This window comes from Corynebacterium sp. 74A, assembly GCF_008930665.1.
Lineage (GTDB): Bacteria > Actinomycetota > Actinomycetes > Mycobacteriales > Mycobacteriaceae > Corynebacterium > Corynebacterium megadyptis.
In genome coordinates, this window is sequence record NZ_PQMG01000001.1 from 173,015 (window position 1) to 403,700 (window position 230,686).

195 protein-coding genes, 7 tRNA genes and 2 pseudogenes (2 of these 204 cut by a window edge) are annotated in these 230,686 nt (G+C 62.8%); 65 read left to right on the top strand and 139 right to left on the bottom strand.

Annotation, left to right across the window (positions count from 1 at the left end):
* The 6 genes from GBB11_RS00760 to GBB11_RS00785 form a co-directional block, all read right to left on the bottom strand.
* Positions 1-642, bottom strand: partial view of an RsmB/NOP family class I SAM-dependent RNA methyltransferase gene (locus GBB11_RS00760; RefSeq protein ID WP_151548629.1) — the start only. The gene continues 942 nt to the left of window position 1, outside the view; the window shows 642 of its 1,584 coding nt (coding positions 1-642); it begins with the start codon at positions 640-642; its stop codon lies off the left edge, out of view.
* A complete protein-coding gene (gene fmt, locus GBB11_RS00765; protein ID WP_151548630.1) occupies positions 639-1,595 on the bottom strand; it encodes a methionyl-tRNA formyltransferase in 957 nt (318 codons plus the stop codon). Before fmt ends, GBB11_RS00760 begins: the two co-directional genes overlap by 4 nt.
* An 86-nt stretch (positions 1,596-1,681) precedes the next feature.
* The gene (gene def / locus GBB11_RS00770; RefSeq protein ID WP_151548631.1) at positions 1,682-2,185 is read right to left on the bottom strand and encodes a peptide deformylase; all 504 of its coding nucleotides are present in this window, start codon (positions 2,183-2,185) and stop codon (positions 1,682-1,684) included.
* A 252-nt stretch (positions 2,186-2,437) separates the two neighbouring features.
* Positions 2,438-2,743, bottom strand: a complete 306-nt coding sequence (locus GBB11_RS00775; protein WP_151548632.1) for a hypothetical protein — start codon at positions 2,741-2,743, stop codon at positions 2,438-2,440.
* A gap of 3 nt (positions 2,744-2,746) precedes the next feature.
* Positions 2,747-4,309 (bottom strand): glycerol-3-phosphate dehydrogenase/oxidase, encoded by a 1,563-nt coding sequence (locus GBB11_RS00780; RefSeq protein WP_151548633.1) that lies wholly within the window; start codon positions 4,307-4,309, stop codon positions 2,747-2,749.
* Positions 4,306-4,884, bottom strand: a complete 579-nt coding sequence (locus tag GBB11_RS00785; protein ID WP_151548634.1) for a TetR/AcrR family transcriptional regulator — start codon at positions 4,882-4,884, stop codon at positions 4,306-4,308. The genes GBB11_RS00780 and GBB11_RS00785 overlap by 4 nt, the downstream gene beginning before the upstream one ends.
* A gap of 228 nt (positions 4,885-5,112) precedes the next feature.
* On the opposite strand from GBB11_RS00785, the gene GBB11_RS00790 reads away from it, so the two are divergent.
* Both GBB11_RS00790 and GBB11_RS00795 read left to right on the top strand, forming a co-directional pair.
* A complete protein-coding gene (locus GBB11_RS00790) occupies positions 5,113-6,699 on the top strand; it encodes an FAD-binding oxidoreductase (RefSeq protein WP_151548996.1) in 1,587 nt (528 codons plus the stop codon).
* Positions 6,696-7,619 (top strand): diacylglycerol kinase, encoded by a 924-nt coding sequence (locus tag GBB11_RS00795; protein WP_151548635.1) that lies wholly within the window; start codon positions 6,696-6,698, stop codon positions 7,617-7,619. The genes GBB11_RS00790 and GBB11_RS00795 overlap by 4 nt, the downstream gene beginning before the upstream one ends.
* Positions 7,620-7,764: 145 nt before the next feature.
* On the opposite strand, the gene GBB11_RS00800 is transcribed toward GBB11_RS00795, so the two are convergent.
* Complete coding sequence (locus GBB11_RS00800; protein ID WP_151548636.1) at positions 7,765-9,672, bottom strand: YhgE/Pip family protein; 1,908 nt, start codon at positions 9,670-9,672, stop codon at positions 7,765-7,767.
* Positions 9,673-10,229: 557 nt separating this feature from the next.
* On the opposite strand from GBB11_RS00800, the gene GBB11_RS00805 reads away from it, so the two are divergent.
* Both GBB11_RS00805 and GBB11_RS00810 read left to right on the top strand, forming a co-directional pair.
* Positions 10,230-11,774 (top strand): glutamate-cysteine ligase family protein, encoded by a 1,545-nt coding sequence (locus tag GBB11_RS00805; RefSeq protein ID WP_151548637.1) that lies wholly within the window; start codon positions 10,230-10,232, stop codon positions 11,772-11,774.
* Between the two features lie 82 nt (positions 11,775-11,856).
* On the top strand, positions 11,857-12,288 hold the full coding sequence (locus GBB11_RS00810; protein WP_225979077.1) for a hypothetical protein: 432 nt from the start codon (positions 11,857-11,859) through the stop codon (positions 12,286-12,288).
* Positions 12,289-12,365: 77 nt separating this feature from the next.
* Here the strand turns inward: GBB11_RS00810 and GBB11_RS00815 are convergent, their stop codons facing one another.
* Entirely contained in the window at positions 12,366-12,878 is a 513-nt protein-coding gene (locus GBB11_RS00815; protein ID WP_151548638.1) for a DUF421 domain-containing protein, read from the bottom strand.
* A 57-nt stretch (positions 12,879-12,935) separates the two neighbouring features.
* Positions 12,936-13,400 carry an ASCH domain-containing protein gene (locus GBB11_RS00820; protein ID WP_151548639.1) on the bottom strand — a complete coding sequence of 155 codons (465 nt, stop codon included), beginning with the start codon at positions 13,398-13,400 and terminating at the stop codon, positions 12,936-12,938.
* Between the two features lie 217 nt (positions 13,401-13,617).
* Between GBB11_RS00820 and GBB11_RS10785 the strand changes: the two genes are divergently transcribed.
* Positions 13,618-13,758: a hypothetical protein gene (locus tag GBB11_RS10785; RefSeq protein WP_192796334.1), complete on the top strand. Its 141-nt coding sequence runs from the start codon at positions 13,618-13,620 to the stop codon at positions 13,756-13,758.
* A 155-nt stretch (positions 13,759-13,913) separates the two neighbouring features.
* Here GBB11_RS10785 and GBB11_RS00825 read toward each other — a convergent pair whose 3' ends face one another.
* Positions 13,914-18,098, bottom strand: a complete 4,185-nt coding sequence (locus tag GBB11_RS00825) for an AAA family ATPase (protein WP_151548640.1) — start codon at positions 18,096-18,098, stop codon at positions 13,914-13,916.
* 649 nt (positions 18,099-18,747) lie between these two features.
* Here GBB11_RS00825 and GBB11_RS00830 point away from each other — a divergent pair.
* Entirely contained in the window at positions 18,748-20,964 is a 2,217-nt protein-coding gene (locus GBB11_RS00830) for a hypothetical protein (RefSeq protein WP_151548641.1), read from the top strand.
* Between the two features lie 213 nt (positions 20,965-21,177).
* Here the strand turns inward: GBB11_RS00830 and GBB11_RS00835 are convergent, their stop codons facing one another.
* The 3 genes from GBB11_RS00835 to GBB11_RS00845 all read right to left on the bottom strand — a co-directional run bounded on the left by GBB11_RS00835 (position 21,178) and on the right by GBB11_RS00845 (position 24,755).
* Complete coding sequence (locus GBB11_RS00835) at positions 21,178-22,098, bottom strand: S1 family peptidase (RefSeq protein ID WP_151548642.1); 921 nt, start codon at positions 22,096-22,098, stop codon at positions 21,178-21,180.
* A 198-nt stretch (positions 22,099-22,296) separates the two neighbouring features.
* On the bottom strand, positions 22,297-23,892 hold the full coding sequence (locus tag GBB11_RS00840) for a PTS ascorbate transporter subunit IIC (RefSeq protein ID WP_151548643.1): 1,596 nt from the start codon (positions 23,890-23,892) through the stop codon (positions 22,297-22,299).
* 41 nt (positions 23,893-23,933) lie between these two features.
* Entirely contained in the window at positions 23,934-24,755 is an 822-nt protein-coding gene (locus GBB11_RS00845; protein WP_151548644.1) for a PTS sugar transporter subunit IIA, read from the bottom strand.
* Positions 24,756-24,912: 157 nt separating this feature from the next.
* Between GBB11_RS00845 and GBB11_RS00850 the strand changes: the two genes are divergently transcribed.
* Positions 24,913-29,931, top strand: a complete 5,019-nt coding sequence (locus GBB11_RS00850) for a DEAD/DEAH box helicase (RefSeq protein ID WP_151582257.1) — start codon at positions 24,913-24,915, stop codon at positions 29,929-29,931.
* Positions 29,932-31,097: 1,166 nt separating this feature from the next.
* The gene (locus GBB11_RS00855; RefSeq protein WP_151548645.1) at positions 31,098-34,547 is read left to right on the top strand and encodes a proline dehydrogenase family protein; all 3,450 of its coding nucleotides are present in this window, start codon (positions 31,098-31,100) and stop codon (positions 34,545-34,547) included.
* 184 nt (positions 34,548-34,731) lie between these two features.
* Here GBB11_RS00855 and GBB11_RS00860 read toward each other — a convergent pair whose 3' ends face one another.
* The 12 genes from GBB11_RS00860 to pyrR all read right to left on the bottom strand — a co-directional run bounded on the left by GBB11_RS00860 (position 34,732) and on the right by pyrR (position 49,345).
* Positions 34,732-36,756: a primosomal protein N' gene (locus GBB11_RS00860; RefSeq protein WP_151548646.1), complete on the bottom strand. Its 2,025-nt coding sequence runs from the start codon at positions 36,754-36,756 to the stop codon at positions 34,732-34,734.
* A 15-nt stretch (positions 36,757-36,771) separates the two neighbouring features.
* The gene (gene metK / locus GBB11_RS00865; protein ID WP_151548647.1) at positions 36,772-37,995 is read right to left on the bottom strand and encodes a methionine adenosyltransferase; all 1,224 of its coding nucleotides are present in this window, start codon (positions 37,993-37,995) and stop codon (positions 36,772-36,774) included.
* A 79-nt stretch (positions 37,996-38,074) separates the two neighbouring features.
* A complete protein-coding gene (coaBC, locus tag GBB11_RS00870; RefSeq protein WP_151548648.1) occupies positions 38,075-39,319 on the bottom strand; it encodes a bifunctional phosphopantothenoylcysteine decarboxylase/phosphopantothenate--cysteine ligase CoaBC in 1,245 nt (414 codons plus the stop codon).
* 168 nt (positions 39,320-39,487) lie between these two features.
* Positions 39,488-39,772: a DNA-directed RNA polymerase subunit omega gene (gene rpoZ / locus GBB11_RS00875; protein WP_151548649.1), complete on the bottom strand. Its 285-nt coding sequence runs from the start codon at positions 39,770-39,772 to the stop codon at positions 39,488-39,490.
* A 95-nt stretch (positions 39,773-39,867) separates the two neighbouring features.
* A complete protein-coding gene (gene gmk, locus GBB11_RS00880; protein WP_151548650.1) occupies positions 39,868-40,440 on the bottom strand; it encodes a guanylate kinase in 573 nt (190 codons plus the stop codon).
* Positions 40,441-40,445: 5 nt separating this feature from the next.
* Positions 40,446-40,769 (bottom strand): integration host factor, actinobacterial type, encoded by a 324-nt coding sequence (gene mihF, locus GBB11_RS00885; protein WP_018019814.1) that lies wholly within the window; start codon positions 40,767-40,769, stop codon positions 40,446-40,448.
* Positions 40,770-40,944: 175 nt separating this feature from the next.
* Positions 40,945-41,778 (bottom strand): orotidine-5'-phosphate decarboxylase, encoded by an 834-nt coding sequence (pyrF, locus tag GBB11_RS00890; RefSeq protein WP_151548651.1) that lies wholly within the window; start codon positions 41,776-41,778, stop codon positions 40,945-40,947.
* The gene (gene carB, locus GBB11_RS00895; protein WP_151548652.1) at positions 41,779-45,117 is read right to left on the bottom strand and encodes a carbamoyl-phosphate synthase large subunit; all 3,339 of its coding nucleotides are present in this window, start codon (positions 45,115-45,117) and stop codon (positions 41,779-41,781) included.
* A gap of 32 nt (positions 45,118-45,149) precedes the next feature.
* Positions 45,150-46,337, bottom strand: coding sequence for a glutamine-hydrolyzing carbamoyl-phosphate synthase small subunit (gene carA / locus GBB11_RS00900; RefSeq protein ID WP_151548653.1), 1,188 nt, complete (start codon positions 46,335-46,337; stop codon positions 45,150-45,152).
* 55 nt (positions 46,338-46,392) lie between these two features.
* A complete protein-coding gene (locus GBB11_RS00905) occupies positions 46,393-47,724 on the bottom strand; it encodes a dihydroorotase (RefSeq protein ID WP_151548654.1) in 1,332 nt (443 codons plus the stop codon).
* A gap of 18 nt (positions 47,725-47,742) precedes the next feature.
* Positions 47,743-48,684: an aspartate carbamoyltransferase catalytic subunit gene (locus GBB11_RS00910; RefSeq protein ID WP_151548655.1), complete on the bottom strand. Its 942-nt coding sequence runs from the start codon at positions 48,682-48,684 to the stop codon at positions 47,743-47,745.
* A gap of 76 nt (positions 48,685-48,760) precedes the next feature.
* Positions 48,761-49,345: a bifunctional pyr operon transcriptional regulator/uracil phosphoribosyltransferase PyrR gene (gene pyrR, locus GBB11_RS00915; protein WP_151528685.1), complete on the bottom strand. Its 585-nt coding sequence runs from the start codon at positions 49,343-49,345 to the stop codon at positions 48,761-48,763.
* Positions 49,346-49,650: 305 nt separating this feature from the next.
* Here pyrR and GBB11_RS00920 point away from each other — a divergent pair, with 305 nt between their 5' ends.
* From GBB11_RS00920 to GBB11_RS00940, 5 genes are read left to right on the top strand one after another with little or no spacing between them, the layout of a single operon-like run.
* Positions 49,651-51,024 (top strand): TIGR01777 family oxidoreductase, encoded by a 1,374-nt coding sequence (locus tag GBB11_RS00920; protein ID WP_151548656.1) that lies wholly within the window; start codon positions 49,651-49,653, stop codon positions 51,022-51,024.
* Positions 51,025-51,079: 55 nt separating this feature from the next.
* Entirely contained in the window at positions 51,080-51,610 is a 531-nt protein-coding gene (locus tag GBB11_RS00925) for a YbjN domain-containing protein (RefSeq protein WP_151548657.1), read from the top strand.
* Positions 51,611-51,621: 11 nt separating this feature from the next.
* A complete protein-coding gene (locus GBB11_RS00930) occupies positions 51,622-52,026 on the top strand; it encodes a YbjN domain-containing protein (RefSeq protein WP_151528682.1) in 405 nt (134 codons plus the stop codon).
* A gap of 10 nt (positions 52,027-52,036) precedes the next feature.
* Complete coding sequence (locus GBB11_RS00935) at positions 52,037-52,540, top strand: hypothetical protein (protein WP_151548658.1); 504 nt, start codon at positions 52,037-52,039, stop codon at positions 52,538-52,540.
* On the top strand, positions 52,537-53,028 hold the full coding sequence (locus GBB11_RS00940) for a hypothetical protein (protein ID WP_151548659.1): 492 nt from the start codon (positions 52,537-52,539) through the stop codon (positions 53,026-53,028). Before GBB11_RS00935 ends, GBB11_RS00940 begins: the two co-directional genes overlap by 4 nt.
* Before the next feature lie 112 nt (positions 53,029-53,140).
* Here the strand turns inward: GBB11_RS00940 and nusB are convergent, their stop codons facing one another.
* The 15 genes from nusB to aspS form a co-directional block, all read right to left on the bottom strand.
* Positions 53,141-53,782 (bottom strand): transcription antitermination factor NusB, encoded by a 642-nt coding sequence (gene nusB / locus GBB11_RS00945; RefSeq protein ID WP_151548660.1) that lies wholly within the window; start codon positions 53,780-53,782, stop codon positions 53,141-53,143.
* An 85-nt stretch (positions 53,783-53,867) separates the two neighbouring features.
* Entirely contained in the window at positions 53,868-54,431 is a 564-nt protein-coding gene (gene efp, locus GBB11_RS00950) for an elongation factor P (RefSeq protein ID WP_151528678.1), read from the bottom strand.
* Between the two features lie 114 nt (positions 54,432-54,545).
* The gene (locus tag GBB11_RS00955) at positions 54,546-55,637 is read right to left on the bottom strand and encodes an aminopeptidase P family protein (protein WP_151548661.1); all 1,092 of its coding nucleotides are present in this window, start codon (positions 55,635-55,637) and stop codon (positions 54,546-54,548) included.
* 54 nt (positions 55,638-55,691) lie between these two features.
* Positions 55,692-56,129: a type II 3-dehydroquinate dehydratase gene (gene aroQ, locus GBB11_RS00960; RefSeq protein ID WP_151548662.1), complete on the bottom strand. Its 438-nt coding sequence runs from the start codon at positions 56,127-56,129 to the stop codon at positions 55,692-55,694.
* The gene (aroB, locus tag GBB11_RS00965; RefSeq protein ID WP_151548663.1) at positions 56,117-57,199 is read right to left on the bottom strand and encodes a 3-dehydroquinate synthase; all 1,083 of its coding nucleotides are present in this window, start codon (positions 57,197-57,199) and stop codon (positions 56,117-56,119) included. Before aroB ends, aroQ begins: the two co-directional genes overlap by 13 nt.
* A gap of 20 nt (positions 57,200-57,219) precedes the next feature.
* The gene (locus tag GBB11_RS00970; RefSeq protein ID WP_151548664.1) at positions 57,220-57,750 is read right to left on the bottom strand and encodes a shikimate kinase; all 531 of its coding nucleotides are present in this window, start codon (positions 57,748-57,750) and stop codon (positions 57,220-57,222) included.
* A gap of 6 nt (positions 57,751-57,756) precedes the next feature.
* Positions 57,757-58,959 carry a chorismate synthase gene (aroC, locus tag GBB11_RS00975; protein WP_151548665.1) on the bottom strand — a complete coding sequence of 401 codons (1,203 nt, stop codon included), beginning with the start codon at positions 58,957-58,959 and terminating at the stop codon, positions 57,757-57,759.
* A 65-nt stretch (positions 58,960-59,024) separates the two neighbouring features.
* On the bottom strand, positions 59,025-59,486 hold the full coding sequence (locus tag GBB11_RS00980) for a prepilin peptidase (RefSeq protein WP_151548666.1): 462 nt from the start codon (positions 59,484-59,486) through the stop codon (positions 59,025-59,027).
* 67 nt (positions 59,487-59,553) lie between these two features.
* On the bottom strand, positions 59,554-60,402 hold the full coding sequence (locus tag GBB11_RS00985; protein ID WP_151548667.1) for a shikimate dehydrogenase: 849 nt from the start codon (positions 60,400-60,402) through the stop codon (positions 59,554-59,556).
* A 239-nt stretch (positions 60,403-60,641) separates the two neighbouring features.
* Positions 60,642-61,841, bottom strand: a complete 1,200-nt coding sequence (gene mltG, locus GBB11_RS00990; protein ID WP_151548998.1) for an endolytic transglycosylase MltG — start codon at positions 61,839-61,841, stop codon at positions 60,642-60,644.
* A 61-nt stretch (positions 61,842-61,902) separates the two neighbouring features.
* The gene (gene ruvX / locus GBB11_RS00995) at positions 61,903-62,421 is read right to left on the bottom strand and encodes a Holliday junction resolvase RuvX (RefSeq protein WP_151548668.1); all 519 of its coding nucleotides are present in this window, start codon (positions 62,419-62,421) and stop codon (positions 61,903-61,905) included.
* Between the two features lie 283 nt (positions 62,422-62,704).
* Complete coding sequence (alaS, locus tag GBB11_RS01000) at positions 62,705-65,368, bottom strand: alanine--tRNA ligase (protein WP_151548669.1); 2,664 nt, start codon at positions 65,366-65,368, stop codon at positions 62,705-62,707.
* Between the two features lie 55 nt (positions 65,369-65,423).
* On the bottom strand, positions 65,424-66,800 hold the full coding sequence (locus GBB11_RS01005) for a replication-associated recombination protein A (protein WP_151548670.1): 1,377 nt from the start codon (positions 66,798-66,800) through the stop codon (positions 65,424-65,426).
* 17 nt (positions 66,801-66,817) lie between these two features.
* Positions 66,818-68,098, bottom strand: coding sequence for a phosphotransferase family protein (locus GBB11_RS01010; RefSeq protein ID WP_151548671.1), 1,281 nt, complete (start codon positions 68,096-68,098; stop codon positions 66,818-66,820).
* Between the two features lie 368 nt (positions 68,099-68,466).
* Complete coding sequence (gene aspS / locus GBB11_RS01015; RefSeq protein ID WP_151548672.1) at positions 68,467-70,260, bottom strand: aspartate--tRNA ligase; 1,794 nt, start codon at positions 70,258-70,260, stop codon at positions 68,467-68,469.
* A gap of 192 nt (positions 70,261-70,452) precedes the next feature.
* On the opposite strand from aspS, the gene GBB11_RS01020 reads away from it, so the two are divergent.
* The 4 genes from GBB11_RS01020 (at position 70,453) to GBB11_RS01035 (ending at position 74,367) form a co-directional block, all read left to right on the top strand.
* On the top strand, positions 70,453-71,328 hold the full coding sequence (locus GBB11_RS01020) for a neutral zinc metallopeptidase (protein WP_151548673.1): 876 nt from the start codon (positions 70,453-70,455) through the stop codon (positions 71,326-71,328).
* A gap of 50 nt (positions 71,329-71,378) precedes the next feature.
* Positions 71,379-72,155 carry a CBS domain-containing protein gene (locus GBB11_RS01025; protein ID WP_151548674.1) on the top strand — a complete coding sequence of 259 codons (777 nt, stop codon included), beginning with the start codon at positions 71,379-71,381 and terminating at the stop codon, positions 72,153-72,155.
* Between the two features lie 102 nt (positions 72,156-72,257).
* The gene (locus GBB11_RS01030; RefSeq protein WP_151548675.1) at positions 72,258-72,815 is read left to right on the top strand and encodes a CE1759 family FMN reductase; all 558 of its coding nucleotides are present in this window, start codon (positions 72,258-72,260) and stop codon (positions 72,813-72,815) included.
* Positions 72,816-72,972: 157 nt separating this feature from the next.
* Positions 72,973-74,367 carry an L-serine ammonia-lyase gene (locus GBB11_RS01035; RefSeq protein ID WP_151548676.1) on the top strand — a complete coding sequence of 465 codons (1,395 nt, stop codon included), beginning with the start codon at positions 72,973-72,975 and terminating at the stop codon, positions 74,365-74,367.
* A gap of 105 nt (positions 74,368-74,472) precedes the next feature.
* Here GBB11_RS01035 and hisS read toward each other — a convergent pair whose 3' ends face one another.
* Together hisS and GBB11_RS01045 are read right to left on the bottom strand one after the other, a co-directional pair.
* On the bottom strand, positions 74,473-75,750 hold the full coding sequence (gene hisS / locus GBB11_RS01040; protein WP_192796298.1) for a histidine--tRNA ligase: 1,278 nt from the start codon (positions 75,748-75,750) through the stop codon (positions 74,473-74,475).
* Positions 75,751-75,765: 15 nt separating this feature from the next.
* A complete protein-coding gene (locus GBB11_RS01045; protein ID WP_370513508.1) occupies positions 75,766-76,404 on the bottom strand; it encodes an MBL fold metallo-hydrolase in 639 nt (212 codons plus the stop codon).
* 100 nt (positions 76,405-76,504) lie between these two features.
* Between GBB11_RS01045 and GBB11_RS01050 the strand changes: the two genes are divergently transcribed.
* A complete protein-coding gene (locus tag GBB11_RS01050) occupies positions 76,505-77,359 on the top strand; it encodes a peptidylprolyl isomerase (protein ID WP_151548679.1) in 855 nt (284 codons plus the stop codon).
* Between the two features lie 125 nt (positions 77,360-77,484).
* Here GBB11_RS01050 and GBB11_RS01055 read toward each other — a convergent pair whose 3' ends face one another.
* From GBB11_RS01055 to GBB11_RS01160, 22 genes are all read right to left on the bottom strand, one after another.
* Positions 77,485-79,770 carry a bifunctional (p)ppGpp synthetase/guanosine-3',5'-bis(diphosphate) 3'-pyrophosphohydrolase gene (locus GBB11_RS01055; protein ID WP_151528658.1) on the bottom strand — a complete coding sequence of 762 codons (2,286 nt, stop codon included), beginning with the start codon at positions 79,768-79,770 and terminating at the stop codon, positions 77,485-77,487.
* 23 nt (positions 79,771-79,793) lie between these two features.
* Positions 79,794-80,339: an adenine phosphoribosyltransferase gene (locus GBB11_RS01060; protein ID WP_151548680.1), complete on the bottom strand. Its 546-nt coding sequence runs from the start codon at positions 80,337-80,339 to the stop codon at positions 79,794-79,796.
* A gap of 176 nt (positions 80,340-80,515) precedes the next feature.
* On the bottom strand, positions 80,516-82,108 hold the full coding sequence (locus GBB11_RS01065) for an ABC transporter substrate-binding protein (protein WP_192796297.1): 1,593 nt from the start codon (positions 82,106-82,108) through the stop codon (positions 80,516-80,518).
* Positions 82,109-82,229: 121 nt separating this feature from the next.
* Entirely contained in the window at positions 82,230-83,336 is a 1,107-nt protein-coding gene (secF, locus tag GBB11_RS01070) for a protein translocase subunit SecF (protein ID WP_151548682.1), read from the bottom strand.
* A 2-nt stretch (positions 83,337-83,338) separates the two neighbouring features.
* Positions 83,339-85,219, bottom strand: coding sequence for a protein translocase subunit SecD (secD, locus tag GBB11_RS01075; protein ID WP_151548683.1), 1,881 nt, complete (start codon positions 85,217-85,219; stop codon positions 83,339-83,341).
* Between the two features lie 219 nt (positions 85,220-85,438).
* Positions 85,439-85,888, bottom strand: a complete 450-nt coding sequence (gene yajC / locus GBB11_RS01080) for a preprotein translocase subunit YajC (protein WP_192796296.1) — start codon at positions 85,886-85,888, stop codon at positions 85,439-85,441.
* A gap of 75 nt (positions 85,889-85,963) precedes the next feature.
* Positions 85,964-87,031: a Holliday junction branch migration DNA helicase RuvB gene (ruvB, locus tag GBB11_RS01085; protein ID WP_151548685.1), complete on the bottom strand. Its 1,068-nt coding sequence runs from the start codon at positions 87,029-87,031 to the stop codon at positions 85,964-85,966.
* A 33-nt stretch (positions 87,032-87,064) separates the two neighbouring features.
* Positions 87,065-87,670, bottom strand: a complete 606-nt coding sequence (ruvA, locus tag GBB11_RS01090) for a Holliday junction branch migration protein RuvA (protein ID WP_151548686.1) — start codon at positions 87,668-87,670, stop codon at positions 87,065-87,067.
* On the bottom strand, positions 87,667-88,203 hold the full coding sequence (ruvC, locus tag GBB11_RS01095; RefSeq protein WP_151528863.1) for a crossover junction endodeoxyribonuclease RuvC: 537 nt from the start codon (positions 88,201-88,203) through the stop codon (positions 87,667-87,669). Before ruvC ends, ruvA begins: the two co-directional genes overlap by 4 nt.
* A 181-nt stretch (positions 88,204-88,384) precedes the next feature.
* Positions 88,385-89,137, bottom strand: a complete 753-nt coding sequence (locus tag GBB11_RS01100; protein ID WP_151548687.1) for a YebC/PmpR family DNA-binding transcriptional regulator — start codon at positions 89,135-89,137, stop codon at positions 88,385-88,387.
* A gap of 35 nt (positions 89,138-89,172) precedes the next feature.
* On the bottom strand, positions 89,173-90,036 hold the full coding sequence (locus GBB11_RS01105) for an acyl-CoA thioesterase II (protein WP_151548688.1): 864 nt from the start codon (positions 90,034-90,036) through the stop codon (positions 89,173-89,175).
* A 23-nt stretch (positions 90,037-90,059) separates the two neighbouring features.
* Entirely contained in the window at positions 90,060-90,938 is an 879-nt protein-coding gene (gene pdxS / locus GBB11_RS01110; RefSeq protein ID WP_151548689.1) for a pyridoxal 5'-phosphate synthase lyase subunit PdxS, read from the bottom strand.
* A 53-nt stretch (positions 90,939-90,991) separates the two neighbouring features.
* Entirely contained in the window at positions 90,992-91,504 is a 513-nt protein-coding gene (locus GBB11_RS01115) for a hypothetical protein (protein WP_151548690.1), read from the bottom strand.
* Positions 91,505-91,514: 10 nt separating this feature from the next.
* Positions 91,515-92,639, bottom strand: a complete 1,125-nt coding sequence (locus tag GBB11_RS01120) for a glycosyltransferase family 4 protein (protein ID WP_151548691.1) — start codon at positions 92,637-92,639, stop codon at positions 91,515-91,517.
* Positions 92,639-93,622 (bottom strand): phosphatidylinositol mannoside acyltransferase, encoded by a 984-nt coding sequence (locus tag GBB11_RS01125; protein WP_151548692.1) that lies wholly within the window; start codon positions 93,620-93,622, stop codon positions 92,639-92,641. Before GBB11_RS01125 ends, GBB11_RS01120 begins: the two co-directional genes overlap by 1 nt.
* A 99-nt stretch (positions 93,623-93,721) precedes the next feature.
* Complete coding sequence (gene pgsA / locus GBB11_RS01130; protein WP_151548693.1) at positions 93,722-94,375, bottom strand: phosphatidylinositol phosphate synthase; 654 nt, start codon at positions 94,373-94,375, stop codon at positions 93,722-93,724.
* The gene (locus GBB11_RS01135; RefSeq protein WP_151548694.1) at positions 94,368-94,958 is read right to left on the bottom strand and encodes an HIT domain-containing protein; all 591 of its coding nucleotides are present in this window, start codon (positions 94,956-94,958) and stop codon (positions 94,368-94,370) included. Before GBB11_RS01135 ends, pgsA (GBB11_RS01130) begins: the two co-directional genes overlap by 8 nt.
* Positions 94,942-97,008 carry a threonine--tRNA ligase gene (gene thrS, locus GBB11_RS01140; protein WP_151548999.1) on the bottom strand — a complete coding sequence of 689 codons (2,067 nt, stop codon included), beginning with the start codon at positions 97,006-97,008 and terminating at the stop codon, positions 94,942-94,944. Before thrS ends, GBB11_RS01135 begins: the two co-directional genes overlap by 17 nt.
* A 201-nt stretch (positions 97,009-97,209) precedes the next feature.
* On the bottom strand, positions 97,210-98,514 hold the full coding sequence (locus GBB11_RS01145; RefSeq protein WP_225979079.1) for a Dyp-type peroxidase: 1,305 nt from the start codon (positions 98,512-98,514) through the stop codon (positions 97,210-97,212).
* 353 nt (positions 98,515-98,867) lie between these two features.
* Positions 98,868-99,503, bottom strand: a complete 636-nt coding sequence (locus GBB11_RS01150) for a copper chaperone PCu(A)C (protein WP_151548695.1) — start codon at positions 99,501-99,503, stop codon at positions 98,868-98,870.
* Positions 99,500-100,102, bottom strand: coding sequence for a copper resistance CopC family protein (locus GBB11_RS01155; RefSeq protein WP_225979081.1), 603 nt, complete (start codon positions 100,100-100,102; stop codon positions 99,500-99,502). Before GBB11_RS01155 ends, GBB11_RS01150 begins: the two co-directional genes overlap by 4 nt.
* A gap of 418 nt (positions 100,103-100,520) precedes the next feature.
* Positions 100,521-100,592: transfer RNA gene (locus tag GBB11_RS01160), tRNA-Val, on the bottom strand.
* 406 nt (positions 100,593-100,998) lie between these two features.
* On the opposite strand from GBB11_RS01160, the gene GBB11_RS01165 reads away from it, so the two are divergent.
* The 9 genes from GBB11_RS01165 to msrB all read left to right on the top strand — a co-directional run bounded on the left by GBB11_RS01165 (position 100,999) and on the right by msrB (position 104,218).
* A tRNA-Gly gene (locus GBB11_RS01165) sits at positions 100,999-101,071 on the top strand.
* A gap of 56 nt (positions 101,072-101,127) precedes the next feature.
* Positions 101,128-101,199, top strand: a tRNA-Val gene (locus tag GBB11_RS01170).
* Positions 101,200-101,236: 37 nt separating this feature from the next.
* Positions 101,237-101,309 (top strand) — tRNA-Gly (locus GBB11_RS01175).
* 72 nt (positions 101,310-101,381) lie between these two features.
* Positions 101,382-101,455 (top strand) — tRNA-Cys (locus GBB11_RS01180).
* Positions 101,456-101,460: 5 nt separating this feature from the next.
* Positions 101,461-101,532 (top strand) — tRNA-Val (locus tag GBB11_RS01185).
* A 37-nt stretch (positions 101,533-101,569) separates the two neighbouring features.
* Positions 101,570-101,642, top strand: a tRNA-Gly gene (locus tag GBB11_RS01190).
* Positions 101,643-101,740: 98 nt separating this feature from the next.
* Positions 101,741-102,418: a pyrimidine reductase family protein gene (locus tag GBB11_RS01195; protein ID WP_225979112.1), complete on the top strand. Its 678-nt coding sequence runs from the start codon at positions 101,741-101,743 to the stop codon at positions 102,416-102,418.
* A 91-nt stretch (positions 102,419-102,509) separates the two neighbouring features.
* Positions 102,510-103,811: a glycosyltransferase family 87 protein gene (locus tag GBB11_RS01200; protein WP_151548697.1), complete on the top strand. Its 1,302-nt coding sequence runs from the start codon at positions 102,510-102,512 to the stop codon at positions 103,809-103,811.
* Positions 103,808-104,218, top strand: a complete 411-nt coding sequence (msrB, locus tag GBB11_RS01205; protein WP_151528637.1) for a peptide-methionine (R)-S-oxide reductase MsrB — start codon at positions 103,808-103,810, stop codon at positions 104,216-104,218. Before GBB11_RS01200 ends, msrB begins: the two co-directional genes overlap by 4 nt.
* Positions 104,219-104,316: 98 nt before the next feature.
* Here the strand turns inward: msrB and hemQ are convergent, their stop codons facing one another.
* Positions 104,317-105,021 carry a hydrogen peroxide-dependent heme synthase gene (hemQ, locus tag GBB11_RS01210; RefSeq protein ID WP_151548698.1) on the bottom strand — a complete coding sequence of 235 codons (705 nt, stop codon included), beginning with the start codon at positions 105,019-105,021 and terminating at the stop codon, positions 104,317-104,319.
* A gap of 279 nt (positions 105,022-105,300) precedes the next feature.
* On the opposite strand from hemQ, the gene GBB11_RS01215 reads away from it, so the two are divergent.
* Together GBB11_RS01215 and GBB11_RS01220 are read left to right on the top strand one after the other, a co-directional pair.
* Positions 105,301-105,927, top strand: coding sequence for a DUF3000 domain-containing protein (locus GBB11_RS01215; protein ID WP_098755475.1), 627 nt, complete (start codon positions 105,301-105,303; stop codon positions 105,925-105,927).
* 83 nt (positions 105,928-106,010) lie between these two features.
* Positions 106,011-107,237, top strand: coding sequence for an HRDC domain-containing protein (locus GBB11_RS01220; protein WP_192796295.1), 1,227 nt, complete (start codon positions 106,011-106,013; stop codon positions 107,235-107,237).
* Positions 107,238-107,253: 16 nt separating this feature from the next.
* Here GBB11_RS01220 and GBB11_RS01225 read toward each other — a convergent pair whose 3' ends face one another.
* The 5 genes from GBB11_RS01225 to dut all read right to left on the bottom strand — a co-directional run bounded on the left by GBB11_RS01225 (position 107,254) and on the right by dut (position 112,996).
* On the bottom strand, positions 107,254-108,096 hold the full coding sequence (locus tag GBB11_RS01225) for a formate/nitrite transporter family protein (RefSeq protein WP_151548700.1): 843 nt from the start codon (positions 108,094-108,096) through the stop codon (positions 107,254-107,256).
* Positions 108,097-108,154: 58 nt separating this feature from the next.
* Positions 108,155-110,125: a 1-deoxy-D-xylulose-5-phosphate synthase gene (dxs, locus tag GBB11_RS01230; RefSeq protein ID WP_151548701.1), complete on the bottom strand. Its 1,971-nt coding sequence runs from the start codon at positions 110,123-110,125 to the stop codon at positions 108,155-108,157.
* Between the two features lie 226 nt (positions 110,126-110,351).
* Positions 110,352-111,569 carry a class I SAM-dependent RNA methyltransferase gene (locus tag GBB11_RS01235; RefSeq protein ID WP_225979083.1) on the bottom strand — a complete coding sequence of 406 codons (1,218 nt, stop codon included), beginning with the start codon at positions 111,567-111,569 and terminating at the stop codon, positions 110,352-110,354.
* An 18-nt stretch (positions 111,570-111,587) separates the two neighbouring features.
* Positions 111,588-112,496: a DUF3710 domain-containing protein gene (locus tag GBB11_RS01240; protein WP_151548702.1), complete on the bottom strand. Its 909-nt coding sequence runs from the start codon at positions 112,494-112,496 to the stop codon at positions 111,588-111,590.
* 68 nt (positions 112,497-112,564) lie between these two features.
* A complete protein-coding gene (dut, locus tag GBB11_RS01245) occupies positions 112,565-112,996 on the bottom strand; it encodes a dUTP diphosphatase (RefSeq protein WP_192795869.1) in 432 nt (143 codons plus the stop codon).
* A 233-nt stretch (positions 112,997-113,229) separates the two neighbouring features.
* On the opposite strand from dut, the gene GBB11_RS01250 reads away from it, so the two are divergent.
* Positions 113,230-113,754, top strand: coding sequence for a DUF3093 domain-containing protein (locus GBB11_RS01250; protein WP_370513507.1), 525 nt, complete (start codon positions 113,230-113,232; stop codon positions 113,752-113,754).
* A 113-nt stretch (positions 113,755-113,867) separates the two neighbouring features.
* On the opposite strand, the gene GBB11_RS01255 is transcribed toward GBB11_RS01250, so the two are convergent.
* Positions 113,868-114,164, bottom strand: a complete 297-nt coding sequence (locus tag GBB11_RS01255; RefSeq protein ID WP_151528629.1) for a DUF4193 domain-containing protein — start codon at positions 114,162-114,164, stop codon at positions 113,868-113,870.
* Positions 114,165-114,366: 202 nt separating this feature from the next.
* Positions 114,367-115,224, bottom strand: a complete 858-nt coding sequence (locus GBB11_RS01260; protein WP_151548705.1) for an inositol monophosphatase family protein — start codon at positions 115,222-115,224, stop codon at positions 114,367-114,369.
* Between the two features lie 193 nt (positions 115,225-115,417).
* On the opposite strand from GBB11_RS01260, the gene ppgK reads away from it, so the two are divergent.
* Positions 115,418-116,170 carry a polyphosphate--glucose phosphotransferase gene (gene ppgK, locus GBB11_RS01265; RefSeq protein ID WP_151548706.1) on the top strand — a complete coding sequence of 251 codons (753 nt, stop codon included), beginning with the start codon at positions 115,418-115,420 and terminating at the stop codon, positions 116,168-116,170.
* A 331-nt stretch (positions 116,171-116,501) separates the two neighbouring features.
* The gene (locus tag GBB11_RS01270; RefSeq protein WP_151548707.1) at positions 116,502-118,166 is read left to right on the top strand and encodes an RNA polymerase sigma factor; all 1,665 of its coding nucleotides are present in this window, start codon (positions 116,502-116,504) and stop codon (positions 118,164-118,166) included.
* Positions 118,167-118,249: 83 nt separating this feature from the next.
* On the opposite strand, the gene GBB11_RS01275 is transcribed toward GBB11_RS01270, so the two are convergent.
* The 5 genes and pseudogenes from GBB11_RS01275 to GBB11_RS01290 form a co-directional block, all read right to left on the bottom strand.
* Complete coding sequence (locus tag GBB11_RS01275; RefSeq protein ID WP_192796294.1) at positions 118,250-119,755, bottom strand: DUF418 domain-containing protein; 1,506 nt, start codon at positions 119,753-119,755, stop codon at positions 118,250-118,252.
* 92 nt (positions 119,756-119,847) lie between these two features.
* Positions 119,848-120,459, bottom strand: a complete 612-nt coding sequence (locus GBB11_RS01280) for a hypothetical protein (protein ID WP_151548709.1) — start codon at positions 120,457-120,459, stop codon at positions 119,848-119,850.
* A 177-nt stretch (positions 120,460-120,636) separates the two neighbouring features.
* Positions 120,637-120,810, bottom strand: a pseudogene (locus GBB11_RS11030) (ATP-dependent helicase); the annotation flags it as partial.
* A gap of 125 nt (positions 120,811-120,935) precedes the next feature.
* Positions 120,936-122,361, bottom strand: a pseudogene (locus tag GBB11_RS01285) (DEAD/DEAH box helicase); the annotation flags it as partial.
* Complete coding sequence (locus tag GBB11_RS01290) at positions 122,358-122,597, bottom strand: DUF3039 domain-containing protein (protein WP_151528623.1); 240 nt, start codon at positions 122,595-122,597, stop codon at positions 122,358-122,360. The gene GBB11_RS01290 and the pseudogene GBB11_RS01285, both read right to left, overlap by 4 nt.
* 72 nt (positions 122,598-122,669) lie before the next feature.
* Here GBB11_RS01290 and GBB11_RS01295 point away from each other — a divergent pair, with 72 nt between their 5' ends.
* The 6 genes from GBB11_RS01295 (at position 122,670) to galE (ending at position 128,278) form a co-directional block, all read left to right on the top strand.
* A complete protein-coding gene (locus GBB11_RS01295) occupies positions 122,670-123,146 on the top strand; it encodes a DUF3099 domain-containing protein (protein WP_151548711.1) in 477 nt (158 codons plus the stop codon).
* A 15-nt stretch (positions 123,147-123,161) separates the two neighbouring features.
* Positions 123,162-124,673: a methyltransferase gene (locus GBB11_RS01300; RefSeq protein ID WP_151548712.1), complete on the top strand. Its 1,512-nt coding sequence runs from the start codon at positions 123,162-123,164 to the stop codon at positions 124,671-124,673.
* Between the two features lie 35 nt (positions 124,674-124,708).
* Positions 124,709-125,149: a D-aminoacyl-tRNA deacylase gene (gene dtd / locus GBB11_RS01305; RefSeq protein ID WP_151548713.1), complete on the top strand. Its 441-nt coding sequence runs from the start codon at positions 124,709-124,711 to the stop codon at positions 125,147-125,149.
* Positions 125,150-125,292: 143 nt separating this feature from the next.
* On the top strand, positions 125,293-126,285 hold the full coding sequence (locus GBB11_RS01310) for a sigma-70 family RNA polymerase sigma factor (RefSeq protein WP_151548714.1): 993 nt from the start codon (positions 125,293-125,295) through the stop codon (positions 126,283-126,285).
* 170 nt (positions 126,286-126,455) lie between these two features.
* Positions 126,456-127,136, top strand: a complete 681-nt coding sequence (locus GBB11_RS01315) for a metal-dependent transcriptional regulator (protein ID WP_151548715.1) — start codon at positions 126,456-126,458, stop codon at positions 127,134-127,136.
* 161 nt (positions 127,137-127,297) lie between these two features.
* A complete protein-coding gene (gene galE / locus GBB11_RS01320; protein WP_151548716.1) occupies positions 127,298-128,278 on the top strand; it encodes a UDP-glucose 4-epimerase GalE in 981 nt (326 codons plus the stop codon).
* Positions 128,279-128,423: 145 nt separating this feature from the next.
* On the opposite strand, the gene GBB11_RS01325 is transcribed toward galE, so the two are convergent.
* Positions 128,424-129,506, bottom strand: a complete 1,083-nt coding sequence (locus GBB11_RS01325) for a DUF4192 domain-containing protein (RefSeq protein ID WP_151548717.1) — start codon at positions 129,504-129,506, stop codon at positions 128,424-128,426.
* Positions 129,507-129,867: 361 nt separating this feature from the next.
* Between GBB11_RS01325 and GBB11_RS01330 the strand changes: the two genes are divergently transcribed.
* Complete coding sequence (locus GBB11_RS01330) at positions 129,868-131,049, top strand: PAC2 family protein (RefSeq protein ID WP_151548718.1); 1,182 nt, start codon at positions 129,868-129,870, stop codon at positions 131,047-131,049.
* Positions 131,050-131,138: 89 nt separating this feature from the next.
* On the top strand, positions 131,139-133,682 hold the full coding sequence (locus GBB11_RS01335; RefSeq protein WP_151548719.1) for an RNA helicase: 2,544 nt from the start codon (positions 131,139-131,141) through the stop codon (positions 133,680-133,682).
* A 136-nt stretch (positions 133,683-133,818) separates the two neighbouring features.
* Here GBB11_RS01335 and GBB11_RS01340 read toward each other — a convergent pair whose 3' ends face one another.
* Both GBB11_RS01340 and GBB11_RS01345 read right to left on the bottom strand, forming a co-directional pair.
* Positions 133,819-134,343 (bottom strand): carboxymuconolactone decarboxylase family protein, encoded by a 525-nt coding sequence (locus GBB11_RS01340; RefSeq protein ID WP_151528613.1) that lies wholly within the window; start codon positions 134,341-134,343, stop codon positions 133,819-133,821.
* A 3-nt stretch (positions 134,344-134,346) separates the two neighbouring features.
* On the bottom strand, positions 134,347-134,943 hold the full coding sequence (locus GBB11_RS01345) for a peroxiredoxin (protein ID WP_151548720.1): 597 nt from the start codon (positions 134,941-134,943) through the stop codon (positions 134,347-134,349).
* A gap of 372 nt (positions 134,944-135,315) precedes the next feature.
* On the opposite strand from GBB11_RS01345, the gene GBB11_RS01350 reads away from it, so the two are divergent.
* Together GBB11_RS01350 and hrpA are read left to right on the top strand one after the other, a co-directional pair.
* Positions 135,316-136,287, top strand: coding sequence for a LysR substrate-binding domain-containing protein (locus tag GBB11_RS01350; RefSeq protein ID WP_151548721.1), 972 nt, complete (start codon positions 135,316-135,318; stop codon positions 136,285-136,287).
* Positions 136,288-136,350: 63 nt separating this feature from the next.
* On the top strand, positions 136,351-140,325 hold the full coding sequence (hrpA, locus tag GBB11_RS01355) for an ATP-dependent RNA helicase HrpA (protein ID WP_151548722.1): 3,975 nt from the start codon (positions 136,351-136,353) through the stop codon (positions 140,323-140,325).
* A 40-nt stretch (positions 140,326-140,365) separates the two neighbouring features.
* On the opposite strand, the gene nrdR is transcribed toward hrpA, so the two are convergent.
* A complete protein-coding gene (gene nrdR, locus GBB11_RS01360; RefSeq protein WP_151548723.1) occupies positions 140,366-140,830 on the bottom strand; it encodes a transcriptional regulator NrdR in 465 nt (154 codons plus the stop codon).
* 947 nt (positions 140,831-141,777) lie between these two features.
* Between nrdR and lexA the strand changes: the two genes are divergently transcribed.
* The 3 genes from lexA (at position 141,778) to GBB11_RS01375 (ending at position 144,781) form a co-directional block, all read left to right on the top strand.
* Positions 141,778-142,476 carry a transcriptional repressor LexA gene (gene lexA, locus GBB11_RS01365; RefSeq protein WP_151548724.1) on the top strand — a complete coding sequence of 233 codons (699 nt, stop codon included), beginning with the start codon at positions 141,778-141,780 and terminating at the stop codon, positions 142,474-142,476.
* A 557-nt stretch (positions 142,477-143,033) separates the two neighbouring features.
* Positions 143,034-143,813, top strand: a complete 780-nt coding sequence (locus GBB11_RS01370; RefSeq protein WP_151548725.1) for a DeoR/GlpR family DNA-binding transcription regulator — start codon at positions 143,034-143,036, stop codon at positions 143,811-143,813.
* Positions 143,810-144,781, top strand: coding sequence for a 1-phosphofructokinase family hexose kinase (locus GBB11_RS01375; protein ID WP_151548726.1), 972 nt, complete (start codon positions 143,810-143,812; stop codon positions 144,779-144,781). Before GBB11_RS01370 ends, GBB11_RS01375 begins: the two co-directional genes overlap by 4 nt.
* 104 nt (positions 144,782-144,885) lie before the next feature.
* Here the strand turns inward: GBB11_RS01375 and ptsP are convergent, their stop codons facing one another.
* Positions 144,886-146,577 carry a phosphoenolpyruvate--protein phosphotransferase gene (gene ptsP, locus GBB11_RS01380; RefSeq protein WP_151548727.1) on the bottom strand — a complete coding sequence of 564 codons (1,692 nt, stop codon included), beginning with the start codon at positions 146,575-146,577 and terminating at the stop codon, positions 144,886-144,888.
* Between the two features lie 490 nt (positions 146,578-147,067).
* Between ptsP and GBB11_RS01385 the strand changes: the two genes are divergently transcribed.
* The 4 genes from GBB11_RS01385 (at position 147,068) to GBB11_RS01400 (ending at position 151,311) form a co-directional block, all read left to right on the top strand.
* Positions 147,068-147,847, top strand: a complete 780-nt coding sequence (locus GBB11_RS01385) for a DeoR/GlpR family DNA-binding transcription regulator (protein WP_151548728.1) — start codon at positions 147,068-147,070, stop codon at positions 147,845-147,847.
* Positions 147,844-148,806: a 1-phosphofructokinase family hexose kinase gene (locus GBB11_RS01390; protein ID WP_151548729.1), complete on the top strand. Its 963-nt coding sequence runs from the start codon at positions 147,844-147,846 to the stop codon at positions 148,804-148,806. The genes GBB11_RS01385 and GBB11_RS01390 overlap by 4 nt, the downstream gene beginning before the upstream one ends.
* Before the next feature lie 31 nt (positions 148,807-148,837).
* The gene (locus GBB11_RS01395) at positions 148,838-150,889 is read left to right on the top strand and encodes a fructose-specific PTS transporter subunit EIIC (RefSeq protein ID WP_151548730.1); all 2,052 of its coding nucleotides are present in this window, start codon (positions 148,838-148,840) and stop codon (positions 150,887-150,889) included.
* 155 nt (positions 150,890-151,044) lie between these two features.
* The gene (locus GBB11_RS01400; RefSeq protein WP_151528602.1) at positions 151,045-151,311 is read left to right on the top strand and encodes an HPr family phosphocarrier protein; all 267 of its coding nucleotides are present in this window, start codon (positions 151,045-151,047) and stop codon (positions 151,309-151,311) included.
* Between the two features lie 92 nt (positions 151,312-151,403).
* Here GBB11_RS01400 and GBB11_RS01405 read toward each other — a convergent pair whose 3' ends face one another.
* The 5 genes from GBB11_RS01405 to GBB11_RS01425 all read right to left on the bottom strand — a co-directional run bounded on the left by GBB11_RS01405 (position 151,404) and on the right by GBB11_RS01425 (position 157,382).
* Positions 151,404-152,693 (bottom strand): uracil-xanthine permease family protein, encoded by a 1,290-nt coding sequence (locus GBB11_RS01405; RefSeq protein ID WP_151549003.1) that lies wholly within the window; start codon positions 152,691-152,693, stop codon positions 151,404-151,406.
* 210 nt (positions 152,694-152,903) lie between these two features.
* Positions 152,904-154,442 (bottom strand): GTPase HflX, encoded by a 1,539-nt coding sequence (gene hflX / locus GBB11_RS01410; RefSeq protein WP_151548731.1) that lies wholly within the window; start codon positions 154,440-154,442, stop codon positions 152,904-152,906.
* 114 nt (positions 154,443-154,556) lie between these two features.
* On the bottom strand, positions 154,557-154,895 hold the full coding sequence (locus GBB11_RS01415; RefSeq protein WP_151548732.1) for a hypothetical protein: 339 nt from the start codon (positions 154,893-154,895) through the stop codon (positions 154,557-154,559).
* Between the two features lie 153 nt (positions 154,896-155,048).
* Positions 155,049-156,929: a ferrous iron transport protein B gene (gene feoB, locus GBB11_RS01420; RefSeq protein WP_225979085.1), complete on the bottom strand. Its 1,881-nt coding sequence runs from the start codon at positions 156,927-156,929 to the stop codon at positions 155,049-155,051.
* A 219-nt stretch (positions 156,930-157,148) separates the two neighbouring features.
* A complete protein-coding gene (locus GBB11_RS01425) occupies positions 157,149-157,382 on the bottom strand; it encodes a FeoA family protein (protein ID WP_151548734.1) in 234 nt (77 codons plus the stop codon).
* 362 nt (positions 157,383-157,744) lie between these two features.
* On the opposite strand from GBB11_RS01425, the gene GBB11_RS01430 reads away from it, so the two are divergent.
* Positions 157,745-158,503: a hypothetical protein gene (locus GBB11_RS01430; RefSeq protein WP_151548735.1), complete on the top strand. Its 759-nt coding sequence runs from the start codon at positions 157,745-157,747 to the stop codon at positions 158,501-158,503.
* A gap of 106 nt (positions 158,504-158,609) precedes the next feature.
* Entirely contained in the window at positions 158,610-159,122 is a 513-nt protein-coding gene (locus GBB11_RS01435) for a hypothetical protein (protein ID WP_151528596.1), read from the top strand.
* On the opposite strand, the gene miaA is transcribed toward GBB11_RS01435, so the two are convergent.
* Both miaA and GBB11_RS01445 read right to left on the bottom strand, forming a co-directional pair.
* A complete protein-coding gene (miaA, locus tag GBB11_RS01440) occupies positions 159,119-160,069 on the bottom strand; it encodes a tRNA (adenosine(37)-N6)-dimethylallyltransferase MiaA (protein WP_151548736.1) in 951 nt (316 codons plus the stop codon). The genes GBB11_RS01435 and miaA overlap by 4 nt on opposite strands.
* Positions 160,066-160,689 (bottom strand): hypothetical protein, encoded by a 624-nt coding sequence (locus tag GBB11_RS01445; protein WP_151548737.1) that lies wholly within the window; start codon positions 160,687-160,689, stop codon positions 160,066-160,068. Before GBB11_RS01445 ends, miaA begins: the two co-directional genes overlap by 4 nt.
* A gap of 172 nt (positions 160,690-160,861) precedes the next feature.
* Here GBB11_RS01445 and GBB11_RS01450 point away from each other — a divergent pair, with 172 nt between their 5' ends.
* Both GBB11_RS01450 and GBB11_RS01455 read left to right on the top strand, forming a co-directional pair.
* Entirely contained in the window at positions 160,862-162,226 is a 1,365-nt protein-coding gene (locus tag GBB11_RS01450) for a DUF349 domain-containing protein (protein WP_151548738.1), read from the top strand.
* Positions 162,227-162,358: 132 nt separating this feature from the next.
* Entirely contained in the window at positions 162,359-163,606 is a 1,248-nt protein-coding gene (locus tag GBB11_RS01455) for a hypothetical protein (RefSeq protein WP_151548739.1), read from the top strand.
* Here the strand turns inward: GBB11_RS01455 and GBB11_RS01460 are convergent.
* The 5 genes from GBB11_RS01460 to GBB11_RS01480 form a co-directional block, all read right to left on the bottom strand.
* Positions 163,603-164,292 carry a hypothetical protein gene (locus GBB11_RS01460; protein WP_151548740.1) on the bottom strand — a complete coding sequence of 230 codons (690 nt, stop codon included), beginning with the start codon at positions 164,290-164,292 and terminating at the stop codon, positions 163,603-163,605. The genes GBB11_RS01455 and GBB11_RS01460 overlap by 4 nt on opposite strands.
* Positions 164,293-164,432: 140 nt before the next feature.
* Positions 164,433-165,920 carry a tRNA (N6-isopentenyl adenosine(37)-C2)-methylthiotransferase MiaB gene (gene miaB, locus GBB11_RS01465; protein ID WP_255441536.1) on the bottom strand — a complete coding sequence of 496 codons (1,488 nt, stop codon included), beginning with the start codon at positions 165,918-165,920 and terminating at the stop codon, positions 164,433-164,435.
* 237 nt (positions 165,921-166,157) lie between these two features.
* Entirely contained in the window at positions 166,158-166,769 is a 612-nt protein-coding gene (locus tag GBB11_RS01470) for a regulatory protein RecX (RefSeq protein ID WP_151548742.1), read from the bottom strand.
* Positions 166,769-167,902 carry a recombinase RecA gene (recA, locus tag GBB11_RS01475; protein WP_151548743.1) on the bottom strand — a complete coding sequence of 378 codons (1,134 nt, stop codon included), beginning with the start codon at positions 167,900-167,902 and terminating at the stop codon, positions 166,769-166,771. Before recA ends, GBB11_RS01470 begins: the two co-directional genes overlap by 1 nt.
* 326 nt (positions 167,903-168,228) lie before the next feature.
* On the bottom strand, positions 168,229-168,438 hold the full coding sequence (locus GBB11_RS01480; protein WP_151548744.1) for a DUF3046 domain-containing protein: 210 nt from the start codon (positions 168,436-168,438) through the stop codon (positions 168,229-168,231).
* 265 nt (positions 168,439-168,703) lie between these two features.
* On the opposite strand from GBB11_RS01480, the gene GBB11_RS01485 reads away from it, so the two are divergent.
* From GBB11_RS01485 to GBB11_RS01495, 3 genes are read left to right on the top strand one after another with little or no spacing between them, the layout of a single operon-like run.
* Entirely contained in the window at positions 168,704-169,306 is a 603-nt protein-coding gene (locus GBB11_RS01485) for a biotin transporter BioY (protein ID WP_151548745.1), read from the top strand.
* Positions 169,307-169,993 (top strand): energy-coupling factor ABC transporter ATP-binding protein, encoded by a 687-nt coding sequence (locus GBB11_RS01490; protein ID WP_151548746.1) that lies wholly within the window; start codon positions 169,307-169,309, stop codon positions 169,991-169,993.
* Between the two features lie 4 nt (positions 169,994-169,997).
* On the top strand, positions 169,998-170,609 hold the full coding sequence (locus tag GBB11_RS01495) for an energy-coupling factor transporter transmembrane protein EcfT (RefSeq protein WP_151548747.1): 612 nt from the start codon (positions 169,998-170,000) through the stop codon (positions 170,607-170,609).
* Positions 170,610-170,754: 145 nt separating this feature from the next.
* Here the strand turns inward: GBB11_RS01495 and GBB11_RS01500 are convergent, their stop codons facing one another.
* From GBB11_RS01500 to pgsA (GBB11_RS01515), 4 genes are all read right to left on the bottom strand, one after another.
* The gene (locus GBB11_RS01500; RefSeq protein ID WP_151548748.1) at positions 170,755-171,588 is read right to left on the bottom strand and encodes a PspA/IM30 family protein; all 834 of its coding nucleotides are present in this window, start codon (positions 171,586-171,588) and stop codon (positions 170,755-170,757) included.
* 181 nt (positions 171,589-171,769) lie between these two features.
* Positions 171,770-172,129: a helix-turn-helix domain-containing protein gene (locus tag GBB11_RS01505; protein ID WP_151548749.1), complete on the bottom strand. Its 360-nt coding sequence runs from the start codon at positions 172,127-172,129 to the stop codon at positions 171,770-171,772.
* Positions 172,130-172,226: 97 nt separating this feature from the next.
* The gene (locus GBB11_RS01510; protein WP_151548750.1) at positions 172,227-172,727 is read right to left on the bottom strand and encodes a CinA family protein; all 501 of its coding nucleotides are present in this window, start codon (positions 172,725-172,727) and stop codon (positions 172,227-172,229) included.
* Positions 172,728-172,731: 4 nt separating this feature from the next.
* On the bottom strand, positions 172,732-173,358 hold the full coding sequence (gene pgsA, locus GBB11_RS01515; protein ID WP_151548751.1) for a CDP-diacylglycerol--glycerol-3-phosphate 3-phosphatidyltransferase: 627 nt from the start codon (positions 173,356-173,358) through the stop codon (positions 172,732-172,734).
* On the opposite strand from pgsA (GBB11_RS01515), the gene GBB11_RS01520 reads away from it, so the two are divergent.
* Complete coding sequence (locus GBB11_RS01520) at positions 173,357-173,650, top strand: YciI family protein (protein ID WP_151528579.1); 294 nt, start codon at positions 173,357-173,359, stop codon at positions 173,648-173,650. The genes pgsA (GBB11_RS01515) and GBB11_RS01520 overlap by 2 nt on opposite strands.
* A 20-nt stretch (positions 173,651-173,670) precedes the next feature.
* On the opposite strand, the gene GBB11_RS01525 is transcribed toward GBB11_RS01520, so the two are convergent.
* The 15 genes from GBB11_RS01525 to GBB11_RS01595 form a co-directional block, all read right to left on the bottom strand.
* On the bottom strand, positions 173,671-174,753 hold the full coding sequence (locus GBB11_RS01525) for a TerC family protein (RefSeq protein WP_151548752.1): 1,083 nt from the start codon (positions 174,751-174,753) through the stop codon (positions 173,671-173,673).
* A 213-nt stretch (positions 174,754-174,966) separates the two neighbouring features.
* A complete protein-coding gene (locus tag GBB11_RS01530; RefSeq protein WP_192796293.1) occupies positions 174,967-178,254 on the bottom strand; it encodes a DNA translocase FtsK in 3,288 nt (1,095 codons plus the stop codon).
* Positions 178,255-178,368: 114 nt separating this feature from the next.
* The gene (locus GBB11_RS01535) at positions 178,369-178,998 is read right to left on the bottom strand and encodes a TIGR03085 family metal-binding protein (protein ID WP_192796292.1); all 630 of its coding nucleotides are present in this window, start codon (positions 178,996-178,998) and stop codon (positions 178,369-178,371) included.
* A gap of 75 nt (positions 178,999-179,073) precedes the next feature.
* Positions 179,074-181,203 (bottom strand): ribonuclease J, encoded by a 2,130-nt coding sequence (locus GBB11_RS01540; RefSeq protein WP_151548754.1) that lies wholly within the window; start codon positions 181,201-181,203, stop codon positions 179,074-179,076.
* A gap of 2 nt (positions 181,204-181,205) precedes the next feature.
* Positions 181,206-182,111, bottom strand: coding sequence for a 4-hydroxy-tetrahydrodipicolinate synthase (gene dapA, locus GBB11_RS01545; RefSeq protein ID WP_151548755.1), 906 nt, complete (start codon positions 182,109-182,111; stop codon positions 181,206-181,208).
* A 90-nt stretch (positions 182,112-182,201) separates the two neighbouring features.
* Positions 182,202-182,954, bottom strand: coding sequence for an FAD-dependent thymidylate synthase (thyX, locus tag GBB11_RS01550; protein WP_151548756.1), 753 nt, complete (start codon positions 182,952-182,954; stop codon positions 182,202-182,204).
* Between the two features lie 54 nt (positions 182,955-183,008).
* Complete coding sequence (gene dapB / locus GBB11_RS01555) at positions 183,009-183,761, bottom strand: 4-hydroxy-tetrahydrodipicolinate reductase (RefSeq protein WP_151548757.1); 753 nt, start codon at positions 183,759-183,761, stop codon at positions 183,009-183,011.
* Between the two features lie 78 nt (positions 183,762-183,839).
* Complete coding sequence (galK, locus tag GBB11_RS01560) at positions 183,840-185,105, bottom strand: galactokinase (protein WP_151548758.1); 1,266 nt, start codon at positions 185,103-185,105, stop codon at positions 183,840-183,842.
* A complete protein-coding gene (gene galT / locus GBB11_RS01565) occupies positions 185,106-186,293 on the bottom strand; it encodes a galactose-1-phosphate uridylyltransferase (protein WP_151548759.1) in 1,188 nt (395 codons plus the stop codon).
* A 228-nt stretch (positions 186,294-186,521) separates the two neighbouring features.
* Positions 186,522-186,782: a cell wall anchor protein gene (locus GBB11_RS01570; protein WP_151548760.1), complete on the bottom strand. Its 261-nt coding sequence runs from the start codon at positions 186,780-186,782 to the stop codon at positions 186,522-186,524.
* 27 nt (positions 186,783-186,809) lie between these two features.
* Positions 186,810-188,471 (bottom strand): sodium:solute symporter family protein, encoded by a 1,662-nt coding sequence (locus GBB11_RS01575; protein ID WP_151548761.1) that lies wholly within the window; start codon positions 188,469-188,471, stop codon positions 186,810-186,812.
* 92 nt (positions 188,472-188,563) lie between these two features.
* A complete protein-coding gene (locus GBB11_RS01580) occupies positions 188,564-189,487 on the bottom strand; it encodes an aldose epimerase (RefSeq protein ID WP_192795865.1) in 924 nt (307 codons plus the stop codon).
* A gap of 530 nt (positions 189,488-190,017) precedes the next feature.
* Positions 190,018-192,255, bottom strand: a complete 2,238-nt coding sequence (locus tag GBB11_RS01585; protein ID WP_151548763.1) for a polyribonucleotide nucleotidyltransferase — start codon at positions 192,253-192,255, stop codon at positions 190,018-190,020.
* Between the two features lie 186 nt (positions 192,256-192,441).
* A complete protein-coding gene (gene rpsO, locus GBB11_RS01590) occupies positions 192,442-192,711 on the bottom strand; it encodes a 30S ribosomal protein S15 (protein ID WP_151528566.1) in 270 nt (89 codons plus the stop codon).
* A gap of 114 nt (positions 192,712-192,825) precedes the next feature.
* On the bottom strand, positions 192,826-193,800 hold the full coding sequence (locus GBB11_RS01595) for a bifunctional riboflavin kinase/FAD synthetase (protein ID WP_151548764.1): 975 nt from the start codon (positions 193,798-193,800) through the stop codon (positions 192,826-192,828).
* A gap of 32 nt (positions 193,801-193,832) precedes the next feature.
* On the opposite strand from GBB11_RS01595, the gene truB reads away from it, so the two are divergent.
* A complete protein-coding gene (gene truB, locus GBB11_RS01600) occupies positions 193,833-194,774 on the top strand; it encodes a tRNA pseudouridine(55) synthase TruB (protein ID WP_151548765.1) in 942 nt (313 codons plus the stop codon).
* A gap of 16 nt (positions 194,775-194,790) precedes the next feature.
* On the opposite strand, the gene GBB11_RS01605 is transcribed toward truB, so the two are convergent.
* From GBB11_RS01605 to rimP, 9 genes are all read right to left on the bottom strand, one after another.
* A complete protein-coding gene (locus GBB11_RS01605) occupies positions 194,791-195,450 on the bottom strand; it encodes a 4'-phosphopantetheinyl transferase (RefSeq protein ID WP_151548766.1) in 660 nt (219 codons plus the stop codon).
* Positions 195,440-196,246 (bottom strand): metallophosphoesterase, encoded by an 807-nt coding sequence (locus GBB11_RS01610; protein ID WP_151548767.1) that lies wholly within the window; start codon positions 196,244-196,246, stop codon positions 195,440-195,442. Before GBB11_RS01610 ends, GBB11_RS01605 begins: the two co-directional genes overlap by 11 nt.
* A 64-nt stretch (positions 196,247-196,310) precedes the next feature.
* Positions 196,311-197,591: an MATE family efflux transporter gene (locus tag GBB11_RS01615; RefSeq protein WP_225979114.1), complete on the bottom strand. Its 1,281-nt coding sequence runs from the start codon at positions 197,589-197,591 to the stop codon at positions 196,311-196,313.
* A gap of 110 nt (positions 197,592-197,701) precedes the next feature.
* The gene (locus tag GBB11_RS01620; protein ID WP_151548769.1) at positions 197,702-198,772 is read right to left on the bottom strand and encodes a bifunctional oligoribonuclease/PAP phosphatase NrnA; all 1,071 of its coding nucleotides are present in this window, start codon (positions 198,770-198,772) and stop codon (positions 197,702-197,704) included.
* Positions 198,773-198,775: 3 nt separating this feature from the next.
* Positions 198,776-199,210, bottom strand: a complete 435-nt coding sequence (gene rbfA, locus GBB11_RS01625) for a 30S ribosome-binding factor RbfA (protein WP_151548770.1) — start codon at positions 199,208-199,210, stop codon at positions 198,776-198,778.
* A 195-nt stretch (positions 199,211-199,405) separates the two neighbouring features.
* Complete coding sequence (gene infB / locus GBB11_RS01630) at positions 199,406-202,339, bottom strand: translation initiation factor IF-2 (RefSeq protein ID WP_151548771.1); 2,934 nt, start codon at positions 202,337-202,339, stop codon at positions 199,406-199,408.
* A 138-nt stretch (positions 202,340-202,477) separates the two neighbouring features.
* The gene (locus GBB11_RS01635; protein WP_151548772.1) at positions 202,478-202,825 is read right to left on the bottom strand and encodes a YlxR family protein; all 348 of its coding nucleotides are present in this window, start codon (positions 202,823-202,825) and stop codon (positions 202,478-202,480) included.
* A 335-nt stretch (positions 202,826-203,160) separates the two neighbouring features.
* Complete coding sequence (gene nusA / locus GBB11_RS01640) at positions 203,161-204,153, bottom strand: transcription termination factor NusA (protein WP_151528556.1); 993 nt, start codon at positions 204,151-204,153, stop codon at positions 203,161-203,163.
* Positions 204,150-204,761: a ribosome maturation factor RimP gene (gene rimP, locus GBB11_RS01645; protein WP_151548773.1), complete on the bottom strand. Its 612-nt coding sequence runs from the start codon at positions 204,759-204,761 to the stop codon at positions 204,150-204,152. Before rimP ends, nusA begins: the two co-directional genes overlap by 4 nt.
* A gap of 31 nt (positions 204,762-204,792) precedes the next feature.
* On the opposite strand from rimP, the gene GBB11_RS01650 reads away from it, so the two are divergent.
* Positions 204,793-205,692: a hypothetical protein gene (locus tag GBB11_RS01650; protein WP_192796291.1), complete on the top strand. Its 900-nt coding sequence runs from the start codon at positions 204,793-204,795 to the stop codon at positions 205,690-205,692.
* 123 nt (positions 205,693-205,815) lie between these two features.
* Here the strand turns inward: GBB11_RS01650 and GBB11_RS01655 are convergent, their stop codons facing one another.
* The 4 genes from GBB11_RS01655 to GBB11_RS01670 all read right to left on the bottom strand — a co-directional run bounded on the left by GBB11_RS01655 (position 205,816) and on the right by GBB11_RS01670 (position 209,860).
* Positions 205,816-205,995, bottom strand: a complete 180-nt coding sequence (locus GBB11_RS01655; RefSeq protein WP_151528553.1) for an antitoxin — start codon at positions 205,993-205,995, stop codon at positions 205,816-205,818.
* A 187-nt stretch (positions 205,996-206,182) separates the two neighbouring features.
* Positions 206,183-206,839: an LPXTG cell wall anchor domain-containing protein gene (locus GBB11_RS01660; protein ID WP_151548775.1), complete on the bottom strand. Its 657-nt coding sequence runs from the start codon at positions 206,837-206,839 to the stop codon at positions 206,183-206,185.
* Positions 206,840-207,044: 205 nt separating this feature from the next.
* Positions 207,045-207,821 (bottom strand): glucosamine-6-phosphate deaminase, encoded by a 777-nt coding sequence (nagB, locus tag GBB11_RS01665; protein ID WP_151548776.1) that lies wholly within the window; start codon positions 207,819-207,821, stop codon positions 207,045-207,047.
* A gap of 272 nt (positions 207,822-208,093) precedes the next feature.
* Positions 208,094-209,860, bottom strand: coding sequence for a proline--tRNA ligase (locus tag GBB11_RS01670; RefSeq protein ID WP_151548777.1), 1,767 nt, complete (start codon positions 209,858-209,860; stop codon positions 208,094-208,096).
* Between the two features lie 32 nt (positions 209,861-209,892).
* On the opposite strand from GBB11_RS01670, the gene yaaA reads away from it, so the two are divergent.
* A complete protein-coding gene (yaaA, locus tag GBB11_RS01675; RefSeq protein ID WP_151548778.1) occupies positions 209,893-210,627 on the top strand; it encodes a peroxide stress protein YaaA in 735 nt (244 codons plus the stop codon).
* Here yaaA and cobA read toward each other — a convergent pair.
* From cobA to mqo, 6 genes are all read right to left on the bottom strand, one after another.
* Complete coding sequence (gene cobA / locus GBB11_RS01680) at positions 210,624-211,358, bottom strand: uroporphyrinogen-III C-methyltransferase (RefSeq protein ID WP_151548779.1); 735 nt, start codon at positions 211,356-211,358, stop codon at positions 210,624-210,626. The two genes, yaaA and cobA, sit on opposite strands and share 4 nt — an antisense overlap.
* A gap of 39 nt (positions 211,359-211,397) precedes the next feature.
* Positions 211,398-212,762 carry a cobyrinate a,c-diamide synthase gene (locus tag GBB11_RS01685; protein WP_151548780.1) on the bottom strand — a complete coding sequence of 455 codons (1,365 nt, stop codon included), beginning with the start codon at positions 212,760-212,762 and terminating at the stop codon, positions 211,398-211,400.
* A complete protein-coding gene (cobO, locus tag GBB11_RS01690) occupies positions 212,756-213,364 on the bottom strand; it encodes a cob(I)yrinic acid a,c-diamide adenosyltransferase (protein WP_151528546.1) in 609 nt (202 codons plus the stop codon). The genes GBB11_RS01685 and cobO overlap by 7 nt, the downstream gene beginning before the upstream one ends.
* Before the next feature lie 96 nt (positions 213,365-213,460).
* On the bottom strand, positions 213,461-214,207 hold the full coding sequence (locus tag GBB11_RS01695; protein WP_151548781.1) for a VWA domain-containing protein: 747 nt from the start codon (positions 214,205-214,207) through the stop codon (positions 213,461-213,463).
* Positions 214,208-214,226: 19 nt separating this feature from the next.
* A complete protein-coding gene (locus tag GBB11_RS01700; protein ID WP_151548782.1) occupies positions 214,227-215,327 on the bottom strand; it encodes an ATP-binding protein in 1,101 nt (366 codons plus the stop codon).
* 1 nt (position 215,328) lies between these two features.
* Entirely contained in the window at positions 215,329-216,831 is a 1,503-nt protein-coding gene (mqo, locus tag GBB11_RS01705; RefSeq protein ID WP_151548783.1) for a malate dehydrogenase (quinone), read from the bottom strand.
* 678 nt (positions 216,832-217,509) lie between these two features.
* On the opposite strand from mqo, the gene GBB11_RS01710 reads away from it, so the two are divergent.
* The 3 genes from GBB11_RS01710 (at position 217,510) to GBB11_RS01720 (ending at position 220,889) form a co-directional block, all read left to right on the top strand.
* Complete coding sequence (locus GBB11_RS01710; RefSeq protein WP_151548784.1) at positions 217,510-218,475, top strand: alpha/beta hydrolase; 966 nt, start codon at positions 217,510-217,512, stop codon at positions 218,473-218,475.
* A 113-nt stretch (positions 218,476-218,588) separates the two neighbouring features.
* Positions 218,589-219,980: a mycothione reductase gene (gene mtr / locus GBB11_RS01715; protein WP_151548785.1), complete on the top strand. Its 1,392-nt coding sequence runs from the start codon at positions 218,589-218,591 to the stop codon at positions 219,978-219,980.
* Between the two features lie 144 nt (positions 219,981-220,124).
* The gene (locus GBB11_RS01720; RefSeq protein ID WP_151548786.1) at positions 220,125-220,889 is read left to right on the top strand and encodes a hypothetical protein; all 765 of its coding nucleotides are present in this window, start codon (positions 220,125-220,127) and stop codon (positions 220,887-220,889) included.
* 31 nt (positions 220,890-220,920) lie between these two features.
* Here the strand turns inward: GBB11_RS01720 and GBB11_RS01725 are convergent, their stop codons facing one another.
* From GBB11_RS01725 to dxr, 5 genes are all read right to left on the bottom strand, one after another.
* Positions 220,921-222,348 (bottom strand): cobyric acid synthase, encoded by a 1,428-nt coding sequence (locus GBB11_RS01725; protein WP_151548787.1) that lies wholly within the window; start codon positions 222,346-222,348, stop codon positions 220,921-220,923.
* Positions 222,349-222,366: 18 nt separating this feature from the next.
* Positions 222,367-223,239, bottom strand: a complete 873-nt coding sequence (map, locus tag GBB11_RS01730; protein WP_151548788.1) for a type I methionyl aminopeptidase — start codon at positions 223,237-223,239, stop codon at positions 222,367-222,369.
* A 115-nt stretch (positions 223,240-223,354) separates the two neighbouring features.
* Positions 223,355-224,485 (bottom strand): flavodoxin-dependent (E)-4-hydroxy-3-methylbut-2-enyl-diphosphate synthase, encoded by a 1,131-nt coding sequence (ispG, locus tag GBB11_RS01735; protein WP_151528856.1) that lies wholly within the window; start codon positions 224,483-224,485, stop codon positions 223,355-223,357.
* A 73-nt stretch (positions 224,486-224,558) separates the two neighbouring features.
* Positions 224,559-225,707: an RIP metalloprotease gene (locus GBB11_RS01740; RefSeq protein WP_192796301.1), complete on the bottom strand. Its 1,149-nt coding sequence runs from the start codon at positions 225,705-225,707 to the stop codon at positions 224,559-224,561.
* Positions 225,708-225,771: 64 nt separating this feature from the next.
* Positions 225,772-226,935 (bottom strand): 1-deoxy-D-xylulose-5-phosphate reductoisomerase, encoded by a 1,164-nt coding sequence (gene dxr / locus GBB11_RS01745; protein WP_151548789.1) that lies wholly within the window; start codon positions 226,933-226,935, stop codon positions 225,772-225,774.
* 226 nt (positions 226,936-227,161) lie between these two features.
* On the opposite strand from dxr, the gene GBB11_RS01750 reads away from it, so the two are divergent.
* Complete coding sequence (locus tag GBB11_RS01750) at positions 227,162-227,587, top strand: DUF2631 domain-containing protein (RefSeq protein ID WP_151548790.1); 426 nt, start codon at positions 227,162-227,164, stop codon at positions 227,585-227,587.
* 128 nt (positions 227,588-227,715) lie between these two features.
* Here GBB11_RS01750 and rlmN read toward each other — a convergent pair whose 3' ends face one another.
* On the bottom strand, positions 227,716-228,819 hold the full coding sequence (gene rlmN, locus GBB11_RS01755) for a 23S rRNA (adenine(2503)-C(2))-methyltransferase RlmN (protein ID WP_151528534.1): 1,104 nt from the start codon (positions 228,817-228,819) through the stop codon (positions 227,716-227,718).
* Positions 228,820-228,948: 129 nt separating this feature from the next.
* Here rlmN and GBB11_RS10790 point away from each other — a divergent pair, with 129 nt between their 5' ends.
* Positions 228,949-229,410 (top strand): lipopolysaccharide assembly LapA domain-containing protein, encoded by a 462-nt coding sequence (locus GBB11_RS10790; protein WP_225979089.1) that lies wholly within the window; start codon positions 228,949-228,951, stop codon positions 229,408-229,410.
* Between the two features lie 100 nt (positions 229,411-229,510).
* Here GBB11_RS10790 and GBB11_RS01765 read toward each other — a convergent pair whose 3' ends face one another.
* On the bottom strand, positions 229,511-230,686 hold the 3' portion of the coding sequence (locus GBB11_RS01765) for an MFS transporter (RefSeq protein WP_369408535.1). It continues 447 nt past the right edge of the window; only the last 1,176 of its 1,623 coding nucleotides appear in the window; its start codon lies beyond the right edge, outside the window; the stop codon is at positions 229,511-229,513.

A 230,686-nucleotide genomic window follows, 5' to 3' on the forward strand; every position in this document is an offset into this window, starting at 1 on the left:
GGCGTCATCCAGCCACTGCTCGAGACTGGAGCGGCTGATGGTGCGCAGGGTGCCGTTGACGAAGCCGGTGGCGCGCTCATGGCCCAAGCCGCGGGCCATGCGCACCGAGGTATCGATCGCCGCATGGGGCTCCACGCGGGTATAAAGAAGCTGGTAGGTGCCCAATTCCAGGACTGCGAGCAGCTCGGGCGTGATGTCTTTGAGCGGCCGTGCGGCAGCGCGGGAGACGATCGCGTCCAGCACACCGCGGGCCCGGAGGCTGCCATAGGCCAGCTCGGTGGCAAAGGCGGCGTCGCGGCCGGACATCCTCTGCTCGCGCAGCAGATTCGGCAGCAGCAGATTGGCATAGGCCTGATCGCGACGCACCGCCATGAGTGTCTGCAGCGCCACGATGCGCGCCAGATCCACTTCATTGGCCCGCAGGTTCTTCACCTGCTGGCGTGGGCTGAGCCCGCCGGCTGCGTGCTGGCCCCCGCGACGCCGATCCTGGCCGCGGCTGCGCCCAGCATCGCGGGAGTGCGAGACCACCGATCCGCGATCACGGCGCTCGCCCCGACCGCCACGCTGCTCGCTGCGCTCGCTACGCTTCGCCGAACGCGGCCCTTTCTTAGCACGGGAACGGAACCCACCACTGCTACTCATCGCCACTGCATCCCTTCTGCGTCTGCTGCCTGCACCCCGCGCGCCCACGCGGTGGCCTCCATCATTTTCTTCCCCGGTAGTTGCACTTTCTCCACCACTAGCGGCGTGGTGCCGGTGCCGAGGAATACGGCCTTTTTGGTTATCGCCACCGCACCCGGCGCCAGAGTGGGCGCAGCGTCGGATTCCTCGGCGATACGGGCGGCACCGATCTTGACCCGCTTCTCGGCCGCATCGAGCACCCAGGCACCCGGCGCCGGGGTAAAGGCGCGAATGGCGCGGTCGACGGCGATCGCCGGCTGGCTGAGATCCAGCTTGGCATCCTGGGTGCTGATCTTCGGCGCATAGCTGGGCTCGCCCTGCTGGGCCCGCGCCTCAATAGCGCCGGCCTCCAGGCCATCCATGGTGGCGACGAGCAGCTCCGCCCCAGCATAGGCGAGGGTGGTGAGCAGATCATCGGCATTATCGCGCGGGCCGATGCGCTGGGTGAGGGTGCCGAGCACCGGGCCGGTATCCAAGCCTTCTTCAATGCGGAAGGTGGAGGCGCCGGTGATGTCGTCACCGTGCAGAATCGCGGATTGCACAGGAGCTGCGCCACGCCAGGCCGGCAACACCGAAAAGTGCAGGTTCACCCAGCCGTGCGGGGCGGAATCGAGCATATCGCCGGGGATGAGCTGGCCATAGGCCACCACCGGAATACAGTCCGGTGCCAGCTCAGCGAGGCGCTGGCGCACGGCCGCACCATCCTCACTGCCGTGCTTCAACGTGGCGGGTTTGAGCACCTCGATGCCGCGTGTCTCGGCGAGGGCCGCGACGGGCGAGGGACTGAGTTTCTTGCCGCGACCGCGCCGGGCGTCCGGCTGGGTGATCACGGCAACGACCTCGTGTTCGGAGTCAAGCAGCCTGCTGAGGGCCACGACGGCGGGTTCGGGGGTGCCGGCAAATACTAGGCGCATGGGGTGAGGGGATGTCCTTTGACAAGCTCGCGAAGATGGGCAGTGATGCGTCGATAAGCATAGTGCAGCGGGAAACGATGCCGCTGCTAGAACCACTCGGAGGCGCGGATCTCGGCCATGGCCTCCTTGCGCAGCGCGGGGCTGAGGCGGGAGAGGAAGAGCACGCCATCGAGGTGATCGGTTTCGTGCTGCACACAGCGGGCGAGCAGCCCCGTGGCCTCGAAGCTGATCTCCTCGCCCTCGAGATCCTGCCCGGTGCAGCGGATACGGGCGGCGCGCTCGACATCCTTGTGCACCCCCGGAATGGAGAGGCAGCCTTCATTACCTAATTCGGTGTCCTCATCGAGGGCCTCCCACCGCGGATTAATGACGACCCCGCGGGCGCCCTCGGTCTCGTGGGAGCAATCGTAGACAAAGATGCGCTGCAGAATCCCCACCTGATTCGCCGCCAGGCCCACCCCGTGGTGTTCCTCCATGGTCTCGAGCATGTCCTCGGCCAGGGTGCGCAGCGCGCTATCGAATGTGGTGATCTCATCGGCGCGGCTGCGCAGCACGGGATCGCCGAATAAACGAACCTCTCGAATGGTCATGGTGACAGAGTCTCCTTGGACGTTCACTGGGATAGATCAGAATTAACTCCCCCACTATAAGCACCGCGCCCCTCTCAGCGGGCATACTGCGCGGGGCGTGCACGCTTATCGACGCCACCCTGACGCCAGCAGCCCTCCCCGCGACGCGCACAAAGGCCGCTGCCGCCGACAACGCCACGCGGCCCGCCCCGGCTTCCTCTCAAGGAGAGCGGGACGGGCCGTGATGTCTCGACCGCATATATTAAGGTGCTGCTAGCAGTTGTGCGCGAGCTGCTCGCCTTGGGTGGGCGTGATGGCGGCGATGGCGGAGGCAGCCGCGATGCCACTGGTGCGCTCGAAGTGCAGGGGCTCGGGCACCCCCGCCGCTTGGGCTGCGGCCGCAAGACCCGCGGAGCGCGGGGTGGGGGTATGCGCCGCGGCTTTCTTCGTGGAGTGGGAGCGGGCGATCGCCAGCTGGATGGCCTTGGCCACCAGCCCGGGCTTATTCACCTGGGCCCAGGAGAGCAGGCGGGCGATGCCGTGGGTGCTCATGCGGGTGATGCGCTGAGACAGGGTCATGGTTTAGTCCTTTTCTTGTCCTGCATGCACTGCCTCAACAATGCTGCTCACTTCGTCATAGGCTGCCTCGCGGTCACGCTCCACGAGGCCGATGCGGGTGCGGCGGTCGAGGATATCCTCCACCGTCAGCGCCCCTTCGTGGGTGAGGGCGAAGGCGATCTCGGCGCGGGTGATATCCAGCCCAGCTACCCGGTCGAGGGGGCGCTCGATCGGGGCCGCAGCCACCACCGTGGGGGCCTCGTAGCCATAGCGCTCCACCAAAGAGGTGGGCAGGCCCTCCAGCTCGGCCGCGGTGACCCGCAGCATATCGGGATGGGTGGGAGCGCCCACATAGGGCAGGGTGTGGGTGCGGCAGGGGCCGGCGCGTAGACCCCTGCGGCGCAGGATCTCATCGATGGCTTCCTCGGCCATGAGGCGGAACTCGGTGTATTTGCCGCCGACGATCGAGATTAGCCCGGTGGGGGCCTCGATGGTGCTGTGGCGGCGGGAGAGATCCGCGGTGTTGCCATCCCCGCCGGCGTCGATGAGCGGGCGCAGCCCCGTGAAAGCGCCGATGACGTCCTCGCGCGTGAGCGCGGTGCCTAGGCCGCGGTTGATGGCGTGGAGGATGAACTCGATATCCTCCTCTGGGGTGGGCGGCACATCCGGAATCGGGCCGGGGGTGTCCTCATCGGTCAGACCAATGTAGACGCGGCCGAATTGTTGCGGCAGCAGGAACACGTAACGGGAGATGGACCCGGGCAGCGGCACGGTGAGCGCACCGGTGGGATTGCCGAGGGTGGCGGCATCCACCACGATATGGGTGCCGCGGGAGGGACGGATGGTGATCTCGGGATCCACTGCCCCAGCCCACACTCCGGTGGCATTGACCACCGCGCGAGCGGAGATGCTGAACTCGGAGCCGTCGAGCACATCGCGCACGGTCACCCCGCTGCCGTGGGCCTGCACCACTTCGGCCTGGGTGATAATGCGCGCACCTTCGCCGGCGGCGGTGCGGGCCACGGCGGTGACGATGCGGGCGTCATCGATCATCTGCCCGTCATAGTTCACCCAGGAGCCGCGGAGTTTCTCCTGCGATGCGGTGGGACACAGCTTGAGGGTTTCCTTCTTGGAGGCATAGCGGGAGCGCGGCAGCACCGCGGAGCTGGTGCCGGCCGCAATGCGCAGCATATCGCCGGCGATAAAGCCCAGGCGCATCGCCGCCTTTTGTACCAGATTGGTGTCTGCGCCCAGCAGGGCCACCTGCGGCAGTGCCCGCACCAAGTGCGGGGCGTTATGCTCCATGAGCAAGCCGCGCTCCTTGGCGGAGTGCAGCGCGATGCCGATCTCGAACTTGGCCAGATAGCGCAGGCCCCCGTGGGCCAGCTTGGAGGACCAGCGGGAGGTGCCGAAACCGAGGTCGCGCCGCTCGAGCAGCACGGTGTTCAGGCCGCGGGTGGCGGCATCGAGCGCGATACCGGCGCCGGTGATGCCACCGCCGATGACCACGAGATCAATATCTGCGGGGTTGTCTTTGAGATAGGCAATATCCTCCGCACGACGAGCTGCGTTTAAGGCAGTGTTCATGGCAGTACGTACCCTTCTAGGATGATTCTCAATTCTTGGTCCCAGGTGCTGCTGGGCTGGTGCGCGCGAAGAATCGGCGCGAAGATGCGGGAGCTTAATGCGGAGTGCTGCAGAATCGAGCAGCACATGGTGGCTAGGGCGTGCGCATTGCGCTGGCAGATGGTCTCGGGCGCCTGCTGCTGCACGCGCTCGATCACCTGCTCGAGGATGGCGATGATCCTGATCTGCGACTCGCCGAGCCGCCGGAAGAAGTAGGTTCCCAGCAGCTCGGGCTGCTCCTCCACGATGATGGTGATCACGGGGTGCACGGCCACCATCCGGGCCGCATCCAGCAGGGCCTCCACCAGCTGCGGGCCGGTGGCGGGCTGCCGCTGCAGCGACATCGTGACCTCGATCAATTCGTGGGTGAGCAGCTTGCTGATCACGGCGTCCTTGCCGGAGAAACGCGCATAGAGCGTGGGGCGCGAAATCTTGGCCCCGCGGGCCACTGCGGACATGGTGGTACCGCGAATGCCCGCCTCGAGCACGAGCTCGCGGGCGGCCTGCATAATCGCTTGGTCAATATCGATCCCCATGGCTTCATTCTCGCCGACGCAGCTACGGGGGTGTCAACAACTCCCGCTTTACATCTTTTAGCCGCCCACCTTTGGAAACCGTATCCACCCAGCTCAGGCAGCATCCCTGCATGCAGGGGTGAACTTTACACACCCCGCTCTACGACGCCTTTTGGCTGCTACACCCTCTTTCGGGCCCCCGAACGCGCTTGTAGCGTGAGCGATATGAACACTCTGCCTACTCCCCCCATGTCCTTTTCCATCTGGGGTACTGAACAGGAAGCCAAGCCTCTCAGCGCGAACCTGCAGTCGCTGGTGAGCAAGGTTGTCGGTTCCACCACTCCCCGACCCGCCCCCGCCCAGCCGGATGTGAAGATCACCGAGTCCGCGCTGAGCGAGGCCCAGATCGAGCAGCTGGCCGCGATCGTCGGCGCCGGCTATGTCACCCAAGATCGCGAGCAGCGCATCCCGCGGGCCCGCGGCAAGTCCTACTTTGACCTCCTCGATTGGCGCGAGGACGCCGTGATCGATGTCCCCGATGCCGTGATCGCCCCGGCCAGCAACGATGAGGTGCTGGCGATCCTGCAGTGGTGCACGAACGAGCGCGTGGCCGTGGTTCCCTTCGGCGGCGGCACCTCCGTGGTCGGCGGCGTCTCTCCGCTGCGCGGTGACTTCGACGCCGTGCTCAGCCTGGATCTGGCGCGCTTCGACGCCATCGAGAATGTGGATCCCATCAGCGGCGAGGCCACCCTGGGCGCGGGCATGTCCGGCCCCCACGCCGAGATCGCCCTGGCCGAGCATGGCCTGCAGCTCGGGCACTTCCCGCAGTCCTTCCCCTACGCCACCATTGGCGGTTTCGCCGCCACCCGCTCCTCGGGGCAAAACTCTGCCGGCTATGGCCGCTTCGACGAGATGGTGGCCTCGATGGAGGTCGTCACCCCCACCGGCATCACCACCGTTGGCGACGCCGCCCCGGCCTCGGCCGCCGGCCCAGACCTCAAGGAGGTCTTCCTCGGCTCCGAGGGCGCCTTCGGCGTGATCACCAAGGTGCGGCTGAAGGTGCACCCCATCCCCGAGGCCAAGGAGTACGAGGCCTTCGTCTTCGAGGACTTCGCCCACGGCGTTGCCGGGGTACGGGCGGTGGAACAACAGGGCACCGGCCCCACCGTGATTCGTCTCTCCGATGAGATCGAATCCGCCACAAACCTGACCTCCACCGATGCGATCGGCGAGTCCGATGCCGCCGCCCCGCACGGCTGCCTGTGTCTGACCATGTACGAGGGTACCCGCGAACATGTGGCCTCCCGCCATGAGGAGACCCGCAACCTCTTGCTGTCGATGGGCGCCACCTCCGTCGGAGAAGCCCCCGTGCGCAAGTGGGAGAAGGGCCGCTTTGGCGCGCCTGTACTGCGTGATGCCCTGCTCGATGCCGGTGTGCTCTGTGAAACCTTCGAAACGGCCACCACGTGGAGCAATGTGCCGGCGCTGAAGAAGACCGTCACAGCCGCTGTCACCGCCTCCCTCGGCGATGGCGATTCGGTGGCCCTTGTGCTCTGCCACGTATCCCATGTCTACGCCAATGGCTGCTCGCTGTATTTCACCATCCTTGGTGCGCAGAACGATCAGCCACTCCAACAGTGGAGCACCGCCAAGCGCGCAATCCTGCAGGCCATCACCGATCATGGCGGCACCATCACCCACCACCATGCGGTGGGCAAGGATCACGCGGGCTTCATGGACAAGGAAGTCGGCGAGATGGGCCTTGGCGTGCTGCGCGCAATCAAGAGCCACCTCGATCCCGCCGGGATCTTAAACCCAGGAAAGCTGCTGCCATGAATGAGATCGCGATCTACCAACGCGAGATCTCTCGGGTAGCGCTACTGACCAATCCTGCCGCCGGCAAGGGCGTGGCGAAGGCGAAAAGTGCCAGCGCGGAGCGCCGCTTCAACGAGCTCGGTATCGATGTGGTGAGCATCTCGGGCGCTACTCCCGCCGCCTCGGCCGAGCTGGCCCACGAGGCCGTGGCCTCCGGGGTGGATGCGCTGGTGGTCTGCGGCGGCGATGGGCTGATCAATCTGGCCCTGCAGGCCCAGGCCACGACCGATGTGCCGCTGGGTATCATTCCGGCGGGTACGGGTAATGATCACGCCCGCGAATACGGGCTGCCGCTGGATCCGGAGAAAGCCGCCGAGCTCATCGCGCGCGGGGTGTGCCTGCGCACCGACCTCGGCGTGATGCGCACCGATAGCGGCCACGAACGCTTCTTTGGCACCTGCGTCACCCAAGGTTTCGACTCGATCGTCACCGAGCGCACCAATACCATCTCCTGGCCCAAGGGCTCGGCCCGCTATGTGGTGGCGATTCTGCTCGAATTCCTCCACTTCCATTCCATCCCGTCCAAGATCTACCTTGACGGCACACTGGAGATCGATGAGCAGATCACTCTTGCCGCCGTGGGCAATACCCGCTCCTATGGCGGTGGCATGAAAATCTGCCCCGATGCCCTCCACAGCGATGGGCTGCTGGATCTCACGGTGTTGGGAAGGATGAACCGCTACAACGTAGCGAAGAAGTTCCCGCGCATCTACACCGGCAACATCCGCAGCGTCGACGGCGTGCACCAGTATCGTGCGAAGGAGATCCGCATCGAGATGCCGAATATGCCTGTCTACGCCGATGGGGACCGCTTCGATCTGCTGCCCATCACCTACTCCGTCGCCCGCAACGCCGGCTTCTACCTCATCCCAACCCCTTAAACACCGATTCACCCCTCCCCGTGGTTGCACAGGGAGGGGTGTTTTCTATGCTTATCGACGCCTACTCGCAGCCCACCCACCCCTGCGGCTATAGCGAAGACGCATCCGCCCCGTAGCCGATGCCACGGGGCGGATGGGTGCTGTTTTAGCGGGCGTCGATCAGCTCGGGCTCTGTGTCCTCCTCGACCTCCATCACGGCCGGGCGCTGCCGGTAGCGGAGAATGAGAACGGAGATGATTAGGCACAGCACCGTCATGACCAGCAGCAGGAACGCGGCGCTGAGATACATCGCCCCGGTATCGCCTTCCACGCCACCGATGAAGAGGTTGCGCGCATAGGTCATGGGGTGAATATCGTGCAGCAGGCGCAGCGGCTTCGGCGTGAGCTGGATGGGCCAGACGCCACCGAAGCTGAAGACGCCGTAGGCGAAGAATCCCAGCGCCAGGGTGCCGCCGATGAGCCGACCGAAGGCGATGCGCAGCAGCTGGAAGAATGCGGTGCCATTGACGGCGAGGATCACCAGGCCGAGGGCGAAGGCGGCGCGGTGCTGCACGCTAAAGCCGAGCAGGGTGCCCAACCAGGTGAGCAGGAAGAGCAGCGCAGTATTCGCAGCGGCGACGAGTCCGAAGCCGCTAAGCACCTGCCAGAGCGGGCGGCGCTCCGAATGGCGACCCAGAATATGCGGGGCGAGCATGCTCACCAGCACCATCATGAGGATGCCGAAGACCAAGATGAGGATGAAGGTGACGCCACCGGAGAGCTGCTTGGAGGTGGGATCGTTGAGATCCTGCAGCTCCTGGACGGGGTTGCGGTAGTCCTGGGAGTACACCACGGGCACCGCCATCTGCTGCGAGGAGGCCGCGATATTGCTGATCGTAGGTGCCTGTGCGGCGCCATCGACCAGGCCGGTGCGCAGCTGGCCGGTGCCGTCTTTGAGCTGGCGGACGCCGTCGTCAAGCTGATAGGTGCCATCGAGCATCTGTCCCATGCCATCGTCGAGCTCCACCGAGCCGGAGCGCAGCTGCCCCGTGCCGTCCTTGAGCTGCAGCACACCGGAAAGATACGGGGCCTGGGGATTATTGAGGTTATAGCTCATCTCCGCCGTGCCGTTTTTCAGCAACTGCAGCTGATTGGCGAGCCCCTCGGGGTTATTATTGTCCAGCCCGGAGACGATCTCCTCGAGCTTCGCGGCCTCCTTGTGCAGCTGCACGGTATGCAGCACCGAGATCATGGGCCGTAGCTGCTCGGCGGCCGCACCGGCCTGGCGTGCCAGCGGAATGAGCTTATCGGTCAGCTGGCCCACGCCCGCATCAATCTGGGCGGCGCCAGCGCCGAGCTGGCCAGTGCCATCGAGCAGCTGGGCCATGCCATCATCGAGTTGGGCGGCGCCATCGCGCACCTGGGCGGTGCCGTCCTTGAGCTGATGGGCGCCATCGATCCCCTGCTCGGTGCCATCTTTGAGCATGGCGGCGCCATCATCGAGCTGCACCGCGCCATCGGCGGCCTCAGTGAGGCCATCGCCGAGCTGGTTCATGCCCGCGAGGATCTCGCTGGAATAGCCCTCAGTGATGCCGGCTTGGATACCGGCTTGGATGCCGGGGATCAGCCCCGCGGTCAGCAGCGGCGTATTGGTGCCGTAGTGATCGTTATAGGAGATCACCACCTCGGCCTGGTGGGGTTGATCATCAATCACCGTGGCCACCTGTTTCGAGAAATCACGGGGAATGGAGATGGTGGCCACATAGACACTTTCTTTCATCCCCGTGCTGGCCGCCTCTGCCGAGATCGAGTCCACATTGAGGTAGCTGGTCTCCACCAGCCCTTTTTCAATGTCGTCGCCAAAGTTCACCTGCTGCCCATCCTGGGTGGTGCCTTCGTCCTCATTGACTAGAGCGATCTGCACATCATCGAGGAAGTGCGAGGGATCCCACATGGACCACATCCATGCGGCCGCCACCAGAAGCGGTGCAACAAGCACCAGCACAATGGCAGAGCGGATGGCAACACGGCGCTTCCGGCCGTAGAGCGGGGGTGTGATTCGCCTAGTTTTCATGATGTATGTCTCGCCTCTACAACTCGCAGTGGACGGTGATACGGCGCGATACCTACCGCCTTAGGAGATCAGCAGGTGTATGCACCGTTGTTTTTTCGACACACTCCCCCTCAGAATGCGGGTAGCCGGCGGGCCGACCCTATCTCGTGTTGAGAACCGAAGACGCCCATCGACTATCGGAGCATCTTCGCACGTCAGGCGTGGGAGCGGTGTCTTAGACCTGAGAGTATTGACCACAATGAGTGCTGAATAGGCGTTCTTTACAGCTTTATGCAGATACGTACATAGCGTGGGGTAGCCCGATCATCGCTGCAGGTCACAGAAGAATCCGCAGCGTAGAGCCCGATATATCGTCACCCCCGTACCCTTTACAGGTGACAGAGCTAACCAGTACCCACATTGTGGGGGAAACGCCACATTTTCTGAGTGAACCTGCTAATCGCTCCACCGAGAGGTGTCCTCGGGCCGCGGGGCTGGTGGGGCCAGAGAAGCGTCGATAAGCGGCGGCAGCGCAGCTGGCCGATAGATTCAAAAAACTATAACTATGATGGGGCAGCATGGGTGATGCAGTAAGTAATGAGACCTACACGCCGCGACAGCGCACGCGCTATCGCCAACGCCTCATGGATGATCTGGAGGTGTTTGACCGCCACCTCCAAGACGCCGAGTTCATCAACGAAGGCACCATCGGGCTCGAGCTCGAGCTCAACCTCGTCGATGAGAAGATGCAGCCGACGCTGTGCAATGACGCGGTGCTCGCCGAGCTCTCCGATGAGTACCAGTCCGAGATCGGGGCCTATAACGTCGAGCTGAATCATCCGCCGCTGTCCATCGCGGGCACGGGGCTGCAGGAACTGGTCGATGGGCTCACCGAACGCCTCGAGACCGTGCGCAAGGCCGCCGCCACTGCCGGCGCAGAGGTGGCGATGGTCGGCACCCTGCCGAGTGTGAGCACCGATTTTCTACGCGGGCCTTCGTGGATGACCCCCGAAAATCGCTATAAGGCGCTGTCCAACAGCATCGTGGAATCCCGCGGCGAACTCGTCCACATCGAGCTCGAACGGGAAGAATCCTACAACGAGGAATTCGAGGACATCGCGCCCGAATCCACCTGCACCTCCATCCAGCTGCATCTGCAGGTGGCACCGGATCGCTTCGCTGATGCGTGGAATGCCTCCCAAGCCATCGCCGGCGTGCAGACCGCGCTTAGCGCCAACTCCCCGCTTTTTGCGGGCCACAAGCTGTGGCACGAGTCCCGTATCCCCGTGTTTGAGCAGTCCATCGACACTCGCACCCCGGAGCTGATTCATCAGGGTGTGCGCCCGCGTGTCTGGTTTGGTGAACGCTGGATTACCAGCGCCTTTGACCTCTTCGAGGAGAATGTCCGCTACTTTTCGCCACTGCTGCCCGAGGACCGCCTCGAGGCCGGCACCCCCGTGGTGACCGATGGCAAACCCGGGCTTCACTACCTGAGTATGCAAAATGGCACCATTTGGCGGTGGAACCGCCCGATCTACGATCCCAATACCGAGTTGGCGCACATCCGCGTGGAAAACCGCCTCTTGCCGGCCGGGCCCACGGTGGCCGATATCGTCGCCGATGCCGCCTTCTACTACGGCATGGTGAAGTTCCTCGCCGATCAGACCCGCCCCGTGTGGTCGCGTCTAACCTTCGAGGATGCCGAACGCAACTTCTTCGCCGGCGCCCGCAATGGCCTCCACGCCAACATGACCTGGCCCACCCTCGGCACCATCCACGTCTCCGAGCTAGTCACCGAGCATCTGCTCCCCCAGGCCGAACAGGGCCTGAAGAACCTGCACGTCGACCCCGCACTGATCGACCGCTACCTCGGCATTATCGAAGGGCGCGCCCGGACCCGCCAGAATGGCGCCACGTGGCAGCTGGCCGCCCTCGACGATGCAGCCGCGACCATCATGGCCGAGGGCGCACGCTCACGCACCGCCGTCGAGACGCATAGCGACTCCCTCAACACCCCAGATTCACCGGTGCGGCGCGCGGCCATCACCCAGATGCTCAAGGCCTATCTCCGCAACCAGAAATCCGGGGAGCCGGTGCATACCTGGTCCACCAGCGTCTCCTAGGTGGTGGCTCGCGGACGGCGGAGCGCTTCTGTGCGCAATCATGTCGATGAGCGCGGATATGCACGGCCTACACTAGGTACACGTGAGCTGTTTTAAGAATCTCCCGTGCCGCTGTTCCTCCGACTCAATGCCGAACTCGCCGCTGCGTTCTGGCGTGTGGGCGAGCGTGTTTGGCCTCGCCGGAGCCCTGCACTTCGTGCACCCGCACAACTTCGATGCCATCGTGCCCGCAGCTGTGCCTGGCACCAAGCGCCAGTGGACCTACGCCAGCGGCGTCGCCGAGTTGGCACTCGCCGGCGCTATTGCCGCCACCACTCTCGCACCCAGCCTGCGCCCCTACCAGAACAAGCTGGTGGCTCCGGCCGCTGCTGTCTTCTTGGCAGCGGTGTGGCCGGCGAATATGAAGATGGCCTGGGACTGGCGGAATAAAAAGCCGCTGTTGAAAGCACTCGCATTCGCCCGCGTGCCCGCCCAGATCCCCATGATCAACTCCGTGCGCAAGCTCGGCGCCTGAGTCGCTTAGCGACGCTTAGTAGCGCCTAGCTGCGCTTAGTGGCACTTAAACGTGCCGGTGGGTGCCCTGAAGCTCCCCTATTTCCACGCATCCATGGCGGTGAGTGCCTCGCCGGAGCCCACAGCATCGGTGGTGATCACGGAGATCGTGCCATCGGTTTCCACGATCATCGCCGCGATCTGGCTGAGATCACCACGGCCCGCCGAGCGCGCCGCCTGGTAGATATCGGCCGTGCCCACGCGCGCCTTCTTCATGCCCGCATCGAGCATCACCCCGTCGCGCACCACCACGATCGCATCGGCGGTGACGATCTCGCGCAGCGTCGTGGAGTGACGGATGACTGTGGCCACGACGTATTGCAGCCCAAGCAAAATGGCGATAGCCACAATGCCGGTGGCGTAGCTGAGATCCTTCGTCACCATCGCGGTCGAGAGGATCGAGCCGATGGCCACGGTCACAAGGAAGTCAAAGGCGTTGAGCTTCGCCAGCGAGCGCGCCCCTGCTATGCGCAGAAAAAACAGCAAGGTGACATAGCTGGCCGTTCCCACCGCGAGTGCCCGGATAATGGGAAACCACGAATCAAACCACATAGCTGCCAGTGTGCCCGACGAGCGCCGGCTAAGCGAGATCACCCCCGTTATGCGCAGCTAGATGAGCACGTCCTCTGGGGTGATCACCTCGAAACGCAGCAGCACTACTGGGGTGTGTGCGTCAAGCGATAATCCCGCAGCCCCCAGCTCCGCGCGGAATTCCTCCGATTCCCAGAACTCGCGATGGGCGTGCTCCCACTCGGCCACACTGTCATAGCCCTCCCCTTCATCGCGGCAGTGCTGCAGATCCACCTGATGCAGCGGCACTACCCGCACCGAGGTGGTACGGGTGACACACACCGGCTGATCCGCGCTATCGACTACCAGCTCATAGCCGCCGAGCAACTGCAGCGGATCTATGCCCTCGCGCTCGTACTCCACCACAAGGCCCGTGGTGGTCGTTTTCCGACCATCCATAATCGCCGCCACCAACTGATCTCTCAGTGGGCCGGGAAAGGCGTACTCCCCCACCGGAATACGCCCGCGCAGCGCCTGAAGCGCGGTGATGTTCTGCGTGACCATGTACGCCATTCTGGCACGAGCCCCTCGATGTCGTGAGCGCGCAGGCGCTGGGCCGGCTGGGGCGCACGTAGTGGTGGCCGCGCTAGAATCGCACTCGGCTCCGTCCTCTCACGGGGACGGCTTCTTTCGTCGCTGCGCGGTGTACCCGCGCGCGATCGTGAGTACCTCGCGCAGCACTGCTTGGCGAGAGGATCACAGCGAGAGAAAGGAGGTGCTATTGGCTCCAACGCCTGAACGCACGCCCGGTCGAGACGAAGAAAACCCCGGTGCCAGCCGGTCTAAGAAACTGACGCTGGCTACCGAGGTTCTACGCTTCTTGACCGCTATCGTGAAGCTCGCCGTGGCGATCTTCACCTAGGGTCATGTACCCGGCACCCTCACAGTGCTGCAACACCGTGGGGGTGTTTTTTAGTTCCAGCAGGGCGGTGGTACGTGCTCTGCTGTTAGCTCCGAGTATAAGACCCGTCCTCCCAGCGCCGCAACGGCGGCGTTCACCCCTGCCTGCCGCTGCGTTTAGGCGCCACCACTCTCCCACTGTCCTTGGGAGTTGTCTTTCTCTGCGGGCGGGGATGTCGCCTCCTCTGTGGAGTCATCGGCGCTGAGTTTCGCGGCCCCCAGCGCGCACAAACGGATGATCCATTGGAGGGTGAACAGAGCGAAGAGCAGAATCAGCAGCATCAAGATGCCAGCGGCGATATCCTGCACTCGAGTCCACTCAAACGCAGCGGCAGTCACTCCAATGATCATTATGGCGATCCCCCACTTTAGCGTCGCCCACATCCGCTTCAACGCAGACTTGTGTTTGCGCTGTCGCCGTTGAAGCGTGGTTTCGTTGGGTTCCGCTGCGCGCTGCTGCTCTTCAGAGATAGCTGCGGCGTGGGCCTGGGCTGGCTTCTTCTCGTACGGCTCGTCGTCACCGTCCTTCTCGGGCGCTTCTTTCTTTTTCTCTTTCCCCTCCACGACGGCGTCGTCGCCATCGTCGTTATCGTCATCCTTGTTGAATCCGCCGGCGTTCCACTCGTTCCGATCTGCATCCTCGTCGGCGTCGGCGTCTCCCACTTCCCCGTTGTCCTCGGTATCAGGGGTGGCGGCGTCATCTTCCCACTCATCCCAGTCCGAGTCGTCATCATCACTGTCCTCGGTTGGGTGCGTATCGGGCTGCATTCGCAGCGTGTCAGCGAAGGGTTCCGCGGTCCACTGACTATCGTCTCCCTCCGCCTCGGCCGGCTGATGCGACTCGTACTCTTCATCGGAGACAGCCCGGCGCGACCGCGATCGAGGCGTGCTGTCGCTGGGGTTGTTCTCCGTTTGGAGTCTGGCGAGCATCGCAGCGAAGGGTTCTTTGCCCTCGGGGGTGTCGGCGCCGCCGTGGTTGCCGTCCATGGCGTCATCATTATCGGAGTCGCTGGTCTGCTCGCCGCTCAACGACGTGGCGCTGTTGAAGCTACTGCGCATCGAGGAGCTAGAGGCGACGCCGCCAAGGTCCATACGCTCAGACCTCGACCCCTCAGACATCGCATTCTCAGCTGTCCAGTCCGCGCTAGCTGGGTCCTCGCGGAGTGCTTCTTCGCTTCCCCACGGCGTCTCGGGTTCTGCCCGGAAGTGAGTGCCCTGACCGTGGGTGGTCTCCTCCTCCGGTGCGTCTTCTGCCTCCGAGAGGGCGTCCCATGCCGGGGCGAAGTCCCACGCTGCGGTGGCGTAGGTGAACTCTGGGGCACTGTCCTCCCACGAGTGAACGAGCTCACCGCGGGCAAGGGCGTCCAGGAATGTGTCGTCGTCGAGATCCTCGACGTTATCGATCAGCTCTGGCTCATCGTCGAGTTTCTTCTCTGCCCATGCGGTGAAGTCTCGGGCGAGGATGAGCGGTGTGCCGTAGCGCAGGGCGAGGGAGTTTTTGCCGTCGTCCGAATCAAGGTCATCGCTCACGAGCGCGTCGCAGCGGGTTTTGGACACGGCTTGTTTATATTCCAAACCGAGCAGCAGACATAGCTCATCGAGCACAGCCCCGTGCGGCCGGAGTTCTCCATGAACGTAGGTGGAGCCGCGAAACGCCACACGTGCCCCACTATCGAGCAGCTCTGCTGCTTCCTGCGGGCTGAGGACCCGCTGCCGCGGCGTGTCTGGGGTGGCTGCTTCTCCTGCGTTCTCGCTACGGGTGGCGGGATCATCGCCCGTATTCGCATCGGCGGCACTGGTGGCTGGCTCTGTCTCCGCCGCGGCCATCTCACTGAGCGCAGCAGCGTCCCACTCCTCGTCCCAGTTACTCTCCTCCTCGTCCCAGTCGCCATCCCATGCAGGCTCGTGCGCACTGGTCTCGTTCTCGGCTTCTTTCTGCGTGGGAACGTCAGCCCCAGTCGCCTCACTGGGCGCTTGAGTCGTGTTGTCGCACCAGCTATCGAAAGCCGCGAGATCAATGATCGGGAGACCAAACTCGCGGGCGCGCTTGGCTTTGCGGGAGGTGGAGCTAGGGTCGCCGACGATGAGAACGTCGCACTTTTTGCGGGATACGCCCCAGCGGTGCTCCAGATCATGGGCTGTGCATAGTTTCTCGAAGTCGCTGTCTGTGCGCTCATCCTCGCTGTTGTAGCCGCAGCCGCTAAACGCCACCCGGGTGCCGGGCACGAGCACGCTGTCGAGGTCGACGGTGCGTGGATCTACCTCGGGCAGCTCGATCTTCGCGCGGGTATTCGGGCGGGTTCTATCGAGGACTTCTCGGCGAAGGGCATAGTCCCACACCCCGCGCGAGATCGCCCATGCAGAAAGCAGCTCGGCGGTTTCTACCACCTCTTTGGCATCCTTCGCCTTGGTGGTGCCACCGAAGCAGCTGGCCCAGGCGTTATCGGAATCGGTGGCATGGTCCTGGTCGAGTTTCATCGGCTGCTGCTCGGCCCAGACCGGCTGGTACACCGCGCCTTCGGTGTGCGGGTTGGCTGGAGGTACAAGCACGCCGCGTTCGATGGCCATGCCCTTGCGCTTGTGGTGCTCGTACATCTCCAAGCAGCGATCGCGCAGGCTGGTTTTTTCGAGCGTGATACCCAAGTCGGCGCAGTCGTAGCCCACGCCGAGGTTGACGGCGAGACCACGCTCTTGATGGCGTATGACCCGCTCGAGTACAGCTAGGCGGTCTCCGACCACTAGCCCACCTGCGGCTTGGCGTAGCAGCAGCGGCCAGAAGTCGCTGAGATCGGGGGCTAGGGCGAGCCCGCGTGGCGGCACGTTCATTCGGCTGCCGAACTCCCCGAGATCGCAGTTGGGGTTGATCCAGCTCCCGAAGTCCGCCACGATCTTGCCCTTTTTCGCGATCACCACGTGCATGCGGGCGATGCGATCGGTAATTCCCAGGCTCACCCCGTCGAAGGCGATGAACACAAGGCGTTCGGGATTAATGCGGGGGCTGATGTCTCGTCGCACTCGCCGCATCACCGCGTTGCTGGCCTGCATATGCTGTGGAGTCAGTGGGCTGCTAAAGCGCAGATGCTCCATGTCCACTGCCCGCGACAGCGCTGCATACAACTGCCCGTTGGTGCCCATATTCTCGTGGACGTCTATGACGCAACGAGGAATGGTTGTCCCCTGTGCCTGATACACGGTCATTGCCCAGCCCGCCACGAGCGGGAATTGCGTGACACTGCCCGTCGATTCCGCGCACAACCGGCCATCCTTCACCGCCGGTCGCGTCACCTCCCAGCGATGGCGCTGAAACTCCACGGTCTCTTCCGAGTGATCAAGACGCACCGTAATCGTTGTCTGCGTGGCATGGGTGACGGTGCCGAAACTACCGTTGTAAAAACGCCCCTCCGGATCGTCGATGAGCACCCGGACCCGCATGCCACGGCCATACCGTAGCTCTTCTACGCCATTGAAAGAATTTTCTCTTGCGTTGCCCTCGTAGTGCGCGCGGGAGACGAGAAGCTGCCCCTCTAGCTTCTTAAGCTGCTGTTTATTGATCTTGTTCACTCGGCGGCTATAGGAGCTCAGCGTCACCCACTCCCCCGTATCCCCCGCGTCATGATCCACGAGGGTGTTCAGCGCGGCCAGCACCCGTGGTCCCGCAGATCCTTCGCGCATCTGGTTGAGGATCTCCACAAAAGTTGCGTCGGTGTGACGCCAGACTTTGCTCAGGGTGATCCGCTCCAGTTGCAGCGCCGGATACACCACTGCGGAGAAGAAATACGGGGTGGCCCAGCGCTCAAGAAAACGCTCCCGTTCATTTGCTCGGACAACAGGCGGCAGCTGTAGCTCATCCCCCACGAGCACCAACTGCACGCCACCAAAGGGTTGCTTGTTCTCTCGCACCAGGCGCAGCGCTCGGTCCATCATGTCAAAGTGATCGGCCCGCACCATGGAGATCTCATCCACGACCAGCACGTCGATGGCGCGCAGCGTGTCCTGTACCGCTTGCGAGGGGTTCCATGCCCCACCAGGAGCAACATCCTCGGGCCCCATATTCGGCCGGAACCCAAAGACCTTATGGATGGTGTAGCCATGCACCCTGTGGGCGGCCACGTTCGTCGGCGCAGTCACCATCACCGTGGGAACGAAGTCTGCTCCCGCATTGGTGGAAGGATCGAGGTGCTCGAGATAGAGGCTGAGCAGCGTGGATTTACCGCTTCCGGGTTTTCCGCTAATGAGTACATTTTTCCCCGCGCGGATCGCGTCGAGCGCATAATGAAACTCGGCGGTCATCATAATCGACATGCACAAATCTTTCAGGTCACGATAATAATGCAGAGATTGATTCTAATATCTCCGCACCGGTCTGCTCGGGAAAATCACCACACGAGTTTTTTTACCTTCCCTTTTCGCGCTTATCGACGCCCCTTCCCACCCCGAGGACCAGCACAGTGCAGCCGTGCTCACGCTGGGCCGGAACCGAACTAGGGACTGAGAGCCTCGTGCCGGTGTCGTGGAGTAGCCATAAAGCGTGGAGACCACCCCGCACCTCGTTCCTCGCTCGCCGCCTGGGGGCTGCTGTGGCTCACTGGATGGCTGTCTCTATAGGAAGAGCCGGACCACTTTCACCGCGCTCGCAGTGCTTTATAACACCACTTCAGCTACCAATGCAGACATGGTTACGCGTCGTGTATTTCCTTTTCCCAGCTTTGAGTAGGCGCAACGGGTGAGTGGACGCTGGTGTAGGTATCCACTGCACACGTCATAGCTGACCACACCCTAGCTGTTTATCTGTGGAGAATTTCGCAGCCGGCGGCAGGTACAGGCAGGGCAACGATTCTTCTGCTAACGCTACTGTCGTCCTCTCTTTAAAAGAGTAAATACTGCTCACACGCGACCGGAGACGCGATATACTTCAGTGCGTAAAAACACTCCACCGCACAGGAAGTTCCTCATGGATCTCACCGCCGTCACCACGTATTCCCAGAAGCGAATGTCCCTCGTGGAGTCTCGTCTCGCTGCTCATAGCAAACTCACCCCTAGTCTTCCCGACGTCGAGAGCTTCACACGATGGGTCAATTGGGCAGCCCCTAAATGGCAGTACACCAATGGCGTGCCCAATGCTCTCTATAACAAGCTCGACGGAAATACTAAGCCCACGAACTATGAGCTGGGCGATATCATCTGTCTCGACGAGACAAACTCGGACTATCCGTGGAAAGCGGGCTTCATCAGTCTCATCTTCCCCTTCCCCGTCAGCGCGCTGCCTGAGCAGAAAAATGATGAGAACCCTTGCCGTAGCCAGGTACCGGGTAGCAGCTGGCATTGGGGACGCTACCGCGGCACCAGTGTTTTCGGTAGCGTCCACGGGGAAAAGGTATCGACACACAAGCACTTGGGTTCTGGAATCAAACAGTACTTCAGCTCACTGGCGTCCATGTTTGGCACAGAACCCGACGCTTCCCACATGACGGCCGATGCCTTCCCCTTCCTAGATTCCTCTCCACTAAGCGCAGATGAGCTCGATAGCGAGGAGCTCGTGGAGCTGCAAGAGGAACTGCGCAATGCTCGATTTCCGCATGCAGGCCAAGGGGTAGATCACACACCTGAGGTACTCAACTACGTTCGCACCTTCGATCACGGCTCGCCCTCAACATCGTGGACTCTCTGGAAGGCCACTAACCCCTCTGAAAGAAAAGACGCCCTGAGACTGACAGACGACCCTGACGGCTACATCGAGCTGCGTGCACTGGAGTTTCTCCGCTTCAACAAGTTGAAAGACTCCAGCCCCTCGAGAGATGACGATGGGCCGGAGAGTGTCCCTCGAGCCTTTCTCGTCTGTCATCTACAGTGCACAAACCTTACTCATACCGGGCTCGCGTTGGTCTCTAAGATGCTTACCCGTCCTCGTGACGGCATTACCATCAGAGACGGCAACGATCCTGGTGTGATTATCGGCCCCTATGTGAGCAAGAGAGACACCACACGCCAGTACATCGATCCTGTTTCAGGTGAGGTAAAAGAGGGCCATGCCCATGGTTTCTTACGCGATCTATTCTCCGTTGCCACCTCCACCATGGACTGCTATTTCCCGGCTCTAAACGATGAAACAGAACAACGACTTCCTGTCTCATTATCATCCGGAGGGTATATTCAGGCCATAAACTTCACCGGCACGACATCGAAGTCACGATTCCATGAGAGCATCATGCCTTTCAGGATTATTTCACTCATCCCCAATGATTGCGTTGCGGAAGAGACTACATATTCCGAGCACTGTATCAAAGATAAGAATATTTCCATTCCAGACGGCTGCACATACCCAGAAGTCTGGTGCGAGGCATGGGCGGAATCCATCATCAATTCCCAAGACCGCTTCAGCGCCGAGCTGAATACCCTGGACTCTTCGGCGGAGCAGCACCACGAGGTCAATTCTTTCGCTAACTGGTGCTTCCGCTCCAGCTCCACATGCTTGGTGGGTATTAAGCGACAGTCCGATCTCGATCACGACTTGTTCTTCGCCGGGCTCAGCCAGACCCGCTTCGTTGATATCTGCCTGCTTGCTATGCGGCAATACCTTGGATTGGTGCGCTTCCACAACCGGATGGAAAACGGCATCTACGACTTCCGTTCTGTCCGCACAAGCGACACTGGCCTCTCAAGCATGGCCATTGATGCCGACTCACTGAGCGAGGCAACCGACCATTTTGACTTGCTCAATCTCGACTATCTTCGGTTCCGCAATAAAATCTGGCAACGCACCATACCCAAGCGTCCCTTTGCCACCGCGTTGCTGCATCTACTGCAAGATCGTTTGGGCGTGAGCGAGCTTTCTGCGGAATTCGATAAGGAGATGGACTTACGCAAATCTATTTTGCAGTCACGGTATGACCGCGAAATGTTGCGTATCCGCGAAAAGGATGAGAAAGCACTCCGCAAGGAACAGGAGCGGCAGTATCAAGCCGAACGTACCACCCAAATAGTCTTTGGCATCGTTGCACTGCTCGTCGGTGTCATTCCCGCCTACGAGTTTATGCCCTTTTTCGGCAACGAATCTGGAGATCCGGTTATCTTCTACTGGCAGATAGGCACGGCCGCGCTGCTCTGTGGATTTCTCTACTTGTACACACGCAGGAAAAATAAATCGACCAAGGGCAGAGATGATGGCTAGCGAATCACCGTGACAGCGTGAAGTGCCGCCTCGCGTATTTCGCTAACGGAACGCGTTAGATCGAGGGCCACACACCCCATAGGGTGACCATCCAGCACCCAGCGTTGCTCGCGTGGAAACTCAGACTCATCGTTATAGCCGAGGTCCGCGTAGACCAACACTCCCGCCACGGGTTCAACCAAGAACGCGATTCATGGATCAGTCACCGTGATACTAGCTGTAGAGCGTGATGTCGAAGTGTTCAAGAACAGGCGCGATCGATGCAAAAGTCTCACGATCGGGCTCATAATCGCTACCCGAGGATACAAACCCGGCTGCATATAGCTTGTCCTCAATGATCGCGAATGCTGGGCCACCGGAGTCACCATGATCAGCCGGCGCATGGGCTTCAAACATAAGCTCACTGAACCCCTTGCGGTAGTCCCCGCAGCTAAGGCCAGTACGCCACCCGAGGCGACAGATCTGGGGGCGGAACTCGTCCATCTGATCAACCGTCAGATATCCCACCAAGGAGGCTGTAAACGGCGGGGTAGAACGCCAGACCGCCTCGGATCGGGAAACATCCACCAGAGCCCAGTCTTTCTTATTAAGAGTGAATTCAGACTCCACCACCCTGCCGAGAAACACCTGCTCGCCGTATTCATCGCGAGCGTAGATATCATCTCCTCTATCGCCACAATGTCCTGCGGTGATCATGAAGTCTCTGCCTTCAGCACGTCCGAAAAAGCCCGCGGAACACTCCGTGCCCGCAGCTTTGTTGAACACCTTTACTCCCGGCACCACGGTGGTGGAATCAGAAAGCCACTGCCAATCCGCACTGTTGTGGTACCGCACTTTGCCCTCGGGCAGAGGTTGGCGTTCCTTTGTTGGAGGTGGCTGCCCTTCTGGGGTGAAGTTCTGGCTCGGAGCTGCAGCGGTCGGTTCTGGGTTCGGTGCGCCTTTCGCCGTTGAAGTTACCGTGGTGGTGCGCGTGGACTTAGCACCAGTGGCCGATGTGCCCGCGATTTCGTTGGCAGTCGAACCACTCCCACATGCTGTAAGCGATAGCGCAAGAACTGCAGTGGCCGCCACAGTAACTGGACGTTGAAGTATGCCTGGAGACTCAGGATCTCGTTCGGCTAAGAAAGCTTTCATGGGACACTCCAACGCAAGCGGCTATTGGTTTCAAGGAGGCAGTGCTTTGGCGCCAAAGGAGCACCAGAACAGTGAGGATGAGGGTACGTCGCGATCTTCGCTAGGACGAAACTAACTTTCCGTAGACGATTTCGGCATAGCGCCCTCGGAAGAGTTACCGGTTCCCATAGCAGAACTACGTTCCCTCGAACCCCATCATCAATCTACCGAAACGTTCTTTCGATTTACCGGCACCGGTGCGCCCTCGGGCGGCAAGATCTTCGGGTACTTCCTCCCGTTTCCTCCACCCGCGGCCTCATTCTGAGCATCACCGCCAACGGCCGAGTCCACTGCCCCACCCGCGTTGCGTCCAGGCGCCGGATCCCAGTGGCCGTCCACAAGCCGGCGCTGGCATACCCATCCAATTCCAAACAGCGCAGCGCCAAGTACCGCAATAAGCACCAGTCCGATGGCTCCGCCTCCTCGGGAGGACCAGCCCAGAAGCAGTCCCAGCCAGCCAAAGTCGGCATCGCCGAAGGTGGTGTTCTCCTCCCCGAAGGCGCCGAGAACCCCAAGGAGGAACGCCGGCAGGAAGGTAATAAGCAAACCATTAGCGAAGGCACCGCAGACCGCACCGCGACGCCCGCCTACGGCGTTGCCGTACACGCCGGCGGCACCACCGGTAAAGAAGTGCGGAACGAGTCCAGGCAGGATCAGCGCTACCCCGAAAGCAGGGTTGAGCCATGCAGAGAGAACACCGAGTCCCACCAAACCGCCGAGGAAGGAGGAGATGAACCCAACCAGCACGGCGTTTTGGGCGTAGGGGAACACGATGGGTGCGTCGAGCGCCGGGATGGCTCCAGGCACAACTTTGGCAGCGATTCCTTGGAATGCTGGCACCAATTCACCCAGAATGGTCCGCACACCGAAGAGGATCACGGCCACTGCTACGCCGAACTGCAGGCCTTGGGTGAGCGATTGCATGAGGTAGTTCCCCACCCCAGTCGCTCCATCAGGAAATGCGGTAAAGGCTTCTTCAGTTCCAGCCCGTGCGATGAACAACACCGCAAGCACCACGTACATCAACGCCATCGAGAGTGCTGTGGCCACCATGGAGTCGCGCAGGAACCGCAGTCCCTCAGGCAGATTGAGTTCTTCGGTAGAAGGCGATTGCTTAGAGCCCTTGCCGCCGACGACCTTGGCCACGGATCCAGAAAGCACATAGCCTGCGGTGCCAAAGTGGCCGATAGCAATCGAGTCATCTCCGGTGATCTTCCGAGTCCATGGGTGTGCGATGGCCGGCAAGGAGACCATGACGATGCCCAACAGCAACGCACCTGCAATCACCACCACCCACGGGGAATAGCCTGCCGGGGCAAGCACCATTACCAGCAATGTGGCCATGAACAGCACGTGATGCCCGGTGAGGAACACGTACCGCATAGGAGTAAACCGCGCGAGCAGGAGGCTCACAACGAATCCAAGGATCATGATCCACGCGACTTGCCCGCCGAATTGGTCCTGCGCGATTCCCACGATCGCTTCATTGGTAGGTACGACGCCATGCGCACCCGTAGCCCCAGCGATCATGGCGCCGAGCGGCTCGAGCGATGCGGTCACCAGCCCTGCGCCAGCTCCAATGAGGAGGAAGCCGAGAGTGGCTTTGATCGCCCCGCCGAGTACGGTGCCGATTCCGCGCCCCATCGCGGCCAAACCCACGGCGGTGATGATGCCGATGAGGAATGCTGGCACTGACAGGATTTCATTGACGAGGAAGTTCGCTACATCAAGAGTTATTTGGGTCACTGAACTCATCGGTTATGCCTTTTCGCGCCTTGTGATGTCTTCTCGTAGTGCTAGATGTCGTAGAGCTCGCGCAGGGCGGTGTCTACTTGTTGCGTGGATGTGAAGTCGTCGACCACGTATACCGGCACGCCCACATCGCCGAGGGTTGCCGCGATCGCGCCAGAGGTGAGCAGGAAGTCTGCCTCCCCGGCGCGGCCTTTGGCTGAGATGGTGTCTGTGGCTTCGACGGTGAGATAGGGTGCCCATCCCCACTCTTCGAGCACCTGCTCAAGGGTGTTTTTGAGGAAGAGCGATGTGCCCAGCCCGTTACCGCACACAGTTAGGATCTTCCCTTTGGAAGGCACGGAGTCGGCGCTAGGGGTGTGCTTTCTCGTGTCTTCTGTAGGTGTTCTCACTGGTGTGGTGCCAGCCGGTTTAGGCGCATCGTGTGCCTCGCCATTCAAAATGGCTCGCAGGCTTTCCTCGCTATCGGCACTGTCCAGGTCTTCACGTCGTGTGCGTAGCAGTTTGGCGAAGTCCTTCATCGCCTCAAGGTGGGCGCTGAAATCTGTTGCGGCTAGTGCGGCAACGATATGCACAGGGTCGTTGCTGGCGTGGCCAAAACGTACTGGCGTCTCTAGTCGGAGCCATGCGAGAGCGGAGTGTGTCACGGCCTCGCTGGGCCGCGCGTGCGCTAGGGCGAATCCCGGCGCGAGCACGATATAGGGACCGTTGTCTTCCACGCTGCGTACCATCTGCGCGGTGTAGTCAGCGGTGGTTGCACCGGCGTCCTCGAGTAACTGCCCAGCTAAGCGTATCGCTTCTTGCCAGTCGTGTGCCTCGCCGTGGAATGCTGTAGCTCCAGGGGCGAGTAGCGTGTCCAGGCTTGCCATGTGCTCTCCCTTCCTCACGTGTCTACGACTTAGGCTACATCACTGTTCGGCGGCTACTTATCGACGCTCACAGTCACCCCGCCTTCTGTCTCAAAATTGAACCATTGTGGGTGTAAACCTTCTCCCGACGGTGAGACTATTGGCCATAATGGTCCTCATGTCTACCTTCGCTGAGGCCCTCGAGCAGCTCCGTGCCAACCAGCCCAATCCCGCCCGTTATGGCTATGCCTTTGAGCGGTTGATGGTCAATTACATCAAGGCTGATCCGGTGCTGAGTACCGAGTATTCGGAGGTGTATCAGTGGTTGGATTGGCCGTACACCAATGGCCGCTCGGATTACGGCATTGATCTGGTGGCCAAGCGTGCCGAGGATGGCGCGTGGACTGCGATCCAGTGCAAGTTCTTTGACGATGCCACCACGCTGTCTAAAAGGCATCTCGATTCTTTCTTTGAGGCCTCGGGGCGTTCCTTCCGCACGGAGTCCGGTGTGGAGCAGTTCGCTAATCGCGTGATCATCTCTACCAAGGATGCGTGGAGTAAGAATGCGGAGTCGATGCTGGAGAATCAGGTTATTCCTGCGGCTCGCATCGGCTTGGCGGATATCGCCCAGTCCCCTATTGATTGGGATCTCACCTTCCCTGGCGACACGGTAGAGATCAACCTCACCAAGAAGGAAACCTTCGAACCGCGCCCGCATCAAGAGCGCGCTATTGCTGCGGTGATGGAGGGCTTAGAAACCCACGATCGGGGCAAGCTGATCATGGCTTGCGGCACCGGTAAAACCTTCACCTCGCTGCGTTTAGCCGAGCGGGTTGCCGAGGCCAATGGTGGCCGAGCCCGTGTGCTGTTTTTGGTGCCGTCTATCGCGCTGTTGAGTCAGACGATGAAAGAGTGGCTGGCTCAAACCCGCATGGACCTTAAGCCTTATGCGGTGTGCTCTGATTCGAAGGTTTCGAAGAAGGCCGAGGATATCGCGTCCTATGATCTGGAGATTCCCGTCTCTACCAATGGTGCGGCTATCGCTGAGCGTTTCTCCCACGGCCGCCGCGCCGCCGGGCTGCAGGTGATTTTTTCCACTTACCAGTCCATTGAGGCTATTCACGACGCCCAACAGCAGGGTCTCGATGATGTCGATCTCATTATCTGCGACGAGGCCCACCGCACCACCGGTGTCACCCTCGCCCACGAGGATTCCTCGAACTTCGTGAAGGTCCATGATCCGGACTACATCCGCGCCACCAAACGCGTGTACATGACGGCCACCCCGCGGCTGTTCGATCAAACGGTCAAGGACAAGGCCGAGGAGCACTCGGCGGAGATCACTTCCATGGACGATGAAGCGGTCTTTGGCCCAGAGTTCTTCCGTCTCGGCTTCGGCGATGCCGTCGATCATGGCCTGCTCACCGACTACAAGGTGCTAGTCATGACAGTCGACGAGGATGTCGCCGCCGAGGCCCTGGCTCGGAAAACCGGCACGGAGACCGGCGGCATTAACCTCGCCACGGCCTCCGCCATGATCGGCGTCTGGAATGCCCTAGCCAAACGCTCTGGCACGCTCCAAGGTGGAAAGGCCGGTTTCAGCGCCACCGAAGCACCCATGCACCGCGCCGTGGCCTTCGCCAAGGACATCAAAACCTCCACCACCATTGCCACCACTTTCCCCGCGCTGATCGCCAGCCACCAAGAGCAGCTCCGCGAGAACTCTGCGCTTGACAACGCCGCCCTGCACAACATCGACCTCAGCATCAGCGCAGAACACGTTGATGGTTCGATGAACGCCATGCAGCGCAACTCCCGCATTTCCTGGCTGGAGTCCACCATGAACGAGCATGAGGCTCGCATCCTCACCAACGCTCGCTGCCTCAGCGAAGGTGTGGATGTGCCGGCACTCGACGCCGTAACCTTCTTCAATCCGCGCAATTCCATGGTTGATGTGGTCCAATCCGTGGGCCGAGTGATGCGCAAGAAGGAGGGAAAGGACTACGGCTACATCATTCTTCCCGTCGCGGTTCCCCCGAACACGTCGCCGTCGCAGGCACTCAACGACAACACCCGCTTCAAGGTCGTGTGGCAGATCCTCAATGCGCTCCGCGCCCACGATGAGCGCTTCAACGCCAAGATCAACTCCATCGCGCTCAATTCCCCGGCCGACACACTGGACGCTGAGACAAAGAACGGTGCCGAGGCGCTGCCTTTGGAAGTCGATCACGTTAGCAGCACCCGCGAGATAATCAACGAGACAAACACCGCCACTGACTCCGCGAGCAGCGAGGAGGGCGTTACTGAATCCACCCTGGCGTTGTTCTCCCTCGAGCAGTGGGAAGAGGCCATGTATGTCAAGGTGGTTGATAAGGTTGGCTCCCGCACCTACTGGGAAGACTGGGCAGACGATGTCGCCTCCATCGCTCAATCCCAAACCCAGCGCATCACCAAGCTGCTAGCTATCGCGGATGTGAGCATTAAGGAAGAGTTCGATCACTTCCTCGCCGGTCTGCGAGGCAACCTCAATGATGCGATCACAACCGAGGAAGCCATCAGCATGCTCTCGCAGCATCTGATCACCGCCCCAGTATTCAACGCACTCTTCAGCGAGCACGACTTCGCCCACCACAACCCAGTCTCTCGAGTGATGCAACGCATGGTCGATGCGCTCGAAGGAGCCAATCTTGACGCGGAAACAGAGTCCCTGCACCGCTTTTATGATTCCGTGCGGGTACGAGCCAGCGAAGTCACCTCAGCCTCCGGCAAGCAACAGGTGGTCAAGGAGCTCTACGAAAAGTTCTTCCGCAAAGCCTTTAAGAAGCAATCAGAGGCCCTCGGCATCGTCTACACCCCGGTAGAGATTGTCGATTTCATCCTTCGTAGCGCTAATGAGCTCTCTACCACACACTTCGGCAAGGGCTTGAGTGATCCAGGCGTGCATGTGCTCGATCCCTTTACCGGCACCGGCACCTTCATGGTGCGGCTGCTGCAGTCTGGACTCATCCGGCCCGAGGACCTGGCTCGAAAATACGCCACTGAGCTCCACGCCACCGAGATCATGCTGCTCGCCTACTATGTGGCCGCCGTGAACATCGAATCCACCTACAACGCCCTCAAGGCAGAAGAAGCACGGCGCAACGACGAGCCTGAACCAGAGTTCGTCCCCTTTGAAGGCATTGCACTGGCCGATACCTTCCAGATCACCGAGGAAGACGACACCCTCGATCTGGACTACTTCAAGGACAACAACGCCGCTATCCAGCGGCAGATGGACGCACCCATCCACGTGATCGTGGGCAATCCGCCCTACTCCGTAGGCCAAACCAGCGCCAACGACAACAACCAAAACCTCAAGTACCCAACCCTCGACGCCCGTATCGCCGAAACCTACGCGGCAAAATCTACCGCGACCAATAAAAACAGCCTCTACGACTCCTACCTGCGGGCCTTCCGCTGGGCCACCGACCGCATCGGCGAGCGCGGCATCGTTGCCTTCGTATCCAACGGTGGCTGGCTCGATGCCAACACCGGCGACGGCGTGCGCCTGTCCATGGCTGAGGACTTTAGCGACATCTACGTCTTCAACCTGCGAGGCAACCAGCGTACGGCCGGCGAACTTTCCCGCAAGGAGGGCGGCAAGGTTTTCGGTTCTGGGAGCCGCAACACCGTAGTTATCACCATCGGTATCAAGGACCCCACCGCCTCTGGCTGCACCATCCACTACCGCGACATCGGCGACTACCTTAGTGCTGAGCACAAGCTCGAGATCGTCGAACATTCCTCCCCTGCCACTATCGACTGGACCACGATCACCCCCAACAGTCACGGCGACTGGCTCAACCAGCGCAGTGCGAAGTACGAGAATTGGCCGGTTCTTGGGAGTAAGAAAAACACTTCCCAGCTCATGGTTTTCAAACGGTTCAGCCGAGGATTGGAAACCGGTCGCGACAGTTGGGTAAATAATTTCTCCAATGATAGATTACAAAATGCTATTTCGTCGCTTTGCAGCACATATAATAATTCACTTGCACCCATCTATAAATGGTTTGAGAATAATAACCATTTAAACAAAAATGAATCTAGTGTTGCAAAGTTCCTCAAGGAGAGAACTAAGTACGCAGACCCGAAGGCGATAAAGTGGTCACGCAGTCTGCGCGCATTCGCAGCTAAGGGCGAGAAAGTGACTCCACAGAGCGGTTCATTTATTCATTCCCTATATAGGCCGTTCTGCACACAGCACGCTTACTTCGACAAGTATTTGAATCACGAGCGCAGCCAGCTCCCCTCGATGTTCCCGACTCCAGAGCATGACAACATCGGGATCGGGGTGTGTTCCACTTCGAATCGCACACCATTCTCAGTACTCGGTGCTGATCGTATCCCGAATCTCGGACTATTCATGGATCCAGTTCAGTTCTTCCCCCGCTGGACTTGGGAACCCGTGAAGGCGCCAGAGGGTGAGCTTGATTTGATGGGAGCTATGGCGTCGGATCACTCAGAGGCCGCGCAGGGCTGTGAGGGCGAGATCCTCGATGGGTACCGGCGGGTGGATAACATCACCGATGAGATCCTCGCCGTGTACCAGAGAGCGCTCGGCGAGGATGTGACTAAGGACGATATTTTCTACTTCGTTTATGGCCAGTTGCACGATCCCTCCTACCGCGAGACCTATGCGGCAGACCTGAAGAAAATGCTGCCCCATATTGAGACACCGAGCTCTCGGGCTCGCTTTGACCAGCTAGCTACCGCAGGCCGGAAGCTCATGGATCTCCACGTGAACTATGAGCAGGTTGAGCCTTGGCCAGTGAAACGGGGGGGGGGGAAGAACTCTGCCGATCTGTCTTCGCGTGAGGCGTGGCGGGTGCAGAAGATGAAGTGGGCCAAGGTCCGCGACCCAGAGACGAACAAGTTGGTTAATGACACCACAACGATCATCTATAACAAGCACCTGACTATTTCCGGCATCCCCGAAGATGCGGAGCGCTACCAGCTCGGCTCCCGTTCGGCACTGGCGTGGATCATTGACCGCTACCAAGTGAAGAAGGACAAGAACTCCGGCATTATCAACGACCCCAATGATTGGGCGGATGAGCAGGAGGCTCCTCGCTACATTGTGGATTTGATCGCCAAGGTCACTCGCGTCGCTGTAGAGACCGTGCGGATTGTCGATTCGCTCAGCGATAACGCGTGCTAGCTAGTGCACTGCCCCTGGACCGTCGGCCTTGTGCAGGGTTAGGCCGATACCTCGCTTGTAGGGCTGCGCAGCAGACTCAGCCCAGCCCCAGCTGGGCTTTGAGCGTCCGGTACACCTCGCTGGGACTCATCCAGCGCAGCTCTTCCACGCGGTTAGTCTCGCGCCTTCAAGGCATGCCTGCTGCAGGATCTCGTGACGCGCGGGAAGCGCCCCTTAGTGCGGTGACGAAGCTGAGGATAGCGATCGCCCAAAATCGCCGCGGGTGCGCGGTAATCCTCCAGTCTGGTTAGAGACCGCCGCCAAGTAGCAGCCACAGGCCAAGGATGATGTATTCGGCAGGCCAGACCAGCGTGGCTGGAGTACCTGGGAAAAGCGCGCACACCACAATCAAACTGGCGCCCACGGCCCTGATGGCAGGCAGCCACGACAGCTTAGACACTTAGGGCCGCTGCATCTGTGGATACTTTTAGGCAATGTATATGTGGCCCACACGACTATCAGCCACACCACGCCGAAATACGCCTCACCGGTATCGAGGAACCACACCACCGAGCCTGGATCAAGCCAGCCCACAGCGAGGGGCGAGACAATGGTGGTCCACAGCAGTGCCACGGTGGGGGTTTGAGTGCGGGGTGGACGTGCGCGAGCGCACTGGGTAACAGTTGGGCGCGTCCCATGGCTAGCAGGATGCGGGAAGTGGAAACAGCACAGCCAAAGAAAGCTGGTGAGTAGTCCGAAAATGCCGACGGAATAGCCGCCCATGGCGAAAGTGGGATGGCCCGCCTCGCAGAACGCGGAGGTGGTGCCAAGGCGCATTAGGGCGATGAGCTGCCAGATTGAAAGGCTCTTTTTTAGATCATTCCTATCGCTTCCTCATTCACATGTATTCGGTGAAATCGGGGAATCCGCCATCGGGTTGCGCCTGTGGCGCTGTCTCCCGGGACACGTTGATAGCAAAAGCCGAGTTTCACCTGCAGCGCGGCTGCAGCTCGGCTACGCCCTGGTGGGCGGCTAGATGGCGTCGATAAGCGAAGCCGAAATAACCCTCCCAGAACAGCGGGGCGTACTGCTAGGCTGGGGCCCACTATCCACTCGCGTGACGCGGCCCACCCCGATGCCCGTCAAGTGTTTTGTACCCGACACACAGAGAGGACGTGAGGCACATCATGCCAATCCGCCTGAATGATGACCTTGAGCAGATCACCGACAGCGCCATTGAGCGGGCGCAACGGTGGATGCGCGAAGCCGAGAGTGCGTCGGTGAGTAGCAAGGAAGCGAAGAACACCCAACTTTTATCCGAGATGGTGCGCTCTGAGGGCGGCATTGACTTCACCATGGGTTTTGTGGACCGGGTGGCACGGCCGGAAGATAATGCGGTATCGGCGCGGGAGCTCAACCGGCTCGCGAGCCCGCTTGATGCGCAGCGGCGCACGCAGAGCGCGATTCCGGACTTTATGGGCGTGGTGAATAAATCGCTGATCACCGCCGGCTCCCTTCTCGCCCCGGCAATGCCGCATGTTGCTATGCCGATCGCGCGCGCCAAGCTGCGCCAGATGGTGGGCCACCTGGTATTTGATGCCCAGGGCTCGAAGCTGGATAAGCTGCTCGATCGCGCCGCGGAGCAGGGCTTTCAGCTGAATGTGAACCTGCTTGGCGAGGCCGTGCTGGGTGAAAAGGAAGCGGATCGACGCTTGGAGCGCACCCTTGAGCTGCTGCAAAATCCGAAGGTTACCTACGTCTCTATTAAGGCCTCCGCGGTGGTCTCGCAGCTGAATCACTGGGACTTTGGGGGCTCGGTCAAGGCGCTCAAAGACAAGATCCGGCCGCTCTATCGCGCCGCGCAAGAACGTGCCGATCGGCCCTTTATCAACCTCGACATGGAGGAATACAAGGACCTCGAGCTCACGCTGCGGCTCTTTACCGAACTCATGGCCGAAGAGGAGTTCCACGATCTCGAGACCGGCATCGTGATTCAGGCCTATCTGCCGGACTCGGTGGGCGCGCTGGAACAACTGGCCACCTTCGCCCGCGAGCGCGTGGCCAACGGCGGCGCGCCGATTAAGGTGCGCATCGTCAAGGGCGCAAACCTCTCCATGGAGCGCGTGGAGGCCGAGCTGCACGACTGGCCGCAGGCGCCGTATATGAGCAAGGCCGAGGTGGACGCCAACTATCTTCGCCTGCTGGACTATGTACTCACCGAGGACAACGCCGATGCCATTCGCATCGGTGTGGCCAGCCACAACCTCTACACTCTCGCCACCGCCATCGAGCTGGCGGATAAGCGCGGGGTGAGCCGGCAGCTCGATATCGAAATGCTCCAAGGCATGGCCCCGGCCCAAAGCCGCGTGGTACAGCGCGACGCTGGGCGCATCATCCTCTACACCCCGGTGGTGCACAAGGAGGACTTCGATGTGGCCATCTCCTATCTGGTGCGCCGGCTGGAGGAAAACGGCGAGCCGCAGAACTTTATCTATGCGATGTTCGCCCCTGATGTCGAAGGGCCCGACCAGCACACCCCCTTAGAGCAGCAAGAGCAGCGCTATCTCGACGCGGTGCGGGAGCGCTGGGAGGTGCGCGATAGCGCGCGGCGCACCCAAAACCGGGCCGAGAACACCGAGGCCCAGCTGGGTCATGACGGGCATTTCCACAACGAGCCCGACACAGATCCCGCCCTCGCGGCCAACCGCGCCTGGGCACTGGCAGCACTCGCCCAGGATCCTGGCGCGCCGGTGTCTGACGTGATCACCGATCCTGCGGTGATTGATCAGGCTGTCGCCCGTGCTCAACAGGCGCATGAGGCGTGGGCTGGGCGTTCCGGGGCGGAGCGCGCCGAGGTGCTCGACCGGGCTGCTGAAGCACTGGGACGCTACCGTGGACAGCTGATCTCTGTGGCGGCGCATGAGGCTGGCAAAACTGTCGACCAAGCCGATCCAGAGATCTCCGAGGCCATCGACTTCGCCCGCTACTACGCAGAATCTGCTCGGGCGATCGACGCGCACTCCGGTGCACAGTTCACGCCCTACTCAGTAGTGGTGGTGACCCCACCGTGGAACTTCCCTATCGCCATTCCCATGGGCGGGGTCTTCGCGGCGCTGGCGGCAGGCTCCGCGGTGATCATCAAGCCCGCACCGCAGGCCTTGCGCTGTGCTGAGGTGGCGGTCGAGGCCCTGCGCGAGGCCGGCATCGGCGAGGACATTCTGCAACTGGTCAATGCCGATGAGGACGAGGCCGGCAAGCGGCTAATCGCGCACGAGGATGTGGAGTCGGTGATTCTCACCGGCGCCTCCGATACCGCAGAGCTCTTCCGCTCGTGGAAGCCAGAGATGGTGATCAACGCCGAAACCTCAGGCAAGAACGCGCTGATCATCACCCCCGCCGCCGATCCTGATCTAGCGGTATCGGATCTCTATCACTCCGCCTTCGGCCACGCCGGGCAGAAATGCTCCGCCGCCTCCCTTGCCATTCTGGTGGGCAGCGCCGGCAAGTCCGAGCGCATCATCAACCAGCTGGTCGATGCCGTCTCTACCCTCAAGGTGGGTGTGGGCACCGATATCTCCACCACCATGAACGGGCTCATCGAAGCACCCAACGAGAAACTTCTGCGCGGGCTGACCACCCTCGAACCGGGCGAGCGCTGGCTAATTAAGCCACGCAAGCTCAACGACGAGGGCACGCTGTGGAGCCCCGGCATCCGCGATAACGTCCAACCCGGCTCCTGGTATCACACGCACGAATGCTTCGGGCCGGTGCTCGGCATCATGCGGGCCCGCGATCTCGATGAGGCCATCGAGTGGCAAAACTCCACCGGCTATGGCCTGACCGGCGGGCTCCACTCCCTCGACGAGGAGGAAATCCGGCACTGGGTGGAGCATGTGGAAGTCGGCAACGCCTATGTCAATCGCGGCATCACCGGCGCGATCGTGCAACGCCAGTCCTTCGGCGGGTGGAAGAAATCCGCCCTCGGCGCCGGGGCCAAGGCCGGCGGCCCGAACTACGTGGCCCAGCAGGGCGTGTGGAGCGAGACTGAGGCAGTGGACATGCCGCCGGTGTCCCTTGAGCCGAGCATCAACCGGGCACTGCGCGATATCGCAGAACGCGCCCACGATGGGCGCCTGGATCTTAACCCCTCCGATCTGGAGTGGCTGCGCCGTGCCGCCCACTCGGATCAGTACTGGTGGGAGCGGGAGTTTGGTCGCACCCACGATCGCACGGGGCTGCAATCCGAGAGCAATATCTTCCGCTACCGGCCGCTACTCGAGTCGCTGCAGATACACCTCGGCGCTGGCTGGAGGCTACGGGATCTGCTGCGTATTCACCTTGGGGCACTACGCACCGGCACCACTGTGGTCGTCACCGGCGATGCCGAGGCGACAGCTGTGGCCCGCGCCGCAGGGCTGAGCGCCCAAGAAAGCGAACAGGTAGCACAGCTGCGGGTCCGCGTGCTCGGTGAGCCGAGTGACGCGATGCGCGAGCACGCAGTGCGCTTGGGCGCCACCCTCCTCACAGCGCCGGTACTCTCCGATGGCCGCCGCGAGCTGCTGCCGCTGCTACTGGAGCAGGCGGTGTCTATTACCACCCACCGCTTCGGTCATCTCACCCCGAACCCGCTGGGATAGGTACCCGAGCTAGTCGAGGGGGATCCCACGGTTGCACGGCGGGTCCGGTGCCACGCTGGCGCGGGCCCGCCTGTGCATGTGTCGATGGAAGGGCCGTGAAGGAGTGCCGTGGTGACGGTGCGTGATGACGGTCCGTGAGAAACGCGCGCTGCCGCTTCCCTGCTCTCTCGGTGCCAGGTATCCGCTAGCCGATACGCAGCGGGCCCACCTGGACGCGCAAAGGCGGGTCCTCCGAGCGAACCTCGCGTTTGATCTGTCCGGCCTTCAAGATCCGCCCCAACTGTTGGGCGGGGAGGCTACCGCGAATAATCATCCGCTCGGGCGGGCCAAAGGCGCGCTCATCCCACTCCCCTGGCAAATGCACTCCTGGGGGAAGATCCACCGGCCCCAACACCTCTACGTGCTCGGGTAGCTCGAGCAGTTCCACGAAACGATCCAAGCTGGCGCGGCCGCCATCCACCACGGCCATGGTGGTCGTCGGTGGCAGCTCTACCTCGGCGCGCTCAGCCAGCTCCCTGTGGGCAGCGCCGATGGGATCCCAGCGCAGGAGCGCCTGCACCACGGGCACATCCTGATCGGCCACCACGATCAACTGGCCATCATTATCCCGAGAGTCCACCAAGGAACCAACGCGCAGCCAGCTCGCTAACGCCTCCTCGCCGGCGCGGAGATCCTGCTTACTCAGCAGCCCCCAGGTATCGAGCAAAATCGCAGCACCATATCGGCCCCCGACGACACGGGGCTCCGCGCCCGAGGTCGCCACCACGATGGTGGGGCCGGGGTCGATCTCGGAGACGATCTTCTCCCCACTCGAGGTCACCACCCGCACCCCGCTGAAGGCGCGGCCCAGCTCTTCGGCGGTGCGATCAGATCCGATCACCACGGCGCGAATCTCTGTGGAGCCGCATTCAAGGCACTCGTGGTGGGCGTCGATACGCCCACACCACCGGCACTGCGGAGAAACCGGCACGTGGGGATCACCGGAGGCAGGAAGCTCAAGGGGGCCATTGCAGTGGCGGCAGCGGGCGGCAGCGCGGCAGCGTCGACACGCAAGAGTAGGCGCATAGCCCTTGCGGGGAACCTGCACCAGCACCGGCCGCTGGGCCTCCACGGCGGCGCGCACCGCCTGATAGGCCTTGCTGGGAATCCGCCTACTCTTCGCCAGCGGATCGCCCCCGCCATAGGCGGATGCGCCGGTGGCCATGGTTAAGGGCGCGGCCTGGCGAATGTGTCCGCGCTCGCCGGCACAGTCGAAGGCCCAGCCGCGCTCGACCATGAGCTGCACCTCGGCAGTGCGGGCATAGCCGCCCATGATGAGCGCGCATTTTTCCTGCGCGGAACGGGTGCTCAACACCTCGCGGGCGTGCCAATAGGGGGCGCGCGGATCGACGAGATTATCATCGCCATCAAACATGATCGCAGCTAGACGCAGATCCTGCACGGGGGCGAAGGCCGCAGAACGGGTGCCAATCACCAACCGTGACTGACCATGCAGGATCGACAAAAAGCGCCGGTAGCGCGCCTGCGGGCCCAGCGTGGCGCTGAGTGTGGTGATCTGTTTCGCCGACACCAGCTCGCGCAGTGCGGCCTCGAGACGATCCAAGGCGCGTTGATGCGGCACCACCGCTAAAGCCCCGTGGCCGGCTCGCACGGTGTGTACCAAGGCGGCGGCGAGCTCGGCGGCCCAGTCGCCGTCGGGGTTGATCTGCCAGGCAATGCGGGCGGGTTTGCCCTCCTTCACGGCTTTGAGAAAGGCCTGGCCGCGCACATAGTTATCCCAGGCGCTCATGTCCGGCTCGGCGGCGTCGCCAAGCGTGTCCCAGGAGGTGGTGAAATCTGTTTTCTCGGCGGCGGCATGGCGATTCGGCACTGCGGCGCGGATCATATCCGAACGGCACCCGGCATAGCGTTCGGCGAGTTTCTCCACGAGAGCCTGGGTGCTGGGCGGATAGACCACCTCGGGCGAGATGACCCGCTCGATATAGCGCAGGGAGCCCTGGTGTTCGGAAGTGTCGTGCCGGGAGATCAGGATGGCATCCACCAGCCGTCCGCCGAAGCGCACCCGCACCTTCACCCCAGGCTGGGCGCTCTCAGAATCAGCCTCGCTGAGGCGGTAATCGAAGTAGCGGTCGAGGTGAATCAGCCCCAACAAAGGCAACACCCGCGCCACCGGCAGGGATTCTGCTGGGGTGCGCGGGTGGGTAGCCATGCGGGAGATTCTAGTCTAGATCCCCGCTGCGGCGCGCAACTCCTCCACACGGTTGGTGTGCTCCCACGGGAAGTCCACATCGGTGCGGCCAAAGTGGCCATAGGCGGAGGTGTCCGCGTAAATCGGGCGCAAGAGATCCAGCTCGCGGATAATCGCGGCTGGGCGCAGATTAAAGACCTCAGCCACAGCGTGTTGGATCTGCTCATCGCTCAGACCGTGCTTGGCGGTGCCGAAGGTTTCTACATACAGCCCCACCGGAGCGGCGCGGCCAATGGCATAAGCCACCTGCACCTCGGCCTTATCGGCCAAGCCGGCGGCCACGATGTTTTTCGCCACCCAGCGCATAGCGTAGGCGCCGGAGCGATCCACCTTCGAGGGATCCTTGCCGGAGAAGGCGCCACCGCCGTGGCGGGCCATGCCGCCATAGGTGTCCACAATGATCTTGCGGCCGGTCAACCCGGCGTCGCCCATCGGCCCGCCGAGCACGAAGGAGCCGGAGGGGTTAATGAGCACGGTGAGCTCCTCACTGAGGAAGCTCTCCAGCCCTGCATCGGCGATCACCCAGTTAATCACGTGCTCCCGCAGCTGCTCCTCCAGCCACTGCTGGGTGATATCCGGATCGTGCTGGGTGGAGATCACGATCGTGTCGATATGGCTGGGATTATCCGCCTCGTCATAGGCGAAAGTCACCTGGGTTTTACCGTCCGGACGCAGATGGGGCACGATGCCCTCCTTGCGTGCCTGGGTGAGACGCCGAGACAACCGATGCGCCAACGCAATCGGCAGCGGCATGTACTCGTCCGTCTCGTTGGTGGCATAGCCGAACATCAGGCCCTGATCGCCAGCGCCCGCGTGATCATCATCGTGCTGGGAGGTACCGCTACGCACCTCCTGGGAGGTGTCCACGCCCGAGCCGATCTCGGCGCTCTGCTCGCCAATGGCCACGGTTACTCCACACGTGGTGCCATCGAAGCCCACCTCGGAGGAGGTGAAACCGATCTCCTTCAGCTTGGTGCGCACCAGCTGCGGGATCTCCACATAGCCGGCGCAGCGCACCTCTCCCACCACGTGCACTAAACCGGTAGTGACCACAGTTTCCACGGCCACCCGAGAGTGCGGGTCCACCTCGAGCATGGCGTCGAGAATGGTATCTGAGATGGCATCACAGATCTTGTCCGGGTGACCTTCCGTCACCGACTCGCTGGTGAAAAGTCGAGTATCTTTAGCTGCGCTGGTCATAGACAACAAACATAGACTAAGCGGTCTAATTTAGCAATACATGCAGGGCACGCCCTTCGATATGCGCTCCTGCGCCACGCTAACGCCGAAGCGCGCTGATCCCATCGAGAATCCGATGCGCCACCGCGTTCTTGGTCCCCGCGGGCACGGCTATCTCCGTGTCATCGGCGCCGAGCAGCCAGCCCTCGTTGGTGTCTTGTCCGAAGACGCGGCCACCGCCGACGTGATTGACCATGAGCAGGTCCACCCCTTTGCGTTGGAGCTTTTCTCGGCCCAGCTGCAGCGGGCTGGTGTGCTCATCGCCGGTCTCTGCGGCAAATCCGACGATGATCGTCTCGGCGGGCACCGCGCCATCGCGGCGCTGCTGCACCAGACCGGCGAGAATATCGGGGTTTTGGGTCATCTCAATCACCGATAGATCCGCTTCAGCCTTACCCTTTTTCATCTTGGACTCCGCCCGGTGGGCAGGGCGATAATCCGCCACCGCGGCGGCCATAATCACTACATCGGCCTTCTGTGCCTCGCGGTCCATGGCTGCGTGAAGCTCGGCGGCGGAATCAATGCGGATGATCCGCGCCCCAATGGGATCCACCAACGTGTCCGCCGCTCCGACGACCAGCACCACCTCTGCACCGCGCTGGGCGGCGGCATTGGCCAGGGCATAGCCTTGGCGGCCGGAGGAATGATTGCCAATAAAGCGCACGGGATCGATCTCCTCGCGCGTCCCGCCGGCCGAAATCAGAACCCGCACGCCCTCGAGATCGCGCTGCGGGGCGCGGCCCTCCTCCTGCACACCAAGCGCATACTCCACTACCTGCTCCGGCTCGGGCAGCCTGCCCGGCCCGCTATCGCGGCCGGTGAGCCGCCCATGAGCGGGCTCCATCACGGCGATACCGCGCTGCCGCAGCACCTGGACATTTTCCCGAGTAGCGGGGTTATTCCACATCTCGGTATGCATGGCTGGTGCCACCACCACGGGGCAGGTGGCCACGAGACAGGTGGCGGTGAGCTGATCATCCGCCATACCCAGGCGCAGCCGAGCCAGGAAATCGGCGGTGGCGGGCACCACCACCACGAGATCGGCCTGCTGCCCCACCATCACGTGCTGCACCTTATCCACGTTCTCAAATACATCGGTGGCTACCGGATTGCCGGACAGGGCGGTGAAGGTTGCCTCCCCGACGAACTTAAGGGCATTGCGGGTAGGCACCACCCGCACGCTGTGTCCCGCTTCGGTGAAGGCACGGATCACATGGCAGGCCTTATAGGCGGCGATACCGCCGGTCACACCAACGACGATGGAGAGTTTCTCGCTCGAATTCATAAGTGTCAAGGGTAGCCGATACCCCTACGGCCGCTGGATGTACACAGCACAAAACCCAGCACGCACCGAGAGTGTGGGCGTACTGGGTTGGTGATGTCGACCGGGGCAGCGTCGAGCTGCCCCTTTCAGTAACCGTGCGAACACGGAGGCCGATCAAGGGATGAGGCTTTAGCCTTCCTCGTGGTGCAGCATTCCAGCGTCGATCTCGCGCAGGGCGATAGACAGCGGCTTCTCGCCAGCTTCGGGGGTAACGAGTGGGCCAATGAATTCAAAGACGCCCTCGTCCGCCTGCTGGTAGTAGCTGTTGATCTGACGGGCACGCTTCGCCGCGAAAATGGCGAGAGCGTACTTGGAGGACACATGGTTCATAAGGCTGTCGATGGGCGGTGCGGTAATGCCTACCGGATCATCGAAAACAGACTCATTGCCTGTGGTTTGGTTACTCACTGTCATCCTTTTTCTGGATTGCTATCTGTAAAAGTTCTCTCTGCACCATGCTGCCCACTGCGGTCCACTACGCCCGCGGGTCCGAGTGGCACCCTCGACGGCTAGTGGCCGGTGAGAAGCTGGTGAATGGCCTCGACTGCTGCGTCCACATCATCGTTGACCACCACGTGGTCGAATTCGCTTTGCGCATCGAGCTCCTTGCGCGCCGTCGCGAGACGACGATCAATCACCTCTTGGGACTCGGTACCACGACCGGTCAGGCGATCAACCAGTACCTCCCAGGAGGGCGGGGCGAGGAACACGGTGGTTGCCTCGGGCATGGACTTCACGATGTTGCGCGCACCCTGTAGATCAACCTCCACGAGCACGGGCCGTCCAGCCGCGAGGGCTTCGGTGACCGGTCGCGCGGGAGTGCCAGAGCGCTGCAATCCGCCGTGAATATCCGCCCATTCGAGCATCTCCCCTGCCGCAATCGTGTCATTGAACTGCTCCATCGACACGAAGAAGTAGTCCTGACCATCCACCTCACCGGGGCGAGGATCGCGGGTGGTCATGGAGACGCTGAAATACAGCGAGGGCACGTCTGTGCGCAGACGATGAACCACGGTGGATTTACCCACCGCAGAGGGACCAGCTAAGACGACGAGGCGGGGCGTCGGGTTCTCGCCGGTCATCTGAATTAGTCCTCAGAGAAACCGAAGCGCTCGAGCAGGGCACGACGCTGACGGTCGCCCAAGCCGCGCAGACGGCGGGTCTGAGCGATCTCGAGGTCCTCCATGATCTCCTTAGCCTTGACCTTGCCCACCTTCGGCATGGCCTCGAGGAGAGCGGAAACCTTGGTCTTGCCAATGATCTCGTTGTCCTGGGCCTGGTCCAGAACTTCCTTAAGGTTGGTGCCGCCGCGCTTCAGCTTTTCCTTCAGCTCAGCACGGGCCTTGCGGGCCTCAGCAGCTTTCGCGAGGGCTTCCTTGCGCTGCTCGTCAGTCAACTTGGGAAGGGCCACGTTGGTTCCTCCGATTCGTAGGCGATTAATTACTTGGGCTATCTGGTGGAAACCGCCTCGACACAGCGTGTGCGCCGAGCGGATTCCTTGAAGCTCGCATCAGTCTAGCACTACTTGGACAAAAGCCAAGGTGACAGGCCGCGGGCTTGTCACGCGCTCTCCCGCGATAGCGCTTCTAGCTGGGGATTCCCGGAAATTGGCCGGCTAAGTCCGAAACGGCCTTTTCTAGGGCTTTCACGCTTGCACCGGCCTGTAATACCCCACGAGAGACGTTGGGAAATGCCATGTGTGTCATTCCCTGTGCGAGCTTATCGACGTCCTCCGCGCCGGCTCCTTGGGCGCCTACCCCAGGCATCAAGATGGGGCCATTGAGCGCCGCGAGATCGGGGGCGTCGCGCAGCGTTGCCCCCACGACGACGCCGACGTTGCCGGGGCTACCAGCGGCTACTCGCGCCGCATTGCAGGCGGCAGCCTCATCGACGATGTGCTGGGCGACCGTCAGCTCGCCCTGCTTCACTGCCCGCTGGATGCTCTGCCCCTCCGGGTTGGAGGTGGCGGCGAGGACGAATAGCCCCTTGCCCTGCTCCGCATAGTCCAGGGCAGGTGCGAGGGCACCGAAGCCCAAGTAGGGAGAGACCGTGAGGGCGTCCACCTCCAGCGAGGAGCCAGGGCGCAGCCACGCATCCGCGTAGGCGGCCATGGTGGAGCCGATATCGCCGCGCTTGGCATCGGCTACCACCAGGGTGCCGGCCTGCCGCAGCGAATTGATGGTCTCCTCGAGCACGGTGTAGCCGGCGGCACCATAGGCTTCGAAGAAGGCCACTTGGGGCTTCACCAGGGCCACAGAGCCCGCGAAGGCGCGCACACAGGTGGCGCTAAATTCACGCAGCCCCTCGATGCTGCGAGGCAGCCCCCAGGCGTCGAGCAGCGCCGGGTGGGGGTCAATGCCCACACAGAGCCGGCCGTGCTCGAGGGAGGCTTGGTGGAGCTGGGATCCGAAGTCGCTCACTTACTCCCCCGCCTTGGCCGCGATGTTTTCGTGATTGAGCTCCTGCAGCGGCAGGATGCTCAGCTCATTGTCCCGCATCGCCTCGATACCCTGCACAGCGGCGGTCACGCCCTGCACGGTAGTCACCAGCGGCACCCCAGCGCTCACGGCGGCGGCGCGAATATCGTAGCCATCGTGGCGGGCACCGGCGGAGCCTGCGGGTGTGTTGAGGATGAGATCCACCTCGCCGGCGGTGATCTTGTCCACGATGGACAGCTCCTCGCTGCCTTCGCGTACCTGGCTGGCCTTGGCCACCACTTCGCATTCGACGCCATTGCGGCGCAGCATATCGGCGGTGCCCTTGGTGGCCATCATCTTAAATCCGAGCTTGGCCAGCTGCTGAATCGGGAAGTTCAGGGTGCGCTTATCGCGGTTGGCGACGGAGACGAACACGGTGCCGGAGGTGGGCAGCGCGCCGAAGGCGGCATCCTCGGCCTTGGCATAGGCGGCGCCGAAGCTATCGGCCAGGCCCATCACCTCACCGGTGGATTTCATCTCTGGGCTGAGAAGCGAGTCCAGCATGGAGCCGTCGGGGCGACGGAAGCGGGTAAACGGTAGCACGGCTTCCTTCACCGCGATCGGGGCGTCCATGGGCAGCGAGCCGCCGTCGTGGGTGGTGGGGATGAGCTTTTCTTCCTTCAGCTCGGCGATGCTGGCGCCCATCATGATGCGGGCAGCAGCCTTCGCCAGCGGCACCCCGGTGGCCTTCGAGACGAAGGGCACGGTACGCGAGGCACGCGGGTTGGCCTCGATGATGTAGAGGGTGTCGTCTTTCAGCGCGTACTGGACGTTCATCAGGCCCTTGACTCCGATGCCGTGGGCGAGAGCCACGGTGGACTGGCGGACCTTCTCGATGTCCTCGGCGCCGAGCGTCATCGGCGGCAAGGCGCAGGAGCTATCGCCGGAGTGGATACCGGCTTCCTCGATATGCTCCATCACACCGCCGAGGTAGACCTCCTCGCCATCGCAGAGGGCGTCCACATCGATCTCGATGGCGTTATCCAAGAAGCGATCCACCAGCACCGGGTGCTCATTGGAGAGCTCGGTGGCGCGGTTGATGTAGTCCTCGAGGGTCTGCTCGTCGTAGACGATCTCCATGCCGCGCCCGCCCAGCACATAGCTGGGGCGCACCAGCACGGGGTAACCGATGCGGGCGGCGACGTCGCGGGCTTCGGCGAAGGAGGTGGCGGTACCGAACTCGGGTGCCGGCAAACCAGCCTTGGCCAACACCTCGCCGAACTCGCCGCGATCCTCCGCCAAATCGATGGCCTCGGGCGTGGTGCCCACCACGGGCACACCGGCGTTGCGCAGCTTCTCGGCCAGGCCCAGCGGGGTTTGGCCACCGAGCTGCACAATCACCCCGGCCACGGTGCCGGACTGGCACTCGGCGTGGTAGACCTCCATGACGTCTTCGAAGGTCAGCGGCTCGAAGTAGAGGCGATCGGCGGTGTCGTAGTCGGTGGAGACTGTCTCGGGGTTGCAGTTGACCATGATGGTCTCGTAGCCCACCCGCGAGAGCTCCAGCGCGGCGTGCACGCAGGAGTAGTCGAACTCGATGCCCTGGCCGATGCGGTTCGGGCCCGAGCCGAGAATGATCACCTTCTCCTTCTCGGTCTGCGGGCTCACCTCGGACTCCGCCGCAGCATCGAATTCATAGGCCGAGTAGTAATACGGGGTCTTGGCTTCGAACTCGGCGGCGCAGGTGTCCACGGTCTTAAACACCGGGCGAATACCCAGCGACCAGCGCAGCGAGCGCACGCCGGTCTCGCCGGCGAACTCTGGGCGCAGGGCCGCGATCTGCTTATCGGAAAGGCCATAGTATTTCGCCAGGCGCAGCAGCTGCTCGGTGAGCACGGGGGCGTCGATAAGCTGCTGGCGCAGCTCTACCAGGTGCTGGATCTCGGCGAGGAACCAGGGATCGATGCCGGAGGCCTCGTGGACCTCGGCGATGGTTTTGCCGCCACGCAGGGCCTGCTCTACCTCGTACATCCGGCCGGCGACGGGGCGCTTTAAGGACTCTAGGGCGGCGTCGGCATCGGCGCAGCGATCGGGCGCGGTCCAGAAACCGGTGTCCTTATTCTCCAGCGAGCGCATCACCTTATTGGTTGCCGCGGCGTAGTTCCGGCCCAGGCTCATGGCCTCGCCCACCGACTTCATGGTGGTGGTGAGCGTGTCATCGGCGCCGGGGAACTTCTCAAAGGCAAAGCGCGGGGCCTTGACCACCACATAGTCCAGCGTGGGTTCGAAGGCGGCCGGGGTTTCGCCGGTGATGTCGTTGGTGATCTCGTCCAAGGTATAGCCGATGGCCAGCATGGCGGCGATCTTTGCGATCGGGAAGCCAGTGGCCTTCGAGGCCAGCGCCGAGGAACGGGAGACGCGCGGGTTCATCTCGATGGTGATGATGCGGCCATCGGTGGGGTTGATGGCGAACTGGATATTACAGCCACCGGTGTCCACGCCCACCTCGCGGATAATGGCGATACCCTGATCGCGCATCTTCTGGAACTCGCGGTCGGTCAGCGTCAAGGCCGGCGCCACGGTCACGGAGTCGCCGGTGTGCACGCCGAGGGCGTCGACGTTTTCGATGGAGCAAATGACCACCACGTTGTCATCGCCATCGCGCATGAGCTCGAGCTCGTATTCTTTCCAGCCGAGGATGGATTCCTCGATGAGCACATTGGCTTCCGGAGAGGCGGCCAAGCCGCCGCCGGCGATACGCTCGAGGTCATCGTTGTCGAAAGCCAGGCCGGAGCCGAGGCCACCCATGGTGAAGGAGGGACGCACCACCACGGGCAGGCCCAACTCGGCGACGGTCTCGTGCACTTCGTCCATGTTGTGGCAGACGCGCGACCGCGCGGATTCGCCGCCGATCTTGGCCACGATGTCTTTGAACTTCTGGCGGTCCTCGCCGCGCTGAATGGCGGGGATATCGGCGCCGATGAGCTCCACATCGTATTTTTCTAGGCTGCCGCGTCGATCCAGTGCGATCGCGGCGTTGAGGGCGGTCTGGCCGCCGAGGGTCGCCAGCACGGCGTCGATGGGATGGCCTTCGGCGATCTCTTTCTCAAAGATCTTCTCGATGTAATCGGGGTGGATCGGCTCCACGTAGGTGTGATCGGCGAACTCCGGATCGGTCATGATCGTCGCCGGGTTGGAGTTGATGAGGGTCACCCGCATCCCCTCCTGCTTGAGCACGCGGCACGCCTGGGTGCCGGAGTAGTCGAACTCGCAGGCCTGGCCGATCACAATGGGGCCGGATCCAATAACCAGGACGTGATTGATGTCAGTGCGCTTGGGCATTGTCTGTATTCCTCTTTCTCTTCCTGGTGTGCTTAGTTCTGGCCGTCGCCGGAGCCGGATTTTTTCGCCGCGATGTCTGCGAGAACCAGCTCCACGAATTGATCGAAGAGCGGGTTGGCATCATTCGGGCCGGCGGCAGCCTCGGGGTGGTACTGCACCGAGAAGGCCCGCCCATTCTTCAGCGCCACACCTTCGACCACGCCGTCGTTGAGGCAGGTATGCGTCACCAGCGCGGGGCCATAGGGGGTATCAAACTCCTGGCCTTGCTCACCTTCGAGGGCGAAGCCGTGGTTTTGGGCGGTGATTTCGATGTGGCCCTGCACGTGGTTTTTCACGGGGATATTCACGCCGCGGTGGCCGAATTTGAGCTTGTAGGTGTTCATGCCGAAGGCCCGGCCCAGGATCTGGTTGCCGAAGCAGATGCCGAAGATCGGCACATCTTTGTCCAGGAACTGCTGCACGATGCTCACCATCTCATCTGCGGTGGCGGGATCGCCCGGGCCATTGGAGATGAATACGCCATCGGGCTGGAACTCCATGGCCTTCTCACAGGGGTAATTGGCCGGCACCAGCACGGTGCGCATGCCGCGCGCAAGCAGGTTACGCGGGGTATTGGACTTAATGCCCATGTCATAGGCGACCACGGTGGCGTGGACCTCGCCCTCGGGCTCGAGGATCTGCGGCTCGGCAATGGAGACATCGGCCGAGAGATTCGCGCCCTCCATATCCTCTTGGGCCTGCACACGGCGTACCAGCTCCTCGGTATCGAGCAGGGCGTCCTCGCCGGTGAACACTCCCGCCTTGATGGAACCGTAGTTGCGCAGGTGGCGCACGATGGCGCGGGTATCTACATGCTTAATTCCCACCAGGCCTTGGGAGATCATCTCCTCCTCGAGGCTGCGGCGGGCCCGCCAATTAGAGACGGTGTGGGAGAGATCGCGAATAATTAGACCGGCGATCCAGATCTTGTCCTCGCGGGACTCATTATCTTCGTCGTTCCAGCCGGTGTTACCGATCTGCGGGGCGGTCATCACCACCATCTGCTTGTGGTAGCTGGGATCGGTCATCGTCTCCTGATAACCGGTCATGGCGGTGGTAAAGACGGCCTCGCCGAAGGCGTTGCCGTCCGCGCCGAAAGCGAGCCCGCGGTAGGTGTTGCCGTCGGCGAGCACGAGCACTGCGGGCCGCGTGGTGGCCGAGTGGGTGGTCTCAGTAGTCACTGTGTGAGGGCCTTTCCATGAAGTTTTTTTCTGGGGTGTGGGAGTGTGCTGTGGCTTAGCGACGCTGATAGGTCACGGTGCCGCGCAGGATGGTGTGGGTGACCTGGGCGTTGAAGTCCATGCCCTCATAGGGGGTGTTATCGGCCTTGGAGTCCATCTCCTCGCCCCGGGCGGTCCACGGGCTGTGCGGATCCACCACCGTGAGGTTGGCGGGCTCGCCGACGGCGATGGGCCGGCCGTGGCCGGGCAGGCGCACGATCTCGGCGGGCTTTTCGCTCATCACCTTGGCCACGAAGCGCCAATCGGCCAGCCCGGATTCCACGAAGATCTGGTGCACGATGGCCAGCGAGGTCTCAAGGCCCAGCATGCCGTTTTTGGCCTCAGAGAATTCGCAGCACTTCTCCTCGGAGCCGTGCGGTGCGTGGTCGGTGGCCACGCAGTCGATGGTGCCGTCGAGCAGCGCATCGCGCAGCTTCTCGGTATCGGACTTCTCTCGCAGCGGCGGATTCACTCGGTCGCGACCATCGAAATTGTGCAGGCGAGCGTCGTGAAGCAATAAATGGTGGGGTGTGACCTCGGCGGTGAGCGGAATGCCGCAGTCCTTGGCCCAGCGCACGAGCGTGACTGTGCCAGCGGTGGAGGCGTGGCAGATGTGCATGCGGGCGCCATAATCGCGGGTCATAATCGCATCACGCGCCACAATCGACTCCTCCGCCACGCGCGGCCAGCCGCGCAGGCCGAGCCGGGCAGCCATCTCGCCCTCGTGGGCCACCGCTCCTTCGGTCAGGCGGGCGTCCTCGCAGTGCTGGGCGAGCAGCACGTTCTGGCCTTTGGCGTATTCCAGGGCGCGGCGCATCACCTGCGGATTATTCACGCAGACGCCGTCATCGGAGAACATGCGCACCTTGGCTGCGGAGTTGGCCATCATGCCGAACTCGGTGAGCGTCTCGCCCTTCAACCCCTTGGTAATCGAGCCCACGGGGTGAACATCGCAGAGGCCCACCTGCTGGCCTTTAAACCAGACGGACTCGGCGATCACCGGCTGATCCATCACCGGCTGGGTATTGGCCATGGTGAACACGGCGGTAAACCCGCCCTTGGCGGCGGCCGCGGAGCCGGTGGCGATGGTCTCAGTGTCCTCGCGGCCGGGCTCACGCAGGTGCACGTGAATGTCCACCAGCCCAGGCAGCAGCACCGCCCCAGCGGCGTCGATGGTGCGATCGGCCGCAGTATCGGCGGCCGCATCGAGGCTATCGATCACGCCATCGCGAATCAGCAGGTGGCGCGGCTCGCCCTCGCCATAGGGGCGGGCGTTGAGAATCAGGAGGGTTCCCTCGGCAATTGGCGCGAGTTCCCCAGTGGCAGGATATGTGGTCTCAGTCGTCATTATTTTCTCCTTTGGGACTTACTCGCGCGGGCTGCCCTGGCCACAGAGCAGGGTAAAGAGCACGGCCATGCGCACGTGCACACCATTGGATACCTGTTGCAGCACGGCGGTTTGCGGGGCGTCGGCAACATAGTCGTTGATTTCCATGCCGCGCAGCATCGGCCCGGGGTGCATCACGATGGCCTCGTCCTTCAGCTGCGCCAGGCGGGCCTTGCTCATTCCGTACAGGGTGGCGTATTCGCGATGCGAGGGGAAGAACCCGCCGTTCATGCGCTCTTGTTGCACGCGCAGCATCATCACCACATCTTGCGTGGCGAGCACTGGGTCCATCTCATAGGAGACGGTCACCGGCCAGTTCTCCACACCGAAGGGCAGCAGCGTGGGCGGGGCAACGAGGGTGACCTCGGCGCCTAAGGTGCTGAGCAGATCCACATTGGAGCGCACCACCCGCGAGTGCAGGCAGTCGCCCACAATCGCAATCTTCTTGCCTTCGATACGGCCCAGGCGCTGGCGCATGGTCACCGCATCTAGGAGGGCTTGGGTGGGGTGCTGGTGAGCACCATCGCCGGCGTTGATCACGCTCGGCCCCTCCCCCTGCGGGGCCACCCAGCGGGCCAGCTGCTCAGCCGCGCCCGAGGCGGGGTGCCGGATGATGATGGCATCCGCCCCCACCGCACTCAAGGTCAAGCCGGTGTCCTTGAGCGATTCGCCCTTCTTCACCGAGGACGAGGAGGCGGAAATATTGATCACGTCCGCGCTCATCCACTTGCCGGCAGTCTCGAAGGAGGAGCGGGTGCGGGTGGAGTTTTCGTAGAAGAGGGTGAAAATGGTGCGGCCGCGGAGTGTCGGCAGCTTCTTGATCTCGCGGTGAGACAGCAGTTCTAGGAACTTGTCCGCCTCATCCATGATGGTCAGGATCTCGTCTTTGCCGAGGTCCTCGATGGAAAGCAGGTGTTTCATTAGCCTCTAGCTCACTAGGTTCTAGACAGCACGTGCAGGCCGTGGCGGCGTTCGCAGCTGCCGCGGCAGGCGCGCGCTACTCGCGGGTGGTGGCGGATTCGCCGGGATGATTCGTACGGGAGATCTCCACGGCATCCTCGCCGTCGATCTCTGCAAGCAACACGCTCACGCCCTCGCTGACGGCCGTGGGCAGGTTTTTGCCCACATAGTCCGCACGGATAGGCAGCTCCCGATGGCCGCGATCCACGAGCACCGCGAGCTGCACGCAGTGCGGGCGGCCGATATCGCGGAGCGCGTCGAGGGCGGCGCGAATGGTGCGACCGGAATAGAGCACATCATCGACCAGCACCACGGTGATGTCATCGATACCGGTATCAGGAATGGTGGTGGGCTTGAGCGCGCGGTGCGCACGGTGGCGCAAATCATCGCGGTACAAGGTGATATCGAGGGTGCCGACGCTCACGGCCACGCCCGAGAATTCTTCAATCTTGGCCGCCAAGCGCTGGGCCAGCGGCACTCCCCCCGAAGGAATACCCATCAGACACACCTCGGGGTGCGCTGATTCCTTCGCAGCATCAAGTGCTGTCTTTTCAATAATTTGGTGCGCGATGCGCGCAATCGTGCGTCCGACATCGTCGGCGCTCATTAATTGCGTTGCCATCGTGACCTCCTTCCCCGCCTCTCTGTGCGGTCCGTTAAAGGATGCCCTCAGACACCGAGACTGCAGTCACTATGCAGCCACTGAATCCTATGAACTTTATCGTTTTCTTAGCTTAGCACCCGCTTTAGCCCACCACTAGGAAATGACCACCACCCCTCACCCCACCCGCGGGGCTATCGCTTATCGACGCTCACCTACCCCACTTCCCAGCCCGGCGAGAGCTGAATCTCATGGCAGTGTCCGGCTGTCTCCGTATAATCGACACTCATACACTTGCCGCCGCTTTGAGGAGGTCACCAACCCACGTGGGTATTTCAACCGAGCACATTCTTCCCTTCCCCCGCTCAGAAGTCTGGCAGTGGCACACCCGCCCTGGTGCGGTGGTGCGATTGACACCGCCCTTCGTACCCATGACCCCTGTGAAGCAGGCTAGCTCGCTGGCCACCGGAACCACCGAGTTTTCGCTGCCAGCAGGCCTAAAATGGGTGGCCAAGCACGATCTTGCCGGCTACCACGAGGGACGCCAATTTACCGATGTGTGTATCAACGCCCCCATGCGGGCGCTCTCGCAGTGGCGCCACATACACGCCTTCGCCGACAGCCCGGCCGGCACCCGTATCACCGATACCGTGCACACCCGGCTTCCGGGGAGTTTCCTCGAGGCCACTTTCGCCTATCGGCAGCACCAGCTGCTGGAGGATCTCACTCGGATAGCGGAGTTCCAGGCGCTCGATAGTGCCCCCACCGAGCCGCTTACCATTGCGCTCACCGGTGCCGGCGGATTCGTGGGCACCCATCTCGCCGCCCAGCTGCGCACCTCCGGGCACACCGTGATCGAGCTCAAACGCGGCTCCGATCTGAAACCCGGCCAGCGCCGCTGGCATACCACCCTGCCCGATGAGGATCTCCTCGATGGTGTGGATGTGCTCATCCACCTTGCCGGCGAGTCCATCGCCGGTCGCCTGAGCGAGTCCCACCGCGAGAAGATCCGCCACTCCCGTGTCACCCCCACTCGCCGTCTCGCGGAATTGGTGGCCGCGTCTGAGACCTGCCACGCCATGATCGTCGCCTCCGCGGTGGGCTTCTACGGCCCCGACCGTGGCGATGAGCTGCTGGACGAGTCCGCCGAGCGCGGCGAGGGCTTTTTGGCCGATGTGGTCGCCGAATGGGAGGAGGCCTGCGCTCCGGCCCGCGAGGCCGGAAAGCGCGTGGTGAATCTTCGCACCGGGCTGGTCATGGGCGCCGCCGGCGGCATGCTGCCCGGGCTGCGCGCCGCCTTCGGCGCGGGCCTGGCACCGCAGGTGGGTACCGAGGGCGGCTATCTGCCCTGGGTGAGCATCGATGATCTCACCTCGATGTATTACCGCGCTGCCGTTGATCCGCAGATGTCCGGCCCCTTCAACGCCACCGGCCCGCAGCCGGTGCGCTCCGAGGAATTTGGCGAGACCCTCCAGGGCGCGATGCACCGCAGGTTCGTGGTGCCGATTCCGGCGGTGGCCCCCAAGCTAATGATGGGCCCCATCGCCTCCGAGGAGCTGCTCATGACCTCGCAGAACGCGGTTCCCACCAAGTTTGAGCAGCTGGGCCACCGTTTCACCCACCCGACACTCGCGGCGACCTTCGCCCACGAGCTTGGCGGCGAGACGCTTTTCGACGCCACCTCCGGCGACGATTCCTAGCCCTTGACCGCATCTCAACCTATCCCCCATCACCTGTGTTTTAAGGAGTGAATCAGTGGATTCAGCCGACACCGCTGCCGACGAGCAGCTACTCATGCCCCTCACTATCGAGCGGGTGGCCGCCGTGCTACGCGAACAGGACCTCGAGTTCGACGACATCGAGGGCGCTATTCGCACCGGCTTCTATGACGCCGCCATCGGCATCGTGGTACACGAGGGCACCTTGCTGCTCGACGCCCGCTGGCGCGGCGAGCCGAGCCCCGATCAGGGCAATGATCTGCTCCAAGCCGCCCATGAGTGGAACGTGCCGGAGATCAAACCCACCATGTATGTCGGGGCCGCCTCCGGCAGCGAGGACGGTGTGGAAGTGCACCTGCAGCGGGCCTTGCCGGCGCTGAATAAGGCCGGCGGCTACACCCATAATCAGCTGGGGCTATTTGTGGTCTCTTTCTTCACCGCCACGGCCACCGCCTGCGACTATCTGGCCAATTCCTTCCCCGATCTGGTCACCTGGGAGCGCCCTGAGGCGGAGTCCGCCCCCGCGGCCGATGCGCCCGCCACCACCTCCGAGAACGACAACGCTTAAAGGATCACGCCGTGCCTGAACTCAACGCAGTCACCTATGCCCGCGTCAAGGACGCCCTGGCCAGTGTCGATGTGGAGCTGGAAGACATCGACTTCCCCGATGTGGGTCACGCCCGTCTCAATAACATCGATACCTTCATCGCCGTACTGGACAATCAGTCCGTGATTGTGCGCGCCGAATATCCTCTCGAGTCCCTCGAGGGCCCGTGGTTTGCCGCCTGCAACCACTTCAATGCCCGGTTGCACGGGGTGAAAGCGGTAGTCGCCACCTCCGGCGATACCCATGGCCTACGCACCGAGTCCGAGTTCCCTGTCTCTGCCTATATGAGCGATGCGCAGCTGCAGGAGTCGCTGGAGATCCGTATCGATTTGGTTCTTGCCGGCATGAAGGCCCTGCAGGATCTCGGGAAAAAGTAAGTTCACTATCGTGGCGCGCCGCTCCCATCCCGCAGCACTACGCATCTTCGAGGCTGTTCATGCCTGGTTGCGTAGTGTGCGCCTGCCGGTGAGGTTCGGCCATGAGTCCTTTCTCGTCACCACCGACCACGCGGCGGTGGAAATCACTTACGATCCCTACCGCGATGCCTTGGTGGTGCACGGGATGTGGCCCAAGGAGGCCACCGTCGATACCCTCGAGCGCTTGACGAACTTCGTGGACTTTTGGAACGTCAACCGCATTCAGCCCATCGGCTATATGCTTACGGGCGAGGACGCCTCCCTCGGCGTGGGCTGTGTGGTGCATCTTCCCGATGCCTCCCAGTGCAGCGCGGAAGAATTGGGCGATGCCGTGGATCACTACCTTGCGATGGTGGACATCTTCTTCATCGAAATGGAGCACTTCTTGCCCGATGTGTGTGGTACCACCGTGGATCACCACCCCTATATGCTGCGGCTGCCCACCATGCCGATTATCGAAAGCCCGCCCCGATGAGCGTTCACTATCTCCATCTCGTGGAAGCGATCTCCGCCCACGCCCGCATCATCGATCGGCACCGCGGAATACGGTTCTGCTTTCCCGATCATCCATTGGTCTTTCACGCCCATCTGCGCGCCCCAGCGGTGATGTTCATTTCCGCGAGCGAAGCCTTGCGGGAGTCCTATACCGTCGAGCAGCGCCGCGACGCCGTCCTCGCCGCCAATGGCTACCACCAAGAGGGTCATCACGCGAAGCTTGGGATAGCCCAGTTCGGCCAGTCCGAGGCGCTCACCGCCATGAGCACCGCATCGACCTTCCTCGTGGACTCGCTCACCACCGCCCGCCTAGAGCGGCATGTTTTACGCTGCTGCTATGACATTGCCGACGCGCTGCACTGGCTGAGTACCACCCTCGATACCCCCACCATCGTTCCCGCCCCCAACCCCGAGTGGTTACCCCGCACACTCAACGGGCCGTGGACGGAGCCGGACACACGCGCCTAGAACTGGGCCAACACAGAAAATAACCACCGGAACGTCTGCTACTACGCAGCAGAGTTCTCGGCGGTATTCGGTATGTGGGAAGAGGAGGAACCTCAGCGACCGGTGCGGGTACTTAGCGCTCCAGCTCCTGCTCTGGCTCCTGCTCGTGCTCAGCCACTGCGGCGGCATCGCTCTCAGCGGGGATGTCCGCACCGTCCAGCGGAGCCTCCTCATCGTCGACCGTGACGGGCACGGGGCCTTCGAGGGTCTCATTGGCCTCGTCGAGGGTGTCCTCGTCTGCGTCGTCTTCCACGGGCTGAAGTTCCTCGGCCTTGATGTCCTCGAGGTTCTTCGCCACCGAGTCGAGCACGGCATTGATATAGGGCGAAGCCACGGGGGTGGAGTATTCGCTGCCGAGCTCTACCCCTTCCACCACGGCGGTGCGGCGCGGCACATCCGGGTTGAAGAGCAGTTCCCAGCCAGAGACACGCAGAATGGCGCGGTCGACGGCAGGCAGGCGATCGAGTTCCCACTCGGCGGCGAGGAAGCGCTCGATGACCTCATCGATGCGGTCAAGCTCGACCGCCACACCCTCGACGATGTCGCGGGTATAGGGCTTGATGGGAGCCACCCCGGCATTCTGGTCTTGGGAGAGCGTCGCGCGCTCCTCCACCAAGGCCACGGGATCGATATCGCGGGCCTCTGCCTCGAAGAGGATATCGACGGCGCGGCGACGCGCCTTATACCGAGTTCCCCGCCGCTTGAAGTCAGTCACAGTCTCCTCAGAACTTCCTGATAGTACAAATAATGCGCACGCCGCGCGGTACTTGTCCGCGAGACGTGCATGTGCAGTGTGGTGCTTAGTTGTTCACGCGGGACAGGTACTCGCCGGTGCGGGTATCGACCTTCACCACGTTGCCGGTCTCGAGGAACAGCGGCACCTGGATCTCGGCGCCGGTCTCGAGGGTGGCGGGCTTGGTGCCGCCGGTGGAGCGGTCGCCCTGCAGGCCCGGATCGGTGTGCTCCACCTTCAGCTCCACGGCCACGGGCAGATCGGCGAAGAGAGCCTCGCCCTCGTGGAAGGAGACCTGCACGGGCATGTTCTCCAGCAGGAAGCGGGCGGAGTCGCCGATCAGGTGCGGCTCCAGCTCGACCTGCTCGAAGGTCTTATCGTCCATGAACACGTAAGCGGTGCCGTCGTTGTACAGGTAGGTCATGTCGCGGCGATCCACTAGTGCGGTCTCCACCTTCACGCCGGCGTTGAAGGTCTTGTCTACGGTCTTGCCGGAGACAACGTCCTTCAGCTTGGTGCGCACGAATGCGGGCCCCTTGCCCGGCTTGACGTGCTGGAACTCGATAATCTGCTGCAGCTTGTTATCGATCTTCAGCACAAGACCATTCTTGAAATCGGCGGTAGTTGCCACGTGTTTAGCTCCTTCGGGCCCGCGCCCAACGACGTCGGCTGCGGGAAAGGTTTCCCCGCCGCCGCGCGGCGCGAGCACTCAACAATATGAAAGCGTGTACTTGACCAAACCAGACTACACCACGGTGAGCTGCTTGCTCACCTTGGTAATAATCTCGGGCTGGCCGTCGGTGATGATGAGGGTGTCCTCGATACGCACGCCACCCTTGCCGGGAACGTAAATGCCCGGCTCGATGGTCAGCGTCATGTCCTTCTCCAGCACGTGGGTGCTGGTCTGGGCAGCAGCGGGGGCCTCGTGCACGTCGAGGCCAACACCGTGGCCGGTGGAGTGTACAAAGTACTCGCCATATCCGGCTTCCTCGATGACATCACGGCAGGCGCGGTCGATATCGACCAGCTTCGCCCCAGGTCGCGAGGCCTCCACGCCGGCGAGCTGGGCCTTGAGCACCACCTCGTAGATCTCGCGGGCGAAATCACTGGCCTCGCCGATGATGATGGTGCGGGTCATATCCGAGTTAAAGCCGCGATCGTGGGCCCCGAAGTCGATGGTGACGATATCGCCATGCTCGAGCACCCTATCGCCGGCACCGTGGTGCGGCTTCGCCGAGTTCGGGCCCGAGGCCACGATGGTATCGAAGGACACCCGCTCAGAGCCGAGCATGCGCATCCGGTACTCCAGATCCGCGGCGACCTGCCGCTCGGTGCGGCCCGCGGCCACCTCGCCGGCGGCGAGCATATCCAGATAGGCCTGGGAGGCCAGCGCCGCGACGTCGCGCAGCCGCTGCTTTTCCACATCGTCCTTGATCAGGCGCAGCTTCTCGATGATGCCGCTGACCGGAACCAAGGTGACGTCCTCCGGGCAGGCCTTTTCTAGGGCTTCCAGTTCAGAGACGGTGACATAGTCGGCCTCATAGCCCACGCGGCGATGCCCTTCCACCCGCTTGAGCAGCCCGGTGGCGCAGCGACGCTCCAGCACGGCCGCAATATCCGGGACTTCTTCCGCGATCTGAGTGGTGTAGCGGCCATCGGTGGCGATGCTGGCGGTGAGATCCTTATTCACCAGCAGTGCCGCATTGGATCCGGAGAACCCAGAAAGATAGCGCACGTGGGTGAGATGGGTGACCAGCATGACATCGACGCGTTGACTGTTCAGCTCGGCCGACAGTGCGCGGCGGCGGGTGAGGAATCGGGTATCGCTCAAAGACATCTATTCAAGGCCCCTCTCGGCTCAAATCGTGTGTGGTCTGGATCTAGCTCAACTCTAGGTGATGCGCTCCGCCAGGTACTCGAGGGCGAGTTCATAGCCTTTCACCCCGAGGCCGGCGATCACCCCGAGCGCGATCGGGCTGAGATAGGAATGGTGACGGAAAGGCTCGCGGGCGTGCACATTCGAGATGTGCACCTCGACGAAGCCGTGGCCATCGGCGATCTCGGCGAGGGCGTCGCGCAGCGCCACCGAGGTGTGGGTCAATCCGCCGGGGTTGATGATGACTGCGGCACCCCGATCGGCGGCGTCATGCACCCAATCGATGAGCTGGCCCTCGTGATTGGATTGGCGGCACTCCACCGCGAGGCCCAGCTGCTGGGCGCGGCTGGCGAGCCGCTGCTCGACGTCGTCAAGCGTCGTGCTGCCATAGACCTCGGGCTGGCGCTTGCCGAGACGGTTGAGGTTCGGACCGTTGAGAATTAGGACGTCCATGCCACCACCTGCTCATAGGCCTGGCGCAGCTGCTCTTCGGTGGTGTCCTCTAACCGAGTGGTCTCCCCCACCCCAGTGAGGCCAACGAAGCGGATGGAGCCGCCGCGGTTCTTTTTATCCTTGCGCATACCGGCGAGCAGCTGTTCAAAGCTGGCGCCGTTGTAGCCGGTGGGCAGGCCCACGCTGGAGATGATCGCGCGGTGGCGCTCCACCTCGGCCGCGGAGAGCTCGCCGCGGATCTGCGAGAGCGCAGCAACATACATCATGCCCACCGCCACCGCATTGCCGTGGCGCCACCGGAACTGCTCATTGAGTTCCACAGCGTGGCCGAAGGTGTGGCCATAGTTGAGGATTTCGCGCAGATTGGATTCCTTCAGATCGGCCGCGACGACTGCGGCTTTGACCGCCACGGAGCGAGCAATCAACTCCGGCAGATGCCCGGTGGGGTCCACGCAGGCGGCCGGATCGGACTCGTAGAGGGCGAGAATCTCCGGATCGCGGATAAACCCAGTTTTGATGATCTCTGCGGACCCAGCGATGATCTCCTCCCGCGGCAGGGTCGCGAGGCAGTCGAGATCAATGAAGACGCCGAAGGGCTCGTGGAAGGCACCCACGAGGTTTTTCCCGGCCGCGGTATTGATGCCGGTTTTGCCGCCGACAGCGGCGTCCACCATAGCCAGCAGCGTGGTGGGGCAATGAATCACCTTGATTCCACGCATCCACGAGGCGGCGATGAAACCAGCGGCGTCGGTGCAGGCACCACCGCCCACAGAGACCACCACATCGCGGCGGGAAAATTCGAGCTTGCCCAGCTCGTCCCACATGCGCCCCGCCTCGGCGAGGGTTTTGCCGGATTCCGCATCGGCCAGCTCGAGGGGATGCACCTCCATGCCGGCGGAGCTGAGGGCGGCGCCGATCCGCGCCGCGATGTGCTCCACGGAATGCTGATGGATGATCGCCACCTTGCGGGCGTCTGCGGCACTGCTCACCAGCTCGCTCAGCGCCGGCGCGATACCGTGATCGATGACGACCTCATAGGGAGAGGCGCCGTTGACGGGGATGGAACGCATGATTGTCCTTGCTACGGGGATTAGAGGCTGGGCTCGGGTTCGCAGACGGTCTCGAGATAGGCGAGCACATCGGCCACCACCCGCTGCGGGCTGCGCTCATTGGAGCGAACGCGGAAGGTAGCCACATCCTTGTAGTAGCCGATGCGCTCGTCGTAGAGCTGCTGATAGCGCTCGCGCGGATTCTCGGACTGCAGGATCGGCCGCGAGGAATCCTGGGCGGTGCGGCGCAGCCCCTCCTCCACGGAGATGTCGATCCACACCACGGAGTGATGATCGAGTGCGGCGCGCACGGAGTCAGTGACCACTGCCCCGCCGCCGAGGGAGACAATGGCGTCCTGATCGAGGGCTTCTGCGACCACCTCTGCCTCGAGGGCGCGGAACTTCTGCTCGCCGAGGCGGGAGAATACCTCGCCACATGGCTCGCCTTCGCGCTCCTCGATCATCTGATCAGTATCCACAAGGGGGATGTTCAGCGCCCGCGATAGGCGGCGACCAATGGTGGATTTCCCCGCGCCAGGCAGGCCAACGAGAACAACTCGAGGGGTTCCCATGTGTTTTTAGAACTCCAATCGCTTAGCAACGCTTTCGGTATAAGTATCGACATTTCGCTTAGTCTCGGCAAGCGAATCACCGCCGAATTTCGCCAGCACAGCGCGGGCGAGGACGAGAGCAACCATCGCTTCGGCCACCACTCCGGCAGCGGGGACGGCGCACACATCGGAGCGCTGGTGAATGGCGGTGGCAGCATCGCCAGAAGCCATATCCACGGTCTGCAGGGCCCGCGGCACCGTCGAGATCGGCTTCATCGCGGCCCGCACGATCAGCGGCTGACCATTGGTCATGCCGCCCTCGAGGCCACCAGCCCGGTTGGACAGCCGGTCCACACCATCGGCGGTGCGCACCATCTCATCGTGGGCCTGGGAGCCGGGGCGGACGGCCTCGAGGAAGCCATCGCCAATCTCCACTCCCTTGATGGCTTGGATGCCCATGATCGCCCCCGCCAATTGGGCGTCGAGGCGATCCTCGCCGGAGGTATAGGAGCCCAAACCGATGGGCAGGCCATTAACCACGACTTCCACCACGCCGCCGAGGGTGTCGCCGGACTTTTTCGCCTTATCGATATGCGCGATCATGGACTCCTCGGCGGCCTTATTGGCGGCACGCACCGGAGAGGCGTCGATGTCCTCGAGCTGCTCGAAGCTGGGGGTGGGTCCGTCATAGGGCTCGGATTCGCCGATCGAGATCACATGGGAGAACACTTCCACTCCGATGGTCTCGCGCAGGAAGTTACGCGCCAGCACACCGAGGGCCACCCGGGCCGCGGTTTCGCGGGCGGAGGCGCGCTCCAGCACAGGCCGGGCCTCGTCGAATCCGTACTTGATCATGCCGGAGAAATCGGCGTGGCCGGGCCGGGGCCGGGTGAGCTTGGCACCGCGGCCGGAGGACATCGCCTTCTGCACCTCAGGATCGTCCTCATCCAATGGCGAGGCGGACATGATGGTGGTCCACTTAGGCCACTCGGTATTGCCGATCATGATGGCAATCGGTGCACCCATCGTTCTGCCGTGGCGCACCCCAGTAAGCAGGGACAGCTCATCGGCTTCGAACTTCATGCGGGCGCCGCGGCCATAACCGAGTCGACGCCGAGCGAGATGCGCCGAGATCTCCTCCAAGGTGATCGGCACGCCCGCAGGCAGGTGTTCCATGGTGGCGATTAGGGCTTGACCGTGGGATTCCCCAGCTGTAGTCCATCGAAGCATGCCCCATATTCTTGCACGCCGCGGCTGGATACACGCACATCTACCCCCGTTTAATTTCGCCGCCCTTAAACTTCGACACACAGCAGCGCGGCCATGAGCGTCGCCGCCACCATCCCCGGCCCGTGCGGGACGCGGCCGCGCGCTGCCGCCGCGGGCAGGAGCTGACGGTGCTGGAGGGCGGCGTCGATAAGCGTGAGTACTGCGGCACCGGCGATGACCCATGGCAGCACGAGCGCCCCTTGAGCTGCGGCGATAATGCCTAGAGAGACGGCAAGTTTGACGTCTCCGCCGCCGATGCCCCAGCCCCGCCACCATGCGAGCCCATAGCTGGCGCCCCAGAACAGCCCGCCCCACCACGCGGCGGGAAAGAGCACGAGCGTCATGAGGATGGCCGGCAGGGTGAGCGCGTTGGGCAGGCGAGCGTGAACGCGATCCCAGCCGGCGGCAAGAATGAGCATCACGCAGACGGCACTCAGCAGCAGCTGTTGCGGACTGCCGCCGAGTGCGGCGCAGATGATTGTGAACACATACTCCCCCTCAATATGTGCTGAGATATCCGGCCTGTTCCCCGTGCTGTCACGGAGGACGGAAAACCTAAGCGGCGCCAGCGATCTCGGTGGCCAATACCTCGGTGGCTTCGGCGAGTGCGGCCACCATGGAGTCCTTGGGTGCGGCGACGCCGGTGAATTGTTCGAATTGGCTCAAGGCCTGAAAAGCGAGCATGCTCAGCCCGCCGACGCACGCTAGGCCGCGGGTTCTCCCCACCGCGACGAGCGGGGTGGGCCATGGATCGTAGATGACATCAAAGATCGGCGCGTGGGCGATATGTTCTTCCTTGCCTTGGACCACGGCGGCGGGCACCGTGGAGATCACCACGGCACTGCGGCGGCAGGCCTCGGCAATCGCTGTCGTATCCTCCCAGGACAACCAGCGCAGCGGCGCCTCGCAGAGACAACGCAGCTCCTCGGTTTTATCGCTGCGGTTAATCACGGTGATCTCCGCGGCACCAAGCTGGCCTGCCGCATAGATGGAGGGACGGGCGGTACCGCCACCGCCAATGACCACCACAGGCTTACCGGCCAGCTCCACGCCGAGCACCCCAAGCCCGCCGTAGATACCTTCCACATCGGTATTATCGGCGCGCCAGCCATTCTCGCAGCGCACGAGCGTATTGGCCGAGCCGATGGCGCGGGCGCGCGGGCTGCGTTCCACAGCAAGGGCATTGGCCTCGAACTTGCAGGGCATCGTCACCGAAAAACCGGCGATCTCCGGGTCCGCGGCGGCCTCGGCCATGACCGTGGCCATCTCCTCGGCGGAGGTGTCGCGTCGGCCATAGCTCCACTGGCTCAGACCAGCGGCTTGGTAGCCGGCGTTGTGCAATACCGGGGAGAGGGAATGGGCGATCGGGGATCCTAAAACTGCGGCGCGTGGCATGTCTGCCATTGTCTCGCCTCGCTCGGGTGCTGTCCACACACCGCGACGAAGCGGGGGCGGCGCGGGGGATGCGCACCGCTGCTTTGCCCCACCTCGTACCCCTTAGCTCCCCGCGTTGTCGCAGACTGGCGCGCGCCCACGCGCATGCAGACATGCACAAACGCCCGCCCCCGTACTTCGGAGGCGGGCGTCAAGCGTGCCCAAGGCGTGCAGCCCCGTACGGAGCTATAGCCCTAGGGCCTTGTGGCTTAGGGAGCCTCCGGTGCCGGCGGCTCGGGCGCGGCCGGGGGCTCAGGCTCTTCACGGCCGCTGTCGAGCACGCCGTTTTCGATAGCGCGCTGGGTATCGGCCTGGTGTTGGTCGAAGTTGTCGTTGAACACGGTGGTGCCGTCCTTATCCACCGTCACGAAGAACAGCCAGTTGCCCTCGGCCGGGTTCTCCATGGCGCGCAGCGCCTCCTCAGAGGGTGCCGCGATGGGAGTCTCGGGCAGGCCGTCCTTGGCGTAGGTATTCCACGGCGTGACGCGGGAGCGGTCCTTATCGGTGGTGGCCACCTCCACCTCGGGCAGGCCATAGTTCACGGTGGAGTCGAACTCCAGGCGCATCGGCTCATTGAGGCGGTTAAGAATGACTCGGGCCACCTTGTCGAAGTCACCGGCCGGGGCCTCGCGCTCGACCAGGGATGCGGCGATAAGCAGCTCATAGGGGCTGAGACCGACGGCCTGGGCGCGGGCCACGATATCGGTGTCGTTATAGATCTTGGTGGAGCGGGCCACCAGATCCTTCAGCACGGCAGTGGCATCGGCCTTGGGGTCGATCACATAGGTGCCGGGGGCGATAAGCCCCTCGAGACGCTTCGGATCCGCGCCGCGGGCACGCACCGGCTCGAGCGCCCACTCGGGCACACCGAGATCTTCGAGTTTTGCGTTGGCGGCCGCCTTTTCCAGCTCGGGCAGCGGGATGCACTCCCCAGCCGCGTCCTCGCAGCTGATGCGGGAGATCTCGGAAAGAATACCGGGCCGAATTTCGCCACTGACGGCGCGCACATCCATCAGGGTCTGGCCGCCGGGCACCTGCAGCGCCTCGGCCTTATTGGCGGGATCCACCAGGGCCGCCACGGCCGCCTCGGCGCTCATCTCGCGCTGCAGACGGTAGAAGCCGGGCTGAATGCTGGCGGCATCGGGGTTCGCGCTGGCCGCCCGTTGGAAGGCACCATTGGACTTCACGATGCCGCGCTCGACCAACTCCCCTCCCAGCTCGGAGACGGACTCGCCCTCGTTGATCTGCACGAGCTCGATCTCGCCATTGCCCTCGCCGGAGTAGTCAGCGAGGCTCGGTGGATTTGCGCGCATCACGGCGATGTAGATGACGGAGCCGATGATAAGCAGCAGAGAGGCAACCAAAATAGCCACACCGCGCTGGCGCCTTTTGACATACACCGGTTCCATGCGCCTACCGCGCCGGGCTTGAGGACGTTGAGCCATAACTTATTTGAGCCTCTCAGAATCTTTACTCCTCGCCCTCGCGGCAGAGGCGGTTGTTCCGCGCATCCAGCCACGATTGCAAGATTTCCACTGCAGCTGCCTGATCAATCACGTCTCGGCTCGTGCGGCTAGACCGCCCCGCCGCGTGCATCGCCTGGGTGGCCACGACGGTGGTGAGGCGCTCATCGGCGAAGCGCACGGGGATGCTGTGCCCCGCGCGACTCAGCCGCCGGTTGATCCGGAACGCAATTTCTTTGGCATGCTTGACTGACTTGGAGCCATGTCCCTTGAGATCGCGCGGCAAACCGACCACGACCTCCACTACCTGACCGTCTTCGATGATCTCGATCAGACGGTCAATATCCGCTAGGTCCCTGCCCCCGAACCCCGTCTGGCGCTGCACAGTTTCCACCGGCATAGCCAGCGAGGCGTCACGATCCGACATGGCGAGACCAATACGCGCCGTCCCGACGTCAATACCGAGCCGTCGACCCACTCCGGGATCATCAACCCCAGGCTCATCGGGTACTGGTTTATTGGCCATTCGCATCTTTCTGTCTTCACAACGGGCATTGAGCACATAGCTACACCTACAATGTAGCGATTCGTAACCTTTTAGTGATAAATATTCCTGCGTGTGTTGCCCAGTAATATGGCTTTTCGACGCCCACCTCCCCCACACCACCCACGTTGCTTCAAGGTTCACACCTTGACTGATGGCCCTGTGAGAAGCGGCAAGCCGCATCGATTCAGCGCAGAGTTATTTCCCATGACAAACGAAACACCCATCCCTTGTACCTCGGGATGGGTGCATGCGTTGCGGGCGTCTAGCCCTCGAGTGCTGCGGCTACTGCAGCGAAACCGGCAGCGATACCGGAGGCGTCAGAGCCAGAGCCCTGGGCCATATCCGGCTTGCCCCCACCGCGGCCACCAATGTGGCTGCCGAAGGTCTTGACCAGTTCGCCAGCCTTGATGCCTTGGGACACCGCCTGCGCGGTGGCAGCAACGATGAAAGGCACCTTGCCGCCATTATCGCTGGCCAGAACCACCACACCGGCGCGCTCGCCGAGGCGGTTCTTCAGATCAGAGGCCATCTCGCGCAGGTCTCCGCCGGAGAGGTTCTCGGCCGGGGTTGCGGTGATCAGCTCATAGCCGCCGACCGGGCGGGCCGAGGAGAGGATCTCGCCGGTCTGGGCGGCCAGCTGCTGCTTGTGCAGCTGGGCGATCTGCTTCTCGGCCAACTTGAGCTTCTCGGTCAGCTGGGAGATGCGCTCCGGCAGCTCCTCGCTGGGGGCCTTCAAGGAGCTCGCCAGGCCGGCGGCGAGGGCGCGCTCGCGGGAGAGGTAGGAGAAGGAATCCAATCCGGAATAGGCCTCGATGCGGCGCACCCCGGATCCCACCGAGGACTCGCCCAGCACGGCCACGGGGCCGATCTGCGAAGAGTGCTGCACGTGGGTGCCGCCGCAGAGCTCCATGGAGAAGGGGCCACCGATTTCTACCACGCGCACATTGCGGCCATAGTTCTCGCCGAAGAGCGCCATCGCGCCCATGGCCTTGGCCTCATCCAGGGTGGTTTCGATGGTATTGACCTGGTGATCGGTATCCACAGCCTGATTGGTGATGTACTCGATCTGCTGCATCTGCTCCGGGCTCAGTGCCTGGGTGTAGTTGAAGTCGAAGCGCAGATAGCCCGGCTTATTCATCGAGCCAGCCTGGACCGCTGTGGGACCGAGCACCTCCCGCAGCGCGGCGTGAATGAGGTGGGTGGCGGAGTGCGCCTGGCGGGCAGCGTGCCGCCATGCCGGATCGACGGCGGCGTGCACCTGCGCGCCCACACCCAATTCACCGCCGACCACACGGGCCTTGTGCACCCACAGCTTTTTGCCGATCTTCTGCACATCACTGACTTCCAGATCGGCGGAGCCGGCGGTGATACGGCCACGATCGCCCAGTTGGCCGCCTGCTTCGGCGTACATCGGCGAGACGTCGAGGATGACCTCGACCTCCTCGCCCGGGGAGGCGGCGTCGAGACGCTGCCCCTGGCGAATCAGGCCCAGCACGCGGGATTCGGACTCGAGGTTGTCATAGCCGACGAACTCGGTGGGGTGATCGTCCACGAACTCGCGGTAGACGGACATGTCGGCATGGCCGTGCTTCTTGGCCACGCTATCGGCCTTAGCGCGGGCGCGCTGTTCGGCCATGAGCTGATCGAAGCCCTCGCGATCCACGTCGAGGCCCGCCTCGGCGGCCATCTCCAATGTGAGATCGATCGGGAAGCCATAGGTGTCGTGCAGAGCGAAGACCTTATCGCCGGAGAGGCGTGTCACCCCGGCGGAGCGGGCCTCGGCGGCGGCATTATCAAAGAGGTGCGTGCCGGATTCGAGCGTGCGCAGGAAGGCCTTTTCCTCATTGGTGGCCACCTGCAGAATGCGGGCGCGAGCATCCGCGATCTCCGGGTAGGACAGCTCCATGGTGTCCATGATGGTGTTCATCAGCTGTTCCATGGTCTCGCCGGTGGCCCCGAGCAGCTTCGCCGAGCGGATGATACGGCGCAAGAGTCGGCGCAGAATATAGCCGCGGCCCTCATTACCCGGGGTGACACCATCGAGGATGAGCATCATGCCAGTGCGGGAGTGATCGGCGATCACGCGGAAACGAATATCGTTCTGGTGATTCTTGCCATAGGTGGCGCCGGTGAGGGTTTCGGCCACGTCAATGACGGGGCGCAGTAGATCCGTCTCGTAGACATTGTCCACGCCCTGCATGATGCAGGCGACGCGCTCAATGCCGAGGCCGGTATCAATATTCTTCTTCGGCAGCGGGCCGAGGACCTCGAAGGAGTCCTTGCCGGTGCCCTCGCCGCGCTCATTCTCCATGAACACGAGGTTCCAGATCTCCATGTAGCGGTTATCATCCGCCACCGGGCCGCCCTCTTGGCCATAGTCGGGGCCGCGATCGTAGTAGATCTCGGAGCAGGGGCCGCAGGGGCCGGGAATGCCCATGGACCAGTAGTTATCTGCCATGCCCAAGCGCTGGATGCGCTCGGTGGGTACACCGATCTTCTTATGCCAGATATCGGCGGCCTCGTCATCGTCGAGGTACACCGTTACCCAGAGGCGCTCCGGGTCGAGGCCATAGCCGCCCTCGGCTACATCTCCGGTGAGCAGCTCCCAGGCATGGGTGATCGCGCCTTCCTTGAAGTACTGGCCGAAGGAGAAGTTGCCGGCCATCTGGAAGAAGGTGTTGTGGCGGGTGGTAATGCCCACTTCCTCGATGTCGAGGGTGCGCACACACTTCTGGATGGAAGTGGCCGTGCCATTGGGGAAAGGCGGATTCTGCTGGCCTAAGAAGTAGGGCTTGAAGGGAACCATGCCGGCGTTCACGAACAGCAGGGTGGGATCGTCAAGAATCAGCGAGGCGCTCGGCACGGCCTCGTGGCCTGCCTTCACGAAGTGCTGCGTAAAACGCTCTCTGATCTCATGAGTCTGCACGAAAAATTCCTCGCTTCACCGTGGTATGAGTGTCAATCTCTGGGTAGTTTACTCTTTAGCCGCGCACGATCCTGCGCAGGCGGCCGATAAAATCATACAGACGTTTTTCCGCACCGTGGGTGCTCGGCTCATAGTAAACGGCATCGTCCAGCGCTTCGGGGATATAACGCTGCGCCACTACCCCGCGCGGATCATCATGCGGATAGCTATACCCCACCGCATTGCCCAGCTTCTTTGCGCCTTCATAGTGCCCATCGCGCAGATGCTGCGGCACGGGATAGTTCTTGCCCTGGCGCACATCCTCAAGCGCGCGGTCGATAGCCCGATACACCGCATTGGACTTCGGTGCCGTGGCCAAATGCACCACCGCTTGAGCGAGCACGATACGTCCCTCGGGCAGGCCGATCAGCTGCACCGCCTGGGCAGCAGCGGTGGCGGTGCTGAGCGCGGTGGGATCGGCCATGCCGATATCCTCACTGGCGGCGATCACCAGTCGGCGGGCAATAAAGCGAGGATCCTCCCCCGCATCGATCATCCGCGCCAGATAGTGCAGGGCCGCGTCAACATCCGAGCCGCGAATGGACTTGATGAAGGCACTGGTGACGTCATAGTGCTGATCTCCATCGCGGTCATAGCGCACGATCGCGCGATTGACGTTGTCGGCGATGGTCTCCAGAGTAAGTGTGCCGCCATCCTCGACGGCCTCCGCGCAAGCCTCGAGGTAGGTGAGACTGCGGCGGCCATCGCCGCCGGCGAGCAGCACCAGCTGCTCTAAAGCCTCATCATCGGCGCTGATGCGGCCACCGATGCCGCGCTCATCCTCGAGGGCGCGGGTGATCAGCTGCTTAATGGAGTCATCCTCCAGCGGGTTGAGCTGGAGTAACAGCGAGCGGGAGAGCAGCGGTGAGACCACCGAAAAGCTCGGGTTCTCCGTGGTGGCGGCGACGAGCAAGACGGTGCGGTTTTCCACCGCGGCCAGCAGCGCGTCTTGCTGCGTTTTCGAAAAGCGGTGCACCTCATCAATAAAGAGCACGGTTTGCTGGCCCTGGATGAGGCGGCGACGCGCCTCGTCGATGACCGCGCGCACCTCCTTCACCCCGCTATTCAGCGCTGAGAGCGCCACGAAGTGCCGGCCGGTGGCAGCACTCACCAGTGAGGCGATCGTGGTCTTTCCCGTCCCCGGCGGGCCATAGAGAATCACCGAGGCGTCGCCGGAGCCCTCCACTAGCCGCCGCAGCGGCTTGCCCGGGCCGAGAAGGTGGTCTTGTCCCACCACCTCGTCGAGGCTGCGGGGGCGCATCCGCGCCGCCAAGGGGGCGGCGGCACCGGGATGGAAATAGTCCGCGGCCGTGGATCCTGCCGATATCCCTGCTGTGCCGCCCGCGCCGGCTGCGTTCGCTCCGGCCGTATCAAACAGGCCTTGTTGGGGCATGTGTGCTCTACCTACTCCTAGTGGGTGCTCTCGCGCAGGGTCTCGGCGAGGTCGGCACCGACGAATCGATCGATCACGTGCTGGGCAAAGTCCACCACGGCGGGGAAACGGGGATCGTCCGAACGCTGGGCGAAGCGGATGAGTGCATCGAAGGTTTCGTAGATGTCGATCTTCGCGAGCCGCTCCAGCTCGGCGGTGTCGTCGAAGGAGTCGAGCATCTGCTGCGCGGACCAGCCTAGGTTGGTGTTCTGCGCGGCCTCGTCGATGGAGTCCTCGGCTGGGCGCATCTGATCGAGAATATTGAGCGGGCCGAAATTGAGGTGCCAGATCGACAGCACTGCCCAGCCCACGAGCGCGGTGACAATGCGGGCACGCAAACGCTCGGGGTTATTCACGTTCGGCCACATGCTGCTCACTTCTTGGCGCCATGCTTCGACGAAGAGATCTGCCTCCTGATCACTCAGCCGGTGGGAGAACACGAATTGGGGGAAGCCGGCAACCACGCAGGCCACATCGAAGGTGGCATCGCGGAAGCCCGCCCATTCATAGTCCAAAAACTCGGGGCGCTCCGAGTAGACGATGTTATCCGGAGACAGATCGAAGGGCGTGAACGCTCGGTGCTGCCCGGAGACCAGGCGGCGCTGCGCCTCGTGGGCGAAGCGCCGCACGGTGTCATCAATCACCACCCCGTGCTTCTCCAGGAACTCCAGGCCAGAGAGCACCCCGGTTTCCAGTGCCTGGTCCCGATAGCCGGCGTGGGAGGCCTGTGCCCCATGCTTGGACACCATGCGGCGGAAGAGGATGTCAAAGTCTTGTTCGTGATCGGCAGAGGCCGAGTGCAGCAGACCAAGGGCGCGACCGAGGCGGCGCAGCAAGGAGCGGCGCTGCTCGGTATCGGCCCGATCCATCAAATCGGCGAAGGTATCCACATCGCCGCAGTCGGAGATCACCAATAGGCGCTCGTCCATGTCATAGGCCAAGAGCACCGGACCTGGCCGCACATCATTCGGCAGCGAGGTGGTGAATTGATAGGCCACCACCTCCCGCAGGAAGCGCGTGGGATCAAGAGGATCGTCCGAGGACGGCGAGTGTTTGACCACTACCGTGCGCTCTTGCAGATAGGGCGAGGGGGTGAGCTTCAACCGCAAAACGGTGGAATTGCCCGAGCCCTCGAGAATTTCTGCGCCGACCAGCCTGAGGGAACCACCGTACCGCTTGCACAAGAGCTTCTCTGCACGAGCAACCACATGCTCGTGGATCTCTTCGACGGCCGCGGTGGGTGTGATTGTCGCCGACATGGGCGTGATCTCTCCTCAGTGGGGTTATGAGCTAAAAGTATGGTTCGGTTAAGGCTCCCGCGCATGAGCACCGCTCCCCTACGGCGCTATGCACGGCAGTACGCACGCACTCAATTCCTTGCAGTCATGAGCACCATTGTGCCTGAGTGGCTGACCCTACCGATAGGGCCTAGGCGATATTCACAGCGACATCACATCCGCAGCCCCATGGCGCGGCGTGGTGTGAGATGGCCGCGGCATGCCCGCCAACTGGGTGCGCGCATGCAAAAGCGAGGGCGCTGCGCCTGCCGCACACTGTGAACGAGACTGCCACCCTCGCTGAGCGCGCTACCGCCACCACTGCGGGTGGCGGCCGCGATGCGTGCGGATTAGGACTGTGCGTCCTTCTCCTTCGGCTTGGCGTCGATACCCGATTCCTTGCGTTGTTGCTTGGTGATCGGCGCCGGGGCTGCGGTGAGCGGATCCACTCCGCCACCCGACTTCGGGAAGGCGATGACATCGCGGATGGAGTCGAAACCGCCCAGCAGGGAGACGATGCGGTCCCAGCCGAAGGCGATACCGCCGTGCGGCGGGGCGCCAAAGGCGAAGGCGTCGAGCAGGAAGCCGAACTTCTCCTGAGCTTCCTCATCGCTGATCCCCATCACCTTGAACACGCGCTCTTGCACATCGCGGCGGTGGATACGGATGGAGCCGCCACCGATCTCGTTGCCGTTGCAGACGATGTCATAGGCGTAGGCGGTAGCCTCACCTGGGTTCTCATCGAAGCTATCGATCCACTCGGGCTTCGGGGAGGTAAAGGCGTGGTGCACGGCGGTCCACTGGGAGTGTCCCAGAGCCACATCGCCGGAGGCGGTGGCTTCGGCAGAGGGCTCGAACAGGGGCGCATCCACCACCCAGGTGAAGGCCCAGTCGCCCTCCTTGATCAGGCCGAGCTTCTCGGCGATCGCGCCACGGGCCGCGCCCAGCAGGGCACGGGAGGACTTGGCATCGCCGGCAGCGAAGAAGATGCAGTCGCCGGGCTTGGCGCCCACGTGCTCGGCAATGCCGGCGCGCTCGGCGTCGGTGATGTTCTTGGCCACCGGGCCGGACAGTTCGCCGTCTTCGCCCACGAGAATATAGGCCAAGCCCTTCGCGCCGCGCTGCTTCGCCCACTCCTGCCAGGCGTCGAGCTGACGACGCGGCTGGGAGGCGCCACCGTCCATCACCACGGCGCCCACGTAATCATTCTGGAAGACGCGGAAGGTGGTGTCCTTGAAGAACTCGGTGCATTCCACCAGCGGGATGTCGAAGCGCAGATCCGGCTTATCGGAGCCGTACTTCTCCATCGCTTCCTTGTAGGTCATGCGCGGGATCGGGGTGGAGATCTCATAGCCGATCTCCTTCCACAGCGCCACCAGGATGTCCTCGGCTAGGGCGATGACGTCTTCCTGATCCACGAAGCTCATCTCAACGTCCAGCTGGGTGAATTCCGGCTGGCGATCGGCGCGGAAGTCCTCATCGCGGTAGCAGCGCGCGATCTGGTAGTAGCGCTCCATGCCGGCCACCATGAGCAGCTGCTTGAACAGCTGCGGCGACTGCGGCAGGGCGTACCACGAGCCCGGCTTGAGGCGCGCCGGAACGAGGAAGTCGCGGGCACCCTCCGGGGTGGAGCGCGTCAGGGTGGGGGTTTCGATCTCGAGGAAGCCATGGCTATCGAGCACCGAGCGGGCCGCGCGATTGACATTCGAGCGCAGCTTCATAGCGGCGGCCTGGCTGGAGCGGCGCAAGTCCAGATAGCGGTACTTCAGGCGGGTTTCCTCGCCCACCTCACCGGAGGAGGATGCGTCCTCGATCTGGAAAGGCAGCGCCGAGGCCTCATTGAGGATCTCCAGCTCGGAGACGTTGACCTCAACATCGCCGGAGGCAAGGTTCGGGTTCTCGCTTCCTTCCGGACGCGGCTCGACCACGCCGGTGACCTTCACGCAGAACTCGCTACGCAGCTTGTGTGCCTGCTCTGCCACCTCGGACTCGCGGAACACAACCTGCGCCACGCCGGAGCTATCGCGAAGATCAATAAAGATCACGCCACCGTGGTCACGGCGACGCGCGACCCATCCGGTCAGCGTCACGGTGCTACCCGCGGTTTCTTTCCTTAAATCCCCTGCATAATGAGTACGCAACACTGAAGGCTGTCCCTTTCCTTTACATAAATATGTAGATCCGTGCTGAGTTTACCCGCCAGAGTGGACATATTCGACACCGGCCCCTGTGCATGCTTATCGACGCCATCCTCGCCCCCCCCCGCACATCACCAGCGCACAGCGCTTGCAGCGAGATGGCGTCGATAAGCGCACAGAATGTGAGAATATAAACACATGACTTTTCGTAAAGACGTTACGAGCGAAGGCAGCCGCGCCCGAACCGGCGGCGGTGGCCGAGCGGTAGCGCTAGGTGGCGGCGGCATTGGCACCCTGCTGCTCGTAGGGCTGTATCTATTCATGGGCGGCGATATTGGGAGCCTCGGCCAGCTCACCGCGCCCGAGCAACAGGTCCAAGGCGAGTCCGGCACGCTGGAGCACTGCCGTACCGGCGAAGACGCCAACACCCACGACGATTGCCGCGTGATGTTCACCGCCTTGTCGGTCGATGATGTGTGGCGCGAGCAGCTGCCGGCCCAGGCCGGTATCGACTACACCGAGCCCACCCCCGTGCTTTTTGAGGGCGCCACCCAATCCGGCTGTGGCATCGCACAATCCGCCACCGGCCCCTTCTACTGCCCGCGGGATAACTCCGCCTACTTCGACACCTCATTTTTTAGCCAGCTGGATCAGCTCGGCGGCGATTCCGGCCCGCTCGCCCAGATGTATGTGGTGGCCCACGAATACGGCCACCACATCCAGAACTTGGAAGGAACCCTGGGCTTAAGCAACTACAACGATCCCGGCGCGGATTCGAATGCGGTGAAGATCGAGCTGCAGGCCGATTGCTATGCGGGGCTCTGGGCGCACTACGCCGATCAGGGCGAGGACGCCTATCTCGAGCCGATTACCGAAGAGCAGGTGCAGCAGGCCGTGGATACCGCGCGCGCCATTGGCGATGACAATATCCAACAGCAGTCCGGCCGAGAGGTGCAGCCGGATAGCTGGACACACGGTTCCTCGAAGCAGCGCCAGCAGGCCTTTATGACTGGCTACACCAGTGGACGCATGTCCACCTGCGACACCTTAGAGCGCGGCGGCGATACCGACTAGCGTTTCCGCCCGCCCCGTGAGACCCCGATGCGTGGAAAGAGGATGGCCCCATGAATGACACCCACCCCGCCGAGCGCGACGCCGCGAATGAACCGGCGCACCGCGCCCACCAATTCATTGCGGCATTTAACGATATCGAGGCGCACTTTCGCTCGGTATTACAGCCGAAGGGCTATGAAGCCTTTGGCTCGATGGCGCGCCGCATGGAAAACAGCGGGGCCATCACCTCCCTGCAGTTGATGGAGCTTGAGGCCTTTGTGGATCTGCGCAATGCGATCAGCCACGGCTCCTATCGTGATGGCGAGCCCATTGCGGAGCCGCGGGCCGATACGGTGGCCGCTATTGAGAAGCTGCGCGATGTATTGCTCAGCCCGCCGCGGGTGGTGCAGGTGATCGGGCAGCAGAAGATCTATAGCTTCACCCCGGAGGACTCACTCTCCGAGGTATTTCACATTATTAATGAGAAGGGCATTTCTCAGTACCCGATCTATCACGAGGGCTCCTATCAAGCGCTGCTGACCACCACCATGGTGGCGCAGTGGTTTGCGGACTGGTCGCTGCGCCGCAGCGCGGGCGAGGATGTCGGCGCGCTCGAGGCTGTTCGGGTGGGCGAGGTGATCGATTTCGCCCATAGCCGCGCTTTGCGCGATCATGCGGTCTTTGCCCCCGCCGATGTGGACGCGGCCACGGCGGTGACGATGCTGCGGCATCCGGAGCTGCCGCGGGTGCTGATTGTTACCGAGCACGGCAAGAAATCGCAGAAGCCGATTCGTATCGTCGGCGCCGCTGATGTGATCCCGCTGCTGGATGCACTGGAGGAGGTGTAGGCCGCCGCGCGGCTTCAGGTGGGCCCGCAACAGCGGTATCTGCCCATCGGATTCTCCCCCTCTCCTGCCGCTGCTGCACCGGCTGGGCTACCCTAAGAAACCATGCCATCTCTGCTCGTGATTTCTGCTGGGCTCTCCTCGCCATCCTCCACGCTTGCTTTAGCGCGCCGTATCGCCACTGCCGCCGAGGACTCGCTGGCGCAGCAGGGTGAGACTATCTCCCGCTCCGAGCTGGAGGTGCGCACCCTGGCCTTCGATCTGGCCTCCTATATGACCGAGGGATTTCAGCTCAGCCCGGCGCTCAGCGCTGCGCATCGCCAGGTCGAGCAGGCCGATGGGCTGATTATCGCCACTCCGATCTTTACCGCCAGTTTCTCGGGGCTATTGAAGATGTTTGTGGACTCGCTGCCCCGCACCGCGGTAGTGGGCACTCCGACGACATTGGCGGCCACCGCCGGCAGTCCCCGCCATCTGCTCGCGGTGGACTATGCGCTGCGCCCGCTGATCACACACTTAAAGGCCAGTGTGTTGCCCACGGCGGTATTTCACTCCACCGATAGCGCGGATTCGGCCGAGTTTGAGGAGCGTGTGCAGCGCGCCGCCGAGGAGCTTTCCGAGGCGATCATGATGGAGCACGCGGCAAGCACCTCTACCCCGTAGAGTGCTCGACGCCCGCCTGCTCGGAACGTCTGGAATACCAGATCGTCACCCCCGCACATAGTGTCCTTTTTCCTGCTCAGACCCTGTTCTCACATACCAGACCAGAGGGTAATTCCGGGCATCTTTATGTGATGTAGCCCGCAATAGACTAGGCACTATGACTATTTCAGCGGTTGATCTTTTTAGCATCGGCATCGGCCCCTCGTCATCCCATACTGTCGGACCGATGCGCGCTGCCCTGCAGTATGTACGGCAGCATCAGCCCCGAGCCGTTGCGATCACTCTGCACGGCTCGCTTGCAGCCACGGGGCTCGGACATGGCACCGACCGCGCCACGCTGCTTGGACTAATGGGCTACGAGCCCGATACGGTCCCCCACGATATCGAGCCCGCCCCCGGCGCAGCGATCCCGGCAAGCGGCACCATCGAGACCTTCGACGGGCCTATCGACTACCGGATTGTTTTCGATAACGCTCCCCTGCCACAGCACCCCAATGGCATGACCTTCCAGCAGCTCGACGCCTCCGGCGAGCCACTCGGGACGCCGCAGCGCTATTTCTCGGTCGGCGGCGGGTTCATTTTGCGGGAAGAGGAGATGGAGGAGATCTCCACCCTGCCCGCCGGAGCTGCCACTGCCGGCCGCGAGGGTGAACTGCCATATCCCTTCACCACCGGCAATGAGCTACTGGAGCTCTGCCGCCTACACGACATGTCGGTAGCGGCCATCATGCTGGCCAATGAATCCCAACTGCATTATGAGCACGGCGGGGCCGAGTATGTGCTCGGCCATCTCGACCGGGTGTGGCACACCATGAGCGAGTGCATCCAGCGCGGCACCGCCGCCACCGGCGAGCTCCCTGGGGGCTTGCGGGTGCGTCGTCGCGCCGCAGCCATGCTCGAGCGCATTCGTGCCGAGAAGCAAAACGATGAGGGCGATGCACTGCGCGCCATGGAGTGGGTGAACCTCTACGCGCTGGCAGTGAACGAGGAAAACGCCGCCGGCGGCCGGGTGGTCACCGCCCCCACCAATGGCGCAGCCGGCATCATTCCCGCAGTGATGAACTACGCCCGGGACTTCCGCGTGGACTTCACCCACGACACCGCCCGAGAATTCTTACTCGCCGCGGCCGCCATCGGCCTCATCATTAAAGAAAACGCCTCCATCTCCGGCGCCGAGGTGGGCTGCCAAGGGGAGGTGGGCTCCGCCTCGGCTATGGCCGCAGCGGGACTGGCGCAGATCATGGGCGGCTCCGCAGCCCAAGTAGAAAACGCCGCAGAGATCGCCCTCGAACACAACCTCGGGCTCACTTGCGATCCCATCGGCGGCCTAGTTCAGATCCCCTGCATTGAACGCAATGCCATCGGCGCGGTGAAATCTATTAACGCCGCCCGTCTCGCCTGCTTCGGCGATGGCCAGCACTGGGTGTCGTTGGATGATGCCGTCAAGACCATGAGCGACACCGGCAAGGACATGCTCTCCAAGTACAAGGAGACCTCTATGGGCGGGCTGGCCGTGAACATCGGATTGAAGGTCAACCGCGTGGAATGCTAACCACGCCCCGTGCGGCGTTCCGGCCTAGCATGCGCAACGGCGCTGCGCGCCGTTCCCGTGAGCGGTACGAGGAATCGCGGCAGCGCCGTTATAGGCCTTCGAGTTTTAGCCCAAAGCTGTGCGCAGGTGCTCCACCAGCGCGGCGGTGGAGACCTCCTGTTGCTCGTGGCGGCTCAGATCCTTCACCGCCACCACGTCATTGTCCAGCTCACGATCACCGATCACGAGCGCGAACTGGGCGCCGGCGCGATCCGCGCCCTTCATCGCGCCCTTCAAGCCGCGATCGCCATAGGACATATCGGCAGAGATACCGGCCACGCGCAGCTCATTGATGACAGCGGCGAGCCGCCGCTTGGCGTCTGCGCCCATGCCGACACCGTAGACATCCACCCGGGAACCAGTGGTCAGGCTCACACCCTCGGCCTGCATGGCCAACAGGGCGCGATCCACGCCCAAGCCATAGCCGATACCGGAAAGATCCTGTCCGCCAAGCTGTTTCATCAGCCCGTCATAGCGGCCGCCGCCGCCGATACCGGACTGCGCCCCCAAGCCGTCGTGCACGAACTCGAAGCAGGTCTTGGTGTAATAGTCCAAACCTCGCACCAAGCGCGGGTTGATCTCGAAGTCGATGCCCATGTCCTCGAGCAGGCCGGTGACCGTCTCGAAGTGCTCCCGGCACTCGGCAGAGAGATAGTCCAGCATGAGCGGGGCGTCGGCGGTCATCTCCTTGACCTCCTCGCGCTTATCGTCCAAGACGCGCAGCGGGTTCAGCTCGGCGCGCTGGCGGGTGGCCTCATCCAGCGGCAAGGCGAAGAGGAACTCCTGCAGCTTCTCCCTATAGGTGCCACGGCAGCTGGCATCGCCAAGAGAGGTCAGCTCCAGCCGGTAGCCGCGCAAGCCCAGGGCACGGAAAGAACGATCGGCGAGGGCCACCACCTCGGCGTCGAGGGCGGGATCATCGACCCCGATGGCCTCCACGCCCACCTGCTGCAGCTGGCGGTAGCGCCCGGCCTGGGGGCGCTCATAGCGGAAGAAGGGGCCGGCATAGGCCAGCTTCACCGGCAGCTGGCCGCGATCGAGGTTGTGCTCGATCACCGAGCGCATCACCCCGGCCGTGCCCTCCGGCCGCAGGGTCACCGAGCGCCCACCGCGGTCGGGGAAGGTATACATTTCCTTGCTCACCACGTCGGTGGATTCGCCGACGCCGCGCGCAAATAGGCCGGTGTCTTCGAAGATCGGCAACTCAATGTGCTCATAGCCCGCCCGATGCGCCTCGGATACCAAGGTGTTCTGGACAGCCTTGAATTCAGCGGAGTGCGCCGGAACATAATCCGGAACGCCCTTGGGAGCGGAAAATGCCTTGAGTTTCTTCGAATCAGTCACGGATGACAGTGTATATCAGGCGAGGAAGGGGTTGGACTTCAACTCCGTGGCCATCGTGGTCTCCGGCCCATGCCCGGGCAGCACATGCAGCTCGGGCGGGAGCTGAGAGACGACATCTGCCAGGCTGCGCTTCATGGCGGCAGGATCCGAGCCTGGCAGATCGGTGCGGCCAATCGAGCCGGCGAAGAGCACATCGCCGGAAAAGCACACCTGCCGCCCCACGAAGAGCACCGAGCCCGGGGAATGGCCCGGGGCATGACGCACCGTGAAGCGCTCCTTACAGATGTGGACCTCAGCGCCGTCATCGAGATAGTCCAGCGTGTCCGGAAAGGGCATGGAGGCGGCGTCGAAAAGCTGCTGTGCCTGCTCAGACACCCCCGAGCCATCCTTGAGCATGCCCGCATCCTGGGGGTGAATAAACACGGCGCAGCCCAGCTCGTTGGCGAGGGCGGCCGCATCGCGAGTGTGATCAATGTGGCCGTGGGTCAGCAGCACCTGCTCCAAGGTGAGATTGTTCTGCCGCAGGTGCTGGGTGATCGCGGCGGCCGCGCCGAGGCCGGGATCGATCACTGTCGCGCGCTCGCCATCGGAGATGACATAGCAGTTGGTCTGGAAAGGGCCGGTGACCATCATCGCAAGATTCATGCTCACCATCATAGGTCGCGGGCGGTACCACCACTGCGCCCGCGATACTCTAAACTGTGTTCAGTTAGCACGGAATCTACGAGCACATGAGGCTAGGTGAGCACCCCTAATGGAGAGCAATAAGAAGCGTCGCGAGGAGTCGATGCGCGCCCTCGAGCGCGAAATCAAGTCCCGTGATCGGAAGGAAAAGACCCAGCCTCTCGGCGTGGCGCTGGCCTCGCTGGCGGTGATTGGTCTCGCTACCGCCGGTATCTACTGGGCTTCAACGCACGAAGGCGATGATGCGGTGGAGGCTGCCGAGGAGACCAGCACCACCGAGGCAGCGGAGCAGGACATCACTCCGCTAGCCACCGAGCGCACCACCCCCCTTGGGGAAACCGTCACCTGCTCCTATGAGGATTCCGGCCGTGAGGCCAGCCGCGAGGTCTCCCGCCCCAACCAAGAGGATGTGCCCGCCCGCGGCACCGTCACCGTCACCCTCAACACCAGCCAAGGCCCGATCGGCATGAAGCTAGATCGTTCCGTCTCGCCCTGCACCGTCAACGCGGTGGAACACCTCGCACAGGAGGGCTTTTACAACGATACGATCTGCCACCGCATCACCACTTCCGGTATTCACGTGCTGCAGTGCGGCGATCCGAGCGGCCAGGGATCGGGCGGCCCGGGCTTCCAATTCGCCAACGAGTTCCCCACCGATGAGGCCTCGGATCAGGCCAAGCAGCAGCCCGTAAACTATGAGCGTGGCACCATCGCCATGGCTAATAGCGGCCCCGACACCAATGGCTCGCAGTTCTTCCTCAACTACGATGATTCCCCGCTGCCGCCGATGTACACCTACTTCGGCACCATCGATGACGCCGGACTGAAGACCCTCGACGCCATCGCCGAGAAGGGTGCCGCCGAGGGCGCCGGCGACGGCGCCCCTGCGGAGGAAGTAAAGATCACCACCGCCACGGTGAGCTAGAACATACCCCGCGCGGCCGCTGCGGCCGACACGACCCAAACAAGGCCCACACTCTTATTCCCCTAACGGGGAGAGTGTGGGCCTTCGTGCTGCGCTGACCAAGTGGGCACGGCGTAGATTGCGCTTTAGCCGCCCGAGGTGACGCGGTAGACGTCGAAGACGCCTTCGATACTGCGCAGATGGTGCATCAGGGATCCCAGCTGCTTGGAGTCCGAAACCTGGAAGGTAAAGCGCAGCATCGCCACCCGGTCATCGGCGACGCGGGTATTCATCGCAGTCACCGTCACCTTCTGCTCCGCGATCACCCGAGTGACCTCCAGCAATAGGCCATTGCGGTCAAGTGCCTCGACTTGCAGCGTGGCGGCGAATACCGTCCCCGAGGACTCCGAGGCCCACGAGACCTGAATCAGCCGCTCCGGCTCCTGCTGGAGTTTCTCGGCGTTGGTGCAGTCGGCGCGGTGCACGCTCACCCCGCCGCCGCGGGTGACGAAACCGAAGATGGTATCGCCGGGCACCGGGGTACAGCACTTGGCCAGCTTCGCCATCACATCCGGGCTGCCCTCCACCAGGATGCCGGTGGAGGAATCCTGGTGAGCGCGCTGCTTGGAATTGACCAGCTCGTGGAAGGGGGTGCGCGCGGCGAGGGCGTCCTCGGCATCATCGGCATCGCCGAAGGTGGCCATGAGGCGATTCATCACATGCCGCGCCGAGACCGAACCATTACCGATCGCGGCGTAGAGCGTCTCCACGTCCTGGTAGTGCAGCTCCTCGGCCACCGCCCGCATGGACTGCGAGGTGATCAGCCGGTGCAGGGGCAACCCGCCACGCTGCACTTCGGTGGCGAGGGCGTCGCGGCCGAGCTCCACATGCTCTTCGCGCCGCTCCTTGGCAAACCACTGCCGGATCTTCGCCTTGGCACGCGGCGAGGCCACGAACTTCTCCCAGTCCTGGCTGGGCCCTGCTGCCTGATCCTTAGAGGTAAATACCTCTACCCGATCGCCGGAGTTCAGCTTGGTCTCGAGCGCCACCAACTTGCCGTTGATCTTCGCGCCGATACAGCGATGCCCCACCTCAGTGTGCACCGCATAGGCGAAGTCCACCGGGGTGGCATCCACCGGCAGGTTCACCACATCGCCCTTAGGGGTGAACACGAAGATCTGCGTGCTGCTGAGGTCATAGCGCAGCGAATCGAGGAACTCATTCGGGTCGGCGGCTTCTTTTTGCCAATCCAGCAGCTGGCGCAACCACGCCATCTGATCCAGATCGGCTTTATCGCCCTTGTGCGAGCCTTTGGTCTCCTTATAACGCCAGTGCGCGGCAATGCCGAACTCGGCGTTGTAGTGCATCTCATGGGTGCGCACCTGCACCTCAAGCGGCTTGGTGCCCGGCCCCATCACGGTGGTGTGCAGGGACTGATACACCCCGAAGCGCGGCGCGGAAATATAGTCCTTGAAGCGCCCAGGCATGGCGGAGTAGAGCGAGTGCACCGCGCCGATGGCGGCGTAGCAGCTATTGATGTCATCGACGAGCACGCGGATGCCGATGAGGTCGAAGATCTCGTCGAAATCGCGGCCCCGCACGATCATCTTCTGATAGATGGACCAATAGTGTTTCGGCCGGCCCATCACCTCGGCGTGGATGTTGTTGTCCTTGAGGGTGGTGCTGAGCTCGTCAATGATCTGGGTGATATAGCGGTCCCGCGAGGGGGCGCGATCCGCCACCAAGCGCACGATCTCTTGGTACTTCTTCGGATACAAAATGGCGAAGGAGAGATCCTCCAGCTCCCACTTCACCGAAGCCATGCCGAGCCGGTGCGCCAGCGGCGCAATCACCTCAAGCGTTTCGCGCGCCTTTTTTGCCTGCTTCTCCGGGGGCAAAAAACGCATGGTGCGCATATTGTGCAGGCGATCGGCCACCTTGATCACCAACACCCGCGGATCATTACTCATGGCCACGATCATTTTGCGGATCGTTTCCGCCTCCGCGGCCGCCCCGAGCGCCACCTTGTCCAGCTTGGTCACGCCATCAACCATGCGGGCGACTTCCTCGCCGAAGTCGCGGGTGAGATCCTCCAGGGTGTAGTCGGTGTCCTCCACCGTGTCGTGCAGCAGCGCCGCCAACAGAGTGGTGGTATCCATGCCGATCTCCGCGGCGATGGTGGCTACCGCCAAGGGATGGGTGATATAGGGATCACCGGACTTGCGATACACGCCATCGTGCAGCCGCTCGGCGGTCGAATACGCCCGCTCCAAGAGGGCGACATCGCACTTCGGGTGGATCTCGCGGTGAATGCTGATCAGCGGCTCGAGGACAGGATTAGCCTTGACCTTGTTGCCGGTGAGGCTACGGGCGAGCCTGGCAGACATGCTGCGGACACTGACTTGGTTGCGTCCAGGTTTGTTTTCCGGCATAGCGCTAAGTGTATTAGATAAACCTAGGCGATATCCCCATTGTTGAGGACAACCAAGGGAACGTCCTCCAGCTTGTGCCGGCCGCCGAGGCCGCCGACCTCAAGCACGAGAGCATTGCCCACCACGATGGCCCCGGCCTTTTCCAGCAGGCTTCGTGCCGCGCAGAGAGTGCCGCCCGTGGCGAGGACGTCGTCGACAAGCGCAATCTTGCGCCCCTGTAGCTCCACACCACTACCCGGGATCTCGAGCGCTGCCGAGCCATATTCCAGGTCATATTCCGCGCTGAAGACCGGCGGCGGCAGCTTGCCCTTTTTCCGGATGGCCAGCACGCCCATGCCGAGCTTATAGGCCACCGCCGAGCCGAGCAGAAAGCCGCGGGCATCGAGGCCGCCGATCATCTCCGCCCCCATCTCTTTGACAGCCTCGGAGAGCTCATCGACGATCACCCGCAGCGCCTCCCCGTCAGCGAGCACCGGGGTGAGATCCTCAAAGATCACGCCTTCGGCGGGAAAATCGGGCACATAGCGGATGCGATCGGCAAGGGCGTCGCGGGCGGTTGCATACGACATGGCTATAGGTGTGGCCTTCCTGTCAGGTGCTGGGCGGGTACGGGTTCACCCAGCGGGCACCAAAGGTGCACGGGATTCATCGAGCATGAAGTTGGAGCACTCCCCCACGAACGCGATCAACTGCCACGACCGCATCGCCGCGACACGGCGCCGACGCCGCGAGAGGCGAGCGCGGGCTAGTCGACCTGCCAGCGCGACATGTTCCAGCCGATCCCCGCTCGCGAGGTGTTAGGAACAACGTTACCCACCGACTTGTTCACCACAAACGTGCGGGGTTGGGCAGCGAGCGGAATGGAGGGGATCTCATGCCACAGCCGCTCCTCCGCTTGGCGCAATAACTCGCTATTATTCGCCGGCGCATTCACCGAGGCGTACTCGGTGCGGGTATCCACCGCTACCAGGATCGCGTCCGCCTGGCCCTCCAAATCGGCGGGGCCGCCCCACTCGTTCGTGGCGGTGCGGGAGAGATCACCGAGATCATTGGTGATATCCGAGACGTCCTTGATCGTGATCCCGGCTGTGGCGCAGCTTTCGCTGATGGCGTCCACGATCGCCTTTTTCCGTGGATCGGGGGCGGTATAGCCGATACGGATCGTCGCGCCCTCCAGCTCGGCGCGGGCTTTGGCCATATCGGTGCCGAGGTTGCGATCGGAGATATCGCGGGTGCTTTCGAAGGTCGGCGCGATCGCCGGGCTGAGGCGGGTGCCCACCGGCGGCACATCCACACCGGAGTAGCCGGACGATAACTGGGCGATCTCGTTTTGATCTATGCAGGCGGCAAAGCCCTGCCGCTTCGCCGGGGTGGAGAGCACTCCCGAGTTGGCGAGATTGAGTTGTTCGATCAGCTGCCCCACCTCGCGGGTCACCTCATAGGGATTGGCGGTGTCATTGCGGTCCACCCAGTCGATCGAGGAAGCATTCACCAGATCCGCGATCTCCAAGGAGTTCTGCTCGGCCTTGGCCACCCGGTCCACCCCGGCGGGATAGACCACGATCTTATCGAGGGAGGGGGCGTCTCCTGCGTAATGCGGATTGGGCACGAGCACCACCGAGCCATCGTCGAGGACCTCGGAGATCTTCATCGGGCCCGAGGAGGCGTGCAGTTCGGGGTCAAAGTTCTTCAGCAAGAAGGCATCGTTCCATGCGGTGCCGATCTTTTCCATCGGCTCGGCAGCACCGCTCGTCACCGCCTGCCACATCTCGTCTTCGCTCATTCCGGCGGCGCGGGCGATGATGTGGGCGGGCAGCACGGTGCCGGGGCCGAAAAGTTGCCGCCACCGGGAGCCGAAGGAGTCTTTGAACTGCACCGTGAAGTTCTTGGAACCGCGTTCACATTTCACATCGGCCACCTGCTGCATCAGCGGGTTATAGGCCTTGAAATAGGCTTCCTGCGTCGCGGCGATGAAGGAGAGATAGAAATCATCGCAGGTCACCGGCACTTCATCGGAGAAGATGGCCCGCTTATTGATGGTGTAGATGATCTGCACGGTTTGTCCCGGCAGGGACTGGCCCTGCGCCAGATCCATATTGGGGATGGTCTGCCCCTGGGGGCCGTGCATGAATACCGGCGGATACAGCCGTGAGGCCAGCTGTTCCGCGTTGGTGCTCACCCCGATTGTGGAGGCCGCATTGGTCGTCACCAGCGGGGTGTCCACGGCATAGCCGAAGACTTCCTGCGGCGGCTGTTCTTCCTCCGCGCAGCCAGCCAGCCCGAGAACCCCCACAGCTAGCATCACGATTACGCGGCGCAGAGTCATTCCTGCACTCATCAGGGTTTCCTTCATTCTTGCTGTGCTTATCGACGCCCACCTGCGCCACCGCAGCCGGCGTGCCCCATAAGACACCGCCGCTGCTGTGGCCGCGTGGCCCTCAGCGCCGCCAAGCAGATCGCTAATGGGTGGTAGGGCGCCAGCTGAGCGCCTCCGGCTGGCCGTGCTCCGCGGGCTGCGGGGTATGCACCGTGCGGCCGGTGTCCACCGGAGTCTCCTCCGGCTCCTCTGCCGCCCCGGAGCGGTAGCGCTCCACGGCGGCGTTGTGCTCCCGCACCTCCTTGGTGCGGTTCTTCATCGACACTAGGCAGGGGGCGGCGAGGAAGATCGAGGAGAGCGTACCCTGCACCACGCCGATGAGCTGCACCAGAGCGAGGTCCTTCAAGGTGCCCACACCGAGCATCCACACCGCGACCACCATCAGCGAGATGATCGGCAGTGCCGATAGCACCGTGGTGGAGATCGAGCGCATCACTGTCTGGTTGATGGCACGGTTGGCCAGCTCCGCATAGGTGCGCCGGCGCGAGGATTGAAAACCTGCGGTGAGCTCGGAGACTTTATCGAAGACCACCACGGTGTCATAGAGCGAGAAGGCCAGCACGGTCAGCAGACCGATCACGGTAGCGGGGGTGACCTCGAAACCGATGAGGGCATACACTCCGGAGATCACAATGGCGTCCACCGTGATACACGCGATCGCAGATACGCCCATGAGCTTCTCGAAGCGCAGGGCGATGAAGGCGAAGACGAGCGCCAGGAACACGCCCATGGCCAGCAGCATGCGTTCGGTAATGGTCGAGCCCCAGGATTCGGAGACGGTGGAGTCACCAATGGCATCCGGGGAAGGCACTCCCTGCGAGTCCTTGGGCTGGAAGGCATCATAGAGCGCCGCGCGGGCGTCATTGATCTGATCCTCGCCGAGGCGCTCCGAGGTGATCTCCAGGATGCGGGCATCGCCCGAGCCAACAACCTGCACGGCGTGCGGGTCTACCCCGGTGGCCTCTTCAAAGACCTGTTCCACTCGGGTCTCGTCGAGATCCCCGGCGGGCATATTCATCTTGGTGCCGCCCTGGAAATCGATACCGAGGCTGAATCCCCGGATCGCGATCGACGCGAGGGCAATAAGGATGACGATGGCGGCGATGGTGTACCAGCGCTTGCGCTTGCCGATGAAATCGACGCCGCCCTCACCGGTATAGAGCCGCTTGATCATAGAGGTATCACTCATGGTTACTTCTCTCCTGCCGCATCGTTCGAGCCGTTGCCGGCGATAACCTCATTGGCATAGGGGGCCTCCGCAGCGGTGCCGGCGGCAGTGCGCTCATCGCGTACCTTCATCACCGCGCCAAAGCCATTGCGGGACGTCTTATTGAACCACGTGCGGCGGCTGGCGAGCAGCACCAGTGGCGCGGTCACCAAGAAGGTGACGACCAAGTTGAAGATCGTGGTCAGACCCAAGGTAAAGGCAAAGCCCTTGACCGATCCGACTGCGAGGACGTAGAGCACGATGGCCGCGATCAGCGACACCGTGTTACCGCTCAGAATGGTGCGCTTGGCGGATTGCCAGCCGCGCGGCACCGCCGAGCGGAAGGTGCGGTTATTATCGCGGATCTCATCCTTGATCCGCTCGTAGAACACCACGAAGGAGTCGGCGGTGGTGCCCAGACCGATGATCAGACCGGCGATACCGGCTAGGTCGAGGCTATAGCCGATCCATCGGCCCAGCAGCACCAAGGCGCCGTAGACCAAGGCATTGGCCGCCACGAGGGTAAAGATCGCGAGGGCGCCGAAGACGCGGTAGTAGCTGAAGGCAAAGATGGCGATGAGCACCAGGCCGACAATGCCCGCGATCAGGCCCGCCTGCAGCGAGGCGCTACCCAGCGAGGGCGGGATCGTGGTGGTGGTTCCGCCGAGCTCGCCATTTTCGCCGGCGAAGCTCAAGGGCAGCGCACCATAGCGCAGGTTATTGGCGAGCTCCGTGGCCTCCTGCTGCGAGAAGCTACCCGTGATCGAGGTACCTGATCCCACCGGGGTGGCGGATTGGATCACCGGGGCGGAGATAATCTGCGAGTCAAGGGTGATCGCGATCTGCCGCTGCAGGTACTCCTCGGTCAGCTTCGCCCACGTCGAGGACCCCTGCTCGCCACCGGAGGACTTAAAGGCAAAGTTGATCTCCATGGTGTTGCGCTCGGGGTTGAAGCCACCGGTGATGGGCTGGGAGGTATCGATCTCATTACCGGTCAGGCGCGTGCCCCGCTCCTCATCGGTCTGGCCCACGAGCAGCGGGACGGCGTCGAGAAGCATTACTTGGCCAACGCTCGGATCACAGGCCACCAAGGGCTTTTTCGGATCATCGGTGCCGGCGAGCGGATCCAGTGGGGCCTGCTGGGAGCGGTCCTCTTGTTGCTCACACACCATGAGCTGGCGGGCCGCTACCTGCCGCGCCAGATCATCGGACTGGCGGTCCTCACGGAGCACCTCCAGCTCCTTATCGCGCTGTTCGGCCTGCTCAAGCGAGTTCTTCGGCTCGGCCGGCGGGTTCTCGCTCACCTTGGGAGCGTCGTAGGTCTTCTTCTCCCCCACGAGCTGCTCGGAGTTATTCGACAAGGTGGTGGCGACCTCGTCGAGCACGCTTTGGGCGTGCTCCTTGGTGCTCGCGCCGACGCTAACCCAGCGGTTCGCCATGGTCTCCAGCGCCGCGAGGTTATCCTCCGGGGAGGGGATCTCGGTCGGGGTGAGCACTGGGCGGAACATCAGCTGCGAGGTCTGCGAGAGCGCCTTGGCCTGGGCGGTATCTTCACCCGGCACGGAAATCACGAGCGTATCGCCATCGGTGATCACTTCCGCGCCGCTGACGCCCATGCCGTTCACACGGTTCTCCAGAATGGTGCGCGCCTGCGCGAGCTGCTCCGAGGTGGGATCCTGGCCCTGTGGGACCAGGGTCACCCGGGTCCCGCCTTGAAGATCAATACCCAGCTTGGGGACGGGCCTGCGGTCTCCAGTGAACAAGACCAAGGCGTAAACCAGCACGAGGATCAGCGCAAACACACCGATCGCCCGCTTCGGCCACGCCGATGGTCCCAGCTGCGACCGCTTGCTGCGGGATGCCACGAACGTTTCCTCCTCCAATGAACACATGAGGCTCACCACGGGCGCCGTGGCCCGCGTGCCTCATCAACCGGCGTGAATCAGCCGCCACCACCACGATGTACCTGGGCGGCGGTTGCGCGCCGCATGCACAGCGCGCGCAGGTCATTCGACCATAGTACGGCATAGGACACGCCCCCACTGAATCAGTAGCCAGTGGAGGCGGTGAATGAAATCAACAGCTTAGTCGCGGCGGTTCTCAGCCGAGCCTTGCCAACCTTCTGGGTGCTGCTCGGGAGCCGGTGCATCCTGCTGCTCCGGATGCGAGGGCTGCTCCAGGTTCTCGGGGTGCACCCCCTCGCCGGGCTGCTCGTAGGGCTGCGGCGCGAGGGGCTGCTCGCTCGCTTCCTCCACCACCGGGGCGGACTCGGCGCCCGGGGCCTCGAGTTTACGCACCACGGCGATCAGCTCGAAGGTGGACACCACGCCCGCGGCGATCTCGAGATCCACGGTGTTCTCGCTGCGATCGCGCACCGTGGCGTAGAGCCCAGCACTGGTGACCACACGGTCGCCAGGACGCAGGGATTCTTGAACCTTGCGGATCTCATTGAGCCGCTTGCGCTGAGTGCGCATCTGTAAAAAGGCGGGCAGCAAAAAGAGCGCCAGAATAATGAGCAGAAATACAGTCGACATAGTGCCTACCAGTGTGCCAAACTCTAGCGCCGCGAACAACGGCATATACACCCGCCCGTGAGTTCTCGACCGTCCTTAGAACAGCCCCACGGTTCCCTCCGGCGGTTCCAGCCCGAGGTGGCGCCAGGCGGCGGCAGTAGCTACCCGGCCGCGACCGGTGCGGCTAATCATGCCCGCACGCACGAGATAGGGTTCGCAGACTTCTTCCACGGTCGACGGCTCCTCGCCCACCGCGATGGCGAGGGTGCTCACCCCCACCGGACCGCCGCCGTGGCCCTTGATCAGGGCGGTGAGCACCGCCCGATCCAGGCGGTCGAGGCCCATCTCATCGACGTCAAAGACCACGAGCGCGGCTTGCGCCGCAGCGAGGGTGATATGCCCATTGGAGTGCACATCGGCATAGTCGCGCACCCGCCGCAGCAGGCGATTGGCAATACGCGGGGTACCGCGGGAGCGGGAGGCGATCTCGTGGCCGGCCTCCTCATCGATACTCACCCCGAGGATCTTGGCGGCGCGCAGCACCACCCGGGTGAGATCAGCGGGACCATAGAACTCCATTTGGGCGGTGAAGCCGAAACGATCGCGGAGCGGACCGGTGAGCATACCCGAGCGCGTGGTCGCCCCCACCAGGGTGAAGGGAGCCAGCTCCAAGGGGATCGAGGTGGCACCGGGGCCTTTGCCGACGATCACATCAATACGGAAATCCTCCATCGCCATGTAGAGCATTTCCTCCGCCGGCCGAGCCATGCGGTGGATCTCATCGATAAACAGCACATCGCCCTCGGTGAGATTGGACAGCATGGCCGCCAGATCGCCGGCACGTTCGAGCGCCGGACCTGAGGTCATGCGCAGATTCGAGTTGAGCTCGGCGGCGATGATCATCGCCATCGTGGTCTTGCCCAGCCCGGGCGGGCCGGATAGCAGCACATGGTCGGGCGCCACTCCCCTGCTCCTGGCGCCACCCAGCACCAGCTCGAGCTGCTCCCGCACTTTGGGCTGGCCAATGAACTCGCCCAGGCTTTTCGGGCGCAGATTCACCTCATCATCGTGCTCGCCCTCGTTGAGCTGCGGGCGCACAGCGGAATCCGGCGGGCGTAATGCCCCCTCGGGGAGCTGAAACTCGGTCTTTTCTACATTCGACATAGCGCAGATGTCCTTCCCACTTGCTCCTCGAGCCTAGTTGCTGCTCAGCGTCGCGAGGCAGGCGCGCAGCGCAGCGGAGACGTCGAGATTCGGCTGGGCGGCCAACACGCTCGCCACGGCCGCATCGGCGTCCTTGCGGCTAAAACCCAGGTTTTCCAGTGCCTCTGCCACATCCTCGGCCACACCACCCGTGAGTGCGGGGGCAACGGCGCTGGGCTGCTGGGCGACGGCGCCGACGAAGGGCTCGACCTTCTGCTTCAAATCCACCACCATGCGCTCGGCGGTGCGCTTACCCACGCCGGGGATCTTCTCCAGCGCGGCGGCATCGCTGCGGCTGATATAGCCGGCCAGTTCGGTGGGGCTGGCCATGGCGAGCGCTGCTAGCGCCAACTTGGGCCCCACTTTGGAGACGGTGCACAGCAGATGGAAGAACTCCCTTTCCTCGCTATTGGCGAAGGCGAATAGCTCCATCGAGTCTTCCCGGACGATCTGCGCCACCACGACGAAGCACTCCTCCCCTGGGCGCATGGTACCGAGGGTGCGCGGGGTGGCGCTGATGCTATAGCCCACTCCGGCGCATTCGATGATCGCGCCGGAAAGGCCGAGATCAATACAGGTTCCGCGCAGGGATGCGATCATGTGCTGCTGCTCCTTTGGTGTTGCTTGGCCAGCTCCGCTTGGTGCGCCAGGGCGGGGGCGCGCCAGCAGTGGCATACCCCCAACGCTAAGGCATCGGCAGCATCGGCCGGCTTGGGTGGTTCCGCCAGCCCCAGAATCCGGGTGATCATGGCGGTCATTTGTTTCTTATCGGCGCGGCCATTGCCCGAGATGGCCTTCTTCACTTCCGAGGGGGTGTACATGTGCACCGGGATGTGGCACTCGGCGGCGGCGAGCACCAGCACCCCTACGGCGTGGGCGGTGTGCATCACCGTAGAGACGTTACCGCGTTCGAAGACGCGCTCGATGGCCACCACATCCGGATCATAGTCCCGGATCCATTCCTTCACCGCCTGGCTGAGCTGGAGCAGACGCGCCGTCAGCTCATCTTTCGCCGGGGTGCGCACTACCCCCACAGCCACGGGATATACGGCCCGGCCCCGCCCTGCCTGCACCACAGACAGCCCACAGCGGGTCAAGCCTGGGTCAATGCCCATCACCCGCAGGCCCTCCATGGTGTTTGCAGCGCGCACCCGCATGTCCTCCTCGTTGTCTCAGACCATGTTTAGCACATTTTTTCGCACGATCCCGTATCAGCGGTGTGCGGGGCGCAGAAAACGCCCTCGCCGCCGCAGTGGCTGCAGGGAGAGGGCGTTGATCGTGCCGCAGACGGGATGCGCCTGGCGGGCGGCGTCGCTAAGCGTCGAGCTGAGCGGCCACCTCATCGGAGATAGTGATATTGGAGTAGACGTTTTGCACGTCATCGGAATCCTCGAGCAGGTCCACCAAACGCAGGATCTTGCGGGCAAGGTCTGCATCGGCCTCCACCTCGACGGAGGCGCGGAAATCTTGGTCGGCGTCATCGACCTTCATTTCGTTTTCCTCCAAGGCAGCGCGCACACCGCGGGTATCAGAGGGAGAGCACACAACCTCGAACTTCTCGCCGAGATCATTCACCTCTTCGGCACCGGCGTCGAGCACAGCCATGAGCACGTCGTCCTCAGTCAGCTCGCCCTTGTCCACTACCACCACGCCGACGCGGGTAAAGAGGTAGCCCACTGCACCGGACTCGGCCATGTTGCCGTTGTTCTTCGACATAATGCTGCGCACCTCGGAGGCCGCGCGGTTGCGGTTATCGGTGAGGCACTCGATAAGCATAGCCACGCCACCTGGGCCATAGCCTTCATACATGATGGACTGCCAGTCGGCGCCGCCGGCCTCTTCGCCGGAGCCGCGCTTGCGGGCGCGCTCAATATTGTCATTGGGCACCGAGGCCTTCTTGGCCTTGCGGATCATGTCATCGAGGGTCGGATTCGCTGCCGGGTCGCCACCGCCAGTACGGGCCGCCACCTCGATATTCTTGATCAGCTTGGCAAACTCCTTGCCGCGCTTGGCGTCATTAGCGGCCTTCTTGTGCTTGGTTGTTGCCCACTTTGAGTGGCCTGACATCAGCGTTCCTCTTCTCTCTTAAAAAAACTTCGCGTTCAACAGTCGTTAGTAAGCGGTTTATCAGTATAGCGTGAGTGCCTCAGGTGCCGAGTCAGGCCTTCCTGTGTGGCGATGGCAACGAGCTGCCCAGCGGCATCATAGATCCGGCCTTCGCAGAGGGAGCGGCCGCCGCCGGCCGCCGGCGAGGTCTGTACATAGGCCAGCCACTGATCCACCCGCACTGGGCGGAGAAACCACAGGGCATGATCCAACGAGGCCATCTGCAGCGGGGTGGTCGGGTGGCGTACCTGGGCGGCAGAGAGCAGGGTGGCATCCGAGATATAGGACAGCGCGCAGCTGTGCAGCAGCTCATCTGCCGGCAGCGCTGCGGTGGAGCGCATCCACGCCACCTGGGTGGCGGTCGCGGTGAGCGGGGCGCTTAAGCGCTCACGGGGAACAATGCGGATATCCCACTCCGGCCACTCGCGATCGAAAAACGCCGCCCGGGCTGAGTCGGCGTGGGAAATCTCCTCCGGCGCTGGCAGGACCGGAGAAGGCTCGTTGTGGCTCAGCCCGGCATCCCTGCCGTGGTGCATACTCACCTGCACGCTGCACAGTAGCTGCCCGGATTGGCAGAGGCTCAGCAGCCGCGAGTGAAAAGAGCGCCCCTCGCGCAGCCGCTGCACCCTCACCTGGGTGGGCTGGGCCGGATCACCGGGGGCGAGGAAATAGCAATGCAGCGAATGCGGAGAAAAGTCCGCATCGACGGTCCGCGCGGCCGCGGCCACAGCCTGAGCCACGAGCTGGCCGCCGAAGGTGCGCTCCAGCGAGGTGGGCACCACCGGTGCCTGGAACTCATCCGTGGCGATCTCGCGGAGCTCGCAGAGCTGCTCGATCTGGGAGGGCTGTGGCTGCTGCATAGCGTGGACGGGGCCGGCGGGGCTTAGCAGCCGCGATCGGCCATGCGCTGCTGCTCGCTGAGGTCATCGCAATTGATGCCCACCATGGCCTCGCCGAGAGAGCGCGACACCTCGGCGATCACGCTGGGATCGTTGTAGTGGGCGGTGGCCTCGACGATGGCCCGTGCGCGCTTTTCCGGGTTACCGGACTTAAAGATGCCGGAGCCGACGAACACACCCTCGGCGCCGAGCTGCATCATCATGGCGGCATCGGCCGGGGTGGCCACACCCCCGGCAACGAAGAGGGTCACGGGCAGCCGGCCGGTGGAGGCGGTCTGCCGCACCAGCTCATAGGGGGCCTGCAGCTCCTTGGCGGCATGGTAGAGGGCAGTCTCATCAAGGCTGGCCAGCGTCGCGATCTCGGCGCGAATGGTGCGGATATGCGTGACGGCATTGGAGACGTCACCGGTGCCGGCCTCGCCCTTGGAGCGAATCATGGCCGCGCCCTCGGCGATACGGCGCAGGGCCTCGCCCAAGCTGGTCGCACCGCAGACAAAAGGCACCTCGAAGCGATGCTTATCCACGTGATGGGAATGATCGGCGGGAGTAAGCACCTCGGACTCGTCGATCCAATCAATACCGAGGGTCTGCAAGACCTGTGCTTCCACAAAGTGGCCAATGCGCACCTTGGCCATCACCGGGATGTCCACGGCCTTCTGGATACCGGCGATCATGTCCGGATCGGACATCCGGGACACCCCGCCATCGCGGCGAATATCGGCGGGAACGCGCTCGAGGGCCATCACGGCCTTCGCGCCCGCTGCCTGGGCAATCTCTGCCTGTTCGGGAGTCACCACATCCATGATCACTCCGCCGAGCAGGCGATCAGTAACGCCTGCGTGTACTCCATTGGTGTCTGCCACTGGGAATAAACCAACCCTTCTTGAGCCGCTCAGACATCTTTAGCCACACAATGCTAGCTTTTTTCTCCCGTATCGCGGGACGTTTTTTCCAAAAAGGGGGTAGCAAGCGGCAATTCCACGTATTGCGGCATGGGTGCTCGTCCCCCCAGGTGCAGCAGTCGCACCACGGGGCGGATCCGGAGCGCCCGGGTGTCTACCACCGCATCGTTGTAGAAGCGGTGGGTCAGCTGCACTCGCACCGCAGCATCGGTGATGGGTCTGGGCAAGGGCTCATCCGCATGGGCTTCGCTGTATTTCTTGAGCGCCTTGATGAGCTCTTTTTCTTTATCCACCCGCACGGACACATTGTGCAGGTCCAGTGGCTCATTCTGCGCGGCATAGGCCTGTGCGGCCACCTCTTCGATACTTGCCGCGATCACGGCGGCCCGCATATCGAGCGCCGCTTGGAGGTTCACCAACGCGGCATCGAGCCGAATATGCATCCGGTTCAGCCGCTGAGCGGTAAAGACCGCCCAGAGCACCACCGTGGTGAGGACAATGGCAACGAGTACATACACCGCGCTCATGACGCACCTTTCACTTCAGTTTCACGCTGGTGCCATCGGCGACGGCCTCATACACCTGCAGGATCTGGGTGGTCACTGTATCCCAGTCATAGCTGGCGGCGCGGGCCGCACCGGCGGCGACGAGCCTGCGGCGTTGTGCGGGCGAGTCGATCAGCCGCCGCAGCTGTGCGGCTAAATCCGCGGCGCTGCCATTGGGAAACAGCAGCCCTGCAGGGCTATCGCTATAGGCGTTGGTCACCGCGGCGAAGGCTTCCAGATCACTGGCCAGCACCGCACAGCCGGCGGCCATGGCCTCAACGAGCACGATGCCGAAGCTCTCCCCGCCGGTATTGGGGGCCACATAAATATCGGCCCGGCCGAGAATCTCGGCCTTCTCCGCATCGGAGACCTTACCTGCGTAGTGCACCCCCGGCATCGGCCGCTGGGTCCCAGCCCCGATCACCGTGCAGCGGAAGGGGCGCTCCAGCTGTGCCAGGGCGCGCAGCAGAATATCCAGGCCCTTGCGGGGCTCATCGAGCCGCCCGAGAAAGACGATCTCGGGCACCTGCTTGTCGCTTGTCGACGCCTCTTCGCCCGCCGCCTCCTCCTCGCTGCGGCGCCGCGCCGCAGCGAACTGCCGCGTATCCACCCCATTGGGAATGAGCACAGGATCGCCGCCGAGTTGCTCCACCTGCCAGCGACGTGCCAGCTCAGAGACCGCGATCCCGCCACGGATCTTTTCCAGCAGCGGCCGCAGCACCGGGGTGGAGAGCTTGAGCAGTCGAGACCCAGAACTGGAGGCGTGATAGGTAGCCACGACCGGCCCGTGCGCTAGGCGCAGCGCCGCCATCGAAAAGCTGGGCGAGTTGGGCTCGTGAATATGCAGAATGTCAAAGTTGTTCTCGGCGATAAAGCGCTTCAACCCGCTATCGACGTGTGGGCCGACGGAGATGCGCGCCACCGAGCCGTTATAGGGAATGGGCATCGCTCTGCCGCCGCGCACCACCCAGTCGGGCACCTCCGCAGCGCTCGTAGCGGGGCCGATGGCGCGCACATAGTGTCCGCGTTCGCGCAGGGCGTGACCAAGATCCAGGATATGGGCCTGAACGCCGCCGGGTTCATCGAAGGAATAGGGGCAGACGATACCAATACGCATTAGTGGCCCTCCGTGGTGTCTCCGGTACCCGGTGCAGGCGGGTTCTCCTGCTGCTGGCCGCGGCCACGGGCGAGGCGCGCCGGATCGAGATCCGCGAGCCATAGGGGTTGCAGCATGTGCCAATCGGCGGGGTGGGCGGCGATATTGGCCTCGAATCCTGCGGCGATGCGCTGGGTGGTGGACTGCAGATCATCCACCTCAATCTCCGCGGAGACATCGAGCCCCCAGGTATCGGCGCTCGGATAGAAGCTATGTACTACGTGCAGGCTGGCGCCGGTGTCCAGGGCGAGCTGGGCGGGGCCTGCTGGGAAGAGGGCGGGCTGGCCAAAGAAGTCCACCTCTACCCCGCTGGCGCGTAAGTCGCGTTCGCCGAGCAGGCACACCACCCCGCCATGATCGAGGATCTGCTTGAGCTTCTGGTAGGGGCCATTGCCGTGCTCATCGCGGTGCGGCAGGACCCGAAAACCGAGGGAGCTGCGATAATCAACGAAGGCGTCGTAGAGCTCGGCGGGTTCGAGGCGTTCGGCCACGGTGCTAAAGCTGCCGTGACGATGCACCAAAAACACCCCGGCCATGTCCCAGTTGCCACTATGCGGCAGAGTGAGAATCACCCCGCGCCCGGAGGCGAGGGGCTCGTCTAAGTGATCGAAGCCGCGCACCGTGGAATTAAGCGAGTCCAGCAGCCGTGGATCGGTGGCGATGTGCGGCAGCCGGAAGGCCTCCATCCAATAGCGGGTATAGGAGCGCATGGATGCCCGCATCAACGCTGGGGTCACCGCGGCGGGTCCTACGACGCGCTCGAGGTTGCGGCGCAGCTGAGCGGGACCACGACCGCGCTTGCTCGCAATATCGGCGCCGATGGTTGCTAAGGCGGTGGCGGCCGGGCGGGGCAGCTGGGACAGCGCCGCCCAGCCGAACATATAGCCGGCGGCGGCCCAGTGTCGCTCACTCAGGGCGTAGCGTAGGCGGCTCCAGGGGGTCATCGTAGGGCGAGCTCCTCACGCAGCATGGGCAGCGCCGCGCCCACGCGGTTGGGCGACGACGCCGCCCAGTCGATGCACAGTGTCGTGGGCGGATAGGGTCTAGCGGGTCCTCGGGTTACGCGCCCCCGCGGGAGGGGCGATCCTGTCCTGGCCGTGAGTGGAGTTGGCGGCCATGGCGAGTCGTTGGACCACGGTGAACACCGATCCTACCGCCAATACCCAGATGGCCACGTCCACCGCATAGGGCACACCGAAGCCCTGCAGGCCAATGCCCAATAGGCCGATGATGAGCCTTTCGGGGCGCTCGATGAGACCGCCGACCATCTTCAGGCCGCTGGCTTCGCCACGGGCTTTGACATAGGAGATCACTTGGGAGCACACCAGCACGACTAAGGAGGCCACCACCAGCGGCTGGGATGCCTCGTAGCTATAGATCAGCCACCAGGTAATCGCCGCGAAGAGGGCACCATCGGTGAGCCGATCGCAGGTGGCATCGAGGGTGGCGCCGTATTTGGTGCCGCCGCCGCGCAACCGTGCCATGGTGCCGTCGACCATGTCGAAGGCTACGAATAGCCCGGAGAGCACGGCCGCCGCCACCAGATGGCCGGTGGGGATAAGGACCACGGCGAGCAGGATGGACACCACTGCCCCGAACACGGTGACCACATTGGGGGTGAGATTCCACTTCACCAAACGCTTCGCGATTGGCTCCACCACCACAGCTGCGGGTTTGCGTCCATGCACGCTAAGCATCGCTATCAGCCTCCCACGCATCGGCGAGGAGCTGGCGGGTATCACGTAGCAGCTGCGGCAGCACCTTCACGCCATCGATCACCGTCATGAAGTTGGAATCGCCGCTCCACCTGGGCACCACATGCAGGTGCAGATGCTCCCCCACCGAGCCGCCGGAGGCGCGACCCAGATTGAAGCCGACGTTGAAGGCATCGGGTGCAGAGACGGATTTGATTACGCGCACCAGCTTTTGGGCGAAAGCCATGAGCTCGGCGGTCTCGTCCACGCGGAGATCTTCCAGGTTGGCAACCTGCCGGTAGGGCACCACCATGGCGTGGCCAGAGTTATACGGATAGAGGTTCAGCACGCAGTAGACGAGCTCGCCGCGGGCCACGATCAGCCCTTCCTCATCGCTCATCTCAGGGATAGCGAGGAAGGGATTACGCGGCCGCGCATCCGCACTGCCCGCGCCGCCCGCGCTGGCGTCGCGAATATAGTTCATCCGATAAGGCGCCCACAGCCGCTCGAGGCGGTCGGGGATCCCCAACCCAGAATCCTTATAGGACTCTGCGGGCTGCGTCTCGGGTTTAGCTTGCCGTTCCACGGAACTCCTCAACGAGTTCTTTATTCGGTTGGGCATTGATGCGCTGGGCCACCCAGTTACGGATCAGCGTCTGCGCCTGATCAACCGGCACCCCATTGACCTGGGAGCCATCCAAGAAACGGAAGCTGACGGCGTTGGCCTCCACATCGCGGCCACCGGCCAGCAGCATGAAGGGAACCTTGCCGGTGGTGTGGTTGCGGATCTTCTTCTGCATACGATCATCCGAGGTGTCCACCTCAGCGCGGATGCCGGACTGGCGCAAACCGGCGCAGACATTCTCGAGGTAACCGGAGAACTCATCGGCCACCGGAATGCCCATCACTTGGTGCGGGGCCAACCACGCGGGGAAGGCGCCGGCATAGTGCTCGAGCAGCACACCGAAGAAGCGCTCAATCGAGCCGAAGAGCGCGCGGTGAATCATGATCGGACGCTGCTTGGAGCCGTCGGGGGCCGTGTACTCCAGGTTGAAGCGCTCGGGCAGGTTAAAGTCCAGCTGCACGGTGGACATCTGCCAAGTACGGCCGATGGCGTCGCGGGCCTGCACGGAGATCTTTGGACCATAGAACGCGGCACCGGCCGGATCGGGCACCAGCTCCAAGCCGGAGCGGGTGGCAACGTTTTCGAGGATCTCGGTGGAACGCTCCCAGATCTCGTCCGAGCCGACGAACTTCTGGGGGTCCTTGGTGGACAGCTCCAGGTAGAAATCATCCAGGCCGTAGTCCTTGAGCAGCGAGATGATGAAGTCGAGTACCCGGGTGAGCTCGTCTTCTAGCTGTGCCTCGGTGCAGTAAATATGCGCATCATCCTGGGTGAAGCCGCGGGCACGGGTCAGTCCGTGGATCACACCGGACTTCTCGTAGCGATAGACGGTACCGAACTCGAAAAGCCGCAGCGGCAGCTCGCGATAGGACCGACCCCGAGAGGCGAAGATCAGGTTATGCATCGGGCAGTTCATGGGCTTGGCGTAGTAGTCCTGCGGGGGCTTGACCACCGCGCCATCATCGTCGTACTCGCCATCGAGCTGCATGGGCGGGAACATGCCGTCCGAGTAGAAGTCCAAGTGCCCAGACTTCTTAAAGAGATCCCCCTTGGTCAAGTGAGGAGTGTTGACAAAGGAGTAGCCGGCGCTGATGTGGCGGCGGCGGGAGTGCTCCTCCATCTCCAGACGGACAATTCCGCCGGCGGGATGGAACACCGGAAAGCCCGAACCGATCTCATCGGGGAAGCTGAACAGATCCAGCTCCGCGCCGAGGCGACGGTGATCGCGCTTCTCGGCTTCGGCGAGCATCGTCTGATACTCCGCGAGCTTTTCCTTGGACTCCCACGCCGTGCCGTAGATGCGCTGCAGGCCGGCGTTGTTCTGATCGCCGCGCCAATAAGCGGCCGAGGAGCGGGTGAGCGCAAACGCCGGAATATATTTGGTGGTGGGCACGTGCGGGCCGCGGCACAGGTCGTACCATTCCACGTCGCCGGTGCGCGGATTGCAGTTGGCGTAGCTGGTGAGCTCGCCGGCGCCCACCTCGGTGGCCTCGTCCGAGTCGGGATCCACATTGCCCTTATCCTCGATCAGCTCGAGCTTATAAGGCTCGTGAGACAGCTCGGCGCGGGCCTCATCCGGGGTGGCGTAGACCCGGCGCTCGAACTTCTGCCCCTGCTTGATGATTTTCTTCATACGCTTTTCAATGCGCTTGAGGTCCTCTGGGGTAAAAGGCTCGGCGGCATCGAAATCATAGTAAAAGCCATTGTCGATGGCCGGGCCGATGCCGAGCTTAGTGCCGGGAAACTCAGCCTGGACCGCCTGAGCGAGCACGTGGGTACAGGAGTGACGGATAACTCCGCGCCCCTCTTCGGTGCACGCAGGAACGGGGGTGAACTCGGTGTCCTCAGTGGGGACAAAGGACAAATCGCGCAATGTTCCCTCGGGATCCTTCGCCACCACGATGGCTTCGGGGCCCTTATTGGGCAACTCGAGCTCGCGCATGGCCTGGCCCACAGCCTGGCCGGCGGGGACAAGGAAAGGATCCACACTGCAGTAGACCGGGTCTGACATACTCACGTTTCTTCGTGCTCCTCACACATCTTGTGCCCCGGCGACATACCTGGTCGCCAGGGCGTTTCCTAGGCGGGGGTCGCCCACCCAGACGTCGTCTCTCTGGTTAGGGAGTTGCAGATGCCACCGAGGGCAGCGTCGATAAGCGCTGCTCCCATGGACGTCTGCACACACGTCTGCGGGGTATCTTACCCCGTGGCGCTAGGATTCCAGCAGCCCCCTGCCCCAATAGTCGTCCTCGGTGGTGCCGGGGAAGATGAAAAAGACGGAGGAGCCGATGTGAGTGATCCACTGGTTCAGCCGGTCGCCCTCATCGAGACGCCGTTGAATCGGGGTGAATTGCTCATCGGGATTCTTCTGGAAACAGATGAACAATAGACCCGAATTAGATAGCTGCTCCGAGCCAGGTTCCGGCTGCAGATCATAGCTATAGGGTCGACGCAGAATCTTCTGCTGCGGCTTATCGGCCGGCGGATGCGAGCGCGCCATGTGACTCATCGGGTCGATCACCGGCAGCCCGAACTTATCCGTGGCCTCGAAATCGGCGGGGCTGTGCTCATCGCCGCCAGTCAGCGGGGCCCCAGTATCGAGAGTCCGCCCCACGGACAGCTCGCGGGAGCCGCGATCCAGAATCTCCCAAGTGTCAATATTCATGGCGATACGGCGCAGCACCATGCAGCTACCGCCGCGCATCCACTCGGGGCCCTCATCGATCCACACCTGCTCCTCATACTCTTCCTCCGTGTGCGGATTAACGGTGCCGTCGATCTGGCCGAAAAGATTGCGCTGCGTGGTATCGGCCGTCACCGTGCCATCGGCATTGGAAAAGCCCTGTTGAATCCACTTGACCGTGACATAGCGGTCGCCGGAGCGAACCATGTGCCGCATCGCGTGCGCCAGCGTCAACCCATCATCGGCACAGATCTGCAGCACAATATCGGCCTCGCCCCACTTCGGATCCAGCTGATCGCGAGAAAAGGCGGGAATGGGGTGCAGCCACTCGGGGCGCAAATCGGGCCGGCCGATGATATCGAAGAAACGCTCGCCCACCCCAGCGGTGATGGTGAGGTTCGCGGGAATCTCCGAAAGCTCCTCCTCGAGATCACCCAGCGGAGGCACGCCCTGGGTCAGGCGGCGGGCATCCATGGTCCACAGCCGGAAGAGACGCTGCATGTCCTCGATGGTGCTATTTGGGCGCACCGTAAAGGCGCAGACCGCTACCCGGGCCTGCTTGGATGTGGCGATACCCGCTTGGTGCGGGCCATCGAAATCGACGGTGGCATGGCGAAGCCGGGTGGATACGTCCTTATTCGCTGCTGCGGCGCCGGCCTCGGGATTGTCTTGGCCGCGCGCGCAGGACGCCAGTCCCGCCCCAGCGGCCAAGGTGGTAGCGCCGCTGAGGAAGGCACGGCGATTGACTCCGCCAGAGTGGCCCGGGCTCGCCGATCCGTGCGGTTGGGGGTTCTCGTCCACGGGTTTGCCATGGGACATCTTAGAAGACACCATCCTCCTTTATAAGTTTCCGCTCCCGCTCTTGCGCCTCAGGAATAACACACACAACGAGGCCCCAGATGCGGGCACGCTGGGCACTATGTATGAAGTTGTAGACACGCGTAGAGGTGCAAGCTTATCGACGCCGCCCTCTCGCCCACTCCACTCATGGAGAGGCGGTGGCAACGTGAAGGGCGCCTGCCGGCGGCCACGCCGCGAGCTAGACACACGATCTAGCGCACTTCTGGTCGGAGCAGGCGCCCTCTTTTAGCTAGCGACGTCCGTCTCCTCCTAGCGGCGAGCGCTGCTGGAGCCGCCGGCGCGGCCCCGACAGAGCTTCGCCGCTGATGAGATGACGACGCCGATGCTTAGGAGTTGTCGTGGTTCATGCCCTCGTGGTCCATGCCGTTGTGGCCCTGGACGCCACCATCGGCGTCGTAGCTCTCCTCGCCGGCGGCGATATCGCGAACCTCGACATCGTCGAAGGTGTAGGAAGTGCCGTCCTCGAGAGTGATGGTGATGGAGACTGTGTCACCGGGTTCGATGGCCTTGTCATAATCCATGATCATGAAGTGATTAGCGCCCGGCTGCAGGGGGGCCTGTCCATTAGCGGGGATCGGCAGGCCGCCCTCGAGCTCGCGCATAGCACCATCACGCACCTCGTGGATCTCGTTCTTCGGCGCGCCCAAGGAGGTGGTGAAGGAGGTGACCAAGATGTCCTGATCAGTGTTATTCACCAAGGTACCGAAAGCAGCGGTCATATTCTTATCGGCCGGCTTTGCCTTCACGTAGGCGTTTCGGAACTCGACGTCCTTGGAGGAGGCCTCGGTAGAGGTTTCGGTGCTCTCGGTGCTTGCCGGAGCGGAGGAGCTCATCGAGGGGTTATCGGTGGGATCCTTGGGCATGTCGGAGTCTTTTTCCATCTCCGGGGAACATGCAGCGAGGGTCAGGGAGCCGGTTGCGAGTAGAGCTGCAGCAACTGTAGCGAATTTACGGGTAATCATTTCTGTGATTCCTTTCTTTTGGCGAACATCAGGATTGCGCCAACGATGGCGACCAGTAGCACTATGCCACCGGCGATAATTATCATCGGAGCTAATCGTTCTCCCTCCGAGCCTAGCGTGTCTGTCTCGGAAGACTCGGATTTTTCCGAGCTAGCATCAGTGGCTGGGGCGACTGCGCCCTCACCAGAATCGACGCTAAAGGTGGTGCCACCACGGGTGGCATGGCCGTCGGAGGAGGTAATTTGAAATCCGACGAGATAATTTCCATCACCGGGATCCATCCCTTCGGGCAGATCGATGATGACTAGTTGCTGATCCAGCTCGGGCTCTCCTTGGTAGAGGATCTCGCCGGAATCGCTATTACTCACTGCCACTCGATTAAAGGTATCGAGCGGAATGGCAGAGAACTCTAGCACGATTTTCTGCGGAAATTCTTTCACCGTGGAGCCATCCTGCGGCGTGGAGTTGATTACCACGTCATGCGCCGCGGCCAGCGGAGCGCTCAGCACCGTGAACACAGTGGCAATCGCGATACCCACTGAGGTCAGTACCGCCATGGCCCACGAGGGCTGGGCTGTGCGTCCCCAGGTTCTGCGCATACACCATTCTCCTTCAAGCCGACACTGCATTGTTGTGCTTCCACGACAAGTATGGCGCACCAGCCGTGCCGCCTAACCACCACCCACAAGTGAGGACGTGAATCAGACTAAGCCTGCACCTCCATTCGGTATCACCCACGTTCCCGCCACCAACGGCAGAAACTCTGCAATACCCCAAGGCATCAGGCTCTATGACAACAGTCGGAGATTCCTGCACGATAGTTCCCCGTCGATCCATCACGTGACATATGCCACAGCTAGGGCGGTATTGAATTGCGTCGCCCATCCCGCCGCCACACCTGCCACACCCCGCGTGGCGCGAGCCCACCGCGCCCGCACTGTTCCCGCGCACGAGCCAAGAAGGCTGAAGAAAAGAAAACTGGGGGCCTCCGCGATGGAGACCCCCAGAAACACAAAGTGGTCCCAGCTGGGATCGAACCAGCGACCTTCCCGGTGTGAACGGGACGCTCTTCCACTGAGCCATGGGACCAGAAATGACGAGAACTGAAACGAATCAGCTTGTCGCTTCCGAGAAGATAACCTAGCACGAGATTCACTGCGAGGACTAATCACCAGTTCAGGACCTTAAATGCCGCCCCGAGAACGCGGCCACACCCACCCCAAGGCGGCAGGAGCCCCGAATACGACATGCCCGCGCCTCTCCCGCGCGCGCCGTACACCCTGCGCGCAAGTCGCTATAGCTACACCCCGCCCCCACCTGGGCGTAAATTACAGTGCTGTCACTTTCATTGCGCTGCGGCCTATCCGCCTTCACACCACGGCAAATGCGGTGCCACATGCAGATTTGTCATTTCGCTTGCTCTCACGCTATTGTTTTCAACGCACCACAGCTCACGGAACTGTTGATACAGAACCAAGCGAGCAGGTGATGCAATGCGGATGTAGCGCAGCTGGTAGCGCATAACCTTGCCAAGGTTAGGGTCGCGGGTTCGAGTCCCGTCATCCGCTCTGGTTCATTTATGGGCACTGATCACGATCATGTGCTTGGTATTTGAACAGCGCACGCGCGTTTAGCTCAGCGGGAGAGCGCTTCCCTGACACGGAAGAGGTCACTGGTTCAATCCCAGTATCGCGCACGCAGAACAAGGCATTGTTCTTTAAAACAACATGCATGCGGATGTAGCGCAGCTGGTAGCGCATAACCTTGCCAAGGTTAGGGTCGCGGGTTCGAGTCCCGTCATCCGCTCTGATACACCACCCCTTCGGGGGTGTCCTCCTTACACTTAAGGCGTGTATCGTTGTAAATACTAAGTGACACGGTGGAATGGCCGAGTGGTGAGGCAAAGGTCTGCAAAACCTTGTACACGGGTTCGATTCCCGTTTCCACCTCCACTTAAGCGCGTTTAGCTCAGCGGGAGAGCGCTTCCCTGACACGGAAGAGGTCACTGGTTCAATCCCAGTATCGCGCACGCAGAACAAGGCATTGTTCTTTAAAACAACATGCATGCGGATGTAGCGCAGCTGGTAGCGCATAACCTTGCCAAGGTTAGGGTCGCGGGTTCGAGTCCCGTCATCCGCTCTCTTAGAACTCCCGTCTTCTCCTTCTCGGAGAGGGCGGGAGTTTTCTCTGCGTGGCACAATGACCGTTATGGCCCCACTCCCCTCACCCGCAGTGAGATCCTCGGCGCCGAGTGCCCGCCCTCGCAGCCCGAGATCCGCGCTGTCTGCGTCTCCTCGCTCAATGGCTCCGCCACGCTCGAGGGAACCTCCGGCTCCCTGGGCAATGCTAATGACACCCGAGTGCTCAGCACGCTGCGTGCATGGGCCGACGTGGTACTCGTTGGCGCCGGCACCGTCCGCGCCGAAAACTACGGCGGGGTGCAGCTTAATCCCCAACAGCGCCAGCACCGCCGCGCCTTAGGGCAGGCGGAAGCTCCCCCGCTGGCTGTACTCACCGGCTCGGCGGAGATGGACACCACCTCTCGCTTCTTTCGCGACAGCACCACCGGACCGATCGTGATCACTGGCGCAGACAATGCGGAAAGAGCAGCCGAATTCGCGGCCGCCGGCGCGGAGCTGGTGCTGCTTGAGGAGCTCTCCATCGACCACGCCATAACAGCACTGCGGGAGCGTGGCTATCACCGCATCAGTATTGAGGGCGGCCCCAGCGTCTACGGCCATGTGCTTGCCCAAGGGCTGATCGATTATCTCCACTTAAGCCTCGCCCCGGTGATCACCCCCATGGATCAGCCGCTGTTTAGCTATCCTGCTGCGCCCACCCAGCTGCAGCTTGATGCCGTCCACCACGATGAAGAGGGCTATCTTTTCACCCGCTACCGCCTGCCACGCACCTAGCCCGGCATGATTTGGTGTTATGACCACAGTGTCTCAGCCACTGGGTGTGCCGCAGCGAATAACGCGAGGCTAAGCGATTACACTCACTGGAGTGATCACACCCAATTCCCTCCAGCATCGTGGCCTGATGATCGCGCTGTGGCCGATCGCGCTCGTGATCATCGCCTACCGCGTGGCCATTCAAGCCGCTGCCGGCGGCCGCGCCGATGATTTTTCCACTGTCTATTTCGCTATTCGACGCCACCTCGACGGAGTGAACGTCTATAGCGAGGATTACTCCACCGTGGACCCGCACTACCTCTATAACCCTGGGGCCACGCTCATTCTCTCCCCGCTCGGCTGGTCCACGGACTGGACCACCGCACGCATGCTCTTTATCTGCGCCAATGCCGTGGCCATTATCGCCGCGATCGTGCTGCTTTTCCGCCTCACTGGGCGCTCTATCCGCACCCCGTGGCTGCCATTGGCCATCTCCCTGGCTTTGTGTACCGAGTCCGTGATCAACACCCTGTTGTTCTCCAATATCAACGGGCTACTACTGCTGGCGCTGGTGAGCTTCTACGCCCTCACCCACGCCACCAAGCCCTGGGCGGCGGGGCTGGTTCTCGGCCTGGCCATCGTGATTAAACCCCTCTTCGCGCCCCTGATCTTCATTCCTGTGGTGCTGCTGCGTAGTCACTGGCCGAGTCTTATCGGCGCGATCGGGGTACCGGTGATCGCGAATCTCATCGCCATGCGCATTGTGACGGGGGCCGGCGAGTATTTCTCCGTGGTCGTGCCCTATCTCAGCCAGGTGCGCGACTACGCCAACGCCTCCCTGCGCGGGCTCACCCTCTACTTCGGGGTGCACCCTGTCGTGGCCATGGCGCTGTGGCTACTGCTCGCCGCCTTTGTGGGCGCCGGATTGATCGCCCTGCTTTCCATCCGCACCAGCAATCGGGTGGTGTGGCTGCTCACCACCGGCTCACTGCTGCTCGTCGGGGTGTTCGTGCTGTCCTCGCTGGGGCAGATGTATTACTCGATCCTGCTGCTGCCGCTCGTCGCCACCGCCGGCATGCACCGCAGCATGCTGCACAATCCACTGAGTATCCTGGCGATGTTCCTGTTCTACTTCCACTTCCGCACCGATGATCTCGGTGTCTCCCTCTGGGGTTATCTGGTCGGCACCACCATCGGCTACGCCGGCTGGGTGCTGCTCATTGTGGTCATTGCCACCACCGCGGTGAGCTGGCTATTCTGGGAGCCCGATCGGGCCACGGCATGTGCCGGCCGGCTGGGAGACCCCACCTTCGTCCCCGCAGCGCGAAGCGCCCACGCCAGCAGCCACGCCGCGAACCACACCCATACACAGCCCGGGCCGAGTATCGCCCACCGAGAGGAACAGACACAATGACGGATTATCGCGAACTCAGCGACAGCGAATGGAAGCGCCGCCTCAACCCAGAGGAGTTCCGCGTGCTGCGCATGGCCGGCACCGAAGCTCCCCATGTGGGCGAATACACCGACACCACCACGGCCGGGGTGTATTCCTGTAAGGCCTGCGGCACCGAGCTGTTTCGCTCGACGGAGAAATTCCAGTCGCACTGTGGTTGGCCCTCCTTCTTCTCCCCGCTCGCCGGGGAGCGCATCATCGAACGCGAGGACCATAGCCTCGGCCGGGTGCGCACCGAGGTGCTGTGCGCCAACTGCCATTCCCATCTCGGCCACGTCTTTGCCGGCGAGGGCTATGACACACCGACCGATCTGCGCTACTGCATCAACTCCATCTGCCTCACCCTCGAAAGCGACCCCGAGGCCTAGCATAGGTACGGCAGAATAGACACCGGCGCCCAGCGGCGAATAGTTTTCGCACCGCTGGGCGCCGGTTATGTATGCGTGCACGGCCGCATCGCTGCGTTTTAGGGCAGCATGCTCACGATCTCTTCGATATCGGCAACGCGACGGCCGGTGAAGAAGGGAGTTTCTTCCCGCACGTGCAGGCGGGCCTGGGTGTAACGCATGCGATGCATGAGGTCCACCAGACGGTGCAGCTCGGGGCCTTCGAAGGCGAGCACCCACTCATAATCGCCGAGGGCGAAGGCCGGCATGGTGTTTGCCCGCACATCCGGGTAGTTGCGCCCCGCCATGCCGTGCTCGGCGAGGATCTTGCGCCGCTTGGACTCATCCATGATGTACCAGTCATAGGAACGCACGAAGGGATAGACGGTGATCCAGTCGCCTGGCTCCTCGCCCATGATGAAGCTGGGCAGGTGCGACTTATTGAACTCCGCGGGGCGGTGCATGCCGTTGCCGGTCCACACCACCTCAGTGAGCTGACCCAGCGTGGTCTCGCGGCGGAAGCGGTTGTACACCTCCTGCAGCTGGCGGTATTCCTCGGCGTGCCACCAAATCATGAAATCCGCATCGGCCTGAATACCGCTGATGTCATAGATACCACGCACGACCAGCTGATCGCCGTCGTCAATGCTGGCGAAGAACTGGCGGGCTTCGGCGATCACTTCCTCGCGCTCGGAACCGAGGGCGCCCGGAATGGCCCGGAATACCGCCCACTGGGTGTAGCGCTGGATGGAGTTGAGCTTGGCGTAATCTGGCCGTTCACTCACGAAAAAGACCTCTTTTCACTCTGTTGAGAAAAGTACTGGTCGCGTGGGGAGAAACCACGGGATTTCCTGCGTATCTAACAGTGGACTATCCACGCGATTGCTGACTGTGCAAAGTCTAGCTAACCTCCACGCAGTTTAGCCATACCCACCCCGCGTTCAGTGCCCAGCGGCGGCACAGATGTGGTGGCGAGATGGCGTCGATAAGCCTACATAGCGGCCGTAGACAGCGATGACGAGGCTCGGCGCGCCTCCCGCGCGGCCGCATGTGCAGAAGCTAGCTTGGATCACGTGAAGGAATCTGACGCAACCCTGGCATCCGCACCGAATAGGACGTCCTCGCAGGGCTACCCGCAGGAATTTGCTGCGGCTGTGGAGTCGCTGCATACCGTGTCGCTGCGGCCGGAGATTTCTCTGGGCACGATTCGCCCACCACAAAAGCTCGCGCCGTATTCCCACGCGATCGGGCTGGAGGTCGAACATCCCCTTCGCGAGAACGAGCCTATTCCCACCGAGTCCGAGGGCGACGCCTTTGGCCGCTTGATCGTGCTCTACGATCCCAACTCGGAGGATGGCTGGAACGGCAATATGCGCCTCGTGGCCTATATTCAGGCCGATATGGACGATGCCGTGGCCAACGATCCGCTTCTTCCCGAGGTGGCGTGGCAGTGGCTATCCGAGGGGCTCGACGACTCCGGCGCCTCCATCACCGATGTGGGCGGCACGGTGACTTCCACCGCCTCTGTGCGTTTCGGTGATATCGGCGGCTCTCCCCGCTCCTTCCAGCTGGAGATGCGCGCCTCGTGGACGGCACTGGATCAGGACCTCAGCGATCACGTGCGGGCCTTTGCCAATGTGCTCGCCCTCGTGGCTGGACTGCCACCCGAGGGAGTCCGCACGCTGCGCTAGCACTAGAATGCTTCTGGAGCCAGCCATGCCTTAGCCGCTGGTGCGGCTCATTTTGCTTATCGACGCCAACCTCAGGAAGCACAGTGCAGCTTGACGAGCCCCGAGACGGCCTGCCCCCTGTTCTCTCCACGCCCACCGAATTTCAGCACGCCGCGACTGCCTTGGCTGCCGGTTCCGGCCCCATCGCTGTAGACACCGAGCGGGCCCAAACCTATCGCTTCGACGATCGTATTTTTCTGCTGCAGCTCCGCCGCGCGGGGGCGGGAACGTTTCTCATCGCACCCGAGCGCCATCGCCGCGAGGTCGCGCGCATCCTTGGCCGCGTGCTCAATCCAGAAACGTGGATTCTGCACGCCGCCCACAATGATCTGCCCATGCTGCGCGAATTGGGGGTATATCCCAGCGGGCTCATCGACACCGAGATCGCCTCGCGTTTGCTCGGCTTGGACAAACCTAATCTCTCCTCCTCTCTCGAGCACTTCCTCGGCATTTCTCTTGCTAAGGGGCATGGTCGAGAAAATTGGTCGCGCTGGCCCCTACCCTCCTCGTGGCGTAACTACGCAGCACTCGATGTCGAGCTGCTCATTGAGCTTGCGCAGGCCCAAGCGCTGCAGCTTAAGGAGGCCGGAAAGAGCGAGTGGATGGCCCAAGAGTGCGCCCACACGCTCGAGCTATGCGATGTCGACGCCCCTTCCCCCAGCTGGACCGAGGTCAAGGGCGTGGGCAAGGTCCGCAGCCGCAAACAACTCGCCTATGTTCGCGAAATCTGGCTGGCGCGGCGCACCGTTGCGAAAAAGCACGATCTACCGCCCTTTAAGGTGCTCGCCAATCAGCTCGTGCTGGATGTGGCACGGCGCCAACCGCGCAGCAAGAAAGAACTCAAAGAGGCGGTGCAGCCGCAGCGGCGACTCAAAGATCTGCCCCAGCGGGCACGCATGGAGTTACTCGATGAGCTCAGCATGGCGCTCGGCCGTGCCCGCTCCCTGAAAAAGGACAGCTGGCCGCAGCGCCCCAGCGATGGCCCCCGCCCTCCCGAGTATTGGGTGAAAAAAAGTGACCCCCTCTACAGGGCGAGCCTGCAGGCCGTGCGCGAGGATCTCGACGATCTGGGCCACGAGTTGCACCTCGATCGGAGTCTGCTTATCGACGCCCGCGCGATGAAGAAGATCGTCGCGCACAGCGTGAATATCGGTCCCCTCGATGATTTCACCCTTGCCGCCGACTATCAGCGCTTCGGGGTGCGCCCCTGGCAGCAGGAGCTCACCCGCACCGTCTTCCACCGGCACCTCCAGGCCTCCAGCAACTACTAGTTAAGGTCCGCCCAGCTTAGAATTGATCGGCTGCGCCAGCGCACCAGCCGCGCAGGACGCGCGGCAAGGTGGTAAGCATGAGGCCGCCGAGCACATTGAGCGGGATCACCCACCACACCCAGCCGATCCAGGCGAGGAAGCTCACCTCCGGTGCGCCGGAGAAGATCGCGCCAAAGATGATGATCGAATCTAGGACCGAGTGAAATAGCGGCGGACCGGCGAGGAGGAAAGCGCCGGCGACAGCGGCGGCAATGGTGGTGGCGCCGTCTTGGGAACCCACCTGCATGCGCGTCATCAAGGTGATAGCCCCGCCGGCAAGAAATGCCAAGGCTACTCCCTGCACACTCAGCCCAGTTTCAAGGAAGCTATGCGCGCTGTCCGCTATGGTGCCGTGCAATTCCGGCAGGGCCAGCTGCACCAACCATATGGAGAAGGCACCGCCTAGGAAGTTGGTCACCAGGGTGATCGACCACATGCGCAGCACCTCCCACCAGCTGCCCTTGCCGGCGGCGACGGCCACGACGGGATAGTAGAAGCCTTCGGTAAACAGATCAGAGTGGGCCAAGAGCAACGCCACAAAACCGATGGAGAAGGCCAAGGCCGCCAATAAGTGACTGCCCGTTTCATGCAAGGTCAGCAGATAGGCCAGCACACCGAAGGTGATCTCGACACCACCCAATAAACCCGTGGCTGTCATCACCCGCCAAGAGCGCTGCAGGCGTTCCGCGCCTGTGGCGGCGGCATCGACATAGGCGTCGATGATCTCTTCTTCGAGACTTTCCCCGCCGCGGGCGTGCTCCGCCTGATTATGCTCTTTGAGCTGCCGTTTTTTTAATTCAGAGTTTTCTTTCTCAGCCACGAGCTCACAGTATAGGTGGCGTGGGGAGAAAGTGATAAGCGCCCCGCGTGGGGGTGAGCTAGCTGTCGGCGGAATCAGCGTCTGCTACGGGGTCCGCTTCGATGCCCGATTCGGGGCTCTCCGCGCCGCTCACGGTGGCGCCAATGCCGTCGAGCCAGCCGCGGGTGGAAGCGGCGATGCCGTTGGCATCGAGGCCGATCTCCTCCATAATTTCGTTACGGGAGGCGTGCAGCAAGAAGCGCTGCGGTACGGCCGCATGCCGGGTGGGCACATCCACCTCGGCGGCGTTGAGGGCTTGGGCGATGCTGGAGCCCACTCCACCGTGGGCCACACCGTCTTCGATAGTGACCACTAGGTCGTGATCGGCGGCCAGCCCGATGAGCGAGGCCGGCACGGGGATCACCCAGCGCGGGTCGACCACCATGGTCGATACCCCCTCCTCCTCGAGGGCACGGGCGGCGTCGAGGGCCGCATGGGCCATCGGGCCCACGGCGATGAACAGCACCTTGGGGGCGTCGTTGTGCTCATCGTCGTGATAGCGCAGCACATCTACCCCATCGCTGAGCGTGCCGACAGCGTCGAGCTGCGGTGGGCGCGCCCCCTTGGGGAAACGCACCACGGTGGGCCCATCACTGATGTCAAGGGCCTCGCGGAATTGCTCGCGCAGCTGCTGCGCATCGCGGGGCGCGGCGAGCCTCAGCCCTGGGACGATGCCGGTGACTGCCATGTCCCACACGCCATTGTGGCTGGGCCCGTCCGAGCCGGTCACACCCGCCCGGTCGAGCACAAAGGTGGCGGGCTGCTTCAGCAGCGCCACATCCATCAAGAGCTGATCGAACGCACGGTTGAGGAAGGTGGAATAGATGGCCACCACCGGGTGTGTCCCACCGAGCGCCAGCCCCGCTGCGGAGGTGGTGGCATGCTGCTCGGCGATACCCACATCGAAGAAACGATCGGGGAACATCTCGCCGAATTCGGCTAGGCCGGTGGGCCCCGCCATGGCGGCGGTGATGGCCACAATATCGGTGCGTTCTTGGCCGGCTTTGATCAATTCTTCGCTGAAGATCTTGGTCCAGCCCGGCGCGGACTTGGCCAATGGCTCGCCCGTGGTGGGGTCGATGGCGCCGGTGGAGTGCATGAGATCGGCCACGTTGGCTTCGGCGGGCGCATAGCCGCGGCCCTTTTCCGTGACCATGTGCACGATCACCGGCTTGTCGTACTCCTTGGCGTATTTCAGCGCGGAGTTCACCTGCTCTTGATCGTGGCCGTCCACAGGACCCACATATTTGATTCCCATTTCGGGGAAGAGCACGGTGGGCAGCACAGCGTCCTTGAGCCCCTCCTTGACGGCGTGCATGGTGGTAAAGGCGCGGCGGCCCACCCAGCCCATGTTCTTCAGGGTGGATTTGCCCTGTTCCATGACGCGATCATAGAAGGGCTGCATGCGCAGTTCGGCGAGATTATTGGCGAAGCCGCCGATGGTGGGTGAATAGCTGCGGCCGTTGTCATTGACCACAATCACTAGGTTGCGGTCATTATCCGCAGCCACGTTGTTCAATGCCTCCCAGCACATGCCGCCGGTAAGCGCGCCATCGCCAACGACGGCGACCACACAGCGGTCCGTGTCTCCCTGCAGGGTGAAGGCCTTGGAGAGGCCATCGGCCACGGAGATCGATGCCGAGGCGTGGGAGGATTCGGTCCAGTCGTGCTCGGATTCTCCGCGATCGGTGTAGCCGGAGAGACCACCCTTTTGGCGCAGGGTGTCGAAATCATCGCGGCGCCCGGTGAGCATCTTGTGCACATAGGACTGGTGCGAAGTATCGAAGATGAGCGGGTCGTGCGGCGAGTTGAATACGTAGTGCAAACCGATGGTCAGCTCCACCACGCCGAGATTGGGGCCGAGATGGCCGCCGGTTTGGGAGACGTGCTGAATCAGGAATTCCCGAATCTCGCGCGCCAGCGCCTTTTGGCCGGCGATGGTTAATGCCTTGACGTCATCCGGAGTCGAGATGTGTTCCAAGAACCCCATGGATCGGTCTTCCTTTCAAAAGATCTCGGCGCCGTGTTCGGCCGTGGCACAGCGAAGGTGCCCACAGTGTGCTTCCACGTCCGCGAGGCTCACATGGTGCCCTCGGCGGGGCTCATGGTGCGGTGAACATACGCGAACTCACGCGCGGGCCGCAAGGCCGCAGTTTCATTCCTGTCTATTGTACTAGGCAGCTCCGCTCGGGTTGCCGAGCGGTAGCCGCACGCCTTTAACGTGCGTAGTCACGCTCGCTGGTGTCGGCCTCCGCTGGGGCGGGGCGCAGCAGTGCGATGCTCTCGCAATGGTGGGAGCCGGGGAAGGCATCCACCACGCTGAGCTGCTCCACGCTATAGCCGTGCTCGGCCCATCGCGCGAGGTCACGGGCAAAGGTGGCGGGGTCACAGCCGATGTGCACCACGGCTCGGGGGCGGCGGGCGGCCGTGCCGGTGATCACTGCCTCTGCCGCGCCGATGCGGGGCGGATCAAGCACGACCACATCGGGATCGGGCAGCACACCCGCGGTGGTGACGGCCTCGGCGCAATCACGATGGTGAAAGTGCACGCCTGTGTCTTGGGCGAAGGCACGGCGGCCGCACTCGGCGGCGTGCTCGGCGAGCTCGACCGAGTGCACCTCGCGCCCGGAGCCACCGCGCAGTGGATCCACGAAGAGACCCACACCGCCGTAGAGGTCCCAGGCGATGTCTCCGCCGATATCAGCGAGGGTCTCGGCGATAAGGCGCTGATAGGTCTCTGGCGCGCGCCGGTGGGCTTGCCAGAAAGCATCGGCGGGGAGAATGAATGTCCTCCCGCCGATGGTTTCTTGAGCCTGGCCGCTGCCCAGCAGCACCCGCCCTTTCGCCATCGCGTGCACCTGCCCCGCGCTATCGAGGCAGACACTGAGCTCCCTGGCTCGGGGCGGGGTGAGCGCGGAGATGGCGTCGTGAAGCTGCGGCGCAAAAGCCGAGCAGCGGTGATCGTGCACCACCTCGTGGGAGCCGCGGCAGCGCACGCCGATGCGGCCGTGGCCGTCCACGCCGAGCCGGGCGCGGGTACGCCAGCCAGTATCCATCCCCAGATCGATGGTGGTGACCTGATCTGGGGCGTCGAGCTTCGCCAGCCGGCGCAGCTGCTCAAGCACAATGCCGGTTTTGGTCTCCGCCTCCACGGCGGGGTCGAGATAGGCGAAGTCACAGCAACCGCCGCCCTGAGCGGCTGCGGGGCAGCGGGCCTCCACCCGGTCCGGCCCAGAGCTAAGCACCTGCAGCACGCGCGCCCGCAGGAAGCGTTTTTTCGCCTGGGTGATCTCTACCTCGAGCTCATCGCCGATCACGCTATCGCGGACGAAGACGATGCGGTGATCATCGTCTGCGTCGCAGAGCTGAGCGATCGCTTCGCCGCCATGGGCCATGCGCATCACCTGCACGCGCACGCGGGAGCCTATAAGCACGTCGAGCACTATAAGAACCTAGTTATCCTTGTTCAGCTCTTTGATCTGCTGCACACCGCTGCCGGGCTCAGACTCCTCGGGGGAGGGCACCTGCGGCTCGCCGCCCGCTACGGGTTGCTGCGGCTGCTGGGCTTGCTGTCCGGCACCGCTGTTCTGCTGGGCCATGTTGTACTGCGCCAGCGCCTGGGCTGCCTGCCGCTGCTGGTTCTGCTGCTGCGCCTGCTGGGCGTCATTCTTACGCTTGACCATGGCCTCTTGTACCTGGGCGACGAGCTGCTCCGGCAGCACGACGGGCAACGAGGTGCCGGCCATCATCGGCTGATCGCCGCGATAAACGAAGGTGCGGGCGAGCACATCGCGGGCGAGATCTCGCAGATCATCGGCCCGATCCTTGGGGCCGACGAGCGTGGTACGCAGCATCCAGCGGGGGCCATCGCAGCCGATCATGCGGATCTGGGCCTGGTCGGTCACACCGACGAGCTCGGTGCCCCACGGGCCGTCCTCGGTGTGCACCGCGAGTCCATCGTTTTCCATTCCGGCGCGGATCTCATCGATCACGGTGGGCCACTGGGGCTGGGATGCGGCGGCAGCAAAGCCCACCGGGGTGATGCGGCCGTGCTCGGTAACGATGTGAAGCATGCGGGGGCCGTTCTCCCCCATCTCCACCTGCACTTGGCTGGGCTTGGGCAGGGCGATCTTCATCGAACCCAGATCCAAGGTGCCCACAGAGAAATCAGAGAAGTCGAATTCCTCGATATCGACACTCTGGCCATCGAAGGGGCCATACTCCTCGCCGGCGGCACTGCTATCGGAATCAACCGCGGAGTCACCGTAGGCGGCGTCGGGCTGCTCGGTGGCGGTGGCGTGGGCCCCCGTCTCCTCAGCTGCTGCGTGCTTCTCTTCGTTCTTCTTGCCAAATGGCCACATGGGCGTCACTACCTAACGTTTATTCGGGTCTCTTGCTATAGGGGTACTACTTTTGCCGAGCCTACTATTTAATTCAGCCCTGTCGAACCATAGCCGCCGGTGCCACGAACGGTGTCGTCGAGTTCCTCCACTTCCTCGAAATCCACCAGCTCGACCTTTTGAATCACCAGCTGGGCGATGCGCATCCCGCGGGTGACGGAAAAACTCTCGTGGGGATCGTGGTTAATCAGGCATACCTTGATTTCGCCGCGATAGTCCGCGTCGATAGTGCCTGGGGTATTGACCACGGAGATGCCATGTTTCGCACCGAGTCCAGAGCGCGGATGAATCAGCCCCACATATCCCAGCGGCAGCGCCAGAGCGATGCCAGTGGCGATGAGCGCGCGCTCCCCTGGCTCCAGGGTGAGAGAGTCTGCTGCATAGAGATCCACCCCGGCGTCGCCGCGGTGGGCTCGAGTGGGCAAGGGCAAGTCGGGATCGAGTCGCTTGATCTTAAACACAGCACACAGCCTAGTCCTTCCGCCCCTGAACCCCCGAAGAGACAGCGGGTCGATGGACCGCAGCTCTGGCGCCTAGCCGCGGACGTTAAGGACCGTGATCAGCGGCGCAGCGTGAGCCTTGGGCGCAGCTCAGCACCACCGCAGCGTAGGAAATACTGAGTACATACTGAGAGGAAATTATGAGTGGTGAGGCTAAGTTGGACGTGGTGATAACTGCACTACACTCTAGGGATGTGACTACGTCTACGGAGAAGCGCGCCGCGACCCTCTACCGCGAACGGCAATGGGTTCCGTGGTATTGGTGGGTCCTGGCACTCACGATGGTGACAGTGTTCTGCCTGCAGTTGATGTTCAACCGCAATGTCTGGTGGTTCATTATTCCCGAGATCATTCTGGGTGCTGCAGTGATCTGGTACCTGTGGTGGATTTCCTCGACCACCGTGGTGGTGGAAGAAGACGCCGACGGGGTGCGGTGGCTCAGCACTGATGGCGCTTCCCTGCCACACACTGTGGTGGATCGCTCCTTGGCCGTGCCCGCCTCCGCGAAGCAAAACGCCATGGGCCGCCAGCTGGATCCGGCAGCCTATTTGGTCTCCCACGGCTGGGTGCCCCAAATGGTGATGTTGGTGCTGGATGATAGCGACGATCCCACCCCCTACTGGCTCGTTAGCTCCAAGGACCCGGCCGCCGTTCTCGAAGCCTTTGTTCCGGACCAGGCCGACACCGCCACCGCGCCGCTACGCCGCGGCCAGCGCTAGCACCGTCAGTTCCGCAGCACGCATAACGCCGACGATGAAACATTCTCATCGCCGGCGTTTGTTGTCTGCACAGGGCTGTGCTTATCGACGCATCCCCGTTGGATCTCTCCGTACTAGGCGCAGTCGAGGCAGATTTCGGAGCCATCAGACTCCACGTGAGACATACGGTTGCGCTTCTGCACGAGAAAGCAGCTCCCGCAGGTGAACTCGTTCTCCTGACGAGGCTTGACGTCCACGTTGAGCTCTTCGCCGGACAGATCCAGCGCCGGAAGCTCAAAGGGCTCCACGATCTCGCCATCATCATCAATATTCGAGGAGCTGGTATCAGCGGCGGCCTTCAGGCTCTCCAAAGAATCCGCGTCAAGCTCGTCTTCAACTCGGCCGCGTGGAGCGTCGTAATCAGTAGCCATGGGGAAACTTCCTTGTGTGTCTCGGGCTAGACGGTCAGGTCACACTTCTGGCGAGTTCCATACGCGTTTGAAGGGGTGAACAGGTGGTGAACTCGCTATCGACGCGCATACTAAAACACATACTGAGCTTTGTCACCTTCCCACTCGGACACACTCGGCACACCCCACCCCCGTTTCCGTGGCTGAGCACAGATTCAGCAGCTCACCGCTCATTCGTAGCGGTGCCGACCACCCCCGCTAATTGAGCCGCAACGCCCGGCTGGGCGACAAGAACCAGTGCATTATCGGCGCTGGACGTAGACAACGGCGGACAATCCACCGTGGCGCCAGCCTCCCGCGCGATGAGCATGCCGGCCGCATAGTCCCATGCATTCAAACCGCGCTCATAATAGGCATCAACCATGCCTGCGGCGACGGCCACCAGGTCCAAGGCGGCCGAGCCCATGCGCCGAATATCGCGCACCTGCGGCAGCAGTGTGGCCAACACCGCGGCCTGTTCGGCACGGCGCTCGGCGGAATAGGAAAACCCAGTGGCTACCAGCGCGGTGGCCAGATGGGCACTATCCCCGCACTGTAGCGGGCGAGGGTGCTGCGAGGTGGCGTCGTCACGCATATCAGCCCCTAGCCCCACCCCGGCGCTCGCGCACGCCCCAGTCGCCACGTTGAGCACGGCCCCAGCCACCACCTCACCATCGATGGCGGCGGCAATGGAGACCGCGTACTGCGGCAGGTTGTAGAGGAAGTTCACAGTGCCGTCGATGGGATCGACAATCCACACCACCCCCGTGGCGCTGCGTTTCTGGGCGCCTTCCTCACCGATGAGACCATCGCCCGGGCGCAACTGCTCCAAGCGGGTGGCGATGAACTCTTCGCTTGTCTCATCCACGATCGTCACCGGATCTACGGCCGATGACTTGGTGCGGGTAACCGCCCGGAGATCACCACCGAACTCGGCGCGGGTGCGCATAATCACCTCGCGGGCCTCATAGGCCACGGTGATCGCGGTGCGGCGCAGCTCGTGAACAGTATCAGTACTCAGGGTGTGCGATGTGGCAGTCATGGTCTCTATTGTGCACCTCGGACGCCCTGCTGGCTCAGGCCATGATCGACCGCCACCGCGACAAAGAGAATCGCTCGCCGCCCTGCTCCGCCGTGGACGTCCGGCGCGCGGCGCGCAGAAACGCTGGCAGAGCGGCCGCGATAGAAGGGCGACCACCGCTGCAGCACGGGAGTCGTTTTGTAAGATGGGGGCTATGACGCGCACAGGTTTTGGTATTGACATCGGCGGCTCGGGCGTGAAAGGCGCCAAGGTTGACCTTGACACGGGTGAATTTATTGGCGAACGCCTCAAAATATCGACTCCGCAGCCAGCAACTCCAGAGGCAGTAGCCGAGGTTGTCGCCGAGATCATCGCCCACTTCGAATGGACCGGCCCGGTGGGCATTACGGTTCCCGCCATCGTGAAAAATCAGGTGGCGCTGTCCGCCGCCAATATCGATCCCTCGTGGATCAACACGGACGTTTCGGATCTTTTCTCCCGCCACATCGATAACGAGCAGATCGTGGTGCTCAATGACGCCGACGCCGCCGGGCTGGCCGAGGTGCGTTACGGCGATGAGCGCGCCCGCGAAGGTGCAGCCATCCTGCTGACCATCGGCACCGGCATTGGCTCCGCCATGCTTGTCGATGGCATCCTCTTCCCCAACACCGAGCTGGGGCACATGAATGTGGGCAAGAAAGAAGCCGAGCAGCTCGCCTCCTCTGCGGCGAAGGACCGGGAGGAATTGTCCTATAAGAAGTGGAGCAAGCGCGTGAGCAAGGTGCTCAACGAGTATGAGCGCCTGCTCAACCCGTCCATCTTCATCGTCGGCGGCGGCATTTCCCGCAAGGCCGATAAATGGGTACCGCTGTTGACCGTCAATACCCCCGTGATCCCCGCCCAGCTGCGCAACCGAGCCGGTATCGTGGGCGCGGCACTCGCGGCCGAGGACAACATCACTCCTTAAACGTAGCTCCCCACGCTGCCCCGCCAGTACCACGCTTAGGGGGTGGGGCTAGTGGCAGTACATGGGGATACTTCTATATACTGGGCGGTTGTTCTTAACCGAGGCCGAATGACGGCCTCTCTTTGCGCCGCTGGTACGCACTACCGGCTAGCGTTTTCGCTGGCCATTAGGGCGAAACCGGCGGTTGCGTTGGTTAGTGATTCAGCGACACCACCCCGTGGCGTCGCCGGCACCGCACAACCGCACACGAAGACACAGCGCTCGACACACCGCACACTTCGGGGAGATCCCCGAGGGGAAAGACGAGCGAGACAGACGAGAAAGGGCGTACGTGGCAGCCACTGATCCTTCGGACACCGGCACTCCGGCCGAGGCTGGTTCCAAAGCAACAACTGGGCGTGATAATGCCACGGGAGGCACGACTGTGAAGAAGGCAACCGCTAAGAAGGTCGCACGCAAGGCAGCACGCAAGGCAGCCCCGCGCGCGGCCCGCACCGCTGACACCTCGACCCCGGCAGACACCACAGCCGCACGCAGCGAGGCAACCGCCCCCGCATCGAGTTCGACCGCCGGCGAGACCACGGACGCCGCCACCGCCGCGAAAGCGACGAAGAAAGCAGCCAAGAAGACGGCGAAGAAGACCGCCAAGAAGAGCGCCAAAAAGACCGCTCGCAAGGCTGCGAAGAAGACCGCTAAGAAAACGGCTAAGAAGACCGCGAAAAAGACGGCCAAGAAGACAACTAAAAAGACAACCAAGACAACAGCGAAGAAGTCGACGCGCAAGGCCACCGCTGCGGAAAAGGTTGTGGTGGATGAGGATCTCGAGGAGGATCAGCTCCACGAGCAAGACGTAGACACCGATCTCGATGATGCCGATGTGGACTACGATCCGGATAGCCCCAGCGAGGACGACGAACCCTTCGCCGACGGTGACGCTGATACCGACTCCGAGGACGACAGTGCCGAGGACGAGGAAGAAGAAGATGACGGCTCCTCGGTCTGGGATGAGGACGAGTCTGCCGCCCTGCGCCAGGCCCGCAAGGACGCCGAGCTCACCGCCTCGGCTGACTCGGTGCGCGCCTATCTGAAGCAGATCGGCAAGGTGGCGCTGCTCAACGCCGAGCAGGAGGTCTCCCTCGCCAAGCGCATCGAGGCCGGGCTCTATGCCACCCACCGTCTTGAGCAGCTGACTGAGGCCTATGCCCAGGGCGATAAGGACGCCAAGCTCACCCCGGCTATGAAGCGCGACCTGCGCTCCATTGCCCGCGATGGCCGCAAGGCCAAGAACCACCTGCTGGAGGCCAACCTCCGCCTGGTGGTGTCTTTGGCGAAGCGCTATACCGGCCGCGGCATGGCCTTCTTGGACCTCATCCAGGAAGGCAACTTGGGTCTGATTCGCGCCGTCGAGAAATTCGACTACACCAAGGGCTACAAGTTCTCCACCTACGCCACGTGGTGGATCCGCCAAGCCATTACCCGCGCCATGGCCGATCAGGCCCGCACCATCCGTATCCCGGTGCACATGGTGGAAGTGATTAACAAGCTGGGCCGCATCCAGCGTGAGCTGCTGCAGGATCTGGGTCGCGAACCCACCCCGCAGGAGCTGGCGAAGGAAATGGACATCACCGAGGACAAGGTGATGGAGATCCAGCAGTACGCCCGCGAGCCGATCTCGCTGGATCAGACCATTGGTGATGAGGGCGATAGCCAGCTCGGTGACTTCATCGAGGATTCCGAGGCCGTCGTGGCCGTGGATGCGGTGTCCTTCACCTTGCTGCAAGACCAGCTGCAGGACGTGCTGCACACGCTCTCCGAGCGTGAGGCCGGCGTGGTGCGCTTGCGCTTCGGGCTGACCGATGGCATGCCGCGCACCCTCGACGAGATCGGCCAGGTCTATGGCGTGACCCGCGAACGCATCCGGCAGATCGAGTCCAAGACCATGTCGAAGCTGCGCCACCCCTCTCGCTCTCAGGTACTGCGCGACTACCTCGACTAGACGCTCGCCTAAGATCAACGACTACGGCCCCTGCTGCTACTACGCAGCGAGGGCCGTAGTCGTATGTCCGAGGCTTGTAACACCTAGGGCGCAGCTGGCCCCGAATCGCGCTGCTCTGGATGCGCAGCAGCGGTGCGGGGCTGCTCCGGCTGCGTCTGGGACTGGTGGCTGAAACGTGGCGGCAGCACCGGTGGCGCCGGTGGCTGCTGCCCGGGCGCTGCTGGGCTACCAGCGGCCATCGCCCCCTGCGGCGGGACGCCGGGGTGCGGCTGCGGGTGGCGGGCCCAATAGTCTGCAGCCAACCCCTGCTTGCCATAAGCCATGCGGCGGTGCAGCGTTTCGAGCGGGCCACGGCGCCCCATGAGCTGCAGCGCATAGGCTCCAAGGACCGTCACCGCCCAGATCGCCGCCGCCAAGCCGGTGGCCACGGCGGCGCCGGAGCTCTGCCCCCAGCCCAGCCCATAAGAGGCGACGAAGATGGTAGCGAGGAGGGACTGGGCCACATATCCGGACATCGAACGCTGCCCCAGTGCCGCCACTGGCGCGATCCACACCGGTAGTGCGCGCTCATAGCTCGTGCCCTGCGCCGTCTTTTCCGTGATCCGGCGCTGCATCGGGGCGCAGGCGAGAACGATAATCGCCACGATGCCTGGGCCGGTGGCCACACCAAAGCCAGTGTTGAGCACCATCCACGTCGCGAGGCTATCCTCGTTGCCGAATACGCCGATCGCGTTGAGCCCCATGGGAAGCCCCACCGCGACCATCACCACAATGCCGGCAGCCGCCGCGATCCAGAGCGTGCGCCGATGCTCCTCTGGGTGGGTGAGCACCCCGCGGCGCGCCCAGACGAATCCGAGCAGCATCAGGGGAAAGAGCATGGGGATCTCGGTACCCAAGTTCAGCGGCTGCAGCACCAGGAATAGCGCGCCACCGACGAGCTGAGAAAGATAGCTGTCGAGGAAGTTCGAGGCGAGCGGCATCCCACCCGATGCCGTGGTCTCGGGACCGAAGAGATCAAACTGGGAATCGGCAATCATCAAGACAATGGCGATAATCAGATTGCCTATCATCCACATTGCCGATAACACCCCGGCGATAATGAGCAGGGTTTTATCCCGGAAGTTAATCATCAGCGCCAGCACTGCCCCAGCTATGCCATAAAAGACCATGATGTCGCCAAAGTAGAGAAACACCATATGCACGGCGCCGAAGATAGCGAGCCACAGATAGCGCATCGCGATGGTTCTGCGCGCTGCGCCGAGTGGGTAGCGTCGTCGAGCCAAAGACATGGCGATCAGGCCCACGCCGAATCCCAGCATGGTGGAAAACATCGGCAATCCGCGCACGTGCGCCAGCATGGATCCGGCAACCACAGCGACCTTATCCGCCGTAGAGCCATCCACCACTCCCCCGAGTTCTTGGACGCTGGCCCCAGCGGGTCCGGCAAGCCACGTTGTGGTGAGATTCGCGATCGCAATGCCGAGCAGGGTGAATCCGCGGGCGAGATCGGGGGCGAGCATGCGCACTGTCGCCGCGCTGCGCAGGGGTGGATCTGTCGGAGAGGACGCCGCAGTAGTCGGGGCACTCATCGCTGGTGACGCTCTTTCTACTTCCTCGAAGGTGGGGGGGCAGGAAACAAGAAAAGCCGCGTGAGACATACTCACGCGGCTGCTTCACGTGCTTATTGATTCATGTAGTTCTCGATACAGGTTTCCATCTGATCCTCGGGAACATTCTGGCATTCTTCAACAACACCGCTGACGAGGGAACCGAAAACGATCGTGATCACGGCGACAATGACCAATAGCAGCACGGAGATGACCACCGAAATGATGGACATGGTCACGCGGCGCTTCGGCCCCTGCATCTTACGGCCCTTCACCCACGCGATAATGCCCAGCACAATGCCGGCAATTGCGAGGAATGGGGCTACCACCAGACCAACAACGGTGGCCGCGAGAACCACGGCCGCGATGGACACGCCCAGTGCCCACGGAGCAATCTTGTTCACCTGCTCCACGGGATAGCCATAGTGGCCGCCGGGGTGAGCGCCCAGGTCAGAGTAGCCACCCTGATTGGGATACGCGCCCTGATTGGGGTAGCCGCCCGGACCGGGATAACTGCCCTGCGTGGGATAGCCACTGGGATAGCCACTCTGGTCCGTCTGGCCGGAGTTCTGCACATCCCCAGAGAAGGAGTCACTCGAATTCGGCATCCGGTGCTGTGGCTGGCTATTCGGCCACTCGCCATCCTGCCAAGCGTTGTTGGAGTTGCGATCGTTGTTGTCTGTCATGTGAGTGTTGTCCTTCCAGACTGTATGCGGCCCGAGCGACGGGAGTACTTCTGAGAAACTATTCCGTCTAGGGCAGTGTTATCTACAAAAGTTTATCATTACCTCAGTATCGCGACGTCATATGCGCTGTATTCGCAGTGCTACATTCCAGCCCCACGGGCTCCAGCTGAGCGGGGTTTACCACTGGCGCAAGAAATTAATACGCGCCCGCAGTTGTTCCGCCGAACACAATGCCGTGGGAGGGCCGCCGCAGGCTCGCCGCGCTTCATTATGAATAGCGCCGTGCGGCCGGCCCGTGCGCGAACTCGTAATGGAGACCACCGCATTGAGCTGCTTGCGGAGCTCGGGGATTAGAGCGGCGTCCTCATCCGAGTTTTCTGTGCCGCGTGTCGACGTCTGCTCGCTGCCCTGCATTCTCTCTGCCGACGAGGACGATCTCACCGGATGAGCGGCGGACTGCGCGGACTGGGACATCTCCTCGGCTTGGCGTTTTTTCAGCAGCTGCCGCATTTGCTCGGCATCGAGCAGCCCTGGGAGGCCGAGATAGTCTTGCTCCGCCTCGCCGATGCTGGCGGTGCCATAGGTGGAGCCATCGAAGATGAGCGAGTCCAACTCGGCCTCGGCGCCAAGAGACTGATAGGAGGGATCCTCTTCGCCGGGCTCGTTCTTTTCTTTATTGGCCTCGGCGAGCAGCTCATCATCCCAGCCCTCCTTGGGCCGGTCGGGCTTGCCCAGCACGTGATCGCGGGAGACCTCGAGCTTTGCGGCCAGGTCGAGCAGCACGGGCACAGAGGGCAAAAACACCGAGGCGTTTTCGCCCGGCATGCGCGAACGCACGAAACGCCCGATGGCCTGAGCGAAGAACAGCGGCGTGGAGGCCGAGGTGGCATAGACACCCACCGCGAGGCGGGGCACGTCCACGCCCTCGGAGACCATACGCACTGCCACCATCCACTCATCGGTGGAGTTGGAAAATTCCTCAATGCGTTCGGAGGCCCCTGCTTCATCAGAGAGCACCACCGTCACCGGCGTGGAGGAGAGTTTTTCCAGGGCGCGGGCATAGGCGCGCGCCGCAGTTTTATTGGAGGCGATCACCAGCCCGCCGGCGTCCGGCATGTTCTGGCGCAGCTGACCTAACCGGGTGTGCGCCGCCTGCAGCACCGCGGGGATCCAATCCCCCTTCGGATCGAGGGCGGTACGCCAGGCGCGGGCGGTCTGCTCCGCGTTCAGTGGCTCGCCGAGCCGGGCGGCATATTCCTCGCCGGCACTATCGCGCCAGCGGGCCTCGCCCGAATAGGCCAAAAACACCACCGGGCGCACCACGCCATCACGCAGCGCATTGGAGTAGCCATAGGTGTAATCCGCCGCCGATTTCAGATTTCCTTCGCCATCGTCTTCGTAGCGCACGAAGGGGATGGCGGCATCGTCGGAGCGGAAGGGGGTACCCGTGAGGCATAGTCGCCGCTCCGCGTCGCGGTAGGCGGTGGCGATGCCATCGCCCCAGCTTTTCGCGTCGCCACCGTGGTGCACCTCGTCCAGAATCACCAAGGTGCGCTTGTTGGTAGCGAGTTGATAGTGCTTATAGGGGTGCATGGCCACCTGGGCATAGGTGACCACGATCCCCTGATAGGACGGGTTAATCGCACCGCTATTGGAGAAGGCGGGGTCTAAGGTGATGCCATTACGTTGCGCCGAGCCCGCCCACTGCACCTTGAGGTGTTCGGTAGGAACAACCACGATCACGCGATCTACCGTGCGCTTGTCGAGCAGCTCTGAGGCGAGCCGCAGCGCGAAGGTGGTCTTACCGGCACCCGGAGTTGCGACCGCAAGGAAGTCCTTGGGCTGAGTGCGCTCATATTTGGTGAGGGCGGCCTGCTGCCAGGCGCGAAGGTTAGCACTCACTTGCGACGCAGACCTCGGAAAATCTGCTCGCAGTCGGGGCACACGGGAGAACCCGGCTTGGCTTGCTTGGTCACGGGAAAGGTTTCCCCGCACAGGGCCACAACCATTTTGCCGCTCACGGCGGAGTCGACAATCTGATCCTTCTTCACGTAGTGGAAGAACTTCGGCGTGTCGTCGTCGGTGCCGGTGTTCTCCCTGATGTCGGGACGCTCGATGGTAGTTGTCTGAGTACTCACCTGAACCATCATGCCCGAAAAGTGTCGTCTTCTCATCCTCCCCCGTAAGAGGAAGGGCTAGGCTTGAACACGATGACTGAAGATGAGGACAACGTTGCTCAACCGGCCGAGGATCGCTCGGCCGAGGAGACGGCGTCGACACGCGGCCGCCTCAGCGCTCTGCGACGCCGCATGCGCAAAGCAGAGCTCATCACTGATGCCCGCCGCACCCCAGCGCAAAACTATCGCCACCGTAAGACCGTGTACGCGATTTTGCAGGGCTCCCGTATTCCTTTTTTGTTCCTCAGCGCCGCCACCTATTTCTTTTGGGAGAATATGGTGGTCTCCGGTGTGCTCTTTGTGATCTCTACCCTGCTGCCGTGGGTGGCGGTGGTGATTGCCAATGGCGCCGGCGAGCCGGAAGATAAGCGGCATCCACGCCAGTACAAACCGGAGGTGCGCCGCGCCCAGCGCGCCGCCGAACATCACGCCCTGAACCAGCACTCGCTGCGCCGCGAGCTGGGCCCGGGCACCGGCGAGTACATCATTATTGACGCAGACGACGACTAGACAAGGCCTTATGTAGTGACTACCTCTCTCGCCGCGCGCGTGGGTGCCGATCTGGGCGATATATGCGCCCGCATCGGCTATAGCCACGCCGGTATTGCCAGCTCCCTCGGCCCCGCCGCCTACGCCGCCCTTGGCCGCGGCGAACCTGCCGCGGTGCGCCGCGTATTAGCCTCCACAGCGCTGCACGACGCCATCCGACTCTTTGTTCTGCACGATCCCCTTCCCCGCGCGCGCTGCGAGACTCTCCTGGGCAGGGCGCTTATCGACGCCCTCCTCGAGCTGTCCTGGGCCGAGGAGGACACCACTGGCCTGCGGGTGCTCATTGATATCCGCCCCATCGATCGCGGCACACGTAGCGGTTTGGTGTTCTCCGATATGGATGCCTCCATGGTGGAGCACATTCCCGGCAAGGAGCATGTGCTCGGTGTGGGTGCCGCATCCCTGTCCTTGGCTGAAGCCGTGCCCCACTCCCCGGTGTCCAGCGTGCTCGATCTTGGTTGCGGCTCGGGGGTGCAACTGGTGCTGCAGGCCGACTATGCCGAGACGCTCACCGGTAGCGATATATCGGAGCGGGCGCTGCGCTTTGCCCATGCCACTCTGGCGGCATCGGGGGTGGATGCGGAGCTGCTCCAGGGGCCGTGGTTCGAGCCGGTGCACCAGCGTCGCTTCGAGCGCATCGTGGCCAATCCCCCCTTCGTAGTGGGGCCCGCGGCCATCGAACACGTCTACCGGGACTCTGGCACCGATCTCGACGGCGCCACTGAGCTCGTGGTTCGCCAGGCCTGCGAGCATCTCGAGGAAGAAGGCAGCGCCCACCTAGTGGGGGCGTGGGTGTTGAACGCAGACAGCTGGGCGCAGCGCGTGAGCTCGTGGGTTCCCCCGACCGGCTATGCCGTGTGGGTGCTCGAGCGCGATCGCGTGGACGCCCCGCGCTACGTCTCCACCTGGTTGAAGGATGAATCCATCGACCCGCGCAGCGAGGAGGGGCAGCGCCGCACCGAGCAGTGGCTCTCCCACTTCGATGCCCACGGCGTCACGGGGGTGGGCTTCGGGTTCATTCACATCCAACGGCTCGCGGTGGACACCCCGAGCGAGGTGATGTGTGAGGATTTCTCGACAGCCTCCACTACCGGTTTGGGTGAGGAGGTCGAGGAGTATTTCCTCCGCACCTCGTGGCTGCGCGAGCAAGACGCCACCTCCATGCTGTCCAGCCGCTATCAGCTGCGCCCTGGGGTCTGCATTGACCGCATCAGTCGCGCCGACACCGAATCCGGTATCGGGATGAAGGCCGAGAGCATCCATATCGCCCGCACCGAGGGCCCCCGCTTTAGCCACGAAATCGACGAGGCCGTCGCCTCCCTCGTGGCCGGGTTGCACCCGCAGGGGCTTCCCTTGGCAGAGATCGTGGAGCTCTACGCGGTCACCGAAGAGATCGATCCCGCGGAGATCGTGCAGCAGGTCATCGCCGTGATGGTGGATCTCATCCGCCATGGCTTGGTGCTTCCCGCCGAGCTGCTCGCCGATTAACCCCGCCCCCTTATGTCTGAAGGAGTTATAGCGCCGTGAAAGCAGTATTGACCCGCGTCACCGAGGCCGCCGTCACCGTCGAGGGCCGCACCGTTGGGGCTATCGACTGCCCCGACACCGGCGGGCTTTTAGCCCTAGTAGGAGTCGCTCGCGAGGACACCGAGGCCGATGTGGAACTCATGGCCCGCAAGATCGCTGAACTCCGGATTCTCGACGGCGAGCGCAGCGTGGAGTCCTGCTCCGCCCCAGTGTTGCTCGTTAGCCAATTCACCCTCATGGGGCGGACGAAAAAGGGGCGACGTCCCTCGTGGTCCGATGCGGCGGGTGGCGCCGAGGCCGAGCCGCGTATCGCGGCGATTGCCGTTCTCCTCCAGCAGCGGGGCATCCCAGTAGAAACCGGACAATTCGGTGCCTATATGAAAGTGTCCTCCGTTAATGATGGCCCGTTTACGGTGTTGGTGGACACCACATCATAGGCAACTAACCACAAATAGGGGGAGCGTGGTGAACGCATCACCCCAGCTCGCGGCGTAGGGGCAGCAGTTTTGCTAGTGGTGGAACTAATTCGGAAGTCGTGGCGTTAAACAAAATGACATTCTCGATGGAGCAGGAGGCGCCAATGAGCTCTGCAGCTGAAGCCGCACGAGCGAACGATAACGAAGCCGGTGATACCCGAGGACGACGCAATCAGACGAACGACAATCCTGCCGCCGATCTCGTCCGCGTATATCTCAATGGTATTGGCAAAACCGCGCTGCTCACCGCCGAAGACGAAGTAGAACTGGCCAAGGCGATCGAGGTTGGTCTTTATGCCGATTATTTGCTGAAAAACAGCACGGATCTCACCCGCGCTAAAAAACGCGATCTGAAGATCTTGGCCAAGGAAGGGCGCAAGTCGCGCGCCCACCTGCTCGAGGCGAATCTCCGCCTCGTGGTCTCTTTGGCTAAGCGCTACACCGGTCGCGGCATGCCGCTTCTGGATCTCATCCAAGAGGGCAACCTCGGATTGATCCGTGCCATGGAAAAGTTCGACTACGCCAAAGGCTTTAAATTCTCCACCTATGCCACCTGGTGGATTCGCCAAGCCATTACTCGTGGCATGGCGGATCAGTCCCGCACCATCCGGCTGCCCGTGCACTTAGTGGAACAGGTAAACAAGCTCTCTCGCATCAAGCGCGAGCTCTACCAGCACCTCGGCCGCGAGGCCACCAATGAGGAACTGGCCGAAGAGTCCGGCATTGATGAGGCCAAAATCGAGCTGTTGCTGCGCCAGTCGCGCGACCCGGTGAGCCTCGACATGCCGGTGGGCGCCGATGAAGAAGCCCCTTTGGGAGACTTCATTGAAGACTATGACGCGACCGATGCCGAGACCGCCGTGGTGGCCTCCTTGCGGCACTCCGATATTCGCGCGGTGCTCGGCACTCTCGAGCAGCGCGAGCAGGATGTGATCAAGCTGCGCTATGGCTTGGACGATGGCGTGCCTCGCACCCTCGATCAGATCGGCCGCCGCTTCGGGCTCTCCCGAGAGCGCGTCCGCCAGATCGAGCGGGAAGTCATGTCGAAGCTGCGTGACGGCGACCGCGCCGACAAGCTACGCGCCTACGCGCTCTAGACAGGCGGAGCCGCACGCTGGGCCGCACTCGGCCCCAGCGCGCGTCTCTGCACCGGATAGGTGCACGCAGTAAGCTAGATTAAATTACAGGGACTAACAATTGTGATGTCTCCTTATTGCCGCAGACCGTATGGCTATAAGGGGAGCGAACAGAGAAGGGCTATAGCTTCGTGAAGGATCTTGTCGATACCACCGAGATGTATTTGCGGACGATCTACGAACTCGAAGAAGAGGGCATTATTCCCCTTCGAGCACGTATCGCCGAGCGTTTGGAGCAGTCCGGCCCCACCGTGAGTCAGACGGTAGCCCGCATGGAGCGCGACGGGCTGGTGGTGGTCGCCAATGACCGCAGCCTCCATTTGACCTCGGATGGCCGCCAGCGGGCGATCGCGGTGATGCGCAAGCACCGCCTCGCTGAGTGCCTTCTTACTGACGTCATTGGCTACGACATCGAGAAGGTTCACGATGAGGCCTGTCGCTGGGAGCATGTGATGAGCGACGAGGTCGAACGTCGCCTACTCGATGTGCTGCCCAATGTGGACCGCTCCCCCTTCGGCAATCCGATCCCAGGTCTTGATCGCCTAGGACGCCGCGATCACGTCGAACCGGATCACGGCACCCGCATCGTGGACTTGGCAGAAAACACCGATCACAAGGTGCGGATCGTGCAAGTCAATGAGATCCTCCAAGTCAATGATGACGAGATGAAGCGCCTGATCGCCGCGGGAATTTGCACCGGAAGCACGGTCACGGTCTATCACGACCGCAATGGCGTCACCTTCAAGACCGAGGATAAAGAGGTACGCCTCTCCCCTGCCTTGAGCCACGCCGTGCGTGTCGAAAAGGCCTAGTTCCCCTTGTAGTTTTATTCCTTATTTCTCCGCCCCTCGCCGGTACCACCTCAGTGCCTGCGAGGGGCGGAGAGCTATGTGTATAGCTCCGCTGCGTAGTGTGAGCAGCACCCTATCGGCAGACGTCCGACGTGTAACTAAAAATGAGTAGGCTGGAGGCTATGAACATTCTGGTCACTGGAGGCGCCGGCTATGTAGGTAGCGTGTGCGCTCAGGTTTTCATTGAACAAGGACATTCCGTCACCGTCATCGACAACTTCTCCACCGGAAACCGCGAGGCTGTGCCCGCCGAGGCCACGCTCGTGGAAGGCGATGTTCGCAATGTCGCCGCCACTGTGCTCCGCGAGCACAAGATCGACGCCGTGGCCCACTTTGCGGCCCGCTCGCTCGTGGGCGAGTCTGTGGAGAAGCCCGAGGAGTACTGGCAGCACAACCTCGTCACCACCCTCGCGCTTCTCGACGCCATGCGCGAAAACGGGGTGAACAATCTGGTGTTCTCCTCGACCGCCGCCACCTATGGCGAGCCGAAGACAGTGCCCATCACCGAGGACATGCCCACTGCCCCCACCAATCCCTATGGCGCGACCAAGCTGTCCATCGACTACGCGATCACCAGCTACTGCCACGCCTATGGCTTGGGAGCAACCAGCCTGCGCTATTTCAATGTGGCGGGGGCCTATGGCACGATCGGCGAAAACCGCGAGGTGGAAACCCACCTCATCCCGCTGGTACTGCAGGTGGCGCTGGGCCACCGTGACAAGATCATGATCTTCGGCGATGACTGGCCCACCGAGGATGGCACCTGCGTGCGCGACTATATTCATATCCGCGACCTCGCGGACGCCCACCTTTTGGCCCTAGAGTCCAATACGTCCGGCGAGCACCGCATCTTCAACCTGGGCTCGGGTGAGGGCTACTCGGTGGCCCAGGTGATCGACGCTTGCCGCGAGGTGACCGGCCATCCGATCCCCGCCGAAGTCGCGCCCCGGCGCGCCGGCGATCCCGCCACACTCATCGCCTCCTCGGCCAAGGCGATGGAGCAGCTCGGCTGGAGCCCCACCCGCACCGATCTGCACACCATTGTCCAGGATGCGTGGTCGTTTACCTCTCAGCTGGGAGATCGGGCCTATAGCGCGCGGTGATAACGACCGTGTCTGCGCCGAGGCACAGCCCATAGTGCACAGTGATAGCGGGAGGCGGCAGCCCAGTGTGGTTGTCGCCTCTCGCGCTGTCGGGGCACTACTCGGCCGCCCCGGTTCGAGCCAGCTTGGGGTATTGCCTCTGCGGCTAGCTGCATCGGGCGCGGTGAATGCCGACGTTGGAGCACAGCTGCTCGGCGGCCTCGGTGCAGGCGGTCACCGAGTCTGTGATGAGCCCATGCATATAGGCGTTAAAGAGTAGTTGGGCTAGGGTGTGTCCCTGCTCTTCTTCTTGTGCACAGCTCAATGCGGCGGGCACCACTGTCATCCACTGCCGGGCCGCTGCTTCGAGGGCGAGCAGGCTGAGTGCATTGGCCCGAATCGAGCCAGAAAAAACGTGCGCGGCCGCTTGGAGGGCGCGGTAGAGCACCATGGAGGTGGCGTTGCCTACCGCGACGATGGCCATATCCCGCAGGGTGCGATCGGCGAGACAGGATCCCAGCAACTCGAGGAAGGCGAGATCCTCTTTGATCTCCTCCACCGTGGTCTCGGCTGGCAAGCGATCGAGCGCGGCGAAGAAGTCTTCCACGAGCGCATAGGGGGCGCTGTCTTTCTCCGCGCTGTCGTAGAGATCCATCACTTTGTTCTCCAGTGCCCAGGACCAAAGGCGGGACTGCTCCTCGGAGATGGTCTCGGTATCTCGCCGGAATTGCTCGAGGAAGCTCTCGCGATCCAGCTCGGGGAGCTCTTCGCCGCGGGCGATGAGTTCCCGCATCGATGAAGTGCGCTCCAGCGGTGGGATCACATCATCGCGCAGGTGGCGCTTCCAGGAGGAGATCGCTGCGACAGAATCGGAGACGAACTCCAACCGCACCTGCTCGCCCGCGGCTATCTCATAGGTGGACCATACTGCCCCGAGCGGGATCTGAGCGTCGCGGCAGTGCTCGTCCACCCGCTGCGCGATCTCCTGGCTGGAGCCTTGGCGGACGATGAAACCGAGGAAGAAATCACTATCGAGGGCGCCGAGGGTCTCAGAGATGGCGTCGATACGCTCGAGATCGCTGAGGCTTAAGCGCGCGATGGGACCGGAGGTGACCGTAGCTGTCGTCTGGCCGGGCTGCGGGGCGCTGACATGGAAGCCGGCCAGTACTAAGGAGTCGTGCGGGAAGAAGCCGAGGGTGGCGGGGATGGAGGCGAGAAAGGAACCGGGAGTGAAATGCTGTGTGCTCATGGCAGGTATCGTTGCCGAGGATCACGGTCAGCACGGCCCAGTGCACGTTTTTCGGCGCCGCGTTGTGGATGGGGCCGAGTTATCCACAGCCTTCCGCTGAGCGACAGCCCTGCCAGTGGGGAGAGATGCGCTATGGTTATCCGGCTATGCGGTATGCGAAAATAGCGCCACAGAACCACACTGCGTTGGCCCGCACTGGGAATAGCAGGGGCGTCTGTGGCGTTGTTGCTCACATCAGGCCAGCATCCGCACGGTGCTGGACGCCGATGCGGGAGAGACACAGACACTAAGCTAATAACACAGGCGTAACTAGCGCGCCGGCAGGTGTGTTCCGCCCGCTCTATGACCTTAAGGAGACACGATGGCACGAGACGATTTCTCGATGTACGAACTGGAGTACCCTTCTCCAGAGCTGTCTTCCTCCGCCGAGCGAGACAGCGAGGGCAATAGCACTCCGGGGCTAACGATGTTGATTGCTTTGGAGGGCTACGCCGATGCCGGCCGCGCCGTGGAGATGGTATCGCGGCATTTGCTCTCCGCATTGGATCACCGCCTCATTGCCTCGTTTAACAACGATGAACTCATTGACTATCGCTCCCGCCGCCCGCCGGTGGCGATCGATCAGCAGCGCGTAGTCGAGATCGACGATCTCAAGCTCACGCTCAATGTAGTGCGCGATACTAACGGGCGCTCCTTCCTGCTGCTCTCCGGCCCGGAGCCGGATCTGCGCTGGCAGGCGTTTAGCAAGGCTGTGGCCGATCTGGTGGAGCGCTATAATGTCGAACAAACTATTGCGCTCTACGCGGCCCCTATGTCGGTGCCGCATACCCGCCCGCTGATCGTCTCGGCGCACGGCAATGATCCGCAGCTGGTTCAGCCGCTCTACACCATGGATTCTCAGATCATCGTGCCCGGCGCGGCGGCGCTGCATATCGAGCGGCTGCTTAATAAGCGGGGCCGTAATGTTGCCGGCTATACCGCACATGTGCCGCACTATGTCTCCGCCTCGGAGTACCCAGAGGCGGCGTTGAGCCTCTTGCACGCCATTGGTGATGTCGGCGAGCTGGTGCTGCCGCTGAAGTCCTTGCAGGCCGATGCCGAGCGGGTCAAGCGCGATTTGGCGGAGCAGACTTTTAACTCGCAGGAGATTCAGCAGGTGGTCTCCTCCCTGGAGGAGCAGTACGACGAGCAGCTGGCGCGCTTCCGCGAAGCCAACCCCCAAGCGCTTATCCCCCGCAACGTGGAGATCCCCTCCTCCGAGGAGCTGGGCGCGGAGTTTGAGGAGTTTCTTGCCTCCGTTGCCAGCGAGACCTCAGCTGCCGCCGACGGCGAGGAGCATGCGTCAGACGCCGCCGAGGATGGCCAGCCCCGCACCCGCTGGCAGGCCATGCTGGAGCGTCTCGGTGGCGAGGAGCACAGTATGTATCACGCCGAGCCCCAGCAGGATCAGCCCCAGCAGGAGGAGCATCAGGCGGGTGAGAAGGACTCCGCTGCGGAGGATGCCAGCGAAGACGCCGACGGCGGCGAGGGCAATTCCCACTAAGCGGGCGCACGCCCCGCTGCGGCTGCTCCTCACGCGGCTGCGAGGGGCCTCCCGCGCCGCAGCAGCGGGGCTAGGTAGTCTGAGTAAGTGTGAAAACGACGCTAACTCAGTTCCTGCCGGATCTCGCCGAAGTACCCGAGTCGCTGCTCGATGAATCAGTATTCGATTCCTATCTGCGCTGGGTAGACGATAGCGGGATGAGCCTCTACCCCGCCCAAGAGGAAGCGTCACTGGGGATTCTCGCTGGCGATAATGTTATTCTCGCCACCCCCACGGGCTCGGGTAAGTCCATGGTGGCGATTGCCGCGGCCTTCATCGCGATGGCGCGCGGCCAGCGTTCCTACTACACCGCCCCCATCAAGGCGCTGGTGAGCGAGAAGTTCTTCGCCCTCTGCGATATTTTCGGCCCCGAGCAGGTGGGGATGATGACCGGCGATGCCACCGTCAATGGCTCGGCCCCCATCATCTGCGCGACCGCGGAGATCGTGGCCAATATTGCCCTCCGCGATGGCAAGGATGCCGCCATCGACCAGGTGATCATGGACGAGTTCCACTACTACTCCGATCCCCAACGGGGCTGGGCGTGGCAAGTGCCGCTGCTCGAGCTGCCCAAAGCGCAGTTCCTGTTGATGTCCGCCACCCTGGGCGATACCACGCACCTAGAAAAGGACCTCAGCGAGCGCACGGGGCGAGATACCACCTTGGTCGCGGGGGCGACTCGACCCGTTCCGCTGGAGTTTTCCTATGTTTATACCCCGGTGCACGAGACCATCGAGAAGCTGATCTCGCAGGACAAAGCCCCCATCTATGTGGTGCACTTCACCCAACGCGAGGCCACCGAGCGCGCCCAGGCGCTGACCTCGCTGAAGGTTATTAACGATGAGGAAAAGAAGAAGATCGCCGAGGAGATCGGCTCCTTCCGCTTCTCTACTCGTTTCGGCACCACCTTGTCCTCGCTACTGCGCAAGGGCATCGGCATCCACCATGCCGGCATGCTGCCGAAGTATCGCCGCCTCGTCGAACGCCTCTCCCAGACCGGACTATTGAAGGTCATTTGTGGCACCGACACCCTGGGTGTGGGTATCAACGTGCCCATTCGCACTGTATTGATGACGGGGCTAGTGAAATTCGACGGCCAGCGCCAACGCCTCGTGAAATCGCGGGAGTTCCACCAGATCGCCGGGCGCGCAGGCCGGGCCGGCTTCGACACGGTGGGCACCGTGGTTATTGAAGCGCCGGAGCATGAGATCGAAAACTATAAGCTGCGCAAGCGCGCCGGCCAGGATGAGGCGAAGCTGAAGAAGCTCCGCAAAAAGGCCGCCCCGAAGGGCGAGGTGACGTGGACGGATACCACCTATGAGCGGCTTATCGACGCCGAGCCAGAGAACATGCAATCCCAATTTAGGGTGTCGCACTCCATGCTGCTCAACCTGCTCGCCCGCGAGGGCGATGGGCTCCACCACATCACGGAGCTGATCCGACGCACCCACGACCCGCGCGCTAAACAGAACACCGAGCTACTCACTTCTATCGACTTGATTAAGGGCTTGGTGGCGACAGGTATCGTCGATAAGCATGCTGGGAGTGACCCGCATGAGGAGCGCTATCAGCTCACCGCCGAGCTGCAGCGAGACTTTGCCCTCAACCAGCCACTGGCGCCCTTTGCCATCGCCGCACTCGAAGTATTGGACCCAGAGTCGGAGACCTTCGCGCTCGATGTGATCTCGGTATTTGAGGCGATTCTGGAAAATCCCCGACAGCTGCTGGTCGGCCAGGAACGCGCCGCGCGAGGGGCGGAAATTCAGGCGCTCAAAGCGGAGGGCTACGACTATCACGATCGCATGGCGATGATCGAGGGGATCACCTATCCGCAGCCGCTGAAGGAGCTGCTGGAGCAGACCTACGACACCTATGCCGAAACCCAGCCCTGGGTGAAAGAGTTTGAGTTAAAGCCGAAATCAGTGGTGCGGGAAATGATCGAAAAGGCCATGACCTTCTCCGATCTCGTCTCCACCTATCAGCTGGCCCGCTCGGAGGGGGTGGTATTGCGGTATCTCACCGATGCGTGGCGCACCCTCGAGCACTCGGTGCCGCCGGAGTATCGCAACGAGCAGGTCGACGACATCATTGTGTGGCTGGGCGAGCTGGTGCGCCAGGTCGATTCCTCGCTCTTGGATGAGTGGGCGCATATGGCCGATCCCGACCAGCCCATCGATCAGGACACCGTGGATCAGCAGGTGGCCTTTGGGGTGGAGGATCCGAGCGCGCTCAGCGCCAATCGCCGCGCCTTCACCATCATGGTGCGCAACTACTTCTTCCGCCTCACCCAGCTCTTCGCCTATGAGGAGGAGGACGCCCTCGCGCAGATGGTGGCCTATCTCGACGATGCCCCAGACTTCCCCACTGCCATGGACGCCTATTTCGACGAATACGCGGACATGGATGTGGGACCTGAGGCGCGCGGCCCCGAATACTTCCACCTCACTCAGAATGGGCGCAGCTGGTCGGTACGGCAAATATTCAAAGACCCCGAGGGCGATAACTCCTTCGCGCTCCAGGGCGTCGTGGATCTCGATGCCTCGGATGCAGCCGGCGAGGTGCAGCTCAGCGCCCTGCAGCTCGATTATCACTAGGCAGCACCCACCTGAGACATCACCGCGCTGCCTATGACCAGGATCGGTACTGGGCAGCGCGGTGTCGTGTGTAGACATACAAAAGACGACGCTCCATCGATGTTGATGGGCGTCGTCTAGGTGCGAGACTCGGCTCTTAGCGAGCAGCCTCAATCTCTACAGCTTGGGCAACAGCCTGGACGGTGGCGGCGACCTTCACGGCCTCCCACACCTGCTCCTTGGTGAGCCCCTCTTCGCGCACGGTCTTATCGTGGGCGACCGAGCAGTGCTCGCAGCCGTTGATGGTGGACACGGCGAGGGAGTACAGCTCGAAGTCGGCCTTATCGATGCCCGGCTTGGCGATGATGTTCATGCGCAGACCGAACTTCACCTTGGCGTAGTCATCGCCCAGCCAGCCCTTGGCGCGGTAGGCAACGTTGTTCATCGCCATGATGGTGGCGGAACCCAAGGCGGCGTCGAAAGCCTCCTCGGAGAGGTGCTCCTTGGCCTCGTCGGCGATCTCGGAGAACACGGTCTCGTTGCGGGTAGCGGCGGCGGAGGCCACGAGGGCGCCCCACAGCTGCTGCTCGTTGAGCTCAGAGGTGCGGGTCAAAGAACCCAGGTTGAGCTTGACGTCCTTGGCGTAATCGGGCAGGGACGAACGCAGGTTATCAATCGACATCTATTACTTCAGACCTTCCTGGAGCACGTCCATCTTGTTGATGTTCTTGGTGGGGTCATTAGCTTCCCAGTTGCAGGCGCAGACCTCTTCGGACTGGAGAGCGTCGAGGGCGCGCAGCACCTCGTCGACGTTACGGCCCACAGCGTCCGGGGTCACGGACACGAACTGGATCACGCCATCGGGATCGATGATGAAGGTGGCGCGGTCAGCAACACCGTCGGCGTTCTCCACACCGAGGGTGCGGATAAGCTCGTGCTTGACGTCGGAGAACATCGGGAAAGGAACGCCCTTGAGCTCCGGGTGGGTGGCACGCCAGTTGAAGTGAGCGAACTCGTTATCGGTGGAGCCGCCGAGCACCTGGGTGTCGCGATCCAAGAACTCCTCGTTCAGCTTGCCGAAGGCAGCGATCTCGGTCGGGCACACGAAGGTGAAGTCCTTGGGGTAGAAGAACACAACCTTCCACTGACCCTCGTACTTGTCGAGGGAGACAGTCTCGAAATAATCCTCGGGAGAGGTGGCGTTGGCCTCGTGCAGGTCGCCGCCCTTAAGAGCAGTGAGCTCGAACTCAGGGAACTTTTCTCCAACGGTCATGATAGCCATGTGTTTTCCTCCAAATATCGCTGATGCGATGTAGCAATGTACAAGCGGTGCAGACAGCTGTGCTGATGTCCGCAGTGCAGACAACAACTGTCCGCGGGCTTAGTGTGCAACACCGATGGGCGCGGCGGGCGACTGTGCACCATAACGTGAGGCATCTCACCTCTGTCTGGCTGTGGTCGCTGCCGCATCGTGGCGAAAGAGCCGCAATCTGGGCTTTTAGCCCTCCCATTTCTGGGAAAAGCAGCTCATCCTCACGGGATGCAGTGGGCTTATAAGCTCCTGCCCCGCCATCTGCGTTGCTGCCATAAGTATGCCACATATTCCGCTGACGTCAAGAGGTAAAACTTTTTGTCTTGTTATAGAGTAATAAGTATGAACAATAAAGACTACCGCCCGACTCTTGCGCAGCTGCGCACCTTCGTCACCATCGCGGAAAAACGGCACTTCGGCATCGCCGCCGCCAAACTCAACATCTCTCAGCCTTCGCTCTCCCAGGCGCTCGCCGCCCTCGAATCCGGGCTCGGAGTACAGCTGATCGAACGCTCCACCCGTAAGGTCATCGTCACCCCGATAGGCGCGAAACTGCTCCCCTTCGCCAAGGCCACCCTGGAGCAGGCCAATTCCTTCCTCTCCCAAGCACGCGGCGCCGATGGACCACTCCAAGGCCCCTTAACGATTGGCATTATTCCCACCGCCGCGCCCTATCTCTTGCCTGAGCTGCTCACCTTGCTCTATCAGGACTATCCCGAGCTGGAACCGCGCATCGTCGAAGATCAAACCCACTATCTTGAGACCATGCTCCGTGATGGCCAAATCGACTGCGCCCTACTGGCCACCCCCGTAAGCCGCAGCGGTCTCGAGAGCTATTCCCTCTACGACGAGAACTTCGTTATCGCCGTCAACGACAAAGATCCACTGGCCGGCCGCACTGACGTCACGCTGTCGTCGTTAAAGCAACTCCAACTGCTCTTGCTTGACGACGGCCACTGCTTGCGCGATCAGATCATTGATCTCTGCCGCGTGGCCAAGACTGATCCAGAAGATCAATCCTCCACCTTCACCCGCGCCACCAGCCTCACCACGGTGCTGCAGTGCGTGGGCGCCGGCTTCGGCTCGACTCTCATCCCCGCCTCCGCCCTGAAAGCCGAGGGCAGCCGGCAAGGCGTGGCCATCGCCCACTTCGCCCCCTCGGTGACAGCCCAGCGCACCATGCGCTTGGTCTATCGGGCCTCCTCCTTCCGCAGCGAGGACTTCGCCGCGCTCGGCAAGGAGATCACCCGCGCCTACCAGGCCACGATCAGCGCCACCGCCGAGGATCGCCGCGAGGACTCGCCCAGCGCCTAAGACGATCACAGGGTGCGGGCTACTCGCCCTTGGATGCTGCTAGTGGCTAGAATCTAAGTTCTTATGCCTCGCTCTGAACACGGATCCCCTGCAGCATCGTCTTCCGCACCGAGTAAGAAGGACCTGCTCGCGCGGCTTGAGAACGTATCGCTTGCCGCCGAGCGCTCTTTCCGGCGGCGACTGCGCAAGGCCCGCTCCCCACGAGCGTTGAACGCGATTGCCGCCGATATCGACTCCGCTGAGCTTTCTGTGCTTGCCATCGACGAGCGGGTACCAACGCTGAGCTATCCCGAGAGCCTGCCCGTCTCTGCCCGGCGCGAGGACATCAAGGAGGCCATCCGCGATCACCAGGTGGTGATCATCGCGGGTGAAACGGGCTCGGGTAAAACCACCCAGATCCCGAAGATGTGTCTCGAGCTCGGCCGGGGTCGGCGCGGACTAATCGGCCACACCCAGCCCCGCCGTTTGGCCGCCCGCACCGTGGCTGAGCGCATCGCCTCCGAGCTCGATCAGCAGATCGGCGACTCGGTAGGCTATGCCATTCGTTTCGATGATCGCGTCTCGGAGACCACTGCGGTCAAGCTGATGACCGACGGTATCCTGCTGGCCGAGATGCAGCGCGATCGTTATCTCAACGCCTATGACACGATCATCATCGATGAGGCCCATGAGCGCTCGCTGAATATCGATTTTCTTCTCGGCTATCTCAAACGCCTGCTCCCGAAGCGCCCCGATTTGAAGGTGATCATCACCTCCGCCACGATCGACCCCGAGCGTTTCGCCACGCACTTTGGCAGCGAATCCACCCCGGCACCCATCATTGAGGTCTCGGGGCGCACCTACCCGGTGGAGATTCGCTACCGCCCCTTGGAGATCACCCAAGGGGAGAAAACCATTGATATTGATCCCCTCGATGGGTTGCTCGAGGCGATTGAGGAATTAATGCAGGAGGGGCCGGGCGATATCCTGTGCTTCTTCCCCTCCGAGCGCGATATTCGCGACGCCATGGAGGCCATCGAGGCCAAGCGCTATCGCGGCGTAGAGGTCACTCCCCTCTTCGGCCGGCTATCGAATGCCGAGCAGCATCGCGTCTTCTCCCCGCATGCGGGACGACGCATCGTCCTTGCCACCAACATCGCCGAGACCTCCCTGACCGTGCCCGGTATTCACTATGTGATCGATACCGGCACGGCTCGTATTTCTCGCTATTCCACCCGCACCAAGGTGCAGCGGCTTCCCATCGAGGAGATCTCCCAGGCGAGCGCCCGCCAACGTTCTGGCCGCTGTGGCCGTGTGGCTGAAGGTATTGCGATTCGCCTCTACTCGGAGCAGAATTTCCTCTCCCGCCCCGAGTTCACTGACCCGGAGATATTGCGCACCAACCTCGCCAGCGTCATCTTGCAGATGGCGTCGTTAAGGCTGGGCGCGATCACGGAGTTTCCCTTCGTGCAAGCACCGGAGTACAAGGCGATTCGCGATGGTTTGATGCTGCTGCACGAGCTCGGGGCGCTGGAGCAGGGGGAAAAGGACGGCAACCCGATCCTCACCCCGATCGGTCGGCAGCTGGCGCGTATCCCGTTGGATCCCCGTTTGGCGCGCATGCTCATTGCGGGCAATGAGCGCGGAGTCGCCCGCGATGTCATGGTGCTCACGGCCGCGCTGACTATTCAGGATGTGCGGGAACGCCCCCTCGAAAAGCAGGCCCAAGCCGATCAGGCCCACGCCCGCTTCAAGAACACCAGCAGCGATTTTCTCAGCCTGCTCAACCTGTGGGACTACATCCAGGCCTCGCGGGCGGAACTCTCGGGCAATAAGTTCCGCAAGAAAATGCAGAGCGAGTATCTGCACTATATGCGTATCCGCGAGTGGTGGGATCTGGTGCGACAGCTGGAGCAGGTGGCCCGCCAGCTGGGCTGGAAGCGCCACGACGCCCCCACCGAGCCCGAGGCCACGCCCGAGGAGGTGATCGCCCGGAATCAGGACACAGAGCATCGCGATGTCACGGGTATTCACATGAGCATGCTCGCCGGTTTGCTCTCTCATATCGGTGTGCGCGAGGAAAAAACCAAGGAGTATCTGGGCACCCGCACCACCCGCTTTAGGATTTTCCCCGGCTCACATGTAGCGAAAAAGCAGCCGGCCTATGTGATGGCCGCCGAGCTGGTGGAGACCTCCCGCCTCTGGGGGCGCACCGTGTCCGAGATTGATCCGCGCTGGGTGGAAAAGCTAGCCAAAGATCTCCTGCGCCATCAGTATTCCGAGCCGCATTGGTCCTCGAAGCGGGCCGCCGCGATGGTCTATCAGCGCTCCACGCTGTGGGGCGTGCCCGTGGTGGTTGATCGGCTGACGGCCTATCACACGGTTGATCGGGCCGCGGCGCGGGATATGTTTATCCGCCACGCCCTGATCGAGGGCGATTGGAACACCCACCACGAGTTCTTCCACTCGAATGCCGCCAAGCTCGACGAGGCCTCCCACCTCGAGGCCAAGGCCCGCCGCCGTGACATCGTGGTGGACGAGGACACTCTCTTTCGCTTCTATGATGAGCGACTGCCCGAGGATGTGACCACGGGCCCGAGCTTTGATGGCTGGTGGAAGCGCAAGCGGCGGGCCGCCGCCGACTATTTGGACTTCGATCCGGCGAAGCTGGTGAACCCTGACGCCGAGGATGTGGCCGAGGAGGCCTTCCCCGATAAATGGCAGCAGGGCTCGCTGGTGTTCGACCTCAGCTACGAGTTCGAGCCGGGCTCCGAGTTCGACGGCGTGACCGTGCGTATCCCCATCCCCGTGCTCGCCGGCGTGGAGGCTGCCGAATTCGCCTGGCTGGTACCTGGCCTGCGCTCCGAGCTCATTACCGAGCTGTTGCGCAGCTTGCCGAAGCATCTACGCCGCAGTGTTGTCCCAGCACCCACCTTCGCCGAACGGGTGCTGCCGAGCTTGGTGCCCTATACCTCTACCGTGACCCAGCAGCTGGCCGAGGGGCTGAACAAGCTCGGGGCCACTGGGATTAATCCCGGCGATTTCTCCTTCGAGAAGCTAGACCCGCACCTGCGGATGACCTTCGCCGCCATTGATAAGCGGGGAAAAGTGGTGGATCACGATAAGGATCTGGAAGCGTTGAAGAAGCGTCAGGCCGGCCGGATTCAGTCCTCGGTGCGCAAGCGCGCCCACTCCCGCGCTGCCGCTCCCGTGCACAGCTGGGATAAGAATTCGATTGGTGAGATCGCGGAAACCCACGACACCCAGGTGGATGGGCAGAGCTTTACCACCTACCCGGCGCTGGTCATCAAAGATGGCGGCTTGGTGGTGGAGGCTATGCCCACCAAGGAGGCCGCCGATGCGGCGATGCTCACGGCGCAATTGACTCTGCTGATGCGCTCCATATCCGTGAATCAGCGCCAGATGCTCAATGGTTTGCCGCTCAAGCAGCGCGTGGCCGTGGAGAACTACCCGCACGGCAAGGCTGCGGGCTTGATTGAGGATGCGCGGGTAACCGCGATTCGCGACCTCATGCTCGCCCACGGCGGGCCGGTACGCACCCCAGAAGAGTTCGAGACCCTCAGCACCGCTGTGAGCCCCGAGGTGCCCGGCCGAGTGCGTTCCATCATCGTGGCACTCGCCCCGGGCCTAGTGGACTATTCCTATCTGGCGAGCGAGCTCGAGCAGTGGACAGGCGACGCCATTGCGGACATGAAACAGCAGCTGGAGTTTCTGCTGCCGCAGGGAGCAGTAGCCAAACACGGTATCGAACATCTCCGCCATCTCCCCCGCTATCTGGCCGCGATGCGGATCCGGCTCGACGATATGGAGCGCGACCCTGACCGTGATTTCGACTTGCTCGATGAGATCGAGGCTGTGGAGGACGCCTTAGAGAAACGGCTCAGTTCTCTACCGGATAATCGCGCCCGCACCCGCGAGGTGAAAGATATTCGATGGATGATTCAAGAGTTTCGGGTCTCGCTTTTTGCCCAGCGCCTCGGCACCTCTGGCCCAGTCTCGGCAAAGCGCATCGAGAAAGCGATCGCCCGCCTGCGCTAATAGCGGGCCGAGCCGGCTGCGGACTGGTGGTGGCCGCGTCCTAGAAGGAGTCTGACTTCTTCGCGACGCGACGCATCTTGCGGATTTCTGCCTCGAAGTCATCGGCGCTACTAAAGGAGCGGTAGACGGAGGCAAAGCGCAGATAGGCGACCTCATCGAGCTCGCGCAAAGGCTCGAGAATCGCTAGGCCAATGTCATTGGCATTGACTTGTGAGCTGCCGTGGCTGCGCACCGTCTCCTCCACCTCTTGGGCCAGCCGCTTGAGTGCATCATCGGAGACATCGCGGCCTTGGCAGGCGCGTCGCACACCTGTGATCACCTTCTCGCGGCTAAAGGGCTCGGAGACGCCATTGCGCTTGAGCACCAACAGCATGGCCTTTTCGATGGTGGTAAAGCGACCACCGCACTCAGAGCATTCGCGGCGACGGCGAATGGCCGATCCGGCATCAATGACTCGCGAGTCGATCACGCGCGAGCTCTGATTCTGACAAAAGGGACAGTGCATGGTGGCGAATCCTCAATATCCAATCCGATCAGTTGCCGGCACACACCGCCGACACAGCGGTTCTGAGAACCTCACCTCACACCGCTATCTGACACGACAGTCTAGCGAAGCGCGACCCAGCGCCGAGACCAGCCACCGCGCTGGGTGGCCGCCGCGGCGTCGCCCCTACTTGCTGTGCTACCGCATGCTCGCGCTCTGGGTGATGAGGTTCGGCGGGGTGTGTGAAAGCTGGGTATCTTGAGCGCTCATTGCGGCATGGAAGCCACCAGCCAAGAGCACGCCCACACAGGTGGACACGAGCGCCTGCTTCAGCACGCCACGCCACGGCGCGCCGTGCGCCTTCTTCGCTATACCCGCGGAGCGGCCATTCGAACGATCACACGTATCCCACGCGAGCCTGGAAACCGAAGCAGTATGCACCCCGTGGGCATCACCGCCCGCCCCACAGGATCGCCGTGGTGTTCTATCTGAATGAGAAAGCGTTCGAACACCGCATGCGGAGAGGGAGAGCTCTCGACGCTGCACACCACTCCAGGTTGCCGCCGGAGACACCACCACCGGAGAAGGCTGGGGGCGCGAAGAAGCCACTCCACGAGTGCTTCGAGGTGCAGATACGGGATTGAGGGAGAGAGTCATGAGAAGTCCTTTCACTGAGCGAGTACATCACTAGGGGCCACTGTAGGCAGAGCGCGGGACGTTCGACACAATCCTTCACTCACATGTTCGACTATAGCCAGTGTGTTCGATAGCTCGCAAGTGGAATCGAACACCGCACTGATGCTTGCTCTGCTGGGCGAACAGCCGTATGATTTGAAGAGAAAATGTTCGATTGGGCGTGTTCGAACACCACGCACCCTTTCGGGCCGCATCGCCCGGTGGGCCACCTCGGCTCCACTCGCACCCTGCACCTGCACGCTCATCGCCAGACAACTTTCGAAGGACACCTCATGGCCCGCACCCCCTCCGAACCTGACTACAGCGCCCTCTCCGAGCGCCAGCGGCGCATTCTCGAAGTAATTCGGGATGCCGTAGTTCTCCGCGGCTATCCGCCGAGCATTCGCGAGATTGGTGATGCCGCCGGACTGCAGTCCACCTCCTCCGTGGCCTATCAGCTCAAAGAGCTGGAGAAGAAGGGCTTTTTGCGGCGCGACCCCAATAAGCCGCGTGCCGTCGACGTGCGCCACCTGCCGGAGTCGGCGAAGCGCCCCGGCCCGAAACCGAAGCGCACCCAGAAGCCCTCCCCCGCCGATGAGGTTCCGGAAAGCACGTCCAGCACCACCTATATTCCGGTCGTGGGTTCCATCGCCGCAGGTTCGCCGATCCTCGCCGAGCAAAACGTTGAAAGCTATTACCCACTACCGCAGGACATTGTGGGCGATGGTGAGCTCTTTATGCTCCAGGTCGTTGGTGAGTCCATGAAAGATGCCGGCATCCTCAATGGCGACTGGGTGGTTGTCCGCTCCCAGCCCGTCGCCGAAATCGGCGAGTTTGTGGCGGCCATGATCGATGGCGAAGCAACGGTGAAAGAGTTCCACAAGGATCGCAGTGGCGTCTGGCTGGTTCCGCACAATATGGAGTTCGACTGGATCAAGGGCGATGAGGCAGAGATCCTCGGCAAAGTCGTATCCGTTATGCGCAAGCTCTAAGTAGCCCGATTCCCACAGAACGGGCAGTGTGTGGCCACCTGAGCGCCGAGAAACGGGGCACAATCCACGCCTAGCTAGCGCCTGAGGCCACATACTTCTCACCCCACGAACAGGGAATTACCCTCATTCGTGGGGTTTTTACTGTGCACGCGGCCCGCTGTTGCCAATATAACAGCATCGGACATCACATTCCGTGCGCTCACGCCGAGCACCAGAGTCACCGCAGCTCATCACAGCAGCACACACGCCTGCGCGCCTAGCGATGGAGCATCCTACGGGAGCGGAGGCCGGACACAATGCGGAGAAATGCCACACCCATGTGTGGAATTTGGCCCGATTCTTTCTAGTTTTTCGCCCGATCGTGCGAAAATGGATCTACATAATTCGATAACAAACCCACATAGTGCACGCCGCGAACTTTTATTTTCACACACGCAGCCTCGCCGTTGGTGCCCCGCACAGTGGGTGATTATCTGTATATGGTCTGCCCCAGCTGTTGGCGCGAGCGCGGCTGTATGCGGACGCGTTTGTTCTAACTTGAGGAGAAGTGGACACCGATGTACGCCGAAGAACGCCGGAGACAAATTGCCTCCCTGACATCGATCGAAGGCCGCGTGAATGTCACGGAATTGGCCACCAAGTTTGGTGTCACCGCGGAGACCATTCGCCGCGATCTCGCCGTCCTTGACTCCGAGGGCACCGTGCACCGCGTGCATGGTGGTGCGGTGGCGAGCCAAAGCTTCCAGACGGCCGAGTTCAGTGTGGATGCCCGCTCCCGCTCCGCCTCTGGGGCAAAATCCGCCATCGCCCGCGCTGCTATGGAATTTCTCCCCGAGCGCTCGGGCGGGATGTTTCTCGACGCCGGCACCTCTATTTCCGCCCTCTGTGAACTTATTTCCGAGCACCCCAATGCCCGTGCGTGGTCGATTGTAACGAACTGCCTCGCTCACGCGATGCACCTCGCCAGTAACGGTTTGGACGAGGTGCAGCTCCTCGGCGGCTCCGTTCGTGCCATCACCCAAGCTGTGGTCGGCGATACCGCACTGCGGACTCTCGCGCTGATGCGTGCTGACGTAGCCTTCATCGGCACCAATGCCTTAACACTCGATCACGGCCTCTCCACTGCGGACTCCCAAGAGGCCGCGGTGAAACGCGCTATGATCACCAACGCCCGCAAGGTTGTTGTGCTGTGCGACTCCACCAAACTGGGCAGCGACTACTTGGTGAGCTTCGCCTCGATCACCGATATTGATGTGCTCATTACCGATGCGGGCGCACCGCAGACCTTCGTGGATAATCTGCGCGAACGCGGCGTTCATGTGGTGTGCGCCCAATGATTCTTTGCGTCACCCCCACCCCCGTGCTTCAGCGCGCGGCGCGGATCTCCTCCCCCATTGCTCCCGGCGAGGTCAACCACTTCAACGATGTAGGCATTACCGCCGGCGGTACCGGCACCAATGTGGCCTATGCCCTCTATCTAGCGGGCCAGTCCGCCCAGGCTCTCTTCCCTGCCCCACAGATCAGCCACTACATGCGCCTGATCACTGAGATGGGCTTGGCCCATGACTTTATTGAGGTGCCCGGCCCGATTCCCATGCACTCTGCCGTGATCGAGTCGGATCTGACCACCACCGAGTTCAGGGATCCGCCGATGCCGCTCGATAGCCACCAGCTGGCGATGCTGCGGGATAAGACGGTCGCCGCGGCCGAGCATCGCGGATCGGTGCTGCTTACCGGCCCGCTGCCCATTGTGGCCACCCACGGTTGGTATTCGGATGTGCTGCGCAGCCTGTGCCTCTACCACCCCACCAAGAAGGTCTCAATCGCCTCGACGGGGCCGGCGCTGCAGGCCGTGTTGCGCCAAGTGGGCACGATTGCCCCGCATTCCGTGATGTGCCACCTCGAAGACATCGCCACATGGGCCCGCGGCGACATCGATGAGCTGCGCTCCCGCCTCCGTGACGAACCGGAGTCCAGCGCCCAAGAGCTGGCCCGCACCTGTCAGCCCTTGCTCGATGCCGGCATCCATACCCTTCTCATTGGTATTGATCGCCGTCACAGCCTGCTGCTGACGGAATCCATGAGCGCGCTCGGGCGCTACACCGGCACGCCGGGCTATATGTCTATCCCCTGGCGCGATAGCCTAGTCGCTGGTTTCCAGCTCGGGGTGTGCGAGGATGCGCCCTTAGACGAGCAGCTGCGGCTCGCCGTCGCCTTCGGCGCAGCCGAGGGCGATAGTCTGCATTCGTTCATGCCCACCAAGGATGGCGCCCGCTGTGACCAGGTGGAGATACTCCCTCTTTAGGGCTGCGTCGATACGCTCCGCGCCCCACAGACATCAACACCGCGCCGGCGACTACGAGAGGTAATCAGGTAGTCGCCGGCGCGGTGCGTAGAGACTGCGGCAGCTTAGAGGCCAAGCAGTTCGCGCACTGCGCCCTTGGCCTCGGTGGCGCCGGCGGAGTCCAGTGCCACGGCAGCGGCGTGCTGGCACTCCTCGAGAGTGACATGCGCCAGCTGGGCACCAACGCCGGCAATGGCGGTGGCGGCGGCGGAGAGCGAGTTAACGCCGAGGCCGGTGAGCACACAGGCCAGTGCCGGATCGGCGGCAGCCTCGCCACACACGCCCACGGCGGTGTTCGTTTCCTTGCCCTGCTCGCAGGTGCGCTCGATCAGGCGCAGCACGGCGGGCTGCCACGGATCGGTGAGGTAGGCCAGCTGCGGTGACATGCGATCGGCGGCCATGGTGTACTGCGTGAGGTCATTGGTACCGATGGAGACGAAGTCCAGATGCGGCATGAGCTTATCCGCCATCAAAGCGGCAGCCGGAACCTCGATCATGGCGCCGGGGATGAGGTTGCGCTCGCGGCACAGACCGGCGAACCACTTGGCCTCGCGGGCGGTGGCCACCATCGGCGCCATTACCCAGGTGGGGGCGGCTTCGTCGCGGCCTAGGCTCTCGCTGGCCAGGGCGATAGCGTCGAGCTGGCGCGTGAGCAGGGCCTCATTCGCTCGGGCGATACGGAGACCACGCACACCAAGGGCGGGGTTTTCTTCCTCTGCCATATTGGCGAAGGCCACCGGCTTATCCGAGCCGGCATCGAGAGAGCGCACCACAACCTTGTTGGAGGGGAACACCGACAGCACCTTCTTATACACCTCTGCCTGCTCCTCAACGGAGGGCTCGGAGGTGGCAGACAAGAAGCACATCTCGGTGCGGAAAAGGCCAATGCCCTCGGCCGGGGTTTGGGCGGCCACACGGGCGGCGTTGCCATCCTGGACGTTGGCCAAGAGCTGCACGCGGTGGCCGTCCATGGTCTGGGCGGGACCGCGCCAACGGGCGACGCGCTCGGCCATCTCGCGGGACTTGCGTACCTCGGCGGCAGCGAACTCCGGATCGGCGTGGGTGGAGACGGTCCCCATGGCACCATCGACGAGCACCTCGGTGCCGGATTCGATCTCGTGGATGCCCTTGCCCGCAGCAACGATACAGGGCACGCCCAGCTGGCGGGCCAGAATAGCGGTGTGGCTGGTGGGACCACCCAACTCGGTGACGAGCGCGGTGAAGTAGGTGGTATCGAGAGCCGCGGTATCCGCCGGGGAGAGGTCATCGGCGAAAAGCACGACTTCCTTGTTCACGGCCGGCAGGCCGGGCTCTTGCTCGCCGCGCAGCTCGGCGATCACGCGGTCACGGATATCGCGCAGGTCGGTCACGCGCTCCGCCATCACTCCGCCGGCGGTCTCGAACATGGTGATGAACTTATTGGTGGCAGTCACCACGGCGTACTCGGCCGGGTGGCCGCCGCGGATGGCCTTGCGTACGGTCTTCTGCCAGCCCTTGTCCCGCACCATTCCGGCGGTGGCTTTGAGAATTTCCTTGGCGTGGTCGACCGCATCGGCCGAACGGTTCTCGAGGCGTTCCGCCACGGTGGCGGCTGCAGCTTGGAAGCGCTCGAACTCGGCGTCGCGCTGCTCCTCTTCAATAACGGGACCCGAGGTGGGCAAAGCGGGGCGTGGACGAATCCACACGGCCTCGGCGTAGCATACGCCCGGCACAACGCCGGTTCCCTTGTATGTGGTGGCTTGGGAGGTATCAGTCATGAGGCGGGGACACCTTTCTTATATGGGCGTCGTGTGATGGTTTGGTTACTATCTGTGCTGTCCATCCTATGTGTGGGATGCCACGAGCAGTGTCACGCTGCTCACACTGCACCGCGAGACGGTGATATCTAGATAGTCTGTCGCACCGATTGATGCCGGTCACTATGACAGGAACATTGTGTTCGGAGCCTAGGGACTCAATATAGCACGCCTAGAATGTCCGAGCGGCAAAGAATGGAACAGAATCCAACATCACATTTTTGACAAACCCACATAAATGGGCGTAAACAGATAGGTTGAACAACATTCTCAGGACGTCCCCTCCCGAGAAGGGGTGTAGGGCCCATCACCTGTGCATTGTGGCCCTTCCCGGACCGTACCGTCTGCGCGGCCACAACGGCATGTGTGGTTTTCACCACACCACCACTGTCCTCGCGTCCCGACCGTACGGCCCCACCCCTCCCCACACGATCACTAAGGGCTGACACGTATGCTTTCTGTCCATCAGCGCAGAGGAGAGATTTCCTCGCTGACGAACACGCAGGGCCACTCCTCGGTGGCTGAGCTGGCGACCCGTTTTAATGTCACCCCAGAGACGATTCGTCGGGATCTCAAACAATTGGAGAATGCGGGATTATTGCAGCGGGTCCATGGCGGCGCCGTGGTACATCAGTCCGGGCAGCAGTCGCGGCGTTCCTATGCGGCCGCCGAGCTCGAGCGTTCCCGCGAAAAGCGCACCATCGGTGAGCTCGCGGCCACCCTCATCCCGGACGGGCCCGCGGCTATCTTCATGGACGCTGGTACCTCCACCAATACCCTCGCCAGCGTGATGGCTGAGCGCTACAGTGAGCAGTCGTGGACGATTGTGACCAATTCCTTGTCCATCGGCATCACCTTGGCCGCCGCCGGTGTGCCTGGGGTGAATCTGGTGGGCGGCACGATGCGCGCCTTCACCCGTTCGGTCATTGGGGAGCAGGCCGTGGACACCATCTCCGCCTTGCGCGCCGATATCGCCATTATGGGCACCAACGGCCTCAGCGAGGCACATGGGTTGTCTACCCCCGATCCCTCTGAGGCGGCGATCAAAAGAATGATGGTGCAGAATGCCTCCACAGTGATTGCGCTCTGTGACTCGTCAAAGTTCGGGCAGGACTACATGGTCACCTTCGCCGATATGAGTGATGTGGACTATGTGGTCACCGATGAAAACGTCGACAGCCACTACAGAGACACTCTAGAAGCCCACGGAATTGAGGTCGTGCACCCGTGATCGTCACGTTCACCCCCAACCCGAGCCTGGATCGCACGCTGTCGCTCGAGGAGCCGCTCAGCCCGGGCTCTGTGCAGCGTCTGAGCGAAACTATCGATTTCGCCGGCGGCAAGGGAATCAATGTGGCCCATGCCTGCGCCCTCGCCGGGGAGGATACCCTCGCCGTCTTACCTGCCCGCGCGACCGATCCTTTTCTCATGGTCATGCAGGAAACCCCTATCCCCTTCGAGGCCACTCCCTCCTCGGGTACGGTGCGCACGAATATCACGATCACCGATAGCGCTGGGGAGACCACCAAGCTCAACGGCCCGGGCCCGGTGCTCAGCCCGCTCGATGTGGATGCCGCCTTGTCCACACTCATCGAGCATGCCGCCGAGGCCGATTACATGGTGCTGGCCGGTTCCCTGCCCCGCGGCGTGGACGTGGATTTCTATTGCACGCTCGCCCGCACGCTTCACGACGCCGTCCCGCAGCTCCCGCTCGCCATTGACACCTCCGATGACCCGCTGCGCGCCCTCGCACCGCAGCTGGAATCGCTCCAGCTTGATGTGTTGAAGCCCAACGGCATGGAACTGGGGCAGATTGTCGGCGTCTCTGGCGCCCGCCTCGAGGCCAGCGCCCACGCGGGCGACTACGCACCGGTGGCCGAGGCCGCCAGCCATCTCATCGCCCGCGGATTGAGCACCTGCATCACCACTCTCGGCGCGGCTGGTGCGGTACTGACCACCGCAGAAGGCTCGTGGGTGGCCCGGAGCGAGGCGATCACTCCTGTCTCCACGGTGGGGGCCGGCGACTGTACCCTTGCCGGCTATGCCATGGCCCGCACCCGCGGTGATAGCCCCTGCCATGCCCTGAAGCTAGCGGTGTCCTATGGCACCGCAGCGACCCTCAAGCCTGGCACGATGATTCCTAGCGCCGCGGATGCCGCAGCCATCCGAGTGGACGTCGACAAGCTATAAAGCGCACCATAGAGCGAGGACACACCGCTTCATGACAGACTCCATCATCGCCGAGTCCGTGGTCTCTGTGGACGTCGACTTGGGGGCTCGGCCCGCAGAAGTCATCTCAGCATTGGCCACGCGCATTGCCGATGCCGGGCGAGCACGTTCCGCCGCGGCGCTGGCTGACGCTGCCCTCACCCGCGAGGACTCCGCCGGCACCGGTGTCGCCGGCCGCGTCGCTATCCCCCACTGCCGCAGCGCCGCCGTCACCGCGCCCACCGTGGCCTTCGCGCGGCTGAGCCGTCCCGTGGATTTCTCCGGCCCCGATGGCGACGCCGATCTCATCTTCCTCATCGCCGCACCAGAAGATGGCGGCGCGGAGCACATGCGCATCCTCTCGCGTTTGGCGCGGGCGTTGGTGCAGCAGGAGTTCCGCACCGCGCTTCGCGACGCCACCTCCCCCGAGGAGGTGGTGCGTGCGGTCACTGGTGCTCTCGCCGCCACGCAGCGCCGCCCACGCAGCGCCACCGCATCCCCGCAGCCGCGAGTCCGCCGGATCGTGGCGGTGACCGCCTGCCCCACCGGGATCGCGCATACCTACATGGCCGCCGATGCTCTCAAAGTCGCCGCTGCAGAACGTGCGGATGTGGACCTGCAGGTAGAGGCCCAGGGATCCTCCTCACTCCAGCCGCTCGATCCGGCGGTGATCGCCGCCGCCGATGCCGTGATCTTTGCCAGCGATGTGGGCATACACGACAGCCAGCGCTTTGCCTCCACCCCCGTGGTCGAATCCGGGGTGAAGCGAGCCATCAACGAACCCGCCGCGATGCTGGATGAGGCGCTTGCTGCGGCGGACAACCCCGCGGCACCCACCGAGGCTGAATCCGTTCCCGCCGCCACCCCCGAGCGCAGTGCTGGGCAGGCGAGCTGGCTCACCCGCATGCAGCAGACGGTGATGACTGGGGTGTCCTATATGATCCCCTTCGTTGCCGCCGGCGGTTTGCTGCTGGCTCTCGGCTATCTGGTGGGCGGGATGGAGACCTCCAGCTACTGGCAGGGCATCCTCGCCCAGTACTCGCTTAGTACTCTGCCGCCGACGGAGTTTATGAGCCAGACTGGTGCTGCCGTCTCCTTCGACCGGCCCGCGCTCGCGGTGTATATCGGCGCCGTGCTTATCGCCACCGGTCAGGCCGCGATGAGCTTCATCGTGGCCGCGCTCTCCGGCTATATCGCCTATGCGCTCGCCGATCGCCCCGGTATCGCCCCTGGTTTTGTCGGCGGCGCGATCTCCGTGGCGGTCGGGGCCGGCTTCATCGGTGGGCTCGTTACCGGCCTTATCGCCGGCGCGGTGAGCGCCTGGATCACCAGCTGGCGGGTACCGCAGGTGCTGCGCTCGCTCATGCCGGTGGTGATCATTCCCTTGCTGAGCACCCTCAGCGTGGGGCTTGTGATGTTCCTGCTTTTAGCACGTCCCCTCGAGGCGGTCATGACGGGGCTCAGCGAGGGCTTGGCGGGCATGTCCGAATCCTACGCGGTGCTGCTCGGCATTGTGCTCGGAGTGATGATGTGCGTCGATCTCGGCGGCCCGGTGAACAAAGCGGCGTATCTCTTCGCCACCGCGGGGCTGTCCACCGGCGATGAGGCCTCGCTGCACATCATGGCTGCGGTGATGGCGGCCGGCATGGTTCCGCCTCTCGCGCTCTCGCTCGCCACCTGGCTGCGGGCCTCAGCGTTTAGCACGGCCGAGGTAGATAACGGCAAGTCGGCGTGGGTGCTGGGATTGAGCTTCGTCTCCGAAGGGGCGATCCCCTTTGCCGCCGCCGATCCGCTGCGCGTGATCCCCTCGATGATGGCTGGCGGTGCGGTCACTGGGGCGCTATCCATGGGCCTGGGCGTGGCATCCCACGCCCCACATGGCGGCATCTTCGTACTTTTCGCCATCACGCCGATCACCGGCTTTCTCGTCTCTCTGCTCGCCGGAGTAACAGTGAGCGCGGTGTGCGTGATCGCTACTAAGACTCTGATCAGGTCTCGCTCGGCGCCGCTCGGCGCCGCCGGCGCGGACTCTGGTCACGAGAGAAATGCCACAGCGCAGGTTTAAGCTGCGGCATCTCTGCTAAAACATCCCACCTCGGGTGTTACGCAAGCTGCTTTTATCCACGGATGTGACTATCCTTGGGTGAGAACTATTAAGGCCCCTTGCTTCTACAGTGGGGCTAGCGTAGACACCCTTTTATAGAAAGGACATTATCCATTATGGCTTCTAAGACCGTGACTGTCGGCTCCGCTGTCGGCCTCCACGCCCGCCCCGCCACCATCATCGCCGAGGCTGCCGGTGAGTTCGATGAGGACATCTTCCTCAACCTCGTTGGTGACGACGACGAGGACACCGACGCCGCCTCCTCCCTGATGATCATGGCCCTCGGCGCCGAGAAGGGCGACGAGGTTGTTGTCACCTCCGACAACGCCGAGGCTGTGGAGAAGATTGCTGCCCTGATCGAGAAGGATCTCGACGCCGAGTAATCCTTCGCTCACGCAGATACATCTACTGCCGCCCACCACATGGTGGGCGGCAGTAGATGTATGACACCGCTCTGGACAATCCTCGACGGGGTCTAGGCGGGGCGCTCGGCCGGGACGTAGCGCCCCTCACCGAGGCTGCGGTAGAGCTTCATCATCACGGGATAGAACACGATGATCCCGGCAGAGCCCCAGGCGATGCCCTCCAGCGAGATCGAGCCAATAGACAAGGTGAGATTGCCGATACCGGCGACCAGCGCAACCGCCGCAGCCATGAGATTGACGGGGTTATTAAAATTGACGCGGTTGTCCTGCCAGATCCGCACCCCCAGCATGCCAATTAGGCCATAGAGCACCAAGGTGGCCCCACCCAAGACGCCGACGGGAATGGTGAAAATCAGCGCCCCGAACTTCGGGATGAAGGCGAGTGCCACCGCAGTAAAGGCAGCGACCCAATAGGCGGCGGTGGAATAAACCTTGGTGGCGGCCATGACACCGATATTCTCCGCATAGGTGGTGGTGCCGGAGCCGCCAAAACCACCCGCGAGCATGGTGGCCATACCATCGGCCATGAGCGCATCGCCTGCCAGATCATCCATATCCCGGCCCGTCATTTCGGACACGGCTTTGACGTGGCCCACATTCTCCGCGATCAGCACAATGACCACCGGCAGGGTCACGAGAATCGCGCTGAGCTCGAAGTGCGGGCTATGGAATGTAGGCAGCCCCACCCACGGGGCGGCGTCGATAGTGTCCACGGCGCCCTCGGGCAGGTTGCCGGTAAGCGCGGCGAAGATCCATCCCACGAGCACACCAATGAGGATGCCGAGGCGGGCGACCATACCGCGCCCAGCCACGGTAGCACCGAGAATCACCAGCAGCGTCACCGTGGCCACGAGCGGCTGGGTTTGGAAGTTTCCGGCCGCCGTGGGGGCAAGATTCAGCCCGATCAGCGCCACAATGGCGCCGGTCACTGCCGGCGGCATCACCGCATCAATCACCTGTTTGCCGGCGGCCTTAACGATCACACCCACCAGCACCAGGGTGAGACCGGCGATGAGCACACCACCGATTTGGGTGCCGATACCCGATCCTTGGGTAGCGCTCAGCGGCGCGATGAACGCAAAAGAACTGCCCAAATAGGAGGGCAGCCGGTTGCGGGTGACGAGCAAGAAGAGCATCGTGCCCAGACCCGAAAACAACAAAGTGGTGTTCACGGGGAAGCCGGTGAGGGTGGGCACCAGCAGCGTCGCACCAAACATGGCGATCACATGCTGCATGCCGATGCCGATGGTGCGCAACCAGCTCAGTCGCTCCTCGGGGGCCACCACCGCGCCGGGCAGGATCCTTTTGCCATCGCCATGCACCGCCCAGCCGAGGCCCAGCGGCCCCGTTCCGCCGCGGCCGGCGCTATCGCTCGAGCGGGAGGAGGTGTCTTGAGATATCGCAGGATTATTCACAAACCTCCACTCTATAACGCGCAGGATGCGCAGCAGAGAGTGCCTCAGCCTAGACGGGGCGCCACCGCTCGAGGGCCCCTCCTCGGCGATGGCGCTAGCGGATCCAGCGAGAGGGCGTCGATAAGCGCTTCTGCCCTAGTGCGTGTGCACCACGTAGCGGGCGAGCTCCGCGGCCAGCTGCCGGGGCAAACGCACATCCATGGTGGTGCCCTCCTCGCCATACTCCTCGCCCAAGACGGTGGCCTGATCGTGCAGGCGCGCCACCACATCACCATCGGTGAAGGGAATGAGCATCTCCACGTGCGCGTCGAGGCTGTTGAGGAATAGCTCGATGCGGGCCTGTAGCTCCGCGATGCCCTCGCCCGTGTGCGCGGAGACGAACACGCAATCATCCAACACGGCCTTGGCCTCGGCGAGCACCAGCGGATCTGCCTGGTCGATCTTGTTCACCACAATGATCTCCGGCGGGGCCTGGGTGTCTTGCTCGCGCACAATATCGGTGATCACCTCGTTGACGGCCTCGATCTGCTTCAGCGGGAAGGGATCAGAGCCATCGACCACGTGCAGCAGCAGATCGGCCTCGAGAATCTCCTCCAACGTGGAGCGAAACGCCTCCACTAGGTGGGTAGGCAGGTGCCGGACGAAACCGACCGTATCGGTGAAGATCACACTGCGACCATCGGCGAGCTCGGCGCGCCGGGTGGTGGGATCCAGGGTGGCGAAGAGCGCATCCTCCACCAGCACACCGGCGCCGGTGAGGGCATTGATCAAGGAGGACTTGCCGGCATTGGTATAGCCGGCAATCGCGATTTGCGGGGTGGTCGAGCGCTGGCGGCGGGCGCGCTTGATATCGCGGGAGGTCTTCATCCCCGCGATCTCCTTGCGCAGCTTGGCCATGTCCGAGCGCAGGCGGCGGCGGTCCGCCTCAATCTTGGTTTCACCGGGACCGCGCAGGCCGACGCCGCCATTCGACCCGGCGCGACCGCCGGCTTGGCGGGACAGCGCCCCACCCCAGCCGCGGACGCGGGTGATGAGGTATTCCATCTGGGCGAGTGCCACCTGCGCCTTACCCTCATTGGACTTCGCGTGCTGGGCGAAGATATCGAGAATGAGCATGGTGCGGTCGACGACCTTGACGTCTAGGGCCTTTTCGAGGGCGATCATCTGACCGGGGCTGAGCTCGCCATCGCAGACCACTGTGTCGGCGTCGGTGGCTTCCACGAGGTGGCGCAGCTCGGTGACCTTGCCGGCACCGATATAGGTTCCTGGGTCCGGTTTGTCTCGCTTTTGGTAGAGCACCTCGACGACGTCGGAGCCGGCGGTTTCGGCCAAGGCTTGCAACTCGGCGAGGGTGGCCTCGATTTCGGCGCTGGTGCCCTCGGTCCATACGCCGACGAGGATGACGCGCTCGAGGCGGAGTTTGCGGTACTCCACGTCATAACCGTCATCGCGCTCGGTGCGGCGGATTTGGGTGTCGCGGGTGATGTGGCGGAAGCGGCCGCGCTCCTCGAGCTCAAGCTCACCGGTGGTGGGGGTCTCGGTGGCGGCAGCCGGGGTGGGGTTGGCAGAAATGAGCCCGGTGTGGTCCCGACCGGCGTCGCGTTCCTCCGGCACAACGGTGGGCCGGTGATCGCGGAATGCCTCAGTCATAAGTTCATCATGAGAATCTGTCATCGTATCCGCGATCCTACAGTAGTGCTCGTCTCACCTGCGACATTCCTTCTGGGGTGCGCCCTCCCGCGCCCGCGGTGGGGAGTGCGCCCTCCCCTGCCGCCGCTTATCGACGTCTTAGCCACGCGGTGGCCGCGGGCTGAGGGTGAGGGTGACGATCCCTCCTTTGCTGTCGCTGTGGGTGGGGACCTCGCAGGAGCCGTGGTCGCTACAGCTCGCGCAGGAGCGGGAGGTGGAGCAGGCGGACACCTGTAGTTTTCGGGTGAGCAGGTTCATGCGTTCGAGCTGGTCGAGCCCAGCGCGGATAACCGAGGCGTTCAAGCCGGTGGCCGCGGAAATACTACCGATGGTGCTGGCACCCTGCAGGATGGCAGTACGGATGGCGCTGAGCGGGCGTACCGGTGCTGAGGAATCAGCACTGGCTTCGGCGGGAGTCGACGACGATGGTGCAGTCATGACAATGTCGCTGTCTTTGATAGGAGAGGATAAGGACTGGCCAGGCGAAGTATCGCGGGGCCGAGATAGGACCGCGTCGCTCGCCTCGCAGCCAATGGTGCTGGCCACGAGGTGTGCGTCGATACGCAGCGTGCGGGCGCGGCGGCGGTGGGTTTAGAGGATGAGCTTGAGTACCTGGAAGACGGCCACGGCCAACACCCACGCGGTCAGTAGCTGGAAGCCGATGCCCACCACGGTCCACTTCAGGCCGATTTCTCTGCGCTGCGCGGCAAGCGTGGCCACGCAGGGGGTATAGGCGAGAATAAAGATCATAAACGCCCACACCGCGGCGAGGGTATGGCCGCCGGAGGTCTCCTCGAAGTCGCCGCGGACGGCCTTCGCCAGCGGCGAGGAGGCCTGTTCCGTCGGGCTTTCATCGGTGACGTCGTCGAGCGCATAGGTTTGCGCCCACGAGGCGATCACGGCCTCCTTGGCCACGAAACCGGTAATCAGCGTGCCAGTGATAGACCAGGAGCCGAAACCGGCCGGCTCGAATATAGGCGCGATCGTCTCGGAGACCTGGCCATAGACGCTTTCGCGGGGGCTGAGGTTCTCATCGGCGAAGGAGTACTCGTCGGTGACGGGGATGGATTGCAGTAGGAACACAACGGTGACGGTGGCGACGATGATCGTACCGGCTGTGTGCAAGAAGCCGCGCAGCCGCACCCAGGCGGAGGCCAGGGTCAGCCGCAGCCGAGGCACCTGGTAGTCGGGCAGATCGATCACCAGCGGATCCGAGGGCATATTGCGCCATAGGGTGCCACGCATCAATAAACCGGTGCACACAATCAACGCGATCGAGATGAGGTACATGGCAAATACCGCCGTCCCCGCGTGCTGCGGGAAGAAGGTGGCCGCGAGCATCACATACACCGTCAGGCGCGCCGAGCACGAAGTGAAGGGAATAAGAAGCGCGGTGAGCAGCCGCTGGCGCGGATTGGGCAGCACGCGCGTCGCCGAGATCGCCGGTACATTGCAGCCGTATCCCACAATCAATGGAATGAAGGCGGTGCCGGGTAGGCCGATGGTACGCATGACGCGATCAGTCACCACGGCTGCACGGGCCATGTAGCCGGAGTCTTCCAAAATGGCCAAGCAAATAAACATCAACGCCATCAGCGGGGCAAAGGTGAGCACCATGCCCACGCCGGCAATGAGGCCGTCGACCAGCAAGCCTTCGATGACTCCTCCGCCAAGGCCCACTGCGCCGAGTAGCGCTCGGGCACCAGAGCTCACAGGCCCGTTGAAGAGATTGTCGAGGGCGTCTTGCAGTGGCACCGCCACGGTGGTGGTGATCTGGAATACCAGCCACATCACCCCGAGGAACACCACAAGCCCCGCCCAGCGATTCAGCGCCACGGCATCGATCTTCTCCGACACACTAGGTCCGTGCTCGCCCTCGTTGTTCACCGCAGCCTGGACGGCCGCGTCGATATAGGCGAAGCGTTCATCGGCGGCGTCGAACTCATCCGCGGGTGCTTGTCGACGCTGTGTCTTCGGCGTGTTGAGTTCCAATTCCACAGCTTGGGGCAGGGCCTCGACATTCTTCATGCGCCGCGGATCCACATCGATCACCGGCATGCCCAGTGCCGCGGACAGGGCGCGGGCATCCACTGGCATCCCCTTGGCTGCGGCCATATCGTTTTTACTCAGGGCCACCACGACGCGTAGGGGCTGCTCGGCCAGCTGGGAGATCATGTACAAACTACGGGCCAAGTTGGAGGCATCCACCACGGCGATCACGCAGTCGGGCTTATCCTCATCGGGACCGTCGATAAGCACATCGGCGGTGAGTTGTTCATCGGGGCTGACGGGATCCAGAGAATAGGCACCCGGGAAATCGATGAGATCGTAGGTACGTCCATTGTGTTTCCACAGCACGCGCGAGGTTTCCACGGTGGTACCCGGCCAGTTACCGGTGCGGGCCTTGGTACCAGTGAGGGCATTGAGCAGGGTGGATTTGCCGGCGTTGGGGGATCCAACGAGAGCCACCACAGGGGTTCCTTCGGGGGCGGCTACGCCGTGAGTGGAGCTGTGACAAGACGGTGTTGAAGCCACGGGCTGGCCTCTTTTCTTCCAATTAGGGGGTGAACGGCACACTCCGTCGGGAACATGGGCTCTGGCGGAGCACAGGATGGTATGGCGCCACTTCATGTGCGACCACATGAAGTGGCGCGGGGGCGACAACGTTGTTTTCAGCTAAGGCTGGGCGTATTAGACCTGCAGACGCATTGCTCGCGCGGTATGGGCATCAAGCGCATAGCGAGCGGAACCGACGCGGACAACAACGCCGCCGCCGGCTGTGTGGTGAGTGATCTCAATCGAGCAGCCTTCACGGAATCCGAGCTGCGAAAAACGGCGGTAACACTCGGGGCTGACACTATCGGAGTCAATGCCATCGAGGCGGCCGCGCTGACCTTTCTCCATCTCGGCGAGAATTGCAATCATGGATAACCTCTTATCCGTTTCAAAGGGTGAACTATTTAATCCTAACGCCACACGCCAAGCCAAGGCTATGCTGGCCAAGTATGAGAATGTTCTCAGTGAGCAATGCCTCACCTACCCAGCGTTAATGGATCACAGTCGATGCGAGACATAACGGTCCTCACACCCCTTCCCGCACTGCCCCGCTGCCGCCCGCGAACCCGTGGGTGCCCCCGCCTCGCCACCCGCTTCTACCCCACCCTCTGAGAGGGAAAACGCAGGTCATACTGAGCTGTGGTTATTACCACAGAAATCCACGGATTATCTAGGGAAAATACCGTGGGCTGTATTTTTATCTCGTTGTGTCCTTGCCTACCATGAGTCTCATGACCAGTGACCTTAAAAGTATCGGCATGGACTTCCCCGAGTGGCAGGACGCAGTAGAGGCTGCTATCTCCTCCAACCAGCTCGCCGTCACCGGCGAGGTCGGCGATGGCCAGCTTGTGCAGTTCACCGACGCCTCCGGCGCCCAGATCAACATTCTGGCCGCCGAGCCCTTCTCTACCTATGCGGGTTTCCTCTCCCCGCTCGTGGCGCGCGGTCATGTCACCATGGTCAACGATGTACTCGGCCAGATCGAGGTGCTCGATGATCAAGACGAGCCCATCACCACCCTCACCGCCAATATCGCTCAGGGGCCGCTGCTCGTCGAGGACGGCCAGCAGCGTTTCCAAGAGCTATCCATTACCGCTCTGGGGATTTCTTTGGCCGGTTTTAGCGATCCCGATAGCTATATCGCCTCCAGCTCTGGGCTGAAGCTCGGTACGGTCCTCTCCCACGGCGCCGAGGTGATTGCCGCCGGGGATGGCTCGACCCCGCCCGACTCGGCCGCCCAGATCGCCTTCCAGGTCTCTCACTCGGAGTACCGCACCAATGCCTTGACCGGCCAGCGCTTCATCTATGTGCGCGTCTCCTCTCCCTTCCCCATGGATCTGTGCCTGCCCGCCGACTCCGATCTGCCCACACCCGGCTCGGTGATCGCCGGGCGCGTGTCCCTGACCGCATCCATCCTCGCCCCCAGTGGCGGCGGCTGCGGCTCCGGCGGCGGCTGCGGTTGTGGTTCGGGAGGCTGCGGCAGCCACTAACCGGCTGGGCGGAGGCAGGGGAACAATTCGCCAGCACGACTCGTTGCCCCCATGTCCCCCATCATCGAGTGAGCTACTCGCCGCCGCGAGAACAGAAAGGAGCGCAGTGCGAAACCATTGGCCGTCCCTCGACTGGACCCACTACATACTGCTGGTGTGTTGTGTCGCCCTCATCGTCTTCCTGCGCTTCGAAGGCATCATTTTGGTGCTGCTCGTCTCCGGCGTGGTGTGGTATACCCTGCGCAATCGCCCCGATAGCAAGGAGACCGCCGCCGTGGTCTCTTCCATCCGCTATTCCGCGGAGGATATTCAAGACACCATCAGCGAATACGAGCGCTTTCTCACCGGCACGGACACCGATTCCATTGCCGATCGCACCTTGCAGCGCCCGGCGCTGGCCGATCCCGATTGCACGGACCCAGACATTGAAGAGTTCCACCACGAGTACTCCACGGCCAAGCGCTTCCTTAATCGCCTGAACTCCAAGCTGGAAACCCACGATACGATCCCGCAACTGGAGTCTTTGCTGGCGATCACCGATCGTCGTGCCGCCGCGCTCGAGGAGCGCTATCAAAGCGCTCGGCGCGCCGCGCTCCGCTTGGGCCACGACTACAGCTAGTTCTTCGCCACCACTGGGTCTTCGCCATCGCTATAGCCCCACCGGCGCAGCTGCGCTCGCGCCTGCTCGAGCGGGTTGTCCGCAGCGTCAATCCAGGTGATGCGCGGATCGCGTTTAAACCAAGAGCGCTGGCGCCGCACATAACGCCGGGTGGCGCGCACCGTGTCCTCATATGCCTGCTCGGCGCTGATCTCTCCACGCAGATGCGCCAATACCTGGGCGTAGCCGATCGCTCGCCCGGCCGTCGAGCCAGCAGTGAGCCCGCGCTCGCGGAGGCTGCGGACCTCCTCGATGAAGCCCTGGTCAAACATCTCGCGGGTGCGCTGCTCGATTCGCGGGCCCAGCCAGTCCATGTCTACCGCGAGTCCCAAAAGATGCGTGCCCCACCGCGGTGGGTTGTCCTTCGGCGGCTGGGACGCGGCATAGGGCTTGCCGGTCAGCTCGATGACTTCAAGGGCGCGTACATTGCGCCGGGGGTCATTCTCCTCGATGATCTCCGCTGCCGCGGGATCCACGGCACGCAGCCGCTCATGCATGCCGGCGGGGCCGATCTCTTCTTGCAGCGCCATATAGCGGGCCCGCACCTGTGGGTCGGTGGGCGGAAACTCCCACTGGTCCACCACCGATTGCACATACATCATGGAGCCACCCACCAGGACCGGAACTGTTCCGGAACCGCGGAGACTCTCCACTACCCCGCGCGCGGTCTTGCCGTATTCGGCCACCGAGGCGGTGTGGGTGACATCCCAAATATCGAGCAGGTGATGGGTGATACCGCCCCGCTCTGCTGGGCTGAGCTTGGCGGTTCCGATATTCATTCCGCGATAGAGCTGCATGGAATCGATATTGACTACCTCGCCACCGAGCTGCTGCGCTAGGGCGATACCGAGACTCGACTTGCCAGAAGCGGTGGGGCCGACAATAGCGAGAGGGGTGCACTGGCTCATGCGGCCATCTCCCACTCCGCTACGAAGCGGCCTACCCCGCCGGTGGTGTCTTCTGCGAGGAGCTGCTGCGCTGTGGCCTGCTCGCGGAGCTCCCACAATTCCATCCAGGGCGCTGGGTCAAGCACCCCAGCCCGAGAGAGATCGGAGTAATGCCACTGCTCGGGGCTATCGCCGCGAAGCAGCTCACGCACAAAGCTCTGGGCATCCTCGGCCTCAGGGTGGAAGCCGCCGGGGGCTCGCTCGGTCAATGTCACGGGGCCATCGACGAGCACAATCACCAGCTCGGCGTGGACAAGCGCCTCGATCTTTTCGGCACAGGCGGTGATCTTCTTTTCTTGCTCACCCAGCAGGAGCCGGGCGATGATCTCGCCCAGGAGGTGTCCGTCTTGGGCGCGCGGCAGCTCCACCCCGGGTGCCCAGGCGCTGAGCGAACCGAGGAGCTCGGTGCGGCATTCCGGGGCGGCGGAGCGCATCACAGCGATACTGTCGACAGCGGCGGCGCGCGTGCTCAGGATGCTGCGGGCCGCCTGGCGCAGGCGCGCTGATCCCTCATCATGGGGAGAGACACCCTCGATCAATGCTGGGGAGGAGGGGATGACCACGATGTGCCGCACAGACAACTCCAGACCTTGACTGATTTTTCCTCGGAAATTTAGCTTAAACCATCGGTGCTGCCACCTAGGGTTCTCCCCTACGTGCCCCCAGCAGAGGTGCTAGGGTTTTTGTCAGTTCGTGTTTATTGGCAGCCGTGCCGCGCGGCAGCGTTACAGACTTATAAGGATTCCTCACGCCATGACTACTCCCCCGAGCCCCACACCAGGTCCGCGTCCGGGCCCCCGCCCCGGCGTCACCCCCGGAGCCATGCCGGGAGCCACGCCCGCGCCGCGCCCCAGCGCGGTAGCACGGCCGGCGGCACCGCATGCTGTGCATATCCCGAAGTCGGATCCGTCCCGCTTCGGCCGCATCGACGAGGACGGCACCGTCGTGCTCATCACCAAGGCCGGTGAGCGCGTGATCGGCTCGTGGCAGGCCGGCTCCCCCGAGGCCGGTTTGGCCCACTACGCACAACGCTTCGCTGATCTTGCCACCGAGGTCGAGCTGCTCGAGGCCCGCCTCAAGGCGCACCCCGATGATGCCGCAAATATTCGCACCTCGGCGGCCGCGCTCCGAGAGTCCCTGCCCGAGGCCACCGTGATCGGCGATGTGGACAATCTCGATGATCGCCTCGCGGAGATCATGAACGAGTCCGTGGAGGCCGGAGAGGAAGCCAAGCAGCGCAAGGCCGAGCGCCGCGCCCGGGCCATCGCCCGCAAGGAGGAGCTCGCTGCCGAGGCCGAGAGTATCGCCGCGGACTCCACCGAGTGGAAGGCCGCCGGGGACCGCCTGCGCGCCATCTTGGATGAGTGGAAAACCATCCGCGGTATCGATCGCGCCACTGATGATGCGCTGTGGAAGCGCTACTCCAAGGCCCGCGATTCCTTCAACCGCCGCCGCGGCTCCCACTTCGCGGAACTCGACCGCAACCGCGCCGCCGCCCGCCGCACCAAAGAGGCGCTGGTGGCCAAGGCCGAAGAACTTAAGGACTCGACTGACTGGAACGCCACCGCTGGGGAGTTTCGCGAGCTGATGAAGCAGTGGAAGGCCGCCGGCCGCGCCCCGCGCGAGGTGGATAATGCCTTGTGGGCCTCTTTTAAGGCCGCCCAGGATCACTTCTTCCAAGCCCGCAATGCCCTCAACGAGCAGCGGGACAAAGAGTTCCAAGCCAATGCCGAGGCCAAGGATGAGCTGATCGCGGAATACACCCCGCTGATCACCCCGGAAAAGGACCTCGAGGCCGCCCGCACGAAGCTGCACGAGCTGCAGGAGAAGTGGGAGGCTATCGGCTATGTGCCGCGGGCGAAGATCCGCGAGTACGACTCCAAGATCAAGCAGCTCGAGGACAAGGTTGCACGCGCCGCGGACGAGCAGTGGCGTCGCACCGACCCCGAGGTGCAGGCCCGCGCCCAGCAGTTCCTCGACCGCGTGGATGAGTTCAACCACCAGGCCGCCGAGGCCGAGAAGGCCGGCAAGACCAAGGACGCCGAGAAATACCGCGCCCAGGCCGCCCAATGGCAGGAATGGGCCGACGCCGCCACTCAGGCGGTGGACAACCTCTAAGCCCTTAAACGGCGCTTCTTCACCCCACCACCCACGAGACACCCCATTTAGCCGTCTCGTGGGTGGTGGTCTCTGTGGCGCGGGTGACCACCGTGTAGCAGGTATAGGCCCACCGTTTAAGCTGGGTGGACGATGACTGTCTATCACTTCTCCCCCATCGCCGCCTTACCGCGTACTGACGCGATCAATACCAATCTCAAAACCCTCGCGCTCAGCGACGGGTTCCGAGCGCAGATGCTCGCCGGCACTGCGGATCGTTCCTTCTCCGTGGAGCGGCTGTGTTCCTGTCTCATCCCTGCTCCCGATGCGCGCAGCACCATCCTGCTGCTCAGCGCGGATCACGATCTGCAGCTCAGCCCCGCTCACGCGCTGGATAACAGCGTGGCTCTGCCCATAGCCGCGGCGGAGGCGGACGCAGCCACTGCCCACGCCGTGGATGAGGTGGTGGATTTTAGCTATGGCATCATCGTCTCCCTGCCACTGCTCGAGGACGGCTGCGCCGCCACCGTCGAGCTCATCGCCGATGTCGAGGAACTCGTCCTGCTCGGCGAAGAGATGAGCGAGCAGCAACGCCAGCGCTACTACTACGCACTCGAGCTGGCGCGGCTCTTCGCCGCGCGTGCCGAACGCACTCTGCTCACCACTTGGCTCGAACAACCCACCGTGGATACCGGCGATAATCAGGCCCCCGCTGAGCTCCCCTATACGCAGCTCCTGCAGGACGCCGGGTTCTCCCCGGTGCTGCACACCGTCCAAGGCTATGTGCCGCTGCCGGTCACCGCCCCCACAGTGGCGAGCTGGGAGCGGCTGCACACCGCGGTGGCTCAGTCCGGCATCGCTCAGGATGGCAAGGCACAGGACGGCACGGACGCGCAGGTGCGCTTCGAGTACTTCTGCGATGAACTACCCAGCCCTATGCGACAGCAGATCACTGAGCTTTATGCGCTGGCGGATAGCGATGCGCCGCGGCGCGACTTCGTGGGCGAAAACGAGCGCTGGGACCGTGGCCGCTTGGATGCCATCACCCGCCTCGCCCAGGAGAATGGCACCCGCACTCACTTCGGCCTGCTCCTGAGCGGCCATGGCGAGGCGAGCACCGTACTGGCCTTAAGCGTGATTGCCCAGGCCACCGGCTCCCGCGAGGATGTGGCCGAGCAGAACGTCACCGTCACGGCACGCTCGGTCCGCGGATGTGGGGCGGGGCTGCTGGTGAAGCAGGAACTCCTGCGGGCACTGCATGCGAAAGACCCGCGGCTAGCGCGGGTCTATACCTCGGTGGAGGTGTCCAATAAGCCGATGCTGGCGGTGAATACGGCGCTGGGTTTCCACCCGATTAGTCGGGCCACGGCCTATCAGCGTCATCGCCCGCTGAGCGCTTAGTCCTCAGCGTCGGTGGCGTCGGTGCTGCGGGGGCGGTGGCGCTCCGAGGCCTTCTTGCGGCGATCATCGACGAATAGCGGGCTGTCCTCATAGCGAGAGAAGCGCCGCCCCACGCTCGCCTCACGTTGAGCGTCGGCCACGGGATCATCCGAGCCGGCTTCGCGGCGGGCATCTTCAATATCGAGCTGTTCCTCGCTGCGGCGGAAGATCAATCCCGTCATGATCAGCAAGAATGCAATGGCCACGATTCCGCTTAAAGCGGCACCAAACTCGGTGCCCGAGGAGCCCTCGGCGCGCAGCCGAGTCTGCCCCATCCAAATCATGAACATCGCCGCAGTGCCCGTGATGCCGGCGAATACCCAGTTGATGTAGGTCAGCAGCATGCTTCGCGACGCCACCACCACGAGATTCACCACCACCATCGACACGAGCCCCAGAATCACAAAGAGGCGTTCGAGCGGGGTGGCACCAAATTCGAGGGCCTTATCGTTCATCACCAGAATGTCGAAGCCATTGGCTTTGCCGGTGAAGGGAAGGATCAAGGTGATGAGAAACAGCACGAAAACGGCGATCAGGCTGATCCACGTGGAGCCCATGTCCACCTTTTTCGCTGCCTGCTTCTCGAGGCCGGCGAGATCATCGGCCGAGAGTAGCTTCTTCTCGGCGGGGGTGTTCGCTTTATCCACTAGGGGTTCATCTCCACTGTGTAGTCGATTCCATCCACGTGCGCGACCACGTGGTGTGGCCTGCAGATACTAGAACGGAGGGCGCAGCGGGTTGCGGGTGCGCACTCCCCACATATTGTAGGCCAGAGTCGCCTCAAGCCCTAGGAAGAGGGGCGGATACCCGGCAGGCCAAGGCCCACCCCCACTGGTTCGGTCGTGGGCCGCTTCCCCGCCTCGGACATATCCCCCGCCTTGGTGCGGCGGTGGCTCAGCACACCACCATCGGCGAGGAGGAAGTGCGGGGCGGAGTCCGTGACGGTCACCGTCACCACATCGCCTGGACGGATCTGCTCTCCCATATCCGCGCCCTGGGCGTCGATGGGGCTAAAGTGCACGAGGCGGCCATCGCGGGCTCGGCCCGAGACGCGCTTGGTGGCGCTGTTCTTCCTGCCACCGTCGGCCTGCACCAGCAGCTCCACCTCGCGGCCATGGAAAGCGGCGTTTTCCTCTTCGCTGATACGCTCCTGCACTGCCAGCAGCCGCTCATAGCGGTCTTGGACTATGTCCTTGGGGATCTGATTGTCCATTTCCGCGGCGGGTGTGCCCGGGCGCGGAGAGTACTGGAAGGTATAGGCGCTGGAGAACCGAGATTTCTCTACCACCTCTAAGGTGGCTTGGAAGTCCTCCTCGGTTTCGCCGGGAAAGCCCACAATGATGTCGGTGGTAATGGCGGCGTGCGGGATCTTCTCCCGCACTTCATCGAGGATACGCAGGAACTTGCTGGTGCGGTAGCTGCGGCGCATCTTCTTCAGCACCTCATCGGAGCCGGACTGCAGCGGCATGTGCAGCTGCGGGCACACCGAGGGGGTCTCGGCCATGGCGTCGATGACATCGCTGGTGAACTCCGCGGGGTGGGGGCTGGTAAAGCGCAGCCGCTCCAGTCCCTCGATGTCGCCGCAGGCGCGCAGCAACTTAGAAAAGGCGCTGCGATCGCGCTCGAGATCGGGGTCGACGAAGTTCACACCATAGGCGTTGACGTTTTGCCCCAGTAGGGTCACCTCGGACACGCCCTGATCGACCAAGGCCTGCACCTCGGACAGGATATCGCCGGGGCGGCGATCCTGTTCCTTGCCGCGCAGACTAGGAACGATGCAGAACGTACAGGTGTTATTACAGCCCACCGACACGCTCACCCAGCCGGCATAGGCGGATTCGCGCTTCGCTGGCAAGACCGAGGGGAATTGTTCGAGAGCGTCGACGATCTCGACCTCGGCATGGCGATTGTGACGGGAGCGCTCCAGTAGCGTGGGCAGCGAGCCAATATTGTGGGTGCCGAACACCACATCTACCCACGGCGCTTTGGACACCACGGTGTCCTTGTCCTTTTGCGCCAAACAGCCACCCACGGCGATCTGCATGCCCGGGTGCTTATCTTTCACCGACCGCAGATTGCCGAGGGTGCCATAAAGGCGCTGGTCGGCGTTATCACGTACGGCACACGTATTAAACACCACGAGATCCGGGGTGGCGCCTTCTTCCGCCGGCACATATCCGGAGTCTTCGAGCAGACCGGAGAGACGCTCCGAGTCGTGCACGTTCATCTGGCAGCCGAAGGTGCGGACCTCATAGCTGCGGGCGGAGTCGGACACAAGACTGGTTTTTACACTGTGCTGATTCTGGGGGTGAGACACGGGTAGTCATTCTAACGATCTGGGTCGAGCCAACATAATGCAGCAATCGAGGGCCGATGGCGTGAAAAGACAAACGTCTCCAGCAGCAGCCCCAGCTCTGGCGAGTGAAGACGCTTGCACGCAAGTGCCGCAATAGGTGCGACGGGAGGCGTTCTCTCCCGCCCACGGCGTGACCTGCGCCCACGACACGAAACCTTAATCGTCGAGTTCTGCGATCCTCGCGTCGAGGGCGGCGATGGCAATACCCATGCTCATGTGCTGGGTGAAGCCTCGGCGAGCGAGGGCGCCGACGATGCGGCGTAAGTACTTATTTCTTTCTGCGAAGTCGGCAGGCGGCCGCGCAATGGAACGGGCTTTCTTTTCCGCCACGGCCTCGGCCACGCTGCGTTCGTCGCTATCGTCGACCTGCTGCAGCGCCTCGGCGCGGGTATCGGCGCCGATTCCCTTATCTCGGAGTTCGCGGTCCAGTACTGCGCGGCTTTTGCCCTTGCGATGGCGCTGCCGCACCCATTCCGAAGCGAAGAGGGCATCATCGATGAGGCGTTGGGAGATGAGATCGTCGATGACCGCGTCCACGACCTCGGGTGGGTAGTCATAGCCGAGCAGCCGTGTCCGCATCTCGTGTTCCGAGCGCATGCGGTGGTTGAGCAGAACGAGCGCCTTGGCGCGCACGGTCTGGCGCTCTTCTTCCGCGTGCTCGTCGAAGAGCCCAGGATTGCCCTCGCGCTCATAGCGCTCGAGGGCGTCGGCGAGCGCCCGCAGCTTGGCGTTCTTCTCTTCCCAGGACTCGGCGCTGTGCTGTGTCATTACTCCTCAGAGTCGTCTCCCAGATCGACATCATCAAAGTCCACATTGGGCACCATGTCCACCGGATCGTCGGTGAGCGCGTCATCGTCCTCGAGATTGGCGTACTTGCCTACCTTCAGCTTGCGCAGGATCTTATCCTCGATCTCATTGGCCAGGTCTGGGGTGTCCTTCAAATGCAGGCGCACCTTTTCTCGGCCCTGACCGAGCTGATCACCGTCGTAGGTAAACCACGAACCGGATTTCTTCACGATGCCATTTTCCACGGCGAGATCAATGATCGAGCCCTCACGGGAGATACCTTCGCCGTAGATGATGTCGAACTCGGCCACCTTGAATGGCGGCGACACCTTGTTCTTCACCACCTTCAGCTTGGTGCGGTTACCCACCGCATCTTGGCCATCCTTCAGGGTTTGGATGCGACGCACATCGCAGCGCACCGAGGAGTAGAACTTCAAGGCTTTACCACCGGTGGTGGTTTCCGGCGAACCGAACATCACGCCGATCTTCTCGCGCAGCTGGTTAATGAAGATCGCGGTGGTGCCCGCGCTGTAGAGGGCACCGGTGAGCTTGCGCAGCGCCTGGCTCATCAGTCGCGCTTGCAGGCCGACGTGGCTATCGCCCATATCGCCTTCGATCTCGGCCTTCGGGGTCAGCGCGGCCACCGAGTCCACCACAATGATGTCGATAGCCCCAGAACGCACCAGCATATCGGCGATCTCGAGGGCCTGTTCGCCGGTATCGGGCTGGGATACCAGCAGCTGGTCGGTATCCACGCCCAGCTTGCGGGCATAGTCCGGATCAAGGGCGTGCTCGGCATCGATAAAGGCGGCGATACCGCCGGCGCGCTGCGCCTCGGCTACCGCGTGCAGCGCCACGGTGGTCTTACCGGAGGACTCCGGACCGTAGATTTCCACAATGCGCCCGCGCGGGAAGCCGCCAATACCCAGGGCGATATCAATAGCGGTATTGCCCGAAGAAATCGCGCTAATCGGCGGGCGATTCTCATCACCCAGGCGCATAATTGAGCCCTTGCCAAAGTCCTTCTCAATCAGCGCCATGGCCGATTCGAGGGCCTTGGCCTTATCATTCGACGCACCCTTGGGGGTCTTCGACTTGGTCTTGCGTGCTGCCATTGTTGTCTCGTCTCCTGCTATCGCTTGGTTGTTTTTCACCGATGCGCCACCAGCCCTAGCGGGCTGTGCGCATCGTGGTGGCTTTGTGCGCCCGTATATAGCCATCGCCGTATGGCGCCACGCTACCGGAGGACTCGAGCCACCAATATCTTCTATAGACGCTCAGGCTCCTGCAGCGGTTCCGCCACGCGAGTGCCCTCTGGCTGCGCGCTGGGCGGCGCGCTCAAGGATCACACTAGCGCCCGCGTGCGACACTATCGAACAGATTACGGGCACACATGTTCTAATGCAACTTTCGTTATCCCAGTACAGCCCTTCTTGCCGCGCTAGTCATCCACACCCAAGTGCCGTTCGGCCGGTACATCAAAATCCGCACAGAGATGCCACCAGATATCCCGCAGATCAGTGCCCTGTCCCTCCATGAGCTCGGCGGCCGTCTGCCCCCAGCGGCTGAGCACATGGGAACGCACGATCCACTGACCGTACTGTTGCCCGAACTCGTCGGTCACGAGCTTCAGGAATTGTGTTTCGCGCATAGCGCCCATCGTAACCCGCTCGGCGTTCTCGCCTACAGCGCCCCATCCAGTCCCGCGCGGTGCCGAGCCACCGAAGGCGACGTCGATAAGCGCGAGGAAGTTCTCCGTCCCCCATGTTCATAGGCGCTCTCAACGACTACAGTAAGACACACGTTTTGTTTCTTCTCAGGTGACACTAAGTCGCTGCCGCCTGCTGAGGGTAGTCGCGGCGTTCCGTGCCCGCTGAGATCCGCTCCCTATTGTGATTATTAAGGATTCCCCACTTATGGCCGCCTCTCCCTCCCGCTCCACAGTGCGCGATATCTCCTATATCGCGGTTTTTACCGCATTGATCATCGTTTTCGCATTCGTCACTATTCCCGGTGCCGCCGGCGTGCCCATCGTGTTGCAGAACGCGATCGTGGTGCTCGCGGGCCTCGTGCTGGGTGGTCGTCGCGGTTTCTACACGGCGGGGCTGTTCCTTCTCATCGGCATGCTGGGGCTGCCGGTGCTGGCGGGCGGTCGTTCCACCCTGGCGGCGCTGGCGGGGCCGACGATCGGCTATCTCTTTGGCTATCTCTGCAGCGCGTTCATCGCCGGTGTCATCGCCTATAAGGCGCGGCCGCGCAACAAGAGCAACTTGGTGATGGCGGTGAGCTTCGGTGCCTTCGTGGGGCTGCTCGCCCAGTACCTGCTCGGCGCGATCGGTCTGTGGCTGCGCGGCGATATGGGCTTCGGTGAAGCCATCGTCATCCACGGCACCTTCCTGCCCTTGGATGCGCTGAAGTTCGCCGCCGCTGCCGCTATTGCCGTCGGCGTGCACTCCGCATTCCCCGACATCATGGCTGAGGAGAAGCGCCGCCGCGAGCCCTCCCACACCACGATCTAGATGCCGCGCATCGTCTTTTCCTCCGCCAGCATCAGCTTTGATGGCGATCGGGTGCTCGATCCGATCTCTGTGGAGCTTGAGGAGCAGCGCATCGGCATCATCGGCGCCAATGGCGGCGGCAAATCCAGCTTCATCCGGCTGATCAACGGCCTCGGCGAGCCCACCAGCGGCTCGGTGAGTGTCGATGGGCTGGAGGTGGCCAGACACGGCAAGAAGGTGCGTCGGAAAGTCGGTTTTGTCTTCACCGACGCGGAGAACCAGATCGTGATGCCCCGCGTGGAAGACGATATTCGCTTCTCCCTCAAACGCCTCAAGCTCAGCTCGACCGAGCGGGATGCCCGCGTCGAGGAGGTCATGGAGCGTTTCGGGCTGAGCGCCTATCGTGAGCACTCCCCGCATACGCTCTCTGGCGGGCAGAAGCAGCTTCTGGCCTTGGCTGCGGTGCTGGTGATGCAGCCGGAGGTGCTGATCGCCGATGAGCCCACCACCCTCTTGGACCTGCGCAATCGCGAGCAGCTGCGCCGCATTGTCGCCGAGCTGAGCCAACAGGTCATCGTGGTCACCCACGATCTCGGCTTCATCCGGGACTTCGACCGCGTGCTGTGGATCGATAACCACACCATCCGCGAAGATGGCCCGCCGGCGGAGGTTATCGCCCACTACGAGCGCGCCATGATCGAGGGCTAAGCCCATGCGTTCGGTCCCGCTCAGCATCTACGTTCCCGGCCACACCCCCATGCATCGGCTGCCGGCGGCCGTGAAATTCTGCGGCCTCATCATCTTCGTGATCGCCGCCGCGGTGGTGGTCTCCTCCCCCACCCGCGCCGCTATCGTCCTCGCGCTGGTCGCCGCCGGCTATCTGCTTGCCCGTATCCCCGCGCACATCGCGTGGAGTCAATTATGGCCGACGCTGCCGCTCTTGCTCCTTCTCGGCGGCTTTCAGTGGTGGCAGAACACGCTTATCGACGCCATCACGCTGGTGCTCCTGCTCTTCGCCTCCATCGCTGCCGCGGTACTGCTCACCCTCACCACGACAATTGCCGAGATGATGCACTCGCTGGAGTCCATGCTCGCCCCCACCGCCCGCTGGGGTGTACCGGTAGAGACCATCAGCCTGGCCATCTCGTTAACCATCCGGTTGATCCCGCTGCAGCTCAACGCCGTGAACGAGGTACTGGATGCCAGGAAGGCACGCGGGGTTGATTTCTCCCTCACCGCCCTTGGCACCCCCGTAGTTATTCGTTCTATTCGCCGCGCCCGCGCCATCGCTGATGCCCTATGGGCGCGCGGGGTAGGCGATTAATCCTTCCGTAGACACACAAACGCTGGCCCAGACACATTCCGGTGTGCGGGCCAGCGTTAATGCTTGGGGCAGTACTACCCCCTAAGCCGTGTGCGCGCCCTGTGTGCATCTCTCGATGCCGCGAGGGCGGATACGGGCCGAGGAGTTATTCGCCACGGATTTCTCGCATGCGCTGCTGAATGGCATCGTTGCTCACCGAGTTCGAGGAGGGGCGAGGCGACTCGATGGACTGCTGGGGAGAACCGGACTCGAGAGCATCCCCACGCATATCGGAGCGGATCTGCTCCAAGCGGGAATGGCCTGCCATCTGTACGCCGGCTGCCTCAACCTCGGCCATGCGGCCTTGGACGCTGTTTTCTGCCAGCTCGGCGCGGCCCAGTGCGTTGGAATAGCGCCGCTCGATCTTCTCGCGCACCTGATCCAGGTTCGGGGTGTTGCCACCAGCAGCCACGGAGTTCATGGACTCCAGGGACTCGGTGACCTTCTCCTGCATCTTGGCCTGCTCGAGCTGCGAGAGCAGCTTGGTGCGCTCGGCGACCTTCTGCTGCAACACCATGGAGTTGCGCTCCACGGCCTTCTTGGCTTGGGTGGCCTGCTGCAGAGCTTGATCGTGCAGCTTCTTGGTGTCCTCCACAGACTGCTCAGCAGTGACCAGCTGGGCGGCGAAAGCCTCGGCAGCGTTCTCGTACTCCGAGGCCTTGGCCTCATTGCCCTCGGCGCGGGCTTGATCGGCCAGCTTCAGCGCCTGGCGGGTATTGCCTTGGAGCTTCTCGATCTCGGAGAGACGGCGGTTGAGCTGCATCTCCAACTGGCGCTGGTTGCCGATCACGTTGGCAGCCTGCTGCGAGAGCTCCTGGTGCTGACGCTGGGCTTCCTCAATGGCCTGCTGAATCTGAATCTTCGGATCCGCGTTCTCCTCGATTTTCGAGTCGAACAGCGCCATCAAGTACTTCCATGCCTTAGTAAAGGGATTAGCCATAACGCTTTCTCGTCAGCCTTTCTTGCCACAATGTGTATTCCTGCGCTGATTGTACGTCAGCAGGTATCGAACTGGCGCGCACGCACAGCACTACGCACCACAGCGTCCATCGGTGTCGCACCTAGCTCGTGCCGCCAAGCGTATCCAGCTCGGCGATCACTCTAGGCGCAGGGGGACGGTCTTACACTTTCGCCAAGTCCGCCTGCGCAGACTCCACTGCCATTGAGCCAGCGGCCTCGATGAGCACATCCGCGACACGGGTATCGAGTGCATAACAGACCGCGGCCAGTAGCTCGGAGGAGACCTCCTTGCGGCCTCGCTCCAATTCGGAGAGATAGCCTGGGGAAACACTGGAGGCCTCTGCGAGCTCGCGGAGGGTGATGCCCTTATCCGCGCGGAAGGACCGCAAGGCTGCCCCAAGAGCCTCGCGCAACAGCGGCTCCTCGGGACGCGAGGATGCCATGGTCTCCGCGCCTGCCGAGTCGGGGCGCACCCGATGGGCGCCGAGCGGCTGATCTAAAAGAGCTGTGTAAGTTGCCATCACTTCTTCTAACGTCTCGGGGACACCTTTTGTTCCCCGCGCCATCATCGGCGCGGCACGCGGTGGTGGTTGTGCACCCACTGTAGTTGCTTCTCGTTCACCCCAGCGGCATAGCGTCGATATGCTCGCGGCCGAAGTCGATCGCCTCGGCCACCGCCTGCGCGCGAATCCCCTGTCGGCTACAGCGGCGGGGCGGCGACATCCGGCGCACCCGCACGGCGTGCTCGCCGCTGGCTACGGCCATCCATACTTCCCCGACGGGATGCCCATCCTGTCGCTCTGGGCCGGCCACGCCGGTGAGGGCGATCGCGATGTCGGCACCGCAGGCCCGGCGAGCTCCACGCGCCATCGCAGTGGCACATTCCGGGGATATAGGGCCGAATAGGTCCAGCAGCTGCGGATCCACCCCAGCGAGTTCGCTTTTTAGCTCCGTGGCATAGGTGACTAGACCACCGCGCAGAACCGCGGAGGCGCCGCTGATATTGGCGAGCGTGCCGGCGAGCATTCCGGCGCTCAAAGATTCACAGCAGGCCAGAGTCAATCCGCGCCTGCGCAGCGCGTCGAGCAGCGCTGCCGCGGCGGTATCGAGAGAGTCCACGCTCTTAATTGGCCTTGCGGCCGTCGATAATGTACTGCACACCTGTGACTACGGTCACCACCACAGCGGCCAGCATCACCACAAAACTGGGGATGTCCATCCACCCTGGCAGCGGCAGCAAATAGAGCCCCACGGCAATGGTTTGTAGCGCGGTCTTGAGCTTGCCGCCCTTGGAGGCCGGAACCACCCTTCCGCGCCGGAGCTGCACCATGCGCCAGAAGGTAATGCCCAGCTCACGCGCCACGATGACGATGGTGACCCACCACGGCAGCATGTCAATGAGGTTGAGGCACACCAAGGAGGTGATCATCAGCGCCTTATCGGCTATGGGATCAGCGATCTTGCCGAATTCAGTGATCAGCCCGCGTTTACGCGCGATGTCCCCATCGAGCTTGTCGGTGAACATTAACATGGCGAACATGATGAACGCGGCCCATTGCCAGCCATTGTTCTGGCCTTGGCTCGTCAGCACCAGCCACGCGAAGGCGGGCACGAAAATAATGCGCAGCGATGTCAATACATTCGGCAGATTGAAATTCGAGGGTCGCTGCACGGAGTTAGCTGCTGGGGTGCTGTTGCTCGGGTCCTTCACGCCTTCAACCCTACCTTGCGACCTATAATTTGAAACCATGAAGGTTTTCGCAGTGGAATACTCCTACTCCCCCAGCTCCGAAAAGATCGCCGAGATTCGGCCCGTACACCGCGAGTTTCTTGGCGATCTCAAGCAGCAGGGAAAGCTCATCGGCTCCGGCCCCTACACCGACGGCGAGGGTGGCGCGCTCATCCTCATCGCTCTCGAGGATGAGGCAGGTATCGACGATGCCCGCGCGCTCATGGACCGCGACCCCTTCTACACGGGCGGCGCACTGGAGTCCCGTTCCTTTAAAACCTGGAACCCCGTGCTCAACGTCTTCGATATCTAGCGTGAGGGCGTCTCGCCGCCCTAGTCCTGGGAGGCCTCCACGCGGGCACTGCGCTGCGCGGCATCGCCGGTGGCGCTGTCCTCGTGCTTACCCAAGAGCTTGTTCGTGGAGATAGCCACGGCCCCTTGGGCCTCATCGCGCTTGCCCTTGATCCAGGACGCCACAATGGTCAGCACCAACACGCCCACGATGAAGGCCAAGGACATCCAGGTGCCGATCTCGGGCACATGCACATCCTCGCCGCCATTGATGAAGGGCAGGTTGTTTTCGTGCAGGGCGTGCAGGATGAGCTTCACGGCGATGAACGCCAGAATGATGCCCAGGCCATAGGCCAGGTAAACGAGGCGATCGAGCAGCCCATCGAGCAGGAAGTACATTTGCCGCAGGCCCATCAAGGCCAAGGCATTGGCGGTGAAGACGATATAGGCCTCGTTGGTCAGCCCATAGATGGCGGGGATGGAATCGAAGGCGAACATCACGTCGATAAAGCCGATCGCCACCAGCGCCATCGCCATCGGGGTAAAGAAACGCTTACCGTTGACGCGGGCGGTCATCTTATCGCCGTTGTAGTCGTCCGTCATCGGAATGAACCGGCGGGTGAAGCGGATAATCGCCATGTCCGCAGGATCGGTCGGCGGTGCATCCTTCGCCTCTTCCCACACGGTTTTGATCGCCGTGTAGAGCAAGAAGATACCGAAGAGATAGAAGATATCCGACCAGGCATTAATGGCGGCCGCGCCCAAGAGAATGAATACGGTGCGGAAGACCAACGCCATGGCGATACCGAAGAGCAGCACCTTTTGTTGATACTTGCGGGGAACATTGAAGGTGCCGATGATCAGCGCGAACACGAAGAGGTTGTCCACGCTCAATGCTTTTTCGGTGACGTAGCCGGAGAGGAACTCCAGGCCGCGTTGGTGATCCCAAACCAGCCACACAAAACCGCCGAAGAGCATGGCGAGCACCACGTAGAAGGCGGTCCAAAAGCCGGCTTCTTTCAAGCTCGGCTCGTGCGGGGTTTTGACGTGGGTAAAGAAGTCGAATGCGATGAACGCAATGACAATCACGGCCGTGAGCACCCACACCCACAAAGGCACATGCATAGTGATTATCCTCCGGTGCGAAAAGTAGTTACGTACCGGAGGTCTCCCCCACCGCGTAGTGGGCTGGTGGGACCGGGGCTGCTGCACGCCATCGCGGTACAGCGGCGGCCGTGCTGACGATCACCACCATTTCAGGGGTACTCCCCTCCATGACGGAACCCACTATATACGAAAAACCCGCACACATTGATCTCCATGTGTGCGGGTTCGGTCTTAGAACACTCCGCCGGTGGGATTCGCATCCACGGTCTTCACCTCGGGGCCATCCTCTTCCTTAGGCGCCTCGGCGGGATCGGCGCCCTTGATCATCCACAGGATGGTGTCCAGCTCATCGGGCTTGACCAAGACCTCGCGGGCCTTCGATCCCTCGGAGGGTCCGACCACCCCGCGAGTTTCCATGAGGTCCATGAGTCGGCCGGCCTTGGCGAAGCCGATGCGCAGCTTGCGTTGCAGCATGGAGGTCGAGCCCACCTGGGCGGTGACCACCAGCTCCACGGCCTCGAGGAGATCCTCGAGATCGTTGCCGATATCCGGGTCGATATCCTTGCTGGCTTCCGCCGACTTATCGTCGGTGACGCCCTCGGTGTACTCCGGTTCGGCCTGGGCCTTAGCGGCCTCCACCACTGCCTGGACTTCCTCGTCGGTCACATAGGCGCCCTGGATGCGCTGCGGCTTGCCGGCGCCTTGGGGAATGAACAGGCCATCGCCCATACCGATGAGCTTCTCCGCGCCGCCCTGATCGAGGATCACGCGCGAGTCAGTGAGCGAGGAGGTTGCGAAGGCCAGACGAGAGGGCACGTTCGTTTTGATCAGACCGGTGACCACATCCACCGAGGGGCGCTGCGTGGCTAGCACCAAGTGAATGCCTGCGGCACGCGCTTTTTGCGTGATGCGTACGATGCATTCCTCGATTTCCTTCGGCGCGGTCATCATCAGATCGGCGAGCTCGTCCACCACGCACACGATATAGGGATAGGGCTCGATCACCCGCTCCGAGCCCAGCGGTGCCTGGTACTCGCCGCTTTTGACCTTGCGGTTGAAGTCCTTGATGTGGCGCACGCGCGCCGACTTCATGTCTTGGTAGCGCTGCTCCATCTCATCCACCAGCCACTGCAGAGCGGCCGCCGCCTTCTTGGGCTGGGTGATGATCGGGGTGATCAGGTGGGGAATCCCCTCGTAGGGGGTGAGCTCCACCATCTTCGGGTCCACCAGGATCAGGCGCACATCCTCCGGCCGCGCACGGGTGAGCAGCGACACCAGCAGCGAGTTGACGAAGGCGGACTTACCGGAGCCGGTAGAACCCGCCACCAACAGGTGCGGCATCTTCTGCACCGAGTGGGAGACAAAATCGCCCTCAATGTTCTTACCCAAGCCGATAACCATCGGATCGGGATTGTCATGAGTTTCTGGGCAGCTCAGCACATCGGCGAGGTGCACCATCTCGCGATCGGAGTTGGGCACCTCGATACCCACGGCGGACTTGCCGGGAATCGGGGTGAGCAGACGCACGTTATCGGTGGCCGCCGCATAGGCCAGGTTGGACTGCAGGTTGGTCACCTTCGAGACCTTCACGCCCGGGCCCAGCTCCACCTCATAGCGGGTGACTGTGGGGCCGCGGGAGAAGCCCGTTACTTGGGCGTCCACTTTGAACTCATTAAAGACCTCGGTGATGGCCTCGATCATGCGGTCATTGGCAGCCGAGCGGGTCTTCGGCGCGCTACCGGCCACCAACAGATCGGTGGAGGGCAGCTCATAGTCGCTGTCATTATTGGCCACCGGTGCCGGCTCGCGCGCCGGCTCCTCCCGCTTATTCAGCTCGCTACGCGGCGTGGAGGCCGGAATCGCCGCCGGATCCACCGTCGAGACCTCAGCCGCATCCGACTCGGGCACAGCAGGCTTCGGAGCAGCGGGTGTCGGCGCGGCAGGCTGCGGGGTAGCCGGGCGCGGGCTGTGCGCGGCGGTGCGGGCTGCGGCAGAGCGCCGCACCGCGTCATGGGAGCGTTGTACGGCATCGTCGCTGCGCTCGGCTGCTGCTGCGTAGTCCTCGTCCGCATAGTCATCCTCTGCCTGCTCGGGATCTTCTGCCGGCAGCGGAGAGTCTGTACCGATGGCCGCGAAGGAACTGGTGGTGTGCGGATCACTCGGGGTGTAATCACGCGGCAGCACCGCAGTCGGCTCCGCCTCGGAGGTGGAGTACTCGGGCTGCGGGGCCTGCTGAGTGTCCTCGGCGGCGGCGGTGTAGCGGGGGCGCGGGCTCGCGCTCGGGCGCGGGGCAGGCTGCTGCGGGCTGGCGGCCACACGGCGCGGAATCTCCGCGCTGTCTCGCTCGCGCTCGCGGCGGGGACGAGACAGCGAGGAGTCCTCCACCAGCGGGCTCTGTGCGGCGTCCTCGTCGAACTCGGATTCTGCAACGGCGTCGATATCGAACTCCTCCGACTCGCCGCGGCCGAGCTGTTCGCGGATCCACAGGGAGCAGATATCCACGAATTCCCGCACGCTGATATCGGTGACGCGCAAGGCGCCGTAGATGATGACGAGCGTGAGAATCGGCACGGCCACATAGGAAGTAAAGCCTAGAGCCAGGACTCCGCCGAAGAGGGTGCCGATAATGCCGCCGGAATCGGCGCGCCCCGCTGTGGTCGTGGGCTGGCCGGAGAAAATATGGATCTGCCCCAGCATGCCCGCCACGATCAAGGCGGTGCCCACAAGCACGCGTAGCCGGTGGGTGGCCTTGGGGAAGGTGCCCATCATCACCACCACAGCCACAGCGATCAGTGCGATCGGCAAGAGGTGCGCGCCGGCGCCGATGAGCCATTGGCTCGAGCCGGCGATGACACGGCCAACGGGGCCCGCCACGTTAAACCACATGCTGGCGGCGATCACCGCAGCCACGCCGACCAGGCTGAGACCAATGCCATCGGAATGACGCTCAATAAAGTCTGGGACGCCGGCGGTGTCTTTCGCCGCGGGCGCCGTGTCCGTATCCGGCTCGGAGGCGGTGGGCTCGGAGCCATAGGAGGAACGCGAGCCACGCGGGCTCGCCGTGTAGCCGCTGGAGTCTGTTTCATTGAGGGGGTAGGCCTCATGCGGGGTACGAGCTCGCCGTATGACAGTGGTCTCCTCCTCCGATGCCTCGCCGGTATCGGCCTGCTCCGCCGCTTTCACGGCTTTGGCGGCCTTACGCTGCTGGGAGCGCTCAGCCATACGAGCCTTGCCCTGGGCCAGCTTCGCGCCCATGCCGCGGGTGGCGTTCGCGGTAGCGCTGGCCATAGCGGATACCCCCTGCCCCACGGCCACCAAGGCACTGCCGGTGCGCTCGCCGGAGCTTTCCGCAGCGCGGTAGGCAGGGTGGGTAGAGGTCGTGACCACCGAGGTGGATCGGGTAGAACTGGCCGAGCGTGAAGAACGCCCAGTGCTCGAACTACGGCCTGGGCGCGAGGTGGAGCTAGAGGGGCGCTTCTTCTTCCTCCGGGAAGATCCGGTTTGGCTCGTGACAGTCATGCGTTTTAGTCTATCCCCTCACATCCCTGTAGTCACAGCAGCAACACGGGCGTGGGGCGTGATCCGTGAAAAGAACTGTCGATCGCACCGCCCCAGCCGCGACCGCGGCCGGTACTAGAGGCTTTTCTTCTTCACTCCGGATTCATCACCCAGGATGCGCACATCCACCGGCTCGCGGCCGAAAAGCCACAGCACGATCTCGCCGATATCACCGATCACGGTCACTACCTGGTCCTCGGCGGAGGCGACCTTGCGCTTATCCCCCACCACGAAGCGCGAGAGCTCACTGGTGGTGGGGACACAGGCCACGGCCGAGCCCTTGGACGAGACCATGGTGCGCCCTAAGGTTTTGGCCACCTTGTAGAGCTCGCTTTCCTCTGCGGTACTCAGTTCCCGCTTGGTCCATCCCTCTTGGGCGCGGCGAACATCCTCGTGGTGGACGAAGTTCTCGGCGGTATTCATCACCGAGTCAAAGGGTTTGAGTAAGGTGGGCGGGCCGGCGGCCCATTCCTCCACGATCGTCTCATAGCCTTTATCTGCTAAAAGCTGCTCCACGGCGTCGTCGTGGGCGTCTGCTAATTGCGGGATCACAATGCCGCCGGCGGCGCGCACATTGGTCTCGCGGGCAAGTAGGTGCGCGGCTAAGTACTGGGTGTCCCACCCTTCGCAGAGAGTAGGAGCGGTGGGGCCGAGCTCTGTAAAGAGTGCGGCGAGTTTCTGGCGTTCTGATTGAGAAAAAGACATACGCCCCATCCTAACCAGTTTCAGCTAGCTAGGACTGGGACGTATCGCGTGGTCGCGCCTGAGCGCGACTACTTTTTAGAGCGAGGGACGAGCAGCCTTGATGTCGTCGTCGTCAAGCGCATCGTCCTTCGAGCGCATGGGGATGACGGTCGGCACGATCATCGGCTGGCGGCGCCACTTCTTCTCCACGAAGCGGGAGACGGTGCGCCGCAGCTTCTGCACCATGCGGTAAGGGTCGCCTTCGCCTTCGCCGGCGAGATCGGTCATGGTATTTTCCACCATCTCAGTGACCTCGCGCATCATGTCCTTGGACTCCTCGGAGAAGCCCTTGGCCTGGACGCGCGGCGTTTCCAGCAGCTGTCCGGAGCGGTTGTCGATCACGGCGGTGATGGAGATCAGGCCGCCCTCGCCGAGGGAGGTACGATCGGCCAGCACCTCGGCGTCCACGTCACCCATGGTGACGCCGTCGACGTAGAGATTGCCCACCGGGATCTGGCCCACAACCTTGGCGCGGCCCTGATCCAAGTCCACGACCACACCGTTTTGGGCGAGCACGACGCGGTCGCGCTCCACACCGGTGGAGATAGCCAGTTCCTTGTTGGCGCGCAGGTGGCGCCACTCGCCGTGCACCGGCATGGCGTTCTTCGGACGGGCGGCGTTGTACAGGAAGAGCAGCTCGCCGGAGTAACCGTGGCCGGAGGTGTGCACCTTGGCATCACGGCCGGTGATCACGGTGGCACCGATCTGGGCCAGCATGTTGATCACGCCGAAGACTGCTTCCTCATTGCCGGGCACCAGCGAGGAGGAAAGGATGATGAGATCGCCATCGCGGACGGTGATCTGCCGGTGCTCGCGGCGGGCCATGCGCGAGAGCGCAGCCATCGGCTCACCCTGGGTACCGGTGGTGATGAGCACGACCTTATGCGGTGCCATACGGGAGGCATCGTCCATGGAGACGATGGTGCCCTTCGGCGCCTTCAGGTAGCCGAGCTTCTCGGCGATCTCCATGTTGCGGATCATGGAACGGCCATTGAAGGCCACCTTGCGGCCGGCGGCCACGGCCGCGTCCACGGCAGACTGCACGCGATAGACATTGGACGCGAAGGACGCGATGATAACGCGCTGCTTCGCCTCGGTCACCAGACGCTTCAGGGTGGGGGCAATGTCTGCCTCCGAGCCGGAGACACCGGGGGTGGTGGCATTGGTGGAATCGCAGAGGAACAAGTCCACGCCCTCGTCGCCGAAGCGGGAGATAGCAGGAAGGTCGGTGGGACGACCATCCGTCGGGGTTTGATCCAGCTTGATATCGCCGGTGTGCAGCACTAGGCCGGCACCGGTCTTCAGTGCCACGCCCAAGCAGTCCGGGATAGAGTGGTTGACCGCGAAGAAACGCAGATCGAAAGGACCGCGCTTTTCGTGAGAGTCCTCGTTGATGATCGTCAGGTTCGGACGCTGGCGGTGCTCCTGGCACTTGGCGGAGATCAACGCGGCGGTGAACTTGGAGGCCAAGATCTCCAGGTCGGGCTTGAGCTTGAGCAGCCACGGGATCGCGCCGATGTGGTCTTCGTGGCCGTGGGTGACCACGAGGACGTCGAGGCGATCGAGGCGGGACTCGAGGTAATCGAAGTCAGGGAGGATCAGATCCACGCCCGGCTCACCCGAAGAGGGGAAGAGCACGCCACAGTCGATGAGCAGCAGACGGTTGTGGTATTCGAAGACGGTCATGTTGCGACCGATCTCGGAAATACCGCCGAGGGCGATGATGCGCAGCCCATCCTTCGGCTGCTTCGGCGGCTCCGGCAACGGCTGGGTGAGGTCGGCGCCCTGCATGGTGTGCACCACGGAGCGGCCGCCACGGTCATTACCGCGACCACCGCGACGGTTATTGCCGCGGGAACCATTGCGGGAACCGCGCTTATTCGAGCCGTTGTTCTTGGAGTTCTTGCCTCCATTCCCACCGTTAGAGTTGTTATTGTCCCGGTTATCGCCGCTCGCGGACTTCTTCGAAGAAGAACCGCCGGACTTGCCGCCAGTGGACTGCTTGCCGCCCTGGGAGTTCGATTTCTTCGAACCCTTAGAGTCGGACTGGGAGGACCCAGAGTTATCGGACTGGGAGGGGTTGGCTTCACCCGGGGCTTGGAATTCGACCTCGGGCGGTCCCGCCTTACGCGTCACCTTACGAGAGCGATTACGGGGTTCATTCATATTTATAAGACTCCAGCTTGTTCTAGATTATTTCGGAGCTCGGTCATGTCGTCGTCATTCGCGGGTATTTGCGGCAGACGCGGAGCTCCCACGTTAATTCCTTGCAGCTGTAATGCTGCCTTAGCCATGGAGACGCCACCCAATCGGCCTTGAGCGGCGACAAGGGGCGCGAGCGTTGCGTTGATCTCGCGGGCGCGTACAAGATCGCCTTCATCGAAGGCGGTGTACAAGTCACGGAGCTGTTGCGGTGCAACGTGCCCGATCACGGAGATAAAACCGCTGGCTCCAAGGGAGAGCCACGGAAGGTTGAGGGGATCATCGCCCGAGTACCATGCCAGACCGGTTTCGGCGATCAGAGTGGTAGCCCCAACGAGGTCGCCCTTGGCGTCCTTGACAGCCTGAACCTTCTCGTGCTCGGCTAGACGCCTCATAGTATCAGACTCCACAGGAATCGCAGACCGACCGGGGATGTCATAGATGCACACCGGCGCATCGGTGCTATCGGCGATCGCGCGGAAATGCTGGTACACACCCTCTTGGCAGGGCTTCGAATAATACGGCGTGACCAGCAGAAGTGCGTCCGCGCCGGCATCCCGAGAGGCGCGCGCCAGCTCCTGCGAGGCGGCCGTGTTATTGGTGGAGGCCCCGGCCACAATGGCGATATCGTCGCCCACCTCGGCGCGGATTTCTTTAATAAAGGTGATTTTTTCTGCCTGCGTCGTGGTGGGCGATTCGCCGGTGGTACCGCCCAGGATGAGCGCATCCACGCCCCGCGACGTCAGATGAGCCGCGAGCTTTCGTCCGGTAGCCACGTCGAGGCGATTGTCCTCATCGAAGGGGGTGATCATCGCTACGCCCACGGTACCGAAGACATCGGTTCCGTTTTTCTCGGCAAATCCAGTGTTCATGCTGTATCTAGCTACTCTCTGTGTGTCGGGATGGTGTCTGCTTCCGCGGCGGAAAAAGGGAGTATATCGCCTGCCCCAAGCGTCTCCATTTTAGGACACGCCCACATAGGGACTCGACGCCATGGGCGAACCATCGCTGAGGATGGCGATATCGAAATCACCAAAAACCACCGGGGCGGCGTCCTTGAGCAATTCGAGGCAGCGCACGGCCACGGTTCGCATCTCCTCATCGGCGTGCTCGGTGGCGCGGGTGGCGATGAAGTGTCGCCACGCCCGGAAATTACCGGTCATCACGATGCGCGATTCGGTGGCATTGGGCAGCACCGCGCGCGCTGCTTGCCGGGCCTGCTTCTTGCGCAGCAGGGCATTCGGTTCGTCGGCGAGTTTCTCCTCTAAAGCGGCGAGCAGCTCATCATAGGCGAAACGGGATTCATCCATCGCCCGATCAAACAGCCGCCGCAATTCGGGGTCGCGGTCGATCGCGCTCGGCACCACCACCGTGGCTTGGTCGGGGTGCACGAAACGCTGCGAGAGCTGCGAAAAGGAGAACATGCGGTGACGCACAAGCTCGTGGGTGCAGGCCCGCGAGATGGCGCGAATATACATCGTGGCTTGGGCGTGCTCGAGCAGCGCGGTATGCCCCACATCGATAATGTGGCGAATATAGGCCGCGTTGCTCGCGGTGCGTGGATTCGGCTTATCGAAGCTCTCGTAGCAGGCCCGCCCGGCGAACTCCACGAGCGCCTCGGCCCCTTCTGCATCGGTGCTCCAGTCGATATCGCTCGGCGCCTGAAACGAGGTGCAGGCCACCAGCTGCACCGATAAATCCTTATGTGTTGCCACCTCTACCGTACTTTCTTTTTCGCTTATCGACGCATCCCTGGCTGCTATCGCCACTTAGAGCCCGAGGTAGTGCTCCAGTCCCACAGTGAGCCCGGGGTGCTGGGCATAGTTACGCACGCCCACGAGCACCCCGGGAATAAAGGAGGTGCGATCATAGGAGTCTTGCTTGATGGTCAGCGACTGGCCCTGGGTACCGAAGATCACGGTCTCGTGGGCCACGGTGCCGCTCATGCGCACGGCGTGCACCGGCACTCCCTGCACATCGGCGCCGCGTGCCCCCTCGAGGGACTGGGTGGTGGCATCCGGTTGGCTGTCCATACCGGCCTCGCGGCGGGCCTCGGCGATGCCCTCCGCAGTGTGGACTGCGGTACCCGAGGGCGCGTCCAGCTTGTTCGGGTGGTGCATCTCAATCACCTCGGCCGACTCGAAGAAGCGCGCGGCCTGGCGGGCGAATTGCATGGTGAGCACCGCCGAGATGGCGAAATTCGGGGCAATGAGCACCGAGGAGCTGGAGTTTTCCAGCCAGCCACGCACGGTCTCGAGGCGCTCGGCGGTGAAGCCGGTTGTTCCCACCACTGCGGAAATATTGTGGGAGATCATGAACTCGAGATTGTCCATCACCACGTCCGGGGTGGTGAAATCCACCACTACCTCGGCTCCCGATTCGACGAGCGCGTCTAGACTATCGCCCCGATCGAGTGCCGCGACCAGGCGCAGATCCTCGCTGGCTTCCACGCCCGCTACAACCGCCTGGCCCACCCGGCCCTTCGCTCCGAGGACGCCAACTGCAATGGTGGATTCTGCCATGATGTTCTTCCCTGCTCCTTGAGATAGCTAAAAGACTGGTGGGTTAATCTACCCCACCAGTCTAGGCAAGCGTCCCTGTTATGTGTGGGAGAACCTACCGTGCGCGCTCTCCACAATGCGTGCGCCCCAGCTCGGCATGGCGAGCAGGAACTCTGGCTGCGGGTAGCCGCGCTCCGCGGCGCGCTCGTTGATGGCCTCAACCAGTTCGGTTGCGGTGCGAATATCGATCAGCGCGATGGCCGAGCCGCCGAATCCACCACCGGTCATGCGGGCGCCGAGGGCGCCGAACTCGCGGGCGGTATCCACCACGAGGTCGAGCTCCTCGGTGGAGACTTCATAGTCGTCCCGCAGCGAGGCGTGGGAGGCCCACATGTGCTCGCCAAAGCCCTGCAGGTTGCCGTCGACAAGCATCTGCACAGCCTCGGAGGTGCGCTCGATCTCGCTGATGACGTGCCGCACCCGACGGTGCACTACTTCCTGCCATTCTTCCTCCGTGCTGCCCTCGGGCACATTCTGTGCCGCCCACTGCTGGGCGACGGTGAAAGGATCCTCGACCTCGCGGAGGGTCGCAACGTGGGCGTGGGCGGTGACCCCGTCGATCACGGCGCGGCGCGAGGCGTATTGACCATCGGCCAGCGAGTGCGGGGCGTTGGTATTGCACACCACCAGGGTGTAGCCGGCGGCACCGACATCAAAAGGCACCAGCTGCTCGGAGTTGTCGAGGAAGTCGATAGCCAGGGCATTATCTTCCTGGGCAAGCAGGGAAATGCGCTGGTCCATACCGCCGGTAGAGGCACCAACGACCTCGTTTTCTGCGCGCATGGCGCACTCGACGAGACGGCGGCGACGACGCGGGGTCATCTCCATGCCCGCCAGGGCCATGGCGGCGGTGATGGCGGAGCATTCGATTGCCGCGGAGCTGGACAGGCCAGCACCAAGCGGAACATCGGAGACCATGGCCAGATCCATGCCCTGCTCCGGCAGAATGCCCGCCTCGATGGCGGCCCAGACCGCACCGATGACATAGCCGGCCCAGTTGTCGGGATGCTTTGGACCGACCTCGTCGATCCGGCACTCCACCACCGCGGGATCGGCGCCAACGGAGCTGACGCGCAGCACATCGTCGGGGCGCGCCGCGGCCGCAATATAGGCGCGGTTGTGCAGCGCGAAGGGCACGCTGATGCCGCCGGCGTAGTCGACGTGCTCCCCGATGAGGTTGACGCGACCCGGCGCCGCCACGACCACGCTCGGATCGGCGTCGAAGATCTCGCGGAAGTGCTCCTTGGCGCGCTCAATGCCCTGCGGAGCCTCGAGGGTGTCCATCCACTGGACGCTCTGTGTCATTTACTTCTCCCCTGCCTCAAGAATCTCTCGGAAACGATCGGCAATGCGTTCAGGGGTGGTGTCCGAGATCCACGCCCCCATGCCGGATTCGGAGCCGGCCAGGAACTTCATACGGTTCGGGGAACGCATCATGGAAAATAGCTGCAGGTACAGGCGGCCATAGCGGCGGTCCTCGCCGATCGGTGCCTGGTTCCAGCCTGCGATGTACGGGGTTTTCTCCACTCCGTCAAAGAAGTTGTCCACTGCCCCCAACAGGCGCAGATAGATGCGCGTGAGCTCATCCTTTTCCGCATCGTTGAGGCAGGCGAAGTCATAGGCCTCGGCGCGCTTGGCCATCACCATGACCTCCACCGGCCATTCTGCGGCGGCGGGCACGAAGGCGATGAAGTGCTCACCGTCGATGAGTACGCGGCGGCCACTGTCCTGCTCGGCGCTGATAATCGCGTCGAAAAGCGAGCCCCCCTTGCTGTCCTCATAGGCCTTTGCCTGCGTCAGCACCGCTTGGGCGCGCTTCGGCAGATAGGGATAGGAGTAGATCTGGCCGTGCGGGTGCTGCAGCGTGACTCCGATTTCCTTACCGCGGTTTTCGAAGGGGAATACGATGCGCACGCCCTCGATCTCCGAGAGCTCCTTCGTGCGGTGTGCCCATGCTTCCACCACGGTGCGGGCGCGGGTAAAGCCGAGGTCCTTGAAGGACTTGCTGGGCTCGGGAGTAAAGCACACCACCTCGCAGCGGGCTTGGGCGGCACCGCGAGGATAGAGTTCGTTGCCATCGACATAGCCGGAAAAGTCCACATCCTCGGGGATGTGCAGCGACAGCGAGGGGAAGCGGTTTTCGAAGACCACCACGTTGTAGTCATTGGCTGGGATCTCGGTGGGGATCTCTCCAGGGGTGGTGGGCGCCAAGGGATTTTCATTGGCCGGCGGCATGAAGGTGCGATTCATGCGGTGGGCGGCAAAAACCACCCATTCGCCGGTCAAGGGATCACGGCGCATCTCCGAGACCGTGCTCGCAGGGGGCAGCTCGCGGCTATCGTGCAGCTCGCGAGTAGCTTTCCCCGAGACATAGTCCGGCTCGTCATCAAAGTAGATGAGCTCGCGACCATCGGCGAGACGGGTGCGGGTGATAGCCACCTCGGGGGACGCGGAGTCGGAGACGCTCCTCGCAGTCTCGTCTGGCATTGCCATGAAACATTCACTTCCTTAAACGAAGAATTCGACGACGCTCAAAGCCACTCCCGTGAGCCTGCTCTGAGAGGGAGATGATGAAGTTATGTAAAAGAAAAGCGTGTGTGGTGTGCCCTGCCACGGCTCGCAACTGACGCGTCGCGGCAGGATGTCCAGCCGGGGCAGCTGGACACACCATTAGCCCCGGACTGTACCGCGAGGGACGATCGCCCCTCGCGGCGTGCAGTATTACTTAATGTCCTCGATGTCATCGGGGACGATGATCGGACGCATCTTCGCCCACGCGAAGAAGACGATGGCCACAACAGCCATCATAAGGCCGGTCCACAGGTTATAGGTGGCGTCCTTGGCCACACCGGTAGAGGGATCCACACCGGGATCCAAGAGCAGCCAGGAACCCAAGAGGATCACAGCGTAGAGGCCGATGAGGCCGCCGATGACGTTGCGAATATCGAAGGCGCCAGCCTTGTGGGTATCTTTCTTAGCCATGGTTATTACTCCTTCCTTGATCTAGTGCTAGGCGAAGATCACGTTGAGCGCGATCACGAGAACCATGCAGAGGATACCGAGCGGCACCGTGCGGTTGTACCACGGCAGGCTGGCCTCAGCAGCGTCGGTGAGGTTCTCCTTCGGGGTCACCGACTTAACAAAACCAACCAGCTCATGATCCGGCTTCGGCTTCGTCATCAAGGAGACCACGATGGAGAAGGTGATGTCCACGATGAAGGCGATGGAGGCAGCCACGAACGCGGTGCCCTGACCGGGCAGGTTGAAGAAGCCCGATTCCACCGAGGAGAAGGTGGCGATGGCCCAGTAGGCCATGGCGGAGAGGGTACCCAAGACCAGGCCCACCCAGCCGGCGGTCGGGGTCATGCGCTTCCAGAACATACCGAGGATGAAGGTGGCGAACAGCGGGGCGTTGAAGAAGCCGAACAGAGTCTGCAGGTAGTCCATCACGTTGCCGAAGTTCTCGGCGATCAACGCGGTGAACACAGCGATGAGGGTAGCCAGCACGGTGGCCATACGGCCGACCTTGGTGTAGTAATCATCCTGCTTATCTTTGACCACATAGCCCTGCCAGATGTCATAGCTCATCACGGTGTTGAAGGCAGAGATATTGGCAGCCATACCGGCCATGAACGCGGCGAGCAGACCTGCCAGCGCCACACCGAGCAAACCATTGGGCAGCAAATCACGCATCAGATAAAGCATTGCGTCATTCGGCTCAGCGCTGCCGTTCATAATCGGGGTGACGGTGGCACCAGCGATCATGCCGGGCACAACCACCACGAAGGGAACGAACATCTTCGGGAAGGCACCAATGATCGGGGTCTTACGAGCCGAGGAAAGTGAATCAGCAGCCATGGAGCGCTGCACCTCCACGAAGTTGGTGGTCCAGTAACCGAAGGAGAGCACGAAGCCCAAGCCGAAGGTCAAACCGATCACCGAGATCACCGGGTTATCAAAACCGGAGATCTCCGTACCCGGCCAGGTGTGGAAGTGGCTTTCGTTTTCCACAGCGTCCTTCAGACCCTGCCAGCCACCGATGTTGTGTAGACCAATCAGGGTCAGCGGCAGCAGTGCGGCGATGATCACGAAGAACTGCAGCACCTCATTGTAAATAGCTGCCGAGAGACCACCGAGGGTGATGTAGCTGAGCACGATCACCGCAGCGATAATGAGGGTGACGATCAGCGGCCAGCCCAGCAGGGAGTTGACCACCTTGGCCAGCAGCAGCAGGTTAATACCGGCAATGAGCAGCTGCGCCACGGCGAAGGAGATGGCGTTAACCAAGTGTGCGCCGGGGCCGAAACGCCGCAGCATGAACTCGGGCACCGAACGCACCTTGGAGCCGTAGTAGAAGGGCATCATCACGATGCCGAGGAACACCATGGCCGGCACAGCGCCGATCCAGAAGTAGTGCATGGTTTGGAAGCCATACTGCACACCGTTGGCAGACATGCCCACGATCTCGACGGCTCCCAGGTTAGCGGAGATGAAGGCGAGGCCAGTCACCCACGCAGGTAGCGAACGGCCCGAGAGGAAGAAGTCGATGGAGCTCGACACCTTCGAGCGGGCGGCCCAGCCGATTCCGAGAACGAAGACGAAATATAACGCGACGATCGCGTAATCGACCCACGTGGCGTCAAGCCGGAGCGCGGATTCAGCGACGATCATGTTGCTTTCTCCTTGGGTTGGTTTGTGGCTCCGCGAGCATTCTTCCGCAAAGCCTGCTTGGTTATGAGTGTCTATATTTAGTTAAAGAGCTTCTAGCCTGCGGCGATGGAGAAGTTGATACTCAGGCTTTCTTCGGGATCTAGCTCCGCCGCCCCATGGGAGCGGAAAGCATTGACCGGTGCCGACATCGGTTCGACCGCCAGAGCCCGCCCCACTCCGGGATAACCGCAGTCATAGGCGGGATCAGCCGTAAAGACCTGCAGCCACGGGGTGCGCATATCCGAACGCAGCACCACGGATGTATCGCTGTCGCGATGCCGCAGGGTGACTTCATAGGCAGAGGGCTGCTGAGGCTTGTCGACGCTGAAGCAGTGATCAAAGAACACCCCATCCATCGCTATCCCCGTGGCCACATCCTCGTTAACACCGAGATGGGTGGTGGCCGTCATCGGTCCCGCGGGCAGATTGCGGGTCGTTTCCAAAGGCAGATAGCTGCCACAGGGAAGAGTGAGCTCGCATTCATCCAGCGGCGCGCCGTGGGCGGTGATATACGGGTGGAAGCCCACGGCTACGGGCACAGTCTCATCACTGGCATTGCGCACTCGATACGCACAGCTCAATCCCGTGGCCTCATCAAGGCTCCAGGTAACGCTGTGGTGCAGCGCCCAAGGCCAGCCTTGGTGGTGGCCATCGTGCAGCTCGAGTGTCACGGAAGCCTCGGAGCTGTCCACACACTGCCACTCTTGGTAATGCACGAAACCATGAATAGCGTTGTTGCGCTGCGGTTCGGTGATCTCCAATTCATGGGTGGTGCCGTGGAAAATGAAGACTCCGCCATCCACTCGGTTGGGCCAGGGGCTCAAAATATTGCCGGCATTCATCGGTGCATCTGCACCCGCCTCGTACCCGATGAGCAAGGGAGCGCCTCGATAGCTCAGGGTGCGCACTCCCCCACCTCGTGTGGTGATCGTTGCGGTGTAGTCGCCGGCTTTGAGGGTGATATCGCGGGTGGTCATGAGTGCGCGCCCCTTTCCGTGCATTGTGCGGGAAGCGTTGCTGCTCCACCGCCCCACTAGCTATGAGGTACCACACACCCCTACAGGCTCAGGTAATAATCAACAGCCTGTGAGTATGTGTGCTTCTGCACTCATGTTACGCCCACTTTTATCGAAATGAACACCATTAGTTCACGGCCATCTGAGAGCCCATGTTCCATTCTCACACCTTCTTATAAGCCCTGACCTGCACGATAAGGGAGACATTTACGCACATCAAACCCAACATCAGACGACCTACCTGACCAGTTCGTGGCTAAGCTCACAGCCACAAATTCTCCACATCCCTCATGTGGGGTTGCTTGGGGTAACGATCAGAGAGTGCAGCCACTCGGGCGTGGTTATATCCTCTCGATTACTGGTCTTATGAACGCCTATTCTCCGCCTCCAGCGGGCAGACATACGCAACGCCCCACAGAACACACTTGGGCGTTCTGCGGGGCGTTGCTGGCAGTACTACACACCCGAGAGTCGGGCGCGCGGATAAGAGACTAGCTCTCCTCGACGGGGATCAAAGAGATCTTGCCGCGATTGTCGATATCGGCGATCTCCACCTGGAGCTTGTCGCCCACATTGACTTCGTCCTCAACCTTCTCGATACGCTTCTTGCCACCGAGTTTCGAGATGTGCACCAGACCGTCACGGCCCGGCAGCAGAGAAACGAAAGCACCGAAGGGGGTGGTTTTGACCACGGTGCCGAGGTAGCGCTCGCCCACCTTGGGCAGCTGCGGGTTCGCAATGGCGTTGATCTTCTCAATCGCCTGCTCCGCGGCCTCACCGGAGGTGGCGGAGATAAACACCGTACCGTCTTCCTCGATGGAGACGTCTGCACCGGTGTCCTCGGTGATCGAGTTAATCGTCTTGCCCTTCGGCCCGATGATCTCGCCGATCTTGGACTGCGGCACCTTCACAGAGGTGATACGCGGTGCGTAATCGCTCATCTCATCGGGCTCGTCGATCACATCGGCCATCGTGTCGAGGATGGTCAAGCGCGCGTCGCGAGCCTGGGAGAGGGCGTCGGCAAGCACAGTGGAAGGAATACCATCCAGCTTGGTGTCGAGCTGCAGCGCGGTGACGAAGTCGGCGGTGCCGGCCACCTTGAAGTCCATATCGCCGAAGGCATCCTCGGCACCGAGGATATCGGTGAGTGCCACATACTCGGTGGAGCCCTTAACCTCGCCGGAGACCAGCCCCATGGCGATACCCGCGACGGGTGCCTTCAAGGGCACACCAGCGTTGAGCAACGAGAGCGTGGACGCACACACCGAGCCCATGGAGGTCGAGCCGTTGGAGCCGAGTGCCTCGGAGACCTGACGGATGGTGTAGGGGAAATCCTCGCGGGAGGGGATCACCGGGATCAGGGCACGCTCAGCCAGCGCACCGTGGCCGATCTCGCGGCGCTTCGGGGAGCCCACGCGACCGGTCTCGCCGGTGGAATAGGGCGGGAAGTTGTAGTGGTGGATATAGCGCTTGGAGGTGGTGGGAGTCAGCGAATCGATCTGCTGCTCCATCTTCAGCATGTCCAGAGTGGTCACGCCGAGGATCTGGGTTTCGCCACGCTCGAAGAGGGCGGAGCCATGGGCGCGCGGGATCAGATCCACCTCCACGCTGAGGTCACGGATGTCGGTGACATCGCGGCCATCGATGCGGAAGTGCTCGGCCAGGATGCGCTGGCGCACGATCTGCTTCATCACCGCGTTATAGGCGGCGCGGATCTCCTTCTCCTGATCCTCGAAGCGCTCGCTCAGCTGCTCCTCGATCTCTTCCATGTGCTCATTGGTGGCCTCGTCGCGCTCCTGCTTACCGGAGATGGTGAGCAGCTTGTTGAGCTTCTTGGCGGCCTTCTTCTCCACGGCCTCGAAGATCTCCTCGGAGTACGGCGGGAAGAGCGGGAACTCCTGGGTGTCCTTGGCGGTCTCCTTCGCCAGCGCCTCCTGGGCGCGGCAGAGAACGTCAATGAAGGGCTTGGCGGCCTCGAGGCCCTCGGCCACAACCTGCTCGGTGGGGGCCGGAGCACCATCGTTGATGCGCTCGACCACGTTCTCCGTGGCGCCGGCTTCCACCATCATCACGGCCACATCGTCGACATTCTTGCGTCCCTGCTTGCGGGTGACGCGACGGCCAGCAACCACCAACTCGAACACAGCGGAGTTGTGCTGCTCATGGGTGGGGAATGCCACCCATTGGCCCTTGGGATGGTCCTCGTCCACAACGAGAGCCATACGCACGCCGCCCACGGCACCGGAGACCGGCAGACCGGAGAGCTGGGTGGCAGCAGAAGCGGCGTTGATAGCCACCACGTCGTACATATCCTGCGGGTTCACCGACAGCACGGTGACCACAATCTGTACCTCATTGCGCAGGCCCTTGACGAAGGTCGGGCGCAGCGGCCGGTCAATCAGACGGCAGGCCAAGATGGCCTCGGTGGAGGGGCGGCCCTCACGACGGAAGAAGGAACCGGGGATGCGACCTGCGGCGTACATGCGCTCTTCCACATCCACGGTCAGCGGGAAGAAGTCGAAACCTTCACGCGGCTGATTGGATGCGGTGGAGGTGGCCAGCATCATGGTTTCTTCATCGAGATACGCGGTCACGGAACCATCAGCTTGGCGGGCAAGCTGTCCTGTTTCGAGCCGGATCTCGCGGGTACCGAAGTCGCCATTATCGATGGTGGCAACTGCTTCGATGATTCCGAAGTCGGTGTCTTTATTAACGAATACGTCGCGCATGTGTGCTTGCGAACTCCTCTTATAACTAAAAATGGAGGCGGTCATCGGTGCCGCCTGAGTGGGTGTCTATAACGGTGACTTAGTCTAGCAGTTCCGCAGCACACGGCGCATAAAAAACACCACCGTCTCGACGCAGAGGACGAGAGGTGGTGAGATGAGGCGGCAATCGCCTCAGATACACGACGCTTAGCGACGCAGCCCCAGACGAGAGATCAGGTCACGGTAGCGATCGATGTTGGTGCGCTGCAGGTACTGCAGCAGACCCTTACGACGACCAACGAGCAGCAGCAGACCACGACGGGAGTGGTGATCGTGCTTGTGGCTCTTCAGGTGCTCGGTGAGGTTGCGGATGCGGTAGGTGAGCAGGGCAACCTGAGCCTCGGGAGAACCGGTATCGGTCTCGTGCAGACCGTACTCGTTCAGGATTTCTTTCTTCTTTGCGGTATCCAATGCCATGAGGGGATCCTCCAAAAATATTTCAGTCCGCAGTAAAAACAGGCACCGCCCTCCCAGTAGGAAGCCGGTGGGCGTGACTGTTGCAGACCACAGTCACAACCAACCCGAGAAATTTTAGCAGTCGATAGGTTCGGAAACAATTGCACGGGTGGCGGCCACGTCCGAACGAATGGCAGCGAGCAGGTCCTCAACACCGTTGAATTTCTCCATGCCGCGCACAAACTCCACAAACTCCACCCGCACCTGATGGCCGTAGAGATCCGCCTCGCGGTCGAGCACGAACGTTTCAACGCTGCGGCGCGGATCCTCGAAGGTGGGGTTATTTCCCACCGAGATCGCCGCGGGGTAGCGCACCCCGCACCGCATATCACCGGGAGTGGGAGTGGAGTCCAGCACGGTGAAATACCCGGCATAGACGCCATCGCCAGGCAGGGCTTGGCTGGGCGGGAAGTAGAGATTCGCGGTGGGAAATCCCAGTTCCCTGCCGCCGCGACCGGCACCGCGTACTACCTCGCCCTGTACCGCGAAGGGGCGAGTCAACGCCGCGTTGGCCTCGCGAATCTCGCCGCGCTCGAGCATCCCGCGGATACGGGTGGAGGAGATCGGCAGACCCGCTTCATTTAAGAGAGGCAAGACCGCCACCTCGACGCCGTATTTCTCCCCGAGCTCGCGCAGCGTGTCGGTGGTGCCGGCGGCCTTATGGCCAAAGGTGAAGTTCTCCCCTACCACCACGGCCTTCGCGCCGAGCTTGTCGACGAGCACGGTGGTGAAAAACTCCTCTGGCGACAGGTGCGCGAGGGAGGCGTCGAAACGCAGCGCCAGCAGATGGTCGATATTCAGCGCTGCTGCGATCTCGGCACGGTCATACACAGTGCCGAGCAACGGCGGCATCTTATCTGGGCGCACCACGGCCAGCGGATGCGGATCAAAGGTCACGAGCACAGAGGGCACGCCGTTCTCCCCGGCAAGAGCAGCGGCGCGGCGGAGCAAGGTTTGATGTCCGCTGTGAATGCCATCAAAAACTCCGATGGTGACCACGGAGGCGTCGAGCTGTGCGGGGACGTTATCCAGACCATGCCAAATATTCACAAGTGTATAGGGTACGGCATAGGCTAATACGCATGTCTTTCCCCCAAGAGAAGATCCCCTCCCCCGCTCAGCTGGCCGCCGCCGCAGACCCCCTCGCCACCTCGGGGCTGGTCGTGGTGGACAAGCCTCAGGGCATGACCTCCCACGATGTGGTGGGCCGACTGCGGCGGATCTTCGGCACCCGCAAAGTAGGCCATGCCGGCACTCTTGACCCGATGGCTACTGGGGTGTTGGTGGCCGGTATTGAACGCGGCACCAAATTCCTCGCGCATCTCGTGGCGGACACCAAAACCTATGCCGCCACCATCCGCTTAGGCGCCTCTACCACCACCGATGACGCCGAGGGCGATATTCTCACCCAGCACGATGCCTCCGCTATCAGCGATGAACAGATTCACGACGGTATCGCGCAACTTCGCGGGGAGATTATGCAGCGCCCCTCCTCCGTCTCGGCGATCAAGATCAATGGCCGCCGCGCCCACGAGCTAGTGCGGGAGGGAATCGACGTAGAGATTCCTGAACGACGCGTCACTATCTACTCTTTCGCGGTTCATTCCATCGAGCGCCACGATAGCTGGGTGGATATCCGCTGCTCGGTGCACTGCTCCTCGGGTACCTATATCCGCTCCCTCGCCCGCGACCTCGGGGCCGGACTCGGCGTGGGTGGCCACCTCACGACACTGCGTCGCAGCGCTGTTGGCCCCTTCACCCTCGACCACGCCCGCACCCTGGACCAGCTCGAGGATAAGCCCGAGCTGTCCTTGAGCCTGGACCAGGCCATGGCCGTGAGCTTTCCCCCGCTGCCGCTGAGTGCAGCGGAGGCGCGGGATGTGAGCATGGGGAAATGGCTCACCCCGCGCGGGATCAGCGGCGTGCACGCGGCAATGGCCCCGGATGGTCGCGCAGTTGCCCTACTCAAAGAAAAGGGCTCGCGCTTATCGACGGTATTCGTCGCCCGCCCCTCGACCCTCTAGCGCAGCTCGTTTGCAGCTAGACCACGGCGATGGCGGCGATAATAAAGCCCTCGCGGATCTCCCAGCGGCCCGTCATGAAGGGCACCGGCGTGGGGCGGGCCAGGAGATAGGAGATGAAGGTGCCATCGCTGCGCACATCGATCTCAGCTTGATCGAAGTCGAGCCAGCGATGCGTCAGCGGAAACCACGCCTTATACGTGGCCTCCTTGGCGCAAAAGAGCAGACGGTCGGCACAGGGAATGCCTTGGGATTCCAGCTCATCGAGTTGGGGTAGCTCACTAGGGCGGGCGATGGAGCTGAGTACTCCCCGCGGCAAAGACGCTGCGGGTTCGGCATCAAGGCCCATGGACTTCACCACCAGCCGCGGCGCCACCACCGCAGCGCGCAGCCCATCGGTATGCGTCATAGATCCAGAGACCGCCGCCGGCCACAAGGGCACGCCGCGCTCGCCGCGCAGGATCGGCGCCCCAGAGTCGCGCCCGAGCTTCTTCAGCGCTTGGTGGGCGCACCAGCGCGCATCACCGAACTCCGCCTTCCGTACCGTCACGGCGTGCGCCACCAAGGCCTGCTCGAGGGGGTGGAGCTCGTGGTATCGGCTCAGATCGGCGCTGCTGCGATCCACTTGCATGGAACAAAATTGGGCGGCCGCGGGGAAGAGATCGGGGCTACATTGCATCCGCGTCCACCTCCAGCACCGGATAGGGCCACGGCGCGCTGGCGGGACGGTTTTTCCACTCGCGCGGATATCCCAGCGAGGTTTCGATATGAGGGATGCCGTCGACCACCGTTTCCCCAGGCAGGTGCAGGTGACCGTAGATCACCTTCTCCGCGCGATAACGCACCGGCCAGGTGCGGGTATGGATCGTGCCGCACCACAGTGAGATCTCCGGCCAGGCCACCTGGTTGAGCGGCTCGATCACCAGCGGCCAGTGATTGATCAAGATGGTGGGGCCGGTGACGCGGCTGAGTCTTTTAACCGAGTAGGCCAATCGGTCCCAGCACCACGCGCGGATATCCACGAAGGGGGCAATGGCGAACTCATCGGTGAGCATCACCTGATTGTCCCGGGCGCGCTGCACCGCCTCCTCGGCGGTGAGCCCCGGCTGGCGGAAGGTGTAATCGTAGAGCGTAAAAAGCGGCGCGATGGTGCGACCGGCGAAGACGGGATAGGGATCCTCGGGGGTGAAAATATCGCGGGCGCGGCAGCCGGCCACCAGCTCGGCGTATTTCTCGCGGCCCACCACGGCATCGGTCGAGCGGCAAAACAGCTCGTGATTACCTGGCGCCCAGATCACCTCTTCAAAGCGCTCCTTGAGCTGCTCAAGGACAGCCAGAATATCGGGGGTGCGTTCGGCCACATCCCCGCCGACGATGAGCCAGTCGCTGGGACTCGTGGGCTGGATGCGCGCGATCATCTCCGCATTGGCTTTGACCGCGGCGTGCAGATCCGAGACAGCCCACAGGGTGGTCATTGCCGCACCATCGCCTTTCTCCGCACCGGATCGCTACTCACTCGGGGTCGCTTGTATCCCCACACTATACGGCGTTATTGGCCCACTTCATGGACGTGAAACGCCAGAGCACAGCGACCATGCGGATGAAGATGAAGGCCAAGAGCCCGCACCACACGCCGGTGAGTCCGGCCTCGAAAAACAGCGAGAGCCACACGCCTGGCAAAAAGCCCAGCACCACAGAGGCGATGGTGGCATTGCGCAAATACACCGCATCGGCGGCACCCAGCAGCACCCCGTCGAGCGCGAAGACCACACCGCCGCCGATAATCATGAGGATCAGAATCCACCACGGCCATTCCATGGCGGCAAGCACGCTGGCGTCCTGGGTGAATAGCCGCGGAATGAAGCGGAATCCGAGCGCAAAGAGCCCCGCCAATACTGCGGCCACAGCGGTGGAGTACAGCACCACCAGCCGCCCCACTCCCCTAGCTCGGTAGACCGAGCCCATGCCGAGGGCGGCGCCGGTCAGGGTTTGGGCGGCGATCGCCAGCGAGTCGAGAACCAGGGTGAGGAAGTTCCACAGCTGCATCATCACCTGGTGCGCGGCGAGGGAGGCCTCGCCGAAGCGGGCGGCGACCCCAGCGGCGGAGAGAAACGCCACCTGGAAGGACAAGGAGCGAATAATGAGATCTCGCCCCAGCACCAGCTGGTGCCGGATTACCTGCGGGCGCAGCGCCCAAGAGCCCTCGTGGGAGCGAACCAGGGCGAGCAGGAAGCAGGCGGAGGTGAGCGCCAAACCGGTGAGATTGGCCCACGCCGAGCCCACGAAGCCATAGGCGTGGACCAATATCGGCACGAGAATCGCGGCGGGGATCACGCCGGTGAGGGTGAACCAGAGCGGCGCGGTGGTGTTCTGGATGCCGCGCAGCCACCCATTGCCGGCCATGGTGATTAATAGCAGCGGGATACCGAAGCTAGCGATGCGTAGCCAGAGCGTGGCCTCGGCGGCCACCGACTCGCTGCTCGAGAGCCAGAGCGTAAACCAGGGGGAGCCGAAGAACATGATGGCGGCCAGCGCCGAGCCGACCAGCAGCGCCACCCAGGTGGCCTGTACCCCTTCAGCGACCGCTTCCTTCTTTTTTCCCGCCCCATAGAGCCGGGCGGCGCGGGCGGTGGTGCCATAAGAGAGGAAGGTCAGCTGGGTGGTGACCACGGAAAAGAGCGTGGTGGCGGCGCCGAGCGCGGCCAATTCGGTTTTGCCCAGCCGGCCCACGACCGCGGTATCGAGCAGCAAGTACAGCGGTGTCGCGGCGAGCACGCCCAGGGCGGGCAGCGCCAGCGCCAACACTGTACGGATACTCACCTTGCCTGCGGCGGCGAGGCGTTCATGCTCCTCGGCGTCAGCCGGGGCATCCTCCCCTGCCGCGGCGCGGGTGGAGTCGGTGCATTCGGGGGAATCGGTGGAGTCCAGGCTCACTGCAGTAGATAATCCTTCATCAGCGTCCAACAATCTTCTTCGGTGCCGGTCATGCTCAGCCCAGCGGCGTGGATGTGGCCTCCGCCGCCGTGACGGCGCGCCAGCGCAGCCACATCAATCTGCTCCGAGCGCAGAGAGAGGTTCCATCTGCCGGGCTGTTGTTCTTTGGCCACCACACACACCGCAGCATCCTCGAGGGCGTGCAGCAGCGTCACAGCGCGTTCCGCCACGAAGGGCGGAACCGTACTCAGCTGCGCATAGGGTGCGATGAGAATGGCGGCCCGACCCAGCGGAGTGTCCACGGCCTCAACCCCCGCCAGCAGCCTGCCGAGCATCTGGGTTTCTGCCACGGTGGAGCGATCCATGAGATCCGCGGTGATCGTTCCCGTATCGATCCCACTTTCGGCCAGCGCGGCGGCGAGCAGCAGCCGCGAGGTGGCATCCTCGTTGCCACTCCACGCGAAACCCCCAGTATCGGTGACCAGCCCCGCATAGAGGGCATGGGCCAGCGACTCGTTGAGTTCCACACCCGCCCGCTGGGCGAGAAGCCAGATCACGGCGGTGGTGGAATCGGCTCGGGGAGCAATAAGGTTCACGCCCTGCACCCCAGGGTTATGCTCGTGGTGATCTATCATGACCCGCGCCCAGTCGCCGGCAGCGATCTGCTCGGCATAGCGGCCGGCACGGTGCAGATCGCCGCAATCGACGACCACCACGCAGTCCGAATCCGCGGCGATAGGCCCCTCCCAAGAGATATCCGCGCACCGCGGAATGCTGCTGAGGTTGCGCGCTACCCCGCCGAGGTGGTCAATATAGCCGCGCGCCCGCGCCCCTAAAGCCTCGGCCAGCTGCATGAGTGCAGACACCGAACCAACGGCATCGGCATCCGGGCGCACATGCCCCACCACGGCCACGGATCGAGCAGAGCGCAGTGCAGCGATCGCTGCATCCAGGTCCTGGACGCGGAAGTCACTATCGCGCACACCCAACCGGGCTGGGCTGAGCATCGCGGCAGCAGATGTGGTGGCGGGAGGTGGCGTCGATAAGCGCGGGCGCGGGGAGGACACCTTTTACTCCTCGGCCTCGCGGTAGGGGTTCTCGCCACCAGCATAGTTTTTGCCCTCGGAGAGCTTGTGCAGCTCCTCGTCGCGCTGGCGGGCCTTGGCCAATAGCGCCTCCAGGTGGGCGCTCGCCTCAGGTACCGTGTCGAGCTCGAAGGACAGACGCGGGGTAAAACGCACGCTCAGGGCATCGCCGACGTATTTGCGCAGCTGGCCGCGGGCGCTCTCGAGGGCGGCGGCAGCCTCCTCGTGATCCGGCTCGGTGTCGATGGTGGCGCCACGGACCGTGTAAAACACCGTGACGTCGTGCAGATCGCCGGTCATGCGGCAATCGGTGATGGTGACATACTGCAGCCGCGGATCCTTGATGCGGAATTCAATCGAGTCAGCAACAATCGTGAGAATTCGCTTCGCCATCCGGCCGGCGCGTTGCTTATCAGCCATGGTGATTACTCCCTTTCTTCGTTGTGTATGTTTCCCGCTCCGCCTTGCGATGCGGCGGTGGCGGGAGACCCCGTTATTCTATCGTGCCGCCTGGACACCGTGACGACGAGCGGCGGCACGCCAACAGCCCTGCCGCCAAAGAAAGCGACAGGGCTGTGTACGGCGCATACTCACCGGTGGCGAGTAAGCGGGATCTTAGGTGCGGGGCACCTCGACCTCTTCGAATACCTCGATGATGTCATCGACCTGGATGTCCGGGTAGGACAGCACCATACCGCACTCGTAGCCGGCGGCGACCTCGGTGACATCGTCCTTCTCGCGGCGCAGCGACTCGATGGTGGCCTTGTCGGTCACCACGTTGCCGTCGCGGATCAGGCGCACCTTGGCGTTGCGACGCACCTTGCCGGATTCCACCATGCAGCCTGCGATGAGGCCCACGGAGGATGCCTTGAACAGCTGGCGGATCTCCGCACGACCGACCTCGCGCTCCTCGTAGATCGGCTTGAGCATGCCGCGTAGGGCTGCCTCCACCTCTTCCAGAGCACGGTAGATGACGGTGTAGTAGCGGATGTCCACGCCTTCGGCGTTGGCTTCCTCGGTGGCCTTGCCTTCGGAACGCACGTTGAAGGCGATGATCACGGCGTTGGACGCGGCAGCCAGCGACACGTTGGTCTGGGTGACAGCACCCACACCGCGGTCGATGATCTCCAGCTGGACTTCGTCGTCCACCTCGATCTTCAGCAGGGCGTCTTCCAGAGCCTCCACCGAACCGGCGTTGTCGCCCTTCAGGATCAGGTTGAGGGTGTTGGTTTCCTTCAGCACCGCATCCAGATCCTCGAGGGAGATGCGCTTCTTCGCACGGGCCTGCATGGCATTACGACGACGGGCGTTACGGCGGTCAGCGATCTGACGTGCCATGCGGTCATCATCGACCACCAGCAGGTTATCGCCGGCACCGGGCACAGAGTTCAAACCCTGCACCTGCACGGGGCGAGACGGACCGGCCTCTTCCACGTCGTTGCCGTACTCGTCCACCATGCGGCGCACACGACCATAGGCGTCGCCAGCCACGATGGAATCGCCCACGCGGAGGGTACCGCGCTGCACGATCACGGTAGCCACCGGGCCGCGGCCGCGGTCCAGGTGCGCCTCGATGGCCACACCCTGGGCATCCATGTTCGGGTTCGCGGTGAGCTCCAGGGAGGCGTCTGCGGTGAGCAGCACGGCCTCGAGCAGTCCGTCAATATTGGTGGCCTGCTTCGCGGAGATGTCCACGAACATGGTCTCTCCGCCGTAGTCTTCCGGAACCAAACCGTATTCGGTGAGCTGGCCGCGGATCTTCTCCGGGTTTGCGCCCGGCTTATCGATCTTGTTCACGGCAACCACGATCGGCACATCAGCAGCCTTGGCGTGGTTGATGGCCTCCACGGTCTGGGGCATCACGCCGTCATCCGCAGCAACCACCAGAATGGCGATATCGGTGGAGCTAGCACCACGAGCACGCATGGCGGTGAACGCCTCGTGACCCGGGGTATCCAGCAAGGTCACCGTGCGATCCTGGCCCTCGGCCTCAACATCGACCTGGTAGGCGCCGATGCCCTGGGTGATGCCACCGGCCTCACGACGGGCTTCATTGGACTGACGGATCGTGTCCAACAGGCGGGTCTTACCGTGGTCGACGTGACCCATGACGGTGACCACCGGTGGGCGCTTCTCCAGCAGGGAATCATCGCCCTCGTCCTCACCGAACTGCAAGTCGAAAGACTCGAGAAGCTCACGGTCCTCATCCTCCGGGGAGACGACCTCAACCTTGTAGTTGATCTCCTCACCCAGCAGCTGCAGAGTCTCATCGGAGACAGAGGCCGTAGCGGTCACGATCTCGCCTAGGTTGAACAATGCCTGCACCAGCGAGGACGCATCGGCACCGATCTTCTCGGCGAAGTCGGACAGCGAGGCGCCGCGGGCCAGACGCAGGGTCTTGCCGCCGCCATCGGGCAACCGCACGCCACCAACGACGTTCGGTGCCTTCATTGCCTCGTACTCATTGCGCTTCTGCCGCTTCGACTTGCGGCCCTTGCGCGGTGCGCCACCGGGACGACCGAACGCGCCTGCGGTACCGCCGCGACGGCCACCGCGTCCGCGGAAACCACCGGGACCACCGGGACCACCGGGACCACCATGGCCGCCACGGCCACGGCCGCCACCGCGGTTACCCGCAGCGGAACGCGAAGGCATCTGACCGGGGCTCGGGTGGTTCGGCATCATCGCCGGGGTGGGGCGGCGACCGCCACCCTGACGCTCCTGACCGCCCTGCTGCTGGCCGCGGGGCTTTCCACGACCCGGCTTGGCTCCCGGCTTTGCACCGGGCTTGCCGCCACCCTGGCCCTGACCCTGCTGGCCCTGGCCACCACGGTGTCCACCCGGGCGCGGAGCCGGGGCGTTCGTGCCCGTGGAGAATGGATTATTGGCTACGCGCGGCGCACGGCCACCCGGCTTCGGGCCGGGCTTGGGGCGCGGACGCGGCTTCGGCATAGCGGAGTCGGCAGCAGGCTTTTGCTGCGCAGCTGCGTCCTCGCCGCCCTTGGTGTCGTTCTGTGCGTCCTGCGCAGCCTGGAAGCTGGGCTTGGGAGCGCCGCTGGCAGCCGGCTTCTCCGCCGCAGCAGGCTTCTCCTCGCCGGGGGTCGGCGAAGGCTTCGCAGCCGGCTTTGCACCGGACTTGGCGGCAGGCTTTGCACCGGGCTTCTTGGCGCTTGTCGACGCCGCCGCAGCCGGCTTCGGAGCCTTCTCGGCAGCCGTGTCAGCGGGCTTGTCCGCGGCCTTCTGGTTAGCGCCTGGCTTGGCAGCCGGCTTTGCACCTGGCTTGGCGGCAGGCTTTGCACCGGGCTTCGCGGCGCTTGTCGATGCCGCCGCAGCCGGCTTCGCGGGCTTCTCGGCGGGCTTGTCGGCCTCGGCGCCGGAGTCGGCGTTCTGCGCTGCGTAGTGCGCGCGCATCTTCTTGATCACCGGCGGCTCGATTGTCGACGATGCGGTCTTTACAAATTCGCCCTGCTCTTTGAGCGTGGCGAGTAGGTCTTTGCTCTTGATACCGAGCTCTTTCGCGAGCTCATGTACTCGTAGCTTTCCTGGCACTTCTCTCCTCGTGGTTTGTGCAGAGGCGAGCGGCCGGGAAAGTGTTCTTCACTAGGGGGTGAAGTGTGTCTTTCTTAGGGCCTGCTGCCTCTACGGTTGTGTGTGGACGTTCATCGCTGATGCTTCATCGTGTGCTCATCAGTGTTCGAATCTTCCTTCTGTGTCATCCCGCTTCTCACATTGGCTTTGTGGGGATCCTTTCGGTTCCCCGAGCGATGCAATGTAGGTGCGAACGGGTTGTGTATCCACCGAGGCGGATACCCGTAGGGCGCGCGCAAAGCTGCGCCGCTTGCAGGCGAGCTCATAATGAGCCAATGAGGGTTGAATCCACGCCCCTCTCCCCGGCAAGACAGCCGCGGGATCGGCAATGATGCGGGAGGCATCGGCGGGATCAACAACCACGCGCAGTAACTCAGACGCGGGAAACAGGCGACGGCTAGCAATGCACATCCGCTGTGGGGTGTGTGCTGCGTTCGACTGCGTCATCCGGCCCTTTCTTGTGACTGCTGCGATGGTTAGCTCCTCTGAGCTCTGCTTCTCACGTTCCGTGCGGCGATCCGGTTTTTGGGCACAAAAACCCACCGGCTGTCACCACACGTTTGTGAGCCGAGAACAAGTGTACGCGAAAGCAGCCGAAATGTTTAACAGAACCTTAAGGCGGCCCCATGTTCAGCTGTGGCTGTTTCACATATGCCGCTGGATTGTGGGGCTCGCAGTGGGCTCGCAGTGGATTGGCGCTGCTGCTCTGCCGCCGCCGAGCCAGCCGTATTCATCGCAGGCTCAGTCGGCGAACACGGCGCGCCGCTCTAGGCCTTCGCCCGCTATTCCGCATCCGAGTGGATATCAATCTTCCACCCGGTCAGGCGCGCGGCGAGGCGAGCGTTTTGGCCTTCGCGGCCGATAGCCAAGGAGAGCTGATAGTCCGGCACCACGACCCGGGCGATCTGGTTTTCCAGATCGGTGATCTCCACGGAGACCACCTTGGACGGGGCCAGCGCATTGCCCACGTAGTGCTGGGGATCCTCCGAGTAATCGATGATGTCGATCTTTTCCCCGCCCAGTGCCTTCATGATGTTGTTCACGCGCTGGCCGCGCGGACCGATGCAGGCGCCCTTGGCGTTGAGTCCCTTAACGGTGCCACGCACCGCCACCTTGGAGCGGTGGCCTGCCTCGCGGGCGATGCTGACGATCTCCACGGCGCCGTCCTCGACCTCGGGGATCTCCAGCTCGAAGAGCTTACGCACCAGTTCAGGGTGGGTGCGCGAGAGGTTGATCTGCACGGCACGCGGCCCCTTGGACACGCCCACCACAAAGCTCTTGACTCGATCGCCGTGCTTGAGGTTTTCACCTGGGATTTGCTCGGCGGGGATGAGGATACCGTCGTGGCCATCGGCCTCGGTGCCCAGCTGTACCACCACGATGCCCTTTTCATTGGCGCGCGCATCGGCCTGCACCACACCGGAGATGACGGTGCCCTCGAAGCGGGTGTACTCGTCAAAGACGCGGTTGGCCTCTGCCTCGCGCAGCCGCGCCACAATGGCATTGCGTACGGCTAGGGCGGCGGTGCGGTTGAAGTTCGCAGGGGTGTCATCGCGTTCGGACAGGACGGTGCCGTCCTCGTCACGTTCAGTGAGGATCACTGCTACCTTGCCGCTTGCAGTATCGATGTCCACCCGAGCCTGTGTGGACTCGTCCATGGGATAGTTCTGCCGGTAGGTCTCGAGCAGAGCGTCGGCAATCGTCGACAGCAATTCCGAAACCGCAATTCCCTTGTCCTTTTCGATGGCGCTGAGCGCCTGGACATCAATGTTCACTTGTGATCCTCTCGCCACTGCAGGGCATCTTCATACGACATATCGGCAAGTTCCGCCTCGGCACCAGGAGCCTTGGCGAACTCAATTTCTACCACCGCGCGATCAATATCGCCCAATCCTAGCGCGTGCACCTCGAGCTCACCTGCTTTCTTGCCGGCCTTTTTCGCCTGCTTCGCGGATAGCTTGGAGATCACGATCACCGAGTCCTGCTCTGCCGACAACGCGCCCACGCGTCCCCGCAGCTGCACATCACCCTGGGTGATGCTGATGAGTCGCCCGCGGTTGCGGTGCCAGTGGCGCGGAGTCGTCAAGGGCCGATCCACTCCTGGGGTGGACACCTCGAGGGTGTATTCCTGGGCGCCGAAGGACATCTCCCCTGCCTCCTCGGCCGCGTCAAAGGCCGCAGAGAACTCGCCAGCGGCGACCTCCACCGCCTCGAGGCTGGGCACCTCGGCCTCCATGCCGGCGCTGTCGGCGGCGTCCACGATGATCGCGATCACGGACTTGGCGCCAGCGCGGTTAATCTTGATCTCCTCCACAGCCATCCCGTGGGCGTGGGCTACTGGAGAAATAAGTGAGTGAAGTGCATCTTTAGAGGGAAAAGCCATGCTCGCAAGCATACAGGTATGCTTCTTAGCCATGAATCGTATGAGCCGCAGGCAGTTTCTTCTCGCTACCTCAGCCCTGTGGGCTGGGGCGACACTGGCCTCGTGCGCTCCTTATCGCTCTGTTGATCAGGGCCTTAAGGAGCTAGCTATCGGGGCGGAGGCTGATGCGGAGGCACAACCGCCGATCGCCGAGATGCGCCATACTCACGCCAGCATGCTCGTGGAGGAAAATAACCGCCGCTGCGGCATCGACGAGCAGGGATCCTCGCCCGAGCGCTGCTCTGTGGAGGCGCTGGATGCGGATGCGATTGCGGAGCGTGCCGCCACAGTCTCTGCCGAGCTGTCCACAGCCGTGGCTGATTCCGCCCGCGCCACGTTCGACGCGGTGTCCACGATCGAATCCGACTCGTGGATGGTCCTCGCCAGCATTTACGCCGATCTAAGCACTCGGCTCTACGAGGAGGATCCGGACAAGGCGAAGGATATGCTGCGGCTCGACGTCATCGCGGCCGAGGATGTGGCGTTGAGTAAACAAGAAAAGTCGGCCCTGCTGGAGATGATCGCCTTCCACGAGGCCGCGATCTATGGCCTCGGCACGGCAGAGGCGTTTGCCGATAATCAGCAACACGCCCAGCTTTTTGCGGACTTGGGTACCGATCACCGCATGATTGCGGTGGCGCTCACCCAGATCGCGGCCGCCAATGGTCTCCAGCCCGAAACGGCCCCGACGAGTTATCAGATGGAGGGCTATGAGCAGATGAGCGATGCCGCCAGCGCCGATATTTTTGTGCGCCAGCTCTGCGATAATGCCCGCGGGATGTGGGATCATTTCCTTCTCGAGGCCTCGCATTCCACTGCCGCGCAGTGCGCCGCGCAGGCCATTGCCCAAGTGTCCGTGCAGTCCCATCGGGCGGCCGCGATCGGGATCTAGGCCAAGGCTTATCGACGCCTCCCCCACCCCTGATCCCCGCGGTTGCCCGCACAACTGTGGGCAGATACACGACAGCCACCATCCTGCATCACTGCGGGATGGTGGCTGTCGTGCGCTAAGGGTTTAGTTCTCACCCTCGGTGGAGCCCTCGAACTTCTTGTCGATGGCGTCGCGGGCCTTGTCTACCTTGTCGGAGTGCTCGTTGCCGAGCTTATCCTTGGCCACCTGCTCGCCCTTGTCGAGAACGTCCTTGCGCTTGTCGTCGTCGCTCAGGAATTCCTTTGCCTTATCCATGATTCCCATGAAGTTTCACACCTTTCGATTGTTGTGATTCGTATTTACTCGCACAATGCTAACGAATTTGGGGTGCGGGCGCGTAACTAGCCCCCGCGCCCAGTCGTGCCATGAGAACCTCACGCGGCCACGCCGCTCCACTGCTGAGAGCGCGGGGCGGCGTGGCCGGTGGTGAAACGAGTTGGCGGAATAACTCTTAGGAGGCGCGGCGGCGCAGTGCTACCAGGCCGGCGCCGGCAGCGGCGATGACGAGGCCGCCGAGCGTCACCATGCCGACATTGGCACCGGTGTTGGCCAAGGCTGGGCCAGAGTGGGACTCATGGTTGTGATGACCGTGCTGATCCTTGTGGTTGTGCTCGTTCATCGGAGCCGGAGCGGTCGAGGACTCGTGCATGTGCGAGTGATCATCGTGCATCTCCCCCTTGCCGTCTTTATCGGCCGCATCGCCGTGATCGTGGCCATCGGCATCGGCGTGGTCAGCGTGATCGGCATCGTCGTGGCCCTCAGCGTCAACGTGATCGCCGTGGTCCTCGCCATCGGCATCGTCGTTAGCGTCAGTGCTGCCAGAGTCGGTGTCAGTGCTGCCAGAGTCGGTGTCAGTGCTGCCGTCGTTGTCGCCTTCCTCAGCAGCGCTGCCGTTAGCATCTCCGTCGTACTCGCCGCCGGTGGCAGGCTGGTTAGTGCTATCGGAGGAGGACGAGGAGGACTCGCTAGAGGTCGACTGGTCAGCGTCGCCTTCTTCGGCGGCGGCGATACCGCCGGAGAGCATCAGGCCCGAGGCAGCGAAGGCTGCCATGCCGACACGCAGGCTACGGCCGACGGTGGTGCTGCGAGAGAGGGAATTCAGAGACATAAATAGCGTCTTTCTTATCAACGTAGCTGGCTGTCTCGGGAGGTAGATCGAGTGCACGCTACGGGGTTGGGTGGAGACAATGGGTTCAGCAGCGTGAGCGGTACCGATACAGCACCGCTCCAGTGCAGAAACTCCTAGTGTGCAATGTTAGTTTTGCTGCCAAACCTACACAAGAGCATTGGCCCCAAACAGGGGCCGATATGTACTAGTTGGTGCGGGCGCGACGCTGCTTCTCGGCCGCGATATAAAACTCGCGATCGCCGAGCTGTGCCGCGGCCTCGCTATCGACGATGACGGTGCAATTCGGGTGGAACTGCAAAATGCTGGCTGGGCAGTGCGCCGTCACGGGTCCCTCCACCATCGCGGCCACTGCCTCTGCCTTGGAGGCGCCGGTCGCGAGCAACACCGGACGCTGGGCAGCACGGATCGTGGCTAGGCCTTGGGTGATGGCCTCCACGGGGACCTCCTCTTCGGAGGAGAAGAAGCGGGCGTTATCGCGCACGGTCTGCGGGTGCAGGATCACGCGATGGGTCGGAGAGTCGAAGGCGGAGCCGGGCTCATTAAAGCCAATGTGCCCGTCCGAGCCGATGCCCAGCAGCTGCAATTGCACCTCGCCAGCACGCACTGCAGCCTCGTAGCGGGCGGCTTCCTCCGCGATGGACTCGGCTTGACCATTGGGGCTAAAGACGCGCGAATCATCGATGTCTACGTGCTCGGCGAATTCTCGCCGGATGGTGCGGTGGTAGCTATTTTCGTCAGAGCGATCGATACCGATGTATTCATCGAGCATGTAGACACTCACATCGGCAAAACTGATCTCGCCCGCCTGGTGGCGAGCAATGAGCTCCTTGTAGGTGGCAATAGGGGTCGAACCGGTGGCCAGCCCGATGGAAACCTTCCCCTTGCCCTGCACGGTGTCGGCAATCATGTCGGCAGCGATGGTGGCAACCTCAGCAGGGGACTCGGTGATAATTACGCGCATAGCGTCCCTTTCTTATCTACGCGCGCCGGCATCCCCAGTCTTCATCCGCGGTAGCAGTGACCACGAATAGGATGGCCGCGGCGCGCGGCCTCACTGTGTGCTGAGGATCTCCGCTCCCCTGCCCCGCTTGCGCCTGCGAGCGCCGCCCGCGACAGCGATATGAATAGATCAAGGGTGGCATGGGAAGAGATCCCATGCCACCCACATTACACACTCATCAGACGTCGTATTTACGCAGGAGGCTGTCTCATTTCCTCGCGGCCTTGTGCCCTCTAACGACGCCCCTGCGTGACCAGCTCGACGAGATGATCAACCACCTCGTCCACGGCGATATTCTCTGCCTCGCTACCGCGCGGCCGCACCTCGATGGTGCCCTCCTTGTAGCCACGACCCACCACGGCCATGAAGGGCATACCCAACAGCTCGGCATCCTTAAACTTCACGCCAGCGCCAATCTTGGGGCGGTCATCGAAGAGCACATCAATACCCCGCGCCGACAACTCCTCGGCGAGTTTATCCGCGGCCTCTGCCGCCTCGGCATCCTTGTTGGCGATCACCACATGCACCTCGTACGGGGCCACAGACACAGGCCATTTCAGGCCCTTCTCATCGTGTGTCTGCTCGGCGATCACAGCAAGTAGGCGGGACACGCCCACGCCATAGGAGCCCATCGTGGGCACCGCGCGCTTGCCATTCTCATCCAAAATCTGCACATCGAACGCCTCGGTGTATTTGCGGCCCAGCTGGAAGATGTGCCCGATCTCGATACCGCGCTCGAGGGTGAGCACGCCCATTCCCTCCGGCGCGGGGTCGCCCTCGCGCACCTCGGCTGCCTCCACGTAGGCATCCACCTCGAAGTCACGCCCCACCGTCATGTTCACGCTGTGGTGGCCCGCGACATCGCCGCCGGTGATCCATGAGGTGCCGCGCACGACGCGCGGATCGGCGTACACGCTCAGTTCATGCTCATTGAGCGCGCGCGGGCCCACATAGCCCTTCACCAAAAACTGGTTGTGCGCAAAGTCCTTGTCCTCGGCGAGCTCCACTTCGGCAGGCTCGAAGCTGGCGGCCAGGCGACCCATGTCCACCTCGCGGTCGCCGGGCAGGACCACGCCCGCGAGGCGGGGTTTCTCGGCGCCGGGGTCAGTCACGCGCACCACGATGCACTTGAGGGTATCGCTGGCCTCCACCGCGCGGCCCTCAATAGTGACGCCCTGTGTATTCGCCCACTCCACGAGCGCGGCGATCGTGGTCGCGCCAGGAGTTTCGTGATCCTCGGCGGCGGGGGCTGCCGCGGGATCACGTTCCTCCCCGGCCGGGGTCACCACGGCCTCGACATTGGCGGCATAGTCGCCCTCGGTGGCGCAGACAAAGGTGTCCTCGCCGGTGGGGCTGATAGCAAGGAACTCCTCGGAGGCCGAGCCGCCCATCGCGCCGGAGGTCGCAGCACAAATCACATACTCCACACCCAGGCGGTCGAAAATGTTTTGATACGCCTGGCGGTGCAGCTGATAGGACTCCTCAAGCCCAGCATCATCCATGTTGAAGGAGTAGGAATCCTTCATAATGAACTCGCGCCCGCGCAGGATACCGGCGCGGGGACGCTCCTCATCGCGATACTTGGTCTGCACCTGATAAAGGATGACGGGGAAATCCTTATAGGAGCTGTACATGTCCTTAACCGCGAGGGTGAACATCTCCTCGTGGGTCGGCCCGAGCAGCATGTCCGCGCCCTTGCGGTCCTTCAAGCGGAAGACGTTATCGCCGTATTCGGTCCACCGGTTGGACTGCTCATAGGGCCCGCGGGGCAGCAGGCCGGGGAAGCGCAGCTCCTGAGCGCCGATGGCGTTCATCTCCTCGCGCACAACCTTTTCGATCTTGTCCAGCGCGCGCACTCCGAGCGGCAGCATGGAGTAGATGCCCGGCGCATTGCGTCGGAGGTATCCGGCGCGCACCAAAAGCTTGTGGCTAGGAACTTCAGCGTCGGCGGGATCATCGCGCAACGTGCGCAAAAAGAGCTGAGACAAGCGTGTAATCATGGTGCCCGATCTTACTAGCTACACTCAAGGGCGTGCTCATTGTGCTCCCACCCTCTGAAACCAAGTCCTTTGGCGGCGATGGCGCGCCGCTGTCGCTCGATTCCCTCGGCTTCCCCGAACTGACTCCCCTGCGCCAGCAAATTATCGATGATCTGCGCGCTCTTGACGCTGCGGAGGCACGCGAGGCGCTGAAGTTGAAAAACAACTTTGATGAGGAGTTCGCCGCTAATCAGCAGCTGTGGACCTCCCCCACCACCCCAGCGCTGAGTCGCTACACGGGGGTGCTTTTCGACGCCCTCTCCCCGGCCACTCTCCCCCACGACCGGTGGAGCCAACTGGCTGTGGGCTCAGCACTCTTCGGCGTCGTGCGGGGACAGGATCTCATCCCCCATTACCGGCTGTCTGCGGGCACGAAGGTGCCGCGTCAGGAGGATCCCGCCGCCGCTGCACCAACGATGAAAAAGCGCTGGGGTGCAGCCATCACCGAGGCTCTGTCCGGCGTGGAGGGATTGGTGCTGGACTTCCGCTCGGGGGCGTATCAGAATCTTGGTCCGCTCTCCTCTGCGGCTACCGTGCGCGTGGAAACCACCGCGGGCAAGGTTGTGAGCCACTTCAATAAGCATTACAAGGGCGAACTGGCCCGCGTGCTCTGCCTGCACGATGCGGAGCCGGAGACCCTCGATGAGGTAATCGAGATCGCCCAGGGCGCTGGTCTTTCTATTAGCCTCAGCAGCCCGACGCAGCTCACGCTCGTGGTGGATCGCTAGGCGTTCGGCAGGGTGAGTCCTGCCACCTCGCCGATCACCAGCACTGCGGGCGGAGCAATGCCGTCCTCGCGGATAGAGGCGCCCAGCGTCGCGAGCGTGCAGCGCAGCACTTTTTGCTCAGCGGTCGTGCCTTCTTGAATTACGGCTGCGGGGGTCTCGGGGCTGCGGCCATCGGCCATCAATCGCTCCGCGATGACCCCGGAATTTTTCACGCCCATAATCACCACGAGGGTGCCGCCGGTGTGCGCCAGTGCCGTCCAATCGTTGAGCGAGTTGGGGTTATCGGGGGCGAGATGCCCCGAGATCACGGTGAAGGAATGCACCATCCCGCGCTGCGTCACGGGGATATCGGCGGCGGCCGGAACAGCGATGGCGCTGGTTACGCCCGGCACAACGGTGCACGCGATACCAGCTTCGGCACAGGCCTGTGCCTCTTCGAAACCGCGGCCAAACACATAAGGGTCGCCGCCTTTGAGCCGCGCCACCTTCTTCCCGGCACGGGCGTGGGTCACCAGCAGCTCATTGGTTTTTTCTTGGGCTACTTGCCGGCCATAGGGCAGCTTCGAGACGTCGATGATCTCTTTGGTCGAGACATCGCAGAGTTTGTCCAATTCGGCGCTTGGACCGAGGTGATCGGTGAGGATCACATCGGCCTCTTGCAGGGCATGCATGCCGCGCACCGTAATCAGATCCCACGCTCCGGGTCCGCCACCAATCAGAGTCACTGTCATGAATTGTGAGTGTAGTGGCCTTGGTGGGCAAAAATCGATTTAGCGATGCCTGCCCGCAGTGCACACAAAGTTCTCGATCGAGTGGGGAACGCTGGCGGGATGGACGTGGAGATAGGAGGCGTGGATCGTTGCGGACACAAAGCCTTCGGCCACCGCAGTGCCATCCCAGCCCCGCCAGCCCCAGGCCGGGCGGAAACCGGGTGCGGTCTCCTCGGCGAGGGCGGTGTGGTGAAACTCGTGACCGGTGACTCTGTGGCCGGCCTCGTAAAGCACCGAGGATTCCAGCGCCACGGCTTCCCGATAGCCCAGTTTCAGGCGGCGGCCCATGGCGCCATGGGTGCCGATCGCCCCCACCATGGGATGGGCGTCGAGGGTTTTGAGCAGCCACAGCAGTCCCGCGCATTCGGCGTGGACCGGTTTGCCGGCGGCTATGTGCTCGCGCACCCCGGCGGTAACACTATGCCGGGCGGCGAGTTCTTCCACATGTTCCTCGGGAAATCCGCCGGGCACAATGAGCCCTTCGCACTCGGGGAGTTCCTCGTGCAAGGGATCGAATTCCAGCACCTCGGCGCCAGCGGCACGCAGCAGCTCGGTGTGCTCGGCATAGGCGAAGCTGAACACCGGCCCCGAAGCCAGAGCGATACGCGGGGCGGTGCCCACGGCGTGGACCTCTGCGGCCGGATCCCAGGCGGGACCGGTATAGGCGCAGGAGGCCAGCTCGAGAATGGCATCGATGTCCACGTAGTTCTCGATCATGTCCGCCATGCGCTCGACGGATTCGACGGCGGCACCGCCCCGTTCGACGGCGGTCACGAGTCCGAGGTGTCGGGACGGTACTTCCACCTTGTCGATGCGCGGGATGATGCCCACCACTGGCACCCCTGAGTTTTCGATGGCGCGGCGACACACCTCGGCGTGCCGATCGGTGCCTGCCTTGTTAATGATCGCCCCAGCGATGCGTACATGGGGGTTATGCATGGCAAAACCGCGCACAATCGCGCCTGCAGATTGACTCATGCCGCGGACATCCACGACGAGGATCACGGGCAGCCCGAGCGCGGCGGCAATCTCAGCGGTGGAACCGGCACCGGCGTCTTCTGGTGAGTCGGTGATGCGGCCATCGAAGAGCCCCATCACGCCTTCCACCACGGCGATATCGCAGCCGGCGGCGCCGTGAGCATAGAGTGGGCCGATGCGATCGACGGAGCACATCACCGAATCGAGGTTGCGGCCCACACGCCCCGAGGCTAGGCCGTGATAGCCGGGATCGATATAGTCCGGCCCCACTTTGAACGGCGCGACGTTCATGCGCCGGGCCAGCGCCCCCATCAAGCCCGTGGCGATGGTAGTTTTGCCCGTCCCCGAGGCCGTGGCCGCGATGCACACACCGGGCACGCTTACCATTCGATCCCCTTCTGGCCCTTGCGGCCTTGGTCCATGGGGTGCTTGACCTTGGTCATAGTGGTGACCAAGTCCGCCACCTCGAGCAGGCGCGGGTCCGCATCGCGGCCCGTCATCACCACATGCTGGGTGCCGGGGCGAGTGCGTAATGTCTCCACCACATCCTCGACGTCGATCCACCCCCACTTAATGGGATAGGTGAACTCGTCGAGCACATAGAGATCATGGGTTTCATTGGCCAGGCGGCGCTTGATTTCCTCCCAGCCTTCGCGGGCGTCGCGGGCGTGGTCTTGTTCATCGCCACGCTTTTTCGCCCAGCTCCAACCCTCGCCCATCTTGTGCCACTCCACGAGCGGCTCATCGCTGAGCTCGTTGAGGCGCAGGAAGACCGATTCTTCCCCGACCCGCCATTTGGCGGATTTCACGAATTGGAATACGCCGATCTTCCAGCCTTGATTCCAGGCGCGCAGTGCCATGCCGAAGGCGGCGGTGGACTTTCCTTTTCCTTCCCCGGTGTGCACCGCGGTCACCGGCAGCATGCGTCGCTGCCGGGTGGTGAGGCCATCATCGGGAATATTTTTCGGATCAACTTTGCCTTGGGGCATCGGGTGGGGCTCGCTTTCGCACAGGGGGTGTATCTCTGAGCCATAGTAGCGAGACACACCCCGCCTCCCTGCCGCGGGGTGGTCCGCCCCACTCCTTTAAAGCGACTCAATGGCGCCGGCGACGTTATCGGAATTGAGCTCCGCAAGCTGCACGCAGGGAGCGCGCAGATGCTCCGCGAGGGTGCGCGCTAGCCCCAGCCGTACTCGGGCGGAGACCTCGCAGTCGATCACGATGGACCCGCTGAGCCCCTTGGCCGTGATAGCATCGGCGGCCGCATAGGCCTCTTTCATCCCATAGTTACCAGTGGCACGGCCGTCGCTGAGCACCACCATGATGGCGCGGCGACCCGGTTCCTTCCGAGCTTGGCGGGTGATGAGCTCATCTGCCATCACCAGCCCCTCGGCCAGCGGGGTGCGCCCGCCGACCCGAGCGGATTCGAGACGACGCCGCGCCACATCAATGGAACTGGTCGGTGGCAGCAAAAGCTCGGGGGCACGGCCACGCACGGTAATCACCGCCACCTTGTCGCGGCGGATATAGGCGTCTTTCAAAATTGATTCCACCGCACCGGTGACCGCCTCGAGGCGGGTGTGGCCAGCCACCGAACCGGAGGCGTCCACCACGAAGACGATGAGATTAGATTCCCTGCCCGCCTTGATGGAAGAACGCAGATCCTCCGGCCGCAGCTCCAAACGCCCATTGCTTATGATGGCGCCGCGCTCGGCGGCCGCCATGGCGGTGGCCACCACATGCACTCCCCTGCCGTGAGTGGTGGAGCGAATCACCGCCCCTTCACTCGACAGCGCCTTGGAACGTCGGCCCGGATTGGCTTCCTCGCCCATGCCCCGCCGGCGCAGTGTTCTAGCGGAGAAAGGGAGCGCCCATCGAGGCGCTATCACCCTTTCCATCGCCGCGCTGCGGCTGCTCCTCCTGCGGCGTCTCCTCGGACTCCTCCTGCTCCGGCGCGGAGGGCTCCTCCGAGCTATCGGCAGGCTCATCCTCCTGCGGCGGTTCGGTGTTCTGCTCGGGATCGGGGTTATCGTTGATGGCCTCGTCGAGCTTCTCGTCCAACTCGGAGTCGTCGATTCCGGGCTCATCGAAGGGATTGCGGCGCTTGCGGTGCGGCAGCGCGAGCTGGGCGGCCACGCGCACGTCCTCGTCCTCCACGATCTCGCTGCCACGCAGTGCTGCGTGGGCGATAGCGGTACGGGCGATTACGATATCGGCGCGCATGCCATCGACATCGAAGGCGGCGCAGAGCTGGGCGATACGCGCCACCTGTACGGTCGGCAACTCCACCTGCGCCACGGCGGCGCGAGCCTGATCCAGCTGCTCTTTGAGCTCGGTTTCCTGCTCCTGCCACTGGGCGGCAAAACCGTGGGGGTCGTTTTCATAGGCCAAGCGGCGGGTAATGATCTCCCCGCGCACGGCCGGGTCCTTCGAGCCGGTGACTTCCACCGCAAGCCCGAAACGGTCGAGCAACTGCGGGCGCAGCTCCCCCTCTTCGGGGTTCATGGTACCCACCAGCACGAATTTGGCGGGGGCGCTATAGGAGACACCATCGCGCTCAATACTGACCCGCCCGGTAGCGGCGGCATCAAGCAGCGCGTCCACGAGGTGATCGGCGAGCAGATTAACTTCGTCCACGTACAGAATGCCGCCATCGGCCTCGGCGAGCAGACCGGGCTGGTACTCGGCTTTACCGGTGCTCAGGATGGTCTCCACGTTGAGGGATCCCACCACGCGATCTTCAGTGGCGCCGAGGGGAAGGTTCACGAGGGAACCGTCGAGAAGCGGAGCGAAGCCACGCACCATGGTGGTCTTGGCGGTGCCTTTTTCTCCACGCACGCACACACCCCCAATCCCTGGTGAGATGGCGTTGAGAAGCAGGGCCAGCCGGAGCTGTTCCTGCCCCACGATCGCGGTAAATGGAAAACCAGGAACGGGGGTGTGTTCAGTCACATTAATCCTCGAGCTTGAGTGTCTTTTGGGTACGCTCCCACGTCTCCTCGAAGAGCTGCGGGTTCGCTGCCAGCTTAACACCGTAGGAGGGAACCATATCCTTAATCTTCGGTCCCCACTCCACCATGCGCTCGCCGAAGCAGCGCTCCAGCACCTCAAGCATGGCTGCCGGGGCGATGGACGCACCTGGGGAGGCACCGAGAATACCGGCGATAGAGCCCTCGGAGTTATTGATCAGCGAGGTACCGAACGCGAGAGTAGAGAAGGACGGTCCGGCGACCGGCTGGATAGCCTGGACGCGCTGGCCGGCGGTAACCAGTTCCCAATCCTCATCACGGGCGGTCGGCATGTACTCACGCAGCGACTCCATGCGTGCCTTCTGATCCTTGAGCAGCTCGGTAATCAGGTACTTGGTCAGGCCCATCTCCTGCACGCCCACGCCCACATAGGACAGCAGGTTCGTAACGCGGATGGACTTGAACAGGTCCAGGTTGGAGCCGGTCTTGAGGAACTTCGGGGTCCAGCCCGCGTAGGGGCCGAAGAGCAGGCCGCGCTTGCCGTCAATCACGCGGGTATCGAGGTGCGGCACCGACATCGGCGGAGCGCCCACAGAAGCCTTGCCGTAGACCTTAGCGGCGTGCTGCTCGATGAGCTCCTCGTTGGTGCAGCGCAGCCACTGGCCGGACACGGGGAATCCGCCCCAGCCGCGAATCTCGGGGATGCCGGACTTCTGCAGCAGCGGCAGCGCCATACCGCCGGCACCGACGAACACGAAGTTTGCGGTAATCACGGAGGTATCACCGGTGTGCACGTTGGTGGTGGTGATCTTCCACTTCTTGCCATCCTGGCTGAGGTTTTTCACCTCGTGGCCGTAGCGCAGCTCGGTGCCGGCCTCCTTCAGGCCCTCGATGAACTGCTTGGTTTGGGCACCGTAGTTGATGTCCGTACCAGCGGAGGTCCACGAGATAGATACCGGCTCCTTGGCGAAGTCACGGCCCTGCGCCATCAACGGCAGCTTCTCGGAGAAGACAGCGTCGTCATCGGAGTACTCCATGCCCGGGAAGAGCGGGTGACCCTTGAGAGCATCGAAGCGCTTCTTCAGATATGCCACCTGGTCCTCGCCGTGAGCGAAGGACACGTGAGGCACGGGGTTGATGAACTCGCGCGGATCCTTCAAAATCCCAGTGTCCAGCTGGTGCGACCAGAACTGGCGCGACACCTGGAACTTCTCGTTGATGTTGATGGCCTTGTCAATGTCAATACGCCCCTTGACCTCAGGGGTGTAGTTGAGCTCGCACAGGGCGGAGTGGCCCGTTCCTGCGTTGTTCCAGGGGGAGGAGGACTCCTGAGCTGGGGCGTCGAGCCGCTCCAGAATGAGCTGGCTCCACGAGGGCTCCAGCTGCTTCAACATTGCGGCGAGGGTGGCGCTCATGATGCCGGCGCCAACAAACGCTACATCCACTTCATCGCGTACCTGGGCAGTAGCTGCCTTGGAATCTGACACGTCAGTCCAACTTCCTTAATTCTCTATCTACGGTGCTCTCACGCGTTGTGCATTGTCTCTATTAGGTCCCGCACAGAATTCAGCCTGAACTACCCACCACCACAGAAACGACGAGCGGCGAGCAGACACAGCAGAACGGGTGCGACCCCTACAAACGCCTCGCAACCACCGGCACTCGAGACGGGTGCACGCGGGGCGCGGGTGCGTTTGTGCTGGTTCAAGTTTACGCGCCTACGCAGGCCAACAAATACTCTTTTAGAGGTCCTACCACTACCCTTTTCGCGCCTCTTTCGGCGCGGCGCGCGTCGACACAGCAAAGAAGGCACCATCACGCTGGCGTTTTCACAGCAAGAGCTCAGCATTATTCACCGGCCCTAAGCACAGGGAATTGCATGAAACCACCTCTTTTTTACCCCCAAAAGAGCGAAACTGGGCGTGCACTCCGCCTCCACCTTTTTGATTGTGTGGACTAGCCATCGCGCCGTGAACAGCGCCGCCGTCGCTGACCGGGTGTGCTCGAGCCGGCCAGCGCGAGAGGTGCACACCGCAGCCCAGCGCGGCCAGACCGCATGGTGCCCACACGGGTACTGCATCATCTGTGCTTTCCCGTCGATCTGGGCGCGTAAAGTTGGCCGCGCGAGAATGCTCCATGGCCAAGAAGGTAAGGGATGAAGCGAAGTGAGCGTCGATAAGCCTCTGCAGTGGCGGCCCGATCGTCTGGGCGCGGACTACGAGTATGCGCTCTGCGAGCTCGGGGCCGATCCCGATGGTGAAAGCCCTGTGTGCGCAGCACTGGTGCGCCACACCAGCCAGCATGAACACGCCGCAGTGATGGTGCATGGGATGACCGACTATTTCTTCCACGATCATGTGGCGCGCTATCTCGACTCCCGCGCAGTCACCACCTATGCCGTGGATCTGCGCAAGTGTGGCCGCGCGCTGCGCGAAGGGCAGACGCCCCACCATGTCAGTGATATTCGGCTGTACTGCGAGGACCTAGAGGCCACTCTCAAGCCGGTGGTGGCCGCGCATTCCAGCGTCAGCCTCATCGCTCACTCCACAGGGGCGTTGGCGGTGGCGGAATGGCTAGCCCAGACCACCCTGCCCGTGGACTCGGTGATTTATAACAGCCCCTGGTTGGAGATGCTTGGCCCGCCGTGGCTGCGCACCCACGTTCCGCGGCTCGCGGGAGCGATTACGCGGCTGCGCCCCGAGGCACTGCTGCGCCAACAACCCGATCCCAGCTACGGCAAGTCCTTGCATCGCGATTATGGCGGCGAATGGGCCTACGATCTCCAGCTCAAGCCACTGGCAGGTTTTCCGAAACGACTCAGCTGGCTGCGGGCGGTGGCACAATCCCAGCAACGACTCGCCCGCGATGAATTACGCACCCAGATCGCGAGCCTGGTACTCACCGCCGAGCGCAGCGGCGAGGGAGATATGCTCGCCGACGCCCACAGCAGCGACATCGTTTTAGAGGTCGCCGATATCTGGGCACGGGCTCCGCACCTATCGAGTGTGCTGAGTATCACCGCGCTGCCGCAGGCGATGCACGATGTGTACCTGTCCGCCCAGCCCACACGCAGCCAGGCGCTCGAGCTCACGGTGGACTGGATGCACCGGCATCGCAGGCACACGCCCTAGCGCACGCCGGATCAGAGAAGACGCGACAGCGCCCGATTGACATGAGCACTACTGTGGGAGAACGACAACTCGTATTCACCAACTATGACCCGTGTTTGAAGGAGATTTCCCCCATGGCTACTACCGCGGACAAACACTATGACCTCGTGATTATTGGCACCGGCTCTGGGAACTCGATTCCCGGCCCGGAGTTTGAGGATAAGTCCATCGCGATCGTGGAAAAGGGCGTCTTTGGTGGAACCTGCCTCAACGTCGGCTGCATTCCCACCAAGATGTTCGTCTACGCCGCAGAGCAGGCCCGCGCCGCCGCCCACAGCGAGCGCTATAACCTCGATACCCAGTTCAACTCCGTGGATTGGCCGGCCCTGCGCGAGCGCGTCTTCGGCGAGCGCATCGATAAGATTGCCGCCGGCGGCGAGGCCTATCGCCGCGGCGAAGAAACCCCGAATATTGATGTCTACGATGGCCACGCCCGCTTTGTGGACACCAAGACCATCGCCACCGCAGATGGCGATACCCCAGTAGTAATCTCCGGCGAGCAGATCGTGCTGGCCGTGGGGTCGCGCCCGCAGATTGTCCCGCCCTATGCCGGCACGGATTTCCGCTACTACACCAACGAAGACATCATGCGCCTCGAGGATCTCCCCGAGTCGATCATCATTCATGGCGGCGGGTTCATCGCCGCCGAGTTCGCGCATGTCTTCCACGATCTCGGCGCCACGGTGACCGTGATCAACCGCTCCCCGCGCATGATGAAAACCCTCGACGAGGATCTCACCACCTACTTCACCGAGATGGCCGAAAAGACGTGGAATACCTATCTGGGCCACGACATCAGCGAGGCCAGCAACACTGAGAATGGGGTTCGGGTGACCCTCGACGATGGCACCGTGCTCGAGGCCGATGTCTTCCTCGCCGCCACGGGACGCGTGCCCAATGGCGACCAGCTCGACGCCGAAAAGTCCGGCATCGAACTCGACGGCCCCCGCATTAAGGTGGACGACTACGGCCGCACCAGCTGCGAGGGCGTGTGGGCTCTGGGCGATTGCAGCTCCCCCTACCTGCTGAAGCACGTGGCCAATGCGGAGATGCGCGCCGTGCGCCACAACCTGCTGCACCCCGAGGATCTGCGCCCCATGCCGCACGAGAACGTGCCCTCCGCCGTGTTCACCCACCCGCAGATCGCCACCGTGGGACTGACCGAAGAGCAGGCCCGCGATAAGGGCTATGACATCACCGTCAAGATCCAAAAGTACGGCGATGTGGCCTATGGCTGGGCGATGGAAGATGAGTCCAATTTTGTGAAGCTCATCGCCGATCGCGCCACCGGCCAGCTGCTGGGTGCGCACTTCATCGGCCCCGAGGCCGCTACCCTGATCCACCAGCTGATCACCGTGATGACCTTCAAGCTGGATGTGCGTAAGGTCGCCACTGAGCAGTACTGGATCCACCCCGCACTCCCCGAGCTGGTGGAAAACGCGCTGCTGGGATTGGACTTCTCCTAGCTCCTCGCCCCGCCTGAACGACGAAAGCAGCGGCAGCCGAGCGCCGCACTCCCGCGCAGCACAGACGCCTGCGAGGGTCACTGCCGCGCCCGTGCCTGCCGCTTTTCTCTCTTCTCCCCCACGGCGTAGAATCCATAAACCATCGTGTCTGCACCAGTATCCCGTCACCCCGCATCCGTGGCCACACTCAGCCTCGCTGTAGCTGTGACCATAGCTTTGTCTGCCCTAGGCACGAACTTCACGCATCAATCGCTGTGGTACTCCGGCCTGGCAGCCGTGACCATGGTGGTGTGTTCTGGTGCCATTGGGCTCCTCGCCATTCGGCGTTTCGTATACCAGCATGTGCCGATACGCCCGCCCCACCTATTGTGCGGGGCGGGCGCGGTGGTGAGTTTGATCAGTGGCTGCGCCACCCTCGTCGTCCGGCAGCTGGGTTCGCCAACGCTTCACTCCACCGTGACCCTCGCCTCCTTCTACGCCATGCCTGTCGCGGCCGTGGCCTGTGCCCTCGGCGGATTCTTGCTGCTGCCGCGGCGCTGCGTCCCAGCCGTCTTTGGCATTATCAGCGGCGCTTTAGCCACCGGCTATATCTCCCTTGGCGCGGATACCCTGCTCACCCGCTCCGGGGTGGTGGCCACCGCTGTAGCCACCCTCGTGCTGAGCGTGTGGAGCATTATGGATCTACGCGGCTATCGCTCCCGCGGCACCTGGCCCCTACGGCTCGCAGCCGCCATCATTGCTGCAGTAATGACCTACGCCATCGTTATCGCCGCCACCCCCAGCAGCTGGTGGGCCAGCTATGCCCCGCCCCAAGCTCTGGCCCTGAGCTATATCGCCGCCGCAGCGCTCGGGCTCAGCGGCGGGCTCTCCTATCGCGGGCCGCAGCATCGCCCACACGACGCCGCCTAAGGGTTCGTAGCACCCGGCAGCGCCCGCCAGCTTAGGCCCCGAGGTCCGCGCAGAGCTGCGCAAGATCCCAGTGCTGCTCCACCGTATCGGCGATGAGATCCAGCTGGCGCATTCGCTCTGCGGCGAAGGAGGTATCGTCACTGACCACAAACCCAGGCTTGCCGGCGGTCTCTGCCACCCAGGCGAGAAAATCGCGGCGGGTGGCATCGTGTTCGAGTAGGCCGTGCACATGGGTGCCGCGGCATAACGCGGTGGCGCAGCCCTCGCCATTAAGCCAGGGCTGCTCGGCATTAGCCGCCACCCGCCCATGATGGATCTCATAGCCGCCCTGCGGGGTGCGGGTGAGGGTTTTGGTCTCGTGGAACTCGATGGTGGCGTCGAAAAGCCCGAGTCCTACAGCATCGGTGGGTCCTTCCACCCCATCGGTGATGTGGCGGCACATCATTTGGAAGCCGCCGCAGATACCGAGCGTCGGGCCACTGCGCTGCACGATCGCATCTGCCAGCCCGCTGCTGCGCAGCCACTGCAGATCCGACACCGTGGATTTCGAGCCGGGCAGCACCACCAGATCGGCGGAGGCCACCTCATCTGGATCGACGCTCCAGGTCACGGTCACGCCCGGTTCACAGGCCAGCGCCTCCACATCGGTGGCATTGGACACTCGCGGCAGCCGCACGGCCGCAACCCGCAGCCGCTGGGTGCCCAGGGCCGAGGTGGGTGGCCCAACGGGCGCGCCGATCACCGATTGCAGGGAGTCCTCCGCATCCAGCCACAGCCCGTGAATATAGGGCAGCACCGCCACGGTGGGAACCCCGGTGCGCCGCTGCAGCTCCTCCAGCCCGGGCTCGAGCAGGCTCTGATCCCCGCGGAACTTGTTGATCACAAAGCCCTTGATGCGGGCCCGGTCCGCGGCGGAGACAATCGCGTGGGTGCCATAGAGATGCGCCAGCACTCCCCCACGGTCGATATCGCCCACCACATACACCGGCAGATCCGCGGCCTCGGCGAGGCCGAAATTGGCTACATCTGTTGCGCGCAGGTTGATCTCCGCCGGCGAGCCGGCGCCCTCGCAGACAACGATGTCATAGCGGCTCTCGAGGTCGCCGAGCGCAGCCGCCGCAACCTCCCGCAGCTGGAGGCGGTGCTCCACATAGGAAGTGGCGGATACCTGTCCGCGGGCGGTGCCGCGCACCACCAGCTGCGAGGTGCGATCCGATCCGGGCTTGAGCAGGATGGGGTTGAAGTCCACATGCGGCTCCAGCCCGCATGCGGCCGCCTGCATGGCTTGGGCTCGCCCAATCTCCCCGCCGGTGGGGCACACCGCCGAGTTATTGGACATGTTCTGTGCCTTGAAGGGGGCCACCGCATAGCCGCGACGGCTCAGTGCCCGACACAGCCCGGCGGCGATAATGGATTTCCCGGCATCGGAAGTGGTGCCGGCGATCAATAGAGCTACCACGGGAGTTCTTCTGTGCCTCTAGTCCTCGTCGGGCAAGGTGAGGATCTCGTTGCCATCCTCGGTGATCACGAGAGTGTGCTCGAACTGGGCGCTATAGGCACCGTCGGTGGACTGCACCACCCAGCCATCGTCCCACATCCTGTAGTCGAGGCCGCCGAGGTTGATCATCGGCTCGACCGTCAGCGTCATGCCCGGCTCGAGCACATCGCGATAGGCCTGGGAATCGTAGTGCAGCACCACGAGCCCATTGTGGAATGTCGGGCCCACGCCATGGCCGGTGAAGTCCCGCACCACGGAGTAGCCGAAGCGCTTGGCATAGGATTCGATGACTCGGCCGATCACATTGACCTCGCGGCCCGGCTTGGCCACCTTGATGCCGCGCATCATTGCTTCTTTGGTGCGCTCCACGAGCAGCCGGTGCTCCTCGGAGACATCACCGGCGAGGAAGGTGGCATTGGTATCGCCGTGCACACCATTTTTGTAGGCGGTGATATCCACGTTCACGATATCGCCGTCTTGGACCACGGTCGCGTCGGGAATGCCATGGCAGACAATCTCATTCACCGACGTACAGCAGGACTTCGGAAAGCCGCGATAACCCAGCGTGGAAGGATAGGCGCCGTGATCGCACATATACTCGTGTGCGATCCGATCCAGGGCATCGGTGGTCACTCCTGGAGTAACGGCCTTACCCACCTCACGCAGGGCATTCGCGGCGATCTTGGAGCTTTCGCGCATCGCCTCGATGGTCTCGGGGGTCTGCACATAGGGTTCGCCAATGGCCTCCTGCACCTCGTCCTTCCACGCGTATTCCGGACGCTCAATATGATCCGGCACGGCGCGGATAGGAGTCTTGCGGGCAGGTACTTGCAAACGGGGGCGTTGAGTCATGCCCCTTATACTAGGCCCGTCGCGCACGCTTATCGACGCCGCCCTCCATCAGCACTGCCGTGCCCCTGGCAGCTAGCGCGCAGGGGCTAGTGAACAACGTCAGTACAGGGTGGGTTTAGCTCACCGTCACAGAGGGCGAACCGGACTCGGTCTCCTCCATGGTTTCGGCGATGCGGGTGGCTTCCTCAATCAGGGTTTCCACGATCTTGGATTCGGGCACGGTCTTCACGACCTCGCCTTTGACGAAGATTTGGCCCTTGCCGTTTCCGGAGGCCACACCGAGGTCGGCGTCGCGGGCCTCGCCCGGGCCATTGACCACGCAGCCCATGACGGCCACGCGCAGCGGCACCTCGAAGCCCTCCAGGCCTGCGGTGACTTCCTCGGCCAGGGTGTAGACATCCACCTGGGCGCGACCGCAGGAGGGGCAAGAGACGATCTCCAGCTTGCGGGGGCGCAGGTTCAGCGATTGCAGAATCTGATCGCCCACCTTGATCTCCTCCACCGGATCAGCGGAGAGGGAGACACGAATGGTATCGCCAATACCCTCGGCGAGCAGCGCGCCGAAGGCCACCGAGGATTTGATGGTGCCTTGGAAGGCCGGACCGGCCTCGGTGACGCCGAGGTGCAGCGGGTAGTCGGTCTGTGCGGCGAGCTGGCGGTAGGCCTCCACCATCACCACCGGATCGTTGTGCTTCACCGAGATGGCAATATCGCCGAAACCGTGCTCCTCAAAGAGCCCAGCCTCCCAGACCGCGGACTCCACCAGCGCCTCCGGGGTGGCCTTGCCGTACTTCTCCAAGAAGCGCTTATCCAGCGAGCCGGCGTTCACGCCAATACGGATGGGGATGCCGGCCTCGCCGGCGGCCTTCGCCACTTCTTTGACGCGGCCATCGAATTCGCGAATATTACCGGGATTAACGCGCACGGCCGAGCAGCCGGCGTCGATCGCCGCGAAAATGTATTTCGGCTGGAAGTGAATATCTGCCACCACGGGAATGGGTGATTTCTTCGCAATTGCAGGCAGCGCCTCCGCATCAACCGTCTTGGGGCAGGCGATGCGCACAATATCGCAGCCGGACGCGGTGAGCTGGGCGATCTGCTGCAGCGTGGCGTTAATATCGTGCGTCTTGGTGGTCGTCATCGACTGCACGGAGATGGGATAATCGGATCCCACGCCCACATCGCCCACCATGATCTGGCGGGTTGTGCGACGTGGCGCGAGGGTGGGCAGCGGGGCATCCGGCATGCCGAGACCGATCGGGGTACTCACAGAGAGATTCTCCTTTAAGAGATTTTTTGGGCTTTGAATCTTGATGTTATCAGCCGAATAGGCGCACAGGGTTGACCACATCGGCGGCGATGATCAGTACACCGATGCCCATCAGCAGCGCCCACATCACCACAATGAGCGGCATGAGGGCCGCGTAATTGGCCGGCCCCGCTGGGGCGAGACCGCGCATCCGGCGGATGGCGTCGCGAAGCTTCTCATAGAACACGATCACGATATGGCCACCATCAAGGGGCACAAAGGGAAGCAGGTTGAACAGGGCGAGGAAAAAATTCAGGCTGGCGAGCATCATGGCGAAGATCGACCATTGCGAACGCTCCACGAGCTCCCCACCCACGAGGGACGCACCCACCACGCTCATGGGCGAATCCATCTCGCGTTCGGCGCCGAAGATGGACCGAGCCACCCCGGGCAGCTTAGCGGGCAGCGAGGCCACCCCCTGCCACGTGGCATGCAGCATCGCTCCGGAATAGTGCAGGGTGGCGGGCACCGCCTCGAGGGGGCCATAGCTGAGGTAGAGATCAGGGATCGGCGCATTGACCACCCCAATCACACCAATCTCCTGGCCCTCCACTGTGCGCGAATCCACGCGCACATCCAGATCGACGGGGCGGTGATCGCGCTCCACGTGCACCGTGATCTCTTCGCCGGGGCGCTGCACCACATAGTCGCGCACATCGGTGAAGGTGGCCATCGACTGCCCATCGATCGCGCGGATCGTATCACCCGGGCGCACGCCCGCCACAGCGGCCGGCCCCTCGCGCACCTCGCCGACCCGGGCGCTGAGATCCGGATCGGGATTCGGCAGCCCGGCGGTGGCGGCCACCAGATACAGCGTGAGCAGGCCGAGAGCTAGGTTAATCAGCACCCCGCCGAGGAGCACAAACACGCGCTGATACCAGGGCTTGTACACCATGGCGTAGGGGCGTTCGTCCTCCGTGACGGGATCCACCGAGGTCATGCCTGCAATATCGCAGAACCCGCCCAAAGGAATCGCTTTGAGACCATATTCGGTGTGGCCTTTGCGGAAGGAGAACAACGTGGGGCCGAAACCGATGAAGTAGCGCCGCACCCGCATGCCACAAGAGCGCGCCGCCAGCAGGTGGCCCCACTCGTGCAATGCGATCGTGATCGCAATACCGAGCGCGAAAAGCACCACACCCATTGTGTAACTCACGATTCCACCGCCTTCTGCCTCGAGCTAGCCCCTCGCATACTACAGCGCCGGCGAGGTAACTATCCAGCTAGCGCTCGCGGCTGCGAATCTCCTGCTGCGCCAAGGAGCGCGCCCTGTCTTCCACGGCCAGCACATCCTCCACGTCGCGGGGCGGAATCGCGAAATCCTCGGCCTTATCGACGATCTCTGCCACCACATCCACGATCTGCGGGAAGCGAATGCGGCCCTGCAAAAACGCCTCTGCGGCTTCCTCATTGGCGGCGTTATACACCGCGGGAACGCTCCCGCGGCGAGAGGCGACGTGGCGGGCCAGCTCCACCGCGGGGAAGGCGGCATTATCCACCGGCTCGAACTCCCAAGCGAAAGACTGCGAGAAGTCCAGTGCGGGCTGAGCATCCTTGACCCGCTCCGGCCATGCCAGGGCATGAGAGATCGGCAGCTTCATCGACGGCGGGGAGGCCTGGGCAATGGTGCAGCCATCGATGAAGGTGACCATGGAGTGGATGATCGACTGCGGGTGCACGGTGACATCAATGAGCTGCGGGTCGATATCAAAAAGATAGCTGGCCTCGATAAGCTCAAGTCCTTTATTAATGAGGGTGGCAGAGTTGAGAGTGTTCATCTGCCCCATCGACCACGTGGGGTGCGCGGCGGCCTGCTCGGGAGTGACCTCCCACATGCGCTCCCGGTCCCAGCCACGGAAGGGGCCACCCGAGGCGGTCAAGACGAAGCGAGCGACCTCGTCGCTCCTGCCGGAGCGCAGACACTGGGCCATCGCCGAATGCTCCGAATCCACCGGCACCAGCTGCTCGGGGGCAGCGGCGCGCAGCACGATATCCCCGCCAGCGACGAGCGACTCCTTATTGGCCAGCGCCAAGCGTGCCCCCGACTCCAGCGCGGCCAGGGTGGCCCCCAGGCCGAGGGAGCCCACCAGACCATTGAGCACGGTATCGGCCTGCTGGCTGCGCACCAGCTCCGCGGAGGAATCCGCACCGGAGATCACGGTTCCGCCGAGCCCCTCCGAGGCTGTCTGCGCCGCCGTATCATCGGCGATGGCCACCTGCTCGGGCGCCAGTCCGCAGCGGCGGGCTTGCTCCATGGCGAGCGTGACGGAGCGGCCACCGCAGGACAGCCCCACAAGCTCAAAGCGATCGGGATTCGCTTCAATGATCTCGAGGGCCTGTGTGCCGATAGAACCTGTACTTCCTAAGAGGATGACGCGAGTCTTCATGCCTTATATTCTTGCACTCGCACCACAAGCGCGGCTGCGGACACTACCAAGAAGCTCTGCGCCCCGCGGCCCGCCGCCTATCCCCCGTGTGAGGCTAGCGCGAAAAGCACGGTTGGGAAGGGGCCGCTGCTGCGACACGGAGCGAGCAAAACAACTTCCATGAAACCTAAGAATGTGCAAAGATAGACGGAGAACTTTAAGCGTTTATTAAGAAGGAGAAAAGACTGTGTCTGGCGCTTCCCACCACATCGAGCCGGAAGTCTATAACGGCGTAAGCACCCTCGACGAGCCCTCGGCGAAGTGGGGCTGGCACGATCTCGGTTTGATCCCCACCCAGATTGCTGGCTGGGTCTCCGTGTTCTTCCTCCTCGGCTACAACTTCGGTAACCACAAGGGCCACGTGGAGACCATCTGGCTGCTCGTACTCGCCACGCTGGTGGCTATCGCGCTGCTCCTTCAGCTCTTCGCCCCCAAGCTCAACCAAGTGCGCACCGTGACCGCCCACAACAAGCCGGAGGGCCACCAGGAGCCGGTGTGGACCTACCAGCAGCACGCCATGACGGGCAAGTACGCCGAGCTGAGCGACTCCGAGCTGCGTGCGCTCAACATCGATCCCACGACCGTCCCGAACCGCACTGCTGTGGAGAAGTAAGCACAGCGCTGTTCAGATTGCTGGTCTAAGGACTCCCTCCTTCACACAGCACACATAATCCCCCAGGCACCCAGCAGGTGCATGGGGGATTATTGCATTGCGAGCCCGTGAGCTGGCTGACGCGTGAGCTAGCTGGCCCGTTCCTCCGCCGCGAGCTGACCGCAGGCGGCGGCAATGTCTTGGCCGCGGGTATCGCGCACCGTGCAGGGCACGCCTTGGGCGATTACGCGGCGCACGAACTCGTCCTGGCGCTGTTTGGGTGCGGCATCCCACTTGGATCCTGGTGTGGGGTTCAAGGGGATGAGGTTCACATGTACGCGAGAGCCCAAGGCCTGGTGCAGCTTCTTGCCCAGCATGTCCGCACGGAAGTCTTGATCATTGATATCGCGGATCAAGGCGTATTCGATGGACACGCGGCGGCCGGTCGCGTCCGCATAGTAGCGGGCGGCGTCGAGCACTTCGGCCACGGACCAGCGATTATTCACCGGCACCAAGCTATCGCGCAGTTCATCATCTGGGGTGTGCAAACTCAGCGCGAGGGTGACGCTGAGATTTTCATCAGCCAATTTCCGGATCGCCGGCGCCAAGCCCACGGTGGAGACGGTGACATTGCGCATGGAGATACCGAAACCTTCCGGCGCCGGGCGGGTGATCTGCTTGACCGCGCTCAATACGCGCTTGTAATTGGCCAGCGGCTCGCCCATACCCATGAACACCACATTGGTCAGACGGCCACCCTCCTGCTGCATGGTGGCCGCCGCCCGACGCACCTGATCCACGATCTCACCAATGGAAAGATTGCGATCCAATCCGCCTTGGCCGGTGGCGCAGAAAGGGCACGCCATTCCGCATCCGGCTTGGGAAGAGATGCACAGGGTGGCGCGGTCTGGATAGCGCATGAGCACCGACTCCAGCAGCGTGCCATCATTAAGCCGCCACAGAGTTTTTTGGGTAGCGCCCGCATCGGCTTCGGTGACGCGTACCTTGGACATCAGCTCGGGAAAGAGTGCGTCCTTGACCTTCTGCCGAGCGGACTCGGGCAGGTCGGTCATCGTCAGCGGGTCGGCTTCGAGCCGCCCATAGTAGTGACGGGCAATCTGGTTGACACGGAACTTCGGCAACCCCAGCTCAGTAACAGCGGAGATGCGCTCCTCGGGATCGAGATCGGCGAAGTGCAGCGGCGGCATGCCGCGCTGCGGGGCTTTGAACTGGAGGCGAACGGGTTCAGACATAGTAGGCCCCATTGTTTCACGAGGAAGGAGGACCGAGGAAATCCACTATACTGACGGTGTTTAAGACCTCCTAGAGATTAATTCTCTCTTTCCCTGCACGATCTGTACACCCCGCACGAGGAGACATCCGTGACCACCCCCGCTGAGCCCAATCCCAGCTCCGAGCCGCACCCGCGTATTAATGACGACTCGATCCTCGGCTCCTCCCACCCCACCCGCGCCCACGACGCCGTAGCCGAGCGCGCCGAGAGCTCCGCTACCCCAGCCCGCCGCGAGGATAGCGCGCCGGAGCAGCAGAGCCAGGCGGAGACTTCCGCGACGGCGAAGAAGAAGCCAGCCAAGCTCAACCGCACTCTCGCCTCTTCTACGTGGGCGGCGCTGATTATCGGCGCCCTGCTGCTCATCCTCTTGCTGGTGTTCATCATGCAGAACCAGCAGCCAGTGGAGCTGCAGCTCTTCGCCTGGACCTTTGAGTTCCCCGCTGGCGTGGGCTTTTTGCTCGCCGCTATCGCCGGGGCACTCATTATGGCCATGGCCGGCATCGTGCGCATGTTTGAGCTGCGGCGCCAGGTAAAAAAGGCCCGCCAATAACTACCCGTCGCATTAGCTACCAGCGGGGTGCTCTCATGCTTAAGGGCACCCCGCTGTTTACCTCTCTCCTGCCCTGCAGCGGGCGGTAAAACGCTGGGTTTTAGGGACGCTTCTTGGTGGAACGGCGCACCATCAACGCCCCGAGCAGACCAATGACCAGACACAGCACGGCCGCATAGAGCGATACCTTGGTGGCCTCGGCGAAGACGCGCGCCAGAGGCGCAATCACCTCCTCGGGTGCGCCCTGCTGGCGCAGGCCGACCAGCGTTCCACCGGCGGAGCTGCGCATGGCCTCGGCTAGCTGCGCTTGGCTGCCGACGAAGTCTGCGGACTTCCATGCGAGGGCGGCAGAGAGGGTAGCACCGGCCATGGCGGCACCCAGGGCGGAGCCGATCTGGCGCACGGTGGACTGGGTCGCGGATGCTTGGCCGGACTGGGCAATGGGGATATCGCCGAGCACCAGCGAGGTGAGCTGCGCCGAGGCGAGGCCGAGGCCAATGCCATAGACCACTAGGGCGAAGACCACGAGCCACAAGGGCTGCCCTACCCTTTCTTCAGCAGCGAGCTGCAGCGTGCCGAAAACCTCAAGCCCCAAGCCCACGAGCACGACACCCGGAGCGCCGATTCTGGCTGCCAGATGGCGGGCTGCGGCACCAGAGAGGAAGGCACCTATCGCCATCGCTGCCAGCACCAGCCCTGTAGCCAAGGCAGACAGTCCCGCCGAGGACACAAGGTAGAGCGGCAGCACGAAGACGAGCGCGAACTCGCCTACCGCCACCAGCAAGGCGGTGAGGTTGCCCCACGTGAAGGTGGGATAGCGGAACATGCCGAGATCCAGCAAGACCGACTGCTGGGTGCGAGCACGGCGCAACTCGGTGGCGACGAAGCCGCTCAAGGACATCGCGGCAATCACCAGTGCGATGCCAGCGGCAGAGGGCCAGTGCTGCGGCCACTGTGCGGAGCCGAGGTGAAAGTCCGCGATTGCTGTCCACCAGCCCAGTTTGGGGCCTTCAATGATGCCGAATACGAGCGTGCCGAAGCCGATCGCGGAGAGGCTAAATCCGAGAACGTCTCTCTCGCCCGCAGGGTGCTGCGCACTGCCGATGGGCTCGGCGGAGGTATCGGGCACCCACGCGAATGCTGCGCCGACGAGGCCGAGGGCCAGAGGAACGTTGACCCAAAAGATCCATTCCCAGCCGGCGCATTCGGTGATGACACCGCCGAGCAGCGGGCCGAGGGCGGCGGCGCCACTCATCACCGCGCCCCACACGCCGAA

Bases quoted from the DNA above. Each gene is read 5' to 3' on its own strand.
- GBB11_RS01660 (WP_151548775.1), bottom strand. From the start codon at position 206,839: ATGTCTCTGAATTCCCTCTCTCGCAGCACCACCGTCGGCCGTAGCCTG.
- galE (WP_151548716.1), top strand. From the start codon at position 127,298: ATGAACATTCTGGTCACTGGAGGCGCCGGCTATGTAGGTAGCGTGTGC.
- GBB11_RS01115 (WP_151548690.1), bottom strand. From the start codon at position 91,504: ATGAGCGCGGTGTATGTACTCGTTGCCATTGTCCTCACCACGGTGGTG.
- msrB (WP_151528637.1), top strand. From the start codon at position 103,808: ATGACGGATTATCGCGAACTCAGCGACAGCGAATGGAAGCGCCGCCTC.
- GBB11_RS01055 (WP_151528658.1), bottom strand. From the start codon at position 79,770: ATGCCGGAAAACAAACCTGGACGCAACCAAGTCAGTGTCCGCAGCATG.
- GBB11_RS01575 (WP_151548761.1), bottom strand. From the start codon at position 188,471: ATGATCGTCGCTGAATCCGCGCTCCGGCTTGACGCCACGTGGGTCGAT.
- ruvA (WP_151548686.1), bottom strand. From the start codon at position 87,670: ATGATCGCATCCCTGCGCGGAACCTGTATTGATCTCGGCCTTTCCGGC.
- GBB11_RS01060 (WP_151548680.1), bottom strand. From the start codon at position 80,339: ATGTCGTATGCAACCGCCCGCGACGCCCTTGCCGATCGCATCCGCTAT.
- GBB11_RS00825 (WP_151548640.1), bottom strand. From the start codon at position 18,098: ATGTCGATTATGATGACCGCCGAGTTTCATTATGCGCTCGACGCGATC.
- GBB11_RS01255 (WP_151528629.1), bottom strand. From the start codon at position 114,164: ATGGCTACTGATTACGACGCTCCACGCGGCCGAGTTGAAGACGAGCTT.
- GBB11_RS01495 (WP_151548747.1), top strand. From the start codon at position 169,998: ATGCGTTCGGTCCCGCTCAGCATCTACGTTCCCGGCCACACCCCCATG.
- GBB11_RS01025 (WP_151548674.1), top strand. From the start codon at position 71,379: ATGAATGACACCCACCCCGCCGAGCGCGACGCCGCGAATGAACCGGCG.
- gmk (WP_151548650.1), bottom strand. From the start codon at position 40,440: ATGACCGGCGAGAACCCGACGCCCCGCCTCGTCGTCTTAGCTGGTCCC.
- def (WP_151548631.1), bottom strand. From the start codon at position 2,185: ATGACCATTCGAGAGGTTCGTTTATTCGGCGATCCCGTGCTGCGCAGC.
- rimP (WP_151548773.1), bottom strand. From the start codon at position 204,761: ATGGCTTTTCCCTCTAAAGATGCACTTCACTCACTTATTTCTCCAGTA.
- thrS (WP_151548999.1), bottom strand. From the start codon at position 97,008: ATGTCAGACCCGGTCTACTGCAGTGTGGATCCTTTCCTTGTCCCCGCC.
- hrpA (WP_151548722.1), top strand. From the start codon at position 136,351: ATGCCTCGCTCTGAACACGGATCCCCTGCAGCATCGTCTTCCGCACCG.
- GBB11_RS01125 (WP_151548692.1), bottom strand. From the start codon at position 93,622: ATGACCCCCTGGAGCCGCCTACGCTACGCCCTGAGTGAGCGACACTGG.
- carB (WP_151548652.1), bottom strand. From the start codon at position 45,117: ATGCCCAAGCGCACTGACATCAATCACGTCCTGGTTATTGGATCCGGC.
- GBB11_RS00780 (WP_151548633.1), bottom strand. From the start codon at position 4,309: ATGAACACTGCCTTAAACGCAGCTCGTCGTGCGGAGGATATTGCCTAT.
- rpoZ (WP_151548649.1), bottom strand. From the start codon at position 39,772: ATGACAGTGAGTAACCAAACCACAGGCAATGAGTCTGTTTTCGATGAT.
- mtr (WP_151548785.1), top strand. From the start codon at position 218,589: ATGGCTACTACCGCGGACAAACACTATGACCTCGTGATTATTGGCACC.
- map (WP_151548788.1), bottom strand. From the start codon at position 223,239: ATGACTCAACGCCCCCGTTTGCAAGTACCTGCCCGCAAGACTCCTATC.
- GBB11_RS01100 (WP_151548687.1), bottom strand. From the start codon at position 89,137: ATGTCAGGCCACTCAAAGTGGGCAACAACCAAGCACAAGAAGGCCGCT.
- GBB11_RS01150 (WP_151548695.1), bottom strand. From the start codon at position 99,503: ATGATTACCCGTAAATTCGCTACAGTTGCTGCAGCTCTACTCGCAACC.
- GBB11_RS00815 (WP_151548638.1), bottom strand. From the start codon at position 12,878: ATGTGGTTTGATTCGTGGTTTCCCATTATCCGGGCACTCGCGGTGGGA.
- GBB11_RS00840 (WP_151548643.1), bottom strand. From the start codon at position 23,892: ATGAGTTCAGTGACCCAAATAACTCTTGATGTAGCGAACTTCCTCGTC.
- GBB11_RS01500 (WP_151548748.1), bottom strand. From the start codon at position 171,588: ATGGCTAATCCCTTTACTAAGGCATGGAAGTACTTGATGGCGCTGTTC.
- galT (WP_151548759.1), bottom strand. From the start codon at position 186,293: ATGGCAATGCCAGACGAGACTGCGAGGAGCGTCTCCGACTCCGCGTCC.
- ispG (WP_151528856.1), bottom strand. From the start codon at position 224,485: ATGCCGGATGCCCCGCTGCCCACCCTCGCGCCACGTCGCACAACCCGC.
- GBB11_RS01530 (WP_192796293.1), bottom strand. From the start codon at position 178,254: ATGACTGTCACGAGCCAAACCGGATCTTCCCGGAGGAAGAAGAAGCGC.
- GBB11_RS01105 (WP_151548688.1), bottom strand. From the start codon at position 90,036: ATGCAGCAGCCACAGCCCTCCCAGATCGAGCAGCTCTGCGAGCTCCGC.
- GBB11_RS01310 (WP_151548714.1), top strand. From the start codon at position 125,293: ATGAGCTCTGCAGCTGAAGCCGCACGAGCGAACGATAACGAAGCCGGT.
- GBB11_RS01655 (WP_151528553.1), bottom strand. From the start codon at position 205,995: ATGGGAATCATGGATAAGGCAAAGGAATTCCTGAGCGACGACGACAAG.
- GBB11_RS01485 (WP_151548745.1), top strand. From the start codon at position 168,704: ATGGCCGCCTCTCCCTCCCGCTCCACAGTGCGCGATATCTCCTATATC.
- GBB11_RS01570 (WP_151548760.1), bottom strand. From the start codon at position 186,782: ATGGCTAAGAAAGATACCCACAAGGCTGGCGCCTTCGATATTCGCAAC.
- GBB11_RS01240 (WP_151548702.1), bottom strand. From the start codon at position 112,496: ATGTGGCCATTTGGCAAGAAGAACGAAGAGAAGCACGCAGCAGCTGAG.
- GBB11_RS00940 (WP_151548659.1), top strand. From the start codon at position 52,537: ATGAGCGTTCACTATCTCCATCTCGTGGAAGCGATCTCCGCCCACGCC.
- GBB11_RS00905 (WP_151548654.1), bottom strand. From the start codon at position 47,724: ATGACGACTGAGACCACATATCCTGCCACTGGGGAACTCGCGCCAATT.
- GBB11_RS01030 (WP_151548675.1), top strand. From the start codon at position 72,258: ATGCCATCTCTGCTCGTGATTTCTGCTGGGCTCTCCTCGCCATCCTCC.
- cobA (WP_151548779.1), bottom strand. From the start codon at position 211,358: ATGACAGTGACTCTGATTGGTGGCGGACCCGGAGCGTGGGATCTGATT.
- GBB11_RS01275 (WP_192796294.1), bottom strand. From the start codon at position 119,755: ATGAGTGCCCCGACTACTGCGGCGTCCTCTCCGACAGATCCACCCCTG.
- ptsP (WP_151548727.1), bottom strand. From the start codon at position 146,577: ATGACTGATACCTCCCAAGCCACCACATACAAGGGAACCGGCGTTGTG.
- GBB11_RS00805 (WP_151548637.1), top strand. From the start codon at position 10,230: ATGGGTGATGCAGTAAGTAATGAGACCTACACGCCGCGACAGCGCACG.
- truB (WP_151548765.1), top strand. From the start codon at position 193,833: ATGTCTTTCCCCCAAGAGAAGATCCCCTCCCCCGCTCAGCTGGCCGCC.
- GBB11_RS00970 (WP_151548664.1), bottom strand. From the start codon at position 57,750: ATGGGAACCCCTCGAGTTGTTCTCGTTGGCCTGCCTGGCGCGGGGAAA.
- GBB11_RS01155 (WP_225979081.1), bottom strand. From the start codon at position 100,102: ATGCGCAGAACCTGGGGACGCACAGCCCAGCCCTCGTGGGCCATGGCG.
- GBB11_RS01480 (WP_151548744.1), bottom strand. From the start codon at position 168,438: ATGCGCGAAACACAATTCCTGAAGCTCGTGACCGACGAGTTCGGGCAA.
- rlmN (WP_151528534.1), bottom strand. From the start codon at position 228,819: ATGTCTGAACCCGTTCGCCTCCAGTTCAAAGCCCCGCAGCGCGGCATG.
- GBB11_RS01035 (WP_151548676.1), top strand. From the start codon at position 72,973: ATGACTATTTCAGCGGTTGATCTTTTTAGCATCGGCATCGGCCCCTCG.
- GBB11_RS01505 (WP_151548749.1), bottom strand. From the start codon at position 172,129: ATGGCAACTTACACAGCTCTTTTAGATCAGCCGCTCGGCGCCCATCGG.
- GBB11_RS01670 (WP_151548777.1), bottom strand. From the start codon at position 209,860: ATGATTACACGCTTGTCTCAGCTCTTTTTGCGCACGTTGCGCGATGAT.
- pgsA (WP_151548751.1), bottom strand. From the start codon at position 173,358: ATGGTTTCAAATTATAGGTCGCAAGGTAGGGTTGAAGGCGTGAAGGAC.
- GBB11_RS00910 (WP_151548655.1), bottom strand. From the start codon at position 48,684: ATGAAACACCTGCTTTCCATCGAGGACCTCGGCAAAGACGAGATCCTG.
- GBB11_RS01635 (WP_151548772.1), bottom strand. From the start codon at position 202,825: ATGACGCAGTCGAACGCAGCACACACCCCACAGCGGATGTGCATTGCT.
- GBB11_RS01120 (WP_151548691.1), bottom strand. From the start codon at position 92,639: ATGCGTATTGGTATCGTCTGCCCCTATTCCTTCGATGAACCCGGCGGC.
- GBB11_RS01005 (WP_151548670.1), bottom strand. From the start codon at position 66,800: ATGCCCCAACAAGGCCTGTTTGATACGGCCGGAGCGAACGCAGCCGGC.
- miaA (WP_151548736.1), bottom strand. From the start codon at position 160,069: ATGAGCCAGTGCACCCCTCTCGCTATTGTCGGCCCCACCGCTTCTGGC.
- GBB11_RS00830 (WP_151548641.1), top strand. From the start codon at position 18,748: ATGGATCTCACCGCCGTCACCACGTATTCCCAGAAGCGAATGTCCCTC.
- ruvX (WP_151548668.1), bottom strand. From the start codon at position 62,421: ATGGCCAATAAACCAGTACCCGATGAGCCTGGGGTTGATGATCCCGGA.
- GBB11_RS00850 (WP_151582257.1), top strand. From the start codon at position 24,913: ATGTCTACCTTCGCTGAGGCCCTCGAGCAGCTCCGTGCCAACCAGCCC.
- lexA (WP_151548724.1), top strand. From the start codon at position 141,778: ATGGCCCGCACCCCCTCCGAACCTGACTACAGCGCCCTCTCCGAGCGC.
- fmt (WP_151548630.1), bottom strand. From the start codon at position 1,595: ATGCGCCTAGTATTTGCCGGCACCCCCGAACCCGCCGTCGTGGCCCTC.
- GBB11_RS01350 (WP_151548721.1), top strand. From the start codon at position 135,316: ATGAACAATAAAGACTACCGCCCGACTCTTGCGCAGCTGCGCACCTTC.
- GBB11_RS01340 (WP_151528613.1), bottom strand. From the start codon at position 134,343: ATGTCGATTGATAACCTGCGTTCGTCCCTGCCCGATTACGCCAAGGAC.
- GBB11_RS01145 (WP_225979079.1), bottom strand. From the start codon at position 98,514: ATGGTGTCTTCTAAGATGTCCCATGGCAAACCCGTGGACGAGAACCCC.
- GBB11_RS01470 (WP_151548742.1), bottom strand. From the start codon at position 166,769: ATGACACAGCACAGCGCCGAGTCCTGGGAAGAGAAGAACGCCAAGCTG.
- GBB11_RS00775 (WP_151548632.1), bottom strand. From the start codon at position 2,743: ATGACCCTGTCTCAGCGCATCACCCGCATGAGCACCCACGGCATCGCC.
- GBB11_RS01520 (WP_151528579.1), top strand. From the start codon at position 173,357: ATGAAGGTTTTCGCAGTGGAATACTCCTACTCCCCCAGCTCCGAAAAG.
- GBB11_RS01050 (WP_151548679.1), top strand. From the start codon at position 76,505: ATGGAGAGCAATAAGAAGCGTCGCGAGGAGTCGATGCGCGCCCTCGAG.
- GBB11_RS00955 (WP_151548661.1), bottom strand. From the start codon at position 55,637: ATGTCTTTGAGCGATACCCGATTCCTCACCCGCCGCCGCGCACTGTCG.
- dxr (WP_151548789.1), bottom strand. From the start codon at position 226,935: ATGAAGACTCGCGTCATCCTCTTAGGAAGTACAGGTTCTATCGGCACA.
- GBB11_RS01295 (WP_151548711.1), top strand. From the start codon at position 122,670: ATGACTGAAGATGAGGACAACGTTGCTCAACCGGCCGAGGATCGCTCG.
- coaBC (WP_151548648.1), bottom strand. From the start codon at position 39,319: ATGAATTCGAGCGAGAAACTCTCCATCGTCGTTGGTGTGACCGGCGGT.
- ruvC (WP_151528863.1), bottom strand. From the start codon at position 88,203: ATGGAGGGCCTGCGGGTGATGGGCATTGACCCAGGCTTGACCCGCTGT.
- pyrR (WP_151528685.1), bottom strand. From the start codon at position 49,345: ATGGCAACGCAATTAATGAGCGCCGACGATGTCGGACGCACGATTGCG.
- GBB11_RS01280 (WP_151548709.1), bottom strand. From the start codon at position 120,459: ATGACAGACAACAACGATCGCAACTCCAACAACGCTTGGCAGGATGGC.
- ruvB (WP_151548685.1), bottom strand. From the start codon at position 87,031: ATGTCGAATGTAGAAAAGACCGAGTTTCAGCTCCCCGAGGGGGCATTA.
- GBB11_RS01585 (WP_151548763.1), bottom strand. From the start codon at position 192,255: ATGCGCGACGTATTCGTTAATAAAGACACCGACTTCGGAATCATCGAA.
- aroB (WP_151548663.1), bottom strand. From the start codon at position 57,199: ATGCGTTCCATCCCCGTCAACGGCGCCTCTCCCTATGAGGTCGTCATC.
- GBB11_RS01395 (WP_151548730.1), top strand. From the start codon at position 148,838: ATGACAGACTCCATCATCGCCGAGTCCGTGGTCTCTGTGGACGTCGAC.
- GBB11_RS00860 (WP_151548646.1), bottom strand. From the start codon at position 36,756: ATGGCTACCCACCCGCGCACCCCAGCAGAATCCCTGCCGGTGGCGCGG.
- recA (WP_151548743.1), bottom strand. From the start codon at position 167,902: ATGGCAGCACGCAAGACCAAGTCGAAGACCCCCAAGGGTGCGTCGAAT.
- GBB11_RS01685 (WP_151548780.1), bottom strand. From the start codon at position 212,762: ATGGTAAGCGTGCCCGGTGTGTGCATCGCGGCCACGGCCTCGGGGACG.
- GBB11_RS01540 (WP_151548754.1), bottom strand. From the start codon at position 181,203: ATGAATGAACCCCGTAATCGCTCTCGTAAGGTGACGCGTAAGGCGGGA.
- nagB (WP_151548776.1), bottom strand. From the start codon at position 207,821: ATGCGCGTAATTATCACCGAGTCCCCTGCTGAGGTTGCCACCATCGCT.
- GBB11_RS01455 (WP_151548739.1), top strand. From the start codon at position 162,359: ATGACTGTCTATCACTTCTCCCCCATCGCCGCCTTACCGCGTACTGAC.
- cobO (WP_151528546.1), bottom strand. From the start codon at position 213,364: ATGCCCCAAGGCAAAGTTGATCCGAAAAATATTCCCGATGATGGCCTC.
- GBB11_RS01330 (WP_151548718.1), top strand. From the start codon at position 129,868: ATGGCACGAGACGATTTCTCGATGTACGAACTGGAGTACCCTTCTCCA.
- metK (WP_151548647.1), bottom strand. From the start codon at position 37,995: ATGACCAGCGCAGCTAAAGATACTCGACTTTTCACCAGCGAGTCGGTG.
- GBB11_RS01345 (WP_151548720.1), bottom strand. From the start codon at position 134,943: ATGGCTATCATGACCGTTGGAGAAAAGTTCCCTGAGTTCGAGCTCACT.
- GBB11_RS01020 (WP_151548673.1), top strand. From the start codon at position 70,453: ATGACTTTTCGTAAAGACGTTACGAGCGAAGGCAGCCGCGCCCGAACC.
- GBB11_RS00855 (WP_151548645.1), top strand. From the start codon at position 31,098: ATGCCAATCCGCCTGAATGATGACCTTGAGCAGATCACCGACAGCGCC.
- GBB11_RS01525 (WP_151548752.1), bottom strand. From the start codon at position 174,753: ATGCATGTGCCTTTGTGGGTGTGGGTGCTCACGGCCGTGATTGTCATT.
- GBB11_RS00985 (WP_151548667.1), bottom strand. From the start codon at position 60,402: ATGGCAGACATGCCACGCGCCGCAGTTTTAGGATCCCCGATCGCCCAT.
- GBB11_RS00835 (WP_151548642.1), bottom strand. From the start codon at position 22,098: ATGAAAGCTTTCTTAGCCGAACGAGATCCTGAGTCTCCAGGCATACTT.
- dapB (WP_151548757.1), bottom strand. From the start codon at position 183,761: ATGGCAGAATCCACCATTGCAGTTGGCGTCCTCGGAGCGAAGGGCCGG.
- mltG (WP_151548998.1), bottom strand. From the start codon at position 61,841: ATGGAACCGGTGTATGTCAAAAGGCGCCAGCGCGGTGTGGCTATTTTG.
- aroQ (WP_151548662.1), bottom strand. From the start codon at position 56,129: ATGGACGTCCTAATTCTCAACGGTCCGAACCTCAACCGTCTCGGCAAG.
- aroC (WP_151548665.1), bottom strand. From the start codon at position 58,959: ATGCTTCGATGGACTACAGCTGGGGAATCCCACGGTCAAGCCCTAATC.
- GBB11_RS00800 (WP_151548636.1), bottom strand. From the start codon at position 9,672: ATGAAAACTAGGCGAATCACACCCCCGCTCTACGGCCGGAAGCGCCGT.
- GBB11_RS01400 (WP_151528602.1), top strand. From the start codon at position 151,045: ATGGCTTCTAAGACCGTGACTGTCGGCTCCGCTGTCGGCCTCCACGCC.
- GBB11_RS01450 (WP_151548738.1), top strand. From the start codon at position 160,862: ATGACTACTCCCCCGAGCCCCACACCAGGTCCGCGTCCGGGCCCCCGC.
- GBB11_RS01535 (WP_192796292.1), bottom strand. From the start codon at position 178,998: ATGTCTTTTTCTCAATCAGAACGCCAGAAACTCGCCGCACTCTTTACA.
- GBB11_RS01325 (WP_151548717.1), bottom strand. From the start codon at position 129,506: ATGAGCACACAGCATTTCACTCCCGGTTCCTTTCTCGCCTCCATCCCC.
- dxs (WP_151548701.1), bottom strand. From the start codon at position 110,125: ATGGGGTTCTTGGAACACATCTCGACTCCGGATGACGTCAAGGCATTA.
- GBB11_RS01610 (WP_151548767.1), bottom strand. From the start codon at position 196,246: ATGACCACCCTGTGGGCTGTCTCGGATCTGCACGCCGCGGTCAAAGCC.
- hflX (WP_151548731.1), bottom strand. From the start codon at position 154,442: ATGACAGATTCTCATGATGAACTTATGACTGAGGCATTCCGCGATCAC.
- GBB11_RS01430 (WP_151548735.1), top strand. From the start codon at position 157,745: ATGACCAGTGACCTTAAAAGTATCGGCATGGACTTCCCCGAGTGGCAG.
- GBB11_RS00795 (WP_151548635.1), top strand. From the start codon at position 6,696: ATGAATGAGATCGCGATCTACCAACGCGAGATCTCTCGGGTAGCGCTA.
- pgsA (WP_151548693.1), bottom strand. From the start codon at position 94,375: ATGCTTAGCGTGCATGGACGCAAACCCGCAGCTGTGGTGGTGGAGCCA.
- GBB11_RS01375 (WP_151548726.1), top strand. From the start codon at position 143,810: ATGATTCTTTGCGTCACCCCCACCCCCGTGCTTCAGCGCGCGGCGCGG.
- GBB11_RS01385 (WP_151548728.1), top strand. From the start codon at position 147,068: ATGCTTTCTGTCCATCAGCGCAGAGGAGAGATTTCCTCGCTGACGAAC.
- GBB11_RS00785 (WP_151548634.1), bottom strand. From the start codon at position 4,884: ATGGGGATCGATATTGACCAAGCGATTATGCAGGCCGCCCGCGAGCTC.
- rpsO (WP_151528566.1), bottom strand. From the start codon at position 192,711: ATGGCATTGGATACCGCAAAGAAGAAAGAAATCCTGAACGAGTACGGT.
- rbfA (WP_151548770.1), bottom strand. From the start codon at position 199,210: ATGGCTGATAAGCAACGCGCCGGCCGGATGGCGAAGCGAATTCTCACG.
- GBB11_RS01490 (WP_151548746.1), top strand. From the start codon at position 169,307: ATGCCGCGCATCGTCTTTTCCTCCGCCAGCATCAGCTTTGATGGCGAT.
- yajC (WP_192796296.1), bottom strand. From the start codon at position 85,888: ATGTCGACTGTATTTCTGCTCATTATTCTGGCGCTCTTTTTGCTGCCC.
- GBB11_RS01065 (WP_192796297.1), bottom strand. From the start codon at position 82,108: ATGAGTGCAGGAATGACTCTGCGCCGCGTAATCGTGATGCTAGCTGTG.
- GBB11_RS01650 (WP_192796291.1), top strand. From the start codon at position 204,793: ATGAATCGTATGAGCCGCAGGCAGTTTCTTCTCGCTACCTCAGCCCTG.
- GBB11_RS01010 (WP_151548671.1), bottom strand. From the start codon at position 68,098: ATGTCGGCGACAATCACACCCACCGCGGCCGTCGAAGAGATCCACGAG.
- galK (WP_151548758.1), bottom strand. From the start codon at position 185,105: ATGACACAGAGCGTCCAGTGGATGGACACCCTCGAGGCTCCGCAGGGC.
- dapA (WP_151548755.1), bottom strand. From the start codon at position 182,111: ATGAACACTGGATTTGCCGAGAAAAACGGAACCGATGTCTTCGGTACC.
- ppgK (WP_151548706.1), top strand. From the start codon at position 115,418: ATGACGCGCACAGGTTTTGGTATTGACATCGGCGGCTCGGGCGTGAAA.
- GBB11_RS01695 (WP_151548781.1), bottom strand. From the start codon at position 214,207: ATGGGCGAGGAAGCCAATCCGGGCCGACGTTCCAAGGCGCTGTCGAGT.
- GBB11_RS01415 (WP_151548732.1), bottom strand. From the start codon at position 154,895: ATGACTGCACCATCGTCGTCGACTCCCGCCGAAGCCAGTGCTGATTCC.
- GBB11_RS01605 (WP_151548766.1), bottom strand. From the start codon at position 195,450: ATGCAATGTAGCCCCGATCTCTTCCCCGCGGCCGCCCAATTTTGTTCC.
- GBB11_RS01580 (WP_192795865.1), bottom strand. From the start codon at position 189,487: ATGACCACCCGCGATATCACCCTCAAAGCCGGCGACTACACCGCAACG.
- secF (WP_151548682.1), bottom strand. From the start codon at position 83,336: ATGAGTGATACCTCTATGATCAAGCGGCTCTATACCGGTGAGGGCGGC.
- GBB11_RS01425 (WP_151548734.1), bottom strand. From the start codon at position 157,382: ATGATTGCAATTCTCGCCGAGATGGAGAAAGGTCAGCGCGGCCGCCTC.
- GBB11_RS01045 (WP_370513508.1), bottom strand. From the start codon at position 76,404: ATGGTGAGCATGAATCTTGCGATGATGGTCACCGGCCCTTTCCAGACC.
- GBB11_RS00820 (WP_151548639.1), bottom strand. From the start codon at position 13,400: ATGGTCACGCAGAACATCACCGCGCTTCAGGCGCTGCGCGGGCGTATT.
- nrdR (WP_151548723.1), bottom strand. From the start codon at position 140,830: ATGCACTGTCCCTTTTGTCAGAATCAGAGCTCGCGCGTGATCGACTCG.
- GBB11_RS00790 (WP_151548996.1), top strand. From the start codon at position 5,113: ATGTCCTTTTCCATCTGGGGTACTGAACAGGAAGCCAAGCCTCTCAGC.
- GBB11_RS01370 (WP_151548725.1), top strand. From the start codon at position 143,034: ATGTACGCCGAAGAACGCCGGAGACAAATTGCCTCCCTGACATCGATC.
- GBB11_RS01260 (WP_151548705.1), bottom strand. From the start codon at position 115,224: ATGACTGCCACATCGCACACCCTGAGTACTGATACTGTTCACGAGCTG.
- GBB11_RS00845 (WP_151548644.1), bottom strand. From the start codon at position 24,755: ATGGCAAGCCTGGACACGCTACTCGCCCCTGGAGCTACAGCATTCCAC.